The organism is Colwellia demingiae, assembly GCF_007954275.1.
GTDB lineage: Bacteria > Pseudomonadota > Gammaproteobacteria > Enterobacterales > Alteromonadaceae > Colwellia > Colwellia demingiae.
The window spans coordinates 115,344-313,496 of sequence record NZ_VOLT01000007.1; the positions used below are offsets into that span (position 1 = coordinate 115,344).

A 198,153-nucleotide genomic window follows, 5' to 3' on the forward strand; every position below is an offset into this window, starting at 1 on the left:
AAGGAAAAGGTGTGATTAAAACAGGCATAACGCTTTGCCAGTTTTTGGTTTTGTTGTTTTATTTTCCATTACAGATGGCGCTAGCGGCTGAATATACTGCGCATGGTATTGTAGATTTTAGAGTTAGCCAAATAGACTCTTTAGATAAAGGTTATCTCACTAGCGGACAAGGTAAGCTTGGCTTAGGTGATGGTCTACATTTTTCAGTGGCGCAGATTGGCGCAGATTTATCTGTCTCTTGGGAAAATGGTCTTAGTGCCCATAGCGTAGTGAATGCTTATCCTAAAGCTAGCGGTGATGGTGAAAGCACTGTGTTAGGATTTACTGAAGTCTATTTAAAATATCGCTCACTACCGACGAGTTCAGGTTATCGCTTTCAAACAAAAGTAGGTATCTTCTACCCTGAAATTTCTCTTGAAAATAATGCCTATGCTTGGGCAAGTAAAGACACCTTAGACTCATCAACAATCAATACCTGGCTTGGTGAAGAGATTCGGGTATTAGGCTCAGAGTTTAAAGTGACTCGTTTAGGGAGAATGAACAATAATAAGTATGATATATCACTGTCAGCGACCGCCTTTATTAATAATGACCCAGCAGGAGCTTTATTGGCTTGGCATGGTTGGACCATAAGTAATAGGCAAACGCTTTGGACAGAAAAACGTGCTTTTCCATGGTTTCCAGCTCGAGCTGATGGACAAGCATTAGCAGGACAAGCCGATAAATCGGATCCTTTTTTAGAATTAGACCATCGTGTTGGCTACCATGCACGAGGAGAATGGAAACTAAGAGGAAAGGGTGAAATATCCGCAGGTTATTATGATAACAGAGCAACACCTTATAAAGTTGTTGATGGCCAATATGGTTGGCGAACACGCTTTTATCACGTAGGCGCACGCTGGCGTTTTAATAAAAATTTATCATTAACTGCGCAGTATTTATCAGGTGATACTTTGATGCAAAGTGAAAGTCAGGTGGATGTAGTCAACAATGACTATGCCAGTGGTTTTGTCGCGCTACATTATAACTGGCAAGCGATCGTTGCTAATAAAAAACATAAAAGTACGTTGAGAGTTGAAGATTTTTCGGTGACAGATAATGATGATACCTGGGGTGATAATAACAATGAACAGGGTCAAGCGCTGACATTAAATCACAGTTACCGTTTGAGTAAACCATGGTTTTTATCAGCAGAATTTACCGTTATTGATAGCCACAGGCCTGCTCGATTTTATACTGCTCAGCCAGTTGACCTGATCGAAACGCAATGGCAGTTAGCTGCCCGTTATTTCTTCTAAGGGTAGATGAGTATCCTACACCTTTAAACTAGCTAAATACCCAATAGACCGCTATTGCTCAATTAAGCGCTTTGTTATTGAAAATTTACTCTCTTTGCTTATTTGGCAATACCATTTAAATGGGCAATATGGCTCTTGGCTTTTGTTGGGTAATTAGAAAATATACCATCGACACCTAAATGTTTCATTGCATTGATATCTTCCAATTCATCGACCGTATATACAAATACTTTTAAGCCTCGTTTGTGAGCATCGGCGACAAAATGCTCACTAATAAAGTCGACATCAAGGTGTACAGAATAAGCATTGAGTTGTTCGGCAAATTTTGCATAATCTAACGGGTAACATGCCGTAAGAGCGCCGATAGCAAAATCACTTCGCTGCTGGTGAATGGCATGTAATAACCTGTGATTAAAAGATGAAAATAAAACATCCTTACTTAATAGTTCAGTTGTTTTGATAGCGTCATCAATACATGAAAATAATAGTGTTAAATTTTTCACGGCTTTTAATTCAATATTGATAGTGCATTTGCCGGCTATTAGTTTCAGTACTTCGTCTAAGGTCGGGATAACTTCACCGTCACCAGCATCTAAACTGCGTAAATACTGATAATCATAGTTAAAAATTTGCCCATGACCTGATGTGGTTCTATGCAACCATCGATCATGAATAACAAATAATTTACCGTCAACTTCATGAATATCTATTTCAATACCATCTACTTCAGCAGCCAATGCTGTACGAATGGAGCGTAACGTATTTTCTGGTTCAACTCCGCTAGCGCCGCGGTGTGCAAAAATTAACATAGTTATACCAATTCCATTAAATTTATTCCCAACTCAGAGCTATGTCAGAGAAGCCAGAACAAATAAAATTTGTGCTGGTATAGTCATTCTATATTTAACAAATTTGTGAAGTTATTACTTTTCTGACAAGCTCCCAAGGGCGAGTTTAAAAGCTTTACATACATCGTTATTGATTTTGATAAGGACGCTGCATGGATGCAGCTTATTAGAGAATGCAGGAGCATATTCTCCTGAATAACCATTCTCTTCAATCAATGCCTTGCCTCTAAGCCTTTTAATTCTCGCTGAGTGAGAAATAACTTAATGGACTTGGTATGAATTAAATATGATTAATACATTAGTGTTGGTTTTAAGTATAATACCGAGTAACGAGATTGTACTAAAATAAAATGAGCAGCGACAAATTGACCACTTCGACTCCCCCAAAACGTTTAAATAAATACATTAGTGATTCTGGCTTTTGTTCGCGCCGTAGTGCCGATAAAATGATAGAAGCCAACCGTGTAACCATCAATGATAGAGTGCCAGAGCTTGGCACTAAGGTGTTAGCGGGTGATGTAGTTAAAGTAGACGGTTATGATATTGCACCAATTAGTGATGACAAGTCAGACCGTATCTATATTGCCTATAACAAACCTATTGGCATCACCTGTACCACTGAAAAACATGTGCGCGGTAATATTATCGATGCGATTGGTCATAAAAAACGTATATTTCCAATTGGTCGCTTAGATAAACCATCAGAAGGTTTGATCTTCCTCACCAGTGATGGTGATATTGTTAATAAAATTTTACGCGCAGAAAATGCACACGACAAAGAATATATTGTCACCGTTGATAAACCTATTAGTGAACGTTTCATCGAAAGAATGTCTCGTGGCGTACCTATTTTAGGGACCATTACCAAACCTTGTATCGTGCAAGTTAAAAGCCGTTTTGAGTTTACTATTATCCTTACTCAAGGTCTTAATCGTCAAATTCGCCGTATGTGTGAATATCTCGATTATGAGGTTTTAAAATTGAAACGCTCACGTATTATGAAAGTTGAGTTGGGGAATTTAACACCGGGACAATGGCGAGAATTAACGGAAAGTGAAATGGCCGAAATTAACCAAGCGGTTGAAGGTTCGAGTAAAACAGCTATTAATACAGCTCAGCCTAAACAGGCGGCTTCAAACATGAGTGAGCTTGAAGAGTTATCGGCCTCGTTAAACAATGCAGATAATAAAAGCGAATCGAAAACTAAGCAGAATACAGCTGTAAAAACATCTTCAAGTAACGAAGAAGATGCAAAAGATGTTTGGCCTTACAACAGCCATAAAACGAAAGACTAAATCAGCTCAAATAAATGCTTCTTACTGATTATTGAAAGAAACTTACATAGCGTGACTATGTAAGCTTTTTTTTGCATTGTAATTAAGACCATTCCGCATAAACAAGTTATCACTAAGTGAACACTTGCTTATACGGAAGGTATAATTATTTATTAGCTTTTATTGATACCTATTAGGGCACCTGAAAGCTCGGTAATTACTTGGCTATCTTCTATGGTTGAAGGTATTTCAATTTCTTGTCCATCAATCATCTGTCTCAGCGTTTTTCGTAAAATTTTGCCAGAACGCGTTTTTGGCAATCTATCAATGATAAGTAGTTTTTTCAATGATGCTATTGCGCCAATATCATTACGAATGCTTTGTTTTAATTCGCTAATGAGATCTTCATCACTGGTGGTAATACCATTTTTTATCACTACTAGCCCAAGAGGTACTTGCCCTTTTAAAGCATCGTGTATGCCGACAACAGCACATTCTGCTACAGCGGGATGACCCGATAAAACTTCTTCCATTTCACCAGTTGATAAACGATGCCCAGCAACATTGATAACATCATCAATACGACCCATGATGAAAAGATAACCTTCTTCATCAATATAGCCACCGTCTCCTGAGGTGTAATAGCCAGGATGATTTGATAAATATCCTGATACTAAACGCTCTGAATCACGATATATAGTGGCTAAACAGCCAGGAGGAAGTGGTAGCTTTATTGCGACACTACCTTGTTGTCCTGCAGGGACTTGTTGACCATCGCCATCAAGAATTTGCACATCAAATCCTGCTATTGGAAAACCAGCAGAGCCAGCTTTTGTTGCTACTATATTGCCAGAGCCGTCATCTAATGGCGTGCTGGCAATTGCCCAACCAGTTTCTGTTTGCCACCAATGATCTATTACCGGTAGTTGTGTTTTTTCTTTAAGCCAATGATAGGTTGCAGGGTCTAAGCGTTCGCCTGCTAGGAATAAGCGTTTCAATGATGAGAGGTCGTAGTCTTTAAGTAAGTCTCCTTCTGGATCTTCTTTTCCGATAGCACGAAAAGCGGTAGGAGCTGAAAATAAAGCATTAACTTTGTACTCAGCACACACACGCCAAAAAGCACCAGCATCAGGTGTTCTAATAGGCTTTCCTTCATAAACAATCGTGGTACAACCGGCCATTAAAGTGCCATAAATAATGTAAGAATGACCAACAACCCAACCAACGTCTGAGGCAGCCCAGAAGGTATCTCCTTTCTGCATGCCATAGATATTCTTCATGCTATAAAGCATTGCAACAGCATGACCGCCATTATCTCTTACCACACCTTTTGGTTTGCCAGTGGTACCTGAGGTATACAAAATATAGAGTGGGTCAGTACTTTTAACGGGGACGGGAGGAATTTCAACAGCAACGTCCATTTGTTCCTGCCAGTCAAGATCTCTGTTTGGTACCAGTTGCGCTTGAACTTCTTCTCTTTGATAAATAATGCAATTTTTTGGCTTATGGTTAGCTATTTCAATAGCTTGATCAATTAATGGTTTATAAGGAATAACTTTTGCTATTTCAACACCGCAGCTGGCGCCTACAATAACTTTTGGCTCAGCATCATTGATACGTACTGCAAGTTCATTGGCAGCAAAACCACCAAAAACGACTGAATGAATTGCACCTAGTCGAGCACAAGCCAGCATTGCTATAGCGGCTTGTGGGATCATTGGCATATAAATTAATACACGATCGCCTTTAGTAACATCCTGTGACCTGAGCACATCAGCAAATTTTGCCACTAGACTGGTTAGTTCAAGATAACTAAATTTTTGTTTCTGTCCGGTAACCGGAGAATCATATATCAGTGCAGTTTGAGCACCACGGCCTTGTTCAACATGATAATCCAACGCAAGATAACAAGAGTTCAATTCGCCATCGGCAAACCAATCATGCCAAGAATCAGTGTTTGTCGACAATATCGTTTGAGGTTTTTTGTACCAAGCAACTAGCTCAGACTGCTCTTTCCAGTAACTCTCGGGTGAATTGATTGCTAATTCTTGTTGTTCAATGTGTTTCATTATATTGGCCTTGTAGATAACTCGGATATACATACATTAAAACTGTCGACAAAATTAACCTATTAGACCTTAGGCTAATACCCAGGTAAACAGGGTGGTTTGTTCGACTTATGATTTACTGTTTAGTAATTGTTATTTAATGTTTATCGATAAATAAACATCGCTCTTCATTTGTTTGTTTTTCTAGTTAAATTGTTTTAAATACTTTGTAAAAAAAATAAAATTAATCAGTTATAATCTTTTTTTAGATGCGTATGTCGACAATTTGCCATCTTAAAGCATACAAGGTAGAAGAAGATATAGCGTTAACATAGCGACTGCTTTATGCTATATCCCGCCTTTTTTCATTATGTTAGTAGTAATCTTAGCCACAGTTTTTTGCATTATCTAGTCGCGTTGTGTAGTTAACACGACAATAATGTGGTCATTTCAGTGATATGCATGGTATTTAGTTGTGCCAGTGATATTGGCTTCTTATTACTGATCTAAAGTTGATTAACTTATACTCGTAGAAATTGTTACGCTTATATACCCGTTACCATTCAAGATGCAGGTTTTAGAGTGTTTGAGCAATTTCAATTCAAAGCGCTGTGATGAAATAATGGTTATTCAGGAGAATATGTTCCTGCATTCTCTAATAGGCTACATCCATGTAGCGTCCTTGTGAATCACAGCAACGATGAAGTGATGTTGTTCAATCGCTTCTTTGATGGGTTTAAAATTACTTTATACGGCGTTAAATAATCAAATTATAGAATGACTATGCTTTAATTATTTACCTTGCCTAAAGTGGTTTTAATTCCCACTGAAATACTGCACTTTGATTGGTAACGGGTATATATCTTTTATCGATTTGTTATTTATTACGTCGGATAGTTGTAAGCAAGCTATCCATTTTGATCATGAAGATACCCATGTTACTTCAAGATGCAGGATTCAGCTGGAATTAGAAGCGTCTTTAGGCAAGGTATTGATTGAGGATAATGGTTGTTCCCTTATCGAAATCAATAATGTAGCATAAAGCGTTTCTAAACCAGCCCTACGGGGATGTTTGAGCAAACCATGTTCTTCGTTACCTCTTTTTTTAAGGGAACAACCCTTAATAAAAAGAAGAGCCTCGATCATGAATTGCGCAGGCAACCTGAAACTCGCATTTTGAAGTATCATGGGTATAGAGGTTAATGGTGTCATTATGGCTATAATTATCACGTTAGATATCATGCTAGCAAAACGTAAAATGAAATTAAAAACGTTGGCAGAGAGGGTAGGGATTACGGCGCAGAATTTATCAATCTTAAAAAATGATAAAGCGCGTGCTGTTCGTTTTGATACGCTAAATAAATTGTGTGCGGTGCTAGATTGTCAGCCGGGTGATATTTTAACGTATGAAGCAGATAAGATTGAAGAGTAGTAATGCCAATTGGTATTACTACTCCGTATAAGTCGCACTGAGTTTAATAGACTCACTTAACCTGAGCTCAGAATGAAGGATACTTACTTATTTGTCACTGACATTTGATAATGCACAGCATCAAAGTCGCCAATGGGATCTTTATGTAAATAAGCTCTGACAAAGTTCATGCCCATTTTTTTCATCACGCCAACAGAAGCTAGATTGTCGGCTACGGCAAGTGCAGAAACATGAGTAACATCGGTATTGGCAACTACAGCATCTTTAATCGCTATTGCGGCCTCTGTAGCGTAACCTTTTCCCCAAGTGGTTTGGAAAAATCGCCAACCTAACTCTAAATCTTTAGTGTTGGGCGAGTCAGTAAAAAATGACATCGGACGGATCAATACCCAACCTAAATACTCCTCAGTTACTTTGTTTGATACTTGCCAAATTCCCCAGCCTAATTCGCTGTTTCGGTATTTGTTCATTCGTGGAATAAATACGCTGTTAACCTGCTCTATGCTGGTGGGCTTACCGCCATTAAGAAACTTCATTACTGCTGGGTCTTGATCTATCTCCCATAATGCTTGGGCATCTTTAGAGTCCATTAATCTAAACTTTAGTCGTTCACTATTATTGATGTGCATAAATACCTATTAAAAGAATAGAGGCATAACGTAATAGTTTTTGCGTTATGCCTTTGATGTTAATGATAAGGACGTTACTGTTATTAAAGTTAAGGCTTTATTTCGACGCTAACAAGGGTTTTAAAAATCGTGCTGTATGCGAGGTTTTATGCTTAGCAACTTGTTCAGGTGTACCTGTTACTAAAATTTCACCACCACCTGCGCCGCCTTCAGGACCTAAGTCGATAACCCAATCGGCAGTTTTGACAACATCTAAGTTATGCTCAATCACCACGATAGTATTGCCATGATCACGCAAGCGATGAATAACGTTTAATAGCTGCTTGATATCGTGGAAATGCAAACCTGTGGTTGGCTCATCTAGAATATATAAGGTTTTACCCGTATCTCTTTTTGATAACTCTTTTGACAGCTTAACGCGTTGTGCTTCACCGCCCGATAGGGTAATTGCTGACTGTCCTAGTTTGATATAGCCTAAACCAACATCGAGTAAGGTCTGCAATTTGCGATTAATCGCAGGAATAGCCTTGAAAAAGTCAAAAGCATCTTCAATGGTTAAGTCTAATACTTGATGAATATTTTTACCTTTGTATAAAACTTCTAATGTTTCGCGGTTATAACGTTTACTTTTACAGACATCACAAGGGACATAAACATCAGGCAAAAAGTGCATTTCTACCTTGATCATACCGTCACCTTGACAGGCTTCACAACGACCGCCTTTAACATTAAAGCTAAAGCGTCCGGCTTTATAACCTCGAGAGCGTGATTCTTGTGTTGCAGAGAAAATATCGCGCACAGCCGTAAATATGCCCGTGTAAGTTGCGGGATTTGAGCGTGGTGTTCGGCCTATTGGGCTTTGATCAATCTCGATAACTTTATCTAACAGCTCTAAACCATGAATGCTTTTGTAAGGAGCAGGTTCATCAACCGTCGCACCATTGAGTTCAATATGAGCTAATTTATATAAGGTATCGTTAATAAGTGTCGATTTACCTGAGCCAGAAACGCCAGTTACACAAGTCATTAAACCTGTAGGAATGACTAAGTCGACATTTTTTAAATTATTACCGGTAGCGCCTTTGAGTTTAACAACACTCTTTTTATCAAAAGCATGGCGCTGCTTTGGTATTTCAATTCGTTCTACCCCAGAGAGGTATTTACCCGTTAAAGACTCTTTACAATTGAGTATGTCATCTACGGTACCTTGCGCGATAATTTCGCCACCATGTACGCCAGCACCAGGACCAATATCCACCACAAAGTCTGCCGCACGAATAGCATCTTCATCATGCTCAACCACAATAACGGTATTACCTAAATCACGAAGGTGTAACAAAGTGCCAAGTAAGCGTTCATTATCACGTTGGTGAAGGCCAATAGATGGCTCATCTAAGACATACATGACACCCACTAAACCTGCGCCAATTTGGCTGGCAAGACGTATTCTTTGTGCTTCACCACCAGATAGGGTGTTTGCTCCGCGTGATAAATTGAGGTAATTAAGGCCAACGTTCACTAAAAAGCCTAAACGTTCGTTTACTTCTTTTAATATTTTTTCGGCAACTTGACCTTTCTGGCCAGTGAGCGTTAAACCTTGGAAGAACTTGAGCGCATCACTAATGGAAAAATCAGCCACGACAGTGAGTGGCGTATCCTCGATAAAGACATTGCGAGCTTCTAGGCGTAATCGACTACCATTACAATCTGGACAATGCTGTGAATTAAGGTATTTACCAAGCTCTTCACGTACCGAGTTTGACTCGGTTTCCTTATAACGGCGTTGCATATTATTGATGATGCCTTCAAAGGGATGCTTACGCACCACAACATCACCACGGTCGTTCATATATTTAAATTCAATTTCTTGTTCATCACTACCATAAAGAACAATTTTTTGGGCTTTGGCTGATAATTTATTAAAAGGTTTATCAACTTGAAATTTATAATGTTCGGCAAGGGCTTGCAGCATTTGAAAGTAATAAAAATTACGTTTGTCCCAACCGCGCACCGCACCACCAGCGAGACTTAACTCTGCGTTGGCAATCACGCGAGTGCTATCGAAATATTGTTCAATACCTAAACCATCACAGGTTTGACAAGCGCCTGCTGGATTATTAAAAGAGAATAAGCGTGGCTCTAACTCTTGCATACTATAACCACAGTGTGAACAAGCAAAGTTAGCTGAGAAAATTAGTTCTTCACGGTCCGGCTCGTCCATAAAAGCGACTTTGGCGGTGCCAGAGGTTAAAGTTAAGGTCGTTTCAAAAGATTCGGAAAGTCGTAATTGAATATCTTCACGCACTTTTATACGGTCAACGACAACTTCTATGGTGTGCTTTTTATGCAACTCTAACGGTGGAGGATCGGATAAGTCACAAACTTCACCATCAATACGCGCACGAATAAAACCTTGGGCAGCTAAGTTATCAAGTAGTTTTACATGTTCGCCTTTACGGTCTTGTATAATAGGCGCAAGTAGCATCACTTTCGTGCCTTCTTCAATCTCTAAAACTTTATCAACCATTTGCGAAACTGTTTGTGCTGCTAGCGCTTGACCATGCTCTGGGCAACGAGGCTCACCAACTCTGGCATAAAGTAAACGTAAGTAATCGTATATTTCAGTGATTGTACCTACGGTTGATCGCGGGTTGTGAGACGTTGACTTTTGCTCGATGGAAATAGCGGGTGATAAACCTTCAATATGATCAACATCAGGTTTTTCCATCAAGGATAAAAATTGACGAGCATAAGCTGAAAGCGATTCTACATAGCGACGCTGTCCCTCAGCATAGAGTGTATCAAAGGCAAGAGAAGATTTTCCTGAACCAGAAAGGCCGGTAATGACCACGAGTTTATCTCGAGGTATTGTTAAACTAATGTCTTTGAGGTTGTGCGTGCGAGCCCCTCTGACTTCAATATTCTTCATGCGTTTTTAACTCAAGTAGCGATAAAATAGAACCGATGATTATGTCATATAATTTACAGTATAAAAACTAATCTAGGGCAGAATATCAAATTAAACTGTTTATTTTTACAGTGCTTTATTGGCACTCAAGGAAAGGAAAAAAGGGTAATACCGAGTACATTAATTAATTGACCACTTAGCGAGAATTAAATGCCTTGCCTAAAAACGTTTACAATTCCAGCTGAATCCAGCATTTTGAGGTAGCTTGGGTATTGTGCTTAACACCTTGTTTTCATTGTGGGGATTTTGTTGTGCTTCTTAGCGTGGTAAACTATCGGCAATTTTTTCCGATTTCTTCATTTATTTTTAGGTTTTAGCAACGTTATGAGTGTTTCAGGTTTAAACCGTATTGAGAAAAAAGCCGCCTTTTCCTTAGCCAGTGTCTTTGGCGTGCGCATGTTAGGCTTGTTCATGATCTTACCCGTATTCGCCATTTATGGTGAACAGCTAACGGGTTATAGTCCAATTTGGTTAGGGTTAGCTATTGGAGCATACGGCTTAACGCAAGCTTTATTGCAAATTCCTATGGGAATTCTTTCGGATAAATATGGCAGGAAACCGGTAATTCTTGCCGGCTTAGTGGTCTTTCTCATTGGTAGTATTGTCGCGGCAATGTCCGAAACTATTTATGGTGTTGTGCTCGGTCGAGCAATTCAGGGGATGGGCGCTATTGCTAGTGCAATACTTGCTTTAGCCGCTGATTTAAGTCGAGAAGAACAGCGACCTAAAGTCATGGCAACCATTGGTATGTTTATCGGTTTATCATTTACCTTTGCTATGATTTTAGGGCCAATAGTCGCTGATGCCTTTGGTTTAAGTGGTTTATTTTGGTTCACAGGAATATTGACTATTCTTGCCATGGCGATGATTCAATTTATGGTGCCAAATTCAGTCAATAAAGCACCTCGTGGTGATAACGTTGCCTTGCCAGAGCAAATTACTCGTTTGATTCGTCATCCACAGCTATCCCGTTTAAATTGGGGCGTTTTCATTCTACATATGACACTTACGGCTTGTTTTATCACCTTGCCTAAACAGTTTGTGGCTAGTGGTTTATCCCTTGAAGATCATTGGCAAATTTACTTACCTACGTTGTTAGGCTCTTTCTTTTTAATGGTACCGTTTATGATTTTTGCCATTAAAAAACAGAAAGAAAAACCCATGTTCAGTGCCGCTATTACACTATTAGCGTTAGCTTTGTTTTTACTCTGGTTATTACCAAGTGGCTTCTGGAGCTTGGTACTTTCAGTTGTACTATTTTTCACTGCCTTTAACTATTTAGAAGCAACCATGCCGTCAATCTTATCGCGCATAGCACCAGCTGGCGTTAAAGGTAGTGCTATGGGGATATATTCAAGTAGCCAGTTTTTAGGTGCTTTTGTTGGTGGTATTCTGGGTGGTTTTATAGCGAGTCAGTATGGCGAGCAAACCATTTTCTTAGTGATGACAATAGTAACGGTTATCTGGTTGGGATTAAGTTTTGGCATGCAGTCATTGAAAAAATCTAAAAGTTTTAGCTTTGCGACCAATATTACCTGTGAAGAACAAGCTGATGAAATGGCTGAAAAATTAATCAATATGCCGGGTGTTATTGAAGCAACACTAGTGCATACAGAGGCAGTCGCTTATTTAAAGGTTGATGTTAAAACGGTAGATTTACTCGCTATTAAAGCTTTACTACAAGGTTAGGTTACAGAAATACTCCTCAGTTGAAGGTGTTCACGCTAGTTGAATTTTATACGGCTATCGTCGAGCACCTCTCAGCAATATATTAAAAGCACGCTAAACTAAAGATTACCTTTATACCAATTTAGCGGCGATTATCATGTCTGAACACCACATTTACAAAAAAATTGAAATGGTTGGCTCATCTAAAAATAGTATCGAAGATGCTATAGAGAATGCCTTGGCGGAGTGTAAAAAATCAATCAATAATATGGATTGGTTTGAAGTCATAGAAACCAGAGGTCATATAGTTAATGGCGCTGTCGGCCATTATCAAGTTACTTTGAAAATTGGCTTTAAAATAGAGTCAAGTTAGCTCGACAAAGTTCGAAAAATATCAGCTTAAGTAGAATTTATTTAAGCGCAGCAATGTAATCTTTTAGTTTATTGCTGCCGAGCACAATTTCTATATCATCATCTTGCTGTTTACCAATTAATGCCATTCCCATGGGAGATTTCGGTGATATCACCGTGATATTTTGTTGAGCTAATTGACAGCGAAATCCACCTGCGGCAGGCCCAATAAAGAACCAGTGATTAGATTCTAAATCAGCAGATAACTGTACTAAAGCACCTAAAGCAATATAACTGTCATTATTGTATTCAATTATATCGAGCATTTTATAGGCCTCGATAGCATGCTGGAACTCAAGCACTCGCTTAGACTGTCCTTCAGCCAAATAGCTCGCTTCAATCGCTAACGTGTCATATTGTGTTTCAGCAACACTTTGATCATCAACCGCAGCAGCATGTGCTTCGTTTGCAGCATCAATAGCTTGTTGAAGTTCTTTCGAAAGTGCCGTGACAACAATATCTATTAACTGTTTTTTATTGGGCATAAAATTTTATTCTACTGTTTATTTGAAGTTAATGTTAACTGGACGATTTTATCATAACTTGTATTTTTGTCTAAATGTCAGTAAATTAATGACACTATAACAACTGGTACGACCAATAGCAGAGCATAATTATGACAACAACTGCCTACCCACATTTATTAGCGCCACTAGACCTTGGCTTTACTCAATTAGCTAACCGTGTCCTTATGGGATCCATGCATACTGGCTTAGAAGAAGAGCGTGGTGGTTTTGCAAAATTAGCTGCATTCTATCAAGCAAGAGCTAAAGGCGGTGTTGGCTTGATCGTTACCGGTGGCGTTAGCCCTAATCTACGTGGCAGAATTGCACCATTTGGCAGTGAGTTAAGTCATTTTTGGCAAGCAAATAAACACAAACAAGTAACAGATGCTGTTCATCAGTACCCAACTAAAATCTGTTTGCAATTATTACACACTGGTCGATACGCATATCATCCATTTGGTGTGGCCCCCAGTAAAATTAAATCACCTATTTCTCCTTTTACGCCAAAAGCAATGTCAGTACGTCAAATTAAATCGACCATTAAAGATTATGCTTATTCAGCCAAGTTAGCAGCTAAAGCAGGCTATGATGGTGTGGAAATCATGGGCTCTGAAGGTTACTTAATTAACCAGTTTGCTTGCTTAAGAACTAATAAACGTAGCGATGAGTGGGGCGGTAGTATTGAAAACAGAATGCGGCTAGCGATTGAAACGATTAAAGCGGTACGCGCTAAAGTGGGTGAAAAGTTTATCATCATCTTTCGTTTATCTATGTTGGATTTGGTTGAGGGTGGTAACAGTTGGGAAGAAGTTGTCACTATGGCAAAAGCGGTAGAGCAAGCTGGTGCCACACTGATTAATACAGGTATTGGTTGGCATGAAGCACGTGTGCCCACCATAGTTACTTCAGTACCTAGAGCTGCATTTACCTGGGTTACTGAAAAAATGAAAAAAGAAGTGTCTATACCACTGATCACCACTAACAGAATTAATACGCCTGAAGTTGCAGAAGAAGTTTTAGCGACTGGGCAAGCTGATATGGTGTCAATGGCGAGACCATTCCTGGCGGATGCCGACTTTGTTAATAAAGCAGCAGAGAATAAAGCCGATGAAATTAATACCTGCATTGGCTGTAATCAAGCGTGCTTAGACCACGTGTTTGCACAAAAGCGTGCCTCTTGTTTAGTCAACCCTATGGCATGTTATGAAACAGAGCTTGTTATAGAAAAAGCTAAACAAGTTAAAAAATTAGCCGTGATAGGTGCAGGACCTGCGGGATTAGCTTTTAGCGTTTATGCTGCGGAGCGAGGGCATCATGTTGAACTATTTGATAAAATTAGCGAGATAGGTGGCCAATTTAATGTCGCCAAACAAGTACCAGGTAAAGAAGAATTTTTTGAGACATTACGCTACTTTAACAAACAGATAAGTTTGCTTGATATCAAGGTACATCTTAATACTGAGCAAAGTGCAGAAAAATTAGTCGCTGCAGGTTTTGATGAAGTGGTATTAGCAACAGGTATTAAACCAAGAAAGCTTGATATTAAAGGTTTAGAGGAAGGTTATACGAGTAATAAAGTACTTACTTATTTACAAGTGCTGCGAGATAAAGTTGAGGTTGGTAACAAGGTCGCGATAATAGGTGCTGGCGGTATTGGCTTTGATGTAGCCACTTATTTATCAGAAAAATCATTAACTAATGACCCAGAAGCATGGCTTAAAAACTGGGGTGTTGATAAGCAGTATCAACAAAATGGGGCACTGCTAAGTAAACAAGATATACCTAAGCATGATCCAGCAAGGAAAATTACCTTGCTACAACGTAAAACAACCAAAGTGGGTAAAGGCTTAGGTAAAACGTCTGGCTGGGTTCATAGAGCCAATTTAGTCAAACAAGGCGTTACTATGGTGGCTGGCGCAAGTTATAAAGCCATTACTGATAAAGGCTTAGTGATTGAAGTTGATGGTAAAGAGCAGTTGCTTGAAGTTGATAATATCATTATCTGTGCAGGGCAAGAATCGAATCGAGATTTACAGCAAAAGCTACTTGATGGTGGTTTACCGGTGCATCTTATTGGTGGTGCTAATGTTGCTGCAGAACTTGATGCTAAACGTGCGATACGCCAAGCGGCAGAGTTAGCGGTGAAAATTTAGGCCTATTTGGGTTAAATCAACACCTTAATGCGAAGATAGCTGTAGTGAACCGAAGAAAAACTCTATATTTCTTCGGTTTATTATTGATATACTGTCGTGAATTAATTTTTTTTAGATAGAGCAAAGTGCAAGAAATAATTGTCGATAGTGGTGATATTGAATTCCTTACCACGCCTAAAGAATATAAGCAGCAGTTGTTGTCCCTTATTGAATACGCACGCCAGCGTATTTTTATTACTGCCTTATATCTACAAGATGATGAGGCGGGTAGAGAGATCCTCCATGCCTTATACCAAGCTAAAGCTAACTTTCCAACGATGGAGATTAACATCTTTGTTGATTTTAACCGCGGTCAACGTGGCTTAATTGGCGAAAAGGCAAGCTTAGGTAACCGTGCACTTTATTTGAAATTAGCACATGAGTATCCCCACACAGTTAATATCTATGGTGTTGCTGTTAAACGGAAAGAGGTCTTTGGGGTTTTACACCTAAAAGGCATGGTTTTCGATGAGAAGCTTTTCTATACTGGCGCAAGTATCAATGATATTTATTTGCACCAAGGTGAACGATATCGTTTAGACCGCTACTGTACTATCAATAGTGCAGCACTAGCTGATAGTTTTTGTCATTACTTATCTGATATTTTTATTGATTCAGGTTTGGCGCCACTACTTAATCAAGAATGGCTACCTGATGCCCTAGAGCAAAAGAAAAATCTGATCGCATTAAAACTTCAGCTAAAAAAGTCTCACTATAACGTTGCTCAACAACAAGGTTTTGGCCAATCAAAACTAGTGCATAATAAAGCCCTTATTACACCGTTAGTAGGTTTTGGTCGCCGTAAAAATCAGCTTAATCGAGCTACTCGTCATTTAGTGCAGAAAGCTGATGATAATATGGTGCTTTTCACTCCTTATTTTAATCTGCCTCATTCTCTTGCTAAAGATGTGATTAGAGCGCTAAAACGTGGTGTTAAAACCACTGTGGTTGTCGGCGATAAAACAGCTAATGACTTTTTTATTGGCAACGATGAAGATTTCAGTACCATCGGTATAATCCCCTACGTTTATGAGATGTTACTTAAGCGCTTTGTTAAGCGTTATCAAAATTTTATTGATCAAGGTTTATTGAATATCCATTTGTGGAAAGATAAAGATAATAGCTTTCATCTTAAAGGTTTACGCGTTGATGACCGCTACCACTTGATTACAGGCAGTAATTTAAATCCCCGTGCTTGGGCACTAGATTTAGAAAATGGCTTACTTGTTGATGATATTAATAAGCAGCTTTTACAAAAAACTGATGATGAACTGCTCGGTATTTTAGTCAATACGAGCAAAGTTTCGCATTTCTCTGATATTGATTCAGTAGAAGACTACCCTGAAAAACCTCAGAAGTTATTGAAAAAGATACGAGTTACTCAAATAGATAGAGTGTTGAAGCGATTTTTGTAGTATCCATTTGTTGAAGCAATAATCCTTTTTATTGCTCAGGATATTGCTCAGGATATTGCTCAGGATATTGTTTAAAGGTTTATGATTAATCCGTTTGGTATTAGAATGATTTTTTTGCCTGCACTCTAATTTCAAAACCATTAATCTCTGGATTATCACTTTGTGGAAAAGCAAAGTCGATATGAATGATGGGATGGTTACCGCCTGAATGTGGCGAGTGTAATCTCAAGCCAAGTCCTGTCGAACCTAACCAACCCGCCTCTATGTTTTTGACCGTAGACTCACCATAGGTTCTACCCGCATCTACAAAAGCCACAGCAGCTAAATCAAATAGTTTAAAAAGATTTATTTCAGGGTAGTATCTGATTTCAGAGGTAACCTTAATGCTATCTTGTCCGTGCTGATATTGCAGTGGAAAACCGCGTAAACCAGTATTGCCCCCCATAGTCACTGGTTGATCAATGTATTGGTTTTTACTGATAACATTGGTATTACTTAAATAAAAACCCCAGTTTTTATTTAATTGATAAAAATACTCCCCGCTAAGCCTTACCAATAAACGACTATCTCTATGTTGATAAATATCATTTGCTAGAGCTAGGTCAAGTAACAACAAAGAATTATCATGCAAGTTGAAGCCTTTTTTTACTCGCATCTTCCATACAGTCCATGCTGAGTTTTCTTTATTACCATTGCCTATGCCAAGGCTAGAGTTAAGTTGCCAACCATGGTTAAAATCCTCTATTTGGGTGATCAAGTGCACATTTGTTAGTTTTCTAAAATCTTTTTCAATATATTCAAAAGCTATCCATGGGTAGAGTAAATCTCTATCTTCGGGTTTTACATTAGTCAGAGGAGGATTGGATAAGTCGATATTTTCTTCATCAGAAAGCTCGGTGAAGGTTTCTTTATCTTGTGTTATGCCAAAACGATATCTTAGTAAGCGGTTATCACTGTTAAAATTTAGCCATGCATAACTTGCTTCTTTAAAGCTAATATCATGGCCAAATACACTTTGGTCTAGACCATTTTGAAAAATAGTATCGTTACGAGATTCTTCGTTAAAGCCTATATGATAAGCCGTTTTGGTATGAAAACTCGCAAATATCTTATGCAGAAATAAGCTACGTTGTTGACCATCATCATTATCGGCAAACCCCAACTTAACCGAGGTGTTTTGTTTTTGAAAAAGAGGGATAGTGGCTACTAGTTTGTAACCTGAGCGCTGGGCATTTCGGTATGATTCAATTTCAGTATCTATGCCTAATCCGAGTAAGTTACGCTCTTTTATACCAAAGCTATAGGTGTTTATTCCTCCCTTACGGCCAAAGCTAAGTGTTGGCATTAGGGACCAATTATCCCAAGTGGTAATGGTAATGTTTTCTACGTCTTCATCAGTGCTAACTTCTGCATCTCTAAGGTATTTACGACTACGTAAATGGCGTTCGAGTTCAGCCATATCAGCAAAAGTTTTAGTACATTTTTTGATAAAAAAATTAGCTTCATTTTCTAGCGTTATAATCTTTGTATCAATATGAATGGCATTGGCCCAACGATGTAAAAAAGTAAAACCTTCTTCATTTTTATCGAAGATTGTTTGTGGTTTGAAGATTATTTTTGGCTGACTGGTATCGCACAGTATTTTTTCGTCTGAAGACTCAATATCAGCTTGATTTAAGGATTGATTCTGGATTGAATTACCCTCTATGGCATTGACCGACCCTGAGCTACTCTCTATCTGTTCGACTGCACGTTCGGTAGCTGATACTGTGAAGCAAAAAATAGTTAATAGTAAGCCAACGACTAACAATGACAGTAGTCTAGTGAATGTATTATCTCGCCAAGTAAGTGAGATTTTATTTATAGATTTTGGCGATATGACATTACATTGTTTTATTTTTGTTATAGCTTTTAATAAAAACAGCATCGCGTACCTAAAATAAAGAAGTGATGAGTAATATGTTTATATATCACTCATTTAACTATAGCGTTAACTGCTAACTTCAACATTATTTATTTAGTGTTTTGTTCTTTTAATAGAGACAATTTTTTGCTCTTAGTGTGCTCAACCATAATTTTATTTGTTCTAATAGCAACTCAATATCATAAATAATGTCGTCTTAAGAGGTAATCATTTTCGTTAAATATATCCAAGGAAACATATACGGGTAAAGTAATGACATTAACTACTCATGTGACTCGGTGATATAAGGAAATAACAGCCAAGAAGGATAAAGTATTTTTCATTGATATCATTCTAATATTTATGAAATTTCTATAGAGTTAAGATACTATATCTTATAATTTACAGCACTTAAGCTCGTGCCGTAAAGCTAACAATCATAAAAAGGTTAATTATGTTCAGTGAAAAAATGATGCCACACTTTAGTGACACGGATGCTTTAGGCCACATTAACAATACCAAGCCACCTGTTTGGTTTGAAGGTGGACGAGCCCCTATATTTAGATTTTTCACTCCTGATTTAGACCCGAAGAAATGGCAACTTATCATTGCTAAAATAGAAGTCTCCTATCACGGACAGCTATTTTATGGTCAAGAAATTGAGATCAGAACATTCGTTAGCCGAATCGGTGGAGCCTCGTTTGATGTTTATCAAGAGCTTTGGCAGCACGGTGAAAAATGTGTATCGGGTACAGCAGCCATGGTGAATTTTGATTATGAGACGCAAAGCTCTAAAAAAATATCTGAAGACATTCGTACTCAGCTAACTGAACACTTCATTGAGTTATAATCTTCATTATTTTTGAATTTTTTCAGTTTTTTAGGTTATACCTGTTCTGAAAAATGAATCTTGATTGAGCACAGGTATAAATATTAGTGTTACCTACTAATTATCAGTGATAACAATTAATTAGTAGGCAATATCATCGCCGTGTTTATACACTGTTTTTCATATGCTATTTGGTTCGGTATTTTTAAAAGAGATTAAAATAAAATAAATGAGCTTTTAACAAAAAATCACTCGAATTTGATCGCTGCTCACTATAGAATTACCCCCTTAAACTAAATTTCAAAGACACACTTTCTTTCTATTTAAGTAGAAAAAGAAACGACGTACGTCTTAATAGCTCAATTAATAGGATATTTTCATGGCGGGTGTAAATAAAGTAATCATAGTAGGTAACTTAGGTAAAGATCCTGAGGTACGTTTTATGCCAAATGGCGGTGCAGTAGCGAATATTACTGTTGCAACGTCAGACTCATGGAAAGACAAACAAACTGGTGAGCAGAAAGAAAAAACAGAATGGCATCGTGTTGTTATGTTTGGCAAGCTTGCTGAAATTGCTGGTGAATACTTGAAAAAAGGTTCAAAAGTATATCTTGAAGGATCTTTGCAAACGCGTAAGTGGACCAACCAACAAGGTCAAGATCAATACACAACTGAAATTGTATTACAGGGCTTTAATGGCGTAATGCAAATGTTAGATGGTAAGTCGTCTCAAGGGCAGAGCGGTGGCTTCCAACAACAAGGTGGTGGATTCGCTAATCAAGGGCAGCAACAAGCTCCACAACAGTCAGGTGGATTTTCTAACCAACCAGCTCAACAAGGTGGATTTTCTAACCAAGGACAGCAAGCAAAAGCACCAGCACAACAAGGTGGCTTTGCTCCGCAACAACAAGCGCCAGCACAACAAGGTGGCTTTGCTCAACAGCAAGCACCAGCACAACAAGGTGGCTTTGCTCCTCAACAACAAGCACCAGCACAACAAGGTGGTTATCAGCAACAGCAAGCACCTAAAGTGAACCCACAAGAACCATCAATTGATTTTGATGATGATATCCCGTTCTAGGCTTCCGGTTGTTATTTTTGTAAAGACAAAATAAAGTAAGTTATATAAGGCCCCGTTAATACGGGGTTTTTTTATGCTTGTTTAAAAAATTTAGGTTGAACATTCTAATTAATTAAGTGCATATGTAGTTTTTGTATAAAATCTTTAGAAATAGGACGTGACTCTCGAGCGATAAAGTCATAATGAACCATCACGGCTGTTCCTGAAACATGTTTAATACCGTTTTGCCATGCCTCTTGGTATATATCAAGCGAGCTTGTACCGATGCGAGAAATATATGTTTTTATTTGAACATCATAATCAAACAAAAGTGGCAAATGAAACTCGATAGTACTTTTTGCTAAAGTTAATCCCCACTGATTAAGGTTTAAATTAAAATCAGGACTAAATAGCCTAAAAATGGGGTTTCTTGCACCTTCGAACCATTGTGGAATAACCGTATTATTAATGTGTCCAAGAGCATCTGTTTCGCCGACACGCGGCTTTATTATTTCATAAAACATATTTTACCTAATAACTGGAAATCTAAGCTGAAAGCATTAAATATATTACATGCCTGTTCGAGATAATATACCCACATATTATGATGGTAATTATTTAATCTATATTAACCTAAACTATTCGAAAAAATAGCTTTATTGTGTTCTTTCCTCGCTTAATTTCAATAAGTACAATATTTTTAAAAACTCGATTAAAACGAGTGAAAAATAAAAACATAAAACCCAGCATAATTGCTGGGTTTTTGTTTTTATGGGGCTTATACCTAACGGATCAATAAATTAGTCCGATTGGTATTAGTTAAGCTAAGTCATCAGGGCCAACACGAACCACTAACTTGCCAAAGTTTTTGCCTTCTAGCAGGCCAATAAAGGACGATATGCTGTTTTCTAAGCCTTCTACTCTGTGTTCTTTGTATTTGATCTTTCCTTCGCTAAGCCATGTCATCATCGCTTTGTTAAATTCGCCATAACGATGGCCATAATCATCAAATACGATGAAACCTTGCATTTTAGCTCGCTTAACCAATAATGTGCCCATTAATAAAGATAAACGATCAGGACCGTCAGGTAATTCAGTAGCATTATATTGTGAAATAAGACCGCATACAGGAATACGTGACTTAGGATTAAGTAGCGGTAATACCGCATCAAAGACTTTGCCGCCAACATTTTCAAAGTAAACGTCAATACCGTCAGTACAGGTTTTTGCCAGTAGGGCAGCTAATTCATCACTGTGATGATCTAAGCAGGCATCAAAACCAAGAGTATCAACGGCATATTGGCATTTCTCAGTACCACCCGCTATACCAATCACTTTACAGCCTTGTATTTTAGCAATTTGCCCAACTAAACTACCTACAGCACCTGTTGCTGCTGCGACGACAACTGTCTCACCAGCTTTTGGTTGGCCAATATCTAATAATCCCATATATGCCGTTAATCCCGGCATACCTAGCACTCCTAGCGCATAAGATGGGTTTGAAATATTATTACCTAACTTAAGTAAGTCAACGCCATTGGATATGCTGTAATCCTGCCAACCACCGAAAGAGACAACCCAATCCCCTTGTTGGTAATCAGCGTGTTTTGACTCTTCTACTCTACAAACAGTGCCACCAACCATTACCTCATTTAATGCTACGGGATCGGCGTAAGATTTTGCATCATTCATGCGTCCCCTCATATAAGGGTCTAATGAAAGATATACCGTACGTAATAATACTTCACCCTGTTGTGGAATAGGTTTGGCTGTTTTTGCTAGTGTAAAGTTGTCATGAGTTGGCGCGCCAAAAGGACGAGATGCTAATAATATTTGTCGATTTACTACTTTGTCTTGATTCATTAATAATTCTCTTGTTATGACGTAGATTTACATAGCCAGTGTAGAAGTAAATAAAAGCTATGTAGTTAAATAGTCGGCACTTAGTTTATTAAAATAACTCTCTTAATAAACTAAGTGCTAAAGGCGTTGTTGTTAGCTATTTAACTGTCTAATTAACTTTTCGGCGACCAAGGCTGAACTTGCTGGGTTTTGTCCTGAAATGATCAAGCCATCTTGCACAGCAAATGCATGCCAATCTTCAACTTTTTGATAGTCAGCACCGCGTTTAATGAGCTCATCTTCGAGTAAAAAAGGCACAATATCGGTTAGCTGAACAGCTTCTTCTTCAGTGTTGGTAAAACCTGAAACAGCTTTACCCTTAACTGCATACTCGCCGTTACTATCTTTAACGTTTAATAAAGCTGCACTAGCATGACAAACAGCTGCAACAGGCTTGCTCGCGGCAATAAACTGTTCAATCAATTGGATGGAATTGGTATTGTCAGTTAAGTCCCATAAAGGGCCATGTCCGCCAGGGTAAAATACCCCGTCAAAATCTTCACTGTTGATTTGTGCTAAAACCTGAGTATTTGCGATAAGGTTTTGGCTATCGGCATCCTCGAAATAACGTTTGGTTGCTAGTGTTTGGAAATCATCTAATTCACTGGTTGGATCGATTGGCGCTTGTCCTCCTGCAGGAGAAGCTAAGGTAACGTTTATGCCCGCATCTTTAAACGCGTAATAAGGGGCTGCAAACTCTTCTACCCAAAAGCCTGTTTTCTTTCCAGTGTCACCTAATTCAGCGTGTGATGTTAATACCATTAATATGTTTTTAGTTTGCATTGTAAACCTAAATATTTTAATTATTGCCAAGGGTGTTTCATTGACGATAAGTGTAGTTGAGTAGAGCTAAGCTAACAATGCAGATTATATAGACTTCTTTGTTTCAATAAATGATACAATAGGTGCATTATCATCTTGATAGGTTAACGATGAATATTTCTTTTGAACAATTAAAAAGTATGGTTGTTTTTGCCCAAGTGATTGAGCAGGGCACGCTAAGTGGTGCAGCCAAGCATATTGGGCTATCTCGTGCTGTGGTGAGTTACCATATAAAAAAACTTGAAGCTCAATTAGGCATAAAGCTATTGAATCGTTCTACTCGAACTATTTCAGCCACCTAAGCGGGGCTTGAGTATTATCAGTATTGCCGTGTGATCGCAGAGCAAGCATCAGCGGCTAATCGACAGATTGAAAACCTTAAACATGAGCCGGTCGGTTTATTAAAGATTACGTGTCCAGTTAATGTTGGCTTGCAAACTATTGTTCCAGCGCTTAATGAGTTTCGTACCATTTATCCCAAAATTGAACTTGATGTCATGCTTACGGATGAAGTGGTAAATATTATCAAAGAAGGCATAGATTTAGCCATTCGTGGTGCGCCTTTAGCCGATTCAGGCCTACAAGCAGCAAAGCTATCAACACTCAGTACTTGCCTTTGTGGCTCGCCAGCATACTTTGAAAAATTCGGTTTTCCTCAACATCCAACGGAGCTAAATAAACATCAATGGGTGTTATATAAGCTAACTGCGGGCTCGCTTGAACTAACCAAAGGTAGTCGTTCTTTTAGTATCGAAATGAAAGGCACAATCAGCACAAATAACGCTGCAGCAAGAACCGCTTTTGTTGAAGGAGGTCATGGCTTGGGTCGTATTCCTGTTTATGATGCTAAATCTCGAATCAAAGCAGGAAAGCTACTCTCAATACTTGATGATTATGATATGAGGGACATTCATGTTTATGGCGTATTTCCTCCAGGGAATGCCGAGTCGAAGAAGTTACGCCTGTTAATAGATTTTTTGAAAGCATACTTTTTAAAGAATCAATAAGTAGAGTAATGTTTACTCGTTTTTTTTCAGCGATAGCTTAAGAAAAATTCAACTAGCCGAACTGGTGTAACCCTAAGTGCGGATGGGCTATCTACGGCAGTTTAGTTAGTCACTTTGTTTGCTATCTCGTTAGTTAAATTAAGATCTCTCACCTACTGAACTATTCAGTTAATTCTTCGTTGGCACTAAAGTACCATACAGAGCTACATGGCATTGCGCCATTATTGTCATACGACAAAATCTGAAGATTGATACTATGTTACTTAAAATAAAGCCGCTTTTGTGGACGCTCTTATACGGAGTTAGCTGTTCCGCGCTTGCTACTTCTCAACCGTTAGTCAACTTTCAGCCTCTAACGCATTTTGGTGATAACCCTGGTGATTTAACAGCAAGTTACTTTCAACCGACAAAGCAAACTAAATCCCTTGTAGTATTTTTACACGGATGCGTGCAGCAAGGTGAAGCCTTAGCGAAACAGAGTGGCTTTGTTTCGCTTGCTAAACAACATAATTTCACTCTGTTACTACCACAGCAAAGTAAAAAAAATAATGTTACTTCCTGTTTTAACTGGTTCTCAGAGCAAGATAGCGGTAAGGATCAAGGGGAAGTATTGTCGATCAAAAATATGATCCTCACACTAAAAGCGCAGTCAAAATTTGAAGATGTATTTATTGCAGGTCTTTCTGCTGGCGGTGCTATGACTAGCGCGTTATTAGTTCACTACCCTGAGCTATTCTCTGCTGGCGCTGTTATTGCGGGTTTACCTTATCCTTGCGCTAATAATTTAGCTAAAGCCATTTCCTGTATGAGAAATGGCCCTTCACAGTCCTCAAAGGAACTAGCTAGCTTAGCAAAGCAAGGTAACGAAGCCGTTAAAAAATGGCCGAGGCTTATTGTCATCACGGGCAGTAAAGATAAAGTTGTTAACCCTAAAAATTCCCACAGCTTGGCTTTGCAGTGGTCAAAGCTTTCAGAAAATTCGTTGAAACCTAGTAAAACCTCACTAGCAGATTATCAGCAAACGCTTTGGCAAAATAACGAAGAGTCTGTGCAAGTTAAGCTTGTTGAAGTCAATGAAATTGGCCACGGTTTAAGCGTTAATTCTAGTTACAAAAATAGAGATGCGAGTGCGGACTTTTTATATGAATCTTCGCTCGACAGCGCTATGAATATCATCGAATTTTGGTGGGTAAAAGATAAAAGTTGATAATATTCAGTCACTAACCTCTATGGTACTATAGTACAAATTAACTTTGTCTAGTTTTGTTATAGAGTTTAAACATCAGTAAAAACATCAAAAAAAATCTTAAAACAACTGATTCAATAAAATTATAATAAGGCACTAATATGAAACGCTATAACAAAAAATTAAGTTACCTCGCTTTAGCTATTGCCAGCGCGTTAACCACTAACATTGCCCTTGCAGAAGAAGCAAATGAATCAACAAGCGCCCAAGATAACCCTGGTCTTGAACGAATTGAAGTGACCGCACGTAAAACTGCTGAAAGCTTACAAAATGTTCCGGTGGCAGTAACCTCCATTGGCGCAGAGCAGCTTGAACAAAATGGCATTAGTGTCATGACTGAAGTTCAACAATTCTCACCAAATACTACTTTGCAAAGTAGCCGAGGTACCAACTCAACCTTAACTGCATTTATTCGTGGTGTAGGTCAAGATGATCCTTTATGGGGTTATGAACCTGGCGTTGGTATTTATGTCGACGATGTTTATATTGCTCGTCCACAGGGAGCAGTGCTTGATATCCTTGATGTTGAACGTATTGAAATATTGCGTGGCCCGCAGGGTAGTTTGTACGGTAAAAATACCATAGGAGGCGCGATTAAATATGTTACCAAAAAAATGTCTGGGGATGCCGAGTTTGACCTAGAAGCCACCTTTGGTAGTTACGCCCGTCAAGATTATAAAGTGGCCGGTAAAATTCCTGTTGTTGATGATAAATTATATGTTGGTTTTGCTTTAGCCAGCTTATCTCGTGATGGTTATGGTGAGTTTTTACAATCTGACTTGCCAGGACAAGACTTAGAAAACTATAACAAGGATGTTTTTGCTGGGCGCGCAACTATTGAGTTTACCCCGACAGATGATTGGTTTTTCCGTTTTAATTACGATAATACCCAAGATGATTCTAACGCTAAAGGTGGTTACCGTTTATTACCTAGTGTGGTTACCGATGCGCCTATACCTGACAGTGTGTATGACTCTTACACCAGTATGCCAACGTGGAATAGTGTTGAGTCAGAAGGCATGAGCTTAACGGCCGAGTATTTCATTAATGATTTCTGGTCGGTTAAATCAGTGACTGCTAGTAGAAGTAACTATTCAAAAACTAACATTGATTTTGATAATACCGCCGAACGTATTTTTGATGTACCAGCTATTTATGATGATGAGCAGTTTTCACAAGAGTTCCAGTTAAATTATGATTCTGACAATTTAAGCGTTGTTTCTGGTTTATATTACTTTGATGGTGAATCTTGTGGTCACTTCGATGCCATATTAGAGCATTTAGGCACAGTACTAGGTGCTGCTGGTTTAACGCGTGAGGTGACTGGCTGTAACAATAGCGAAAGTTATGCTGTTTATGCACAGGGCTCTTATAATGTTACCGAAAAACTTTCTTTTACCCTAGGGGCACGTTATACCCAAGAGGAAAAAGAAGCCGTAGTAAATAATGGCGTTGTTTTTGAAACAGTCTACCCTGAAAGTGGTTGGGTACCAGGTTATGAACGTGGTGATGTAGCATTCCCTGAAGTGTTAAACGACAGTGAAGATTGGTCACGTTTTTCACCGCGCGCAGGTGTTGAATATCAATATAGTGATGACATGATGTTTTTTGCTAGTTACTCACAAGGCTTTAAATCAGGTACCTTTAACCCGAGAGCTAGTGGTCCTGAGCCAGCGGTTGATCCAGAAATTGTTGACTCGTATGAGGTGGGTGTAAAAAGTGAGTGGAATGATAACTTACGGATAAATGCCACAGTATTCTACCTTGATCATCAAGACAGACAATTTGTGACTGTACTGCCTGTTGAAGGTGGTGATGGTAGTGAATTAAGCCAACGTTTAGGTAATATAGGTCAATCAACGGCATCAGGTCTTGAACTAGAAGTAAGTTATGCCGCAACGGATAGCCTAAATCTGTTCGCAACTCTAGGCTTGATAGACTCTTCGTTTGAAGAAGTTAACTCCTATGATAGCGATGGCAACCCAATGGACATCACCGATACTTTTACTATTACCAATACTCCAGAAACTACGGCTAATGTAGGTTTTACCTATAATATTGAAAGCGCAATTGGCGGTTTTGTTGTTAATGGTAACTACTATTACCGCAGTGAGTATGATCTGAACGTGACTGATAATTTATTAAGCCAAGATGGTTACGGTTTACTGAATGTGGGTGTTAACTGGTACAGCAATGAAGGTGATTGGACCGCGGCGCTTCACTTTAAGAATATTACAGACGAGGAATATCTTGTGGGTAACTACGCCTTCTTAGGTGAGCAAAATACAGATGGTAGCTATCAGCCTGGTTTAGGTGGTGATACTACGCTAATTGGTTACTATGGCGACCCTGCTACGGTGTCTTTAACCATTGGTTACCAGTTCTAAGTATTGACTTGATTAATGTAGGACAATACCAAGTCGTGAATTCAGAGTAAAAAGAGCTGGCACTTGCCAGCTCTTTTTTTCATACTGGGTTAATAATCATGTAGGAGCGTTAAATGTCACAAGCAAAAGTTATTATTGCCGATGATCATCCGTTATTTCGTACGGCTCTTAAACAAGCCATCATTGAATGTATTGATGATGCTGGCACGTTAGAAGCCGACAACTTTGGTGAGTTATTAATTGCTATTGAAGCCACCCCAAGCTTAGAAATAGTCTTTCTCGATTTGCATATGCCAGGTAATGATGGTTTTACCGGACTTACTCAGCTGCAAAACCATTACCCCGATTTAGTGGTGATTATGGTGTCTTCTGATGATAATGATGAGACCATGCAAAAAGCGATTAACTTTGGTGCAGCGGCATTTATTCCTAAGTCAGCCGACTTGACCACCATCGCCCGTGCGATTGATACAGTATTGATGGGTGATATTTGGTTACCTGAATTGATAGAAAAAAATGAAGGCCAACAAACCGCACTTGCTCATCAAAAACTAGCTAAACAGCTAGGACAATTAACGCCACAACAGTACGTAGTGCTAACTCAAATTGCTGATGGTCAACTTAATAAGCAGATTGCTTATGAGCTCAACATTAAAGAAACTACAGTGAAAAAACATGTTTCCGCTATTTTGGAAAAATTGGAAGTAAATAATCGAACCTTAGCAGGGCTTGCTTATCAACAACTGATGTTGGCGCCAACAGAGAATGTTAATAGCCCCATCTAAATGTTTATGAAAAAACACCTAACTACTCTTAGTTAGCGGATAATCATTTGCCTAATTAAGCGTTTTAACGCTAATGATTTAACTGGTTTTCGTAAAAAGAGAAAATTCGCATCACTAGTATGTTGCCTAACTTGTTCAGAAGGATCGGCAGAGCAGATAACACAAGGGCTTTGCCAATGCTCTTTGAGTAATAAGTTAGTTACTAAATCCACGCCATTAGTATCATTATCGAGATGGTAATCAGCAATGATAAAGTGAGCGGGTTGTTGCATTTTATTCACAACCTTAGTTAGCGAGGCTTGATCTTTCGCGGTATAAACTACACAGCCCCATTCAATTAACTGCGAAGATATAGCTGTTAACATCAGCGCATCATTATCAATAACTAATACTGACATATCGGCAAAATCTTGATTGACAGTACTGGTGTTATTAATGTCATGAATTGCTATTTTTTCCGCTACGTTATTCAACTCTTTGCCCGTTATTTTACTCGGTAGATTGACAGCGTTATGCTCAATTCTCGGTAACTCAACCATAAAGCAAGTGCCTTTTCCTACAGTCGACTTAAGTGATATTTTCAAATCGAGTAACGAAGCCATACGTTCGGCAATGGCTAAGCCTAAGCCTAGACCTGGTATCTCACGGTTTTGCTCTAATCGCTCAAACTCTTGAAAAATGCTTAGTTGCTTATCTGCGGCTATACCGGGGCCGTTATCCCAGACCTCGATGCGAACGACGTCTTTTTTGTGGCGAACACCTAAGACTATTTTGTTGGTAATACCGGCTTTGTCACCGGTTTTATCACGGCAATAATGTACTGCGTTTGATAAAAAATTTTGTAGTATTCTACGTAACATACGTTTGTCGGAATTTACCCAGGTTGAACTAGGTTGATAGCTAAAACTAATGTCATCTTGCAGAGCTAAAACGGTAAACTCATTCTTTAACGGTATTAATAACTCATCTAAAGCAAAGTGGTTCTTCTCAATAATATCTAAGTTATTATCGAGACGTGAGATTTCGACTAAATCTGACAGTAGCGCTTCAACAACATTCAATGAATCGTCAATATTATTAGCCAGTTGTGCTAACTCGTCATTTTCGACTTTCTTTTTTAACATAGAAGTAAATAGTGACAGCGCATTAAAGGGCTGCATTAAATCATGGCTAGCAGCAGCTAAAAAACGTGTTTTACTGCTGTTGGCCGCTTCAGCTTCTGCTTTAGCACGTCTCAGCTCTTGGGTTCTTTCTTCGACACGTCTCTCTAAACTTTCGTTGGCTTTTTGTAAGGATTTTTCTGCTTCAATATGAGCGGTAATATCAGAAAATGTGCTAACAAAGCCGCCACCAGGCATTGATTGGCCTCTAATTTCTAATACTACGCCATTAGGCATAGAACGCTGAAAGTAATGGTTATGTCCCATACGCATATGCTCAATACGTCGGGTAATTAAACTTTCACCTTCAACGATTTTACTTGTACTAGCACCTACCTCAGTACCTGTACCCGTAATTATGCCCTTGGCTATGTTATAACGTAATAACTCTTCAACAGGTTTTCCTGCGCTGACAAAGCCTTCAGGATAATCAAGCAATTGAATATAGCGTTGATTCCAAGCAACTAAGCGCATATCAGCGTCAATAACGCTAATACCTTGTTCAATATTCTCCACCCCTGACTGTAATAACTCGCGGTTAAAACGAAACATTTGGTTGGCTTCATCGACAATGCTTACGACATCTTCTAGCGGCATATCCTGAGACGTTGAGGCTGCTTTCATTACCATGCGTGTTGAAGCTGAGCCTAGTACACCCGAAAGCTGTAGACGAGTGTATTCAATATTATTTTCGTTTTTTCCACTACTTTTAGCAAAGGTAATTAACGCTTCAGCAGCAGGTTTATCAATAAAGCGTACTAATAAACTATATAAGTCATCGAGGGATAAATGCCGTTCAAACTGGTTTTGGCTTTTATTAACAAAATACTCGGCTTGTAGTTTTTCACCGACACTGCGTTGGCTGATTAATGAGACGACAACGTAACAGATTACGTTGAGCAGCAAACTGTAAAAAACACCATGACTAGTACTATCTAAAAAATCAACGCCAAAGAGGGCGGTAGGCTTTAACCAAGTCATTTGCCATAAACCTGTTTCAATCCATTGGCTTGATGGAATTAATGCTGGTAATAACAAGGTATAGAGCCAGACGATACTACCGACAATTAACCCGGTTAATGCTGCCTTTGCATTAGCTTTACGCCAGTACAAAGCACCGATGGTAGCTGGAGCAAATTGTGAAAGTAAAACAAATGATAATAAGCCGATAGTAGCGAGGTGATTTTGCTGAGCAATGATACGTTCGAAAATGAACGCGAGCAGTAAAATAATGGCGATAGAACCACGGCGTAAGTTGAGTAACAGCCCTGACATTTGCTGCTTTTGTTTAGTATTAAATAAACGAAATTTTAATACTAATGGTGTTAAGACTTCGGTTGATACCATGGTACTCAATACAATAGCCGCCACTATTACCATGCTAGTTGCTGCCGCTAGGCCACCAATATAAACCGTAATACCAAGCCAAGCTTGCTGGTAAAAAAGCGGGATCGTTAACACATAAGTATCGGCATCTACACTACCGCCGGGAAATGTTAGCTGCCCAGCAATAGCGATAGGTAAAATAAAAACATTAATGAGTAACAGGTATAAAGGAAACAGCCAACGGGCAGTTTTTAACTCTTGTTGATGATGATTTTCAATCATCATCATATGGAACTGCTGTGGCAGGATAAATATGGTGATAGCACCTAACACTGCTTGTGCTACAGCAAGATAAACAGAATGAGTACCAGTAAATGAACTGATGTTTTCACGTTGGCTGATTAGGTCGGTAAAACCATCAAAAACATAGAAGGTGGCAAAAATACCGACAGCTGTTAAGGCAAACAATTTAATAACTGAGCTAAAAGCGATTGCCAGCACTAAACCTTGATTTTGCTTATTGGCTGCTATTTGGCGCGTACCAAATAAAATACTGAAAAAGATAAGTACGATAGTCACCACAAAGGCAGTGCTGATACCCGACTGATAAGTACCGGTTAATAGATCAAAACTGGTACTGATGGCGCGAAGTTGTAGCGCAATATAGGGAATAATACCCGTTAGCGCAACCAGGGTAACCAGCGCAGCGACTTTAGGCGAACGGTCGTAGCGAAAGGCAATGAAATCAGCAATGGAAGTTAAATTTTGCTGCTTAACGATCAGGAGAATTTTGTGTAGCATTGGCCAAGCCAGTACTAAACAAAGGATAGAACCGATATAAATTGGTGCGAGCCATGCCCCTGTGGTCGCTGCTTGTCCTACTGTGCCGTAAAATGCCCATGAGCTACAGCTAACGCCCAGAGATAAGCTATAAACCCAAGGTTTACAGCTCCAATTTTCAGATGCTTGATTTTGTCCCCAATGGGCAACAATAAAAAGCACTGCCAAATATGCAATGGACAGTACAGTGATAAGCCAAGTATCGAGAGAAAGCCAAACTAACAAGAACTGTCCTTTATGATGTGATCTGTCCCAAAATAATGTATCAAGCGATTAACTCACTTAAGCTAGCGATTAATATGAATATATAACCCTATGGTTAGCATAACATGCCTTATATAACGGGGTAGTGAACTAAGGTAGTAGTTATTTGCTAACAGTCATACGCTAATCTAAAGGTAAATATTTACCTTGATTAGAAACTATCATATATGAAAATCAGTAACAAATACTTGGTTGAAGCCATTGTTTTTATTAGTTATGTACTATTTGCTATGGCTTGGGTCGGCGGCACAGCAAGTATGGGACAAATAATGTCGGCTATGCACATTGATAGTTTAGCTTCTGCTAGCTTTATCAGTGGCGCGGTAACCTTGGCAAAAATTGTGGGTACGTTCGCTGCTGCTTGGTTCGCGTTAAAGTTTGGACTTAAGTACGCATTCTTTATTGCTAGCTTGTTGATAGCCATTGGTTTATTAACGCCATTCGCTCCTAATTATGAATTGTTATTGCTAAGTCGATTCCTGATGGGGTTAGGTGGAGCGTTCATGATTGTCTACTTCAACCCTATTGTTATGCAATGGTTTCCAGTTAATGAACGCCCTGTTATTAATGGTCTTAATGCGGTTGCATTTAATATTGGTACGGGTGTAGTGTTATGGAAAATGACAGAAATCAACCAATTCACTGGGGACTGGAAAGTGAGTTTGATTAGCTTTTCAATAGCTAGTTTGTTGTTAAGTTTTGTTTGGTTATTGGTAAAGTTTGAACCTGAGGCTCAGGGACACGATCTAGAGAATCAACCCATTGAAAATTACAGTTATATTGATGGCCTAAAGGATAAATTCATTTGGGCTTATGGCTTAACTTATTCGGGCTTATTGGCATTTTATATTTGTCTATTTACTTTTTACCCTAAAGCCGGCATTAGCCAAAGTAAGTGGGTGATAGGTTTTGGTATTGTGGGTACATTAGCGGGCATTATTTACAGTAAAAAAATGCCACTTCGTTTGCCTGTTATTCGATGGTCTGGTGCTATGATGGTACTGACTATTATTGGCGTATCTTTTAGCAGTAGTGTTTGGTTACAAACCCTATCTGCCATTGTGCTAGGATTTTTTATTTTCTTTCCTATCACTGCGCTGGTTTCTATTCCTCATGAGTTACCTAAAATGACAGGGCAACGTATTACCGTGGTATTTAGTTTTTTCTATTCAATCAGCTACTTACTTTCTACGGTTGTCTTATGGGTATTTGGTAAGTTAGTGGATATGAATCAAGGTGATTATACCGCTTCATTTATTCTCATTTCATTAATAAGTAGTACCTTTTTTATTGGCAGTTTTTTCTTGCCTGAAACGGGTAAGGTTAAAGAATTAACAATCAAGGACAAATTATGCGCGGAATAATATCTCCCAAGTTAGTACCACTTCTTGAGCAAGCAAATATTGCGATTGCTGCGGCCAAAGCAACAAGACAGGGTTTTAGTGCTGAATTAGTTAGACAGGGCTTAGATAATTTATCAGCACTCATTGGTTCAGGGCCAGATATTGCTATAGTAAAAGATGATTACTTAGCGACCTCTAGCCATAATATTCCTGTTCGTATTTATAATCCCGCGCCTAATGAAGTGTTGCCAGTATTACTGCATTTTCATGGCGGCGGACATATGTGTGGCAGTATCGATTTATATGACCCCATTAGTCGTAAACTCGCGCTTGCTACTCAGGCTATTGTTATTTGTGTCGATTATCGATTAGCACCTGAATACCCATATCCAGCAGGGGTGGATGATTGTCAGCAAGTACTCGAACACTATCAAAGTTTACTGAAAAATATGAAATATAGTGATGAACTTTATATTGCTGGTGATAGTGCTGGCGGTGCCATCTGTACTAGTTTAGTGATGAATAACTTAGCTAATGAAGAAACTAACGACTCGGTAAAAATTGATAAACAAATTCTGATTTATCCAAGTGTGGATTACACCATGGTTAGCGCTTCTATTGATGAAAATGGCCAAGGATTTTTATTAGAAAAAGATAAAATTCTTTGGTATTTTCAGCAATACTTTCAAGTAATTAGCTCTGACCAAGACGAGGTTACGCAAGCTAAAATAGTGAAAGCATCTCCATTGCTCGGTAAATTTTCTTCCAATATGCCAACAACCTTGGTTATTACGGCAGGGTGTGACCCCCTCAGAGATGAAGGTGTCGCTTATGCTAAATCGTTAGAAGAGGTCGGTGTCATTGTTGAGCACCACTCTTTTGATGGAATGACTCACGCCTATATGTTACTTGACGAATTAGTTAGCGATGAGTGCCAACAAACTTATCAGTTCATTGATCAATTTGTTAAAGCAGGTAGTAATGAGCAATAATTTTTTACTTTTCTTTTAGTTAACTCAACCAGTTTAAAACTGGGGATTGAAAAGCCTCGCTATTGAGGCTTTTGACCAAGGGGAATAATACCCTCTTGAATGACAGTTAACTTTGGCATAAAGGGAATGTCGATATCTAATTTGGCCTTCAGTTGGTAGCTGATATCTTGTCCTTTACTATGCATAAGCGCTCTTATCACCTTGAACCCACCCATTAAACTAGTTGAAACAGGAACCACAAAGCGTGACTCACCGTAAGCTCCTGCAGTGGGAATATTTGCGGCAACACCATGGGCTAATGCCTCTCCTGCAACATTCAGTTGATAGCTAATACCATTGAACGGCAATTCAAAATTATTAGGGTTAGTTAATTTCAAGCCTATTTCAAAATTTTGTTCGAAACCATTAGCTGGCAAAGCCTTAAAAGAAACCAACTCGATACTGGGCTCTTCGTAGTCAAGATTCATGGTGGCGCAGCCAGACAGAAAAAATAGTGCAGCCACGAAAAATAAACGTATGGGCAGCGCTCTAGTTATAGTCATTCTTTATCCTTGGGAAGTAATTTGGTTCAACTTATATTAAAAGGGTAATGATTAGTACATCTTTCTCGTTATGATTCTATTATTCACTAAACAGCTAGCTACTGATATTACTGAGAGTTATCACTAATATGCCACGAATATTTAATTATAAAATAGATGGAAAAATATTTAAATCAATTCTCTTCTTAGCTGCTACAAAGTAGTCATTGGATAATGACCTGAATATCGGGTTAATGTCTGTATATTAGAGACATTAACCACAGTGAAAGGGGGATGAAACAGGTATTTTAAAAAGGCTTGTTATTGAGCTGTCCAGGCGCCATCCATAGGTAATGATGAGCCGGTAATGCTGCGGGCACTATCACTGCAAAGAAAAAGGATGAATTCACCAATTTGACGAGGCGCCATCATTTCAGGAACAGGCTGTTTGGCTGTAATAAGTTGGTATCTTGCTTGTTCAAAGCTAGTACTTTCTTTATTGGCAATCTCAGTGATTTGATCATTGATAAGTGGCGTATCTACCCAGCCAGGGCAAATAGCATTGGCGGTAATGCCATGTTCAGCGCACTAAAGAGCAACAACTTTGGTTAGCCCAACAATGCCATGTTTTTCTGCACAATATGCGACTTTATTTTTAGAAGCAACAAGACCATGAACGGAAGCAATATTAATAATTCTGCCCCATGAGTTGGCTTTCATACCAATTTTAGGGAGATCTTGTGATTAACGGAGGTATACCTGAAATGCAGTATAATTGATTTCATCTGTTTACGAAGAATTTGGTTGAGTAAATGACGAGTAACTACTCGCCATTTCTCTGTCTGGTCTTTAGATAAATTAGCTGAGTGTTACTGGCGGCACTTAACAGCAGGGTTAATATTGATAATACCTGCTTCGTTGATCGTGGCTATTTTGCCATCCTGTTTTAGTATCGCTAACCTAGTATCACCAATTGAGCGTACATAGGTAAGTAGGTAACCAAATTGACCTAGGGTACATACAGCATATTGCTGGCTTAAGTTAAGCATGTCCCACATAGTGTCTTTATCATGATCTTGTTGTCTGCTATCAGTCATGAAAGCGGTAACAGGGGTAAAGTTACTGTGTTGTCTTAAAGTATTTAACATAATATCTGTCTCACTCTTTAGTTAGTGATGAGATATTATCTAAGTTTTGGAAGGAATGTTGTAGGCAATTGTTAGCTTGTTGTTACCATTTGTATGGTTAGTATTTGAACAGTAATGAAAACGTTCAAAGAAATTTACTACTACCTTGAACGTTCTAATGATGCAGTTCTTAGCGCTGATGCTATTTTGAGTTTTCTACTACTTGTGCTTCTGCTTGTTGTTCTTTGATTTTGGCTTCTTTAATACGCCATTTTTGTAATTCGGCGTAATAGTGATCCCAAACACAAGGATTACAGGCACCACCACCACAGCAATCATCATCTGCTGGAGCTATTGGTTTTTCATGGGAATTCGACATATGCTTTGTTAACTCAAAATAAGTGGAGTTTTTACTTATACCAATCGTGCAAATAAATTAATTCGTTTGATATTAGATTTATTACCTTAGAATAACAAAAAGCTCTGCAATTGCAGAGCTTTTATTTATTCAGACTTGAGTATTAGTTAGCCAAGTTCAGCTAATTTGTGCTCTAAATAATGAATATTAGCGCCGCCATTAACAAAACCTTGATCATTTAAAATATCTTGATGCAAAGTAATGTTAGTTTTGATGCCATCAATCACTAACTCTGATAAAGCGTTACGCATACGCGCTATAGCTACATCACGGTTATCACCCCAAGTAATTAGCTTACCAATCATAGAGTCATAATGTGGAGGAACAGAGTAATCAGCATAAATATGTGAATCCCAACGTACGCCTAAACCACCTGGTGGGTGGAAACGTGTAATTTTACCCGGTGAAGGAATAAATGTACGAGGATCTTCCGCATTAATGCGACATTCAATAGAGTGACCTGCAATCTTGATGTCATCTTGGGTATAAGATAACGGTTGCCCAGCAGCAACACGAAGTTGCTCTTTGATCAAATCAACACCAGTGATCATTTCAGTTACTGGATGCTCAACCTGAATACGTGTATTCATTTCAATGAAGTAGAATTCACCATTTTCATACAAAAATTCAAAGGTACCAGCGCCGCGGTAGTTAATATCAATACAAGCTTTACAACAACGTTCACCAATTTTAGCGCGCATTTCAGGAGTAATACCTGGAGCAGGAGCTTCTTCTACTACTTTTTGATGACGACGTTGCATTGAACAATCACGTTCACCTAGATGAATTGCACCGCCTTTGCCGTCAGCCATTATTTGAATTTCAACATGACGTGGATTTTCAAGGAATTTTTCCATGTAAACCATGTCATTTTTGAAAATAGTACCGGCTTCTTTTTTGGTTAAAGCAATTGATTCTACTAATTCTGCTTCATTACGCACAACGCGCATACCACGGCCACCACCACCACCAGCGGCTTTAACGATAATAGGGTAACCAATGCGTTTAGCATGGGCTTTATTTGCTTCGTCATCGTCATTCAATGGGCCGTCAGAACCGGGTACACAAGGTACACCAGCTATTTTCATTGCTTTTATAGCTTGAACTTTATCACCCATAATACGGATGCTTTCTGCTTTTGGACCAATAAAGGCAAAACCAGAGTTTTCAACTTGCTCGGCAAAATCTGCATTCTCAGCAAGAAAACCGTAACCAGGATGAATTGCGACAGCATTAGTCAATTCAGCTGCAGTAATAATTGCAGGAATATTAAGGTAACTATCGGGTGCTGGTGCTTTACCAATACAGATGGTTTCATCAGCTAATAATACGTGTTTAAGATTTTTGTCAGCAGTTGAATGAACCGCTACAGTTTTAATACCTAACTCTTTACAAGCACGTAATATTCTTAAGGCAATTTCGCCACGGTTGGCGATAACAACTTTATCTAACATGGAATAACCCTTCTGGTTAGGCTTATTCAATGATGAATAGCGGTTGGTCAAATTCAATGGCGTCTTCATTTTTAGCTAAAACTTCTTTAATAACGCCAGACTTATCAGCTTCAATTTGGTTCATCATTTTCATTGCTTCAACAATACAAAGAGTATCGCCAGCATTTACATGCTTACCAACTTCAGCAAACGCTGGAGCGTCAGGTGAAGCAGAAGCATAGTAAGTACCAACCATTGGAGAACGAACGATATGACCAGTAATTACTGGCGCAGCGGCTTCAACAGGTGCTGCTGCAACTGGGGCTGCCATAGGAGCTGCTTGCATCATTGGAGCTGCTTGCATCATTGGAGCTGCTTGCATCATAGGAGCAGCTTGCATAGCTACAGCACCACGGCTTATACGTACTGATTCTTCACCTTCAGAGATCTCTAATTCATTGATACCAGACTCTTCAACTAGTTCGATAAGTTTTTTGATTTTACGAATATCCATTGGGACACCTTAATTTGAGTGACTAAAAATAATATATTTTAAATATAAGTTAATGATTGGTCATTAACTGTTACGGTTTGTTATTAGTTCTTACTTATCTACTTGTGCTTTACTTAGGTATGTATAGGCAGCATCTAGAGCAAAGCTATAACCTTGCGCACCAAAACCACAAATAACACCTGTGGCAATATCAGATAAATAGGAATGTTTCCTGAAAGCTTCACGCGCATGCACATTTGACAAATGTACTTCGATAAAAGGTATGGCAACAGAAAGTAAGGCATCTCTTATCGCTACACTGGTATGTGTAAAAGCGGCAGGGTTGATGATAATAAAATCTACTTGTTGATAGCCATTATGAATAGCATCGATTAATTCATGCTCAGCATTTGATTGCAGGTGTTTTAACACAATATTTTTTTGATCAGCTTGCAAGCTTAGCTCAGCTATAATCTCGGATAGGCCTTGATTGCCATAAATAGTAGGCTCTCGCTTACCAAGCATATTCAAGTTTGGGCCATTTAACACTAAAACAGTAAACTTTGCGCTCATCTTCTGTTAAAACACCATTAAAAATTAATTTCCCTAATAATTACACAAAATGACGTCGCTGTGAATAAAAAAAAGCATCATTTCTCTGTTTTTTTTGTTATTGGCGATAATAGTCGTGTTTTCGAAGAATATAGCAGCAAAGTACTGGTCAAACCTCTTTTAGGTGCATGTAAATGTTGATTTTTTGTTTATTTGAGCTATCATTATCAAGTTATTTTTATTATTACATTGATTTTAAATAGTTTTTTACATTTGTTCGGTTTCATTGTAAGGGATCCCTTATTAAATATTATTCTCTCGTTATTGTTCTCATCTTTGCCTGCCTTGTCTCTTCACAAGTTTTAGCCATTGAGATAGTAACTCATCCACAAGTTACTGAAATTAGCTTAACAAAATCACAACTACGGCGTATCTATACAATGCGTCAATTGCGTTGGAGTGATGATAGTGCAATTAATGTCTTTGTATTACCGAGTCAGCACGATCTCCATCAACGATTTGCTAAAGAACGATTACAAATATTTCCTTATCAGCTTAATCGTATCTGGCATAAATTAACTTACTCAGGGTTAGGTGTTGCACCTACAGTTGTTGCTTCTGAACAAGAACTTATTCAAGCGGTCACTAAAACACCCGGAGCTATCGGTTATATAGATGACGAAACGTTAAAAAAGATAAAGCAAAATAAAAGTTCTAAAAGAATAAAAACCCCTGATATGGAAGCAGGTCAGCAGGCTAGTGGTAAAGGAGTAGTAAATGTTATCAAAATTAAAGACTAATGCTGCAGTTGAAATATCTAACAGAGTTAATAATTTGTATTGTTTTAGACTGTTTGTTTTCCGAGCTGTAATGCTTGCAGTAATCTTTACTGGCTCTTTCTCAGGAACGACACAGGCTGAAGAAAGTGAAACCTATTCTAATTCGCAAGACTTTCAATTGCATGGTTTTATCTCACAAGGGATAATTGATGTTAATGGTAGTGATTTTGTAAATGATGATGGCGAAGTGTCTACAGAATTAACTGAAATAGGCCTTAATGCTTCTTATCAATTATCGGATAATTTTCGTCTTGCTGGGCAAGTGGTTTACTTAGATGGTGGAAATCGTTACTCACAAGGTGCAAGAATTGATTATGCATTAGTAGACTGGTCGGCGTTTACCAATGAACATTGGCAAGCCAATGTGTATGTAGGACGTTTTAAAAACAATCATTGGCTCTACTCTAGTTCTAGAGATATTCCTTTTGCTAGGCCCAGTATAATTTTACCGCAATCAGTATATTTTGATGGTTTTAGAGATATTGCTGTAGGTAGTGATGGAATTGCAACTAAAGTTAGTTATAGTACTGATGACTATGGCAATTTCGATTGGCAATTAAGTTATGGTAAATCACCTATTTCAGATGAGCAGACAAAAAATATTTTAAGTGAATTTGCTCAAGGAAGTGCTGAGCAAAATTATGATGCTCAAACAAGTTTGTATTGGCAACCTGCATTTTCACCCTGGCGTTTTGGTATTTCATTGCTAGATGCAGGATTTAGCTATAGCCAAGGAAACGCAGAAAGTGGTGATATGTTTTCTGATAGTGATTTTAATTTTCAATTTTATACTATGAACGCTATGTATGAAGGTGAGAACTGGGAATTTAGCGGTGAAATATATCAACAGCGTTTTACTATCGATGGTTTTTATTACCCAGGATTTCAACATGATAGTATTGGGCAAGGCTTTTACTTACAGACGCGCTATAAATTAACGCAAAAAGTAACGTTATTAGCACGCTATGAAGACTTTTATCTGAATAAAGATGATAAAGATGGCAAGAAAATGGAACAAGCCACAGGTGGCGCAATTCCTTATTACTTCGGCTTTCATAAAGATATCACGTTAGGACTAAATTACGATATTACCAGTAATTTTAGTGCTCGCATGGAATATCATTGGGTAAATGGCGCAGGTCGACTCACACCTGTAGTAGTGCCTAATACCCAAATTAATGACACCGAAGATTGGCAAATGTGGGCTATTCAGTTGATGTATTGGTTTTAGAAGTAGTGTTATGAATATAAAATTTGTTGGTGTACCAACCAAGCTTTTGGTACTAATAGTCTCAACCTTACTGCTTTTAGCAGTAGGGTTTTCTTCGTTATCCTATTGGCGTTTACAAGCCGATTATAAAGAGTTTCAGCAAAATAATATCGTCCAAGGTCAAGTGCAAGTTAATCTGCATAACAGTATTTTGCGTACTAAAATAACCGTTTGGTTAGAGTCATTCACCGATTTGATTCAATTATCAGAACAAGACGACTTTTCTAATTTAGCTCTGCAATTAGAGAAGCAATATGATGCATTACAATTACACCTTAATGTTGAAGATATTTGGCTAGTGGATGAGAAACAAAATATTTTATTCGCAACCAATGACTTCCCTGCAGTAGTGCAAGATAACATTGCACAAGTCTTTAGATTACAAGAACCAGAACATCGAATATATTGCCCACAAAGCTGTCAATTGTTATTGAGTTTACCTTTGCTCAATAAGCAAGGAGATATGGTTGTTGTGACTATGAGTACTTCACTGATTGATATGCTGTTTGCTTTGAAAACAACTTTAGATAGAGATGTTGCTGTTATCAGCATGCCCGCTAAAGGTGAAATCGACTCGTCCTCAGCTAAAGTGATTTCGGCATCTAATATGAGACTAACAGAGTCTCTATTAGCGATGGATAAACCTAATTCGACACTTAATCAAGTATTAGAGCAGGGCTTACACTTAGATTTAGGAAAAAATAGTTACTTGATAAATCTATTAACCTTATCAAAGCAAGCCGAACAAGGTTTTTATCTCGCTTTAATTGATGATGTGACAGCCTACAAAGCAAAGAATGATGCATACCAAAAGCGTTTTATATTATCTTTGAGTCTTATTTTTAGTTTACTAGCAGCATTTGTTTACTTTATTTCTAGTCCATTTACTAAGCGATTGTTACTGCTATCTAATGCGCTACCTTTATTAGCACAAAAAAAGTTTGATCAGTTTAGACAAGTTGATCTAAAAAGACCTCGCATGTTTGCGGATGAATTAGATGTATTAGCTCATTCATCCGAAGAGCTCAGCTTTGAATTAGAACAACTCAACTTAGTCGTAGAGCAAAAAACCAAAGAGTTAGAAAACATTGCGATGTATGATTTGCTGACGGGTTTGCCTAATCGTAATATGCTCAATTATCAACTGCGTAAGTCATTAGCTAATATTGCTCGCCATAAAAGTGGTGTTGCTGTGTTGTTTCTCGATTTAGATGACTTTAAAAAGGTTAATGACAGTAATGGTCACAATATTGGTGATAAGTTACTCATTCAAGCTGCAGAACGTGTAAGGGTAAGTGTTGGTGAACTAGATTTAGCTAGCCGTTTTGGTGGTGATGAATTTGTTATTGTGTTGAGTCATCTAAATAGTGTAGATGAAGCTATCGAAGTTGCAGAAAAGGTACTATTACAATTTAAAGAGTCGATAAAACTTGGCTCTAATATATTTTATGTTTCAACGAGTATCGGTATTGCTTATACAGAATCAGCGATAGAAAAGTCGGATGATTTGATCAGTCATGCTGATATCGCCATGTATGAAGCAAAAGATAATGGCGGTGGTCAATATCATATTTATCACCAAGAGATGTTTCAACGTGTCGCTCATAGGGTAATGCTTGAAGGTGAAGTCAGACAAGCGCTAGCTAAGCAGCAGTTCAGTCTAAGCCTACAGCCGCAGATATGTGCAAAAACTAAAAAGCTGTATGGTTTTGAAGCACTATTACGCTGGCAACACCCTGAACGAGGAATGATCTCACCAGAGGACTTTATTCCTATTTTAGAAAACTCTCAGCATATGATTGAATTAGGTTATTGGATAATTCGTCGATGTTTTGAGTTAGTAATAAGTATCAAAGAATACGGACTAGAAAATATACGTATCGCGATTAATTTATCTGCGGGACAGTTTATGGATGCTAATCTACCGCATTTCCTAAACGATTTATTAGTAGAATTCTCATTAACAGCGAAAAACTTTGAGTTAGAACTTACTGAGCAAACGTTAGTGAAAGATATGGATCATACCATCGCTATGATGGAGTCCTTGAAAGTTATTGGCTTTAGTTTTGCCATTGATGATTTTGGTACGGGTTATTCATCGTTAGCGTATTTAAAGAAAATGCCTGTAGATGTTATTAAAATAGATAAAAGTTTTATTTTTGGCATGTTAGAAAATCATTCTGACTTTCAAATTATCACTTCAACTATCGCAATGGTTAAAAACTTAGGTTTGACGGTAGTAGCAGAAGGGGTAGAGACACAAGCACAGTTGCGTAGCTTAACTGAAAATGATTGCGATATTATTCAAGGCTATTATTATTCTAAGCCTATCCCGGAGAAAGACTTGTTTACTATGCTAGACAAGCAAACAACAAAAGGCTATTGGAAAGTAGCCAAGAAAATTCAGCCTGACCTATCAGCAGATAAGTCTGCTTGAGTTGATTTTTCTTAAGTAATGCCATTGTCATTAAGTTTGTGATTTCGTTATGTGTAGATAAATTAAGGCAAGATATTCAATTGACCAATAACTGGCTATTGGGTTTGAGAGTAACGCGGTTTTAGAGTATTTAACTTACAGAAGTGGACAGTAATTTAATGAGAATGGTATAAAGCCAGCCTAAGCTGAGGCTGACTTTATTTAGATTGACTATACTTCTCAACTATTAACGTGACTATTTAAATATAGACTTCACGTGGGCACTAAACTCAGCGGCTTTCATAAAACCTGTGGTACGTTGCTTAGTTAATTCTTTTCCTTGTAAATCAAAAAACAGAATAGAGGGTAGACCCAATATCGTATAGTGCTGCACAAGCTCTGCATTATCGGTCGAGTCGAACTCTGTCATGTCAATTTGCAACCACACACTATTACTCAATGCCTTTTGTACATCGGCATCTACGAAAGTATATTTTTCAAACTCTTTACAAGCAATACACCAATCAGCGTACAAATCTAACATTACTGTTTTGCCCTGCATGTTGGCTTTTTTCACTTCATCTTCTAGTTGCGCTAAAGACGTTACTTGTTTAAAACTAGCGTGCTGAGCATCATTGGTAACAATGTTATTGCTTGGATAGACTAACTGGTAAGTAAGGTTAGCACCAAAAAACAACATCAAAAATATGATTAGGGAGCGTAAGCCATACCAAAAACCTTTTCCTTGTTGATCAATTTGCGCTGCTGCGTGATTTTGGTTAGCAACATAGAAGTAGCTCGCACTGACTAATATCAATAATGCCCATAACGCTTGGCTAGCAACTTCAGGGATAAAGCGCTCTAATAAAAATACCGGTACAGCAAGCAATAGTAGGCCGAAAATATTTTTGATGATATCCATCCAAGCACCAGCTTTAGGCAGTAATTTACCACCGGAGCTACCTAAAATAAGTAAAGGTAATCCCATACCTAAACTTAATGCATATAATGCAGAGGCACCTAAGACTACGTCGCCTGTTTGAGATATATAGAGCAATGCGCCTGTAAGTGGTGCCGTTGTGCAAGGAGATGCAACTAAGCCTGAAATAACACCCATCATTAGCACGCCAGTAATTGAGCCTCCTTTTTGCTTATTACTCATTGTATTTAGTTTGTTTTGCCAGCTAGCAGGTAAGGCTAAATTAAAGACACCAAACATTGATAGTGCTAAAAATATAAATAAGACACTGAGACCGATTAATACTATTGGATGTTGAAAAACTGCTTGGAACTTCGCTCCAGCCAATGCAACAACTACGCCTAAAAGAGTGTAAGTTACTGCCATACCTTGTACATAGAAAAAAGATAAGGTGAATGCTTTTTTAGTTGTTAACTGCTTACCTTGTCCAACAATAATACCCGTTAAAATAGGGTACATAGGGAAAACGCAGGGCGTGAATGACAATAATAAGCCGCCAACAAAAAATGCAACGAGCGTTAATAATAAGCTATCTTGCTTGAGCATGTCAGATAACTGATGCTGTTCACTTTTTTTAACTACAGCCTGGCTTGTCTGACGGTCTACATCTTTATTAGGATTTCCTAAGGATGATGCAGCGGCAATACGATCATCCGCAATAAATTTGCTTAACTTAATTACCTTACTGGTTGGTGGGTAACATAAACCTTTTTCGGCACAACCCTGGTAAGTAATTTTGATACTGGCATCATTTGATACGTTTTCTAGGTTTATGGTAAATGCTAATTTATCAGTAAATATTTTTTGTACACCAAAAAACTCGTCTTCATGGTCTATGCCATCAGGTAATAAAACCGCGGTAAACTTGGTGTTTTCACCTTTAAATTTAAATTGATGACGGTAAAGGTAATACTCAGGCGCAATATCGAAACTAACTTCTAGCAAGTTATTTTTCTGATAAAAATTAAAAGCGAATGCCTGATCAACTTTTAAAAATTCATCATCATTACTAAATAAACTGCTATTAGAAACATCAAAAATAGATTGCTTTTCTTGTGCTGCAGCGGGATTAAAAGTAAAAGCTGCTAACATCAGAAAGCATAGAGATAGTAAGTTTTTCATTAAGTCAACTTCAAAGAGTTAGTGATCCAGTTTAAATAATGTTTATCACCTTGCTGGATATTCAAGGCAATAATTTCCACCACGTCATACGGGTGTAATTGATTGATTCGATCACTTAGGGTGGCGAATTTATTTTCATCAGTTTTTATCAACAATTGTACTTCATTGTCGCAATGCAATTCATCTTGCCAACAATAAATAGAGGTAATATTTGGCACCATATTAACGCAGGCAGCAAGTTTTTCTGTCACCAATTGCTGAGCAATTTTTTTAGCTACTATTTCATCGGGACAGGTTGTTAATACTAATTGATACAAAATTGTTACCTATAGCTGTATTCCTATTGATAGTATACCTTGAGTATTAAGGAAAACTTAGGCTTCTATCAACTGCCCTTGAAAAAGACCTGTTTAGCCCAATATAAGTTTCATAGAAAATAAGGAATTATTATGTTTCAACTATTATTTGTACTTTTTATCATTATCCCTATCATCGAAATAACGGTGATTATGCAAGTGGGCGCTTTACTAGGATTGTGGCCAACAATCGCGATTGTTATTCTAAGTGCTTGGTTAGGTGCAAAATATGTACGCCAGCAAGGCTTGGCTACTTTACAATCGGTACAAACCAAAATGGCACAAGGTGAAATGCCATCGGGTGAAATAGTCACGGGTTTAATGTTATTAGTAGCGGGTGTTTTATTAGTAACCCCTGGTTTCGTTACCGATATCTTTGGTTTATTGTTATTAGTCCCTAGTGTGCGTGCGGCAATTGCCAATCAAGTACAAAAACATATTAAGGTCAACCAACTTGGTGGAGGCGCCTCTTTTCATCACAGCGCATCTGGCAATGTCTATCAGCATGAAAAGTCAGATGAACCTTTTACTTCATCAAATGAACCAATCTCACATCACCAAGGCGATACATTGGAAGGTGAATTTAAACGTAAAGACTAAGTTTTTTCAGTTTAGGACTTGTGAAGATTTATTTTATCCCCATTTCTATTATCAACAATCTGGTCGTTAATTATGACTAGTAAACTTACTAAATAACTTACTAATTAAATTAGTAATCTCAGGAGAGAGTTAATGAGCATTCGTCCACTACATGATCGTGTAATTGTTAAACGTAAAGACGCAGAATCAAAATCAGAAGGCGGTATCGTATTAATGGGTAGCGCTGCTGAAAAATCTACTCGCGGCGAAGTTATTGCTGTAGGTAATGGTCGTATTTTAGAAAATGGTGAAGTACGTGCATTAGACGTAAAAGTTGGCGATCAAGTTATCTTTAGTGAAGGTTACGGCGTTAAAACTGAAAAAATTGATGGTGAAGAAGTACTTATCCTTAGTGAGTCAGACATTTTGGCTATCGTAGAATAATTAAGAACTTAACTTGTCGCTAATACAACACAATAGCGACATCAAAAGTGCTCACTTACTAATGTAAGCTCCGCGCTTTTTCTTTGCTCTTGAGCCGATTCGCTTAAAGTAAAGCCCTAATATACTTAACATTGTTTTTTAAAACAGTGTCAATAAACAAAATTATAGGAATTAAATAACATGGCTGCAAAAGACGTATTATTTGGAAATGATGCACGAGCTAAAATGCTACGTGGTGTAAATGTATTAGCTGATGCTGTAAAAGTAACATTAGGACCAAAAGGTCGTAACGTAGTGATTGACAAATCTTTTGGTGGTCCAACAATCACCAAAGATGGTGTTACTGTAGCCAAAGAAATCGAACTTGATGACAAGTTTGAAAACATGGGCGCACAAATGGTGAAAGAAGTTGCTTCTAAAGCCAATGATGAAGCCGGTGACGGTACAACGACTGCAACTGTTTTAGCACAAGCCATTGTTAACGAAGGTTTGAAATCTATCGCTGCGGGCATGAACCCAATGGATCTTAAACGTGGTATCGACAAAGCCGTTATTGCTGCTGTTGCGGCATTACAAGATTCTTCTACCCCTGTAACTGATAACAAAGCGATTGAGCAAGTAGGTACTATTTCTGCTAATGCTGATGAGACTGTTGGTCAAATCATTGCAACAGCAATGGAAAAAGTAGGCACTGAAGGTGTTATTACTGTTGAAGAAGGCCAAGCATTAACTGACGAACTTGATGTTGTTGAAGGTATGCAGTTTGACCGAGGTTATTTATCACCATATTTCATTAACAAACAGGAAAATGGCACGGTTGAATTAGAAAACCCTTTCATCCTACTTGTTGATAAAAAAGTATCAAACATTCGTGAATTATTAACAACACTTGAAGGTGTTGCTAAAGCGGGTAAGCCACTATTAATTATTGCTGAAGATGTTGAAGGCGAAGCCCTTGCTACTTTAGTTGTTAACAACATGCGCGGTATTGTTAAAGTTGCTGCTGTTAAAGCACCAGGCTTTGGCGACAGACGTAAAGCAATGCTACAAGATGTTGCGACATTAACTGCTGGTACTGTGATTTCTGAAGAAATCGGTATGGAACTTGAAAAAGTAACATTAGAAGATTTAGGCCAAGCAAAACGTGTTGTTATCTCTAAAGACACTACTATCATTATTGATGGTGTTGGTGTTGAAGCTGATATTCAAGCACGTGTTTCACAAATTCGTGGTCAAATTGAAGAGTCATCTTCAGATTACGATAAAGAAAAACTTCAAGAACGTTTAGCTAAACTTGCTGGCGGTGTTGCCGTTATCAAAATTGGTGCTGCCACTGAAATTGAAATGAAAGAGAAAAAATTCCGCGTTGAAGATGCATTACATGCTACACGTGCAGCGGTAGAAGAAGGCGTTGTTGCTGGTGGTGGTGTTGCCCTAGTTCGCGCTGCTGAAGCGATTAAAGATTTAGAAGGTGCTAACGAAGACCAAACTCATGGTATTAACGTTGCTATCCGTGCCATGGAAGCACCACTTCGTCAAATCGTAGCTAACTGTGGTGATGAATCTTCAGTTGTACTTAATGAAGTACGTAACGGTAAAGGTAATTACGGTTACAATGCTGGTAACAGTACTTACGGCGATATGCTTGAAATGGGTATTTTAGACCCAACTAAAGTGACTCGTTCAGCACTACAGTTTGCAGCATCTGTTGCAGGTTTAATGTTAACGACTGAAGCTATGATTACTGATGCTCCACAAGATGCATCTCCTGCTATGCCTGATATGGGCGGCATGGGCGGTATGGGTGGCATGGGCGGCATGATGTAATTTATGCTTGTCTAAATCGTTAATTACATCGTTGCTGTTTTACTCGCATAGAAAAGACTATGCTTCGCTTACAGCGCCTTGTAATAAACAATTTATCCTACGCATAAAGCATTAAACTTGCTTATTGTACTAAAAGCTCACTTCGGTGAGTTTTTTGTTTTCTACGATCTACTATTTAGCTGATGAAACTCCTAACTTCTTCGTTGCTTTATAGTTCGTTTAAGAAAAACTAAACGTCACAATAAAGCGCCTCGAACTAAACAATCTACTCTGCGCATAAGGCATTAAACTTGCTTGTAGGATCTAAAAAGCTCACTTCGGTGAGTTTTTTATTTTCTACGATCTAATTATTTAGCTGATGAAACTCCTAACTTCTTCGTTGCTTTATCGTTCGTTTAAGAAAAACTAAACGTCACAATAAAGCGCTTTGAACGGAACCATTTACCCAGCATAAAATATTAGGTTTTTTATTGGTATAAGTGTTTTTTATAAGGAGTCTTAGATAGGGGGGCTGTTGGCTTTTTTCTAACGGCTGGAGGAATCGGGGCTACTGTGGGTATCGTATTAGAGGAAGCGACGTTATGCACTGTTATATTGTTGGTAATGAACTCATGTGTTAATAAAGTCATTTTTCATAGTGTTCACATATTTCAATGTAACTTACAAAGAGGGTTAACATAGCGTGAAATAAACAGGGGTAAATAGTCTTTATTTACCCCTGTTACTAATGTGATTTTTAGCTTTTTATCATCATTTTTTTAACAGTAGCTTCAATTTTTGCAATAACTCTACGATTTAACTCATGATCGGCAGCTGTACTACCCTTAGATATTAGTTGTGTTTCACCAAAACCTTTGGCAGATAAACGGTTTTCCTCTATATCAAATTTATTAACTAGAAGACTCTTAACCGCATCAGCACGCTTTTGTGAAAGCGCTAAGTTATATTTAGCGCTGCCTGCCGCCGAACTATGTCCTTCAATAACAACACTTGTATTTTTGTATTCCTTCATAAAATCAGCTAAACGTTGAATATCACTCATTGTTTCTGACTTTATCTGTGAACTATTGTTTTCAAACGATACGTTTAAGTCTACATCTACTGATTTATCTAAAAATAGCGGGCAACCATTTGAATCAACTTTTACGTTTGCTGGCGTATTTTTACAGGTATCTTGCTTATCATTAATGCCATCATTATCAGTATCAACAACGATTACTTTTGCAACAACGGGTATTGCAGCAACTTCCTGATATACCGCTTTCTTAACAACAGGAGATTTTTTCACATCACCAAATGCGTATTTCACGCCGATTTTAAAGCCTTGGTCTGTAAAACCATAGTCGACGTCACGGTAAACCACCGCTTCGCTATATAAAGAGAAACGATCACTAATATCAACGTTATAACCAAGACCGACATTAACTGCGTTGTAACTTTTCACGTTATTAAAACGTTTTACACCAGCGAAAGCGTAAATGCCGGTATCTTCAATTTTATAAATAGCGTCAAGACCAAAACGTGTACCATAATCAGTATCATTACCATTGTTAATATCATAACGAGCCTTTGCTAACTCTATGCGAGCATTCCATTGTTCGTTAATGATTTTTTGTAAATCAATACCTAAGCCTTTTCCTGCTTCAATTTGTTGCCAGTCCATCTTATTTTCTTTACCTGTGTCTGATTTAATATAATCGCCAAAGACACCTATTTCCCATGTTTTATCAATGCCTTCTGCAGCTAAAGGTGAACTAATTAATGCAGCTAACAGGGTGATTTTGAAAGTTTTCATGGATAAATCCTTATTAAGTTTTATGTGATTTTATGTAATTTCTGACCCTATAACGGATCAGAAATGTAAAAGTCACAAATTTTTAATATTTATTTTACAATTAGCATTCAAAGCGGAAAAAAGTAAGTTTATTAGCGTAGAATGCACTCGATTGAAATATGGCTAAAAGTTTATAACTAAAAATAAGAATGAAATTTATACAAATTTAATGTGACTTTTTAACTACTCAGTCGTTAAAGAACTAAGCGATAAAAATTATTGCTAGAGGATAAGATGAAAGACATAGAAAAGAACATAGCAGCAGAGCTTAAAAATGATCCTGAATTAACGTTTAGTACTTCAGACGACGACTTATTTAAACGTGCAACAACAACGGCCAATAATCAGCGAGGTACGAAAGACCTTCTTGCACTGGGTATGGCTTCACTTTGGGTTGTTTTTATTAGTATATTTATGAAAATTTTAAAGCCAATATTTAAGCAAATGGCAGCTAAACCACAGAAAATAAGCACTAGTGCGACCACAGATACAGCCACCAATATAATCAATAATAAGGGCAAATAATGGATACTGAAAACATCACAGATAAAGCTTACTCTGGCTTTATGGTTATCTGGCATCAAATGATAACTTTTTTGCCTGACTTAATTGTCGCTACAATATTTTTGCTGGTTGGTTGGTTAGTTGCATCTATGGTTAAAAGATTTTTAAATAAATTTTTAATTAAAATTGGGTTTAATACTTTCTTAGATAAACTTGGTTTAGACACCTTACTGAAAAAAATGGAAGTGAACGTTACTGGTAGCCAAGTGGTTGCTAGTATTGTTTCAACATTTTTCCTTTTAATATTCTTATTAGCCGCATTAGATATTGTCGGCTTAACGGTGCTATCAGGGTTAATTGATACCTTAGTACTGTTCTTACCTAAATTACTTGCTTCACTCGCTGTACTATTGTCTGGCTTCTTTGTTGCTCAAATTGTTTTCAATGGCGTAAAAATAGCGGCTAAAAATACAGGTATTGATTATGGTCGCTCTGTTGCTGAAGTTTGTCGCGGCATTATTATCGTTATCACTGTTTCATTATCAATAACGCAACTTGATATTGATGTGTCTCTACTTAATAACATTATGACTGTAATTATTGCTAGTGTTGGCTTAGCTGCAGCGATTTCTTTAGGTATTGGTACCAAGTCAATGGCACAAGAAATTGTTGCGGGTGTCTATTTACGAGAAATGTACCAAGTAGGTGATAACATCGAAGTAAAAGACATCAAAGGCACTTTAGCCTCAATTGGTAGCGTGGCGAGTAAAGTAATGGGTGAAGGTGAGTCGATGACTACCGTGCCTAATACTTTTTTATTAGCCAACAAAGTTACCAAGCAATAACGCGATTTATTTAACGTTTGACTACGCTTAATGAACGGCAACTTGTAGCTCTAGTACAAGTAAACCTGCCTTATGATACGCGCCTTTTTCAGCAGTTAATTACACCATACCTTCCTATTTTGAAGGGGTATTGTGCAAAATTACTCAATAATCAATCTGATGCTGAAGATGTTGTACAGGAAATCATTATCAAGATACTCACTCACTTGAAGAATTTTAAGTGGGCGGTGTCTTTTAAAGCGTGGCTATTCAAAATAGCTCATAACGAATGTATTAACAAAATAAGAGACCGTCGTTGGGATACCTTAGAACAAAATGATGAATATTTAGAAAATATAATTGCTCCAGAAGGTAATCATCAAAACTTAGCCACAGCGTTGTCTGAATTAATGGTCAATTTATCATTTGCTGACCGTAATATTATGCTACTCCGCTATCGTACCGAGTTAGAATTTCAGGAAATAGCAGACATTTGTAATTTGAAACTTTCGGCGGTTAAAATGCGCCATAAAAGGGTGATAGAGTTCTTAAAAGGGCAATTGAAGGAATAGAAGATTGGATTCTTATCTATAACCATAAAGAGATCTAGTTGATATCTTGGTGTGTGAGTTGAGTTAATTCACTGATCTCCAACTGGCGATAATCTACTTATTGAAGTATTTTTCTATTGTTATCTTTTTTAGATGAAGTTAGGTTAAATAAGTCAGTTGCTTAAGCATAGAAACGATTAAATTTAGAATAGTTTTAGCGAGGATTTTGAGATCAAATTAACTCATTTATATTACATTCTGTCGCAGAATTTAATTGGATGTATTTATATACTTAATTACATAATTAAGTCAGTATTGAAGTGTTAATACATATTTCTAGGATTGAAAAATGAAGAAAAATATTAGTTTAGCTGTGGCTCTGTTTACTAGTTTAATTGTTAGTGCTTGTGTGACTGTTCCTCAAGAGAAACAAGTGAATAAAAATCAATTGGCGATATCTAGTGTTCGCGATATTCCAATTTCTTATTCACAAGGTAGTCTATTTTCTTTAGCACCTAAATATGTAAAAGAAACCTCATTAAAACCTGAGCAAACTCAAGCTGCATATGAGCTTTATGCGAACGCTATTATTGCTGATCTAAAGAGTCATGGTTTTAAAAATACCGATGATGCCAGTAACTCAGTTTTTCATGTTGGTTTTGGTATTGCTTTAGCTAGTGATTTATCAGATAAAACTATTAATGATAAGTTTGGCATTACACCAGGTTTACCGAGCAATGATGAATTGAGAAAAGGCAGCTTTTTGATTTATATTGAAGATGTTCTTACCGGAAAAAAAGTCTGGCGTGGAGCTGTACAAGGCTTTGCTCATGAAGATAATAGTGAAATGGAAAGAGAACAACGTACGGCAGCAATTGTTAGCCGTGTAATGAAACAGTTTTACGCTACAAATTAGCACATGTTAGTATCAAATTAGCACTGTTCTAGCAGGTGTTTTCTGTTTTACTTAAGTTGAAGAATTAATTTGAGGAACAACATATGAAACAATCTATTTTAATGGTTACACTATTAACAGCTAGTTTTTTATTAGCACCAAATGCTTTTGCGGCAACGATTGAAGTGACTTGGACTGATTATAAAAGTTACCGTGATATCAATGAAGGTAATGACGGACGAAAACAGTTTAGAGAGCGAACTTTTAAAGATCTTGAGAAACACTTTGCTAAACTTGCAGCGACATTACCTGCAGGACAAATCTTGAAAATTGATGTTACTGATGTAGATTTAGCAGGTGATACACATCATGGTGGTATTAATCGTACCCGTATCGTTAAAGAGGTATATTCACCACGGATGAATTTTTCGTATCAAGTCTTAGGTGCCGATGGCGCAGTGATTCAGTCAGATGACGTTGTGGTAAAAGATATGAGTTTCATGTCAGGCAGCAACTTAAAGTATCGTAACAAGTCTTTAGGTTATGAGAAGAAAATGCTTGATGATTGGTTTCAAGAAACCTTTAAAGAAATGATTGTTACTAAATAATACTTCATTAAACAATCCCTATAAAAGTCACCTTGGTGGCTTTTTTTGTTGCTGAAAATTGTATTTTACCGAAGTCATACCAAACGGATGGAGCTTATTCTATATTGCAGGATCATATTCTCCTTAATAACCATCCCCTTCATTCAATGCTTTGCTTCTAAGCCTTTTAATTCTCGCTAAGTGATCAATAAATTAGTCCGATTGATATAATTAAGTTATTATCTTTGCTAAGTTATTTTACGTTATCGCAAGGATAAGGCGCAATGAAGCTGGCCCAAAACTCTACTTTTTTTATCCGTTCTTCTATTATTTTTACCATCTTATTATCTCTATTTCTTAATAGCCAAAGCGCATTTAGTGCCTCCCCTCCTAATAATGGTGAAGATGTATCCATTAAAAAAATGCTCGACAGTAAAGAAAAGTCACAGCAAGACTCAAAAAATTCTGATTATTCCGATGATTATGATGTTCCAAAAGATGATTTTGAACGAGGACAACCTCGTAGTGCTATCGCGGGATATTTACGTGCATTACGTTCAGGTGATTTAACATTAGCGACTAATTACTTAGATTATCGTAATCTTTCTGAAAAAACACTCAGTGTTGGCAAAGAGGAATTGGCAAGACAATTAGGCGTAGTATTGAATCGAACTCTTTGGGTTGATCTTAATAGTATTAGCTCACTAAAAGAAGGGCGGAAAAATGATAATTTACCTTCCTATAGGGAGTTAGTTGGGCAAGTTGAATTCCAAGATAATAATGTCGATGTATTATTACAGCGTGTCCCTCGCGCGCAAGATAAAGTTAAAATATGGAAAATATCAAATGCTACAGTAGAGAAAATACCGCGTTTATTTAAGCGATATTCATATTCGCCTTTGGGGGAAATTTTAGCTAAAAAATTACCTGCGGTAGACTTGTTCGGTGTCATGCTTTGGCAATGGTTATATTTCACCATGATGATTGTAATGTATTTCTTTATTGCCAAAATAGTTACCTGGTTGGCGGCTTTTGGGATAAAACGCGTTTACAAGAACGTTTCAAGTGAGGTCTTAACCTTTATTAAGGAACCTTTTGCGTTATTAATCGCCATTATTTTTGCGCGTAATTTTCATGATGAAGCCAATGTAACTATCGCTTTAAAGGCAGTGACAGAGGGGAGCACATTACTCATTATCGCTTGGTGTTGGGTGTTTTTTCGCTTTATTGATTTGATGAAAACATTGTTGGCCAAGAAGTTTATCGCCCAAGATAGGCCTTTAGCCGTGTACTTGCTTAGACCAGCGGGCACCGTAATAAAGATCATCATATTTAGTATTGCTTCATTGCACTGGTTAGAAAACCTTGGTTTTAATGCATCAACTTTGTTAGCCGGTTTGGGGATTGGTGGTTTAGCCATAGCTTTGGCCGCGCAGAAAACTGTCGAAAATATTATTGGCGCTATCACTTTATACACATCAGCCCCTATTAAAATTGGTAACTTTTGTCGGTTTGGCAATAGTTTAGGTGTGGTAGAGGAAATAGGTTTACGCGCTACGCGTATTCGTACGTTAGATAGAAGCGTTATTTATGTCGCTAATGCGAAATTTATTGATATGAATATAGAAAACTATTCAGAACGTGAAAAAATGGCCTTTAAACCTAAGATTTTCTTAGCGCCGAATACGCCGAAAGAAAATATTGATGCTTTATTAGTGGCAATTAGAACCATGCTAAGTTCAACCGATAGCCTTGCAGCATCACCATTACGTAGCCATTTCAAAGCGTATACTATCTATGGTTTAGAATTAGATGTTTTTGCTTATGTTAACACGACCGACTTCGATGTCTTTTTAGATGAAATCAACCAACTCAATCTGAATATCTTGGCATTGCTCAACGAACATGATTGTAAAGTACAAGTGATCACAGAAAGAGTTGTCGAGTAACTTAGCGAATCGTTTGAGCCGCTAAGTAAGTTGAGCAATGTTATTATACCAAACGGATTAATTATAACTTTGCTCAAAGTTAGCTAATACAGTGAATAGTTGCTCTATTTTTTTAACTAGCGCAATTAGCTGAGTTTGATCTTTACTTTCTTGCCATTTCAATAGGTCATCGGCAACTTCTTCAACGTATGGCTGAAATGTATCTGCTGAACTTGAAAAGGGTGAGTCAGCAGTAAAAACAGCTTTAAAGCTGGCTTTTTCCTTGGAGCGTAAATCAGCTAAAGTCGCGTCAGCCGTTAATGATTTCTTTAAAATAACTGAGATATTTTCAATAAGTTGTTGTTCGATAGCTTTAGTCATAACATTTCTTACTTTGAGGTGTGGACTTTATACCTGTCCATTCATATTAATCTCGCTAAATGGAGGTTAACTCAATAGATTGGGTATTCTTTTGGGCAATTATGCCAGATTGATCGGCGTTTTGTTAGCTTGTCCGGCAATTTCTCGCACCAATTTAGGCATTAAAAATCCCGGTAAGCTTGCGAGCATAGTTTTAAAAATAGCTACTGCATCTGCTTCCGCAATATCGAAGTGAGCTGCGCCTTGTACTGCATCGAAAAGATGTAAGTAGTAGGGTTGAATACCAGCGTCAAATAATGCCTCACTCAAGTTAATTAATACTTGTGCGTCGTCATTTATTCCTCGTAAAAGAACACTTTGGTTAAATAGTGGTATACGTGCTTCACGAAGTGGCTCAAGCGCTTCTATTAACTCTTGGTTAATTTCATTGGGGTGATTGATATGCAATACCATAGTGGCTTTTAAACGTGAGCACTTTAAAAGTGTCACCAGTTTGGCTGTAACCCTATTGGGTATTACTACAGGTAAACGGCTATGAATACGCAAACGCGATACATGGGGAATTTGTTCTATTTGTCCAATCAGCCAGGCCAAATGATCGTCATTGGCCATTAAGGGATCGCCACCACTAAAAATAACCTCACTTATTTCATTATGAGACGAAATATAATCAAGGGCACTTTGCCAACGCTTTTTATTAGGGCTGTTATCTTGATAAGGGAAGTGACGGCGAAAGCAATAGCGACAATTAATAGCACAGGCAGACTTTACGATCATTAATACGCGATTTTTGTATTTATGCAATAAGCCTTCAGCAACGGTATCATGTTCGTTTAAGGGATCCGCAGTGTAACCATCTGAGAGTAAAAACTCGCTAGATAGCGGCATCACTTGTTTAAGTAGCGGATCGTCAAAGTCACCTTTTTTCATGCGTTTGATAAATGAAAGGGGCACACGCACGGGAAATAATTTACGCGCTTTAAAATGCTGTAAATAGTCATCAGGAGCAATATTCAGCAGTGTTAACAGTTTTTCTGGCTCAGTCACTACATCACGTAAGTCTTTTTGCCATGATTTTTCATCACAAAGATGCAAATCATGATCAATTTGGGTTATTATCTGCGGCAATTCTAATTTCAATTGAACATCTCTTGCTAGCTACTTCGACCATTATAACGGTTATAGGTTAGCGAAGATCAAATAAATAACTCAGTAATTAATAAAGAGCACTCTTACTATGGCTAATTTCAGTACCAACCAGTTCAAAGCTGGACTTAAAATCATGCTTGATGGCGAACCTTGTAATATTCTTGAAAATGAATTGGTAAAACCAGGTAAAGGCCAAGCCTTTAGCCGTGTTAAAATTCGTAAACTCGTTTCAGGTAAAGTCTTAGAAAAAACCTTCAAATCAGGTGAAACTGTTGAAGGTGCTGACGTAATGGAAGTTGAACTTGCTTACTTATACGCTGATGGTGAATTCTGGCACTTTATGAACAACGAGACATTCGAGCAAATTGGCGCAGAAGAAAAAGCCTTAGGCGAGACTGTAAAGTGGTTAGTTGAAGGTGATATTTGTACTATTACCTTATGGAATGGCACGCCAATTACAGTTACGGCAGCAAACTTTGTTGAAATCGACATTACCGAAACAGATCCAGGTTTAAAAGGGGATACTGCGGGTACTGGTGGTAAGCCAGCAACATTAGCAACTGGCGCAGTTGTTCGTGTACCTTTATTTGTTCAAATCGGCGAGAAAGTTCGTATTGATACACGTTCAGGTGAATATGTTTCACGAGCAACAAAAGCACAATAAGATAGTAAAAATATAGAACCATAAAACCATAAAACTAAAGGAATAATTATGTTTTTCAGCAAGATATTAATGACTAAAGCAGTGATCTTCAGTAGTGTTATTGCTTTACTGGCCTGTACTGTGAGTACAGATGCTAGTGCTAACTACACTAAACGCAACGACAAGTGGGAATCTAGTTTTAAAGTCGTTTATTCTCAAGATACCACGGTCGATGGCCAAAATGGATCAAGTCTTGATCTGGAAAGTGATTATGGTTGGGGTTTTACCCTAGGTTATAATGTAAACCCTCACATTTTATTAAACTTTGATTTTGCTTCTACTACTCCTAGCTATGAAGCTACGGCGGTCAGAGATAATGGTAATACCATATCAGGTCGAAATACAATGGATTTATTGGAAAGTCAATTCAATGTGGTTTACAGTATTTTTGCTTCTCAGTTTACTCCTTATGTACAAGTGGGTGCAGGTTGGAGTTACTTAGACAGTAATATCCCTAGTGGGGACGCGGTTGGCGGTTGTTGGGTAACTTGGTGGGGACAGATTTACTGTGATGGATATCAACCTACCTATGACGATACACGTTTTTCTTACAATGCAGCGGTAGGTTTTCGTTATGAGTTAGATAACAGTTTGTTTTTCCGTGTAAGTTATAAACAAAACTGGATCGATATGAGCCATTCAGAAAATGTCACTATCGGCTCTTATAACCTGGAAATTGGTTCTATATTTTAAGGCATATTTTATGCTGCCTTTTTGTGTGTAGATAACCGTTGAATCGTTAAAGCGATAATTACTATTTGTTAGTTAATTAATTGTTAAAAAAACCCAGCAAGCAGCATTACTGTTTACTGGGTTTTTTATTGCTTAGCCATTAATAACACTGCTTAGTCATGTAAATAGCCAACAAACGTGTTAAAAAGGTAAGCTAGTTTACATTGCTGCTATCTATACATCAGGCAGTCGCTAAGGTATATTCATACTAAGTTTTAATCTTGTTATTTTACTTTTTAAGTAGGTCGCGTGAAAGAAAAATCCACATCATTTGATATCGCATACCGAGCAGGGGTATCTCAATCTACTGTCTCAAGAGCTTTGCGAAACAGTCCATTAGTGAATGAGGCAACACGAGAGAAAATTCAAGCTATTGCAAAAGAGTTAAATTATAAGGTTGATAAAAATGCCAGTAATTTACGCTCACAGCAAAGTGATACTATTGCGTTGTTGTTATTTGAAGATCCTACCAATGATGATTCAGCAATAAATCCTTTTTTCTTGTCCATGTTGGGCAGTATCACTCGGGCTTGTTCGCAAAAAGGCTATGATTTATTAGTGTCTTTTCAGCAAGCAAGTGATGACTGGCATGCTGACTTTGAAGATAGCAATAAAGCCGATGGTTTAATTTTGTTAGGTTATGGCGACTATGTTGACTACGAAGAGAAATTAGTCAAGTTGTTAGACCAAGGCACTCACTTTGTTCGCTGGGGTGCTGAAGTCAAGAATTTACCACTTATCTCGGTAGGTTGTGACAACTATCAAGGCGGCAAAGAAATGACAGAGCATCTCATCAAAAAGGGCCGTAAAAACCTTGCCTTTTTAGGTAGTGCCTCTACTCATGCGCCTGAGTTTTTTGAACGCTATAAAGGCCATTGTGAATCACTAAAAGCTAATGGCATAGCGGTGAACCCACTGCTGCAGTTTAATGCCCTTTACACTTAAGAAGCTGGTTATCAGGCTGCGAGTCAATTAATTTCGAGTGGTGAACCCTTCGATGCAATTTGTGCCGCATGCGACCTTATTGCTATTGGCGCTATGCGTGCATTACAAGAACATGATATTGAGATCCCAGAACAAGTTGCTCTGGTAGGTTTTGATGATATTGCTATTGCCAGTTTTACTTTCCCAGCGCTAACAACAGTGAAACAAGACACACAATTGGCCGGAGAATTATTAGTTAATACTTTACTGGCTATGATAAGTGGTGAGGAAACTAAAACTACCTTGATCCCGCCTGAATTAGTTATACGTAAATCTTGTGGTAGTTAGGCTGTAATCGTAAGTTGGGAAGTCGTAAATAATTAATTAGATAAGGTGACTAATAAAGAAGACAAACTTTACGTCACCCTTAACGCGAACTAAATAAGCACTAAAGGTGACTTAGATAATAAATTAAGAAACAGGCATCGCTTCCTCAGTCACAATTGCTTGTTCCGTATCTTCCTTAACAAAATACACCGCAATCGCTCCTAATAACATTGAAATACCTGCCAGCATAATAATATAGATGGCTTGGTTATCGAATACTGCCGTTAAAATCCAACCTGCAAAAATTCCAGAAACTATCTGCGGAGCTGCAATGGTGAAATTAAATATTCCCATATACACACCCGTTTGCTTCACGGGTAATGAGCCTGCCAAAATAGCGTAGGGCATTGCTAATATTGCTGCCCAAGCCATGCCAACACCAACCATAGGTAAAAATAACGACACGGCACCTTGAGGCACTGAAATTTGGGTGATACCTAGATTAACAAGCGTTAACTCAGGGTTATTTACCAACATGATACTTAAATAACCGATACCGCCAGCAAGTAAAGAAAGTGAGTAAGTTAATTTACGGCCAATTTTATTGGCTACTTTCGCCATGAAAATGGAAGCAATAGCGGCAAATAATGAATAAGCAGCAAAGATAATGCCGACCCAGTCACCAGCAGTGCCTTTGGCTTTAGCAATATGCTCTGGTATCGTGCCTACTGACTCTAGATACGTTGGGTCAAACCATTTGGCATCAATTCCCCAGATATGTTGTGCAATAGCGGGCATGGTGTAAACCCACATAATAAAGAGTGCAAACCAAGAAAAGAACTGCACTACAGCAAGTTGTTTCATCGTGGTCGGCATGGTTTTTACTAACAAGAAAAACTCAGCTAGTTTCTTACTTAGCGATCGTTCTACTTTTTGTTCTTCTAGTTCAGCTAAACCATTAGTTCCAGGTTGATACTCTTTAGTACGTAATACTGTCCATAATACAGAGCCCAGCATAACTGTTGCACCAATATAGAAAGCCCAAATCACAGAGGGGGCAACTTGACCGGTGCTTGCGGTATTTTCTAATCCAATGACGTTGGTTAAAACAAAGGGTAAAATTGAGCCAAAAACAGCGCCAATATTAATTAAAAAAGATTGAATAGAGTAACCAACGTTACGTTGCTCAGCAGGCACCATGTCAGATACTAACGCACGAAATGGTTGAAAAGCTAAGTTAAAAGAAGCATCCATTAACGCCAGCATCATAGCGCCAAAAAATAGTGGCGTGATAAAACTCGCTAACGTTGCTGAGTTTGGCATTAATAACATACCAATGGCTGCGGCAACACCACCCGCTAAAATATAGGGATTACGACGGCCTAAGCGGTTCCACGTTTTATCTGAAGCTGAGCCGACAATAGGTTGAATAATCAAACCCATGATTGGCGCAACTAACCAAAAGAGTGATAGAGAATGTAAGTCAGCGCCTAAATCGGAGAGTATTCTACTGGCATTAGCGTTTTGTAAGGCAAAGCCAAATTGTACGCCCAGAAAACCAAAGCTAACATTCCAAATTTGCCAAAAACTCAAGCGTGGTTTATGTTGTTCTTGTTGATTTTGATTACTCGTTTCGCTCATCTCAGGGCACTCTTATTGTTATGTGTTGCGGTACTTGCCTTTAAAAAAAGCACATTATTATTTTCGATAAATTTTAATATACGCATTTTAACGAGTCACCACTAGATGTTACATACGTATTCAGTACTGTTTATACCATTCGTTCTACCTTTGTAAAACAAAAGCTGCGGCGCCAAGTAAGCCTGGTTGCTCTTCAGTTATCACGTAGGTAGGAGCTTGTTCTGTGATACATGAAAGTCGTCCTTTGGTTTCAAAGCGCGATCTAAAGTTACTCATCTTTAAGTAGTCTACAAAACGCGGCACTATGCCACCAGCAATATAAACACCTCCTTGGCTATTCATTATTAGGGCAAGGTTGCCTGCGAAACTACCTAGAACATCACAAAACAGTGTTAGGGTTTGCTGACAAATATCACAAGTGGCGTTAAGTGCATTTGTAGTAATATCTTTAGCGGTAAGCTTATCTTCAATCGTGGTGATCTCTTTGCCATGATTGATAAATAATAGTGCTTGATAGATTTGCTCTAAGCCATAACCTGACAATAACTGCTCGTATGAAACACGCTTTTTTATGCCTTGGATAAAGTTCATCACTTGTTGCTCTATTTCATTAACCGGAGCAAAATCAATATGTCCGCCTTCACCACTAATACAATGCCACTGCTCATTGCCTGAAATAGTTAATGGTATTAAGTTAGCAACGCCTAACCCCGTGCCAGGACCACAGACAGAAATGGGTTTACCTGCAATACTATCGCCGCCACCTATTTTTACTTTCTGTTGTTCAGATAGCAGTGGAATGGCCATGGCTATTGCGGTGTAATCATTAATAAAATGTAATGAATTTAAACTTAATACCTGCTTGAGTTCTTTTTGAGAGAACTGCCAAGGTAAATTAGTCATGCTAATTAAGTCTTTATCTACTGGACAAGCGATAGCGAAACAAGCGTTAATGACCAAGTTATTCAGTTCTTTAACATCAATATAATGCGCAACCACATCAGCTAAGCTAGAAAACTCTTTGCACTGATAGGTTTCAATATTATTAATATCAATGTCACCAGTATCCGTACCTGACTTTGAAGTTGCTTGAGCTAAACGGATATTGGTACCGCCAATATCTGCAATCAGATTGATATTGGTATGATCTTTGGTGTGAGTTAAATTTGTATTCATGACTTATTGTATCGTTAAGGTTATAGGTTGATGTTGCCAAGTAAAAGTGACTGTTAAGGTGTTATTCTTATCTTGCCAAATGCCATCGTTTATCACTTTATTGTTCAGTCTGATGTTATTTGGGGCTTGTGTAATATTATGAATAACAACAGTCATGTTGCGTGCTTTAGGCATGCCGTTATAACCTTTTCCTTTGCGATTAATATTTATGCTCAAGTGTTGTTGCTGTTGTTTAGCTGAAAATTGTAGCAATTCAAATAAGCCCTTCTCTATAGCTTGATACGTTTTGCCATCATCTTCATACATTTCATAGTCAGCGGTTGAGACTGAATTATCGGCATAATAATGTAAGGTTAATTTACTGGCGTCATAATCCTGTGTTGATTGAATGTCATCAATCATGGGAATAAATGCACCTGCGCGCACTAGCACCGGCAGTTTCTCTAAACTTGTTGGTAAATTGATAGTTTGATTGCCTTGGTACTTTTTACTTGGCTCATTCTTATTAGTAAAATAATCAAACCAAACCCCAGCAGGTAAGTCTACTGCGACAGAGCTGACATCAGCTGAAACAACAGGTGTTACTAGAAAAGCATCGCCCCACAGGTAACTACTAGCGTTATCAAATATCGTCAAGTCATCTTTATTTTCAAGCCCATGTTCAAATTTTTCTTCAAAAAAGAGTGGACGCATTAATGGCATACCAGTAGTACTGTTTTGATAAGCTAAGGTGTAGTTGTATGGCAGCAGTTTATACCTGAGCTTGATGTATTCTCGTAAAATATCTTGGGTACGTTTGTCATGAAATACGGCTTCTGGTGCTATGTTATCTTGGCCATGAGGACGATAAATTGGCTGAAAAATCCCATATTGTAACCAGCGAATATACATTTCTTGATCAAATTTCTCGCCACCGGCAAAACCACCTAAATCAGAGTGAGTATAAGCCATGCCTAATAAACTCATTTGTAAACTCAACTCAACTTGCGGTTTTAAGCCTCCCCAAGAACGACTAACATCACCGGTCCACGGGATCATGCCATAACGCTGTGAGCCAGCAAAACCTGAACGCATTAAAATAAACGGTCGCTGATCAGGGCTCATCTTGAGTTGATTCTCAAAAACCATTTTTGCCCATTGATGACCATAGACATTATGAATGGCATCAGCATTAACGACACTGCCATCGCTAAGGGTATGTAATGTATCGCTGGGGTGAACTTCAGGCTCACCTAAATCACCCCACCAACCAGTGACACCTTGCTGATAAAGTGTTTGGTAAATATTGTTAAACCACTGCTGACCTTTGTCATTAAAGACATCAACTAAACCGGTATTACCAAAATAAAAATCGAACTGTTTAGCCTTACCTTGCGCATCTTTAGCTAATGCCTGATTTTCAACAGCATCTTGCCACTTACCCGATGTACTCAGTATAAAAGGCTCAGTGATCAAAATAGTGTTTACGCCTTTCTCTTTAATATCTTTTATCATTTTTTCAGGTTCAGGGAAGGCGTCTTTATCCCAAGCTAAGTTACCCATATGGCCTTTAATATCTTTACCGAACCAGTATAAATCTAAGATTAAGGCATCAAGGGGGAAATCTAAATCGATAAATTTGTTTACCGTGTCGCGTACTTCTTTTTCATTACGATAGCCAAAACGTGAAGCATAATTACCTAAAGACCAACGCGGTGGTAGAGGTTGTTTGCCAGTAACATCAACATAGTTATTGAGCAGTTTAGGGTAAGTATCAGCAGCAAAAACAATATAAGCCATGCGACCTGCAACAGCAGAAAACTCAAGGGTATTCTTTTCTGCTTTCGCTAAATCCATATAACCTTTGGCGGAGTTATCAAATAGCACAATATATTTATTACTCGACATTACAGCGGGTATAGAGAAATTCATCTGCTCTGATTGTGTGGTATAGCCGTAATGTGCTCGATTATATAAAGGGAAACTATGGCCGCGTCTATCCATGCCCAATACACGTTCACCCCCACCAAGTAGTTTTTCCGTGTCATTTAAGTGAAAGCGAAAGCCCTGAACTTCTATCTTTTTACTGTCTTCAATAACAGTATCGCTGAAAAAACCTTGTTGCTCGGCGATAAGTAATGTGTTTTCTTGTTTTTCGTTTTTCTGGTAATAACTAATAGAAAAAGGCGTTTTGTTGATAACCGCACTCAGCTTGTTCAAGGTTAAGGTCAGCTGCTTTGTATCTTCCTTTATAACAAACTTACTGTGTAGTGCTTTTTCTTTGATGGCGAAAGAGGGTAATTGGCTAGCTGGTAGCTTTTCCTCAAAGTTTTGATAATGTGCTGCTATTGCACCTTCACCATAAGCGCTCAATATTACTTCTACTGAGTTAGTTGTGATAACAACGGTATTACCCTCTAATTTATGGTTTAGATAATTACCCGTACTTGCCAATAATGGCGTTGATATAACCAAGCAAGTTAATAAGGCAGTGAGTAAACAAGTTAATGAATTAATGGTGAAGTATTTCAATGTGAATAAACGCAAAACAATACCCTTAAAGTTGAGAGGAATACGAGAGTGTTAACGATAATACCCTTAGTCTAAGGTACGCAGCATCTTGAATACGTATGCAAGCTTGTATAAGTATTACATACGTATGCAATTTAAGGGATTTGTTATACATACGTATGCAAAGCCTTTCAGCTAACTTTTTATTTGCGTATTCTTATTTGAAAGAATTATTAAATGCTTGAACAACGACTGTTGATAATAACTATTACCAGTTGAACAAACATCAGTGTTGGGGTTTTCAAATGAATGAACAAATGTGGTGGCGTGGCGCGGTAATTTATCAAATTTATCCACGTAGCTTCTATGATGCTAATCAGGACGGTATTGGCGATTTGCCAGTAATCATTAGCAAGTTAGACTATATTGCTAGTTTAGGGGTTGATGCTATTTGGATCTCTCCTTTTTTCAAATCCCCAATGAAAGACTTTGGTTATGATATTAGCGACTATCGTGAAATCGACCCTATTTTTGGTACGCTGGCCGACTTTGATGAACTGGTCAATAAAGCACACGCCCTTGATATTAAAATTATGATTGATCAGGTGCTTAGTCATACGTCAGATCAGCATCAATGGTTTATTGATTCACGTGAAGATCAAACTAACGATAAAGCTGACTGGTACGTATGGAGTGATGCTAAAGAAGATGGCACAGCACCTAATAACTGGCTATCTATATTTGGTGGTTCAGGCTGGACTTGGGATCCTAGACGTCAACAATATTACCTACATAACTTCCTAACAAGTCAACCAGACTTAAATTTCCACAATCCAGATGTACGCCAATCGGTGTTAGACAATATTGAATTTTGGCTTAAACGTGGTGTTGATGGTTTCCGTCTTGATGCGATTAATTTTTGCTATCATGATGCTCAATTACGCGATAATCCAGCTAAGCCTAAAGAGTTAAGAACAAGCATTGGCTTTGATGAGAAAAATCCATACGCCTATCAATATCATTACTTTAATAATACCCAAGATGAAAATCTTGGCTTCATGGAAGATATTCGTAGCCTACTTGATCAGTACCCAGGTAGTGTCGCTTTAGGTGAAATATCTTCAGAAGACTCGTTAAAAACTATGGCGGAATACACCCAAGGCGATCACCGTTTGCACATGGGTTATAGCTTTGATTTGTTAACAGATAACTTCAGTGCAAGTTATATTAAACAAGTCGTGCAAACACTTGAATCACGTGTATCAGATGGCTGGCCATGTTGGTCTATTTCAAACCATGACGTAGAGCGTGTTGTTAGCAGGTGGGGCGGCTTTAATAGTAAAGATTTTGCTAAAATGCTCTTTGCGATGATTTCCTCATTACGTGGCAGTGTTTGTAGTTATCAAGGCGAAGAGTTAGGTTTAACTGAGGCTGATATTGCCTTTGAAGATATTCAAGACCCTTATGGCATAACTTTTTGGCCGCAATTTAAAGGCCGAGATGGTTGCAGAACACCACATCCTTGGCAGCATGATTCAATTAATGCCGGCTTTAGTGAAGGCAAACCGTGGTTACCGGTATCAAGTGAGCACTTTGCTAAATCAGTAGATGTACAAGATGAAGCGAGTGATTCAGTGCTAAATAGCTACCGTCACTTTAACCGCTGGCGCAAAGAACAACCGGCATTACGTTACGGTGATATTAACTTTATTGATACCGCTGAACCCCTATTAGCTTTTGTTCGTCAATACGAAGGTGAACAGTTATTAGTATGTTTTAACTTCAGTGAACAGAGCCAAACAGTGGCTTTATCTTCACTCACTCAACACAGTGATAGCCTCACTGCGTTATCAGGTCATAAGTTAGTAAACGCAACAATTACTGATGGTGAATTACAATTACCACCATTTGGCTGCTTTTATAGCAAGCTTTAATACTTCCCTTGTGAGGTAGGTTAATTAAGTAAAGGCAGCAGTATAAGTAACGTAATTACGGTCAACACATTAAGAGAATTTCTATGAATTTTATCAGTAAATGTTCGGTATTAGCAGCTATAAGCTTGGCGTGTATAACATCTCAAGTAAGCCAAGCAGCAGAAGTAGCGTTAACAGAAAAGTTAACTGCTAAGGCCGCAGCGTTAGCACCTTATCAACAACGTGATTTTCAAGAAGAGGTCTTTTACTTTGTTTTACCTGACCGTTTTTATAATGCTGATACTAGCAATGATTTAGGCGCTGCTGCGAATGATAAAAAGCGTGCTGTGTCTCGCGGTGGTTTAGATATAACGCATAAAGGCATGTATCATGGTGGCGACTTAGCGGGCCTTACGGAAAAATTACCTTACCTTGATAATATGGGCGTGAGTGCCATTTGGCTAACGCCGATACTGCGTAATCGCGCTATGCAAGCGGGAACCTCGGGGTATCATGGTTATTGGATTTTAGACTTTACTGAAATTGACCCGCATCTGGGCAGTAACGCTGAGCTAAAAAACTTTATAGACCAAGCACACAAACGTAATATAAAAGTATTTTTTGATATTATTACTAATCATACAGCTGATGTAATAAAGACCAAAGAATGCCACGGTGAAGACGGTTTAGGTTGGATAGTTGATGTAACTAAAGGCAATGACTGCCCATTTATTTCAATGGCGCAACTTGCTCAAGGTAAACATTACAGCCCATTAATTCCTAAAGGTGATGAAACACTAAAATATCCGGCATGGCTAAATGATGTCGATGTTTATCACAACCAAGGTGATTCGTTTTGGCGAGGAGAGAGCTCTGTACGTGGTGACTTTGCTGGCCTTGATGACTTATATACTCAAAAAGCCAGTGTTGTTAATGGCATGATTGATATTTACCAAAAAATCATTGATGAATTTAAGCCTGACGGCTTTCGAATTGATACCGTTAAACATGTCAATATAGAGTTTTGGCAGCAATTCTCACCAGCCTTAATGCAACACGCTAAGACACAAGGTATTGATAACTTTTTCATGTTTGGTGAGGTTTATAGTTTTGAACCTGAATTATTGAGTCGCTTTACCACTGAAGCTAAAATCCCTTCAGTATTAGACTTTGCTTTTCAAGGTGCGATGACCAAAGCCTTGGTTGAACAGCAGGGTACTGATGTATTAGCCCAATTATTCGCTAAAGACCATTTTTATAATACTGAGCATAAATATATTCGCAACAGCAATGCTAATCAATTAGTTAATTTTACCGGTAATCATGACATGGGCCGTTTTGCTTATGCACTTAAACAAAGCCCTCATAACTATAATGAAGAAGCGCAAATACAACGTAATTTACTGGCACATTCGATGATGTTCTTTAGTCGGGGTGTACCGGTTGTTTATTATGGTGACGAGCAAGGATTTGTAGGTGATGGTGGTGATCAAGCATCACGCCAAGATATGATGCCTTCTTTCGTTGCCAGTTATAATGATGATGATTTACTGGCTACAAGTAAAAGCACAGCCGACGATAATTTTGATACCAACCATCTTTTTTATCAAAGCTTTGCTAAGTACGCGCAGTTATATCAGCAATACCCAGCGTTACGCTTTGGTGAGCAGGCGGCGGTATATTCTCAAAATGAAGCCGGTATTTTCGCCATTACCCGTAAAATGAAAGCGACGAATAAAACCAAGGCACAAAATTTATTGGTGGTATTCAACACCGCGATAAATGCGCAAAGCTTGAATGTAGTGACAGAGCAAACTGCTTTTAAGCAAACAGACATTAAATTGCTTTATCGGTCAGTGAAATCTGGAAATGCTGAGGAAATAGCCCCGCTGAGCTTTGCTATTTATCAATTGAAATAGATTAATCGCTATAGCTAAGTGGATTTAGCTGCAATGTAGTGATGCAAATCTTCCTATTCCTATTACTACCAAGAGTAATAGGAATGTTTTATTCTGCTACTGCTTTTGAATACATCACTAGCTCAATCTGTCCAAAGCTATTACTGTGAAAAGTCGTTCGTGCAAGGTAATTAAAGCCAACTTCTACAATAGATTAGCTTTAACTGCTTTGTTCAATATCATCAGACTGTGTCTGTATAGCTTCTTGTAATTGCTGCTCTACAATACTTTGTAATGGCTTATCATCAATAGAAGTGGTTAACTCGCTGTCTTCAATATCATCGGAATCTTGTAATATTTCGAGCATATCTGATGCAACTTCGGGAAAAGAATCAACGAATGTACTGGCAACATCGACAGCATGTTCAGGAATATTGTCAACCATGTGATTAATATAGTTATTTGCGGCATGTTCGATATTTTCTAACGCATCTTCTGAGAAAATTTGCTCACTTTCATTTTCACTTTCATTTTCACTATCGATTAAGTTCTGAACATAGGCTTCGGCAACATCATTTGACGATTCAGGTAGTGATTCCGATACCGTAAAGGCAAGTTCTGCCGACTGTTCAGGAGAAACATCCGTTAAACGATTATAAAGCTCTGTTGCCGTATTTTCTGAGGCCGCCGCGACTCTATCGACTGGACGCATTGCATCTAAAGAATCCGATAGATTTGTCATATATTCTTCGGTCATTTCTAGCAGTTCACTAGGGTATTCTTCGGCCATATTTTCAGCGGCTAATTCCATTAAATCAATACCGTTATCAGGCATTGCATTAGCAATTGCGACAACAATGTTAGTAAATTGATCGGGATACTCAGAGGTGATCCAATCAACAAGTTGATCCGCTTGCTCAGGAGAGGCATTGGTTAATGCTTCAGCAATGTGAATACTCATTTGTGGGGCTGCTGACGTTATCGCAGCATATAATTTACCAATATCTATCGCCTCTATGGTACTCAATGCAGCGGCTAAGTTTGACGCATTGTTTGGATCTCTTTGCACCAGAGCTTTAACCATATTAACCGCAGCCGATGGATTTTTATTAGCCAAGCTAATCGCAACTTCTACTTCCGCAGTTGATTCAAATTGCGCTTCTGCATATTGTGTACGAGGATCCAGTTCTGATACTACGCCACTGGGGGTTTGCATAATAAAACCTTCTTGCTCATCAAGCGGTAAAGCTTGCTGTAGTTTCATACGAATACCGATAAAAAGTAATAGGGTTAATGCGACTACATTCATAAAGCTAAACAGCGCGCTGCTACCGAAGGAGTTCATCACTACAGAAGCAAGATAAGGGCCTAAAATACTGCCCAATGCGTAGATCAATAATAGCGAACTCATTGCTGCCAAAATTTGTTCTTTTAAGACGGTATCAAATGTTTCAGACATACTCATTGGGTAAAGACAGGCAACCAAGCCAGTGATTAGCGCAATAGCAAATAAGGTTAGTTTGAACATATCTTCGGACATAAGTAATGGCACAGATAAGCAAAGTACAATGAGTGTTGCTACCATAAATAGCATGACTTTTCGTCGGTCAAAGTTATCGGATAAATAGGCAATAGGAAACTGTAAAATAATTGCGCCAGAGATTGCTGATCCCATGAATATGGATAAATCTAAATCTGTAATACCGTTTTTACTGGCAAAAATAGGTAACATATTCATTAAACCAGCATACAAAATTCCACAATAAAAACTACTTACCACACCCAAAGGAGACAGTTTGAACACAGTCATTAAAGACATTGATGGGCTATCTTCAATTTGTGGACCTTTTTGTCTGCTAATAACGATAGGTGTAATGGACAAACTAAATAAAATGCCGCAGATAACAAATAGGGTAATATCATCAATTGGCGCGACATTTAATAAAAATTGACCAGAAAATAAGGCTGTCATTATCATCATCTGATTAATGGATAGTATGCGCCCTCTATTTTTTTCAGTGGCGCTATGACTTAACCAACTATCAAGTGTGGCATTGGTACAAGCAATACAAAAACCGGTTACTATCCTCATACCCGCGAGTATTAAAGGCTCGGGATAAAGGCCCGACAGTAAAATAGCCACAGAAGTTAAACTACCGCACATGGCAAATATTCTTATATGACCAACACGCTGTAATAAGATACGGCTATAATATGCACCCAGCAAAAAACCCACAGACAACATAGATAACACTAAGCCCATATTATCCAGGCTCACCCCATCGCTCTGCATACGCACCGGTAGCAAAATGTTGCTTAATCCATAACCTAACATTAACAAAAAGCCACTTGTTAGTAATAGGATAAAAGGTTTGAGGGTCGTTATCACACGCAGTTCTCTACTCTATATTTGTTGGATAATTTCTCCGGTATTTACATGAATAGCATTTTATGAAAATGGTTTCACTCATCACCCAGGCAGAAACTATTGATACTACTTAAAAGTAGCTGATAATGTCGCAGCATAACAACAGAATGTTATTGATTATAGTAAAAATATTGAAAATAGTGATACACAAGCTTGGTAGTCGTTTTTAACTGAGTTTTAGTCGTTATTTTGGGGATAGAATCTGTGAAACTTGGAGAATTGCAGGTTATACCCGTTCCACTTGAAGATGCTTGATTCAGCTGGAATTAGAAACGCCTTTAGGCAAGGCATTGATTGAAGGGAATAGTTATTCTATTGTCGAAATCAATAACGCAGCATAAAGCGTTTCTAAACCAGCCCCTTGGGGAAGGCTGGGCAAATCATACTCTGCGTTACATTTCTTTTTAAGGGAATAACCCTTAATAAAAAAATGTGTCTTGATTATGAATCGCTCAGACTTCCTGAAACGAGTATCTTCAAGTGGAGCGGGTATATAATGTGTTTAGTCTAATGGATGTATTTTAAATTATGTCCTAATTATGGGTATTCTATGACACTTGCCGTGTTTTTATCATAAGTCGAAGTAAATCACGGTTACGTCTGAATCAATAGTTAGCAGTACTCATTTAATTAGTGAATGATTTCCAAAACAGATTAAATGCCGCCTCGCTATATTTAGTATCTTGTGCGAGTTCGGTGTTGTTAATAAAAAACTGACTACTGGTTAGGAATTGACCATGAGCACTTTCTAACATTAGCTCTATCGGATAATCAGCGATAAGTTGATGTTGTTGACCAAAGAGCATTATTTCTTTTAAAAAACCAAATTCATCAGCAAATATTTGAGCTTTAGTATTGGCCGAAAGCGGTTGGTATTGCATCACAAGTAAGCAAAATTGCTGTTGGTCAGCATTAGCTAAAGCCCAATCAATTGCTTGTTGCCAAATCACTTTAGCTTGTTGTTCTAATTGAGTTACATCGAGTTCGAATGGCGCTATTTGCAATGCAAATTCTTGTTTTATATTTTTATAAAGTTCGAGAACTAAGGCATCTTTTGAAGGGAAATGATGAAAAAGGGTGCCAGTGGCAACACCCGCTTTTTTGGCAATAGATGCGGTGGATGTAGCATAAATGCCTTGATTCACAAACAAGGCTAACGCGGCATCTAAGAGTTGCTGCTTTTTATTTTTAGGCTGGCTTGAATTTACAGGCATATATGCGTTTACTCTTTCTAAAGGTTTGAGACGTTTATTTGTGAATTGAAAAATAATTCTATATTGGCACTATTTTACTATGAAATAGTGCCGTTATAATACGCTAAAACGACACTATTATCGTATCACTTAACGTTAATACTATTCTATTATCTTAAGAAAAACTTCAACATTAACCTTTGTATTAAACCTCCGTAGGGAGGGTGCACTAATTTTCCGATATTTAACTTACCTCGAGACAGAACTGTTTTTGCTTTGGAAAAAGTTAAAAAACCTTCCTTGCCATGATATTGGCCCATACCAGAGTCTCCAATACCTCCAAAAGGGGCATCATCGGCAGCTACATGAAAGATTGTTTCATTAATACAAACACCACCAGAGTGAGTTTGACTCAACAAATGTTGCTGGGTATCTGTATCAAAACTCATAATATAAAGCGCTAAAGGCCGAGCGCGCTGATTAATATAATCAATTGTTTCTGAAATATCTTCATAGCTAATGATTGGGAGGATTGGGCCAAAAATCTCTTGTTGCATTATTAGCATGTCATCGGTGGTTTCAGTGACTAATTGCGTAGCAAGCTCACGAGAATTTCTTTCAATTTCTTGCCCATTAGCAGGCACGACCTTCGCACCTTTGCTAACTGCGTCATCTAACCAAGAAAGTAATCTATTATGCTGAGTTGAGTTTATTATATGGGCATAATCTGTACTTTGGTTTTTATCGCCATACATAGCTTGAAATTGTTTTTGATAACTACTGATAAAGGCTTCGACCTTATCTTTAGGGCAAAGTATATAATCGGGTGCCACGCATATTTGTCCGGCATTTAAACACTTGCCAAAGATTAAGCGCTCAACGGCAGTATCTATCGGCATGTCTGGAGCAATAATAACCGGAGACTTTCCACCCAACTCCAAAGTGACAGGGGTAAGATTGTCAGCTGCCGCTCGCATTACATGACGACCAACCGTAGTGGAGCCGGTAAAAATTAAGTGGTCAAAGGGTAAGCCAGAAAACTCTGCTGCGATGTTGGCTTCACCTTCAATACAGGCAACGGTATCTTGTTCAAAAATACTGCTTAACATTTTCTTAATAACTTGGTTGGTACTCGGGGTAAATTCTGACAATTTAATCATTGCTCTGTTGCCAGCTGCTAATGCTGTGATTAACGGACCAATAGATAACATCACAGGAAAGTTCCACGGCACCATAATACCTACTACGCCTAAAGGTTGATAATGCACTTCAACTTTAGCTGGCGCTAATAATAGCCCTGCATGACGACGTTGTGGTTTCATCCACTTCTTAAGACGTTTAATGGTGTAATTAATATTGACGATACAAGGCATGATGTCGGCTATTAAACTATCTTGTGCGGGACGTTGTCCGTAATCTTCATTAAGTGCGTTGACCAAGTCGTCTTGAAAAGAAAGTAGGGCACTTTTTAATGCTGATAACTGTGCAATCCGCTCTTTAGCTGACGAGTTAGGAGCACTGCGGTATGCCTGTTTTTGACCAGTTAGTATGGCTGATAATTCGCGCATATCCGTATTCATTTTTTCTGACATATTCATCGGTAACTCCATTGTTCAAGTAGCTTGATATATTCACTTGTAGACCTAGTTTTTGATAGGTACAGTAAATATTAAAAAATTAGACTGACTAGTTAGTCGGTATGGCTATTTGAACTCATTCCAGCCAGTATTGCAATACATTGTTTGTTTTTTATTCACAGAGTTCATGATAGTACTTCTTAATTTATAGCTAAAGTAAGGTTCTAATGAGGTTAGCGGTGAGCATGAATCGACGAAAATTAATTATTTGTTAAAATTACGGCTAGACAAATATTTCTGAGGAAAAGTACTACTGAGTAATAGTACATCTATAAAATATGAGGTTGTTATTGAGTTTTTTTGGTCACGTTTGCTCATGTTTGGTAGGGATTGATTTTATATCATAGAGAATCTTTTCAATGCACATCCCTCATTATTACTTTATTACGTGTCTACTTTGCTAATTTGGTATAAATAAACTGGAGACTTATAAAAGTCATTAAGTTGTATTTTTTTAAAGGGTTGCCACGCTGGCAGCGCAAAATTATTACTAATAACAAAGCGAACGTCAGACTGTTCTTCTAGTAGTTTATTACTAATTTTATTCATAGCCTCAGGGAACAAATAGCACACTAATACTGATGTCTTAGAAAGATCTGCCTGATAAAAATTTTGTCGATGTAAAGTTAGGTTTTTTAAGCCCAATACTTTTTTAAGAAATGTCGACATGAGCCAAGGCAGAAAGGATAGTTCGTATCCTACTATTTGTCTTTGCGGATATTTTTTGGCGATACGGATGACAAAGTTACCCCAGCCGCTACCCAAATCAACAATATTACCTGTACCTGTTTCATCAACTAGCTGCATCATGGCAAGGTAGGCTTTATTTGAGCTTGGCATAGGCGATATCCCTAACCTTACAGTGCTATACACAATCGAGCCGGTAATAAGCACCACAATAAAAACGAAGGTAATTATCAAAAACAGTTCAGAAATTATCAAAGAAAACTCTCAAATAGGGGGTACAAGTTATGAAGAACGATACGTTAACCGTGCGGTTTTCATACACGTTACCAATAAAAGATAATACCATTTAGCAAAGGCTACTATCTTTCAGCATTTGCGATATTTTCTACTAAAAAATCTAAGAAAACCCGTGTCTTTGGTGAAATCAGATCTCGTTTTAAGTAGATGGCATAGGTGGCACTCAACTCTTCATAAGGGCTGAAAGTATATTCAGGCATGACTTGAACTAGCGAGCCATCTTCTAGTTCATTTTTGACGGCCCATAAAGGAATTAAAGCGAGTCCAGTATTATTGAGAACAAGTTGTTTTTGGCCATTAACAGAGTTAACAGAAATGGCTTTGTTAAGGGACAGTTTTGTTTTTTCATCAGTCATTAAAAACCAATCTTTCCATCGAGAATAATTGTATCGGATACATTGATGATCTTTTAAATCTTCAGGAGAGAGGGGCGTGCCATTGTTAATTAAGTAATGAGGACTTGCACATAAGAGGAAATTATTTAACGTTAGTTGCCTTGCTATCATGGTTGAATCGGGTAAGCGACCGCTTCGAATGGCTACATCTATATTCTCTTCTACAAGATCAACAACCCGCTCAGTTAGCTCTAATTCGATATCAATATTAGGGTACAGCGCAATAAAATTCGAGATCAGTGGCAGTACAACACTTTCGCCAAAGCCGACTGTCATGCTTATATTAAGCTTACCCTTTGGCACTTCTTGTAAGTCATTAACAACTCTTTTGGCTTCATCAAATTCTGAGACGATCCGTTGAGAGTATTCGTAATATTTATGCCCAGCTTCAGTTAAACCAGTATTTCTAGTGGTTTTATTTAGCAGTCGTACGCCGAGTTCTTGTTCGAGTACAGCTAGTTGCCTGGAAATTGAGGAGGGCTGCACATCAAAAATTCTACTGGTTTGGGAAATACTGCCGGTTTCGACAACACTGTTGAAATAGAGTAACCGATTCAGTGAACTCATAATGGCTGTTACATAGGACTATTTATATTGTTCTTACTTTAACTTCGCGTTGCTCAAAAGGCAAATGTGATTTGCAGCCTAGGTTATGGTTTGTCCAATTGGCAAGGTTTAAAATAGCCACATTGAAACGAACAGGCAAACTCGTAGCAACACCAACACGCACGTAACCAAATAGACAATTAAAGAGAGAAATATATGAAAGCAATGATCATCAAAGAAATCGGGTCTACTGAAGTATTCCAACTTGTTGAAAAAGCAAAACCAATAGTTAAAGCAGGCCATATGGTAGTAGAAGTAAAAGCAACCAGTGTAAATCCAATTGATACTATGCTGCGTTCAGTTGAACTGCCTTGGTCAAACAACTTACCAGAAATTCTTCACGGTGATGTTGCAGGTATTGTGAGTGAAATTGGAGAAGGTGTTACTGACTTTAACATTGGTGATGAAGTTTACGGCATGGCTGGCGGTATTAACGGCGTTGACGGTGCATTAGCTGAATTTATGTTAGTTGATGTACGATTGATGGCTAATAAGCCTAAAACGCTAACGATGAAACAGGCGGCGGCTCTACCATTAGTAGCAATTACTTCTTATGAAGCGCTTGTTGATAAAATGAATGTGCAGCAAGGTGATAATGTTTTGATTCATGGCGCTACGGGTGGCGTTGGTCATATTGCGGTTCAGTTAGCCAAAGTATTGGGTGCCAATGTTACTTCAACTTATTCTCCTGCTAATGAAGCGTTAGCAAAAGCACTGGGTGCAGACAACTTAGTTGATTATAAGACTGCGTCAGTTTCAGACTACGTAAAGGCTCACACCGGTGGTGTTGGTTTTGATAAAATATTTGATACCGTTGCAGGAGATAATATTGAAAAATCATTTGAAGCCGTTAAATTCAACGGTCATGTAGCGACTATTTTACCTATTGCGGATCCACTACAAGTTGCTCTGAAAAGTTTGTCATTCCACAGCGTTTTGGTGCTTATTCCATTATGCCATGATATTAACCATGCATCACATGGGCGTATTCTTACTGAAATTGCAACGCTGGTAGATGCTGGGAAAATCACGCCTATTATTGATGAAAGTGATTTTTCAATTTGGGACGTAGCAAAAGCTCACGATCGCCTTGCTTCAGGTAAAGCGGTAGGAAAAATCACATTGACGGTATAAAATTTGAGCTGACTGAACTGAACTGAACGAAGAGGTGCTAAGGAATCATTAGCACCTCTTCCATTTATTGACGACAAAATATTTTCAAAAACTCATCATGACTGGGCAGTTTATCGATAGGCGCTTGCTTTATTTCTTTCACCTTTCTCAGCATCTCAGCTAGTTTTTCATCAGACATTGTATTGGCAATGGGATGATAATCTTGCGGAACGATACCTTGCCCTAACATAACTTGCAGCCATGAGCTGTCGGTGAATAAGTCATTTTGTTCTCTAAATAATCGACCACTTTGCTTAAATATTTCTATTTTATGGGCGAGACTGTCCGGAATTTTCATATGACGCATATCTTGCCAAAAATCACTGTCTGTGCGCTCTGTCGCATGATAATGCAGTACTAAGAAGTCTCTAATTTGTTCAAACTCAGTGGCTGATTGCTTGTTGAATTCATCGACTAGACTGCTATCAATACCCTGATGAGGAAACAGGTGTGCTAAGCGGACAACCGCAGATTGCACAAGGTGAATACTGGTGGACTCAAGCGGTTCTAAAAAACCACTTGATAGACCAATAGCGATAACATTTTTGTTCCACTGCTTGTAACGTCGACCGGTTTGAAACTTAATAACTTTAGGATCAGCAATGGCTTTACTGTCTAAGTTTCCCATTAAGGTATCCATCGCTTGCTGCTCGCTACAATGACTACTGCTGTAAACTATGCCATTACCATTACGGTGTTGTAGAGGAATCCGCCACTGCCAGCCCGCAGCATGAGCAATAGAACGTGTATAAGGTAAGGTTTTTTCTAATCGTTCTGAAGGTACCGCAATTGCTCGGTCACATTGTAGTAAATGACTCCAATCTTCATAGCCAGTACGAAGTTTTTCTTGAATAAGCAAACCTCTAAAACCAGAGCAGTCGATAAATAAATCACCGGTAACGGTTTGTCCATTTTTCAATTTAAGAGATTTAATATGTCCAGAGTTAGGGCACTGTTCAACGTGTTCTACTAAACCTTCTGTTCTAATGACGCCCAGTTTCTCACTAAATTTACGTAAAAATTTTGCATAAAGACCAGCGTCAAAATGATAGGCGTAAGGTAATTCAATGATAGGGTCTTTACTTTTTATTTGGGCAAACTTACCTGCTTTAGCACACAAATAATTCAAATCGTATTGCCATAAATGGCTGTCATCTTCTAATTGATTGGCGCGCTTTAATAGGTGATGAAAATGACAAAAAGCTAAGCTTTTTCCTGCCGCACCAAAACTATGTAAATAGCTGTGTCCCTGGCTTTTCCAGTTTTCAAAATTAATACCAAGCTTTATGGTTGCTTTTGTTTCACGTAAAAATTCTGCTTCGTTTATGCCCAAAACATTGTTTAAGTGTTTGATCGGTGGAATGGTCGCTTCGCCAACACCAATAGTGCCAATATCATCAGACTCAACCAACTCAAGCTGAATAGCTGAACCGAGTATTTTTTTCAATAACGCTGCAGAAATCCATCCCGAAGTGCCGCCGCCTAATACCACTACTTTTTTAATTGGACTATTCATGATTGAGATTCTCTTATAAAAAATGTGCGATTAAATCAAATGAATTTTGTACTACATTAGCCGCTTTATATTGCAAAAGTCACTTAAAAAAAAACCTGTCAGTACACTGACAGGTTTTATGTTAACTAAACCTTACTAGAACGAGTAGTTAAGACCTAACGAGTAGTTAGCGCCAAATGATTGATAAGAAGTAATTTGTCTTCCATCATTTGCTTCAGCTTGAATAGTCTTTTCGTCGGTAATGTTCTGAGCTTGGAATGAAACACGTAACCCTTGTAGTAATTTAATGCCAGATTCATCGAAGTCATAACTGATTTGAGCATCCCAAATTTCGGCACCTAAATCATCAGTTGCTTCCAAAGCAAGGCTGCCTCCGCGTGTTTCAGTTAAGAATTCATCACGTTTTGTACCGGCAATACGAACTTCGAAGCCATTTCTTTCATAGTAAGCGGTTAATGAGTAACTTTCTTCAGAAAGTCCAGGCACTTTACCACCATCACTAAGTTTACCATCTAGGAATGTTCCACTTATGACTAAACCAAAACCTTCTAAAGAGTCATGCATTACACGTAATGGGACACTGGCTTGTAATTCGTAACCACGAACGAAACCTTCGAAACCATCAGTGGTGGTACTAACAAAACCATTCAACGTTGCAGGAGCATCACCATTAGAATCTTTATGTATCTCAGGGATATACACATCAGAAAAATCAGTTAGTGCATCTGAAGTTCTATGCCAGTTAGTTAAATCTTTATAGAAAAAGGTTGCTGCAAAATAACCATCTTCAGCAAAGTAATTTTCGTAAGAAAGATCAAACTGGTTTGCTGTTAAAGGCTCTAACATCGGGTTACCGGCACTGCCAGTCCAAGGACCATTTTGTGGGTTTGAACTTTGAATTTGATTATCATTATAAGCAAAAGTAGCACGTGCATTAGGACGCATATCATCCATACGAGGACGACTTTGGACTTTTGATAAACCAGTACGAATAAATTGATTTTCAGCAATTTCAAAATTCAAGTTTAGTGTTGGTAACACATCTGAGTATGAAGCACCGCCACTTACTGGTGTTGATACTACATAAGCTTGTGCATTTTCAACCGTTGAAAAACCTGTTGAAGATTGGTCAACGTCAATGTATTGAATACCAAAGTTACCTGTCATGTAGATGCCAGCAAAATCAGCCTCAAAATCAAGTTTTGCGTATAACGTTAATGTTTCTTCATCAACGGTATAGGTATCACCTAAGCGGTCAGTTTGCACTAAAGAAGCTTCTGTCGCAGTGTAATAACCACTTTTGTATAAACCTAAACTGTCATAGGCAAGAACACCATCAATGCCAATGAAGCTTAAATCTGCAACACCTAAAACATCAGGAATAGCTCCTGCACCTGGGTATTCTGGAGATGTTAGGTAATCACCTTCATTAATTTTGCTTTTACTACGTTCAGAGTAGTTAACTCCCATGCTGATGCCACTAATAATACTGTATTCAACTACACCGTTAACTTCAAAGCGAATACTGTCTAGTTCTTCTTCGAATACAGGACGGTTAACAAAACCATCTTGTGCATCACTACCAATAACAGGTGCACCCCATGATTGAGGACCTGCAAGACGCATCAGGCTTTCATCAGTATAATCAACGCCTGGAAGTGTTGGATGAGCGCTATACATAACGCCTGTTGAAGTCATATCCCATGAACGAGCCGCTGATGGTCGTCCATCTACGCCAGCACGGCCAGTACCTGAGTAGCTCTCTAAATCGATGATTGATTTATCAACATCACCCGTTGATATATCTAACACGGTTGACCAATTATCATTTAAGGCATATTCAACATTTAAGCCAAAGGTAGTCAGTTCAGACTCTTGTGTTCTGGCATCATTACGAACAACTGAATGGTAACCATCCCATTGACCTGAAGTAACTAAACCATTTTCAATTGACGCAACATCGTAGTTGACACCACCCCATACCGGGCCACCTTCTTCAAGGCCACGGCGAACATCACTTTCATTAAAGTCTATGTATAAGGCATCGAATTTAACGCTAAGTTGATTATTTGGCTCATATTCAATAATTGCAGCGACTGAACTACGTTCCATCAAAGCAGAGCGGGCAAATGAATCATGGCCACCCAAAACTTTTGTAGCAGGATCTATGTCATTACCGCTTAAATCTTGTTTTTTTACACAGTTTTCACCATTATCATCACAACTTGCATAACCAACATCAGCATAACCCCAACCACGGAAGTTCTCTTCTTGACGAGGTGTTTCTTGATTAGAAACAACAAAAGCAAGACCTAAGGTATCGTCCATAAATTGATCGACAAAGTTGAACGATAAACGATGACCGTTGTTATCATAATCTGGGTTAGCCGAATCTTTTTCATTTTGTTCGTAAACAGCATTAAGTGTCATCGAAGCATCTGAATTTAATGGACTAACAGTTTGTAAATCAATAGTACCACCAATGCCTTGCGCGATAAGACCGGCTTCAGGTGTTTTATATACTACGATGTTAGATACTATTTCAGTTGGGTATAAATCAAACTCTACGCCACGGTTATCACCCATACCGAGTAATTCACGACCGTTTAATGAAGTACCAATATAGTTTTCATTGAAACCACGTACTGATAGACCACTAGTACGACCGTTACGACGTTCACCCGTTACACCAGGAAGGCGAGCTAATGATTCGGCAACACTGGTATCGGGTAATTTACCTATATCTTCAGCAGAAAGAACTTCAACAATTGAATTTGAGCTCATTTTAATCGCTTGTGCTCTTTGTAAAGCACCACGAATACCTGTTACTTGAATTACTTCAACTTCTTCTTCTGCGTTTTTTCCTGCAGCTTTGGCTTCTTCTGCAGCAAAACTTGCAGTGCTTAATGCCATTAAGCCACTTGAAAGTAAAGCTAACGTCATTTTGCTTGGTTTAAAATGTAGCATTGAATATTCTCCCCTAGCCATCCGTGATTAATTTTATAAGCTAACTTCCGTTTAGCCTAATAATTATATGTTTGTGTTTTATGTATGCAGTTATGCGGTCACATGTGTTAATTGGTTATTATTTGTGAACAACTTTAATATAAAGGGGCAAATTACTGATGGATAGTGGTTGCATACGTATTCAGAGCGTAGCTTAGTCCTCCAAACTCATTGAATACGTATGCAACGATTGTTTCAAAAACAAACAAGTCATTAGGTTAAAGGAGAAACTAACAAACAATAAAAGGAAAGTGTTTCTCTTTTAGCAAAATTCTAAGGCTTATTTTACTTGTTACCCTGACATCAGCAAGTTTGTTTGACTATTAAGGGAGTATTTAAATAATAGAGCAGCTGCTTGAACGGGCGCTGTATTTTTCGGCTGTTGTCCGGTTCTGGTTAACTATATAGTACCTAAATAGTCCATTCGGTAGTGCCAGCTGTAGCAGTCATACCTTAAATTTCTACTCGGATAAGTTGATCTTGATGATATTTTGGAAGTTGATTATATAGGTAATAAAAATAGGCCTGTTGAGTATATCAATAAGCCTATTCTTCAAGAGGGGGAGATCTTTATCTTACCTGATAACCTTTGACCGTAATTATTCTGTTTATAGCTTGGATAATTGTTTTGCTAAAGATTACCTTAATGAAATAGGGGAGTCGTCATTGAAGACTTGGCTTGATACATCAGTATATCCTCGTTAGCCGAATCGAGAATTAATCGTCTTGATATTGAATACGTATGTAACAGGGGAAAACTAGTGTTGATCTGATCTCTGAACGAGTAAGTTAATATCCATAACAATTTTAACGACTCGTTTATTATGAAAATGTATTCTTTTTGTCACTCTATCTCAAGTCCTAACCGTGCAGTTTATATTGCGCTTTCTGCCAGTTTATTAGTGAGTGCTTGTGGTGAAACAAGTGAATCTTCTCAGCTAGATAAGCAAGGCATGGGTATAGTAGCCAAGACCAATGTTATTAAGGCAAGTACCTTTAAATCAACCGACCTAGATAACTTACCTAGTGATACCTCTGCTCATTGGTTAACCACAAAGATATTGGTACTGCCAAAATCAGTTAATAAATATCAATACCAATTACTTAGCAAAAATTCAGTCGGTTTTAATGCTATTGATTTATTGCCAGTTACCTTCCCTGAAAAAGTAGCTATAAAGTTTCCACATTTAACCGACTTTCAAGCATTTGAAGTGCAATTAACACCAGCTCAAAGTAAACGTTGGTTAAAACAACAAGTTATGGTGGTTGCTCTCGATGCGACTATTGATACAAACGTTGAGCCTGCCCTTAATACAAGTAAGCAAGCCAAAAAAATTGCTTACGTGCAAATAGGGGCGGTAATTGATTCACTTTATACTCAGGGCGAAAATGATGCCGATGAAGTGACTGATTTAGGCGCCAAAATAATTAATCACCAAGAAGGCGAGGGCGCTAGCACTGCTGTTAGCTTTAAGTTGTGGGCACCAACAGCACAAGCTGTTTCTGTGCAGCTTTTTGATAACAACTTACAAGCTACCTCAAGTGGCAAGCTTGATATGGTAGAAGATACTAATACAGGTATTTGGCAGGTAATATCAGATAACCAAGCGAGTTACGCTTATTATAAGTATCAGCTTGATGTTTATCATCCTGTATCAAAAGAAATCGAATCCTTATCAGTTACCGACCCTTACTCTTTAAGCCTATCTGTTAATAGCGAGTACTCACAGGTTGTTGATTTGAATGATGCGGTTACTCAACCAGAACACTGGCTTACTCAGCAAATACCTACCGTGAAAAATGTCGAAGATAATGTATTCTATGAAACACATATTCGTGATTTTAGTGCTAATGAAAAGCAGCTTAGTAATCCTAAATTTAAAGGGAAATATAAAGCCTTCAGCGAGAAAAATTCTGATGGCATACAGCATTTAAAAGCGCTGCAAGTTGCGGGGTTAAATAACATTCATTTATTACCTACTTTTGATATAGCTACAGTTAATGAAGATGACAGTAAACACCTTGATATAGATGATAACTTGGCTAAAGTTTGTGCAATTACACCAGATACGAGTATATGTCAGCAATCTTACGATGAAAAACAGTCAATAAAGTCATTATTACAGAGCTATGCGGTTGCAGGAGAGCAAGCACAGCAGTTAGTCAGTGAGTTACGTGAAGTTGATAACTACAATTGGGGTTATGACCCTTTTCATTACACAGTGCCTGAAGGAAGTTACGCCGTTGATGCTAAAGGTGTTTCACGCTTAGTAGAATTTAGAGAAATGGTTCAAAGCCTACATGGTATGGGCTTTAGAGTGATTATGGATGTGGTTTATAACCATACTCACCAAGCAGGATTAGAGCCTAATGCCGTATTAGATAAAATAGTGCCTACTTATTATCATCGATTAGACCCTATAACCGGCGCCATTGAACAATCTACTTGTTGTGATAATACCGCGACAGAGCGTGTAATGATGGCAAAACTAATGACAGACTCGTTATTGGTTTGGGCTCGTGATTATAAAATCGATGGTTTTCGCTTTGACTTAATGGGACATCAACCAAAGGATGCCATGTTGGCTGCAAGAGAAGCCGTGCGCCAAGTAGACCACGATACTTACTTTTACGGTGAAGGTTGGAACTTTGGTGAAGTGGCGAGTAATAGTCAATTTGTTCAAGCCAGCCAGTTAGAATTAGGTGGTAGCGAAATAGGGACATTCTCAGATAGATTACGTGATGCTGTTCGTGGTGGTGGTAATAATACCCGAGATTCTCAAGGCGTTGGTAATGGTCTATTAACGTTTCCCAATGATAAAGAGGCCAATGAAAAACAAAACCAAGCACAGCTTCAAACAGAATATATGCTGCGCATGGACCAATTACGTATTGGCTTAGCCGGTAATTTACATAACTTCCCTTTAAGAACCCTTGGCGGTGAAAGTGATGACGGCGAAAGTAATGGCAAAAAAGTATTAGGCAAAGATATCCCTTATGGCGACCAGCCAACAGGATATGCGTTAGATCCGGCAGACACTATCAACTATGTTTCCAAACATGATAATCAAACGCTTTGGGATAACAGTCAATACCGCTTACCGTTTGATGTTTCAACAGAAGATAGGGTGCGGATGCATTTACAAAGCTTATCTTTCGCTTTATTCGCTCAAGGTATTCCTTTTATTCACATGGGCTCAGAGTTTATGCGTTCTAAGTCATTTCTTAGGGACAGTTATGATTACGGTGACTGGTTCAATCGTGTTGATTTTTCTAAGCAGGATAACTTCTATAATGTTGGGCTACCACCAGCAGAAAAAGATCAAGCTAACTGGCCGTTAATAAAACAAGTACTGGCTGGTCACCAAGGTCGTGATCATGTCAATGCTAAGCAAATTCAGCGAAGTAGTAACGCTTTTATCGACATGTTAGCAATACGAATGAGTAGTCCATTATTTAGGTTAACCACTGAACAGAGCATTATTGATAAAGTGAGCTTTCTTAATGCTGCAGTATCCAAGCAGGATGATGGTAAAATATCACAGCAACAGACTGGTTTATTAGTGATGAAAATTGATGATACACAGGGCGAAGCAGTTGATAGTAAATATCAAAGTTTAATCGTTATCTTCAATACCAGTGATAAAACACAGGTGTTTAACTATACCTTTAAAGAGGACTTTAATTCTGGCTTAAACTCTACCAGCACTCCAGGATATCAATTACATCCAATCCAGAAAAAGGGAAGTGATGAGGTAGTTAAACAAAGTAAAGTAACGGCAAAAGGCTTTATTGTACCGCCATTATCGAGTGTAGTATTTGTAAAAGCTGTCAGTGAATAAGCGAGTTAAGCTTTACTTATCTATAGCCAAATTACTTAGGTGTGAATAAAATTAAAGGCCCAGTTTATCCCATGTGAAGTGGATAAACTGGGCCTTTTTATTTAATTCTGGTTTCAGTTATTTAACGCTTAGCTTTAATAAAGGTAAATTAAACACTCGGTGATAAATGTAAGAAACAGCCGCGACCTGCAAAGGTCAATTGATAGCTAGGCTCGCCATTTTTATCGCTGCTTGCATTTCTTTCTAACAGACCTTTATCAATTAAATAATCTAGCATTGTCGTTGATAACTCGCCTAGTTTTGCTTTGGTGGTAATCTCAAGCTTAGTGGCGACCCCTTTAAAGGAATACAGTGCTTTGATTATCTTGGCTTCAGCTTCAGATATTTTTGGCATACAGCCCTTGTATGCAGGATATTGATCTAACGGGAATTTACCTTGAATGCATTCATATGAAGCTTGGATTGCTTTTATGTCACTGCTTCTATCTTCAGTTAACTTAAAAGTGTGAAAAACCCCAGCTTCTTTGCTTAAGTAATCAACCTTAGCTAAAAAAATAGGTAAGTCACAACCTTGAGCTACATGGTAAAAGCCCGACTTCCATTTAGGTACTGGGCCACGGGTGCCTTCAGGAGTAAACAGGAAAAATACCCGATTTAATTTTTGGCTATTAATAAATTGTTTTATCTGCTCAACTTGGCCTACGCCTTTTGCAGAGCGATTAATAGGTATCGCGCCTAGATACATCATCCAAGTGCCTAATACTGGCACTCGACATAAGCTGTCTTTTACCGAAAAGTAAATTTTTACATCTTGTAAAATGGCGGCACCTAGGGCGTAAACAAAATCCCAGTTTGAGGTATGTGGTGCAGCAATCGCAACACCAGCACCTTCAGGTGCAGTTTTACAAAGTTTCCATCCCGCAAGTTTAAACCACAGAGTGAAAACGAATTTTAAGAAATATTTTGTGAAAATACCGTCGAAGATGGTTTTTTCTCTTATGGTGAGTTCTTTTTTAGCCATGATAAAGTCAATATAAAGTTACTACTGAGATGGCGCAATTGTAACAGGAAAGTAGTCAAAAATATTGATGTAGGTATTAATTTTGTTCGCTTGACTGCTAATAATAATAACTAAATATAAATGACTGTTTTAAAGTTGAGCTGTGCAGTCTCTGCTAGTGTATGTTGTTATTAATAATAACAATCGCTTAGCTAGTTTTTTATACTAAAAGTAATCTTTATCTTATTGCTTTAGCGTTTAAAACAAGCGGTTTGAGCCGTTTTAGTTACTTACTAGGTCTTTTTAACCTGTTTTTTATTTCAATTTGTTTCCGTATGTTACAGAGTTAATATTTTTATTTAGCTAATCTATTGTATTTTAGATGAATATTAGTAAATAGTCGCTTTACACCATGTTTTCCTCGCCAGAATATAACTTATCATCCCACTAGAAGAGTCTCTTGTATTTATATACAATCATATAACCTATGCATTTTGCATCTCCGTAATTACTTAACGTATCAATGATAATCATATGGCTGCTATTTTAAATCTAAATAATAAAAACGAAGCGTTAAGTTATTTAAATGCTTGTCATTGTTTTGGTCGTTCACCAACTAATGTTGATACTGTCATTAATGCTCAAGAAGTTTCTCGCATTCATGCGGTTGTTGAATGGAGTAATAACCAATGGCTTATTCGAGATTTAAGTAATAATGGTACTTGGGTAAATAATCAAAAATTAGTCAAAGATAACCCGCATAAACTTAAGGTGGGGGATAAAGTGTTTTTTGCTTCAGGTGAAAGCCATGGCTTTGAGATACAAGATCTGAGACCACCGCAAAATATGTTACTGCCGATTACCCAACCGGGTGATTGCGTGACAGAATCACCGATTGTTTTGGCTGATGGTAATTTACTTCCTTCGGAGCAGAACCCTGAGATTGCTTTATTTTATGTACCGAGTAAAGACCAGTGGTATAAAGAATTCCTTATTGATACCGACGGCAGTGCTTACCCTGTCGCCAATTCAGATTTATTATTTTTCAATAATCAAAAGTGGCAGCTTAAATTAATTCCTTTAACTGAAAATACCGTGCTAATGGCTAAAGCTAAGTTATCGGTTGATCAAATAAAATATCGCTTTAACTTAAGTTTAGATGAAGAAAATACCGAATTGACAGTAACAACTGATGATGAAAAATTTTGCTTAGCTAATAAAGCACATCACTACTTAACATTGAGTTTAGCGAGACATCGTGATGAAGATGCTAAACAGGGTATCGATGCCGATAACCAAGGCTGGCGCTTACCAGAAACACTAACCAAAGAGTTAGGGTGTGATATCACATTATTCAACACACATGTTTGCCGCGCTAAACAGCAATTTCGAGATATGTTCGATGGTGCTTGCGATGGTGATGAGTTAATTGAGCGCAAAGGTAAAAAAATACGCTTTGCAGGTGTTTTTTATCGTATATATAAAGGCAATGAACTGATCGTTAATCGCGGACAAGATAAAGTATCCCTTACGGTATTACATGGATAACAAGTTACCTCATTACAGCCGTGAACGATTGTTGGGTGAAGGTGGTATGGGTAAAGTTTACCTAGCCCAAGACAACCAATTACAACGACAAGTTGCCATTAAAGAATTAACCTACCAGCCTAAAGATGATGAGGTTAATCACGCTCTCAAAGAAGCACGGTTATTAGCACGTGTGAACCATTCTAATATTATTCAAATTTATAATGTCCATGATGAAGGTGATCATATCTCCTTGGTTATGGAGTATTTCAACAGTAAAACACTGACGCAGTTTCAACAAGAAGCCTATACCACGCTGGTACAGAAACTCGATTTATTACAGCAACTTTCTGCAGGGTTAGCTGCTGCACATAAAAATGATGTTATTCATTGTGATTTAAAACCCAGTAATATCTTAGTGAATGAGCAAGGTCAGTTAAAAATCACTGACTTTGGCATTGCTTTATTGGCGAGTAATGAAAGCCAAAATAGTGAACAGACAGCAAGTAACAATCCGCTGCAGTTTGGTAGTTTACTTTTTATGTCACCAGAACAAATAAAGCTTCAGGCGGTAGATTATCGTAGTGATATTTTCTCATTTGGTATTATTGCTTATCAATTAATGGTGGGTAGCCATCCGTTTGCTTACGGTAATAATGGCGGCTCCGCGACAGACGTTGCTAAAAGAATTTGTGAACATACACCGGAACATGCCAAAAATTTAATGCTAAATGCACCTAGCGCATTAACTGATTTGTTAATGGAAATGTTAATTAAACCGCTTGAGCAACGAACATTAACCGCTGAAGCCATAGAAAATCGTTTAAAGCATATTAGAACGGCGCTATTGCAAGCTGAAATAAGTGAACAAGCTACACTACCTTTAAGTGGTTTTCCCTTATCTAATGTAATCAGTAATGGCTATGCTCATGCTGAAAATACTGCTCCAATTCAACAAAATCATCTGAATAGCCAAAGTAATCAAAACTTACTAGCATTGGAGAATCCAACAACGCATTGGGTTAAGCAGCCCTTTAATATAATCGCTAGTTTAGGTTTGATTTTTCTCGCTGTACTCTTAGCTTTTTGGTTTAACAACACCCAAAAAGTTGAAACTAAACAAGTGGTTATTTTAAAGCCGACCTTATCAGATAGTCCCTTAATAGCACCAATGCAGCAAAATTTAGTTATTTCAGCGGTGGAAGATGCGCTGCGACAAGCGGTAATAAATACTAAAAATATGTATTTAATCTCGAATCGAGAAGTGAATTCCATAACCAAAGAGCACCCTGATGATTTGAATAAGCTTAAGCAAGCAGTGGGTGCATCAGATATTATTTCAATTTCATTAGAGTGTGATAATAGTCGCTGTAAAGTAAGTTTTTCACGTTTAGTCGCTAACGCAAATAATAATGATATATTAGCGGTAAAGTCTGAAAAAAACTGGTTAGCACCGATAGATGACTTTAACGCCATTTTTAGCACCAGCCAAACGCAATTCGCTTCGCTTTTTCCTGAGCACTTAGAGGTTAATCAATCAGGTTTAGTACAACGACCCATTAATGAAGATGATTACCGAGACTACATCGAGTTATACAGCCAAATTAAAGGCCATGGTAATTATAGTGACGAGAGTTTGACTAAACTAGAAGCGCTGTTAACGCACTCACCGTACTTATATGCAGCTTATGGTTTATATCGTGATACTGCATTGGATTTATATTTGGATTCAAAAAATAAAAAGTATTTTCAGCAGCTAGATGTTTTATTACAAAACTCACCGCCAGAGTATCGTTACAGTGTATTTGCAGCTATAGACCGATTTTGGTTAGCTTCAGATAGAGGAGACATGATAGAAGCAAGACTCCAATTGGAAGAGGCGAAAAAAAGAGGTGCTGATGACCTAACTGTTTTAAGTCTTGAGGCTTTTATGTTTTTTAATACAGGGCAATATAAAAAAGCTGCCAATTCCTATGCTAATGCTTTCAAGTTACGACCCAGTTCAAATTTATTATATAACATAGCTTTTAGTTATTGGCGTATGGGTGACTTAATTAAAGCAGAAAATTCAATCAGTGAAATATTAAAGATTGTCCCTGGAGACTATAGCGCACAGCAGTTACTAGCTAGCGTTTGGTTACGTCAAGGCCGGCTTGAATTAGCGATTACGGCCTATGAAAAAATAGTTACTGATTTAAATAAAGGAAAAGATATAAGTAATTTAAGTTTAGCTTATGGCTTAAATAAGCAATATATTAAGTCACTTGAACTTGCGCGAAAAGCTTTAAAGCAAAACCCAAAACAGCCAATAAATTTATTAAATTTAGCTGATATTGAAATGATCCTGGGGGATGAGGAATCAGCGAACTCTCATTATCAACAAGTAGTAGCCATTTTGACTGGCAAAAATGAAGTCAAATATTTAACATATCTAGCGCAGGCTTACGGGCAGTTAAGTCAAGCTAATCGGGCTATCGAAGCATTAAGTAAAGCGCAAGCCTTAGCACCTGAAAATGGTGAGGTATCTTATAGCTCAGCCATTGTTTACAGCTTGCTGAAAGAAGAAGCTTCGGCGGTGCATCATGTGAAAGCTGCATTAAAGAATAATGTTGGTGTTGTTTGGTTTAACCTTCCTTGGTTCGATAGCTTATGCGCAGAATATGAGTTTCAGCAGTTAATGGTTAAATATGATAATGGAACACGCTGTTCAAGCTAATTTTGTCGTTTAACGCCACCATCTTGAATAGCCCCAAATGTTGAGTACATAGGTTCTTTTATTTTTAATTCTTGGGTTGTTTCAACACTATTAATAGTTACTAGTTTTTCAAATGTCTCAGGATCTGACTCAGCTAAATCTAATAATCTTTCTAACTGAGTCGCGTCTGAACCTGCCAATTTTAATATTTTCTTGAGTAGTTTTGGATCATTTAAGGCAATGTCATTTAATCGGTCAACTAACACTGGGTCGGTTTCTGCAAGCGTAATTAACATCTCGGTAGAACTCGTAGTGCTCGCTGCAAAAGCGCTAGGTAAATAAACACTGCTCGTTAACGCTAGTACCATAGATAAAACTTTAATATATTTGTTCATGATATTTCCTATTTATTTTTGTGATATATGTGTGATGTATGTAGTAAAAGTAATTTATGTGAAGAAGGATTTAGTTCCCTTCAAAGCTGGGTACAAATTTATAGACTAGGTGCGCCTTAAACCATGACAGCCAATTACAGTCTATTTAATACTGCTATATATTTGCTTTTTCACTATTTTTCCCTCTAATAAGTTACTGTTAAATGGTTGCTTATTGTATTTTTATTTTTTTGTCAATAATTTCGTATTAAAATTATCAATATTTTATTTTCGTAATGTAGTGTCATTTTTATTGCACAACCTACCTAAAAAATTCATTTGTTTTACTCAATCTTTTATCGATGTCATCGTTTTTGTAATGGCGTGTAATGTTCTTTGACATTTAATTGTGGGATAGTTAATTGAGGCTAAAAAATAACAAGTTTCTTTGAAAATACTGATACTTTTAGAGTTGGGAAGGCAAAATAATGCATGCAATATTATCACTAAACTTAGATTCAAATCGGGACTTAAACCTAGAGGCAGATGCTGTTTCAGATTCAGAGAAAACTGCTGGAACGCGTGGGTTAAAGATAGTGAATATGAATAATGCAGCGACATGCCATCAAACTCATGAAAGGCAAGTAGACGAATGTATGCTTACAAATTTAGCTGCACATCAATTGCATGCTAAGGGAGCACATAAGTGTTGTCAATGCGCTTACAACTCAGGGTACGAGCAAGGTTCTTTGTTACAGCAATTTATTAGTTTAGATATTGAAAGTTTGGGTGATGCACCAGTACGTGATGATGCCAAGCAAAAAAGTATTCATCAAGCTTTTGCTCTAGGGTATAGCGATGGCGTTAATTCATTCATCAGAAACTAACATAATTTTTGAAATAGTTGCTCATACTGAAGGGAACGGACTGCTTTTTGTACCGAGTTTGGCAACTGGAGTTGCGTATGAAAAATAGAAAAATTCTCTTAAGTAAGTCTGGTTTCAATTTGGTTCAAGTTGATGTACTGGATGGAAATGATAACGTAATAAGAGTTTCTTATGAGGTAGTTGATCCTGATGAGGATGCTATAGGTCGTTTTGGCAGTTTAACAGAGGCTCAGAACTTTATTAATATGTTATGTCACCTGAACCATTTAGAACAAGACCAAGCGCTTCCGTAAAGAAGAAGAAAAATGGTTATATATTTCTCTCTTTAACGTTACCAGCACTATTTAGCTGATTGTTAATTCAAACATGAAAAGGGCAACTAGCTAATACTGGTTGCCCTTTTTATCTTTAAGGTAACCATCGCGATTATCTTAATCTTACCTTTTACTGAATCATGAACTTCTTTGTATCTGTTTTTAAGGGAATAACCCTTAATAAAAAGATGCGCCTTGCTCATGAATTACTCAGTAATCCTGAACAATAATTTTGAAGTAGTTTGGGTATATAACTCAGTATTCATGTTCTATAATACTGCGTAGTTAATTCTCTTCTTTTAAGCTTATTGCTAATATTAGCGGAAGAAAAAATTAAATTCCCACTGAAGTCTTACATTTTGAATGGTAGTGAGTATAAATATCATATCCTTGCTATTGAAAAAGAGTTGTTCGACTCCATATTTATACTCCATCCTTATTTTGATTGGCAGCTAACATGACATACGCACTAGAAATTAGCGCACTTGAAAAAACCTATAAAGGCGGTTTTCAAGCGTTAAAAGGTATTGATTTAACCGTAAAACAGGGCGACTTTTTTGCCTTGCTTGGTCCTAATGGTGCAGGTAAGTCTACTTCTATTGGCGTGATAACCTCATTGGTTAATAAAACAGGCGGTCAAGTAAAAGTCTTTGGCTACGACATTGATACTGACTTAGAAAAAGCTAAAAGTTTTATCGGTTTAGTACCGCAAGAATTCAACTTCAGTCAGTTTGAACCCTTGGTTAATATTTTAGTTAATCAAGCTGGTTACTATGGTGTGAGTAAGCCTGTAGCAATACAGCGCGCAGAAAAATACTTAAAACAGTTAGAGTTATGGGACAAGCGTGATGAACCCGCTCGTGCACTTTCTGGTGGTATGAAACGTCGCTTAATGATTGCTCGTGCTTTAATGCATGAGCCACAAATGCTGATATTAGATGAGCCAACCGCAGGTGTTGATATTGAACTACGTCGTTCAATGTGGGATTTTTTGCGAAAGCTAAACGAACAAGGTATTACTATTATCCTCACCACCCATTATTTGGAAGAAGCTGAAATGCTTTGTCGCAATATTGCCATTATTGATGGTGGTGAAATCGTTGAAGACACCAGTATGAAAAAGTTATTAGCACAATTGGATGTTGAAACCTTTGTATTTGATCTACAACCGAATTTGACACTGGATGTCTTAGCGCAGTTTGCTGAGCAATCACAGTCAATCGCTTATCGGGTTATTGATGATCATACCTTGGAAGTTGATTTAAATAAGTCACAAAATCTAAATCAAGTATTTCAACAATTGAGTACCGCTAATATTGAGGTTATAAGTATGCGAAATAAAAGTAACCGCTTAGAAGCCTTGTTTATTAGTTTGATCAATAAAAAATCAAGCGTTACGCAAACCAAACCACAAAGCGCAGTTGTGGGAGCAAACTAAATGAATAACTCTATAGCATTAAAAAGCATTTTAACTAAAGAAATCCAGCGTTTTACCCGTATTTGGGTACAAACCTTAGTACCACCGGCCATAACTATTAGTTTGTATTTTGTTATTTTTGGCTCTTTAATTGGTTCTCGTATTGGTGAAATGGGCGGCTTTGATTATATGTCGTTTATTGTGCCAGGCTTGATTATGATGAGTGTTATTACTAACTCATATTCTAACGTGGCTTCGTCATTTTTTAGCGCCAAGTGGCAGCGAAATGTAGAAGAAATGTTAGTAGCACCTGTACCAAATTGGGTGATTGTGGCTGGTTATGTTGGCGGCGGCATGTGTCGTGGTATGTTAGTTGGTTTGATTGTTACCATAGTTTCATTATTCTTTGTCGATATTCAACTACACAATATCTGGGTGATTATCGCTACGGTTACGTTAACATCGGCAACTTTCTCTTTAGGTGGCCTAATTAACGCAATTTTTGCTGGCAGTTTTGATGATATTTCAATTATACCTACCTTTATTTTAACGCCGTTGACTTATCTTGGCGGTGTGTTTTATTCGATTAGTTTATTACCTGAATTTTGGCAGGGCGTTTCTCAAATTAATCCTATTGTGTATATGGTTAATGCTTTTAGGTACGGATTTTTAGGCATATCTGATGTGAGTCTAGTTACCGCTTTTGCAGTAATTGGTTTCTTTATTGTCACTTTATTTACCATTGCGATGGTACTTATCTCTAAAGGTATAGGACTAAGAAGCTAATATGACAGCTAATACGACAGCGGGTTTAAATACAGTGGATACTCAAACATCATTGGGTGATTCTAAGGCGATTATTAGTAATCAAGAAGGTATTCACGAAAAGCTTGATGAAGTGGTGAAAAGACACTTAACTCATGCTTCCCAAAAGCCTTATCAAGCACACACTAAAGAAGCCTTTACGCAAATGGATGCGCTGGTGAATGCCTTTTTAGTGGCAAACCCTGAGGGAGAAATCATCTTGGATGCTTGTTGTGGTGTTGGTCAAAGTACGCGTATTTTAGCTAAACAAAACCCACAAGCGTTAGTGATTGGCGTGGATAAGTCAGATCATAGAATTAATCGTAATGTTGAAGGCTTCGATGTTGATGATGGCTTTAGTGCAGACAACTATCATTTAGTACGTGCTGATTTAAACGATTTTTATCGATTAGTAAAAGCTGCTGATTGGCCCGTATCAAAACACTACATTTTATATCCAAACCCTTGGCCAAAGTCTAAACACTTACAACGCCGCTGGCATGGTAGCGCAGTTTTCCCACAAATGACCAGTATTGGTCAGCAGCTTATTTTGCGCAGCAATTGGCGTATCTATTTAGCTGAGTTTCAACAAGCAGCTAAATGGGTTGATTTACGAGGTCAAATTGACTCTTTGCCAGTGGTTGATTCTTCGTTAGCGTTAACGCCGTTCGAAGCAAAATATCAAGCTAGTGACCAAGTTTGTTGGCAATTAATATTAGGGCGTGTTGAACTTTGTTGATTGGTCTTGTAGTTGTTTATTAGACTTTTATACAAAGGCGGAGCTTATGTTGTGTAGTTATTTAGGACAATATGCTCCTGCATTGTCTAGTAAGCTACATCCATGTAGCGTTACTCGAATAGGCGATAACGTAGTCAAAATGGTTAATAAACACTGCCATTTGGGGTCGTTTAAATGATTCTTACTTTTTGTTGCAAGGAATTTACATAGAATTACTATGTTACATGCCTTGCGTCGCGAGTATAAAACATTTAATTCGAACAAGAATCAACCATAAAAGCTCAATATGCCCTAGAACGATAGCAAAGATTATGGCTTTGGTGACGAAATTACGAGACTTTTGCGCTATTTTTTATTAAAGTTTGTTTTTCGTCTCGGTTACAAATAGCCAATAATTATAAAACCTTGCGTGTGCGCACAACGGACGTTGGCCAAGCAGGTGAGTATATTGAAGTAAAGTGAATAACTATGAGAGCAACTAAGCGCATTGCAGAAGCAACGCAAGAATCTTTACATCGAATCTTTACCATTGCTGAAGCTCCTGATTCTACATTGGGACGTCTTGAGCAAGAGATGTCGCAAAATTTAGTGGGTTTTTTAAATAATCACATTGTTGCTAGCAAAAATGCCCTAACGGATATTGAGCAAGATTTCATTAATGCTCGCATACCCGAGCAGCCTGAATTTGTTTCTGATCACATGCACCATTTACTCGATAAATTAGTCGCGCAGTCAGTTCATACATCAAGTCCTAGTTTTATCGGTCATATGACCTCAGCATTGCCCTCTTTTATTTTACCCTTGTCTAAGTTGATGGTGGGTTTAAATCAAAATTTAGTTAAAGTTGAAACATCAAAAGCGTTTACGCCATTAGAGCGTCAAGTTTTAGGCATGATGCACAATTTGGTGTATCAGCAAGATGATGTTTTTTACCAAAATTGGATGCATAGTGCTGAGCATTCTCTTGGCGCTTTTTGTTCCGGTGGTACTGTCGCTAATATTACAGCTTTGTGGGTCGCACGTAATAAGCTGTTAAAAGCTGATGGTGATTTCAGGGGCGTGGCTCGTGAGGGCTTACATCGTGCTATGAGGCATTATGGCTATCAAGACTTAGCTATTTTAGTGTCTGATCGTGGTCATTACTCATTGAAAAAGTCGGCTGATATTTTAGGTATAGGCCAAGAAAATGTTATTGCGATACCTACAGATGAGAATAATAAAATAGATTGCCAAAAGCTGGCGGAAAAATGTCAGCAACTTGCAGCACAAAATATAAAAGTACTCGCAATTGTTGGCGTGGCCGGTACAACTGAAACCGGTAATATTGACCCGCTTGATAAAATTGCTGCGATCGCTCAGCAAAATGAATGTCATTTTCATGTTGATGCCGCTTGGGGCGGAGCAACATTATTGTCGAACAAATACCGTCCTTTACTTAAAGGCATCGAACAAGCCGACTCAGTGACCATTGACGCACATAAACAGATGTATGTGCCTATGGGCGCAGGTTTGGTTATTTTTAAAGATCCAGCCTCGGTAAGTGCGATTGAGCATCATGCTGAATATATATTACGTAAAGGCTCAAAAGATTTAGGTAGTCATACTTTAGAAGGTTCTCGCCCGGGAATGGCGATGTTAGTGTATGCGAGCTTGCATATTATTAGCCGACCAGGTTATGAAATGCTTATTAATCAGGCCATTGAAAAAGCAGAGTATTTTGCAGAGATTATTCATCAACATGATGATTTTGAGCTAATTACTCGCCCTGAACTGTGTCTGTTAACGTATCGTTATGCACCTAAGTCAGTTCAGGCGCTATTAGCTCGAAATGATGATGAAGCTAATAAGTCGGTGAATATGTTACTTGGTAAATTGACCAAGTTTATTCAAAAGCGTCAACGTGAGGATGGTCGCTCTTTTGTCTCACGAACCCGCATTGAAGTAAGTCGATATGGTGGTGAAAAAGTTATCGTTTTTAGAGTTGTGTTAGCAAATCCACTAACCACTAAAGAAATATTACAAGGTATATTGCAGCAGCAGTGTCAGTTAGCACAGGAAAGTGAGAAATTCTTACCTGAGTTGCTACAAGCAGCAAAATAAAACGGCAATTGGCTTCGACTCAGATAATATTTATTCTGGATAAAAGGCTCAAGTTATACTAATTATATTAGTTAACTTGAGCCTTTTTTAAAACTGTCGGCTAAAATTTTTACAAGCTCGCCGTATGCTCTTAATAGTTATGGTATAAGCCAAACTCTTGGTTTATCTTCACGTTTTGTTTATCAGCCCAAACGTAATATTCATGATCTTCTAACTCGCTTGCTGCTTCTTTATCAAGTAGTACAATGGCATTTTCATGCAGTTGTAAAGATGATGCGGGACAAACTGCTGATAAAGGGCCTGTAACCATATCTTTTACTGCTTTTGCTTTACTTTTACCCGTTGCCATAAGTAGTACATATCTGGCATCTAGAATGGTAGCAATACCCATAGTCATGGCTAAGGTTGGTTGAAATTCATCAGCAGCAAATAAACGACTGTTATCATTAAGTGTTTGTTGAGTTAGTGTTTTAATACGAGTACGAGAAGCTAAACTTGAAGTAGGCTCGTTGAAGCCTATATGACCATTGGCACCTATACCTAATATTTGTAAATCTATACCGCCGGCTTGAGCTATTTTATCTTCGTAATCTAAACCTTGTTCTCTAGGATTCTCACCTTGGTTACAAGTAGGTAAAAATGTCTTCAATTTATTGATATCAACATGATTGAACAAGTTCTCATTCATGAAGTGACGATAACTTTGTTGATTTATTTCATTAATACCTAAGTATTCGTCTAAATTGAAACTTGTGGTGTTACTAAAACTAAGCTCACCAGCTTTATACTTGTTAACCAATTCGTGATAAAGGCTAATTGGCGTACTGCCGGTTGCTAAACCTATCACAGGGTTGGATTTTTTATTGATTAGTTCTGCCACCCATTCTGCAGCATTTTCGGCAACTTGTTGTGCATTATCAAAAATAATAACTTGCATGTTTTTTCCTTAGAAAAATGAAAATAAATAGCACTGTACGCTTCAACTTAAAGCGATAAACTTTTTATCACGATTAATATTATATAACCTTATTAAAAAATGACAGCGCTGTTAATTATTGGTTTTGTTTCTTGATGATTTTATATAACTATTCCTCTTCACTTAACTTTATATAAATAATAGCTTTCTTTTGCTAAATTTTTAGACTTAATGTTGTATTGAGCGCATAGTAAAATCACTTCTAAGATAAACAAAAATGAATGGTCTATGATAAATAATCAACATCCTCAAACGACAGCGCAATGGATTGATCTTATAGCCAATAGTGAATTACCTGCTATAACCTCCACCGCTAGGATGTTAGATAAATTTTCTAATGATGATAAGTCATCGCTACCGAAATTAAGTGAAGCGATTTTGCATGATCAAGGGCTATCTTCATGCTTGCTTAAAGTTGCTAATAATATTCAACATATTAGCATTAATAAAGTCACGACTGTCTCTCGTGCGTCCGTAGTACTTGGTATTCAATCTGTTAAAAATATCTGCTTAACAGCAAAGTTAGTCTCTAGTTTATTAGCGTCGAAGAGCCTTGATATTAATGTTTATGAACAGTTGACCCAACTTATGGCTAATTCATTTTATGCCGGTATGTTAGCTAAAATGATGGTGCCTAATTATAGCGAGGAGATACAAGAGGAAGTATACCTTGCAGCTATGTTATATCGTATAGGTGAAAGTGCATTTTGGAGTGCCGGTGGTGATACCGCTAAAAAACTGGCAAATTATGAAGCCAAATCACCTCAAGATTTTAATCAATATTGTCGGCAAGAAATGGGCATTAATTTTGGCGAATTGAGTAAAGGGCTTGCTGGTACTTGGAACTTGAGTGATTTATTAATCAAGGCACTCGACCAACCAACCACGCGTACTGATGAAGTGAAAGTTATTTACTTTGCTGACAAACTCAGCGCTATTATTGCAAAGCCAGAAGGCTGTGAAGAAGACTATCATGAATTGCTTAAAGAAATTTCCACTATCGTGGGTATCTCTGTGAGGCAATTAACGGTAAGAATTGAGCATACGCGCGAGCAGGCTGAAAAGTTACTGTCATCTTATGGTGCTGAAATATTAACAGAACGAATTAAAAGTTTACCAACGGCCGAAGACTTTAAATCCCTTGGAGGGGACTTTGATAATAAAGAGGTTGTCAGTAGAGATAAAGCATTACTAAATGGTTTTATGAAGCTAACAAAGTTGATTAAAAACAGTAAGGACTTTAATGAATATTTACAGTTAGCACTGGAAAACTTAGCCCTTACCTTTGCCTTTGACCGTAGCTCTTTTTTAATGCTAGTAGACAATAGAGCTCGAGTTAAGTCGCGATTAGTAGTTAATAAAAATGCCCAAGAAGATACTAGTAAAATTAATATTGATATCAAGCATAGTGATAATGTTATTGCTAGGGTGATTAGTACAGATACAGCTACTCTGATCAATGATCATCAAGAAGTTCGTTGGCGTGATTTAATTACCCAAGAAATTAGTGAGGTAATTGAAGATGGTGCTATAGCTTTTGTTCCTGTCAAAATAGGCGGTAAAGCAATAGGCGTGATATGTTTGCAATTACTTAGCCCAAAACAAAAGATAGAGACACAAGATTTCCAACAAATATGTGCTTTTATTGATCACCTCAACATGTGTTTAACCATGATAAAGTACAGCTAAACTATTAATATTAAGGTTTTCATTAGGTCAGAATTAAGTAAATGCGTTTATAAATGTTGGTACAATTAGTTACTCGTTTTAGCAAGTCTTCTGATAAACTAGCGAGAATTTTATTTGTTAATGCACGTCTGTGCCAAAATTCCCAATGACCCAACCTAGTTCATATACAGCCAGCTTTACTTTAGATAAAGCCCACTATAGCGAATGCTACACTCAATCAAGTACCTTATCACATGATAAAAAAACCTACTTTAAAGCCAACGTTTTAACTGTCTTTGGTTTGATCATTTTGTTAGCTACGCCTGTGAATCCTTACGCAGCTTGGTTTGTCATTGCTTTAGGACTCTTGGAAACGATTAGTGTTTATTATCATAAACCTTGGTGGGTGATTAGGCAGATGCTTAGTAAGGCCTCTCATAGTGAAGTAAAACTGACCATTGATGAACAAGGTATTTTGACAGAATCATTCCATATAAATAACCGAATTTTGTGGTCTGATGTAACACTTGTTACTGAAACTGAACTAGGATTTTTGATTTACTTTAGCCTAGGTAAAACAGCTATGGGCAAAGATATTGCCAGTAAAAGCTACATATCTAAAAGTTGTTTATCGGATGATGCTATCGCTTTTATAGGGCAGAAAAATCCTACTGTTGCTTAGGTTAATACGAGTAAAACAAGTCAATTCAAAGTAAAAAACACCAATGGCTAATATAACTAAACAAGCATTTATGCGGTTATCAAACCCAAAGTTTATAGTGCTATTTTTGATGTTATGGTCAGGCTTACTATTGAGCTCTAGCCATACATTGAGTGAATTAGCTGGTTATACATTTTTTACCTTTTTAGGCACTTTAGGCGCCATTTTTGCTAACTCAACTGGAGCTGGCGGCGGTGTAGTGTTTATTCCCATGTTTACCCAGCTTAACTTTACTGAGCAACAATCAATTGCGACAAGCTTTGCTATCCAATGTTTTGGTATGACCGCTGGTGCTGTTACTTGGTGGCATCATTACAAAACAGAAAAAACCAGCCTACGTTTATGGCAAGGTTTTAAACGTATTATCAGTGTGACTACTATCGCTTCGATAATCGGTCTCAATGCTATATTTTTCTTCCAAGTAAATTCACCTGCTGCTTTGCATACTAGCTTTAGCTGGTTTTCACTGCTGTTGGGATTCTTCATTATATTGACTATTTATTTGCTGCAACCGCATCGGGAGCGCAGCCAATTATATTATGTCGACTATATTTTTCTGGTGCTCATCGGTTTATTTGGTGGTGCAGTTACGGCTTGGTTAAGTGTTGGTGTTGGTGAGTTATTAGTTATTTACCTGTTGCTACGTCATTTTGATATCAGTATGGCAGTAGCAGCCGCTGTAATTGTTTCCGCAATCAGTGTGTGGACGGCGATTGCACAAGTAAACAGCGACGTTTATTGGCAAGTTGTTTTATTCGCGGGTCCAGGGGCAGTTCTGGGTGGCATATTTGCTAAAACGTTAGTAACCCATTTATCGGCAATTAAGTTGAAATTGTTTTTTGCTTGTTGGTTACTGTTAAGTGGTGTGGTGGGTTTAAGTTAAGCTGCAATAAATAAAAGTAAACCTCAATGAGAATGATTCGTAAATAGCTTGACAGTTGTTGTTGTCCTTGTACAATTCGCTCATAATATTTTATTGAGACACAACTTATGTTGAGAAAGTCGTTTACTACCTTATTTATTGCACTATTTTTTATGGTAACTTTTAGCGCCAGTGCTAGTGATGAAGTTAATGTTTACTCTTACAGACAACCTTTTCTTGTAGAACCTTTATTTACCCAATTCACTGAGCAAACCGGTATTAAAGTGAATGTGGTTTTTGCTAAAAAGGGTATGGCTGAGCGTTTAGCGCGTGAAGGTAAATATAGCCCTGCCGATATATTACTTACCACAGATATTAGTCGTTTGATTGAATTACGTGATAAAGACTTAGTACAAGCAGTTAACTCTTCTGTCTTACGTAGTTCAATCCCTAAACAATACCAAGCACAAGATAATACTTGGTTTGCCTTAACTACGCGGGTTCGTAATATATATTCAGCGAAACGTTTAGGGAAAATAGATCTCAATTATGAATACTTAGCAGATGAAAAATATAAAGGTCGTATTTGTACGCGTAGCGGTAAACACCCTTATAACGTTGCCTTAGTTGCTTCTATGATCAGTGAACATGGTGAAGCTTACACTTTAGATTGGCTGAAAAAAGTTAAGAATAATTTAGCCCGTAAGCCACAGGGCAGTGATCGTGGTCAAGTACAAGCGATCCATCAAAAACTGTGTGATATTTCGTTAGGTAATAGTTACTACTTTGGCAAGATGCTAAAAGATGAAAAGCAGAAAATATGGGCTGATGAAGTCTATATTAACTTTCCTAACCAAAACAATCGTGGTGCCCATATTAATATTTCAGGCATTGCCATGGCCAAATACGCTCCAAATGTAGAAAACGCTCAAGCATTAATGGAGTTTTTAGTCTCTAAACCTGCACAAGCGTTATATGCACAAACGAATATGGAATATCCTGTTCGAGAAGACGTTGCTGTATCCAAGTTGGTTGCTTCTTGGGGCGGTTACAAAGCGGATGATTTACCGCTAGAAGATATTGCTAAAAACCGTACAACAGCGTTAAAACTAATAGACCAAGCACAGTTTGATTTGTGATAGCGCTGTATAACAGTAGATCATGGAAGTTATCTAGCTATATAATTGCATTGGTATTGATAGTGCCAGTGTTGGTTATGCTAGTCGGTGGCGTTAGTGCTTCAACGCAGCTGTATGCTCATTTATGGCAAACAGTGCTACCCAGTTATCTTGAAAACACCTTATTACTTGCTTTCTGGGTGGTGTTATTGGCGTTATTTTTTGGCGTATTTAGTGCCGCTATCATCACGCAAACCAACATTGTATTTAAGCAGCAGCTACGTTGGTTGTTACTATTACCCTTAGCTATGCCTGCGTATTTAGTTGCTTACCTTTATACTGACTTATTTGATTACGCTGGCCCAGTTCAGCGCGCTTTAAGAGCCTGGTTTGGTTGGCAATCGCCAACTGATTATTGGTTTTTTGATATTCGTACCTTACCCGGTGCTGCTTTAATGCTGGCACTGGTGTTATTTCCTTATATTTATATGCTAACGCGTGGCGCTTTTGAACAACAAGATCAAAACTTAATTCGAGCGAGTCGATTACTTGGCTTAACCGCTAAGCAGAGCTTCTTTAAAGTTGCTCTACCCTTGGCAAGACCTGCTATTGCTGTTTCGGCCAGTCTTGTCTTAATGGAAACCTTAGCTGATTTTGCTACTGTACAATATTTCTCTGTTAATACCTTAACGACTGCTATTTATGATACTTGGCTTGGTTATGGCGACCTCGGCGCGGCCAATGCTTTAGCTAGTATTTTGATGTTATTAGTACTTTTTGTCGTGTTAGCTGAACAACGAAGTAGGGCAGGGTTACGACACCAAAGCGCTAGACCTAACTTAACACGAGAACTGATACAGTTATCTTTCGGACAACAATTTATAGCAAGTGTTTTTTGCTGGGCACTGGTCATTTTAGGTTTCTTATTACCGATAACCCTATTGATCATTATGGCTGTGCAATACAGTGATGTTGCGCAATTATCTGTTTTATTATCTACCGGTATCAATTCACTGAAAGTGTCTGTATTTGCAGCAACAATTGCGGTCATTATCGCTTTATCATTGGGTTTATATCAGCGTTTACATAATGATAAGTTTCGTCAGATCCCGCAACTGATATCAGGCTTTGGTTATGCAGTACCTGGAACCGTTTTAGCTATGGCGATGCTGTCGACATTAGGACCACTAGATCATTGGCTTAACGGAGTTGTTGAATTTATAGGTTTTACCGCGCCAGGATTAATATTATCAGGCTCTTTGTTTGCTGTTGTCTTTGCACTGGTCGTTCGCTTTTCAGCGATAGCTAATGGCACCATTGCGAGCGGTATAAAACAAATTCCTCGATCACTGGATTATGCACCCGCAAGCTTAGGCGTTAATTTAATAGGAAGCTTAACTAAGGTACATTTACCTATTTTAACTCCGGCAATACTAGTGGCGTGGTTATTAGTTTTTGTTGAAGCAATGAAAGAATTACCGGCAGTATTATTACTACGACCCTTTAATTTTGAAACGTTAAGTAGTCAAATTTATCAGCTTATTTCTGATGAAATGTTAGAACAAGGCGCTTTAGGGGCAATCCTCATTGTGTTATTTGGTCTATTACCAATAGTGCTACTGAATAATAGTAAGGAAAAAGTATGACCGCTTTGTTAACCACCCAGTCACCTATTAAGCCCATTGCTCTGCTAACAATCGAACAACTTTCGATAACACTGCAAGAGAAAGTGGTTTTATCAACGTTGGATTTGAGTCTTGATGAAGGTGATATCTTAGGTCTCGTGGGCGCAAGTGGTTGCGGAAAAACAACTTTACTTAATGCTATTGCTGGTTTTAGTAAGCCAACTAAAGGAAAGGTAATCATTGACGGTCACTTACTTAGTAGTAATGGACTTAGTGGTGGTGAATACAGCGTACCAGCAGAGCAGCGTCAAGTAGGCATGATTTTCCAAGATTATGCGCTATTTCCTCACTTAACGGTAAAAGAGAACATTGCTTTTGGGCTAGGAAAGCTAGGTAGGGCTGAGCAACTTGAACAAATTGGCCACTTACTTACTTTATTAAAGCTAAATGAATATCGTGATAGTTATATTCATCAGCTTTCTGGTGGTCAGCAACAGCGTGTAGCAATTGCGAGAGCATTAGCACCAAAACCTAAATTGCTTTTACTTGATGAACCTTTTTCAAATATCGATGCCCGCCTTAGAAATGAATTGATGGTAGAGATAAGGCAACTGTTAAAGCAGTTTAAGATGACTGCTATTTTTGTAACCCACAACAAAGATGAAGTCTTCACCTTTGCTGACAAAATGGCCGTAATGGCACAGGGAAAATTATTGCAACTTGATGCGCCTAATATTGTTTGCCAGCAACCGAATAGTTATCAGGTTGCTGACTTTTTACAGCTTGGCAGTTGGCTTCCTTGCCAAGTTAATTCAGCAAATGTGCATAGCTTGTTAGGTGATTTTGATATAGCGAATAGTGGCGATAAGCAAACAGGCTTAGCTTATTTACTCGTCAAACCCTCTAAATTACAGCTCAATTCTTTAGTCGATAAACAAAATATTGCTAATGCACAAGTTGAATACATTAGTGTTACTGAGCAGGGGTATCATTATTATTTGAGCAGCTTAGATGGCCTCGCTAAAGATAAGTCTTTGGCATTTTCTAAGCTTAGTTTATACAGTGATATTGCTCTATCATTCAAGCAAAAAGTGGCAGTTAGCATTAAGCCTCATGATTTTTTATTTTTTAATAAAAATAACTAATCCCTTAACAATCACGTCCATTGCAAGGTGTTACAGTTTCATTACAAGCTATTACAGTCTCTTCGCTATTTTCTTTTATAATTTAATTATCAAATCAAAATTGTTTAATTTTAAGGAGTCTGTCATGGCATCAAGTATTGAGCTTGTTGAAAATATACAACCACTTGAAACTAAAAATGATAATCAATTACAACAAAATTTACTGTTGATTGAGAATGATCATTACCTCAGTAAAGCGTTTTTAGTTCATGGTGAACAATCGGTTTACCAAACTACAAAAATACGTACAGGTGAAGTCCTCAGTCAAGAGCTGAAAAGCTACTTAGTAGGTCATCGACCAAGCATGATAGTGTTAGATGTTGGTTTTTCTGACAGCGCACAGTTATTAATAATACGAGATCTTCGAGCCTTATTTGATGGTCTACTTGTGATTGTCTCAAGCAAAAATAGTGAAAAAGAGCAAGTTGAAGCTTTTAAGTTAGGTGTGGATGATTATTTACTTAAGCCGATCGATAGTCGAATACTGATGATGCGAATTGAGGCTTTATTTCGTCGTCAGAGTCATAAAACAAACCAAGTTGAATTAGCTAGTTTAACGATGGGGGATGTTTGTCTGCAGCCTAAATCACAAAAATGTTTTATTAATGGCGCGGTAGTGAAGTTAACAACCTTTGAGTTTAATTTATTAAAGTCTTTAGTTGAACATCAAGGGAAGATCTTATCCCGAGATCAACTCTATAGTACCTTGCTTAGACGAGTATACAATGGCGTAGAACGTACTCTGGATGTCAGAATGTCACAACTACGCGAAAAATTGACTATAGCTGGTATGAAGAATAACCAGATAGAGACAGTTTGGGGTCAAGGATACATGTTTAACAATATAGCTTCTTAGTTCGGCCTTTTACACAATAGTTCAATAATGTGCTCGTATTGGACTATTGTGACATCCATCGTCATTTCCTCGGATAAATAAATAATAGCTTTACCCTATTATTTGTTTTTTCTGTATACTCGCCCATACTCTTTTTTTAGCTACCAACGCTGGAGCTTTCTTTGCTAGCTGTAATACGCGTTTTTTTAATGACCTTGGCGTTGCTCATCATTTGCACTGTCTCTATTTTCTATTGTTTATTACGTCCTTTTCATCGTAATAATGTTTATCATACTTCAAGGTTCCTTGGGAAAATCACTAAAATTCTCGGCGTTGACGTCGAACTGAGAATTCCTGCATCGCTTAAAGATATAGGTCCTGTTGTTTGGATGGCAAATCATCAGAACAGCTATGATCTTTTCACTCATGCTAATGCCGTATTGCCTGGTACCGTGAGCGTAGGCAAAAAAAGCTTGAAATGGATTCCTATTTTTGGACAAATGTATTGGTTAACTGGCAATATTTTAATTGATCGAAGAAACACTAGTAAAGCAATGAATACTATTGAATTAACGGCAGATAAAATAAAGAAAGATAAGCTTTCTGTCTGGATGTTTCCTGAAGGTACCCGTAGCCGAGGACGAGGTTTATTGCCATTGAAAACAGGCGCTTTTCGTACCGCCCTTCAGGCAGGAGTGCCGATTGTACCCATATGTGCCAGTAACCAGGTAGGTACGATTAACTTAAACCGTTGGGATAATGGAAAAATTATCATAGAATTCCTAGACCCTATTCACCTTGATGATGCAAGTCGCGAGAACTTACGCTCAATAGTAAATGAAGTTCATGAATTAATGTCTAATAAAATTGAGCAGTTATCGATTGAAGCTGCGGCTTATCATAATAAATAACACAGATAGATTATAAAATATAAATAGGTAATGAAAATGATTGATGAAGAATTACAACAATGGTTTAGCCACACTGAAATGCTAATTGCTGAATTGCTTGAAGACGGCACTAATGAAGAAGTTTATCACACCATTGAACATCACTTTGCTAGTAGTGATTTTGATTTATTAGAAAAGGCTGCTATCGCTGCATTTAAGTTAGGGCTAGAAATTGAAGAGCCAGAAGAAGCTGAATTAGAAAATGGCGATAAAGTATTTGCTTTTGATATTGCTACAGAACAAATGTTAGATGTAAATTTAATCAAAAAAGAAACCCAAGCGATGTTTGAGCTGGCAAAACAATGTGGTGTTGACTACGATGGCTGGGGCACATACTTTGAAGAATAACTTTAAGGTATAGTAAAATACTCTAAGGCTTGAACACCTGTACTAAATATCTTAAGATGTGCGACATAACTAACCAGTTGTTATTCGCTGGCTTGCTGGTGCTGACTAAGTTGGGCCAGCTGATAGTTGAAATTATCAGGATTTTTATACACTAAGGAAAGTAAACCATGGAATGGCTTAGTAAAATACTATCACAAGAACCCACTGTACTCGCCCTCTCAATAACAGCTGTTATTGCTATATTTATTTTTGCGGCAAGAAAAGCGCACTTAAATCACTTAGCTCGAATGAAAAAGATAGATGATACCTTTAACATTAAATGAAACTTAATGGATTGATTGGTTCATCATTGGAATCTATTAATTTACCCCAGCTTCAGCCAAAACTTATATATTAACACTTAGCCGTTGAGTCTCTGATAATCAATTTTGGTACATATTGGCTGATGGTCGGTTGATTCTTTTGCTTGCGAACTTGGCTAATAAGTAAATTTGCAGCATCTTCAGCTATTTGGCTGTTCGGCTGATCTGCGGTAGTGAGTTTTGGCCAAGTTTGACGAGAGAATGGACTGTTTTCAAACCCTACTATTGATAGTTGTTCAGGAATCGAGATATTCATTAATCTTGCAGCAAATAATGCCCCAGCAGCAATTTCATCATTACAAGAAAAAATAGCGGTTGGACGAGTATTATTGCTTTCTGTAGACATCAACTGCTTTGCACCACTAACCCCTGAATCAAAAGAGTATTCACCTTCGATAACAAGTTTTTTATCAAAGTCGATGTTACTTTCTTTTAGCGCTTTTCTGTAACCTTTATAACGTTCAACCGTTGACATATGTTTTGCGTCACCCGCAATAAAACCAATGTCTTTATGGCCTAAGTCGATTAAATGTTGGGTAATGGTTTGTGCAGCGTCTCTATCATTTACCATAACACAAGGGCTTAGATCATCAGGCGCAACATCACCAGACATGATACGTACAACTTTAACGTCAAGCGCTACTAATGATTTAACAAACTCAGGCATTTCGGATAGAGGAGGGGTCAAAATTAAGCCTGCAATACGAGCATGCTTAACCATGTTGACAACCTCTTCGGTAATATTTTCATTTTTCGCATCGCAAGGGTGAATCAATAATTCAAAACCTTGCTGTTTGCAGGCAGATAAAATGCCTTCCTGCATATCAATGATGTAATAAGCGTTAGGGTTATCGTAAATATAAGCAACAGAAAACGATTTTGCACCAGCTAAATTTCGTGCAGCTAAATTTGGCTGATAATTTAATTCTTCGACAGCTTTTTGTACTTTTTCACGTGTTAATTGGCGTACTGAAATTTCATTGTTAATAACACGAGAAACAGTTTTTATTGATACGCCAGCTTGTTTTGCTACGTCATTTATTGTCGCTTTCATCTGCAGATAACCTTGTTCTTATTTTTATAAACTGACTGGCTATGCCAGAGTGTTGTAATTATTGCATAGCCGGTCCGTAGTAATCTATAGGACTTTACAGTATTATTTAGAGTAATAACAATTGACAGCGCTGTCATTTTTTAATAGGGTACCATGAAAATATTACAAGTCATAATGGTTAAACCGAGCAAATACTCAAGTTAACTACAATGATAAAGTCGATAATTGTGTCTGAACCACCTTATAGGAATTAGTATGTCGTCTCGTCAAACATTAGCTAGCTGGAAGAAGCTTCAGCTACTTGCCCAAGATAAAAAATCTCAGCATATGAATACTTTGTTTGCACAAGACAGCGAACGTTTTAATAAGTTCTCTATCGAATTACCAAACATGTTACTCGATTACTCTAAAAATCTAATTGATACCGAAACGCTCGACGCCTTATTAGCGCTAGCAGAAGAGACGAAAGTATGTGATTGGCGAGCTAAGATGTTTGCTGGTGAGAAAATAAATAAAACCGAGGACCGTGCGGTATTACACACGGCGTTACGTCGTCAAAGTGATGAAGCCTTTATTATCGAGGGCGAAAACGTAACTGAGCATGTCCAAAATCAACTAGCCGAGATGGAAATATTTGTAAACAAAGTTCGTCAGGGACATTGGTTAGGTTACTCAGGTAAACGCATTACCGATATTGTTAATATCGGAGTGGGTGGCTCTAATCTTGGGCCACAAATGGTCACAGAAGCATTGAAACATTACAGCGATGGCAGTGTGAATGTTCATTACGTATCTAATGTTGATGGAGCGCAAATTGCTGAAGTACTTCGTCCGTTAGAGCCTGAAAAAGTTCTCTTTATTGTTTCAAGTAAAACCTTTACTACCACTGAAACGATGACAAATGCTCGTACAGCGATTAATTGGCTAACAAGTGCCTCTTTCGATGAAAACTCAGTTGCAAAACACTTTGTTGCAGTCACTGCAAATAAAGAAAATGCCATGAGTTTTGGTATAGAAGAACAAAACATCTTTGATATGTGGGATTGGGTAGGTGGCCGCTTTTCACTATGGTCGGCTATTGGTCTCGCGATTGCTCTTGATCTAGGTTTTGACAAGTTTGAAGAGTTACTGGCCGGTGCTCATGATATGGATCAGCATTTTATCAATGCACCATTAAAAGAGAATTTCCCAGCAATTCTAGCTTTGATTAGTGTTTGGAATACCACTTTCCTCGGCTCTCAGTCACAAGCTATTTTACCTTACGATCAAACGTTGCATATGTTAACGGCATACTTGCAGCAAGCTGAAATGGAAAGTAACGGTAAATCGGTGAGTTGGGATGGTGATGAAATCGATTATGCTACTGTGCCTTCAATTTGGGGCGAGTTAGGAATCAATGGTCAGCATGCCTTCTACCAATACTTGCATCAAAGCAATAATGTTGTGCCCGCAGATTTTATTGGCTCGGTTAAAAGTGTTACCCCAGTAAAAGGGCATCATGAAACCTTGATGGCAAATTTCTTTGCACAAACACAAGCATTAATGGTGGGGGTCAATGAGGAGCAAGTCCGTGCAGATCTTAAAGCGAAAGGTCGCGATGCTGATTACATCGATAAAGTTGCACCACATAAAGTGCACAAAGGTAATAGACCGACTAATACCATTTTATTAAAGTGTATCAACCCAAGAAACTTAGGTAGTTTGATTGCAGCTTATGAGCACAAGATCTTTGTTCAAGGAATAATCTTACAGATATGTTCTTTCGATCAATGGGGTGTTGAACTGGGTAAAGGCCTTGCTGCAGAGATACAAAGCGAACTGCAAACAGATAATATTTCTGCTCAGCATGACTGTTCAACGTCAAGTTTGCTGAAGTTTTATCAGTCAGCAAAGTAGTCGCTTTCTATGAATAATACCTAACTTGAGTCTCGATTAACTCACATTAAACAGACTTTAAACCATGTTACCTCAAGATACAGGATTCAGCTGGAATTAGAAGCGTCTTTAGGCAAGGTATTGATTGAAGGTAATGGTTGTTCCCTTATCGAAATTAATAACGTAGCATAAAGTTTTTCTAAACCAGCCCTACGGGGATGTCTGAGCGAATAATGCTCTTCGTTGCCTCTCTTTTTAAGGGAACAACCCTTAATAAAAAGAGGCGCCTCGATCATAAATAGCACAGTCATCCTGAAACTCGCCTCTTGAGGTATCATGGGTATAGATCACTAAATTATTTTTTTAAAATAACATTCGAATGAAAAATTTTAGCTAGAAAGAATACAGCCATTAAAGCTAATACCATCTCTAATATGGTATTAGCTTTTTTTTGTCCGTAGATCAAATAAGCCAGTAAAATAATTACCAGACTTGTCGTTCGAACTTAGTGAATTTTTATTCCTAAAAATGAAATAAAAATTCACAGCTCAATATTTTACGTGTTTTTTTTATACAGAAAGTGATAGTTATTTGGATAGTTACGATTTAATTACAAAAATAACAAATAAAAAAATCCTTTGTATTCATAGTCTTTGTTATTTTATGTAACTGTTATACAGTTTTGAGTTAATTTATTCTGGTCAAACGTAAAAATAAACGGTATGGTTTATTACGTCTTATGACAGCGTTGTCATTAAATATTGACAGCGCTGTCGTAAAACCGAATTAATTATTATAAGTAAATATAAAAACATTCTAAAAACAAAACGTGTGTAAGGGAAAGTCGATGTCAACTAAAACATTTAAAAAAGGCGTGTTAGCAAGTTCAATTGCTATGATCTTAGCTGGTGTATCATCACAAGCTATCGCAGCTGATGAAGCAGCTTCTGAAATAAATAAAGAAGAAGTTGAAGTAATTCAGGTAACCGGTATTCGTGGTTCATTAAAAGCTTCATTAAACGGGAAGCGTTTTTCTAATGCTACTGTTGACGTAGTATCATCAGAAGATATTGGTAAATTCCCTGATGGCGATGTTGGTGAGTCTTTAGCACGTATCCCAGGTGTTAGTGTTTCTCGTCAGTTTGGTCAAGGTTCACAAGTATCAATTCGTGGCGCTTCTTCACAATTAACACGTACTTTATTAAATGGTCACTCAGTAGCCTCTACTGGTTGGTATGATCAACAAGCAATTGACCGTAGCTTCAACTACTCAATGCTTCCTTCTGAAATGGTTGGTGGTTTAGAAGTTTACAAATCTTCACAAGCTGATTTAGTTGAAGGTGGTATCGGTGGTACCGTTATTGTTAAAACGCGTAGACCTTTAGATTTAGAAGCTAATACTGTTTTTGCAAGTGTTAAAGGAACTTACGGAACGGTTAATGAAGAAGTTAGCCCTGAAATTTCAGGTTTATACAGCTTTAAAAATGATTCTGAATCTTTCGGTATCTTAGTTTCTGGTGCTGTTTCTAACACTGATTACCAACGTAACGGTGTAGAAACATCACGAAACTGGAGTGGTGGTATGGCTCCAACTACATTCCAACAGGAACGTGAACGTACTGCATTGAATCTTGATATGCAATTTCGTCCAACTGAAGCATTAGAATTTGGTTTAAGCATAATGTCTTTAGACTTAAGCGCAAATAATGCTAACAGCCAACTTATTATGTTCCCAGGTGATGATTCATGTACACAGACTAATCCTGCTAATGGTAAATGTGTAATGAGAACAGTTACTGATGCAAATGTTGGTTACGGTCCTGATGGCTTTAATTCTGGTTACTTCCAAACTTGGGCTCGTGAAGCTTCAATGGATTCTAATACCATCGATTTTGACTGGACTTATGAAGCAGATTCATTCACTTTCTCTGGTCGTGTTGGTAATACTCAATCAGACGGTGGTGCTAGAACAGCACTTGTTGGTGAATATGCTCGTGATTCTTCAGATACACACGGTATTTGGGATATGACAGGTGACCAAGCTAAGTTTGATGTTGAAAATAAGAACATTCCTCTTACTGTTTTACCTGACAATGTAGGCATTCAAACTTGGGCTCTAGAAGATAAGCCTAATTCAGATGAAGAAACTTATGTAAATTTAGACCTTGAAATTCCAGTTGAAATTGGCGTTATTTCTAGCATTAAAACAGGTTTCCGTTACGCAGATCACTCAGTTAAGAAAGAAGGTCTTAAAGGTATAACAACAGACGGTTTTGCTCCAACATTAAGACCTTCTGGTGAGTATTACCCAGGTAGATCAACATCTGGTGCTGGCTTTACTTTACCTGAAGCAAACCGTGATTTAATTCTTTCTGATTCTTTAGCGGCTACAGATCATTACGAAAGTAAAAAAGATTCTTACGGCACTGTTGAGGAAGAAAATATTGCCTTATATGTAATGGCTGATTTTGATACTGACGGTATTCGAGGTAACATCGGTTTACGTTATGTATCAACAGATGCATCATCAGATTATTATGCGCTTGACGCTAACGGTAATTACGCTGATAGTTTATCTACTGATAAAGCAAGCTATAGTGAAATTTTACCTAGCTTAAACGTAGCAATGGACTTATCTGAAGATGTTATTTTACGAACATCTGCAGCACAAGTAATCTCTCGTCCTAACTACGGTGATATGTTCTCTACTACATCTATATCTAACTTGGATAGTATACAACCAGGTACTCAAGTTGCGACTACTGGTAATGTAGCACTTAACCCATACAAAGCTTTCCAATTCGATGTTGGTGTTGAATGGTACTTTAGTGATGATGGTATGATGAGTGTTGCTTACTTTGTGAAAGATGTAAGCTCATCAATTTCTTCAAGTGACTCAGTAAATCAACAAATTGGCATAGATATTCCTATTTATGAAGCAGACCCTTCGCTAAGCCCTTGTGATGGCGGTGAAGCGGATTGTTGGGCTGTTGGTCAAACAGCTAATGTAAGTGGTGGTTATATCAAAGGTGTTGAACTACAAGTTCAAGATGCTTTTGATAATGGCTTTGGCTATAGCGTAAACTATACGTATGCTGATGCGGAATCACCTGCAGAAAACTATTCTGATGCTAACGATGTTTTCTCTGATTCATCAGATCACACAGTTAATGCTGTAGGTTTCTATGAAAATGATAATATCTCAGCTCGTTTAGCTTATAACTGGCGTTCAGAGTACATCATGCGCGAAGCTCCAGGCTGGTACTGGAATCGTACACACGAAGCGTATGGTACATTGGATTTTAGTACATCTTGGTCTGCTACTGATTATTTAGACGTTACCTTTGAAGTTGCTAATATCTTAGAAGAAGACAGCTTACAAACTGGTGCTTATAAAGCTGGTGGTGAGGCTCCTCAACAAGATCTTGAAGAGAGTTTCCCTGCTTGGTCTTTTGAAGGTGAAGCTACCTTTAAATTAGGTGTTGCTGTTCGTTTCTAAAACACTTAGATTCAAATAATAAAACTTATGTTTTATTAATAAAGCCCAGCTAATGCTGGGCTTTTTACATATTATTACTCATACATATATTCAGCTATATTTAAAAAATTACTGAGGTCTTATGACGATTAAAAAAATTGCTATTGTAGGCGGAGGAACAGCTGGCTGGTTAGCAGCAAATCACCTTGGTAAAGCGTTGTGTAAAAATTCTGAACTATCCATCACTTTAATAGAATCTCCTGATATTGCACCAATAGGCGTCGGCGAAGGCACAGTACCAGATATAAAGAAAACCTTGGCGAGCTTTGGTATTAGTGAAACAGACTTTATCCGTGAGTGCGATGTCACTTTCAAGCAGTCAATTAAATTTGTGAATTGGCTTGATCAAGATAAACATGGCAAAGATAATTTCTTTCACCACTTGTTTGATGTACCTAGCCGTGAGGATAGCGAAAATTTAACCGCGCATTGGTTAACACAAAATGATGGTGTACCTTTTGCTGAGCGAGTATCTTCTCAATTTAAAGCGTGCGAACAAGGAAAAGCCCCGAAAAAGATTACTACTCCTGAATACCAAGGGGACCTTGCTTATGCGTACCACCTAAATGCAGCAAAATTTGCTGGCTTACTTGCCGATAACGCTAAAGTTAAATACGGTGTTAAGCACCTATTAACTCATATTCGTGATGTTAACCTTGCTGATGATGACTCAATTCGTTCATTAGTCACTAAAGAAGGTGACGATTTAGCTTTCGATTTTTATATTGATTGTTCTGGCTTTGAATCTTTGCTTATTTCTAAGGCCATGAAAGTCCCCTTTATTGATGTATCAGATCAGTTGTTAGTTAATACAGCTCTGGTAGTACAAGTTCCAACCGATAAAGACTCTGCTATACCACCTTATACTATTGCAACTGCACACCAAGCCGGCTGGATTTGGGATATAGCCTTGCCTAATAGGCGTGGTGTGGGTTTTGTCTACTCAAACAATCATATGAGTGATGAGGAAGCCCAAGTTAAGTTAGATTATTATTTAGGGGGGAATAACCCTGAATTGAAATACAAAAAATTACCGATGAAAATTGGTTATCGCGAAAAATTTTGGCACAAAAACTGTGTCGCATTAGGTTTAGCTCAAGGATTTTTAGAGCCTTTAGAAGCGACATCTATTTTGCTCACTGATTTTGCCGCAAACTTTCTTGCAGAACGTTTTCCTAGTGAAAAAGATGAACTATTGATTCTAGAAAAGCGCTTTAATCACGCGATGGGGCATGCATGGAAGAGAGTGGTTGATTTTATCAAGCTGCATTACTGTTTATCTGATAGGCAGGATTCATCGTTTTGGCTAGAAAATAGAGACCCTAATACAATGTCTGAAGAGTTAAAGAATAAATTAGCTATGTGGGAAAAGTTCATTCCTATCAGTGATGACTTCTTTAGCCAATTTGAAGTGTTTTATTTGGAGAACTTTCTTTTTGTCTTATATGGAATGAAATACAAAACACTATTAAATAATATTGAGGTAACGGGCTCTGAGGAGCGAATTTTAGCGCTGAAAGAAATTACAGATAACTTAATGGACAACTTACCTGAGCACAGGGCATTGTTAGAAAAGATAAATAAATTTGGCTTGCAGCAATTCTAAATAGATAAGGCTGTATATACCCGTTCCAGTTGCATCCAGCATCTTCAAGTGGAACGAATATAATATATGCTATACAGCCGTTTATCTAATGAGCTTTTATTTGTTTTTACTTAGATTGATATGCATTTTAGCTAGTCTTGCTATTTGGTGCATCGAAGATAAATGTGCGTAGATAAGAGGTAGTAACCCTTTTTTACGTAATTCATTAAATTCATCATCAGGTAAAGCTTCTAGTCTCTTTTCATCAATAACATAAAGTCCATTAAGGGCTAACTTTTCCTCACCACCCAAATTAAGATTAAGCGATTTTAAGGTTAATAATTTTTTATTAGCAAAATATTGCATGATATTATTGGTTTGCTCATGTCTTTCTGCGAGATTGAGTAAGTGTTCAGTTCTTGCTTTTAGGTAATCAGTTTGCTCACCTTTTTCATCAAATAATGCCTGTCCCTGATCTTTACTTACCATTGCGCTGTCACTATCAATGCAAACAAAACAATTGTCATCGTCTTCTTTTTGTCTAACAAGTGAAAGAGGGTAATTAAAGAAACTACTCGGAATTACCTCCGCGGGCCAGTTTGGCGTTTGACAATAAACATTGATATTTGGTTTTATCCCCATCATCGCTACAGCGGTAAATTGTCCGGTTTCGGTGTTTTTTACAAAAACAATAGGAAATTCAGAAGCTAAAGGAATAAAATCTTGCACGACAATAGGAATCAAGTGCTGTTCTTTAAAGCGGGAAAAATCTTTATTATCTTGAACTTTAAGTGTCGCATGTTGTTGGTGATGTAAGGGGACAATATTTGTCATTAGATGAATACTCCGATATTAGTATTTTATTTAGGTATTTGTGTAGGGTAAGTACTTCTTGTTTTGTTAACTACTCATCTGAAATACTCGCAAATGAGGTGATAGAGAACCGACCATGAGTTGTATCGCCACTATAACTTTCTTTAGAGGTTAAATTAGCGCCATGCAAAAGATTACCTTGGTAGATTACAAGGCGATTAAATTTAGCCTCCACTTTTAATACTTGTTCAAATAAGCTTGTTGAATTTGTTATGTAGCCGTGATGCTCTACTGGTTTCGATGTAACTTCATTAAGCATATCATCAAGAATAACTTCATCCTTTTCATGAAACTCTATTATATCTTTTGGAATATAACGATAGATGCTGGTTCCTCCTAACTCTTCTCCTGAAAGATAATGCACAAAAGCAAAGGCATTATCTTTACAACTATCTACATGAGGCATTTTTTGTTCTGTCAGCAACTGAGAGGGTGAGCAAGTTACTAAGGATATTAGGCTTTTATGAACAATAGTATTGCATTGTTCGCGGCCTACTAGTTTTGGAATAATATTCTCTTGAAAAAAATCTTGTAGTAGCCGTACATAGGGTTCAGGCATATTGTCGCGAACACCAGGATAATATGAATTATCTGAATACATAGGATTAAAGTAGGCGATATTTTTTGCAAAGTGCATCACACTATCAGCATTTACGAGGAAATCATCAATGATAAAAGCATTTAAATTCGTGTTAGGAATTGAAATTTCTTTTATTGTTAATTGAGGGTTTAATGTTAAGTGTTTCATTTTAATGCTTTTTATTTGCTGAGTTAATTCATCTTGGTACAAAATGTCTATTGATAATATCAGAGCCTTTGAAATCAATATACTTAGATTTGACAGCGCTGTCAAAATTATGGATAGTTATGCCATCAATAACATCTAAAGCAACACAGTTTTATCATTTGAAACTGTAAAAGGTCCTTTACTATGCACATTAGCAAGATGAATAAAATAAAGTGGGCGTTTACAATCGTCGCTAGTTTATCTTTACTCGGTTGTAAGAAATTCCCTGAGCCAGCCGTTGATACTGGGGAGAAAATTAACCTACAGGCAATCTATTCAGTTACGCTGCATGACATAGATAAAATAGCTCAGAATTTAGATGTTAATTATCGAGTGGTTACTAATATTCCTACCGATAAATGTGACAGTAAAATTGCTGATGGCGCTTGTTTTGAAGTGGAGTTAAGTTTTACTGCGAAAAAAGCGATTGCCGCTAAAGATTGGACTATTCATTTCAGCCAAATCTCACCTATTCAGTCTTTTGAAAGTGAAGATTTTACCGTAAAACACCTAAACGGTGACTTGCATGTTATTGGTTTACAGGACAACTTTTCCGGATTTTCTGCAGCAGAAACAAAAAAAATAACGTTCCGTGCTATGTTTTGGTCACTGAGTGAGACTGATGCTTTACCTAACTATATTGTGAGTGCGCCTGGTTTAGATGCTCGTGTTATTGAAAGTACAGTACCTTATATTGATAAAGAAACGGGGTTAGAAATTCTACCCTATGTTGAACCTTTTACCGATGAAAAAACACAATTTAAGCGCTCGGCCACAGACAAAACTCAATGGCTAACCAGTGAAAAACTCTACCAACGAAACTCAGTGCTTGTTGAAGATGAGTTAGCCGTTATTCAAGCAATTATCCCTACACCTAAATCGGTTATTCTCGATGCAAATGATGGCTTTGCTAATATAAGTCAAGGTGTCGCCATTTCTCTTGGTAATGTAAAACACAATGATGTGGATGCAGCGATATCGCGTTTAGAAACATTAGGACTTAAACAGAACTCTGTAGGTTTACCACTGTATTTAAGTATTGTGAGTAATAACGATAAAGTTATCGGCAGTTATAGTTTAACGGTAACCGACAAAGAAATTACCATCGTTGGTGTCGATGGTAATGGTGTATTCAATGGCTTGCAATCACTAGCAAGTTTAGTGACAGTTGGTGAATCGCGTATACCTATGATAGTGGTTGATGATGAACCACACTTTGCCTTTCGTGGCATGTTAGTGGATGTTGCTCGGAATTTTCATTCGAAAGAGTTTATTCTAAAGCTGCTCGACCAAATGGCGGCATACAAATTAAACAAGCTGCATTTACACCTAGGTGATGATGAAGGTTGGCGCTTAGAGATCCCAAGCTTACCGGAATTAACTGCTATTGGCGCAAAACGTTGTTTTGATGTGACAGAAGAAAACTGTTTGATCTCTCAGTTAGGGGCAGGTGTTGATGAAAACTCATCAGTAAGCGGCTATTACAGCGTAAGTGATTATCATGAAATTTTACAAGCGGCAACCGCACGTCATATTCAGGTGATCCCTTCACTTGATATGCCAGGTCACTCTCGTGCATCAATTAAAGCGATGACGGCCCGTTACAAAAAATACATGGCCTTAGAAGATGAAGCAAAAGCTAAACAGTTCTTACTCGAAGATTTTGAAGATAAAACTCAGTATTCATCAGTTCAATTTTACAGTGATAACACCATTAATGCGTGCTTAGAGTCTTCTTATGACTTTGTTATCGAAGTGATGACTCAGGTGAAGAAAATCCATGCTGATGCAGGGCAACCGCTGACTCGTTATCATATAGGCGCTGATGAAACAGCAGGTGCTTGGTTAGAATCACCAGCTTGTAAAGAGTTTGTCGCTAATAATGACCAAGGTGTTACAAAAATGGGTGAGCTTGGCGCTTATTTCATTGAACGTGTGGCCGGAATATTATCTGATCTTGATATTGAAACAGCAGGTTGGAGCGATGGTATGGAGCACACTCGTGTCGATAATATGCCTGCTATAGTTCAAGCCAATGCTTGGGATACGTTAGCATGGGCAGGACACGAAAAGGTTCACCGATTGGCAAACAGAAATTGGCAAGTCGTTATTTCTAGCCCCGATGTATTATATTTCGATTTTCCACATGAAGCGGACCCTAAAGAACATGGTTATTACTGGGCATCACGTCATACCAATACAGAAAAAGTATTCCAATTTATGCCTGATAACTTACCCGTTCATGCTGAATTTTGGTTAGACAGAGAAGACAACGCCTATGTTGCCGATGACACAAAAGCAGCCTTAGCACCGGGGAAAAAATTTCTAGGTATTCAGGGGCAATTATGGAGTGAGAATGTTCGAACTGATGACATGGTTGAGCATAAAGTCTTTCCACGTTTATTAGCCCTTGCTGAGCGTGCATGGCATCTTGCTGATTGGGCAGTGCCTTATAATTATCAGGGGGCAAAATATTCTCAACAGAGTAATACCTTCACCGCAGAGTCAAAAGTAAAACGTGATAGTCAATGGGCGTTATTTGCGAATACTTTAGGGCAAAAGGAGTTTACGAAACTTGAGCTAGCACAAATCGATTACCGCTTACCTACCGTAGGTGCGATTATCCAAGCGGGTAAGTTGCACGCCAACATTGCCTTTCCAGGTCTCACCATAGAATATCAGGTGAAGAATGGAAACTGGCTTACTTATCAAAATCCTATTGCTGTTTCAGGTGAAGTAAGTCTTAGGAGTCGAAGTACTAATGGCTTAAGAACAAGCCGTATTACCCGAGTAAATTAATTTACATTAGGTAACATTTTTTAAAAAAGTTGTAATTTTATTTAAAAAAACAAATGACAACGCTGTCATTTATAGCTAAGATGAAAAAAACGAATAGTTCGAGCAGTTAATATGGGGCCGGTATGCTGACAAGTAGTAACAAAAGCAATAAATTATTTTTAGGTATTGATGGTGGTGGTAGTAAGTGTAAAGCCATTATCATGAATAAAGATAATGAAATACTTGGTACAGGCATTTCAGGTCCAGGCAATCCGTTACATGGCTTTGAACAAGCGACTAATTCAATTACTGAGTCTGCAAAGTTAGCACTTGAAGATGCTGGCCTAGATAATATTGAACTCAATGAACTAGTGGCTGGTGTTGGCTTAGCAGGCGTTAATATCCCGGTGTTGTTTGCGAAGATGGCTTCTTGGCAGCATCCTTTTAAACAGATGCATTTAGCTACCGATTTATTAATTGCTTGTCTAGCGGCTCATGATGGCAAAGATGGCGCTGTTATTATTAGTGGCACAGGTTCATGCGGTTTCTCTTGCGTTGATGAACAGCATACGATTGTTGGCGCTCATGGTTTCCCCCATGGTGATAAAGGTAGTGGCGCTTGGTTTGGACTGCAAGGCGTTAAGCAGGTGTTATTATCGCTTGACGGTTTAGTTCAGCCTACGTCGATGTCAAATGTACTGTTGCAGAAACTTAACTGTAGAGACGATACCGATCTGGTAGAAGCTGTTGCTAGTCAAAAAGCAACATTCTATGCACAGCAAGCGAACTTAGTGTTTGATGCTGCAGAAGCTGGCGATAATGTTGCTTTAGCTATTGTTACTGAAGGTGCGGCGTATATTAATAATATTGCCCGTACTTTAGCGGTAAAAAATCCCCCACGCATGTCTATGCTTGGGGGGTTAACACCAAGGTTGAAGTTTTGGTTAGCAGATGAAATTAAAAGTATGTTAGAAGCGCCCTTAAATGCACCTGAAGTGGGCTCTGTATTTTTTGCGAGGCAGCAACAGGCTAAACAGCAATCTGAGTAATGATTGTATTATACCAAATGGATTAATAAATTAGTCCTATTGGTATAATATCGCTAGCCATTCAACTTGATAATCTAGGACAACTCATGACACAAAAACGCTTTCATGCTCAACGATTCTTTGACGGACAAGCTTTTCTCGATGATCAAGTATTGACCATAGTCGATGGTAAAATTACTGCCATTGACCAAGATATTACTAATATTGATGTTACTGCTACAGGTCTTGTTGTTCCAGGTTATATCGACTTGCAAGTAAACGGCGGTGGCGGTGTATTATTCAATGATTCACCGTCGGTTGATAACTTAAAAACAATCATGCTTGCTCATGCTAGGTTTGGTACCACAGCGATGATGCCGACTTTAATTACCGATAAAATTGAAGTAATGCAGCAAGCTGCAGAAGCTATTGCTCAAGCAATATCTGAAGAAGTCCCTGGCATCGTCGGTATCCATTTTGAAGGGCCGCACTTATCAATTGAGAAAAAAGGCACCCATTGTGCTGATTATATTCGACCTATTTCTGATGATGAATGGCAGATTCTCTCTCGCCCAGACATTGGCCAAATAATTGTAACGCTTGCACCGGAAAATGTTAGCGCTAAAGACGTAACCCGTATGGTTGAGTTAGGGATTAAAGTTTGCCTAGGTCATACTAATGCTGATTTTAAAACTACTCAACAGGCTATTGATGCTGGAGCAAGTGGTTTCACTCATTTATTTAATGCTATGTCACCATTACAAGGCCGTGAGCCTGGTGTTGTTGGCGCAGCACTTTTAAATAATGATACTAGTTGCGGTTTAATTGTGGATGGTTTTCATGTTGATTACGCCAGTTGTAAATTAGCAATTCAAGCTAAACCTCAAGGTAAAATATTCTTAGTAACAGATGCAATGCCGCCTGTTGGCACAGATCAAACCCAATTCGCTTTATACGATCGTACTGTTTATGTCGATAACGGGAAACTTACTTCAACCACAGGTGAACTAGCCGGATCTTCTTTAGATATGGCCAGTGCCGTGCAGAATACTCATCAAGGGTTAGGCATTGAGTTAGGCGAAGCAATTCGTATGGCCAGTTTATACCCTGCACAATACTTATACCAAAACCAAACAGTTATGCGTGGTGAACTCATACCAGGAAACCAAGCTGATATGGTGGTATTGAATGATGATTTATCAGTACAAGAAACCTGGATTGCAGGTGAAAAAATTTAGGTTACTAGGGCGTAGTCTTTTGAAAAAACTTAATTATGAATAGTCATCAGAAGCTATTTCTATTTAAGCAATAATTATAATGCAAGTTAATGAGGAAGTTATGGAAATGTCTTTAACAGAAGAGAAAAAGCAAAGTAATGCTGTACCGATGATTATCGTTGCAGGGCTATTTTTTATCCTAGGTTTTGCTACCTGGTTAAACGGCTCTTTAATGCCTTACTTGCAACAAATACTACAATTAACACCATTTCAAGCATCGTTAATATTATTTTCTTTTTATATAGCGGTTACTTTTACTGCTTTACCTTCTGCGGCTATTATTCGTAAAGTAGGTTATAAAAATGGCATGGCATTAGGTATGGGTACCATGATGCTTGCTGGTTTACTTTTTATTCCGGCAGCTAAAACACAAATATTTCCATTATTTCTATTAGCTCAGTTGGTTATGGGTACAGGACAAACCTTACTACAAACGGCTGTCAATCCATACGTAGTTCGTATTGGCCCTGAAGAATCAGCAGCAGCACGTATTTCTATTATGGGCATTTTAAATAAAGGAGCAGGCGTCGTTGCTCCTATCGTTTTTACCGCATTAATTTTAAGTGGTTTTAGCGATACTGTTGGTACAGAGCTAAGCCAAGTTCAAATTGATGCAATGGCTGATAAATTAATTTTACCTTATTTAGGCATGGCTTTGTTTATTGGTATTTTAGGCTTTGCAGTGAAAAAATCACCTTTACCTGAGCTAGCGAGTGAAGAAGAAGAGGGTGAAAATAAAGGTCACTTAAAAGAAGCACTTTCTCACCCTAATTTAGCATTAGGTGTTGTTGCATTATTTTTGTATGTTGCCGTAGAAGTTATCGCTGGGGATACCATTGGTGCATTCGCCCTTGCGCTAGGTGTTGAAAATTACAGTGTTATGACTTCTTATACTATGGGTTGTATGGTGCTCGGCTATATTCTAGGTATCGTACTTATCCCGCGTTTTATTTCACAACAAAGAGCCTTGATGGTCTCAGCCGTTTTAGGCTTGGCACTTACCTTTGGTGTTATCTTTGGCGATAATAACTCTTTTTCAATAGCTAACTCGCTGTCGTTTATTCTTGGTGGTGCTCAGTTACCTGATACCTTGATATTGATTGCTTTCTTAGTGCTGGCTAACGCTATTGTTTGGCCAGCTGTATTCCCATTAGCCCTTTCTGGCATGGGTAAACTAACCAGTGTTGGCTCTGCTCTGTTAGTTATGGGTATTTCTGGTGGTGCCTTTGGTCCATTATTCTGGAGTTTAGTAAGCGGCACCAGTGGAAAAGCTGTAGACCTTCAAAGTGGCTATATTGTTATGTTGCCTTGTTATTTATTTATTCTATTTTACGCAGTCAAAGGTTGTAAAATGAAGTCTTGGAAATAAGGTGATTTAAACTACGATTTAAACACTGGCAAGAAAACCTCAATACCCTTTGATTCAATATAAATGGTACTGGGGTTTTTTTATCACTAAAATTCAATGGATTAAAGGTACTCAAAGTGAGTAAAAATATATGGTGCGTGAATATTTAAAACATCGACCTCTAGTTGTGCCAAGTATTGACCTACTGGTTTAACCATATTAGTATGATTTTACTGGTTAAGGTCTGACCATTTTAAAAGTGTTGACAATAAAAGTGATTATCAGTTTAAGCAGAGAGCTCGAATATACATTAAAAAGGATTTTATTATGTGTGAAGCTAAAAGGAAAGTTACGGTTATCTATTGTTGTGATAATGAGTTAGCTATGTATCGAAAAACTCAAAGTTTTAATATAAATGCTTATGGAGACATGATCATTCCTCAGGAGTTTAAGCGGGGAAAAACCATAGTGGCTGTCTGCGAAGGTGATATAGATGTCATCAATAGCGTTGGTGATAAGCTTGTGAATGAGTACTGGCATCAATAAATATTGATATCACTTGTACAGTATGAATAAAAAAAGGTGACATAATGTCACCTTTTTTGTGTCTGTCTTTAAACGACTAAGCCACTAATTTTTTTGGCTTTGTAATTGTTTTTCACTGTACGTTGCTTTGTCATGTTTTTTACCAGCAGCTTCAGCTAACTCGGCTGGTATATAGTTTTCATCATGTTTAGCAAGAACTTCGCTGGCTTCAATACTTAAGCCTGTTGGTGGATGTTCTGTCAACGTACCATTCGCTACAATGCCTTGTCCTTCGCGAAATAAATCAGGCAATATTCCTTCGTAATACACAGTAACCATAGGATCACTATCTTTGAAAACGATAGGCATGGCCATATCACTCAATCTAAATGATACTTTAAGGTTTTCAGGATCGCGCTTTACTGAGCCAGGCACTACTAAACCACCGATACGAATGCGTTGGCCGAGACTCGGTTTTAATCCTGTCTCTTTTTTACCTTGGGTGATCTCTGACGGAGTAAAAAATAAATCAATATTCTGACTTAGGGCATATAAAACAAGTCCAGATACGATGCCTATACCAATAAGGATAGAGCCAACTATAGCAAGACGTTTTTTACGGCGTGGGTTCATTATTCAATTACCTCTTTTAATTCTTTATTTTGTTGCTTACGTAGCGCTTTAGCTTGACGAAGCTTATCTTCTCGCTGCTTACGTTTAGCTATTTGTGTGATGATCTTCTGATGACCTGCTTTAGAGCTGATCAATAAAAGGGTAAGTATCAAAGCGGCAGCACCAAAAGACAGCCAGACATAAAAGCCATAACCGCCCATATTGATGAAATCGCTAAAACTATTAAATTGCATTGAGTGCTCTCCAACTACCTTGCTAATTTTATGTATTATTTATAGTGACTATTTTCTGTAATTAGTCACTTTAGTTATTTTTCACTAGTTCGCGCACCCAGGGACGAATGCTATTGCGCGCTAAAATTTCATTACGAAAACGTAGACAAATAATCACACCGACTAATAATGAAAATCCGATAAAACAAAAGATGAATGGCCATAACATATCAAGAGACATTGACGGCTTACCTAATTTACTCACCGTAGACCCCTGATGAAGGGTATTCCACCAGTCAACTGAGTATTTAATGATTGGAATATTTATCACGCCAACAAGCGTTAAAATTCCAGCAGCTTTACCTGCTAAGTTTTTATCTTCAAAAGCGTTATGTAAGGCTATTACGCCTAGATACAAAAACAGTAAAATGAGCTCTGACGTTAAACGAGCATCCCAAATCCACCAAGTTCCCCACATCGGTTTACCCCAAGCAGCACCAGTAATTAGTGCAATGGCAGTAAAGCTTGCGCCAACGGGAGCCATAGCGGCTGCAGACGCATCGGCAAGTTTTAATTGCCATACTAAGCTGCTAAAAGCCGCTACTGCCATAGCAAAATAAATGCCCATGGATAAAGACGCTGCTGGTACATGAATGTAGAAGATACGAAAGCTATGTCCTTGCTGATAATCAGCAGGGGCGAACAATAATGCCCATACTAAGCCAATACTAAGAAAGATTGCCGCAAGGGCGCTTAACCAAGGTAATAACTTATTAGTAAAGTGATAAGACACTTCTGGGTTTGCATAAGGGTGTAACCATTTCCACATCAGTTGGTACTCACTTTTAGGGCGGCCCCAACAGCAAAGGGGGCGAGCGTTAAAGATCCAAAGAATAATGCGGCGATTATAGCAAGTTGACCGCTGTAAGGTAAACCAAGCGCGGCAGTATCTATCGCGCTGGTGGCAAAAATTAATACCGGAATGTATAGGGGTAAAACAAGTAAACTTAGTAATACACCACCTTTTTTGATACCTACGGTAAGTGCAACACCAACCGCGCCAAGTAGGCTAAGTACAGGCGTACCCAACAATAAAGTAAGCAACAATGCGGTATAACTGTGTTCGTCTAAATGCAGGAGCACGGCTAACAGTGGCGCTATTAACAGAAGTGGTAAGCCAGTAATTAACCAATGAGCGAATATTTTAGCCAGCACTAATACAAAGATAGGGTGAGGGCTAAGTAACATTTGCTCAAGTGAACCATCAAGGTGATCCGATTTAAATAATCGGTCTAATGATAAAAGGGTGGCCAATAGTGCTGCTACCCAAATAATTCCAGGGGCAATACGGCTTAATGTTTGTGCTTCAGGGCCAATACCTAAGGGGAAAAGTGTAACCACAATAACAAAAAATAGTAAGGGATTAATGATGTCATCTTTATGGCGCATGGCAATGGTAAGATCGCGTTTTAATACCAACATAAAGGCATGGCGATAAGAGAGCGGTTGTGATGACTGCGCGGTACTTTCTATAGCTGTATTCACTATCACAGTATTCTCTATCAAGGCATTATCTATGAAAGTCTCATCGATAATACTTGCTAAGTTTTCAGTCTTTTGACTCGACTGGGCTTTTAAGGTCATTAGGTTATTTTCTCTAAACGCTCTAAAATGAATGCATATTAATCAACAGCACTATCATAGCTGTAATCTAGAGTGATTTTTTTGATTTGTTCAGGCTTAATGCTAATTAAATCTTGGTGAGTGGTTAAAATAACACAGCCACCACGCTCAGCATGCAAAGAAAATAGTCGCTCTAAACTAGCAACGCCTTGTTTATCTATGGCAGTAAAGGGCTCATCCAAAATCCAAATAGGCACATTACTTTGATATAAACGCGCTAATGCGATACGTCTATGCTGACCAGCGCTTAAATGTGATGCCAAACACTCTTCAAAGCCAGAAAGATTTACTTTGGCTAAATAGGCCAAGCTCTCTTGGGTTTTATTACCATGGAGTGCTAAATTAAAATCAAGATTTTCTTCTGCGGTCATTTCACCCTTTACGCCAGATAAATGGCCGAAATAAAGTAAATTTTGATGAAACTCTTCTCGACAGTGACTTATTAATTGCTCTCTGTATAATATTTGACCATCATAGGGTTGAGAAAGACCTGATAAAATACGTAATAAACTGGTTTTTCCAGAGCCATTAGGACCCTCAACTTGCACTATGTCACCCGCATTTATTTGCAGTGATAATTCATCAAATAATAAGCGTTCTTCTCGAATACAGGTGAGGTTTACCGCACTGATCAAGGGAGTTGAGTTTTTTTTGGACAATGTATTCACTATTCTTTATCAACGTTTTGTTAAAGTCTATAACACTAAGCTAGGAGGCTGAATTCTAGCGTATGTTTGTCGAGTAATTCTTGATATGGATCGTATAATCACTTTGGGTGATATAATACCATAGCCAACATTAACATAGCCCAAGAAACTTGTAACATTATGAAACAACTTGAGTCGTTAATTTACATTAATATTTGAACCTATAAAATGTTAGTATGACGCGATAATTTTTAACCTAATTGGTATTGTTTACTAATTACTCATGGTTAATTGTTTTTTGAAGTAGAGCGGAGAACCCAATGATACCCGATATGGTAGCAACACAAATGCCTGAGCTTATACCTGAACTCGGTCACTTAGCCCTTATAATTGCTTTAGCATTTGCTATTTGCTTAACTTTAATTCCGTTAATCGGAGTTCATAGCCCGGAGCAGAGTTCTTTAAAGAAACTCATGACCTATGCTAGACCACTTGCTTACGGTATGTTTTTCTTCACCGGTATCAGTCTTGTCATTCTTGCCTACAGTTTTGTCGTCGATGATTTTTCTATTAAGTATATCGCCAGCCACTCAAATACGCATTTACCCTATTATTTTAAAATAAGCGCGGTTTGGGGTGGTCATGAAGGCTCACTATTGTTGTGGGTGTTCTCGTTAACTGCATGGACTGCCGCTGTCGCGCGTTTCTCAAAAGACATTGAAGAAGAATTTATCTCCCGTGTTTTAGCTGTTATGGGCATGATTGCTATCGGATTTATCGCGTTTACTTTATTAACCTCTAATCCATTTGACCGTTTATGGCCGAATGTGCCAATGGAAGGTCGTGATTTAAACCCATTACTGCAAGATATTGGCTTAATTATTCATCCGCCATTGTTATATCTTGGTTATGTGGGTTTTGCTGTTGCGTTTGCGTTTGCTGTTGCCGCTTTAATGGCAGGGAAAATGGATGCTGCATGGGCTCGTTGGTCTCGACCTTGGACTGTAGGCGCGTGGATGTTCTTAACTATGGGCATCGCGTTAGGCAGTTGGTGGGCATATTATGAACTTGGTTGGGGCGGTTGGTGGTTCTGGGATCCTGTTGAAAATGCATCATTTATGCCTTGGCTTGTTGGTACTGCTCTGATCCATTCTCTCGCTGTAACGGAAAAACGTGGCACCTTTAGAAATTGGACTATTTTACTCGCAATATTTGCTTTTGGTTTAAGTTTATTAGGGACATTCTTGGTACGTTCAGGAGTGATAACCTCGGTACATTCCTTTGCAGCTGATCCTTCTCGCGGTATCTTTATTCTTGTTATTTTAGCTATTGCTATCGGTGGTTCTTTAACGCTATACGCATTTAGAGCAAGTACTGTGGCAAGTTTTTCTCGCTTCGCATTTTACTCACGTGAAACCGCACTGTTACTGTGTAATGTTATTTTGGTTGTAGCGGCGGTAACCGTGCTTTTAGGTACTTTATATACATTATTAGTTGATGCATTAGGTTACGGGAAGATATCCGTTGGTCCTCCGTATTTTAATGCCGTTTTTGTTCCTATCATGAGTATTTTATTTATCATCATGGGAATAGGTCCCTTAATTCGTTGGAAAAAAGCTAAACAAGGCGAGTTACGTAAAAGACTGTTAAGTTCATCGGTATTTAGTATTGCTTTTGGCTTATTGTTTCCAGTGGTTTATGGTGGCGAGTTCAATGCCTTAGTTGCCATGGGTATTACGTTAGCGACTTGGGTTTTCTTAGTGGTTGTTAAAGAAGTTAAAAACCAATTTCAAACAGTAGGAAAATTAACGACAAGTCATATAGGCATGGCAACGGCTCATGCGGGTATAGCTATCACTATTGTTGGTGTCACAATTGTTTCAATGTATGAAAGTGAAACAAATGTGAAAATGGCACTTAATGAAAGAGTGACTATTTCAGGCTATGAAATTGAGTTCAAAGGCATGAAAAATGTCGAGGGGCCAAACTATAGTGCAGAGCAGGGGCAAATTAATATCTATAAAGTTAATGGTTCTGAGGAAAGTGACTTTGTTGCTTCACTTAAACCAGAACGTCGCACTTACCGTGTACAAACTATGGGTATGACTGAAGCAGGAATTGATCCTGGTTTGTTCCGTGATATATACGTCGCATTAGGTGATCCGTTACCGGGTGGCGCGTGGGCAATTCGTGTGCATTATAAGCCATTTGTTCGTTGGATTTGGTTAGGAGCAATTTTCATGAGTGCCGGTGGTATTCTGTCAATGCTTGATAAGCGCTATCGCCGTAAAAAGCCAGTTGTTGTCAGTTCTCCTGTTGTTGCAGATTCTTTGACAAACGCAGTGGCTGCTAAGTCAGTTAATACTGTAAAAGCATCGGAGATATCGTAATGGGCAAACTGATTCGTTTTTTGCCATTGATATTAGTTATTGCCTTAGGTGTTGTGTTATATCGTGGACTATCACTTAACCCACAAGATATGCCGTCGGCACTTGTTGGTAAAACTATGCCAACTTTCTCACTGAAAACACTTAATAACAGTGAGGAAGTCGTCACGCAGGCAGATCTTCTCGGTGATATTATTTTAATTAATGTTTGGGCTACGTGGTGTCCTACGTGTAAGTATGAACACCCGTACTTAGTTGATATAGCAAAAGACCCTCAAGTTAAATTGTATGGCTTGAACTACAAAGATGAACGAGTTGCTGCGCAAAAATGGCTTCAAGATTATGAAGATCCTTATGTGTTTTCTATCTTTGATGACGAAGGGACTTTAGGTCTAAATCTTGGTGTTTATGGTGCGCCAGAAACGTTCGTTATTGATCATCACGGTATTATTCGTAAACGGTTTGCCGGTGCTATTGATACACGTGTGTGGCGACGTGAATTTGAGCCATTAATTGCTCAGCTAATTGAAGAAAAAAAGCAGGGGAAATAACATGCGCTTACTCAGCATATTTATACTCACATTGGCATTCGCGTGCACTACTAATATAGCGACAGCAAGTCCGGTAGATACTTATGAGTTTAATGATGAAGTCACTAAAATTCGCTTTCAAGCGTTAAGTAAAGAGCTAAGATGCCCTAAGTGTCAAAACCAAAACTTAGCTGACTCTAACTCACCCATTGCAGCTGATTTGCGTCGAGAGCTATACGAGTTATTGCAACAAGGTAAAGCTGATAGTGAAATTGTTAACTTTATGGTCGACCGTTATGGTGAATTTGTTTTATATCGACCGAGAGTTTCTGAGTTGACTTACATTTTATGGTTTGGCCCAGCAGTCTTGATTTTGTTAGGTATTATTGTGGTTATTGTCATTGTTCGCAGGAAACCGGTAGATAAAAAAACCTTGGCTTTATCTTCAGAGCAAAAAGAAAAGCTTAAAAACTTAACAAGCGATAAATAGGTATAACAAGCGGATTCATTAATTCTCACTCAGTGAACAATAAATAAATCCGATTGGTATTACCACTCGATAAATTAAAAGAAGTAGTAGATAGCATTATGGAATTTTTAGTAATAGGCCTTATATTTTTAATTTTATTATTATTGATTGTATGGCGACCTTTCTTTAAACAGAAAACACAAGATATTCGTGTCGATAGTAGCTTGCGTGATGAAACCAATATACGCCTATATCATGAACACAAAAAAGAGATAGAAAAAGACTACGGCGAAGGGGGGATTGATGAGGAGAACTATCAATACCTGTTAGCTGAACTTGATAATACTTTATTGCAAGATATAGAAACTACTTCAACAGAAGAAAAAGTTACCACGACTGTAATTAAGCCGTATTCTCCTTTGTGGCCGCTAGGATTAAGTGTATTTATTATCATTTTCTCTGTGGCGCTTTATAACAAGCAAGGCAGTTACAAAATTCTTACCGAATTACCAGCAGGGCATGGTCAACAAGAAGCTAAATCACAAGAAGAAATGCTAAAGCAGCGTGAAGTTGATGCCATGGCACATATAGAAAAGCTTCAACAACATATTGAATCAAATCCTGAAGATAGTGAAGCCTGGTATAACCTAGGGCAAACTTATGTAGCTGTTGGCGGCTTCGATGAAGCGGTTATTGCATTTACTAGAGTGATTAAAATTGAAGGGGAACACGCTGATATTTTAGGGGCTATTGCACAAGCGCTTTATTATAAAAATAATCAGCAAATCAGTGCTCAAGTACAAGAATATATTGATAAAGCATTAGCCCTGGATATAGATGATCCATCAACCAATATTTTATTAGGGATGCATAACTTTATTGGTGAAAATTACCAACAAGCGGTAATTCATTGGCAGCGTGTTATCGATGCAAATAATCAAGGTGTTAATATTACAGCACTTAAAGAAGCGGTAGCAGAAGCTAATAATCGACTCGGTGTTTCATCAAGTAGCTCAGCAGGTCAGTCAGCAAGTAGTTCAGTAGATACTCCTGCAGATACAGCACAAGCTATTGCAGGACCTCAACTAAAAGTAAGTGTTCGCTTATCTGATGATATTGCTAAGCAATTAGCACAGGGTGAAGACCGCGTAGTATTTATATATGCGGTTCCTACTAATGGTCAGCGTATGCCACTTGCTGCGGTTAAGATGAAAGCGAGTGATTTACCTACTGTAATTGTGTTGAATAATAGCCAAGCGATGAGCAGTGAAAATAACATAGGTAGTGTAGATAAAGTGCACGTGTATGCCATTGTCTCAATGCAAGGTGGTGTTGGCATTAAATCAGGTGACTATAAAGCTCAAGCGCTTGGCATCGATGTTAATCGCAGTGAAACACTTGAATTAGTTGTGAATAAACTGGTTGAGTAACTAGTGCTAATAATACCTGTTACCATTAAAATGTTCGAAGTTAGCATCTTCATTGGTAATGGGTTTATAGCAAATGGATTCATCTATTGCCCAACTTAGAGTTCCAGTAATGAGTTTAACAAGTTTATAGCGGCGTTATCTATTTCGAATAGGGCGCTGAATGGATGCAGGAGCATATTATTCCTGAATAACCATTATATTTATCCAATGCCTGCCTCCAAGACTTTTAATTCTCGCTAAGTGATCGATAAATTAGTCCGGTGAGTATTATATAAAATCAATAACTTAAAATAAGAAGAAAAAGCCAAATGAAATCTCGCTTTAGTGCACGTCAACACAATAGTGATAATACCGCTGATGTAAATAAAAGCTCAACAACGGCAGTTTTATTAACTAATTTGGGGTCACCTGATGAGCCTACAACAAGTGCAGTACGTCGTTATTTACGAGAGTTTTTATCAGACACGCGTGTGGTCGAAATTCCGCGCTTAATTTGGCTGTTAATTTTACACGGTATTATTTTACGCATTAGACCAGCAAAATCTGCCAAGTTATACCAAACTGTTTGGCAAGATGATGGCGCCCCTTTAATATCAATTACGGCGGCGCAGAAAGAAAAAATGGCAACGAAAATTAAATCGCAATACGGTGACAATGTTATTGTTGATTTTGCCATGCGTTATGGAAACCCATCAATTACGAGTGTATTACAGAAATTTCAGCAACAAGGTGTTGATAAAATTGTTGTGTTACCTTTATATCCTCAATATGCAGGTCCAACAACAGCATCCACTTTTGATGCTGTTAGTAAAGAATTACAAAAATGGCGCTATATACCATCGATACACTTTTTAAATACGTACCATAATAATTCATTCTATATACAAGCGTTAGCTGAGACAGTCAAAGAACATGTTGCAAGTTATGGTAAGCCAGAGCGCTTGGTGTTGTCATATCATGGCATGCCAGAGCAATTTCGTAAGTGGGGTGATCCTTATTATGACTTCTGTCAGGAAACAACTTTACTGTTAAAAGGGCTATTACTTGAAAGTGATTTAGGTTTTACTGATGATGAAATTATCATGACCTTTCAATCACGCTTTGGTAAGGCTGAGTGGCTTAAACCCTACACAGATGAAACACTTGAGAACCTTCCTAAGCAAGGGATAAAACACGTTGCTATTATGAGTCCTGCATTTAGTGCTGATTGTCTTGAAACACTCGAAGAATTAATTCACGAAAATAGTGAAGTCTTTTTAGAAGCAGGTGGTGAAACCTACCATTATATTGCTGCGCTAAATGATCGTGATGATCATATTGATGCGTTATTTGATGTATTAGCGCCAACATTAGGGTCGTCCAACCTTAATTAGGTGTTTAATAGGTTAACGAGGAACAAGATTAGTCAGCAGCCAATTCAATAAACTCACTTGCTAAGCCATATAAAACCAGTATACTGTTTTTATATACAGTTAGTGGTGGTGGGTGCAATATGGGTAATCAGAAAAAAATAATTCACATTGAAACGTTATCTGACATTTAATTTCTTGACATCAGTGAGTGACCGAGCGGTAGAGTCTGTAGTTAAGCTGTTTTCTTTGGTATTTAACTAAATCCAACCTTGTCAACCCTGACAAATTTAGCGTCATGCAATAATTCAATTATTACAGAGTGCAAAATAGAGAGAAATCGTACCCAAATTATAAAATCTTGACAAAGTTTTAATGTAAAATAGCCTAGATATTAGAGTAAATATAATGGGATTACCTAAAAGAAATTTTAAATAATATGCAGAAGTTGATCCATATAGACATGGACGCATTCTTTGTATCTGTTGAAATTAGAGATAGGCCTGAGTTGGCAAATCTCCCTGTTGCTGTGGGGGGAAGCTCTAAACGGCGAGGTGTACTTTCTACTTGTAATTATATTGCAAGAGAATTTGGTGTTCGTTCAGCAATGCCAACGAGTGTGGCAATGAGAAAGTGTCCAAATTTGGTGCTAGTACCATCTCGAATGGATGCATATAAAGAAGTTAGTATTCATATCTGTGAAATATTTTCGCGTTATACCAGTATTATTGAACCTCTTTCATTAGATGAAGCTTATCTTGATGTTACTGATTGCAAATTATTTAAAGGTTCAGCCACTTTAATAGCCCAAGATATTAGAGAAACAATCCACAGAGAAACTGGCCTAACCGCTTCTGCTGGAATTTCTTCTCTGAAGTTTCTTGCCAAAGTTGCTTCAGATTATAATAAACCAAATGGTCAATTTGTTATCACGCCTTCTGAAATTTGTAGCTTCATTGCCGAATTACCTTTAAATAAGATTTCAGGTGTAGGTAAGGTTACTTTTGAAAAACTTAAGTCATTAGGATTAGAGTATGGTCGAGATATTCAAGGCGTTGACCAGTCTATTATTAATAATAATCTTGGTAAATTTGGACAGGTGCTTTATCAACGGTGTCAAGGTATAGATAAGAGAGGTGTTGAAACAACACGAGTTAGAAAGTCGGTAGGTGTTGAGAGAACATTTCCTGAAGATATTGATGATTTAGATACTCTTTGTAGTATTTTAACCGATAAACTAATACCTGAATTAAAAAGACGGTCTGAAAAGTATTTACATGAGCGAAAAATAAGTAAATTAGGGGTGAAAATTAAATTCAATGATTTCCACCAAACGACTAAAGACTTTACTTATCCTAACTTTGATGAAGGAATATTTTTAGATTTGCTAACAGAAGTAGTGAAACGTGGTGACGGTAAAAAGGTTAGACTTTTAGGAGTTCATATTGGTCTTAGTGACATCGAATCTAAAAGTCAGCAATTTGAACTATCATGGTAGAAAATAGAAATTATATCAATATCAAGATTGAACACTCAATATAAGAACTATTTTATACTGATATAAATTCAGCACATTTTTACCTTTTGAAACTATGTAGTGGCTAAGTAATTCAGAACACTAATTTATAGTTCCAACCAATCTCTTGCAGAAAGAGTTTCAGCTCATTATTTGTGACGTTCCACATAATCATCAAAGGTTTTCTTTCAATAATTGAAGTGGGATCTTAAATAAATACTCTAATTTATTATGAGCCCCGACTTTAATAATAAACCCTTTTTCCTCTAAGCTTTTGATTGCTCTTGATAGGTTCCCGTTAGTTAATAGAACACCTGTTTTTAATCGAAATAAATCAAAGGATTCGACATAAATAAAACTTGTTTCTTTGTCCCAAAAATCCATTAGATTAATTAAAATATTTAAATCTGTTTTACTTGTTTTACTATCTAAAAATTTATTAATAACAGCTTTTAAAGTGCTTTCTTCGAGATTGATATAAATCAAAGAAGTAGTGTCACAGACTTCTTTATGCATATTTTTTGATTGTGTTTTAATATTTTCAATTTCATTGTTATTCATAATAACTCCTCGAAACTTTAGTTGTCATATATGATAACTGAAAGGCTCTTGTTATCGTATATGATAACTGGTTGGTTGCGGAGATGCTCATGGAAAATATCTATAAGTAGTCCCATCCAATCACATTCACGATGCTAGGCTGGTATATAAATACTAAGGAGCGGTTTAGTTTAGCCATTGTAGGTATGATGAACAACAAAAACTAACCGGTTTACGGCACGTGTGACGATTAAGCCTATCCCGATATGGGGGCACTTAGCTGCATAGGTTTTATGGCAACTTGGTGCGCAAAGTTGACGTTAGTTATCGACCATTCTTTAGGTCAACAGTTAGCCATTACCTGACATTAGCATTTTAGTTAAAACGGCAGTTCAGAGATTCTAAAGCTTCTTTTTTCACTTAAAATTCACATCCATTCACAACTAAAGCTATGACTAAAACTTTTGTTTGGCGTCACAACTCAAATCCCCGAAGCGGACATTAGAATCATTCAAGTTTCAATTGAATTTAGAGTATTAAGTCTATGGCGCTATCGCCTCCAAACAGCTATAGAAAGACAATAAATTTTATCGTATTTAAAGATTTATATTAAATTTATTACCGCCTTTCCATCGCATTCCAAGTAATACCATTCAGATTAAATATGTGTATTTTATTGCGAAGAAAAAATTAGCAGGTGATTTGCAATACTTGCGGAAAGGTTCTGCAAGTATTTATTTAGATAAGGGGCCAGCATTAACAAACTTAGTATTAATTAGAGCTAAACCTCAAAGCCTAACAAACGAGACATTTCTTCAGCAATAGACTTAATATTTTCATGAACGAGATCTGTGTCTTTAGATTGGGACCCATCGAGAAAGCCTATAAATGGTATTACTAACGCTGCTGCAATTTGACCAGTATCATCAAAAACAGGATAACCAATATCTTTGACTCCCTGAGCTTGTGCACTAATAATGCTTTCAAATCCTTGTTTTACTACTTTATTAAGAATGCTTTGAAATGCTTTTTCATTAGGCTTAGGGTGATTGTCAGGTATTCTATTAAGCATAATTTCTCTTTTTTCAAGGTCAGAAAATGCTAATAATAAGTGACCCGAACAGGTATTCATCAGTGGAGCTTCGGCTCCTAGTCTAACACTAAAAATACGGGTAGAAGGTGAGTCCTGTTGTACAACAACATGCCCTTTTCCTTCATAATAAATAACTAAGTGACAAGATTGTTCGATGACATATGACAACCGGCGCATTAGTGGGTTTGCAAAAGAAGTTAATCTTTTTATCGGAGGGAATCGATTTGATAAACTAAACATCTTCAACGTTAGTCTATATTTATCATTGTCTTTAGACGTTTCAATATATCCTCGTTGCTCTAAAACAGCCAACATTCTAAATAACTCACCAACGGACTTATCAAGTCTCGAAGTAATCTCAGCAATGTTTAATCCATCGACTTCATTAGATAATAGTTCAAGTAAATCCAAGCCCTTCTCAAGAGCAGGGGCAGAATAATGTTTTTTCCCTGAGCTAGAATCCTTTTTATTTGTTTTTTCAGTCATTTGAGTCGTGCCTTACCAGCAATTGAATGTGAGGAATTCACAGTGTTTAAAGTGAGTTAATAAAAAGTATACCTTAAATGATTTATTAGAAAAATAAATTTTATATATGAAATCACTATTATACTAAAAATGGAAGGTTCATGTCGTTGTGGTAACTAACTTTGGCCACAACGTTGTAAGTGAGCAGAGAGATATGCTCTATTGTTCATGCAAAGAAAAAATTTTATCCATTAGTTTCCATTTCTTATTATTTTCTCGCCCATCTGCTACTTTTTGAAACTTCTCCATTAATAACTCCCACTCTTGTACCTTTTCATTATTCAAATCACTCTTCGCTTTAATGTCAAAATTAAAAGACTTATCAACATCTAATATCATAACTAAATGGGTGTTCAATCGATAGATTGACATATCTTTAATACCTGAAGCCCTAATACTTTTTATCACCTCAGGCCATACTCGTCCTGCTTGATGGTATGCCTCATATAATTTAATTAATTCGGGATCATTTTTTAATGCTAGTGTTAGGCAGTATTGCATTTTACTGACACTTATTTATTAAAGGCTGATGAATAGAGTTAACCCGATAACCGAACACGGCAATGACTACAAAACATATTAAAGGCATCATAAATGATGTTTGAACTGAAGGTATTGATACAATGATTGGAGATGAGTCAATCAAATAAGCTTGTAGTGGTGGCATTAAAGCACCACCGACAATGGCCATAACCAGTCCCGCAGATGCTAAACTTGCATCATCTCCCATATCCTGTAAAGCAATACCATATATCGTTGGAAACATAAGAGACATGCAAGCAGAGACACCAATCAAACTATATAGACCAATCATGCCATCAAGAAAAATCGCACCAAAAGTGAATGTTATTGCCCCACAGGCCAGTAACATTAACATTTTTCCGGGTCTTATATAACTTAAAATAAAGGTACAAATAAAGCGGTTTAATAAAAATATTGCCATGGCAATAATATTATAATTTTGTGCTTGTGCTGCCGTTAGACCTACGACAGTCATGCCATAATGAATAATAAAGGTCCAACACATAATTTGTGCACCAACATAAAACGCCTGTGCGACAACACCTTCAAGATACTGTTTATTTTGAAACAATCGTTTGAATGTTTCTTTTAGTTCTTTTTTAGTTAGCGGGTGGTCGTGTGACATAGTGTTTGGTAATTTTGAAAATAAAAATAATACAAACAATAAGGTAACAACAATTGCAATGGCGACATACGGACCTCTTACAGTGATCAAATCTGCGGCTTGCATTGCTTGATGTTCTACGGGATTAGTAGCAGAAAAGTGCTGTAAGGCTGCCGTTAACTTTCCATCAACAACAGTAGGTAACATTTCAGCATATTCAGGATGAGCCGATCTTTCGGCAGCTCGAAACTCTTCAACTTGAAGTTTGTTTAGTATATAGGTAGAAGCGACAAACATTCCTGTTAACGAGCCTATAGGGTTAAAAGCTTGTGCTAAGTTTAACCTTTGTGTCGCGGTTTCCTTATGCCCCATTGATAAGATATAAGGATTAGCTGTAGTTTCAAGTAATGCTAATCCACAAGTAATAATACAAAGTGCAGCTAAGAAAAAATTAAATTCCATGGTAATGCTTGCAGGTATAAATAAAATTGCGCCAATGGCATAAAGTATTAAACCTAATAAAATACCTGCTTTGTAAGAAAAATTTCTGATAAAAATAGCGGCTGGAATTGCCATGATGCCGTAACCCAGATAAAAGGCAAACTGAACCATACTACTTTGAGTATTAGAAATTAGAAAAATGTCTTTAAAAGCTTTTACTAAGGGGTTAGTAACATCGTTTGCAAAGCCCCATAATGGAAATAAAATAGCAACCATGATAAAAGGGATTATCATATTTTTTGATAAAATTGGAATGGACTTTTCTAGTGAGGCACCTAAGTATATTTTCTCAGACATAAATAACCTTGCTTATTTTTAGTAATTTTAAGGGGTAATATCAAATCAAGAAGCTTATATGTACTTAACAGAGAGTTAATATTTACCTGTTTGTTTAGTTCTCAATATAAAAATAAGTACCGCATTAAATATCAAATACGGTACTTATCTAATTTAATGACAGATTATAATCGTCCTGTAATACCTACGGTTAAAGTACGCTCACGGTTGAATGATCCGTTAAACGTTTCTTTTTGATAGTAAAAATCACGGCGACCTTCCTCTGTTATGTTATTAACATCAAAAAATACTGAGAAATGTTCGTTAATGTCATAGCTTGCATTAAAGTTGAGACGTTGATCAGATTCAGTAAAGACAGCGCTACTATTCTCTGCTTGTGCACCTTGACCTGGCAAGTTACGGAAATAATCATCACGATAGATGTAACTTAAACGTACACCAAAATCACCTTGTTCAAAGTACAAAATAGAATTGAAGTTATGTTTTGATGAGCCAGGGAAACCATAGCCATTATCACCTACATCTTTTTCAAACTCACTATCAGAATAGGTATAGTTAGCTTGCACACCAAAACCACTCCATGCTCCATCTAAAAATAGGAAAGGCTGATTAAACCCAAGTTCAACCCCCATAACGGTACCGTCTGAAAAATTCTGTGGCGTTCGAACATCATAGATGGTGTCGCCTTGCCCTGGTAACGTTTCTTTCGTGGTAATTGGAAACACAAAGTCATTGACATCTTTATAAAATACACTGGCAATATAGGCACCTTCCATATCATTATAATATTCTAATGTTGCATCAAATATATAAGAAATAGTCGGTTCAAGTTCAGCATTACCACGCTGTCCTGAAGGAATGTCTCCTACGTTATATATAGGATTGGCAGCCTCTCTTGGTACTAAATCAGAAGGATTAGGACGTGACATTACTCTTGCAGCAGCTAGCCTTAACGTTAAATCGTCATCAAGATCTAGACCTAAGTTTGCACTTGGTAAAAATTCCCAGTAATCGTTACTGGTACTTGTTGGTGTTGTGCTCTTATCTGGGTTAACTCTTAAGCCTTGACCGCTAAATTTCACATTAACCGCTCGCACACCAACGTTACTGGTAGAATCTAAACCAAAAATTTCACCCGACATATTTGCTTCACCATAAAGAGCAAGCACTTCTTCTTGATAAGCAAAAGACGATGCTGGATCAACACCTAACTCGTTACCTTGCTTACATAACTGCACGACTTCATCACAAAAATGTTGGAAATCACCATCAGGAAAATCGTTAAAAACGCCTGTGCCAGGGTAATAATTATAATCAATGTTTGTGTCACCAAGACCAGTTTGGCCGATGTCATACAACTCAGCCTCTGTTAGGTCACCACTTACATCTAAAATGTTTGTTCTAACAGAATCAACTTCTTCTTTAGTATAACGGGCACCAAATTCAATAGATTCAACAAAGCCATTATCTAACATATATTCAAAATCAACTCGTGCGCCATATTGTTCACCTTCCATAAATACATCACGAATTAATGAGGCCCATTTAGGGTATTGATAAGCCGCGTTATCAATTTCACCAAGATCGGCATGAAATAGACCGTTATCGGTATTAAAACTCACTTGTTGTGCATCAATGTCTTGTACCAAAATTGGTAAATCTAAATCTTGCATATAATCAACATCTGAATAATGAAAATCTAAATTCATATGTAAGTTATCTGTTAATTGATAGTCAAAATTTATACCGCTAACTGAAGATTCTGTTTTATTGCCAAATAAGAAAGGAATAAATTGGATTGGAACCACTTGACCTTCAGAAAATCCACCTTGAGCAACAGATTGTAACGTTTTATGACCATTAGCATCTGTAATGACAATATCTTCAGGTGCAAATATTGAACCAGCAATAGCTGGACCAAAAACAGGCGCAATACGATTTCGGATAGAAGCATTATCAAAGGATGTAAATACGGTATCAGCAGTAATCGTCAGTTTATCATTAACTTGCCACTGTACACCTGCGGCAAATGATTCACGTAACTGAGTTTCACGAATGGGTTCAAAATCGATGGCATTAATGATGTGTACACCTTCAACCGTTTCATCGGCAAGTCCATCACCAGTATTATCAATTTGAATATCTTGCTGTATAACAGTTGGGAATAATTGATCTCGGCCTGGTTTTGATTCAGAGTCCAAATATGAAACATAAAACCCCATTGAGTCATCTTCTGTTTTTGCACCAAAAAGAAAACTTGCACGGTTCCCAACTTCATCACCAATTGAGCCTTTATCAGCTTGGAGAGTGATAGAGCCAAAGTAATTTTTATCATCTCTATATAGAGACGCATCTAATGCTTGTCTGGTTATCAATTCAACAGAGCCTGCAAGGCCCGATTCAGGGTCACTTGCCGTTGGAGTCTTCTTTACAATAATAGTGGAGATAATATCAGTTGGAATGACTTCTAAGTTGAATGACCTAAGGTTGGATAAACCTTCAGTACCTGACGACATTGCAGTACGTCCATTAACTGTGGTTGTTACATATGTCGGACCTAAACCCCTAATAGAAACACGGTCACCTTCTTGACCACCATCATTTCGTTCAATTTGAACACCGGGGATTCTCTGGATAGCGTCAGAAATTGAGGCATCAGAAAATTTGCCTAAATCATCGGCTGAGATGGCATCGATAACAGAGTTAGCATCTCTTTTTAGATGTTGAGCTTTAAGAATACTGCTACGAATACCTTTCACTTCAATCACTTCAACATTTCTTTCTACTTTTTTTCCTGCTTCCTCCGCATTAGCACTAAGCATAAGAGGCATACTGAGCGCGGTGACCGTAATACCTTTTATTGCCATATTTACCACTTGTGCTGTCTTGCTATGTACAAAACCATTTAAGCCTGTTGAATATTTCATTTCTCTCTCCCGATTATCATTAAGTTAACCTTCTCTTATTGGAAGGTCTACACCTTTTCACATTTAAAAACACATTTCGTATATAAAGTAACCATAGGTTTACACATTGATTTCATATCTGCAAATACTTTTTACATATAAAAACACAGAACAAGTTAAACACATAAAAATCAATAAGATAAGTAAACACAACAAAACAAACAAATTGTGAGCGCAATAAACAAACACAAATAGTTTTAAAACTAGTCATTAAAAAGATTGACTTATACATCTCTAAAGATTAAATTTCACACTTGAATTATATTTTTATATATGAAAGTTACTTTGATAATTTAATTATTCATAAATAAAATATCTCTGAAATTGGCTTATATATGTATTCGAGAACGATATGACAAACAGGAAATTTGTATTATTAAATGAAGCAGATAACATCTTAGTATGCTGTCAAACAGCAAGTGCTAATGAATGTGTGAAACTACCTAACATAGAACTTAAGCTTGATAGCAATATTGATATTGGCCATAAGGTGGCGTGCAAGAATATAGTAAAGGGTCAAAACGTCATTCGATATGGTGTCTCGATAGGATCCGCTACTGTTGATATAACTAAAGGTAGTCATGTTCATTTACATAATATGAAAAGTGATTACATTCCCAGCCATACCAGACAATCAACAGTTGGAGAGTAAAATGAAAGGATTTTTAAGACTCGATGGCCGTAAGGGCATTAGAAATACTGTGGTCGTAGTTTATTTAGTCGAGTGCGCTCACCATGTGGCCAAAACTATTGTCTCCAAGATAGATCATGATGATGTACAACTTATCGGTTTTCCTGGTTGCTACCCAAATGATTATTCATTAAAAATGATGGAAAAGCTTTGCTCGCATCCAAATGTAGGTGGTGTTGTACTTGTTTCATTGGGTTGTGAAGGCTTTAACAGAGAGAAGCTCACTGACACCATTATAGAAAGTGGCAGACCCGTTGAAACGTTAGTCATTCAAAAATGTGGTGGTACAAAAACTACGATTGAACTAGGGATAAAAAAAGCGTCCTCTATTTTAGCAAGTATTGCAGATGTTGAGCGTGTTGAGCTGCTCACCTCGGATTTAGTTATAGGCACTATTTGTGGAGGCTCTGATGGTACCAGTGGCATTAGTGCTAACCCAGCAGTAGGCGCTTGTTTTGATATATTACTCAACGCTAATGCCACCTGTATTTTCGAGGAAACTGGCGAATTAATTGGCTGCGAACATATTATGGCAGACAGAGCAGAATCGCCAGAATTAGGACAAGCATTAATTACTTGTGTCGAAAAAGCAGAAAAGTATTATACAAAAATGGGCTATGGCAGCTTTGCGCCAGGTAATGCTGAAGGCGGATTAACAACTCAAGAAGAAAAATCGATGGGTGCTTATGCTAAGTCTGGCTCCTCTGACATTAATGGCATCATTAAGCCAGGTGACATTCCGCAAAAGAAAGGCCTGTTCTTAATGGATGTTGTACCCGATGGTGAACCAATGTTCGGCTTTCCTAATATTTCTGATAACGCTGAAATTGTTGAAATGATAGCCTCTGGTGCTCACTTAATTCTTTTTACCACTGGTCGAGGCTCAGTTGTAGGCTCAGCAATTTCTCCAGTGATAAAAATATGTGCTAACCCAGAAACTTATAAAAACTTAAGTGAAGATATGGATATTAATGCGGGCAGCATTATTGAAGGTAAAACGACAGTGACTGAAGTGGGACAAACCATTTTTGATTGTGTGATTGATGTTGCCAATGGCGGTAAGAGTAAATCGGAAGCTTTAGGTCATAAAGAGTTCATACTTACCTATAAAAAATTCGATGCTACAGGCTCAGGTAAAGTGCCCGAGGCAATAGGCCCATCTTGCCTAAGGTAAAGATGAATAACTAAGACCGTTACTGAATTATTAGTAAATTTATATAACAGAACAATATTATTAGACAGGTGAACAAGATGAGCGACTATTTCAATAATAGCTTCCCCGATGTGGCAGATCTTAAGCGTCATGCTAAAAAACGTATTCCCAAGTTTGCTTTTGATTATCTCGAAGGCGGCTGCATGGAAGAGATAGGTGTACAGCGTAATCGTCAAGATATTGAAGCTGTTCAACTGCGTAGTGAGTTATTAAAACCTTTTAGTGGTAGTAACTTAAGTGTTGAACTATTCGGTCATAAATATGCTGCTCCTTTTGGTATTGCTCCTGTGGGTTTACAAGGGTTAATGTGGCCGAAATCACCTGAAATTCTTGCTAAGGCCGCAGCAGAAAAAAATATTCCGTATATATTAAGTACTGTTTCATCCAGTAGTTTAGAGCGTATTGCCGAAGTCTCTGAAGGAAAAGCTTGGTTTCAGCTATATAACCCAACCGATGCTAATATTCGTGCAGACTTACTCAAGCGTATTACGAATGCACAATACCAAGTATTAGTGGTAACCGTTGATGTGCCAACCTTTGGCTTTCGCCCCAGAGATATTCGTAATGGCTTAGCGATGCCGCCAAAAATGACACTTACTAATATATTGCAGATGCTGTCCTGCCCGCAGTGGCTGATGGAAACTGCTTTAGCGGGTAAACCAGAAATGGAAACCTTAAAACCTTATATGCCAAAGGACATGCCGACCGACCAATTAGCTGCTTTTATGAATAAGACCGTGATGGGTCGCGTTGACATTGATGGCTTAAAACCAATTCGAGACCAATGGCAAGGTCCATTAGTGGTTAAAGGTTTAATTAACGAACTTGATGTGGAAGCAGCTATTTCTTTAGGGGCTGATGCAGTGATTATTTCAAATCATGGTGCACGCCAGTTAGATGCCGGTGAATCACCAGTAGAGCCTTTGCAGCGTATTTCACAAAAGTACGGCGATAAAATTAAAATATTTATGGATAGCGGCTTACGCAGTGGAACTAACATTGCGGGAGCACTAGCCTCAGGTGCTGACTTTACCTTTTTAGGTCGCCCTTTTGTTTATGGCGTAGGTGCGCTTGGTAATAAAGGGGGTATTCATACCATCAACTCACTAACGTTACAGTTAACTCAAATTATGAATCAACTCGGCTGTAATAACGTCGCTGATTTGCCAAAACATCTAGTCAAGTAAGCTAATTTATAAATAGTAAGAAGTGATTTAACATGAACAAAACTATTGATACTCGCCAAATAGGCAATACTTCACTCAACGTTTCAACGCTTGGTTTTGGCGCGGGCTCTATGGGTAATCTTTATCAAGCAGTATCAGATGAGGATGCCCGGGAAACTTTATCTGCTGCTATTGATTCAGGCATGAATTTATTTGATACCGCCCCGCGTTATGGCGCAGGACTTAGTGAGCGTAGAGTGGGTGATGCGTTAAGATCTTTATCAAAAGATGATTATGTATTATCGACCAAAGTGGGACGTATACTCACGCCTGATACAACAGCTGATATAACGGAGTTACGCCATGGTTTTGATACCCCTATGCCATTCGATGCGCAGTATGATTATACCTATGATGGCATTATTCGCTCATTTGAAGACAGCCAACAACGCTTAGGATTGGCTGAAATAGATATACTACTCGTTCATGATCTTGGCGCTTATACCCATGGCAAGGATGACAAGTATTATTTCGAACAGTTCGAAACTAGTGGTTATAAAGCTTTAGAAGAATTAAGAAGAAATGGCTACATAAAAGCCGTAGGTTTAGGTGTTAATGAAACAGAAGTGTGTGAACGAGTAATGAATATTGGTCAATTTGATTGCTTTTTATTGGCTGGTAGATATTCCTTATTAGAGCAAGCACCACTTCACCAGTTTTTACCAAAATGTGAAGCCCATGGTGCATCGATCATATTAGGTGGCCCATATAACTCGGGTATTTTGGCGACTGGGGTTAGAGGTAAAACTATTCCTCATTTTGACTACGAGCCTGCGCCAAAACATATTATTGACCGCGTTGCGAAAATTGAAACAGTGTGCGATGAATACCAAGTAAACCTTGCCGCAGCAGCTTTGCAGTTTCCTTTAGGTCACTCATCTGTTACTTCAGTAATCCCTGGGTTAGGCAATGCTAACCGGGTTAGAAAAACAATAGACTTGTTCTCAGAGAATATACCTAACGAATTTTGGCAAACCTTAAAAGAAAAAAACTTGCTTGACCAAGCCGCGCCCTTACCTATCACAGAGGTTAAGACTAAGGCTAACGCCTCATGAATATCGAAAGAAACGTAGTTGAAACAGATATACCAAAAGTAGACAGCCATCAACATTTTTGGCAATTATCGCGTGGTGAATACAATTGGCTTAAGCCTGAGTTAACCGAACTTTATAAAGACTTTCTTCCTAAACAACTAGAGCGCGAACTATATGAAAATGATGTCAGTCAAACCATATTAGTACAAGCTGAAGAGTCTGAAGATGAGATACATTTCATGTTAGCGATTGCTGAAGTCAATGAATTCGTTGCAGGTGTTGTTGGCTGGATAGATATGGAAGCATCTGACGTAATAGATAAGCTTGAAGAGTATCATCAAAACAGATATTTCAAAGGCATTCGTCCAATGTTACAAGACATTGATGATGTCAATTGGATATTAAAAGATGAATTTACCCCGGTTTTTGAATTTATGGCAAAAAATCAGTTCACTTTTGATGCTTTGATTAGAGATATCCATATCTCTAACATTCAAATTTTAGCGCAAAGATACCCTGACTTAAGCATTGTTATTAACCATTGCGCAAAACCCGATTTATCAAAAAGTCCTAGTGATTTTTGGCGACATCGTTTAACAAATATTGCCGTTTGTAAAAATGTGTTCATCAAACTTTCGGGTCTATTGACAGAAGCACCTCAAGGCAAAGTAGATATAGCGATTGTTCAACCTTATTTTGACCATATTATGGATAGTTTTGGCTCAGATAGAGTCATGTGGGGTAGTGATTGGCCGGTAATAAAATTAAATGGTGATTACGATACTTGGGTTTCATTGACTCACGCATTGCTCAAAGATTATTCACTTAAAGATAAACGTAAAGTGTGGGCAGGCAATGCGCAGCAATTTTACAACTTACCTTCTTCTTCCGTAATTAACTAAATAAATAGCACGTTAGGATTTAATGATGACAATAAAAAACAAAACAAAAATCGCCCTTATAACAGGTGGAGGTAGTGGTATAGGTAAAAGCATTTGTTTACGCCTTGCCCTTAAGCAACACAAAATATTAGTGGTTGACCTTAATCTTGAAGCTGCACAAGAAACTGTGGATGAAATAGAGAACCAAGGAGGAATCGCTGAAGCGTATGCCGCTGATGTATCCAACAATCAACAGATTTTAGCTTTATTCAAAAATATCAAAGAAGAACACACCATTGATATCCTAATCAATAATGCCGGTATTGCACATATTGGCAATATAGAACAAACCAAAGAGTCAGACCTTGATCGACTTTATAACGTCAATGTTAAAGGAGTTTACAACTGTATCTCTGGTGTTATCGACGCAATGAAAGCGCAAAAGAGTGGCGTTATTATCAATATGGCATCTGTTGCAGCTTCAGTCGGTATAGCAGAGCGATTCGCTTATTCGATGACCAAAGGCGCAGTACTTACCATGACCTACTCGGTGGCAAAAGATTATTTAGCTGATGGTATTCGCTGTAATTGTATTTCTCCTGGGCGAGTACATACCCCTTTTGTTGATAACTTTTTAGAAAAGAACTATGCAGATAATAAAGCAGAAATGTTTGAAAAACTATCTAAAAGCCAACCAATAGGTCGTATGGGCACGCCTGACGAAATAGCAGCATTGGTCGATTATCTTAGTTCAGAAGAGGCTGCTTTTATCACGGGCAGTAATTTTCCTATCGATGGTGGTTTTGTCACCTTAAATAATTAACTTAATTAGCATTAACTAACTTACCTTAAAAGAGATTTAAATATGAAACTACTTCGATACGGCCCTCTAGGGCGAGAAAAACCTGGCATTATGGATGGCGAAGGCAACATCAGAAGCCTGAGTGAATTTGTTAGTGACATTAATGGCACAACGCTCAGTGAAGAAAACTTACAACGCTTACAAGCGGTAGATATTTCAAGTTTACCCATTATTGATGCAGATGTTCGCTTAGGTGCTTGTGTTGGCAATGTCGGTAAGTTTATTTGTATCGGCCTTAACTATGCAGACCATGCCGCAGAATCAGGCATGTCCATTCCGAGCGAGCCAGAAGTATTCACCAAAGCGACCAGTGCAATATCTGGTCCTAATGACGATATTATTCAACCGCGTAACAGCGATAAGCTAGATTGGGAAGTTGAGCTGGCCATTGTTATTGGTAAGGAAACTTCCTATGTAAATGAAGAAGACGCGCATGAATATATTGCCGGTTATTGTGTTTGTAACGACGTTTCTGAGCGTACTTTCCAACTAGAAAAAGGGAGCCAGTGGGATAAAGGAAAAGGCTGTGATACCTTTGGCCCTATTGGTCCTTGGTTAGTGACTCGTGATGAGGTAAAAGACGATAATAATTTATCTATGTGGTTAGAAGTAAACGGTAAAACCTTTCAAAATGGTAATACCAAAACCATGGTGTTTAAACCCGCTTATATAGTTAGTTACTTAAGTCAATTTATGAGCTTACAACCCGGTGACATTATTTCAACCGGCACGCCTCCAGGCGTTGGTTTAGGTCAAACACCACCATTATATTTAAAACCTGGTGATAAAATCACTTTAGGCATTGAAGGACTGGGCACTCAAAAACAACGAGTGGTTGAACATAAGTAAGTAATTTGCCACTCAAAGTATATCTTGATAGAACATTAACCACAGATGCCACCATAGTGCTCTGTGGTTTTTTATCATGTGGTGTCTAGTAAACATTACTACTACTTGCTGTCATTGTAATTAAACTTAATAACTACTAAAAAGGTATACAGAGTAACCAAATTAAGCTTAAAATTCTATGGCACTAAGTGCCCCCAAAGCAAGCTACCGCTAACAATATCTCCTTGCTCTTCTAATCGCTGCTGATTCGACAAAAATCGGCATAAGGTTTAGTGTATGTAATGGCAACCTGGTTAAAGCAGACCTAATCCCTGCATACTTCTTCAGCATCTAAATGTTGCTGCAATATTGACGTCACTACTTCAAAACGTGATGGTAGCACTCTGTTTCTCTTTTTTACCCTGTATAAAGTTTCTATTACGGGTTGTTTGAGGTTAAATATTTTTAAATGTTGAGGCGCTTGGAACGACTCTACAGCACTTTTTGGTAATACGGTAAAACCTAACCCTTTGGCTACGGGTTGCAATATTTGGCTTATTTGATTGACATAACCCGTAATTGGGATCTCTTTAATACTCAAGTGAGTAAAATCTGATTCCTGACTTTGTGCTAAATAAAGCGATAAATAATGTTCTGCATCAGGGTGATCAATAAGACCAAGCTCGGTTAATAAATCTTTGCCATAAACATCAGTTTCAACACTCGCGGGCAGCACTAAGCAAAGTTGCTCTTGGCCTATCTCCACTACATCAAATAGACTATGACTTGGCGCATCCGTAATGATACCAAGGTCAATTATTCCCGTTTGTATTTCATTCAATATCTGATGATTAGGCGCTGCTTTTAGTTTAACAACAAGCTGAGGGTGCTGAACTTGTAAATCCAATAACTTAGGATAAAGCATTAGTGCAAGTGCACCAGAGCAAGCTAAAGTACAATATCCAGAAAATGGGTCGTCGAACGCTAACAGTTCCATCAACCCTTGCTCATTTTTAACTAATTGCCCGGCATATTGATAAACTAAACGGCCTTGTTCAGTCACTTCGAAGCTCTTTTTTTCTCTGCGGATTAAAGAATGACCGCATGCTTTTTCAAGTTTACTAATATGCTGGCTGACCCCAGGCTGAGTCATAAATAGCTTTTCAGCAGTTTTGGTAAAATGCCCCATGTCAACGAGCGTTATAAAGGTATTTAACCAAGTAGGGTTTAGCATCACCAATCATCCATAACAATAAATTATTGTTTTGATTATAATTGATAATTTCAAATAATAAACAATATTCCATACAATAGCGTCATTAAATTAAATCACGAATTAAACACTTAAATTCAAAACAGTTAAATTCAAAACAGTTAAATTTGGAGTAAATTATGAAAATGAATCACGTAGGTCTTATGGTTGGCGATATGGATATAGCGGTTGAGTTTTACACTAAAGCGCTGGGTCTTAAAATTGTAATGGGCAACACTAAGGTAAAAGAAGAGCGTGAAACGGCCATTGGCAGAATGTGTGTGGCTGTTTTTGGTGAAGGCTTTAAAGGTTTTAACATTGCACACCTAGTAACAACTGACGGCATTGGTGTTGAAATGTTTGAAATGAAAGAGCGTCAAGAACGTCACGAAGTTGATTTCACACGCCTTGGTATATTCCACTTCTGTCTTCAAACAGATGATTTCGAAGGTGCTATTGCGCGTACTGAACAATATGGCGGTAAAGTGCGTATGGACATTATGCGCTACCACCCAGAAGACGACAGTAAGCAAGCAAAAATGGTTTACTTAGAAGACCCGTTTGGCAATTTGTTTGAGCTTTACTCACACTCTTATGAAGAAACCTACGCTTCTGATTACGAGTAGTTTAATAGGCTGATATTAAGCTAAATATTAGCCTATTAGTAAACAAACAACCCCATCCTTGCCCTCATAATTTTTGATAACAATATTTATAACGCTACAGGCATTCAAATGAATAAAATTTTACACACCATGTTAAGAGTTACAGACCTTGAGCAATCAATCGATTTTTATACCACTGTATTAGGCATGAAAGTGCTCGACAGAACAGAGAACAATGAATATCGCTATACCTTGGTATTTGTTGGTTACGAAGGGCAAGGTTCAACGATTGAACTAACTTACAACTGGGATACAAATAAGTACGATCTTGGCAATGCGTTTGGTCACCTTGCACTAGGCGTCGATGATATTTACGCCGCCTGTGACAAGATCAAAGCACTCGGTGGAAACGTAACCCGTGAAGCAGGACCGGTAAAGGGCGGAAAGACACAGATAGCCTTTATTACGGACCCCGACGGTTACCAAATTGAATTGATCCAGTTATCAAAATAAGAGGAAAACAAGATGAACAATGCACTATTTAAAACCATACAACTCGGTAAGCTCACGTTAAAAAACCGTATTGTAATGCCTCCAATGACTCGATCTCGCGCAAGCCAACCAGGTAATATCGCGAACCAAATGATGGCTGATTATTATGCTCAACGCGCATCAGCGGGCCTTGTTATAGCTGAAGGAACTCAAATTTCAGCTATTGGCCAAGGATATGCTTGGACTCCGGGTATCTATACGCCAGAGCAAATTGCCGGATGGAACAAGGTAACTGATGCTGTTCACGCAAATGGCGGCGCTATATTTGCTCAACTTTGGCATGTTGGCCGAGTTACTCACCCTGAAAATATCGGTGGTGAACAGCCTATTTCATCTTCAGCGTTAAAAGCAGTGAATGTAAAAGTTTTCATTGATAATGGCACAGATGAACCTGGTTTTGTTGATGTGGTAGAGCCACGAGAAATGACTAAAGCTGACATTCAACAAGTGATCGGTGAATATCGACAAGCAGCATTAAATGCGATTGAAGCAGGTTTTGATGGTATTGAATTGCACGCTGCCAACGGCTACTTGATTAACCAGTTTATTGATTCCGAGGCTAATAATCGTACTGATGAGTACGGTGGCTCTATTGAAAACCGGCTACGTTTTCTTAGCGAAGTGGTTGCCGCAATGGGCGAGGCCATTGGCGTTGATCGTGTCGGTGTTCGTCTCGCGCCATTCACATCATTAAATGGCACAGTAGATACAACACCAGTAGAAACATACACCGCTGCCGTAGTAATGCTCAATACACACAAGGTTGTTTACATTCATATAGCTGAAGTTGATTGGGATGATGCACCAGAAACGCCAAAAGCGTTTAAATCTGCGGTTCGAGAAGCCTACCAAGGTGTACTCATTTATGCTGGACGTTACAACGATAAAAAAGGTGCACTGGCAATCACTGATGGTGTGACAGATATGGTTGGTTTTGGCCGCCCATTTATCGCCAACCCAGATTTGCCAAATCGTATTAAGAATGGTTTCCCATTGGCGGTTCACAATCCAGACACATTGTTTGGCGGTACCGAGCAAGGACTAACGGATTATAACGAATATAGTCCTAGTTAATTTACTGCAATTTATAGCCACAGTATGATCTTAATTACGCAAGTGAACGTACAAATAACACACAAAAAGTAATTGAGGGTGTTTTTAAAAAGACACCTGAAACATTAATTCAATTTAACATATTTTTTAATATAAAAATTTAACTTATTAGCCATTAAGGGCCACATTATGTTTATGAATCACCCAAGCAGAAGAAAATTTATGCAGCTTGCCGGTGCCAGTTTAGGCGCTGCCGCCTTAACCAGCTTACCTGCTTCAGCTACACCAGAATCATCACCAATCGCTGGAACTGTCACAGATTTTCCACATGAAAATAAGCCCTATCCAAGAAATTTTTCTCATATTGGTATTTCCGTTCCTGATTTAGAAAAAGCGGTTAAGTTTTATACCGAAGTATTGGGTTGGTATATTATTATGGCACCAACCGACGTTACCGAAGATGACAGTCCTATAGGACTTATGTGTACCGACGTATTTGGACCTGGTTGGGAGCGTTTTAAAATAGCGCATCTATCTACGGGCGATCGTATTGGTATTGAACTCTTTGAATTTAAGAATCAAGAAAACCCTAAAGATAACTTCGAGTATTGGAAAACAGGTATCTTTCATTTCTGTGTCCAAGACCCAGATGTTGAAGGGCTAGCTGATAAAATAGTCGCAGCAGGAGGCAAGAAACGAATGAAAGCACCTCGCTATTATTACCCCGGTGAAAAACCTTATCGAATGATTTATATGGAAGACCCATTTGGCAATATTCTTGAGATTTATAGCCACAGCTATGAGCTTCATTACGGAAGTGGTGCGTATAGCTAAGTCGCTCTATTTCAATTTAAATTACAAAGAACTAATGCGTTTCAATGGGATTACTTAAGGTAATCCCATTTTTATGTCTGAAGCGATCTAAATTTTATAGATTATTACTCAAACATTGTATTTCGCTATTACTATTTCAGTGAACACTTTAAACTTCAGCCCTTGTACTAAGCCCTACTTTTAAAAAGTTTTTTTATCAATAAAGTGTCTTAAATGTCGGATAAAACGACAAATGATGAACGGGTATAATTGAGCACTGAGTTGTAATAACAGTCGATGACGTTAAGTACCCCTATCTGAGTTATGGCTAACCCTCACTATTGCCACATTGAACTTAATCCCGCCCCTCAATCGGCAGTAGACTTCGGTTATTATTACCCTGCATATGTTGCGTTGACCATTTGAATTCACAGCACAACGCGATCATGAATTCTATAGCGTTTCGTGCCCCCTTTTGCCTTAGAAAGTTACGTTTAATTAAACAATCCTGAAGCAGTGTTTCACTTCAATAAATATCCACTGCACGACCATAATTTAAAATTATTATTTTTATAATATTTAATTATTTTTAATTATGAAGTGTTCGGCGTAGTATTACCTCATCGAAACGAAGTACGAACTAATCAATATAATTTTTGGAGTAAGTTATGAAAATGAATCACGTAGGTCTTATGGTTGGCGATATGGATAAAGCGGTTGAGTTTTACACTAAAGCGCTGGGTCTTAAAATTGTAATGGGCAACACTAAGGTAAAAGAAGAGCGTGAAACGGCCATTGGCAGAATGTGTGTGGCTGTTTTTGGTGAAGGTTTTAAAGGCTTTAACATTGCACACCTAGTAACGACTGACGGCATTGGTGTTGAAATGTTTGAAATGAAAGAGCGCCAAGAACGTCACGAAGTTGATTTCACACGCCTTGGTATATTCCACTTCTGTCTTCAAACAGATGACTTCGAAGGTGCTATTGCGCGTACTGAGCAATATGGCGGTAAAGTGCGTATGGACATTATGCGCTACCATCCAGAAGACGACAGTAAACAAGCAAAAATGGTGTATTTAGAAGACCCGTTTGGCAATTTATTTGAGCTTTACTCGCACTCTTATGAAGAAACTTACGCTTCTGATTACGAGTAGTTAATTTAACGTAACACGCGTTAAACAAATTATTGGAAGGCTACCTATGGTGGCCTTTTTTGTATCTGGCTGTAAAAGAGTAATAACTTTGGCTGTGTATGTAGAGATATCAGTAAAGTATTCTAAGTCGCTTTGTGCCATAGACGAGATAGGAGTATTAAATTTTTATCAGTTATTTGAACGGGAAGTTGACCATCATATTCAGGTCGACTCTACTAATTTTAATCATTGATGGTAAACAAGGCTGATTAAGGTAAATGTAATAAGGCGTAACTGGCTTCAAATAAATTTTTAATTAATTATGAATACAGTACGTTAGGATTATATTTAATTTAGCCCATGGATAAAATTAACATCCCCAAATAGACTGAGATAATTTAAGTTGTGGTCAAATAATCACTTTACTGGTTATTTAAATTAGCGAGTAAAAGATCACAACCTTGCTTTAATGCGACTAATTCCTCCATGGTCATTCTTGCTTTGCATAACATTTCATTAGGTACTTGTTCTGCTTGGTGTTGTAAGTCACGACCATCAACGGTTAAAGAAATTATCATTACTCGTTCATCTTCTTTACTGCGTAATCGATTAATTAAGCATTTAGTCTCTAATCGCTTCAGTAGAGGTGTTAACGTGCCTGAATCCAAATGAATTTTACTGCCTAACTCTTTTACATTCATGGTTGAATGTTGCCAAAGGACCATCATGACGATGTATTGTAGGTAGGTGAGGTCTAATTCTTTAAGTAGAGGGCGGTAAGCCCTACCCATAGCGTTTGAAGCACTATAGAGAGAAAAACAAATTTGCTTATCTAACGTTAGATTTGATGATTTCTTGGTTTTGGTCATAATTTTAGCTTCTTTAAAGATAAATTGTGCACAATATACTTGCGTAATTATTATAATTCAATTAATATTACTTCAAGTTAGGTTGTGCGCAACTAAATCGCACGCAATTAATTAATCATTATACATTAGAAGGCTACTGAAATGACTATTTTATATACTACATCCGCAACGGCAAATGCCGGCCGTAATGGCCAAGTAACAACAGATGATAAAAAATTAGACCTTGCGTTAAGTTATCCAAAAGAGATGGGTGGAACGGGTGAAGCAACAAATCCAGAGCAACTTTTTGCCGCGGGTTACTCGGCTTGTTTTTCAAATGCTATATTACATGTAGCTAATCAAACTAAAGTGGCGATAAAATCAGCACCGACAACCGCAACTGTAGGTATTGGTCCAAATGAGACTAAAGGATTTGCACTAGCCGTTACTTTATCAATTGTATTAGATTTAGAGCAAACCGAAGCGGTTCAACTTGTTAAAACAGCACACCAGGTCTGCCCTTATTCAAATGCAGTACGTGGTAATATCGATGTAAAATTAATCGTAAATGGTGTTGCTTTATAAGCAACCGATAATCTTTTTTCTATCAGAAATAAACACTGGTTTGAGCTAATTAATCGTTAACTCATCTAATGACTATCAAGGAATAAATTATGCGCGCAGTTCGAATTCATCAATATGGTGGCACTGAAACTCTACAGTTAGACCAAATTGATACACCCGTAATCAATACAGATGATATTTTGATTAAGGTTAAAGCTTCATCAATTAATCCTGTTGATTGGAAAATAAGAGAAGGCTATTTACAAGATTTTATCCCTTATAAATTACCCACTACCTTAGGTTGGGATGTAGCAGGAATCGTTTCAGCCGTGGGTGATTCAGTAACTGACTTTAAGGTCGGAGATGAAGTTTATAGTCGTCCAGAGATTAGCCGAGATGGAACTTATGCCGACTATATCGCAGTAGAAGCTGACGAAGTGGCAATGAAGTCTACCAAGTTAGATTTCGCACAGGCAGCCGCGTTACCTTTAGCGGGCATTACAGCTTGGGAATGTTTAGTTGATGTAGGTCAACTGCAAGCAGGGCAACGTGTATTAATCCATGCCGGTGCGGGTGGTGTCGGACATCTAGCGATACAAATAGCTAAAGCAAAAGGTGCCATCGTTATTGCGACCGCCTCGGCAAAAAATCAAGATTTATTAACGAAATTTGGTGCTGACCAAGCGGTGGATTACAATCAAGGTAATTTACTTGAGCAGATTGAACCGGTTGATTTGGTTGTCGATACTATCGGTGGAGCGGTGCAGAGCCAGTCTTGGGCATTATTGAAAGCGGGTGGAATGTTAGTTTCTATCGTTGACCAACCGAGCGAAGAGATCGCAAAAGAGCATAACGTTAAGGCTGCTTTTGTTTTTATTCAGCCGAGTAGTCGTATTTTACGTGAGCTAAATACCTTAGTTGAACAGGATCAATTAATCCCATTTATTGAACATCGTTTTCCATTAGAAAATATCGCAGAAGCGCATTTACAAAGTCAATCTGGGCGTACACGCGGTAAAATAGTTATCGAGGTAAGTTAATTTGTTTTAAATTGAATTAGGTTAACTGAATTAAAAGAAAAAGGTCGCATATTTTTTGCGACCTTTTTACATCTATACCTTAGATAAATAGACTTAATATAGTTTAACCGTGAGCTGGCATTAACCAAGCTAATTACCTCTAACACTACACCTCTGGTTTATAGTTATTTCCGCGCTCATTATGTTTGTCATATAGGGATACATTACATACTAGTAATAATCCCTTTTGCCAAAAATGATCATAATTTCTGTGGCTGTTTGTGCCCCAAAGCGACATAGACTCATAAAAATTTAATACCTAAAATACTGTTAATCGAATGTCCGCTTTTGGTATTTCAACCAAATTTGAATTTTTTATTTGACAGAACATTGGTGGAATTTCAAACAATTTAAATATCTAACGCATGGCTTTTTTTCGTTAGATTATTCATCGATAGATAAGCCTAGGCTAACGTCTGGTTTCGTATCAAAGTGAACGTTAGGTGGGATGATTTTACTCATGAATTTAGACCGCTCTGTGGTAAAAGTGAGCCTTATATTTTAACCAATTGATAGTTAAAAATAGTTCACCGCTTATGACTTCTTGGTGGCAAAAGTGATCATGTCTCGATAGTGGGATTTGTTGTTATACCAACAGTTTTGATGTAAAAAACAGGTAGAACTATTATCATTGATAATTGTTATTCCTCATGACTCCATAGTATCTATATCGATTTTTCAGTTACGTGCTACACATTGATTTTAAATCATATTTTAATAATAAACTATTATAAGGTAGGTATATACTTTTGACTGATGAATATCCAAAGTTCCTTTATAAGTACAGAACAATAGATGATTTAAAAAATATAGTGGGGAATCCTTCTCTAAAAGCACTACTTAAAAATGAGATAGCTTTCTCAAATAAAGACAATTTTAACGATTTATTTGACTCCAAAATTAAGTTGATAAAACCAACCCCTAAACAATTTAGAGATCTAAAAAAACACTTAAATAAACAAGATTCTCAGCAAATAGCTTCTTGTATCAATAAAGAAGAATTTACACTAGAAGGCTATGATCTTATCGAAAGACTGATTGAACTTTTTAATAGGCAGGTTAGTACGTATTATTATTTTCTGTGTCTATCTAAAAACAACAACAGCAACTTAATGTGGTCGCATTATGCGAGTTCACATACTGGTTTTTGCATAGAGTTTAAAACTGAATATATAAAAGCTAACAAAGTTACATATAAAAGTAATATACCGACAATAAACATCATTGATTTGGTTAAATTAAAATTTAAACTTGGCGACGATGAAAAATTGGGCTATAAAATATGGGACTCACTCAGAACTAAGTTAATAGAATGGGAATATGAAGAGGAGTATCGCTTTCAGGCTTCTAACTCAATGCTTCATGGTAAGGTTAAAAAAGACCATAGTTATTGCATGATGGATTACAAGTCTGAATTCATTGAATCAATAATATTTGGTTGTAGAATGCCATCCAAAATAAAGACATACATTGTAGAAAATATGCATGAAAACATTAAATACAAAGAAGTAAAGGAATGTGATAGTAGTCTTGAGGTTGTTGCCTACGAACCATAGGAACCTTATAACAAGCTCACCAACGCTGACAAATTTCCGGTTATACGAGCGTTATCGATACTAAAACTAATCCGAATTCAATTATACTCCGTTAGTGCTAATGTCCGCAATGTGGCTTGAGTTCAACCGATGGACGCAACACACAGGTTAAATTAGAAGCAATATCAAAAAATGTCAGTTCAATATGAACTATTACACATAAGAAATAATTTAGTGCCTTTAAATGGCTATTGATGGTTTCCTATAAAGCCTTATATTTACCATTAGATTTATTTAGATACCCACAAAAAAATTAAGCTCGATTCTCTGTATGCCTACCTAAATGAACCTAAGTCATTAATATAGCATCAATCAAAAAAAACTTGGGTTGAGAGCTCATCGAATGACGAAGTTCCTATGTAAGTGACTGTACTAAATAACCAAAAGTATATCCTGATCAAGTTTATATTCTTTAAAATAGAGGTAGATTAAGTTAGATTGGAATTCAATATTTAATTATATGAAAACCTAAAAGGATTTTGAATGGAATCGGTAGTTAAACAATATCTTAAAGCTCTCGTTGACTTAAAAGAGGATGATTTTACTAGAGATATTATAAAACCATTATTTGAGTCAATGGGATATGAAAAAGTTGACTTTAATGGTGGTTCTTATGAGCGAGGAAGGGACCTCATAGCACAACGAAGAATTCCGCCTAAAAAAGAAAACTATGTTGTGTACATACAATCCAAGAAAGTGGGCGATATTCAAAATACATCAATGGCTTCTAAGCTATCAACTTTATTGCATCAGTTAAGACAATGCTGCTTGGGAACGTTGACGGATGATGAAGGTAATGAAATATCACCTAATGAGGTGGCCAAATTAACTATGCCACTACAAGTCGACTTATGGAAGAGATAAGAACCCAACTGTACGGTATGCCACTAAAAGTATACTTCTATGATGGACCAAAGATCCTGCAAGATATTAAAGAGTTTAAACCTGACCTTCTTAATATTCTGACTAATATTGAGGGAAAATTAACCACTCATCGTTGTTTAGAGCCTAGTAACAAAGAGTTATTATCTGCTTTGAAGAATGAAACCAGTCAAAAGATTGATAATTTCTATAGTGACCTCAGCTTTTTCGTAGGTTCGTTTGACAGTAATTTACTCTTGCACCTAGATATAACTACCCATAAAGGTTCTATACATGTATCTCAAGAAAACTGGGCTAGATTTAGAAAAGATATTGAGAGAATATCCAGTAAGCATCAACTTTATTTATTAACCCAGGATTTATCTAAACTTGAGGCTAAATTCAAAAAGGATAAAGAACTATTTGAAGGCAAGGAGAATAAGGATTTAATTAAGGAACTAGAGCAAAAGAAATTAAAATATAATGATACTGAAATTAGAGTCAAAGCACTAATAGATTCCCTGAAAGATAGTTTAAAACCAAGCAATAACCATATTACCAAAACCGTTAATCCAGGGGGGTTAGCTGAAAGAGAAATCATTTTAGATGAACTTAAGTTTGCTACTAAAAACAGAAGTGAATTTGATGTACAAAAGTATAATAATAAAGGGAGTTCATTTAACAAAGAAGCTAACCATATTGCCTCTTTAATTCACGATCAATATGAAATGAGTACTATTTTAAAAAATATCAGCGGTAGAGTTATTTCTAAACCATCTTATAAGGTTACCCTGAAGGTCGATGAACTAAAGAGTAAAATACTGCAATATAAAGATAATTATATTGATGATATTCAGTTAATAAATAACAGAAAGCTTGGTATTGCTAGACTTAAAAACTTTCTATCTTCAACAGAGAAAACTTTATCTCTAATATCACAAGTAATAGATAAAGGTTGCCAAATATCCAAGGTAATATCATTTAAACCTCAAGAGAAATTACAGGATCGTGTTTCTGTTTCCCCACACGATATATTTGATACAGGCAACGATATAGCGGTTTACGGCGGAGCTGGTGTTGGTAAAACCACAACGTTAAAAGCATATGCTGATATCCTTTCAGAATGTGATAGCAAAAACCTGATATACATTCCATTGAATCGTTTGGTTGACGAATTTAAACGTTTTTATAATGAAGTAACTGACAAAAAAATATTGAAAAAAGATTTGTTAGTTAAAATCATACTATTGAGTAAAGGTATTCAACCTACAAACGAAATGGTTGAGGACGCTAATAATTTTCTATCTGGAAAACTTGTCATAATTCTTGATGGCTTAGACGAGGTATACAATGCTATACCCGACATTATTCCAGCTATATCTGAATTCAAATTAAAAAAACCAATGTCTCAATTAATTATTTCTAGTAGAGACTGTGTCAGCTATTTAAGTGATATAGACTTTTTGGGGATTACACTTTTGCCATTTACAGAACAGCAATTAGATAAATTTATTCAAGGTTGGTTTAAGAAAGATGAAGCTAAAGCTACTCAATTAATTGATTCAATAAAACAAAGAGACTTATTCGAATATATTAAAACCCCATTGCTTGCCACTATCACATGTTCTTTAGTTCAAAAAGGGGTTGATGCACCATCCAGCGAGAATGAAATATATTCTGAAAGGTTAAACTTGTTAACTGGTGAATATGACTTACATAAAAATATTGAGCGACAAAAACAAAAGGGTGAATTGCTTAGGAAATGCGCAATGAAAATTGCATTTAAAATGCATAATAAAGGTATTAGATCTGAACTAAAAGAAAATATTAAGAGCGCGCTCATATCCAATTTAGCTGATATATATAGCGCAGAATTGTTAGATAACTGTGTTGAAGAACTAATAAATCCTTGCGATATATTGACTCTCGATCCTATAACTAAAAAATACTCTTTTGGTCACTTTCGATTCCAAGAGCACTTGGCTTCAGCAGAGCTTAGTTCTAATCGGGGTATAGATTTAGTAGAGTTAGTAACAATTGATTGGTGGCGGGGTGCTTTATCTCTTTATGCTCAAGATAATGATATCTCATACTTAATAGAAGATGTTTATAAGCACTATGGTAATGTCTCTAGAGCTCTAATTACATTAAACTCAATGGTAAACAGTAGCCCACAAAGAAAGCAGAGAGGGTTAAGGATGCTTTTAAAAGAGTATAAGAACTCAGACTTAATGGATGACCTCTTTACAGACGTTGATTATGGGTATGAGCATGAGGCTTATTTTGGTTAGTTAAAGTAACCTTCAGGTTTCTCCCATGACTGTTGAAGCCTATGGTGATTACCAAGTGACTACCTTATAGCTTTCTAACTAATAGAGAGAGCCGAGTCGAGCTTAAATAAATCTAAGTTAATTTCATTATGGACTTAGTTTACTAGACTATGTGAAGCAAGATGACAAAAGAGTTCATTCTAAAAAACAACTCCCCCTCTTTAGTGAGCGCAATTCTAGAATAGGAAAATATGCTAAATAATTAGTTAAGAGTGGCGCACTATAATCAGGGATAAGGCACTTGATTAATAATCACCTGAATTAGCTAGTCATCTTGCGACAATGCATACCGCAAAGCAAAATACAAAGTTTAACCACTATAAAATCAATGGGGTAAGATATCTGTTTAGATGCCCCTGCTTATTCAGCAAACTACATTTAGCCTGTTTACAGGGCGTTATCGATACAAAATATAATCCAACCTGTCCAATTAGCTGTAATAGCTAATGCCCGCAAAGAGGCTTGAGTTCAAGTGAGCGTTTGGTAGTATCTCGGTTTGGGGGCGTAAGCGCCACAGGTTCCTGTTGCGCTAACCATTTAATCAAGTTTCTGTACATTGCGCCTTAGAATTTATGATCACTTCGTGGAAAGTGGAAGTATCTACCTAAGGTCCGCTGTAAGCTCATTATGCCTATGGGATACTATTTTAAATAGCACAATGCTACGTTTTAGTTTGAACCAGATTAACGAAACACTTGGCACGAGACAACCACTACCACAGCGGAAAAGTACAAACTTAAATTGACAGTGACTGATAATACTTTTACACCTAACGCCAAGTGAATTTACATTGTTGTGTGGCTTTATATTACTGCGACCCAATTATTTCTAGCATGATAAATATGCTATATTATTTTCATGCCTTATTCATCTAGTTCGATATATTCAGCTTTACCAATATCGTCGAATAAACTACCATCTTTTCGGATAGTTAATGTCACCAAATCACCATTATCCTGAGTCAAAGTTATAATATCACCATCAATTTTATAACTAAGTATGTTTTCGTTCTCTCTGAATTTACCTGTGTCATAGTGTCTAAAGGATAGTTTGACTGTTTTATCTGATTCGAAGAACAGTTTCATTGTAGGAGCATATTCTGGATTAATGTTGGGGTTAAGATTAGCTTTATAGTACCTTCCCGTTATATTGTGACTGGGTTTGTTGACAATATCCGTTTGACTTACTTTACTGCTGGGTTTCTCTGGAGTGTCCATGTTTATTGATATCGGTATTAGGGTTATTCCACCTGGACCAACAAGCTCACCATTTTCTTGAAAGGAAAATGTCTGAAATGTTTTTTCATTTATATAAATATTAATCTCATTATCATTTTTTTCGTATTTATATTCAGCAACTTTCTTACCCATCAGTGATTGAGTCACATATCCATCTGATTTAAAAATAAACTCTTGCGTGCCTCCTGCTCCTTCATACTTTCCATCAAAGCCTGATTCACCACTACATGAAGCTAGGAATAAAAGAAAAGAAAGACAAAAAGCCAAATTTACTATTTTCATAATTTTATCCTTAATGTATCCCTATTAAATAGAATATTCTTACCATACGGGGAAATGGAAGCATAACGCCTACTAGAGTGGGAAATATAGTTGGCTAAAATGTTGAACGAAGTAAAAACAACCAACTGTATTTTTTCTGTTTGTAGTTCTTGATTAGTTATAGCTCAATATCCCACAATTTCAACAAATTAGAACGGCTCAACTAGCCAAAAACTGTTGTTTTTAACTATTAATAATAAATCTCAGTAATACCTTACATAGACAAAAAAGTTAAATAATGTTTATATTCAGCAATATAAGGTTTGAATTTTTGGGATATATTGCATTGTTGGTCATTTACTGATACTTCTCAGTAATATGACGCAAATAATTCATTAAAAAATATATGGCAAAAAACATAATACTAAAGTCAGTAAAGCGCACTTTGAAGTCATCCCTGTCTAAATTCATGACTGGCGGCTATGGCGAAGCGGACTATTTTTTAACATAAATTATCGCCTAAACTAGGACGGCTTTGTGGTAATAGTGACGGTTAGCTCTATCTCGCTGTGGGGCACATACCGCCATAGAAACTATGAACACTTTGTGCGAATAGGATACGTTTATGGCTAACTTTTTAACGAAAGCTCATCCTACGGAGAACTAACTGCTCGAGCGGTAAGTATGAATGGTTGCCTTATTATTTCTTCTCGCTAGAATAGGACAAACATGTCAGCTTTAGTTTATCTTACTTGATATTCTCAATAAGATTTATCGTATCTTGATAGCATTCTTTGGAAAAATTAATGAAAGCTTTAAGCTCATTTCCAACGTGATATAGCGGCTTTCCAACACTAGGTGCTTCATATTTAGCACTGTATTTAGAAAGAATGGTTATATAATCCAGCCTACGTGTGGCTGGTATAACAAGAGGAGCGAAGCCCGCTCTCAGTAAAATAAGGTTCGCTATTAAACGTGCAATACGACCATTTCCATCCCAAAATGGGTGTATCTGACCAAAGATTAAATGAGCAGTTGCATACATAGTGATCGCTTCGTCAATACTATGGGGTTTACATGACTCAATGTACTCGACTAAACCAACGATAAGTTTTGGCACATCAAATGGTCGTGAGTACGCATGGTATACACTTGACTTACCTTCAAGTAAATCATCAAGTATTAAATAGGTTCCATTCGGTACGACTTTGAAATCGCCATAAGGTTTATCTATATCGAATATAATGTCAGTCTGAACGGCTTTATGTAGTAGTTTGATTTTACTTACAGTCAGCTCACTACTGACCATATCGTAAAGTAAGTCTATAGCTGTCGCGTGCCCCATGACTTCTTTATGATCTTTTAAAGGCTTACCCGATACGGTTAATCCTTCATTTAATATAAACTGCGTTTCACCTAAGTTTAGTGTGTTACCTTCAAGTGCTGTTGAGTTGTGTGTCCATAGAGTACGCAACATGCTCAGTAACTCTTGTTGTTTTGAGCTAGGTAAGCCCTCTAAAAATTTAAAGGTCGGTTTACTCTTCACAGGTACGCTTACGTATTTACGAGCCTTTCGCTCGCCTGTAATTACAACTAAACCCTGCTTAGCCGCACTATTCAGCCACCGTAGTACTGTACGGTTATCAACTTGGAAATCTGTAGCAGTTTTAATATCACTGATGGTTACAGCTTTGTTGGCCGAACTTATGTAATTTAACACGACTTCTTTTTCAGTATTATTTTGTCGCATAAGAGTTTTTATCGGACAATTATTGGTTTATACGGCATTGTCTCATAAAATAGTTTATCAGACAAACTGTTATTTATACGACATTGAATTAACACCAAAGACTTGATTATTCTCAATTATTTGTTGAGGGAAATATCTTTTGCTTTATATAGTTAGTCATCAATATTTCAAATCTTTACAAGACTATAGTGTGATCTTAGTTGCCGTTATGCTTATGAATTCTAATGATCGTTAAATGGTGTTGTAGTGGTTATTTCTATCTTACTCCAGAGCACATAACGCCTTTTGGGGTTTACCTTGTTGCTTTTATTTACTAATAGAAGCGCTTTAGCAATAATTTATAGTTAGCCCCAATACCTCCCACTCATTTATTAGTAATCCCTTGAAGTTATATAGATTGAACGATAGTAAATAGCTTTAAAGTAATCACTGATGATTAAATTTGAATGGATTTGGTTTTTTACCTGCTAATCATAAATACTCGCCCTTAAAAGTTAGTATGTAAAAGCGTTTTACTTTGTATGTTCTAATAATAAGTATGATTGTTTGGTTGTTTGTTGTATTGTGTGATTAATTGTAAAGCGCTTTATTATTAATGGCTTATGTGTTCCCTCTCTATTGGGTGTGATTGTTTTTTGTAATGTTGTGATTAAATGTGATTGTTTGTGCTTGTTATTTGTTTTTCTTGATGGTAGTTTAATATTCACTCTAATTATTTCTTTCAATTATTTGAGATAAAGGGAAATAGAGAAAGAACAATTAAAACAAATAACGAAATATCTATGGGGAAATACAATATGAATACACAAAAAACGGCATTAGCAACAATGTTTGCTCTAATGTTTTCTACTGCACATGCTGCTGAAGAAAATCAAGATAAAGACAAAAAAGATGTATCAGGTATAGAAGTGATAGAAGTCACTAGCGGGATTAAATATTCTATTGTAAAAGCACAATCAATAAAATTAAATGCCGACAGCATAGTTGATGCCATTACCGCTGAAGATATAGGTAAATTCACCGATAGCAATCTTGCTGAATCTTTACAACGTATTCCTGGCGTACAAATTAGTCGTTCAGAAAATGGCGAAGGACAATATGTATCAATTCGAGGCTTAGGCCCACAGTTTGTTCGCACCACTGTAAATGGCCGCTCAATGTCTGGTGGTTCGGGTGGTGATAACGGTTTAGGTAATCAACGAGCATATGGTTTAGATGGTGTATCTCCTGATATGACTTCAGGTGTTGTTGTTATGAAAACTCAAACCGCATCTGTTGAAGAAGGTGGTATTGGTGGTGTTGTTGATATCAAAACGATCAGACCATTAGATTTTTTGGCAGGCGAAAAAGAAGATGATGGTTTCTTTTTTGGTGCAAATATCGATGCCTTTTATAATGCAGAAAGTGAAGAAACTGACCCTTCTATATCATTAACAGGAGCGTGGCGCATTACCGACACCTTTGGTGTTTTCGCGAATGTTATCAATAGTGAGCGTTCTACATTAACGCAAATTTCACGAGACAGAGGTTATAAAGTTCACGAGATTGATGGACAAGAAATTTTTGGCCCTAGCTCAGGTGTTCAATATTCAATGAATGATGGCTCATTAACAAGAGAAAGCTATAACCTTACGTTGCAGTGGCAACCATCAGATGACTTAGATATTACCGCTGATTATATGAATTCTAGCTGGTTAACTGAGCGCAGACAAAATGTATTAATCTCAGATATTAGTGGTATTGAGCCGACAAACTCTGTGATTGATACTAGCAATGCGGTAGGTGTGGATGGATACTTACGTGAAGCTGACTTTATGGGGCCTACTGTAGGTCAAATTTCGCCAAATGAAACTGTATTTGATCGAGAAGAAAATCTCTATGGCATGCATATCAATTGGAATCCCGATGCAGGCCCTTTAACAATAGATTTTGATGTAGCTTATTCAGATAGCGGCTATGACCGTAATGAATATTTGTTAGAAGGTGTCGCCGTTAACGAAGCCGCGGGTATTCACTATGATGCAACGGGGGATGCACAATTATTTTCAATGTATGATGCAAACGGGAATACGCTAGATGTAGAGAATATGACTTTTAGTCGCCCAGGTAGTGTTGGCTATAACATGATTGACTATGCCTCAGAAGAGACCGCCTATCGTTTAGATGTTGAGTATGAACTAGACAATGACTTTATTTCTTCTGTTAAAGTCGGTGGTAGTATCCGAGAATTAGAGTCAAGCCTGACCTTTAATCTCCAACGTTATGGCACAGATCGTCAAGACGCACTTTTAGCTGAACACGGTTTAACTGAAGCTGACCTACCTAGTTATACCTCCTTTTTAGCGCCTGAAGCCAGTGGTGGTTTCCTGAGTGAGTTAGGTAGTGTTGCTCCTGATACCTGGAATAATATTGGCGCTGCACAGGGTTTTGATTTTTGGAACCCGCTGGTTGAAAATTCTGCCTGTATACAAGGTCAAGGTGGACTTGATATTGGATTAGCAGCCACAGGAGATTGTTCTGGCTTTAACTTCTTCTCTGAAATTTTTTACTATAACGTTGAAGAGAAAATTAGCTCTGTTTATGCCCAGGCAAATATCTTGACAGAAATTGCAGGCATGACTTTAACCGGTAATGTGGGCGTAAGATATGTACAAACCGATGTTACCGGTACAGGTTATGTGGATTCAGAGCTTAGAACGGCTAAAGGTGATTACAGCAATGTATTGCCTAGTTTAAACCTTTCTCTGGGTATTACCGATAATACTTATGTACGGTTCGCTGCCTCTACCACGGTTGCTCGTCCAGAACCAGATCAATTGGCAGGTGCAGGGGGAGAAAACCCGACCATAGATCCAATCACTGACGAGATTACTGGATTAAGTGTTACTAGAAAAAACCCAGATTTAGAACCTTATACGGCTAATCAATATGACGTGATCGTTGAATGGTATCCAGGTAGCGAAGGCATGTTCTTTGCCGCGGGGTATTTTTACAAAGACATTAGTGACTTTAATAGCACAGACGTTGTTTTTCCTGATGAGTATACCTATGACGGTGTAACATATTCAAGCACAGATATTGATATTAGTATCGCACAACCCGTAAATAGTGGTGATGCAAAAGTAAGTGGTATTGAGCTACAAGGTCATATCCCATTCAGTGAGTTCATAAAGGAAGGTTTCTTTTCTCATATGGGTGTTCAAGCTTCATATACACATTTGATGGACAATGAAACGCCAGCAGATGATCCAATCACGGGTGCAGCATTACCTTTCCCTGGTGCTTCAGAAGATAACTATTCAGCAGTAGCTTATTATGACGACGGAACGGTTAGCTCACGACTTTCTTATACCTACAGAGAGCAAAATTATTTAGCCGTTGATTACTTCGGTGCAGCAACATTTGCGGAAGATTTTACCGCATTGGATTTCAATATTAGTTATCAATTAAACGATAACTTAAGTTTTAGATTCCAAGCAAATAACTTACTTGAAGAGCCAATTCGTAAGTCTGTTGCCAACGGTAATATGCCATCATTTTATTCTCAGAATGGTAAAAGTTACAACGTAGGTGTTCGGGTAACGTTCTAACAGCCTAGTTGATTTGAAAGCTCTATAAGTTTTTGACTTATAGAGCTTTTATTCTATCAAAACAATCAAGATTTTACAGTTTAAAAATGTTTAAAACATAAATGATCTGAAGATTATAGTGATAAAAATTCGCTTGAAGTACTATCTTCTTTAATAACTTGTGGAGATTAAAAAATGAAAAAAGATGTTTTTTTTGTATGTAAACTACTGCATAGCCTTTGTATATTGTTATTACTGGGAATTTTAAATACGGCAAGTGCTGATACCCTGCTACATGACTTTGAAACTGATACCGAAGGCTGGGTGGCAGCAAGCAATACCACGGCAGTCAATAAAGTTTCATCAAGTTTAAATGGCCCTGGCAGTCCTTATAATGGCGCGTCGATGCTGGAGTTTACCAGAGGAGCTGCCCTGGGCACTGACTGGAGTGTTATATCTCGTAGCTATACCACCCCGGTTGATATGAGTACTGCACAAAATCTGCAGCTTGCCTTAAACAGTTACGGTATAAACTCGAGTAATACCAGTTTTACGGTACAGGTGACGCTTACAAGTAACAACGTGGCGAACGCTAAAGTTTCAACTCAGGCGATTAATGCTAATGCATGGAACCTGGTATCTGTTGATGTCAGTAACTGGAGCGGCAATACCAGTGTGACGAACATTGAAGTTGCTGTTAAGTCAGATACCTTTACAACTGCATGGGGCGGCAAACATCAAATTGACTGGGTTAGCTTAGAAGGTGCAAGTAGTACATCCTTACCCCATGATTTTGAAACTGACACCAATGGCTGGCAAGCAGAAAGTAATGTCTCGGCTGTTAATAAAGTTTCAACAAGTGTAAATGGCCCAGGGACTCCTTATCATGGCTCGTCGATGCTGGAATTTGGCAGAGGACCGGGTTTGGGGACTGACTGGAGTGAAATTTCGCGCGATTTTACAACTCCGATTGATATGAGCACAGCACTAAACTTGGAATTTTCTGTGAATAGCTACGGCATAAACCCAAGTAATACCGGCTTTACTGTACAGGTAACACTTACTAGTAACAACGGCGCAAGCCCTATCACGGTAACCGAGGCAATAAGCGGTGATTCATGGGATTTGGTGTCTGTTGATATTAGTAACTGGAGTGGTAATACCAGTGTTACTAAAATAGCTATCGCTGTTAAGTCCGATACATTTGCAACAGCTTGGACTGGCAAACATCAAATTGACTGGGTTGTTCTCGATGGTACTGCTCCTACAAGCGACATTTCAATCGATTCAGTTTCTGCCACCGATACGGAAATTAACTTTAGCGGTGAAGTGACAGTAACAAGTAGCTCAACCTTAGTGCTTTATGAGCTGGCTCCTTATGAGAGCTTTGATATCAATGCCAGTAATACAGCGCTGGATACTATTACGGTATTACCTACTGCTGGTAGCAGTACAAGCTACAGTTTCAATAATGTTGCTCGTTTTGAAGGGACGAGAGATAGAGTTTACTCCAAATTTGCGGTTGTTGTAGATAACCAGCATGTGAGTACTCCTGAGTATGTGACGACCTTTCCAGCTGGCGAAAATGATGATGCTTTACCTATCGCTAAATCGAAAAAAGGGTTGCAAGTTCAAACTGTAGGCGATGCGCAGGATTTAGGTATATCCCATGCAGCGATAAATGTGCCGCTGGAAAGAATGTGGGCGAGTGCGGCAAACACATTGGGTGGTGACGGCGTTACCTATATGAGCAACTACGCTCATACCACAGATGGTGAAACCTTTTATTTTCGTGAAGACGAAATCGATGGGCTGGATCAGCAAATTAAAAATCTGTCAGACAATGATATTACCATCAGCTTGATTATGATTTTTTATATCTATGACAGAGTACCGGCAAGTGTACAGGGGCATGTATGGCAGACCATGTACAATAGCTTAAAGCATCCTGATGTAGTCGAAAGTGGTGACACAATATTGTCGGCATTTAATACCACTAACCAGTCAGGCGTGAAGTACTTTAAAGCATCCATGGAGTTTATTGCAAAACGTTATTCAACAACAGATAGCAACGGAAATTATACCAACGGACGTGCTGTTAACTTTATTATTAGTAACGAAGTTAATACCCCTGCGGTATGGAATAACATGGGTAACAAGTCACTTGCTGAAGCCGCAGCGCAATATGCCCGAACTATGAGAATTGCTAATACGGCAGTTAAGAAAATGCAAACTAATGGGCAGGTATTTATCTCCCTTGACCATTTTTGGGCAGTCACTGATATGGCTGGTACATATCCTAATCAGGCTTACGCGGGTAAGGCATTTTTAGATGAAATGAACTCAGTAATTAAGCAAAGTGGTGATTTTGACTGGGCCATTGCTTATCACCCCTATCCAGAAAATTTATTTGAACCACGGTTCTGGCGTGATAACCCCAATACCACCCAAGCTCATATAAATGCTAATATCATTACCTTCAATAATATCGAGCAATTATCTCTGTATGCGAAGTTACCTGATTTACAGTATCAGGGCAGTGACAGAAAGATCATCCTTTCGGAACAGGGATTTAATGATGCTGATTATAGTTCTGTAACCGTCAGTGAGGCAGATCAGGCGGCCGCTTACGCCTATGCTTATTATAAAATCAGATTTATTGACAATATTGACTCAATTATTCTTCACCGACACATAGATCATCCAGGTGAAGGAGGATTGTTGTTAGGGCTGTGGACTTATAGAGCAGATTCGGGCACTTATACAAATCTTGGTATTCCTGATAATAAGAAAACCATGTACGACGTATTTAAAAATATAGATACGGTGAATACCGAAGCATTAACCGATGCCGAATCTTTGTTGTCAGTGATTCAGGCGGATATACCGGGTGCAACTTGGTCTAGTTTGGTTCAAGACTTTGATGCTAATGCGCTGCAAAATTCACCGGAACGTGATATTTCAGCAATCACTACAATGTCGGCGCCAATCACCCTTAATCCGACCAGCTATATGTCTAATTTTGATAGTGGGACTAATAGTGACTGGGTTATAAGTGAGTACAGTGATGACATTAATGTGATGACATCAATGGCAAGCTTACCGCAAAACCCGCAGGCAGGTTCGCATTTGCTTGAATTAAGTATGGATCACAGTGGACTCGATCTGGACTATGGCGCTGGTCATGGTTTCTCATTAGGAAAGCACGGTATAACGCGTACTTTTACCTCTGCAATTGATGTTTCTACAGCGCCTAAGTTTCAGTTTGCTATAAATTCTTATGGCGGGGTTCCAGCCAAGACAGGTAATGGCAGCACTAACTATCAGGTCACCGTTAGAGTATTTGGTGAAGATAGTCAGGGAGAGGATGTAATGACAGAAGATACATCAAGCATTTCACCAGATAAGTGGAATTTACGCCAAATGGATCTGAATGCATTTAGTGGTAAGGCTAACATCAATAAGATCAAAATATGGTTTCATACCGACTCTAATCAAGATTGGAGTGGTAAATTCCAGGTTGACACCATAGGTTTTGCTCAATAAACGACAATTGTTAACCAGCTCATTGCGATAAATACCAAAGCGATGGGCTGGTACTTTTGTGAAATAACAACATTAATGTAAAAGTTTACTATTTAGATACGGAGTTGCCCATTGTCTTTAGCGTTTAGAAATAAAGGTTTTAATGTTAAAAAGGCAGTAATGAACACTTTGCTTATGTGTCTACTTTTAACCTGTTCTTTTACCAACTGGGGGCAACAGCCTTTAGCTGCTAGTGATGAGCTGGGAAGAGTACTACCACTGAATAATGAAGTTGGAGATCCACAAAAGAACAAGCAAGTGGGAATGTTTTATTTCTTATGGCAAGGGGCTCACACTCTTTCGTCAAAAAATTATGACCTAAGCAAACTTATTGCTTCTCACCCAGAAGTTTTAAATAATTTTGATGACCCTCACTGGGGCACAACGACTGCGGGTGCTTATTATTTTTGGGGCAAACCGATTTACGATTATTATACAGGTACAGATTACTGGGTTCATTTAAAAAATGTGCAACTTTTAGCCGATGCAGGCATCGACTTTTTGTACCTGGATAGCACAAATGCACTTCATTACCCCGAAGAAAGCAAAGCGCTAATGCAGGCGATAGACACGGTATTACAACAAGGTAAACCTGCGCCTAAGCTTGTCTATTACACTAATACCAAATCTGCTGACACCATGCAAAACATATATAACGAGTTGTATAAACCCGGTGCGCCTCATTATTATCCTAACACCTGGTTTTACCTTGATGGTAAGCCGCTTATCATTGGTGATAAAGTTGCGGCTAAAGAAACAGACTATATCAATTTTTTTACTTTTAGAGCCAACCAATGGCCTAATGAAGCAGTAAAGGCCAACGGCTGGCCTTGGATAGAATTTGAAAGACCTCAAAAAGTATACCTCAATGAAGCTGGAAAAAGAGAAGTTATCAATGTCTCGGTTGCTCAGCATCCTAATTTGGCTGAGTCTATGGGAGGTTCCGCATTTTATAAGGGTAAAGGCAACTGGGGTAGAAGCTTTAGAGAAGGCACAACAGGCGATCCCAAAATAGACATAAAGCATGGTTACAATGTGCAAGAGCAATGGGACTACGCGATTTCTCAGAACGTGCCTTATGTGTTGGTTACCGGATGGAACGAATGGATTGTTGGACGATGGAGTTATCTGGATGAATCTATTGTTGGACAATGGCAATTTGAACGCGAGCCTAAAGCCGAACATTCTCTATTTGTTGATCAGGCAAGCCCTGAATACAGTCGGGATATAGAGCCTACTAGAACTCAGGGGCTGAAAGATTCCTACTATATGCAGCTGGTTGCTAACGTACTGAAATACAAAGGGCTGCCAGCCAATCAACCGCTAGCAAAGCAAGTAAGTATTACTAACATGGCAGATTGGGACAAAGTATCAACTTCTTATTGGGATTATCAGGGAGATACTCAGTCTCGAAATCATCCGGCAGCGATCCCAAACGTCAACTATTCAAACTCGACTGGCAGAAATGACTTTGTTGAAGCAAAAGTGTCCAGTGATAAAGACAAGCTGTATTTCTATGCCAAAACAACAGAAAAAATCACCCGCAATTCTGGTGATAACTGGATGAATCTTTATATCAATTTAGATAGAGATCATTCTACAGGTTGGCAAGGCTTTGATTATCGAGTTATTGGCGGGTCACATCTGCAAAGATATCAGTATAATTCATGGCAAACCATCTCTTCAGTATCGTATAAGTCTTTGAACAACCAAATTTATTATGCTATCTCTCGTCGTGAGCTGTCACATACTTCGATTCCAATTAATATTGAATTCAAATGGTCTGACAATATGCAGGATTTTTCAGACCCTTTAGATTGGTATATCAATGGAGATACGGCACCAGGAGGCAGGTTCAGTTATGTTGCATTTGTAGAGCAAAAAGTAGGCAAGTGAAATTAGCCATCAAAGGTTTTCGAACAGGCAAATAGTAATAACGAGAGGCTGATATTTAAAAAGATAAATCGTCACTTAAGATTAAATAATGATTTGAAAATGGGGAGTTAAAAATGTTTTGGGTATGTGGAGAAGTATTATGAAAATTAAACGTTTGATAGAAATTATAGCTAATAGAAAATTTAGTGCTTTGTTATGGCTGTCACGATTAAAATGCTTACCTGCCATGATGGTTGTTTGCTTAGGTATTGTATCAATATCAGGTTGCGGTGCAGATAAGAATGCGCCTGAAAAAGTAACAAATAAAAGTCAAACAGAGCGCTTAAAGGAAAATACGGCGGATAGAAAAGCACTTGCTAGCAACTTTGTTGAGCCACCTAAGTCTATTCAAACCAGCGTCTATTGGTATTGGATATCAAATCATCTCTCAAAAGAAGGCGTTATTCGTGATCTCCATGCAATGAAAGATGCTGGGATAAACCGCGCTTTTATCGGCAATATTGGTCTTGACGATCTCCCCTTCGGTAAAGTGAAGATGTTGAGTGAGCAGTGGTGGGAAATTTTGCACGTTGCACTGAAAACTGCCACTGAACTGGATATTGAGATTGGTATCTTCAACTCTCCTGGATGGAGCCAATCAGGGGGCCCTTGGGTAAAAGCTGAAAATTCCATGCGTTATCTTATTTCCTCTGAAACGCGAGTTAATGGACCGGCAAAATTCTCGAAGAAACTGAAAAGACCCCATGATATTTATCAAGATGTAAAAGTTATCGCTTATCCTGTGCCAGAAAGTCATGGACGCGTATTGGATAATAATAACAGTATGATCACTGCAAGCCCTAAGCTTTCAGAACTCGCCACTTTACTCGATGGTGACATATCAACAGGCGTTAAATTTACCGGTGACGGTAACTATACCTTCGATATTAAAGCCGATAAAGCATTTACCGCGCGTAGCCTTTCGGTGCGGTCACTCGAAGTCATCATGAAGGCAAACGTGCTGTTTCAAGCTAAGAATAACAACGGCGAGTTTACCACCGTAAAAGCATTTGAAATTGACCGCTCCAACGCGAGCATAGAAGTTGGCTTTGTCCCTTTTGCGCCAGTTGTACTTTCGTTCCCTGCGGTTACTGCCAGCGAATTTCGATTAGTTGTCGATTATGAAAAGCCTAAAGGTCCCTATATTGCGCCCGGTGCTAAATTATCTGGCCTTGCCGAAATCGTCATATCCCAAGCACCACGCGTAGAGCGATATGCTGAGAAAACACTAGCTAAAATGCATGCTACGCCTATGCCTTACTGGAAAGAATATCAGTGGTCTGAGCAAGCAAGCGTAGCAGACAAAAGCCTTGTTATCGATCCAGCACGGGTGCTTGATATCTCAGAGCATATGTCAAGCGATGGCACGCTTAACTGGGATGTTCCCGAAGGTGAATGGGTTATTCAACGCTCTGGTATGACTCCTACTGGCACCACAAATGGTCCTTCAGCACCTGAAGCAATGGGTTATGAAGTTGACAAGTTAAGTAAAGAGCATGCAGAAATGCATTTCTATGGCCATATGGGGGAAGTGCTCAAGCGTATCCCTGCAGAAGATAGAAAAACCTTTAAAGTGGTGGTGCAGGACAGCTACGAAAAAGGCGGGCAAAATTTCACCGATGGATTTTTAGAGGAATTTGCAGAAGTTTATGGTTATGATCCCTTGCCATACCTGCCTGTGTACCAAGGCATCGTCGTAAAAAGCCAGCAGGCTTCAGACGGGTTTTTGTGGGATATGCGCCGTTTGGTCGCCAATAAAGTCGCTTACGATTATGTAGCGGGCCTGCGTGAGGTCAGCCATAAACACGGGCTGACCACATGGCTTGAGAATTACGGCCATTGGGGTTTCCCTGGCGAATTTTTGATGTATGGCGGACAATCCGATGAAATAGCCGGAGAGTTCTGGAGTGAAGGCGAGTTGGGCAATATTGAAAACCGCGCCGCGACGTCAGCCGGACATATTTATGGTAAAACTAAAATATCAGCTGAATCAAACACCGCAGGTTTGAAAGCTTTTTATCGGTATCCTGGCATTATTAAACAGCGTAGTGACCGTTTCTTCGCTGAAGGTATAAACAATACGCTTTTGCATGTCATGATCACCCAACCCTATGAGGATAAATTTCCCGGTGTAAATGCCTGGTTTGGTACCGAGTTCAACCGTAAAAACACCTGGTTTTCACAAATTGATGTCTATACCCAGTATCTTAAACGCACCAATTACATGCTTCAGCAAGGATTGAATGTCGCCGATATTGCGTATTTTATTGGCGAAGACACACCTAAAATGACCGGGGTGACAGACCCTGAAGCACCTATTGGTTATCAGTTTGATTATATGAATGCCGAGGTTATTGAAAAATACATGACTGTCGAAGATGGACTGATCACACTACCCCATGGCACACAGTACAGTATTATGGTGCTGCCGAAACTTGAGACCATGCGTCCGGCATTGTTAGCCAAAATCAAACAACTAGTGAACGAAGGTGCAGTAATTTTGGGGCCACCTCCTAGTCGATCTCCTAGTTTACAAGATCAGCCACAAGCCGACCAACAGGTTCAGTCTATGGCTGCACAATTGTGGGGCGATGTTGATGGCATAACGGTGAAATCACGCAAAGTTGGCAAAGGGATGATCATTAATGGATTGGATATGACAGAAGCTTTTGCTTTGCTTAACACCGTGCCTGATGTGAAACTACCCGAAGACAATAGCATTCACTATGGACATCGCACGCTGGACGGTCAGGATATATACTTCATTACCAACCAAACTGAGGATACTAAGATAGTTACACCCGAATTTAGGGTAATAGGTAAACAGCCAGAACTATGGCAAGCAACAACTGGATATCGTCGTGATTTACCTGCTTACCAGCAATCAGAGCAAACTACTGCTGTGCCTTTGAAACTGGAACCTCTAGAAAGTGTCTTTGTTGTTTTCAGCAAACCTGTGGGACCAGCAAAGGTAACAGGCATTGCTGCTAACTATCCTGAAGCTAAGCTCGTTAGCGACATCACAACACCGTGGAACGTCACTTTCGACTCTACACACCGCGGCCCTAAAGAAGCAGTGAGTTTCCCCTCGCTGATTGATTGGACGGCATCAGATGACGATCGCATTAAATACTATTCAGGTACTGCTTTTTATAGCAACACCTTCACGCTGGACAAGCTTCAGGAAGGTGAGCAAATTGTTATTGATTTGGGCAAGTTCACCGCAATGGCAAAGGTCACGGTAAACGGCCAGTATGTCGGCGGTTTATGGACAGCGCCTACCCGCTTAGATATTTCTAAGTTTGTCAACAAAGGTGAAAACTCGCTCAAAATTGAAATCGTCAATACTTGGGTAAACCGCATCATTGGCGATATGCACCTGCCAGAGCAAGAGCGAAAAACTTGGATGCTGGTTAATCCTTACGATGCCCAAAGTCCCTTACAGACATCTGGGTTGTTGGGACCAGTGAAAATATCCACGGTTACATATTAACGGCCGAGATTAACAGTATAAATTAGATTAAGCGGCATAACGTATTGGCCTGACAGCTTTTGCCGCTATCTAATATGAAATAATAAGCAGGATTTAACAGTGAAAATATATCAATACCTGGCATTAACTATTACTTTGATCACCTTGCAAGCATGCAATGATGACTCGATGATTAAATCACCTATTGCGCTGACAGTTAACGAAGGTATCGAAAACCCTTTAGGCTTTCACGATGCGACGCCGACCTTTTCTTGGCAACTTAACGATCAACGCCAAGGAGCTAAACAAACGGCTTATCAACTGGTTGTTGAAAATGTGGTAGGTACTTCTCAGCAGCCCCTCTGGGACAGTCAAAAAGTGGCTTTAAATCAGTCGGTCTATGTGCCGTATCAAGGGCCAGAGCTTAAATCTCGTCAACGTATTTCATGGAAAGTGCGCTACTGGGATCAAAATGGCAAAGTTTCTTCTTGGTCCACTTCTGCGAACCTAGAGTTAGGTTTGTTAAACAATACTGACTGGCAGGCGAGTTGGGTAACTATAGCTGACCCTAGTGATATCAATAAGAAAGCAGCTTGTTCTGCTGACTGCACTGCGGGCACCGTGAACCCCGCAGGGACACTAGGCGTAGAAACGGTAAACCCAGCAATGTACTTACGAAAAACGTTTAATTTAACGCAAGTACCGAGTAGTGCTCGGCTTTATTTAACAGCTAAAGGCTTAGTCGATTTTCGCATTAATGGCCAGATAGTCACCCCCAATGCTTTCTTACCTGGTTGGACTGATTATACGCAAAAGATTGAAACGCTAACTTATGATGTTAGCAAGCTAATGCGTGAAGGAGAAAACGTATTAGCTGCACGGATAAGTGATGGTTGGTATGCGGGCACTATTTCTAAACGATTTTATGGCAAAGTGCCGGAGCTATTGGCACAGTTAGAGTTTACATCAGCAACGGGTGAAATAGTTCAAAGTGTAGTGACAGATGCCAGCTGGATGTTATCTACCGCTGGAGCTATTACTATGGCCGATATTTGGCATGGTGAAGACTATGATGCCCGTAAAGAACTTACCGGTTGGGATCAACCCGATTATAGCCCTGCAAAAGAGAATGCCGCTGTATTTAGTCCGGTGGCCGCATCGGTTATTGATAACAATATTCGTCTTACGCCTAAACGCTTTCAGGGTGTAAAAGTCATCGAAACACTTAACCCTATTTCTCATCAGGTATTTGATGACGGTAAAGTGGTTTATGACCTAGGGCAAAATATGGTCGGCTGGGTCGCAATTAACTTACCGGCACTTAAAGGTAACAATGTAAAAATTCAGATGGCAGAAATGCTCAATGATGATGGCACGCTTTATCGCGGTAATTATCGCGCTGCTCGCTCAGAAGCAAATTATATACCCGCAAAAGATGGCATCGCACAATATACTCAAACCTTTTCATTTTTCGGTTTTCGTTATGTGCAAATATCTGGTTTTGATGCTAGTCACACGCCTAACTTAGATTGGGTTAAAGGACAAGTATTACACACTGACTTTAAGCGCACCGGACATTTTGAATCGTCTCATAAAAAACTGAATAAATTATATAGCAACATTATTTGGGGGCAACGAGGTAATTTCTTAGATATTCCAACCGACTGTCCACAACGAGATGAACGTTATGGCTGGACCGGTGACGCACAAGTTTTTGCTCCTGTTTCGCTAGCCAATTACGACACCCATGCCTTTTGGATGAGTTATTTAGAAACTATGCAAATGGAGATGAAAGCTGATGGTAGTGTTCCACAACTTATTCCGTCAAATCAGTATGGTGATTGGGTTAATGCCGCTGGTTGGGGTGATGCCGCCTTTGTTATTCCTTGGCAATTATATTTACGTACTGGCGATATTGAAGTATTGAAAGAGTTCTATCCGATGATGGAAAAACGGGTGAATTACTATCGTAATAAAGCTGGAAATGGACTGGTTGAAGAAACTAAAAGCTTTGGCGATTGGCTACAACCTAAGCGGTACAAAGCAGACAGTAAACATATTGGTCTTGGTGAGCTGAGTGGTGAAACCTCAATACGCTTATTGACCACTAGCTATTATGGTTATGGCGCCTTTATTCTTGCTCAATCGGCACAGGCTTTAGGTAAAGTTAAAGAAGCCGAACAACACCAGCAGTTATTTGAGCAAATAGCCAAAGCAACGGCTAATACCTTCTTTGATAAAAATGGCAAGCTTATTGAAGGCACAGAAACGCAAACTGCTTATGTATTGCCATTAGCTTTTGGTTTAATTGATGGGCAACTGGCAGAAAAAGTAGCACTGAAGTTATCTAAACGTATTGAGCAAGATGGTAATTTACTTAACACCGGATTTTTAGGTACCGCTGATTTGATCCCAACCCTAGAAAAATATGGAATGCGTGACCAGGCAATGAGTATTTTATTTTCATCAGATTACCCTAGCTGGCTTTATTCTATCGATCAAGGTGCCACCACCATGTGGGAGCGATGGAACAGTTATACCAAAAAAGACGGTTTTGGCGATGATTCAATGAATTCTTTCAACCATTACGCTTATGGTGCGGTCGGACGTTTCTTTTATGAAAGTTTGGCAGGTTTAGCCCCATCGTTAGATAAACCAGGTTACCAAAAAATTATTGTTAAACCAATCCTCGATCAACGTGTTCCCCTTGAATATGCCAAAGCGAGCATTGATACCCGCTACGGCATGGCATCTAACGGATGGATAAAAACACCACAAGGATGGCAAGTGACTACGGTAATACCGGCTAACAGCAGTGGGAAAATTGTCTTTGAGTTTGAACTAGAAAATATCACTGTGATTCAAGGTGAAGTTAATTTTGAAAATACCCTTGAAGGCAGTGTAGCGCTTGTTTCTGCTGGTAGTTATCAATTTTTAATTAAGGGGTAACATTTTTATATTTATGAATGAATGGTCGCGAGGCGGCCCTTCAAATCATTGTGCCATAAGTGTTGGACATATCGGTGACAAGCTTGAAAAACTGGCGGCGATATTGGCTATTGACGTTAATCGTCTTTCTTAAAGGGTAAGAGTTAAAGGATATTACATGAAACAGAAGATAAACCTTTTGCTTTTCTTCACCATAATAGCGATCTCGACATGCTACGCTTCCAGCAACGAGTATCCGACCAATTCGGTGGGGTTGGGGCTAGAAGTGACTATTTACGCCCCAGGTAGCGATCGAACGCAGTTCAGGGGACCCACCCACATGGCTTTCGGACCAGATAATCAGGAAATTGTTACCGACCTGAATAACAATCGTTTTATGTTTCGCGCCAGCCTGGGTGATCCGTTTCAAATTTCGCCGATGCCGGTAAGTGGTCAACACTCTGTTGTCTACAACCCGGCTGACGGCTTGTACTACGCCAACGACACTGAAAATCATCGCATCATCGCCTTCGCTGATCTCAGTAAAAAGACTATTACCGCTGAGACCAAAAACATTGCAGGCATTCCTTTAGATCGGCCTCACGATATTGTTCTTGACCCTGCGACGGGTTGGATCTATGCGATCAATCCCGATTCTGGACACGTCTTTCGCTTCACTGCGTTCGGTAAAAATGAGAGTGCGATCTCCGTGCCAGTCCAGGGGTATGCGCGGGCTCTGACCTTTGTTAATGGCAAACTTTATGCGATAGGTTCGGCGAAGGGACGTATCGTTGAAATTGTGGATTGGGATACTCCAACGTTCAACATCTACGATAGTTTCGATCCAACAGGTCATGAGGGCCCAGCAGGGTCATGGACCACTACCGGGCTGGTTCTCAACGATGTCGAATTCTTTGACGGTTTCTGGTATGCGACCAGTTATTTTACGAAATCGTATGCCAAAGGAACCGACTTCGATGAAAATAAATTTATCCGATTCAAGAAGCTTGAAGACATTATTACTGGAAATTGGACTGATCTCAGTAGTCTGCTTCCCAGTGGAATGACGCCATATTACCTGACTGTAAAAGGGGGTAAACTTTATTTGGCTATCTTTAACCATGAGTCACCGGGGAGCGGCGACTCCATCCTCCAGTTCACCCCATTGAAGGTCCCATCTTCTCAAGTGAAGAAAAAATCAGCCGAACAGTGAGTAAATCAATCAATAAGATAGGTGAATTTTTAAAAAAATAATATGAAGCAGTGGTTGTTCGGGACTATTTTTATAAACCTTTTTTAGCGGGTCAACTATCGCTGCTGATTTATCTGTTAAGCCAATGCGTATCATGCCTTTAGGTATCTCTATCACTGCGGGTTATACCGATAATCCAAAGTGGCAAGTAACCTTTGAGTTTGGCTATCGAAGTGGTTTATATACTCGCTTAAATGAGGCTGGCTTATGGCAAGTACCAGCGAATAGGCCTAAAGTCGATCTTAGCAGTAAAAATCAAGGTTACATAAATCAGGACAAGCATCGAGGTTATGGTGGAAAAACTATTGTTAAAATAAATGAACACGGCGCACAATTTATAGAGGAAGATAGACCTGATGTGATCTTGCTGTTAATCGGTATCAAATGGCACCGGTTTTGTTTGATAAGCTTGAACAAAAACAGCTATTAAATTGTTCAGGGTATATTGGAAAAAAGGAAAGGGTTTAAATCATGCAAAAAGATGCAAACAGGGTAAATAGAGAATTTATACGTAAAGCTTTCGTTATGTCAGTTAATCCAGATAAACATGAAGAATATCAACGCCGACATGATCTAATTTGGCCAGAGCTGCAATCACTATTGAAATTACACGGTGCTCATCATTATTCTATTTTTCTCGATAAGGGTAATAGCCAGCTTTTTGGCTATGTTGAAATTGAAGATGAAGAAAGGTGGCAAGCTATTGCAAGTACAGAGCTTTGCCAAAAATGGTGGGCTTATATGGCTGACATTATGCAAACGAATGAAGATGTCAGTCCAGAAACGACAACATTAAATGAAGTTTTTCATCTTGATTAACCCCTATAGTGTTAAAGTTATAATGGTGATTGATATTGACTTGTTTTGATTGTTATTGGGTGTTACTGTATTCGAAACATTGGCTATGTAGCCAGATAGTATAATAACGATGAAAAGTAACGACCTATGACAATTAAAATTAAAACAAATATTTTAGTGATCGATATTGGTAAAACCCACGTAAAGCTGCATGTTTTAGATGATGCCTTTGCTTCGGTATTTTCAAAACAAATGAAAAATATCGTCAATACAAAAGGGGATTATCCAAGTATTAATGTTTCGGCTATTTGGCAGTGGATAACTGACGGCATTAAAGACGTTACTAAAAACTATACGGTTAGTGCGATAAGTATTACCACTCATGGGGCTACGGCGGCATTAATAAATAGGAATGCTACTAATAGTGACGGACTTGTTTTACCAATATTGGATTATGAATATCAAGGCATAACTGTCGCCACTCCTGAGTACGTTGATATACGTCCTAAGTATAGTGAAAGCTACTCTCCTGATTTATCTGGTGGTTTAAACATAGGGCGTCAACTCTATTGGCTAAAAAAAACGTTTGCTGACGATTTTTCAAAAGCGACCGATATATTAATGTACCCGCAATACTGGGCCTGGCGCTTCACTGGTCAACGCTATGCTGAAATAACTTCTTTGGGTTGCCATACTGATTTGTGGTCATTAAAGAAAGGAGATTATTCATCACTCGTTGATACTTTACAATGTCGAGATTTGCTACCACCACTTAAACCCGCTTGGTTTGATTGCGGTGAGATTTCACCTGAGCTGAGAGAAGAATTAGGCTTGAGCTCTGATTGCCAATTATTCAATGGTATCCATGATAGTAATGCTAGCTTTCTGCGTTATCGCCTGACACAAGGTCAAGCACCATTCACCGTTATCTCTACCGGCACTTGGACGATTCTAATGGCAACACAAGTGCCATTAGAAAATTTAGATGCCAAGAAAGATATGCTTGCTAATATTGATGCAACGGGCCGAGCCATTGCCTGTGCACGATTTATGGGCGGGCGAGAATTTGAAGCAATATGTGAACAAGCCGGCTCTTGGCTGGGTGAGCAATTCGATGAAAACGATTTACAAAAAATTATAGATCAACAAGTTTTTGCTTTACCTGACTTTAGTGATGGTAGTGGCCCTTTTGGCAGCAGAAATAGTGGCTTTGTTGGTGATGTTAACCCTATTAGCGGTATTGCGCTTGCGACACTTTATTGTGCTTTGATGATCGATTATCAACTCAAACTGTTAGGCGCTAAAGGAAAAATATTTATTGAAGGTGCCTTTCTTAAAAACCCCTTGTTATGTGCGGTAATAAATCAATTAAGAGAAAAGCAAGAGGTCTTTTTGTCAAAGGACTCAACAGGTACTGTTCAAGGCGCGGGCTATTTAACTACTTGGGATGATGTTGAATGTAGTATCGACGTTGGTCAAGCTAATGAAACCAGTTTAACAGCGCTATCACACTATAAAGAACAGTGGCTAAAATACGCCTTAGAGGTTTAAATGAAACAAACATTGATCATCGCTAATTGGAAAATGAATGGCAGTATCTTGGCAAATAGTAAACTGCTTATCGCCATGTTGAAGTTTCATAATAAACTTCAACATGTTGAACTTGTTATCTGTCCACCGTTTCCTTATTTACACCAAGTTAAAGAGTATATGGTTGGTAGCAATATAAAACTTGGTGCTCAAAATGTTAATGAAAATAATAGTGGCGCTTTTACTGGTGAAGTTTCTGCTGACATGCTTAAAGAGTTTTCTTGTCGATATGTTCTGATAGGACACTCAGAAAGGCGAGCTCTTTTCCAAGAATCTAATGATATTATTGCTAAAAAAATTACTCAAGCCATGGATGCTGGTTTAACGCCGGTTTTATGTATCGGTGAAAGCCTAGAGCAACGGGAAAAAGGTGATGCACAGGCTGTTATCCTTGAGCAGTTATCGTGCGTGATTAATGATATTGGCTTAAAGAAGTTCAAATCAGTGGTTATTGCTTATGAGCCTATATGGGCTATTGGTACAGGACAAACTGCATCACCGGAACAAGCCCAAAAAGTTCACCGTATGATTCGACAATATATTTATGGGCTTGATCCCATCTTATCTAAAAGTATTTCAATACTGTATGGCGGCAGCGTTAATGAAATTAATGCCGCTGAGTTGATCAAACAAAAAGATATTGATGGCTTTCTTTTTGGTGGAGCCTCTTTAAAGTCAGACTCGCTTGAAACTATTTGCAAGTTAAAAATATAGACTTAACAATGGCTTACTTTTAATCTCCTCAAAACATTTATATTTATAATTCATTGTACGCATGATCATGCTTGCCTATGATTGAATTTGATTAAAAGTGATTGACTATTGTTTTTTAGCATGAGATATTAGTTTTAAGTTAGTAACGGAAAACGTCTTTTGTATTATTCGAATGGCAGATAGCGTGTCACGAATATTAAGAATATAAATGCTAGGAACATTATGAATTATAAAAAAGAAGAATTTAAACACGTTAATTATCTTTGGGATGATGAAGTTTCAAAACCATTAACAGGGGTCGATAGCTTAGTTTATCGTTCGAATGTATTAGGGGCGGATCAACGTATTACCAATACTGGTGGAGGCAATACTTCCGCTAAAATTATGGAAACCGATCCGCTTACTGGTGAGCAAGTTGAAGTTTTATGGGTAAAAGGCTCTGGTGGCGATTTACGTACGGCGAAGAAGGAGAATTTTTCTTCTTTATATCAAGAAAAATTAGACGCACTAGACGATACCTACCAGAAATTTGACGACAAAGGCCCTAAGTCGGCAGGCGAAGATGCCATGATCCCGATGTACAAACACTGTAACTTTTGTTTGAATCCGCGAGCATCTTCAATCGATACCCCGTTACATTCAATGATTGCTGAAAAGCATGTTGACCATTTACATCCGAATGCGGTTATTGCGGTGGCCTCTTGTAAAGATCAAGAAGCGCTTACTGAAGTCATCTGGGGCGGTAAAATGGCTTACGTACCATGGATGAGACCTGGTTGGGAAGCGGCTTTATTATGTGAAGAAATTTATGCCAAAAGTGCTGACATTAGCGGTATTTTAATGGGCCAGCATGGTCACACCAACTGGGCCAGTGAAAGTAAAAGCTGTTATGAAACATCACTTTGGGTGATTGAAACAGCAGCACGCTATATCGAAGAACATGACAAAGGTACTAATACCTTTGGTGGTGCTAAAGTAGATAGCTTATCAAATGAAGAACGTACCGCATTATTGAGCAAATTTTTACCAGTTGCGCGTGGTATTTTATCTAATAAAGTTAAATTTATTGCTACCGTGCAATCAGATGAAAGTGCCTTACGTTTTGTCAACAGTGTTGATGCACCACGTTTAGCTAAATTGGGTACTTCATGTCCGGATCACTTCTTACGTACTAAAATCCAACCTCTCTATGTTGATTACAATCCAGAACAAGACGATTTTGAAGCATTAGTTGCTAAATTAAATGACGGTATTGAACAATACCGTGTTGAGTATGCACAATACTACAACAACTGTAAGCGTGATGATTCACCAGCAATGCGTGATCCTAGCCCAACAGTTATTTTAATTCCTGGTGTGGGTATTATCGGTTGGGGTAAAAACAAGAGTGAATCTCGTGTTACTACTGAATTTTATAACTGCGCCATTGAAGTGATGCGCGGCGCAGAAGCTATCAGTGAATACCAAGCCTTACCACAACAAGAAGCGTTCGATATTGAATACTGGGCATTAGAAGAAGCCAAGTTACAGCGTATGCCTGCTGAAGCTCCTTTAGCACGTAATGTAGTTGTCGTTGTTGGTGCGGGTGACGGTATTGGTAAAGAAACAGCATTCCGCGTTGCTCGTGAAGGTGCTCATGTTGTTTGTGCTGATTTACGCTTTGAAGCAGCACAAAAAACAGCTGACGAATTAACCTCTATTTACGGTCAAGGTATCGGTGTTGCCGGAACGGGCATTTCAGGTTGTGGACCGGCTATAGCACTAGAAGTAGACATTACTGACCGAAGTGCCGTTAAAGCGATGTTCGATCAAGTAATAATGGCTTACGGCGGTATCGACAATGTTATCGTTACAGCCGGTGTCTTCTTAGCGCCTGGTCAATCAGGCATGAGTAATGACCAAATGTTTGATGTTAGCTTTGCGGTTAATGTTAAAGGTGGTTATATCGTTGCCACGCAAGCAAATGAAATTTGGCAAGCACAAGGCTTAAAAGGCTCTATGGTATTAACAACCAGTGTTAATGCTGCCGTATCGAAAAAAGGTTCTTTAGCTTATGACACATCAAAAGCTGCTGCCAATCACTTAGTACGTGCGTTGGCGGTTGAATTATCACCTTTAGTCAACGTAAATGGCTTAGCACCGGCAACTGTGGTTAAAGGTAGTACCATGTTCCCACGTGATCGAGTCATTGCTTCGTTAACTAAGTATGATGTTGAATTTACGACAGCAGATTCCGATGATGAATTACGCGATAAGTTGGCGATGTTCTACGCTCAGCGCACGTTAACCAAATCTCCAATTACCCCAGCAGACCAAGCAGAAGCAGCTTATTTGCTGATTTCAGGGCAGTTAAGTAAAACGACAGGCCAAATTATTAGTGTTGATGGTGGTTTGCACGAAGCGTTCTTACGCTAAGCCATCCTTATTAATCGATTATTATTAGATAAATATAAAAAATTAGGAACAATTATGACTCAACGTATCGATAAATCCTTGATTGCAGAAGAAAACGCAAAGTTAGAAAGCTACTTAAAAGAAGATTATCAAGCACTTGGTAATCAATTAGCACGTAAAAATATTAATATTGATGACATCACCGCTAAAGCGGAAGAATTCCAAATAGCCGTGCCTTCTTGGGGTACAGGTACAGGTGGCACACGTTTTGCGCGTTTTCCTGGTGAAGGTGAGCCACGTAACATTTGGGAAAAAATAGAAGACAGTGCGGTGATCAATGATTTATCTCATTGTACTGAACGCGTATCCCCTCATTTTCCTTGGGACAAAGTAGATGACTTCTCTGAGTTAAAGCAAACGTCTGATAGCTTAAACTTGAAATGGGATTCAATTAACTCGAATACATTCCAAGATCAGCCGGGCCAAGAGCACAGCTATAAGTATGGTAGCTTGGCTAATACCAGTGCAGCAGCGCGTGATTTAGCCATTCAGCATAACTTGGATTGTATTGAATGGGGTAAAGAATTAGGCTCTAAAACGCTAACCGTTTGGGTAGGTGATGGTTCTAATCACCCAGGCCAACAACATTTCCAAAGTGCGTTTGAACGTTACTTAGAAAGCATGAAATCTATTTATGCTGGTTTGCCAAGTGATTGGGAATTGCATATTGAGCATAAAATGTTTGAGCCTGCGTTCTACTCAACCATCATCCAAGACTGGGGTAGCAATATCTTAGCGGCTATGGAATTAGGTCCTCAAGCTAAATCGTTAGTTGATTTAGGTCACCACGCACCAAACGTAAATATTGAAATGATTGTTTCACGTTTAATTCAGTTTAAAAAGTTAGGTGGTTTCCACTTTAACGACAGTAAATACGGTGATGATGATTTAGATAGCGGTAGCTTGCACCCGTATCAACAGTTTTTGATTTTTAATGAATTAGTTGATGCCGAATACCGTGGCCAAGAAGGATTCAAGCCTAACTACATGTTAGATCAATCACACAACGTCACTGACCCAATTGAAAGTTTAATGAATTCAGCCGCTAGCGTACAACGTTCATACATTGCCGCGTTGTTAGTTAACCGTCCTCAACTAACTGAATATCAAACCAATAATGATGCACTTATGTGTAGCAATACGCTTAAAAATGCTTTTAATACCGATATTTCGCCAATCTTAGCCATGGCGCGTTTCCGTAAAGGCGGCGCGATTGACCCAATTGCTACTTATCGCAAAGCAAACTATCGTGGCATTGTTGGTAAATTAAGACCTTCTAGTGGTGGTAATGGCTCAGGCATCGTTTAAAACACAGTTAAAAAATAAGAATCAAATAACTAGAAATATAATAACTATAAAAATTAACGTCTATTTTCTTGTTGGAGTTAATGAATAAGAAAATAGACTTTTTGGGGAGAGAATATGTCAACTGCAGCAGAATTTGAAACCGAGCCGGTATCCGCTGATAAACTACAATCGGGTAAAACCTTTGCCGCCAGCTATGCGGGTGAGCATGTCGCGGGCACAGAATTTGTTATTGGTGCCTTGTTTGTCGCTTGGGGTGTTGGTACCGGCGATATTCTTTGGGGACTATTGTTAGGTAACCTTTTAGCGGTACTGACATGGGCTTTAGTCACGGCGCCCATTGCCACTGATACCCGTTTAACCTTATACGCCTACCTTGAAAAAATAGCCGGTCCAGGCACAATAAAACTCTACAGTGTTATTAACGGAGTTTTATTTTGTATTTTAGCCGGGGCTATGATCACGGTATCAGCCTCGGCAGTGAAAATTATCTTTGGTATTGCCCCGCAAACCGAGTGGTACCCTACTGATTTGTCATTTGTTTTAGTTGCCTTAGCCGTTGGCGCTGTTGTGGTGTTGATGGCCATGAAGGGCTTTAAAAAATTAGCCGCCTTTGCTGAAATTTGCGCCCCTTGGATGATTTTAATGTTTGTTGTTGGCGCTTTGGTTTTAATGCCGACACTGGTTGCGGCAACAGACAGTGTTGCAAGCATCTCAAGCTTTAATGACTTTTTAATCGTAGCCGATCAATATATTTGGGTTGATACCGGTGGTGATATTGGTTTTTGGCATGTTGCTGCTTTTGCTTGGATTTGTAATCTTGCTATGCACGGTAGTATGGGCGATATGACTATTTTCCGCTTCGCTAAAAGTTCAAAATATGGTTATTACTCTGCCTTAGGAATGTTTATTGGGCATTATGTTGCTTGGATTTGTGCCGGCATTATGGGCGCAGCAGCGGCGTTATTGTTAAAAGCGTCAATCACTGAACTAGATGCCGGTGTTGTCGCATTTCAAGCGTTAGGTAGTGCAGGTATTCTTGCAGTAATTATCGCTGGTTGGACAACGTCTAACCCAACCATTTACCGTGCTGGACTTGCCTTTCAATCATTAAATTATAAATGGGATAGAACTAAAGTAACTATGGTAGTAGGTATCGTCACTACCATCATTGCTTGTTTCCCGTTTGTCTTTACTCAGTTACTGGGCTTCCTTGGTATTATGGGCTTAATGTTGGCACCGGTAGGGGCTATTATCGTCGCAGAGCATTGGTTATTTCCAAAATTAGGCTTTACTCGTTATTGGTCAAAGTATAAGGGCAATAACACTAATAAGGCGGCTATGATCACTTGGTTGTTATCACTTGGGGTAAGCTATTACTTAGTGATAGCTGATGTATTGCACATGTTCTTTATCTTAGTGCCGATTTGGTTGTTCGCTACGGTTGTTTATAGTGGTTTAGCTTCAATTATGGGGGCAAAAGAAACCTACCCAGAAGCCGCCATTGCAGAGCAAGCTGAGTTAGCCCGTAAAGAGGCTGAAGTTGCTTATTTAAGTTCTCCTGTATGTTCAGCACAAGCTGCGAGTAATGATGTGCCTGCTTTAGCTAAGTTAGCTAAATACATTTCTTGGGCTGCCTTAGCTGGCTGTGCTTATATGGGGGTAATGTCTTATATAACACAAGATATTGAAACTATTCGCACCTGGTTAATGGCACCAACACTTGTTTACTTTTTTACCGCTACTTATGCCTACCTAGCGCAAAGTAGCTCTGAAGAAGTGTCTGTTGAAGTAACTGCAAATAACGCAGCATAACTAACAGGCACGTTTACCAGTACTCATTACTTCAATAAGTACTGGTAAAAAGTGTAACTAAGAGAGAATTACCATGATTATTTCTGCTCCAACAGATTACCGAAATGCGGCTAAAAAGAAGTTGCCTCCATTTTTATTTCACTATATTGATGGCGGCTCTTATAGTGAGCGAACATTAGCTCGTAATGTTGAAGATTTAGCTGACATTGGGTTAAGACAACGTGTACTGAATGATATGTCTGAGCTGGATTTATCTACCGATATTTTCGGTGAAAAGATGAGTCTACCTATTTCATTATCACCTGTAGGTTTAACAGGTATGTATGCTAGACGAGGTGAAGTTCAAGCAGCTAAAGCCGCTGAAAATAAAGGTATTCCTTTTACCCTGTCGACTGTTTCTGTATGCCCTATTGAAGAAGTAGCGCCTGCAATTAAACGGCCTATGTGGTTTCAGCTATATGTACTTAAAGACCGTGGCTTTATGAAAAACGTTTTAGAACGTGCGAAGGCGGCAGGGGTTAAAACACTCGTATTTACTGTTGATATGCCAGTTCCGGGTGCTCGATATCGCGACATGCATTCGGGCATGAGTGGTCCTTTTGCTGCTTCAAAGAGAATTTTACAGGCTACGCTTCATCCTCATTGGGCAATTAATGTTGGATTATTGGGCAAACCTCATGACTTAGGTAATGTTTCAGCTTATCGAGGTGAGGCTACTAATTTGGAAGATTATATTGGCTGGTTAGGTGATAACTTTGACCCTTCTATTTCTTGGAAAGATTTGGAATGGATCAGAGAATTCTGGGATGGGCCTATGGTTATAAAAGGCATACTAGATGTTGAAGATGCTAAGGATGCAGTGAAATTTGGCGCCGATGGTATTGTTGTCTCTAATCACGGTGGTCGTCAATTAGACGGTGTATTGTCTTCAGCTAAGGCTTTACCTGCGATAGCTGATGCAGTGAAAAGTGATCTGAAAATTTTTGTCGACTCAGGTATTCGTTCAGGGCTTGATGTTGTACGTATGCTTGCGTTGGGTGCTGATTGCGCGATGTTGGGGCGCTCATATATCTATGCGTTAGCCGCACAAGGACAACAAGGTGTTGAAAACTTACTCGATCTATATGAAAAAGAAATGCGCGTGGCAATGACGCTAACCGGTGCAAGATGTATTAAAGATTTAAATAAAAACTCGTTAATTGGATCGCTTTAATCACGCGTTATTATTACCCGCGAAATTTGGTGTTTGGACTTCAGTGAGCAGCCCCCTAAAACATTGCATGAACTTGTTTTATTAACAGATATCGGTTCATCGATATCAGTTTCATACTTTTCTTAAATATTTTATTTATATGGTTTATTAATGACAAATTTAACTAATGTAGTTCCGCCGGGTGTAGTTAGCGGAGCACATTTAACGACATTGTATCGGGTTGCCCGTGAGCAAGGTTTTGCTTTTCCAGCAGTCAATGTTGTTAGCACGAATTCGATTAACGCAGCCCTTGAAGCGGCTTATCAATGTAAATCACCGATTATTATCCAATTGTCACACAGTGGCGCAGCATTTTTTCTAGGTAAGGGCGCACCATTAAAAAATCATCAAGCATCAATTGTGGGTGCTATAGCTGCGGCGCATTATATCCATGCAGTTGCAAAACATTATGGCATACCTGTTGTTCTTCATACCGATCATGCAGCTAAAAAACTTTTACCTTGGATTGACGGCTTACTAGAAGCAGGGAAAGAGTATTATAAATTACACGGCAAGCCTTTATTTAGCTCACATATGTTGGATTTATCAGAAGAAAGTTTAACTGAAAATATTGAGACTTGTCAGCAGTATTTCTCTCGTATGTCAAAACTAGATATGGGTATAGAAATTTAGCTTGGTTGTACCGGTGGTGAAGAAGATGGCGTTGATAATACCGACCTTGATGCATCATTACTTTATACCCAACCAGAAGATGTTGCTTATGCTTACCAGCAATTGAGTAAGGTATGTAACTCATTCACCATCGCCGCTTCATTTGGTAATGTGCATGGTGTCTATAAACCAGGTAACGTTAAATTAACGCCCAAGATTTTGAAAGACTCACAAGCGTTTGTGAGTGAAAAATATGGTTTAGCGCCTAATTCATTAAACTTTGTTTTTCACGGTGGCTCTGGTTCATGTCCTGCAGAAATTAGTGAGTCGATAAGTTATGGTGTAATCAAGATGAATATTGATACTGATACGCAATGGGCCAGTTGGCAAGGTGTTGCTAATTATTACCGTGCTAATACAGAGTATCTTCAAAGCCAAATTGGTAACCCAACCGGTGATGATGTACCTAACAAAAAATATTACGACCCACGGGTATGGCTACGTAAATTAGAACAGTCGATGGTCGAGCGTTTAGCTCTTTCATTTAAAGAGCTTAATTGCCTTGAAAGATATAAGGATTAATGATGAAACGCTTAATTCCCTGTTTAGAGCAGGACAATGTCGACATTGAATTAATCTTGTTAATCAAAACGATATTAACGGCTTGTAAAGAAATTTCATTCAGAGTGGGTCAAGGAGCATTATCTAATGTACTTGGCTCTACGCTTGATGAGAACATCCAAGGTGAAACTCAAAAGAAATTAGACATCATAAGTAATCAGTTACTTAAAGACATGTTATTAGAAAGTGGCAAAGTAAGAACAATTGCCTCTGAAGAAGAAGACTATGTGGTTGCTGCGACGGAAGGTGCACCTTATATTGTTGCTTTTGACCCGCTTGATGGTTCTTCAAATATTGATATTAATGGTCAGATAGGTACGATTTTTACCATTTACCGCGCAAAGGATGATGTGTCTGCTGAGAGCGAATTACAATTTTCACAAAAAGGCACTGAGCAAGTTTGTGCTGGTTATGTTTTATATGGCCCGTCTACTTTATTGGCGATGACGACCGGTGGTCCATCTCGTTTATATACCTTAGATAAAACGCAGGGTTGTTATTTACTGACCACCGAGCAAATGGATATCCCGACCGAAACGCAAGAGTTTGCCGTGAATATGTCAAACTACCATCAATGGTCAGCAGGCTTCACTCATTATATCAATGATCTTCTTTTAGGTAATGAGGGGACGCGGGCGAAAAAATATAATATGCGTTGGAATGGCGCAATGGTAGGTGATGTACATCGTGTTTTGTCTCGTGGCGGTATCTTTTGTTATCCAAATAATACTAAAAGTCCTCAGCAACCTGCTAAATTACGTTTGTTGTATGAAGCTAATCCATTGGCTATGTTAGTTGAAAATGCCAATGGTAAAGCATCTACAGAGCAAGAACGTATCTTAGCTATTGAACCGTCTCATATTCATCAACGTGTTGCCGTTATTATGGGGTCAACTAGCGAAGTAGATGAGTGCTTAGAGTACTTAAATGTTAAATAAAAACTAAATAAAAAGCTAAGTTCGATTGAACTTATTTAAATAGAATTCAATGGCGTTTTTTGTATAAAACACTGATCATATCCAAATTTTTTCTTGCAACGTAATCATTTAGATAGTCTCATATTTCAGATTTAGGATATAACTTGTATGTTACCAAGCACCCCTGAGTGGAAGTCACTTGTTAATCATTATAATAAAAATGTACATGTACAAATGCGTGACTTATTTAAACATGATACTGAGCGTTTTAATAATTTCTCTCTTTCTACGGCTGGAATAATGCTAGATTATTCTAAGAACCGTGTTACTGACGAAACAATGCACTTGTTAATGAATTTAGCTGAGTCATCAGATTTATTGGATAAGCGTGACAAAATGTTCAATGGCGCGGCTATCAATACTACTGAAAACCGTCCGGTATTACATACTGCACTACGTAACTTTTCAAACAGACCAGTATATGTTGATGGTGTCGATGTGATGCCTCAAATACAGACAACACTTGTTAAGTTAGAATGTTTTGTCAATGATATTTCATTAGGGAAAAAAGTAGGGCATACAGGAAAAGCTTTTACTGATGTTGTATGTATCGGTATTGGCGGGTCCTTTCTTGGACCTAAGATAATGTCAGAGGCATTAAAACCTTATCAACAACCCCAGTTAAAGGTTCATTTTATTGCGAATGTTGATGGTTGTCATATTTATGATGTACTGTCTAAAGTAAATCCGGAAACAACATTATTTATAACGTCATCCAAAACATTAACGACCCAAGAAACATTACGTAATACGTTAACCGCACGGGATTGGTTTGTTGAAACAACAACAGCTGAAGAAGTTAAATATCACTTTGCTTGTGTTACTTCTAATGTAGAAGCAGCGCAAAAATTAGGTATCGAGAAAGAGAATATTTTCCCTATGTGGGATTGGGTTGGTGGTCGTTACTCTGTGTGGTCAGCTATTGGTTTACCTTTGGCGTTAGCGATAGGGTTTGATCATTATCGTGAATTTTTACAAGGTGGGTTTGAAATGGATGAACATTTCAGCAATGCTCCGCTAGAAAAAAACTTACCCATTATTCTGGCTTTATTAGGCGTTTGGTACCGAAATTTTTATGGTGCTCAATCGCAAGTATTATTGCCCTATTATCATTACTTACGAGGTTTACCTGCTTATATTCAACAACTGGATATGGAAAGTAATGGTAAATCAGTTTCACTTGATAATAAGCCTTTGTCTTATGATACCGGCCCTATAATTTGGGGTAGTGAAGGTACCAATGGACAGCACTCATTTCATCAACTTATCCATCAAAGCAAAACACCTATTCCGGTTGATTTTTTGATGCCTTTATTCCCATATCATGAAGTTAGTAATCATCATGATATGTTAGCTTCTAACTGCTTTGGTCAAAGTCAGGCATTAATGGCAGGACAAAGCCTGCAAGAAGTTAAAGCTGCTATGAAAAAGGCTAACTGTGATGAATCAGAAATTCAAAAGTTGTCTACTCATAAGGTGATGGAGGGTAACAAACCGAGTAATACTATTTTATTTGAAAAATTGACTCCTAAGGTGCTCGGCAGTCTAATTTCCATGTATGAGCATAAGGTGTTTGTTCAAGGTGTTATTTGGAGAGTGAATTCTTTTGACCAATGGGGTGTTGAATTAGGAAAGGCGCTGGGCAATAAAGTATTAAAAAAAATAACTGATCCAACTGAGATATTAAATATGGATGGTTCAACTAATGAATTAATCAAGCTATATAGAAACCGCTAGTCGCTAAAAGTTAATGAATATCAAAAGGTATTACCACCTGATAATCCAGAGCATGCATATGATCGGTTTATGAAAATATACCCGTTACCATTCATAGTGCAGGATTTTAGCAGGGATTGAAATAACTCAAGGCAGGCAATTAATTTAAGCATAATGAACATTTTTTGTAATTGTTTAACCCAGTATAAAGTGATTTTAAATCCATCAAAGAAAAACTTGAAAAATATCCATCTTGATTGGTAACGGTTATAACAACGAACAATCTCAAATATTTTGGGCGAATGTTTATTAGATGTTTTTTACCGTGTTTTTTGTTGGAAAAGACATTGTTTTGCATTAATCAGCGATAATCACTTCAATACCTTGTGCTTCAAACTCCTGTACTAATTTAGGATCTGCATCAACGTCAGTAATAAGTATATCTACTTCAGATAAAGGGACAAATAGAAAATTACTGGCAACTCCTAACTTTGAGCTATCTGCCATGATGATAAGTTTTTCGGCTTGTTTCTTTAGCTTGTGTTCCGCTCTTACTAATAAAGTGTCTGACTCCATAACACCAATTTTACTGATGCCTGGGGTACCCATAAACATTTTAGTACAGTGATAATTTGGGATACTGTCATTCTCGAAAGCACTTAATATAATACCTTGAGAACGATATATTTCACCGCCAGGTAGCGTTATTTGATTATTACTCGTTTCCCAAAGAAACTGGGCAAGCACGATCGAATTGGTCAAAATATTTAATTGTCTATCCATTAAATATTCACCCATCATGTAAGTAGAACTACCACCATTAATAATAATGGATTCATTCTCTTCACAGAGTTCAACTGCCTTTTTGGCGATGAGTTGTTTCTTATCTAAATTTTTCTCTTTATCAACTAAAAAGAAAGAACTGCTTATTTGAGCTCTTACAGGTTTTATTGCTGCCTTATCATTAACTTCTGCACCACCTCGAATTTTGTTAAGTAGGCCTAGTTTAGACATTTTATTTAAATCGCGACGAATAGTCGCTTCAGATGAATTCAGCTTAGTGCAAAAAGTACGTACACTCGCGAAATGTTCTTCTTCTAATATATCAATAATTAACTGTTGACGTTGTTTTTCCAGCATAGGGCTAGGACCTGTTCCGTAGTTTTTATTAGCCTGCATAGGATGCCTTTGGATTGTTATAATTTCAATAAATTTAATTGCTCAATTGATATTATAATTGAAAAAACCACTAAAACAAACAAATAAAGACTTAAAAAGAGTGAATGTGATTGTTTGTGATTGATTGTGTTTACTTTGAGCTAGATTAATAAGCTGACTTTCAATTAAATCCACTTTAATAGCTTGCTGTAAAGCTATGTAATAAAACAATCACCTTCATATAGTTGTAGTTCAAGTTAGTATTTTTTTGTTTGTTTGATGTTGTAAATATTAAAATTATGAATGTTAGGTTTTAAGGCGCTGTGGTGGCGAAATGTATGGTCCGCCTCAATATTGCAAGTAATAATATCGATAACGTAGTTGGTTTGCGCTAATGTATTCGGAGTCTTTGTTGGTTACCCAATATATTAGGCCCAGCTCCACGATGAGATCCGCGCTAGATTGTCCTCAAAAGCGCCAAAGCA

General features: G+C 38.1%; 149 protein-coding genes and 4 pseudogenes (1 of these 153 cut by a window edge). 100 read left to right on the forward strand and 53 right to left on the reverse strand.

Going from position 1 to position 198,153, the window contains the following annotated elements; all coding sequences use genetic code 11:
• Together ESZ36_RS14430 and ESZ36_RS14435 are read left to right on the forward strand one after the other, a co-directional pair.
• A protein-coding gene (locus ESZ36_RS14430) for a bifunctional diguanylate cyclase/phosphodiesterase (RefSeq protein WP_146789160.1) crosses the window boundary here: on the forward strand, positions 1-15 show its 3' portion. 2,325 nt of this gene lie to the left of the window's left edge; the window shows 15 of its 2,340 coding nt (coding positions 2,326-2,340); its start codon lies off the left edge, out of view; its stop codon occupies positions 13-15.
• Complete coding sequence (locus tag ESZ36_RS14435; RefSeq protein WP_246129110.1) at positions 12-1,298, forward strand: hypothetical protein; 1,287 nt, start codon at positions 12-14, stop codon at positions 1,296-1,298. Before ESZ36_RS14430 ends, ESZ36_RS14435 begins: the two co-directional genes overlap by 4 nt.
• Before the next feature lie 98 nt (positions 1,299-1,396).
• Here the strand turns inward: ESZ36_RS14435 and ESZ36_RS14440 are convergent, their stop codons facing one another.
• Positions 1,397-2,107: a glycerophosphodiester phosphodiesterase gene (locus tag ESZ36_RS14440; RefSeq protein WP_146789161.1), complete on the reverse strand. Its 711-nt coding sequence runs from the start codon at positions 2,105-2,107 to the stop codon at positions 1,397-1,399.
• A gap of 389 nt (positions 2,108-2,496) precedes the next feature.
• Between ESZ36_RS14440 and rluF the strand changes: the two genes are divergently transcribed.
• Positions 2,497-3,441 (forward strand): 23S rRNA pseudouridine(2604) synthase RluF, encoded by a 945-nt coding sequence (rluF, locus tag ESZ36_RS14445; protein WP_146789162.1) that lies wholly within the window; start codon positions 2,497-2,499, stop codon positions 3,439-3,441.
• Between the two features lie 152 nt (positions 3,442-3,593).
• Here the strand turns inward: rluF and ESZ36_RS14450 are convergent, their stop codons facing one another.
• Positions 3,594-5,489, reverse strand: coding sequence for a propionyl-CoA synthetase (locus ESZ36_RS14450; protein ID WP_146789163.1), 1,896 nt, complete (start codon positions 5,487-5,489; stop codon positions 3,594-3,596).
• Between the two features lie 1,192 nt (positions 5,490-6,681).
• On the opposite strand from ESZ36_RS14450, the gene ESZ36_RS14460 reads away from it, so the two are divergent.
• Positions 6,682-6,900: a helix-turn-helix domain-containing protein gene (locus ESZ36_RS14460; RefSeq protein ID WP_146789164.1), complete on the forward strand. Its 219-nt coding sequence runs from the start codon at positions 6,682-6,684 to the stop codon at positions 6,898-6,900.
• 83 nt (positions 6,901-6,983) lie between these two features.
• Here the strand turns inward: ESZ36_RS14460 and ESZ36_RS14465 are convergent, their stop codons facing one another.
• Positions 6,984-7,529, reverse strand: coding sequence for a GNAT family N-acetyltransferase (locus ESZ36_RS14465; protein ID WP_146789165.1), 546 nt, complete (start codon positions 7,527-7,529; stop codon positions 6,984-6,986).
• Between the two features lie 97 nt (positions 7,530-7,626).
• Complete coding sequence (gene uvrA / locus ESZ36_RS14470; RefSeq protein ID WP_146789166.1) at positions 7,627-10,458, reverse strand: excinuclease ABC subunit UvrA; 2,832 nt, start codon at positions 10,456-10,458, stop codon at positions 7,627-7,629.
• A gap of 363 nt (positions 10,459-10,821) precedes the next feature.
• On the opposite strand from uvrA, the gene ESZ36_RS14475 reads away from it, so the two are divergent.
• Both ESZ36_RS14475 and ESZ36_RS14480 read left to right on the forward strand, forming a co-directional pair.
• Positions 10,822-12,186 carry an MFS transporter gene (locus ESZ36_RS14475; RefSeq protein ID WP_146789167.1) on the forward strand — a complete coding sequence of 455 codons (1,365 nt, stop codon included), beginning with the start codon at positions 10,822-10,824 and terminating at the stop codon, positions 12,184-12,186.
• A 136-nt stretch (positions 12,187-12,322) separates the two neighbouring features.
• Positions 12,323-12,538, forward strand: a complete 216-nt coding sequence (locus ESZ36_RS14480) for a dodecin (protein WP_146789168.1) — start codon at positions 12,323-12,325, stop codon at positions 12,536-12,538.
• A gap of 37 nt (positions 12,539-12,575) precedes the next feature.
• On the opposite strand, the gene ESZ36_RS14485 is transcribed toward ESZ36_RS14480, so the two are convergent.
• Complete coding sequence (locus ESZ36_RS14485) at positions 12,576-13,061, reverse strand: GreA/GreB family elongation factor (protein ID WP_146789169.1); 486 nt, start codon at positions 13,059-13,061, stop codon at positions 12,576-12,578.
• 131 nt (positions 13,062-13,192) lie between these two features.
• Here ESZ36_RS14485 and ESZ36_RS14490 point away from each other — a divergent pair, with 131 nt between their 5' ends.
• Together ESZ36_RS14490 and pssA are read left to right on the forward strand one after the other, a co-directional pair.
• Positions 13,193-15,235, forward strand: coding sequence for an oxidoreductase (locus ESZ36_RS14490; protein WP_146789171.1), 2,043 nt, complete (start codon positions 13,193-13,195; stop codon positions 15,233-15,235).
• A gap of 125 nt (positions 15,236-15,360) precedes the next feature.
• Positions 15,361-16,689, forward strand: coding sequence for a CDP-diacylglycerol--serine O-phosphatidyltransferase (gene pssA, locus ESZ36_RS14495; RefSeq protein WP_146789173.1), 1,329 nt, complete (start codon positions 15,361-15,363; stop codon positions 16,687-16,689).
• Between the two features lie 100 nt (positions 16,690-16,789).
• Here the strand turns inward: pssA and ESZ36_RS14500 are convergent, their stop codons facing one another.
• The gene (locus tag ESZ36_RS14500; protein ID WP_146789175.1) at positions 16,790-18,616 is read right to left on the reverse strand and encodes a hypothetical protein; all 1,827 of its coding nucleotides are present in this window, start codon (positions 18,614-18,616) and stop codon (positions 16,790-16,792) included.
• Between the two features lie 430 nt (positions 18,617-19,046).
• Between ESZ36_RS14500 and ESZ36_RS14505 the strand changes: the two genes are divergently transcribed.
• Both ESZ36_RS14505 and ssb read left to right on the forward strand, forming a co-directional pair.
• Positions 19,047-19,442, forward strand: coding sequence for an acyl-CoA thioesterase (locus tag ESZ36_RS14505; protein WP_146789177.1), 396 nt, complete (start codon positions 19,047-19,049; stop codon positions 19,440-19,442).
• A 358-nt stretch (positions 19,443-19,800) separates the two neighbouring features.
• Positions 19,801-20,502, forward strand: a complete 702-nt coding sequence (gene ssb, locus ESZ36_RS14510) for a single-stranded DNA-binding protein (protein WP_246129111.1) — start codon at positions 19,801-19,803, stop codon at positions 20,500-20,502.
• Positions 20,503-20,606: 104 nt separating this feature from the next.
• Here ssb and ESZ36_RS14515 read toward each other — a convergent pair whose 3' ends face one another.
• The 3 genes from ESZ36_RS14515 to ESZ36_RS14525 all read right to left on the reverse strand — a co-directional run bounded on the left by ESZ36_RS14515 (position 20,607) and on the right by ESZ36_RS14525 (position 23,166).
• Positions 20,607-21,005, reverse strand: a complete 399-nt coding sequence (locus ESZ36_RS14515; protein ID WP_146789181.1) for an acyl-CoA thioesterase — start codon at positions 21,003-21,005, stop codon at positions 20,607-20,609.
• Between the two features lie 295 nt (positions 21,006-21,300).
• The gene (locus ESZ36_RS14520) at positions 21,301-22,344 is read right to left on the reverse strand and encodes an NADP-dependent oxidoreductase (protein WP_146789183.1); all 1,044 of its coding nucleotides are present in this window, start codon (positions 22,342-22,344) and stop codon (positions 21,301-21,303) included.
• Between the two features lie 132 nt (positions 22,345-22,476).
• On the reverse strand, positions 22,477-23,166 hold the full coding sequence (locus ESZ36_RS14525; protein WP_146789185.1) for a type 1 glutamine amidotransferase domain-containing protein: 690 nt from the start codon (positions 23,164-23,166) through the stop codon (positions 22,477-22,479).
• A gap of 149 nt (positions 23,167-23,315) precedes the next feature.
• Here ESZ36_RS14525 and ESZ36_RS14530 point away from each other — a divergent pair.
• The 4 genes and pseudogenes from ESZ36_RS14530 (at position 23,316) to ESZ36_RS14545 (ending at position 28,630) form a co-directional block, all read left to right on the forward strand.
• Positions 23,316-24,212 (forward strand): annotated as a pseudogene (locus tag ESZ36_RS14530) (LysR family transcriptional regulator).
• Between the two features lie 256 nt (positions 24,213-24,468).
• On the forward strand, positions 24,469-25,419 hold the full coding sequence (locus ESZ36_RS14535) for an extracellular catalytic domain type 1 short-chain-length polyhydroxyalkanoate depolymerase (protein WP_146789187.1): 951 nt from the start codon (positions 24,469-24,471) through the stop codon (positions 25,417-25,419).
• 140 nt (positions 25,420-25,559) lie between these two features.
• A complete protein-coding gene (locus ESZ36_RS14540; protein ID WP_146789189.1) occupies positions 25,560-27,845 on the forward strand; it encodes a TonB-dependent receptor in 2,286 nt (761 codons plus the stop codon).
• A gap of 113 nt (positions 27,846-27,958) precedes the next feature.
• Positions 27,959-28,630, forward strand: coding sequence for a response regulator transcription factor (locus tag ESZ36_RS14545; protein WP_146789191.1), 672 nt, complete (start codon positions 27,959-27,961; stop codon positions 28,628-28,630).
• A 32-nt stretch (positions 28,631-28,662) separates the two neighbouring features.
• Here the strand turns inward: ESZ36_RS14545 and ESZ36_RS14550 are convergent, their stop codons facing one another.
• The gene (locus ESZ36_RS14550; protein WP_146789193.1) at positions 28,663-32,181 is read right to left on the reverse strand and encodes a PAS domain-containing hybrid sensor histidine kinase/response regulator; all 3,519 of its coding nucleotides are present in this window, start codon (positions 32,179-32,181) and stop codon (positions 28,663-28,665) included.
• A gap of 206 nt (positions 32,182-32,387) precedes the next feature.
• Between ESZ36_RS14550 and ESZ36_RS14555 the strand changes: the two genes are divergently transcribed.
• Complete coding sequence (locus ESZ36_RS14555) at positions 32,388-33,584, forward strand: MFS transporter (protein WP_146789195.1); 1,197 nt, start codon at positions 32,388-32,390, stop codon at positions 33,582-33,584.
• Positions 33,572-34,555 carry an alpha/beta hydrolase gene (locus ESZ36_RS14560; RefSeq protein WP_146789197.1) on the forward strand — a complete coding sequence of 328 codons (984 nt, stop codon included), beginning with the start codon at positions 33,572-33,574 and terminating at the stop codon, positions 34,553-34,555. Before ESZ36_RS14555 ends, ESZ36_RS14560 begins: the two co-directional genes overlap by 13 nt.
• A 59-nt stretch (positions 34,556-34,614) precedes the next feature.
• Here ESZ36_RS14560 and ESZ36_RS14565 read toward each other — a convergent pair whose 3' ends face one another.
• From ESZ36_RS14565 to aroQ, 7 genes and pseudogenes are all read right to left on the reverse strand, one after another.
• On the reverse strand, positions 34,615-35,097 hold the full coding sequence (locus ESZ36_RS14565) for an LEA/WHy family protein (protein WP_146789199.1): 483 nt from the start codon (positions 35,095-35,097) through the stop codon (positions 34,615-34,617).
• 300 nt (positions 35,098-35,397) lie between these two features.
• Positions 35,398-35,796: pseudogene (locus ESZ36_RS14570) on the reverse strand (SDR family oxidoreductase).
• A gap of 149 nt (positions 35,797-35,945) precedes the next feature.
• Complete coding sequence (locus ESZ36_RS14575) at positions 35,946-36,224, reverse strand: hypothetical protein (RefSeq protein WP_146789201.1); 279 nt, start codon at positions 36,222-36,224, stop codon at positions 35,946-35,948.
• Positions 36,225-36,405: 181 nt separating this feature from the next.
• A complete protein-coding gene (locus ESZ36_RS14580; RefSeq protein ID WP_146789203.1) occupies positions 36,406-36,582 on the reverse strand; it encodes an oxidoreductase-like domain-containing protein in 177 nt (58 codons plus the stop codon).
• A gap of 146 nt (positions 36,583-36,728) precedes the next feature.
• Positions 36,729-38,075, reverse strand: a complete 1,347-nt coding sequence (gene accC / locus ESZ36_RS14585) for an acetyl-CoA carboxylase biotin carboxylase subunit (protein ID WP_146789205.1) — start codon at positions 38,073-38,075, stop codon at positions 36,729-36,731.
• 22 nt (positions 38,076-38,097) lie between these two features.
• Positions 38,098-38,568: an acetyl-CoA carboxylase biotin carboxyl carrier protein gene (gene accB, locus ESZ36_RS14590; protein ID WP_146789207.1), complete on the reverse strand. Its 471-nt coding sequence runs from the start codon at positions 38,566-38,568 to the stop codon at positions 38,098-38,100.
• 90 nt (positions 38,569-38,658) lie between these two features.
• Positions 38,659-39,120 (reverse strand): type II 3-dehydroquinate dehydratase, encoded by a 462-nt coding sequence (aroQ, locus tag ESZ36_RS14595; RefSeq protein ID WP_146789209.1) that lies wholly within the window; start codon positions 39,118-39,120, stop codon positions 38,659-38,661.
• 419 nt (positions 39,121-39,539) lie between these two features.
• Here aroQ and ESZ36_RS14600 point away from each other — a divergent pair, with 419 nt between their 5' ends.
• Genes ESZ36_RS14600 through ESZ36_RS14610 form a run of 3 tightly spaced genes read left to right on the forward strand, consistent with a single transcriptional unit; the run spans position 39,540 to position 43,645 of the window.
• Complete coding sequence (locus ESZ36_RS14600; RefSeq protein ID WP_211357792.1) at positions 39,540-39,899, forward strand: hypothetical protein; 360 nt, start codon at positions 39,540-39,542, stop codon at positions 39,897-39,899.
• Complete coding sequence (locus ESZ36_RS14605; RefSeq protein ID WP_146789211.1) at positions 39,877-41,169, forward strand: porin family protein; 1,293 nt, start codon at positions 39,877-39,879, stop codon at positions 41,167-41,169. Before ESZ36_RS14600 ends, ESZ36_RS14605 begins: the two co-directional genes overlap by 23 nt.
• Before the next feature lie 10 nt (positions 41,170-41,179).
• Positions 41,180-43,645: a putative bifunctional diguanylate cyclase/phosphodiesterase gene (locus ESZ36_RS14610; protein ID WP_146789213.1), complete on the forward strand. Its 2,466-nt coding sequence runs from the start codon at positions 41,180-41,182 to the stop codon at positions 43,643-43,645.
• Between the two features lie 235 nt (positions 43,646-43,880).
• Here ESZ36_RS14610 and ESZ36_RS14615 read toward each other — a convergent pair whose 3' ends face one another.
• Together ESZ36_RS14615 and cutA are read right to left on the reverse strand one after the other, a co-directional pair.
• Positions 43,881-45,725: a protein-disulfide reductase DsbD gene (locus tag ESZ36_RS14615; RefSeq protein ID WP_146789215.1), complete on the reverse strand. Its 1,845-nt coding sequence runs from the start codon at positions 45,723-45,725 to the stop codon at positions 43,881-43,883.
• The gene (cutA, locus tag ESZ36_RS14620) at positions 45,725-46,042 is read right to left on the reverse strand and encodes a divalent-cation tolerance protein CutA (protein WP_146789217.1); all 318 of its coding nucleotides are present in this window, start codon (positions 46,040-46,042) and stop codon (positions 45,725-45,727) included. The genes ESZ36_RS14615 and cutA overlap by 1 nt, the downstream gene beginning before the upstream one ends.
• A gap of 132 nt (positions 46,043-46,174) precedes the next feature.
• Here cutA and ESZ36_RS14625 point away from each other — a divergent pair, with 132 nt between their 5' ends.
• The 3 genes from ESZ36_RS14625 to groL all read left to right on the forward strand — a co-directional run bounded on the left by ESZ36_RS14625 (position 46,175) and on the right by groL (position 48,931).
• Entirely contained in the window at positions 46,175-46,681 is a 507-nt protein-coding gene (locus tag ESZ36_RS14625; RefSeq protein ID WP_146789219.1) for an FxsA family protein, read from the forward strand.
• A 132-nt stretch (positions 46,682-46,813) separates the two neighbouring features.
• The gene (locus ESZ36_RS14630; protein WP_146789221.1) at positions 46,814-47,104 is read left to right on the forward strand and encodes a co-chaperone GroES; all 291 of its coding nucleotides are present in this window, start codon (positions 46,814-46,816) and stop codon (positions 47,102-47,104) included.
• Positions 47,105-47,284: 180 nt separating this feature from the next.
• Positions 47,285-48,931: a chaperonin GroEL gene (groL, locus tag ESZ36_RS14635; RefSeq protein ID WP_146789223.1), complete on the forward strand. Its 1,647-nt coding sequence runs from the start codon at positions 47,285-47,287 to the stop codon at positions 48,929-48,931.
• A gap of 736 nt (positions 48,932-49,667) precedes the next feature.
• Here groL and ESZ36_RS14640 read toward each other — a convergent pair.
• Positions 49,668-50,726 carry an OmpA family protein gene (locus ESZ36_RS14640; protein WP_146789225.1) on the reverse strand — a complete coding sequence of 353 codons (1,059 nt, stop codon included), beginning with the start codon at positions 50,724-50,726 and terminating at the stop codon, positions 49,668-49,670.
• Positions 50,727-50,999: 273 nt separating this feature from the next.
• Here ESZ36_RS14640 and ESZ36_RS14645 point away from each other — a divergent pair, with 273 nt between their 5' ends.
• The 6 genes from ESZ36_RS14645 (at position 51,000) to ESZ36_RS14670 (ending at position 56,075) form a co-directional block, all read left to right on the forward strand.
• Complete coding sequence (locus tag ESZ36_RS14645; RefSeq protein ID WP_146789227.1) at positions 51,000-51,290, forward strand: hypothetical protein; 291 nt, start codon at positions 51,000-51,002, stop codon at positions 51,288-51,290.
• Positions 51,290-52,114 carry a mechanosensitive ion channel family protein gene (locus ESZ36_RS14650; protein WP_146789229.1) on the forward strand — a complete coding sequence of 275 codons (825 nt, stop codon included), beginning with the start codon at positions 51,290-51,292 and terminating at the stop codon, positions 52,112-52,114. Before ESZ36_RS14645 ends, ESZ36_RS14650 begins: the two co-directional genes overlap by 1 nt.
• 17 nt (positions 52,115-52,131) lie before the next feature.
• Positions 52,132-52,665 (forward strand): RNA polymerase sigma factor SigX, encoded by a 534-nt coding sequence (gene sigX / locus ESZ36_RS14655; RefSeq protein ID WP_146789231.1) that lies wholly within the window; start codon positions 52,132-52,134, stop codon positions 52,663-52,665.
• 328 nt (positions 52,666-52,993) lie between these two features.
• A complete protein-coding gene (locus ESZ36_RS14660; protein ID WP_146789233.1) occupies positions 52,994-53,560 on the forward strand; it encodes a DUF4136 domain-containing protein in 567 nt (188 codons plus the stop codon).
• Positions 53,561-53,643: 83 nt separating this feature from the next.
• Positions 53,644-54,147 carry a DUF3016 domain-containing protein gene (locus tag ESZ36_RS14665; protein WP_146789235.1) on the forward strand — a complete coding sequence of 168 codons (504 nt, stop codon included), beginning with the start codon at positions 53,644-53,646 and terminating at the stop codon, positions 54,145-54,147.
• 263 nt (positions 54,148-54,410) lie between these two features.
• Positions 54,411-56,075: a mechanosensitive ion channel family protein gene (locus tag ESZ36_RS14670; RefSeq protein WP_146789237.1), complete on the forward strand. Its 1,665-nt coding sequence runs from the start codon at positions 54,411-54,413 to the stop codon at positions 56,073-56,075.
• 57 nt (positions 56,076-56,132) lie between these two features.
• Here ESZ36_RS14670 and ESZ36_RS14675 read toward each other — a convergent pair whose 3' ends face one another.
• Together ESZ36_RS14675 and epmB are read right to left on the reverse strand one after the other, a co-directional pair.
• Entirely contained in the window at positions 56,133-56,435 is a 303-nt protein-coding gene (locus tag ESZ36_RS14675; RefSeq protein WP_146789239.1) for a hypothetical protein, read from the reverse strand.
• A 99-nt stretch (positions 56,436-56,534) separates the two neighbouring features.
• Entirely contained in the window at positions 56,535-57,575 is a 1,041-nt protein-coding gene (epmB, locus tag ESZ36_RS14680; protein ID WP_246129112.1) for an EF-P beta-lysylation protein EpmB, read from the reverse strand.
• Between the two features lie 97 nt (positions 57,576-57,672).
• Between epmB and efp the strand changes: the two genes are divergently transcribed.
• From efp to ESZ36_RS14695, 3 genes and pseudogenes are all read left to right on the forward strand, one after another.
• The gene (gene efp / locus ESZ36_RS14685) at positions 57,673-58,248 is read left to right on the forward strand and encodes an elongation factor P (RefSeq protein ID WP_011041815.1); all 576 of its coding nucleotides are present in this window, start codon (positions 57,673-57,675) and stop codon (positions 58,246-58,248) included.
• A gap of 48 nt (positions 58,249-58,296) precedes the next feature.
• Positions 58,297-58,980, forward strand: a complete 684-nt coding sequence (locus ESZ36_RS14690) for an outer membrane beta-barrel protein (RefSeq protein WP_146789242.1) — start codon at positions 58,297-58,299, stop codon at positions 58,978-58,980.
• Positions 58,981-59,268: 288 nt separating this feature from the next.
• Positions 59,269-60,291, forward strand: a pseudogene (locus ESZ36_RS14695) (LacI family DNA-binding transcriptional regulator).
• A 123-nt stretch (positions 60,292-60,414) separates the two neighbouring features.
• On the opposite strand, the gene ESZ36_RS14700 reads toward ESZ36_RS14695, so the two are convergent.
• The 3 genes from ESZ36_RS14700 to ESZ36_RS14710 all read right to left on the reverse strand — a co-directional run bounded on the left by ESZ36_RS14700 (position 60,415) and on the right by ESZ36_RS14710 (position 65,613).
• Positions 60,415-61,911: an MFS transporter gene (locus tag ESZ36_RS14700; RefSeq protein WP_146789244.1), complete on the reverse strand. Its 1,497-nt coding sequence runs from the start codon at positions 61,909-61,911 to the stop codon at positions 60,415-60,417.
• A 144-nt stretch (positions 61,912-62,055) separates the two neighbouring features.
• Positions 62,056-63,087: a glucokinase gene (locus tag ESZ36_RS14705; protein ID WP_146789246.1), complete on the reverse strand. Its 1,032-nt coding sequence runs from the start codon at positions 63,085-63,087 to the stop codon at positions 62,056-62,058.
• 3 nt (positions 63,088-63,090) lie between these two features.
• On the reverse strand, positions 63,091-65,613 hold the full coding sequence (locus ESZ36_RS14710) for a glycoside hydrolase family 31 protein (RefSeq protein WP_146789248.1): 2,523 nt from the start codon (positions 65,611-65,613) through the stop codon (positions 63,091-63,093).
• A 269-nt stretch (positions 65,614-65,882) separates the two neighbouring features.
• Here ESZ36_RS14710 and ESZ36_RS14715 point away from each other — a divergent pair, with 269 nt between their 5' ends.
• On the forward strand, positions 65,883-67,511 hold the full coding sequence (locus tag ESZ36_RS14715) for an alpha-glucosidase family protein (protein WP_146789249.1): 1,629 nt from the start codon (positions 65,883-65,885) through the stop codon (positions 67,509-67,511).
• An 83-nt stretch (positions 67,512-67,594) separates the two neighbouring features.
• A complete protein-coding gene (locus ESZ36_RS14720; RefSeq protein WP_146789251.1) occupies positions 67,595-69,409 on the forward strand; it encodes an alpha-amylase family glycosyl hydrolase in 1,815 nt (604 codons plus the stop codon).
• A gap of 199 nt (positions 69,410-69,608) precedes the next feature.
• Here ESZ36_RS14720 and ESZ36_RS14725 read toward each other — a convergent pair whose 3' ends face one another.
• The 5 genes from ESZ36_RS14725 to ESZ36_RS14745 all read right to left on the reverse strand — a co-directional run bounded on the left by ESZ36_RS14725 (position 69,609) and on the right by ESZ36_RS14745 (position 76,592).
• Entirely contained in the window at positions 69,609-71,777 is a 2,169-nt protein-coding gene (locus tag ESZ36_RS14725; RefSeq protein WP_146789253.1) for an MFS transporter, read from the reverse strand.
• 665 nt (positions 71,778-72,442) lie between these two features.
• A complete protein-coding gene (locus ESZ36_RS14730) occupies positions 72,443-73,030 on the reverse strand; it encodes a TetR/AcrR family transcriptional regulator (protein WP_146789255.1) in 588 nt (195 codons plus the stop codon).
• 149 nt (positions 73,031-73,179) lie between these two features.
• Entirely contained in the window at positions 73,180-74,607 is a 1,428-nt protein-coding gene (locus tag ESZ36_RS14735) for a coniferyl aldehyde dehydrogenase (protein ID WP_146789257.1), read from the reverse strand.
• Between the two features lie 423 nt (positions 74,608-75,030).
• Positions 75,031-75,486 (reverse strand): methyltransferase, encoded by a 456-nt coding sequence (locus tag ESZ36_RS14740; RefSeq protein WP_146789259.1) that lies wholly within the window; start codon positions 75,484-75,486, stop codon positions 75,031-75,033.
• Positions 75,487-75,692: 206 nt separating this feature from the next.
• Positions 75,693-76,592: a LysR family transcriptional regulator gene (locus ESZ36_RS14745; protein WP_146789260.1), complete on the reverse strand. Its 900-nt coding sequence runs from the start codon at positions 76,590-76,592 to the stop codon at positions 75,693-75,695.
• 195 nt (positions 76,593-76,787) lie between these two features.
• Between ESZ36_RS14745 and ESZ36_RS14750 the strand changes: the two genes are divergently transcribed.
• On the forward strand, positions 76,788-77,765 hold the full coding sequence (locus ESZ36_RS14750) for a zinc-dependent alcohol dehydrogenase family protein (RefSeq protein ID WP_146789262.1): 978 nt from the start codon (positions 76,788-76,790) through the stop codon (positions 77,763-77,765).
• Between the two features lie 64 nt (positions 77,766-77,829).
• Here ESZ36_RS14750 and ESZ36_RS14755 read toward each other — a convergent pair whose 3' ends face one another.
• Positions 77,830-79,320 carry a tryptophan halogenase family protein gene (locus ESZ36_RS14755; RefSeq protein ID WP_146789264.1) on the reverse strand — a complete coding sequence of 497 codons (1,491 nt, stop codon included), beginning with the start codon at positions 79,318-79,320 and terminating at the stop codon, positions 77,830-77,832.
• A 135-nt stretch (positions 79,321-79,455) separates the two neighbouring features.
• The gene (locus tag ESZ36_RS14760) at positions 79,456-82,287 is read right to left on the reverse strand and encodes a TonB-dependent receptor (RefSeq protein WP_146789266.1); all 2,832 of its coding nucleotides are present in this window, start codon (positions 82,285-82,287) and stop codon (positions 79,456-79,458) included.
• An 863-nt stretch (positions 82,288-83,150) separates the two neighbouring features.
• Between ESZ36_RS14760 and pulA the strand changes: the two genes are divergently transcribed.
• Positions 83,151-86,168: a pullulanase-type alpha-1,6-glucosidase gene (gene pulA, locus ESZ36_RS14765; RefSeq protein WP_146789268.1), complete on the forward strand. Its 3,018-nt coding sequence runs from the start codon at positions 83,151-83,153 to the stop codon at positions 86,166-86,168.
• A 148-nt stretch (positions 86,169-86,316) separates the two neighbouring features.
• Here the strand turns inward: pulA and ESZ36_RS14770 are convergent, their stop codons facing one another.
• Positions 86,317-87,189, reverse strand: a complete 873-nt coding sequence (locus ESZ36_RS14770; protein ID WP_146789269.1) for a lysophospholipid acyltransferase family protein — start codon at positions 87,187-87,189, stop codon at positions 86,317-86,319.
• A 513-nt stretch (positions 87,190-87,702) separates the two neighbouring features.
• Here ESZ36_RS14770 and ESZ36_RS14775 point away from each other — a divergent pair.
• On the forward strand, positions 87,703-88,716 hold the full coding sequence (locus tag ESZ36_RS14775) for an FHA domain-containing protein (RefSeq protein WP_146789270.1): 1,014 nt from the start codon (positions 87,703-87,705) through the stop codon (positions 88,714-88,716).
• Positions 88,709-91,411 carry a serine/threonine-protein kinase gene (locus ESZ36_RS14780; RefSeq protein WP_146789271.1) on the forward strand — a complete coding sequence of 901 codons (2,703 nt, stop codon included), beginning with the start codon at positions 88,709-88,711 and terminating at the stop codon, positions 91,409-91,411. The genes ESZ36_RS14775 and ESZ36_RS14780 overlap by 8 nt, the downstream gene beginning before the upstream one ends.
• Here the strand turns inward: ESZ36_RS14780 and ESZ36_RS14785 are convergent.
• Positions 91,408-91,785, reverse strand: a complete 378-nt coding sequence (locus ESZ36_RS14785) for a hypothetical protein (RefSeq protein WP_146789272.1) — start codon at positions 91,783-91,785, stop codon at positions 91,408-91,410. The two genes, ESZ36_RS14780 and ESZ36_RS14785, sit on opposite strands and share 4 nt — an antisense overlap.
• Positions 91,786-92,252: 467 nt before the next feature.
• Between ESZ36_RS14785 and ESZ36_RS14790 the strand changes: the two genes are divergently transcribed.
• The 6 genes from ESZ36_RS14790 (at position 92,253) to panP (ending at position 98,025) form a co-directional block, all read left to right on the forward strand.
• Complete coding sequence (locus tag ESZ36_RS14790) at positions 92,253-92,651, forward strand: hypothetical protein (protein WP_146789274.1); 399 nt, start codon at positions 92,253-92,255, stop codon at positions 92,649-92,651.
• Positions 92,652-92,728: 77 nt separating this feature from the next.
• Positions 92,729-92,944 carry a hypothetical protein gene (locus ESZ36_RS14795; protein WP_146789276.1) on the forward strand — a complete coding sequence of 72 codons (216 nt, stop codon included), beginning with the start codon at positions 92,729-92,731 and terminating at the stop codon, positions 92,942-92,944.
• 478 nt (positions 92,945-93,422) lie between these two features.
• On the forward strand, positions 93,423-94,403 hold the full coding sequence (locus ESZ36_RS14800; RefSeq protein WP_146789278.1) for an ABC transporter ATP-binding protein: 981 nt from the start codon (positions 93,423-93,425) through the stop codon (positions 94,401-94,403).
• Complete coding sequence (locus ESZ36_RS14805; protein WP_146789280.1) at positions 94,404-95,168, forward strand: ABC transporter permease; 765 nt, start codon at positions 94,404-94,406, stop codon at positions 95,166-95,168.
• Between the two features lies 1 nt (position 95,169).
• On the forward strand, positions 95,170-95,925 hold the full coding sequence (gene trmB / locus ESZ36_RS14810; RefSeq protein ID WP_146789282.1) for a tRNA (guanine(46)-N(7))-methyltransferase TrmB: 756 nt from the start codon (positions 95,170-95,172) through the stop codon (positions 95,923-95,925).
• A 468-nt stretch (positions 95,926-96,393) separates the two neighbouring features.
• Positions 96,394-98,025, forward strand: coding sequence for a pyridoxal-dependent aspartate 1-decarboxylase PanP (gene panP / locus ESZ36_RS14815; protein ID WP_146789284.1), 1,632 nt, complete (start codon positions 96,394-96,396; stop codon positions 98,023-98,025).
• Between the two features lie 130 nt (positions 98,026-98,155).
• Here panP and nagB read toward each other — a convergent pair whose 3' ends face one another.
• Positions 98,156-98,962 (reverse strand): glucosamine-6-phosphate deaminase, encoded by an 807-nt coding sequence (gene nagB, locus ESZ36_RS14820; protein WP_146789286.1) that lies wholly within the window; start codon positions 98,960-98,962, stop codon positions 98,156-98,158.
• Between the two features lie 267 nt (positions 98,963-99,229).
• Here nagB and ESZ36_RS14825 point away from each other — a divergent pair, with 267 nt between their 5' ends.
• From ESZ36_RS14825 to rraB, 9 genes are all read left to right on the forward strand, one after another.
• On the forward strand, positions 99,230-100,690 hold the full coding sequence (locus ESZ36_RS14825; RefSeq protein ID WP_146789288.1) for an HDOD domain-containing protein: 1,461 nt from the start codon (positions 99,230-99,232) through the stop codon (positions 100,688-100,690).
• A 130-nt stretch (positions 100,691-100,820) separates the two neighbouring features.
• The gene (locus tag ESZ36_RS14830; RefSeq protein ID WP_246129113.1) at positions 100,821-101,351 is read left to right on the forward strand and encodes a YcxB family protein; all 531 of its coding nucleotides are present in this window, start codon (positions 100,821-100,823) and stop codon (positions 101,349-101,351) included.
• A gap of 43 nt (positions 101,352-101,394) precedes the next feature.
• Positions 101,395-102,273: a sulfite exporter TauE/SafE family protein gene (locus ESZ36_RS14835; protein WP_146789290.1), complete on the forward strand. Its 879-nt coding sequence runs from the start codon at positions 101,395-101,397 to the stop codon at positions 102,271-102,273.
• A 107-nt stretch (positions 102,274-102,380) separates the two neighbouring features.
• Positions 102,381-103,391 (forward strand): extracellular solute-binding protein, encoded by a 1,011-nt coding sequence (locus tag ESZ36_RS14840; protein WP_246129114.1) that lies wholly within the window; start codon positions 102,381-102,383, stop codon positions 103,389-103,391.
• A 62-nt stretch (positions 103,392-103,453) separates the two neighbouring features.
• The gene (locus ESZ36_RS14845) at positions 103,454-105,016 is read left to right on the forward strand and encodes an ABC transporter permease (protein WP_246129115.1); all 1,563 of its coding nucleotides are present in this window, start codon (positions 103,454-103,456) and stop codon (positions 105,014-105,016) included.
• Positions 105,013-106,140: an ABC transporter ATP-binding protein gene (locus ESZ36_RS14850; RefSeq protein WP_146789294.1), complete on the forward strand. Its 1,128-nt coding sequence runs from the start codon at positions 105,013-105,015 to the stop codon at positions 106,138-106,140. The genes ESZ36_RS14845 and ESZ36_RS14850 overlap by 4 nt, the downstream gene beginning before the upstream one ends.
• 124 nt (positions 106,141-106,264) lie before the next feature.
• Positions 106,265-107,035: a response regulator transcription factor gene (locus tag ESZ36_RS14855; protein WP_146789296.1), complete on the forward strand. Its 771-nt coding sequence runs from the start codon at positions 106,265-106,267 to the stop codon at positions 107,033-107,035.
• A 161-nt stretch (positions 107,036-107,196) separates the two neighbouring features.
• A complete protein-coding gene (locus tag ESZ36_RS14860) occupies positions 107,197-107,925 on the forward strand; it encodes a 1-acylglycerol-3-phosphate O-acyltransferase (RefSeq protein WP_146789298.1) in 729 nt (242 codons plus the stop codon).
• Between the two features lie 36 nt (positions 107,926-107,961).
• Complete coding sequence (gene rraB, locus ESZ36_RS14865) at positions 107,962-108,312, forward strand: ribonuclease E inhibitor RraB (RefSeq protein ID WP_146789299.1); 351 nt, start codon at positions 107,962-107,964, stop codon at positions 108,310-108,312.
• 393 nt (positions 108,313-108,705) lie between these two features.
• On the opposite strand, the gene ESZ36_RS14870 is transcribed toward rraB, so the two are convergent.
• Complete coding sequence (locus ESZ36_RS14870) at positions 108,706-109,728, reverse strand: LacI family DNA-binding transcriptional regulator (protein ID WP_146789301.1); 1,023 nt, start codon at positions 109,726-109,728, stop codon at positions 108,706-108,708.
• 255 nt (positions 109,729-109,983) lie between these two features.
• On the opposite strand from ESZ36_RS14870, the gene pgi (ESZ36_RS14875) reads away from it, so the two are divergent.
• From pgi (ESZ36_RS14875) to ESZ36_RS14890, 3 genes are all read left to right on the forward strand, one after another.
• On the forward strand, positions 109,984-111,624 hold the full coding sequence (gene pgi, locus ESZ36_RS14875) for a glucose-6-phosphate isomerase (protein WP_146789303.1): 1,641 nt from the start codon (positions 109,984-109,986) through the stop codon (positions 111,622-111,624).
• A gap of 826 nt (positions 111,625-112,450) precedes the next feature.
• Entirely contained in the window at positions 112,451-115,102 is a 2,652-nt protein-coding gene (locus ESZ36_RS14885; RefSeq protein ID WP_146789307.1) for a TonB-dependent receptor, read from the forward strand.
• 121 nt (positions 115,103-115,223) lie between these two features.
• Positions 115,224-116,747, forward strand: coding sequence for a tryptophan halogenase family protein (locus tag ESZ36_RS14890; RefSeq protein ID WP_146789309.1), 1,524 nt, complete (start codon positions 115,224-115,226; stop codon positions 116,745-116,747).
• Positions 116,748-116,843: 96 nt separating this feature from the next.
• Here ESZ36_RS14890 and ESZ36_RS14895 read toward each other — a convergent pair whose 3' ends face one another.
• Positions 116,844-117,560: a SapC family protein gene (locus ESZ36_RS14895; protein WP_146789311.1), complete on the reverse strand. Its 717-nt coding sequence runs from the start codon at positions 117,558-117,560 to the stop codon at positions 116,844-116,846.
• A gap of 70 nt (positions 117,561-117,630) precedes the next feature.
• Positions 117,631-118,347 (reverse strand): DUF6445 family protein, encoded by a 717-nt coding sequence (locus ESZ36_RS14900; protein ID WP_146789314.1) that lies wholly within the window; start codon positions 118,345-118,347, stop codon positions 117,631-117,633.
• 198 nt (positions 118,348-118,545) lie between these two features.
• On the opposite strand from ESZ36_RS14900, the gene ESZ36_RS14905 reads away from it, so the two are divergent.
• The 5 genes from ESZ36_RS14905 to ESZ36_RS14925 all read left to right on the forward strand — a co-directional run bounded on the left by ESZ36_RS14905 (position 118,546) and on the right by ESZ36_RS14925 (position 125,363).
• Complete coding sequence (locus ESZ36_RS14905; RefSeq protein WP_146789442.1) at positions 118,546-121,185, forward strand: family 20 glycosylhydrolase; 2,640 nt, start codon at positions 118,546-118,548, stop codon at positions 121,183-121,185.
• A 122-nt stretch (positions 121,186-121,307) separates the two neighbouring features.
• Entirely contained in the window at positions 121,308-122,213 is a 906-nt protein-coding gene (gene nagK / locus ESZ36_RS14910) for an N-acetylglucosamine kinase (RefSeq protein WP_146789316.1), read from the forward strand.
• Between the two features lie 86 nt (positions 122,214-122,299).
• Positions 122,300-123,430, forward strand: coding sequence for an N-acetylglucosamine-6-phosphate deacetylase (nagA, locus tag ESZ36_RS14915; protein WP_146789318.1), 1,131 nt, complete (start codon positions 122,300-122,302; stop codon positions 123,428-123,430).
• Positions 123,431-123,530: 100 nt separating this feature from the next.
• On the forward strand, positions 123,531-124,838 hold the full coding sequence (gene nagP / locus ESZ36_RS14920; protein ID WP_425457400.1) for an N-acetylglucosamine MFS transporter NagP: 1,308 nt from the start codon (positions 123,531-123,533) through the stop codon (positions 124,836-124,838).
• A 306-nt stretch (positions 124,839-125,144) separates the two neighbouring features.
• On the forward strand, positions 125,145-125,363 hold the full coding sequence (locus ESZ36_RS14925; RefSeq protein WP_146789322.1) for a TIGR02922 family protein: 219 nt from the start codon (positions 125,145-125,147) through the stop codon (positions 125,361-125,363).
• 84 nt (positions 125,364-125,447) lie between these two features.
• On the opposite strand, the gene ccmE is transcribed toward ESZ36_RS14925, so the two are convergent.
• The 5 genes from ccmE to ccmA form a co-directional block, all read right to left on the reverse strand.
• Positions 125,448-125,975, reverse strand: coding sequence for a cytochrome c maturation protein CcmE (ccmE, locus tag ESZ36_RS14930; RefSeq protein ID WP_146789323.1), 528 nt, complete (start codon positions 125,973-125,975; stop codon positions 125,448-125,450).
• On the reverse strand, positions 125,975-126,208 hold the full coding sequence (gene ccmD, locus ESZ36_RS14935) for a heme exporter protein CcmD (RefSeq protein ID WP_146789325.1): 234 nt from the start codon (positions 126,206-126,208) through the stop codon (positions 125,975-125,977). Before ccmD ends, ccmE begins: the two co-directional genes overlap by 1 nt.
• 70 nt (positions 126,209-126,278) lie before the next feature.
• Positions 126,279-127,016, reverse strand: a complete 738-nt coding sequence (locus ESZ36_RS14940) for a heme ABC transporter permease (protein WP_146789327.1) — start codon at positions 127,014-127,016, stop codon at positions 126,279-126,281.
• Positions 127,016-127,669, reverse strand: coding sequence for a heme exporter protein CcmB (gene ccmB / locus ESZ36_RS14945; RefSeq protein ID WP_041737340.1), 654 nt, complete (start codon positions 127,667-127,669; stop codon positions 127,016-127,018). The genes ESZ36_RS14940 and ccmB overlap by 1 nt, the downstream gene beginning before the upstream one ends.
• 200 nt (positions 127,670-127,869) lie before the next feature.
• Complete coding sequence (gene ccmA, locus ESZ36_RS14950) at positions 127,870-128,529, reverse strand: cytochrome c biogenesis heme-transporting ATPase CcmA (protein WP_146789332.1); 660 nt, start codon at positions 128,527-128,529, stop codon at positions 127,870-127,872.
• 335 nt (positions 128,530-128,864) lie between these two features.
• Here ccmA and ESZ36_RS14955 point away from each other — a divergent pair, with 335 nt between their 5' ends.
• The 6 genes from ESZ36_RS14955 to dinB all read left to right on the forward strand — a co-directional run bounded on the left by ESZ36_RS14955 (position 128,865) and on the right by dinB (position 136,180).
• Entirely contained in the window at positions 128,865-130,907 is a 2,043-nt protein-coding gene (locus tag ESZ36_RS14955; protein WP_146789444.1) for a heme lyase CcmF/NrfE family subunit, read from the forward strand.
• Positions 130,907-131,455: a DsbE family thiol:disulfide interchange protein gene (locus tag ESZ36_RS14960; protein WP_146789334.1), complete on the forward strand. Its 549-nt coding sequence runs from the start codon at positions 130,907-130,909 to the stop codon at positions 131,453-131,455. The genes ESZ36_RS14955 and ESZ36_RS14960 overlap by 1 nt, the downstream gene beginning before the upstream one ends.
• 1 nt (position 131,456) lies before the next feature.
• Entirely contained in the window at positions 131,457-131,924 is a 468-nt protein-coding gene (locus ESZ36_RS14965; protein ID WP_146789336.1) for a cytochrome c-type biogenesis protein, read from the forward strand.
• 98 nt (positions 131,925-132,022) lie between these two features.
• Positions 132,023-133,333, forward strand: a complete 1,311-nt coding sequence (gene ccmI / locus ESZ36_RS14970) for a c-type cytochrome biogenesis protein CcmI (RefSeq protein ID WP_146789338.1) — start codon at positions 132,023-132,025, stop codon at positions 133,331-133,333.
• Positions 133,334-133,641: 308 nt separating this feature from the next.
• Positions 133,642-134,706, forward strand: a complete 1,065-nt coding sequence (gene hemH / locus ESZ36_RS14975) for a ferrochelatase (protein ID WP_146789340.1) — start codon at positions 133,642-133,644, stop codon at positions 134,704-134,706.
• Positions 134,707-135,121: 415 nt separating this feature from the next.
• The gene (dinB, locus tag ESZ36_RS14980; protein ID WP_146789342.1) at positions 135,122-136,180 is read left to right on the forward strand and encodes a DNA polymerase IV; all 1,059 of its coding nucleotides are present in this window, start codon (positions 135,122-135,124) and stop codon (positions 136,178-136,180) included.
• Positions 136,181-136,372: 192 nt separating this feature from the next.
• On the opposite strand, the gene ESZ36_RS14985 is transcribed toward dinB, so the two are convergent.
• From ESZ36_RS14985 to ESZ36_RS15005, 5 genes are all read right to left on the reverse strand, one after another.
• The gene (locus ESZ36_RS14985; protein ID WP_146789344.1) at positions 136,373-136,759 is read right to left on the reverse strand and encodes a hypothetical protein; all 387 of its coding nucleotides are present in this window, start codon (positions 136,757-136,759) and stop codon (positions 136,373-136,375) included.
• Between the two features lie 760 nt (positions 136,760-137,519).
• Complete coding sequence (locus tag ESZ36_RS14990; protein WP_146789346.1) at positions 137,520-138,317, reverse strand: IclR family transcriptional regulator; 798 nt, start codon at positions 138,315-138,317, stop codon at positions 137,520-137,522.
• A 198-nt stretch (positions 138,318-138,515) separates the two neighbouring features.
• Complete coding sequence (locus ESZ36_RS14995) at positions 138,516-138,857, reverse strand: L-rhamnose mutarotase (RefSeq protein WP_146789348.1); 342 nt, start codon at positions 138,855-138,857, stop codon at positions 138,516-138,518.
• A gap of 1 nt (position 138,858) precedes the next feature.
• Complete coding sequence (gene fucP / locus ESZ36_RS15000) at positions 138,859-140,280, reverse strand: L-fucose:H+ symporter permease (RefSeq protein WP_146789350.1); 1,422 nt, start codon at positions 140,278-140,280, stop codon at positions 138,859-138,861.
• Between the two features lie 164 nt (positions 140,281-140,444).
• The gene (locus ESZ36_RS15005) at positions 140,445-143,207 is read right to left on the reverse strand and encodes a TonB-dependent receptor (protein WP_146789352.1); all 2,763 of its coding nucleotides are present in this window, start codon (positions 143,205-143,207) and stop codon (positions 140,445-140,447) included.
• Between the two features lie 391 nt (positions 143,208-143,598).
• Here ESZ36_RS15005 and ESZ36_RS15010 point away from each other — a divergent pair, with 391 nt between their 5' ends.
• The 7 genes from ESZ36_RS15010 (at position 143,599) to ESZ36_RS15040 (ending at position 150,002) form a co-directional block, all read left to right on the forward strand.
• Positions 143,599-143,898: a UxaA family hydrolase gene (locus ESZ36_RS15010; RefSeq protein ID WP_146789354.1), complete on the forward strand. Its 300-nt coding sequence runs from the start codon at positions 143,599-143,601 to the stop codon at positions 143,896-143,898.
• Position 143,899: 1 nt separating this feature from the next.
• The gene (locus ESZ36_RS15015; protein ID WP_146789356.1) at positions 143,900-145,111 is read left to right on the forward strand and encodes a UxaA family hydrolase; all 1,212 of its coding nucleotides are present in this window, start codon (positions 143,900-143,902) and stop codon (positions 145,109-145,111) included.
• A 77-nt stretch (positions 145,112-145,188) separates the two neighbouring features.
• Entirely contained in the window at positions 145,189-146,337 is a 1,149-nt protein-coding gene (locus ESZ36_RS15020; protein WP_146789358.1) for an alpha-hydroxy acid oxidase, read from the forward strand.
• Positions 146,338-146,369: 32 nt separating this feature from the next.
• Positions 146,370-147,431 (forward strand): aldo/keto reductase, encoded by a 1,062-nt coding sequence (locus ESZ36_RS15025; protein WP_146789360.1) that lies wholly within the window; start codon positions 146,370-146,372, stop codon positions 147,429-147,431.
• Entirely contained in the window at positions 147,428-148,312 is an 885-nt protein-coding gene (locus tag ESZ36_RS15030; RefSeq protein ID WP_146789362.1) for an amidohydrolase family protein, read from the forward strand. Before ESZ36_RS15025 ends, ESZ36_RS15030 begins: the two co-directional genes overlap by 4 nt.
• 25 nt (positions 148,313-148,337) lie before the next feature.
• A complete protein-coding gene (locus ESZ36_RS15035) occupies positions 148,338-149,114 on the forward strand; it encodes an SDR family NAD(P)-dependent oxidoreductase (protein WP_146789446.1) in 777 nt (258 codons plus the stop codon).
• Positions 149,115-149,156: 42 nt separating this feature from the next.
• Positions 149,157-150,002: a fumarylacetoacetate hydrolase family protein gene (locus ESZ36_RS15040; RefSeq protein ID WP_146789364.1), complete on the forward strand. Its 846-nt coding sequence runs from the start codon at positions 149,157-149,159 to the stop codon at positions 150,000-150,002.
• A gap of 304 nt (positions 150,003-150,306) precedes the next feature.
• Here the strand turns inward: ESZ36_RS15040 and ESZ36_RS15045 are convergent, their stop codons facing one another.
• Positions 150,307-151,215 (reverse strand): LysR family transcriptional regulator, encoded by a 909-nt coding sequence (locus tag ESZ36_RS15045; RefSeq protein WP_146789366.1) that lies wholly within the window; start codon positions 151,213-151,215, stop codon positions 150,307-150,309.
• A 158-nt stretch (positions 151,216-151,373) separates the two neighbouring features.
• On the opposite strand from ESZ36_RS15045, the gene ESZ36_RS15050 reads away from it, so the two are divergent.
• The 5 genes from ESZ36_RS15050 (at position 151,374) to ESZ36_RS15070 (ending at position 155,410) form a co-directional block, all read left to right on the forward strand.
• A complete protein-coding gene (locus ESZ36_RS15050; RefSeq protein ID WP_019028818.1) occupies positions 151,374-151,859 on the forward strand; it encodes a VOC family protein in 486 nt (161 codons plus the stop codon).
• A 108-nt stretch (positions 151,860-151,967) separates the two neighbouring features.
• Entirely contained in the window at positions 151,968-152,351 is a 384-nt protein-coding gene (gloA, locus tag ESZ36_RS15055; RefSeq protein WP_146789368.1) for a lactoylglutathione lyase, read from the forward strand.
• Between the two features lie 12 nt (positions 152,352-152,363).
• Positions 152,364-153,464, forward strand: a complete 1,101-nt coding sequence (locus ESZ36_RS15060) for an alkene reductase (protein WP_146789370.1) — start codon at positions 152,364-152,366, stop codon at positions 153,462-153,464.
• Between the two features lie 279 nt (positions 153,465-153,743).
• Positions 153,744-154,277, forward strand: a complete 534-nt coding sequence (locus ESZ36_RS15065) for a lactoylglutathione lyase family protein (RefSeq protein WP_170235859.1) — start codon at positions 153,744-153,746, stop codon at positions 154,275-154,277.
• Between the two features lie 647 nt (positions 154,278-154,924).
• Positions 154,925-155,410, forward strand: coding sequence for a VOC family protein (locus ESZ36_RS15070; protein WP_146789374.1), 486 nt, complete (start codon positions 154,925-154,927; stop codon positions 155,408-155,410).
• 401 nt (positions 155,411-155,811) lie between these two features.
• On the opposite strand, the gene ohrR is transcribed toward ESZ36_RS15070, so the two are convergent.
• Positions 155,812-156,258, reverse strand: a complete 447-nt coding sequence (gene ohrR, locus ESZ36_RS15075; RefSeq protein WP_146789376.1) for a transcriptional regulator OhrR — start codon at positions 156,256-156,258, stop codon at positions 155,812-155,814.
• Between the two features lie 141 nt (positions 156,259-156,399).
• Here ohrR and ohr point away from each other — a divergent pair, with 141 nt between their 5' ends.
• The 5 genes from ohr to ESZ36_RS15100 all read left to right on the forward strand — a co-directional run bounded on the left by ohr (position 156,400) and on the right by ESZ36_RS15100 (position 162,627).
• Entirely contained in the window at positions 156,400-156,822 is a 423-nt protein-coding gene (ohr, locus tag ESZ36_RS15080; protein WP_146789378.1) for an organic hydroperoxide reductase Ohr, read from the forward strand.
• A gap of 89 nt (positions 156,823-156,911) precedes the next feature.
• Complete coding sequence (locus ESZ36_RS15085; RefSeq protein ID WP_146789380.1) at positions 156,912-157,841, forward strand: NADP-dependent oxidoreductase; 930 nt, start codon at positions 156,912-156,914, stop codon at positions 157,839-157,841.
• Between the two features lie 788 nt (positions 157,842-158,629).
• The gene (locus ESZ36_RS15090; RefSeq protein ID WP_146789382.1) at positions 158,630-159,436 is read left to right on the forward strand and encodes a DUF2971 domain-containing protein; all 807 of its coding nucleotides are present in this window, start codon (positions 158,630-158,632) and stop codon (positions 159,434-159,436) included.
• A 522-nt stretch (positions 159,437-159,958) separates the two neighbouring features.
• Positions 159,959-160,339 carry a restriction endonuclease gene (locus ESZ36_RS15095; RefSeq protein WP_146789384.1) on the forward strand — a complete coding sequence of 127 codons (381 nt, stop codon included), beginning with the start codon at positions 159,959-159,961 and terminating at the stop codon, positions 160,337-160,339.
• The gene (locus ESZ36_RS15100) at positions 160,327-162,627 is read left to right on the forward strand and encodes an NACHT domain-containing protein (RefSeq protein ID WP_146789386.1); all 2,301 of its coding nucleotides are present in this window, start codon (positions 160,327-160,329) and stop codon (positions 162,625-162,627) included. The genes ESZ36_RS15095 and ESZ36_RS15100 overlap by 13 nt, the downstream gene beginning before the upstream one ends.
• A 902-nt stretch (positions 162,628-163,529) precedes the next feature.
• Here the strand turns inward: ESZ36_RS15100 and ESZ36_RS22950 are convergent.
• Both ESZ36_RS22950 and ESZ36_RS15110 read right to left on the reverse strand, forming a co-directional pair.
• Positions 163,530-164,186, reverse strand: coding sequence for a hypothetical protein (locus ESZ36_RS22950; RefSeq protein ID WP_246129118.1), 657 nt, complete (start codon positions 164,184-164,186; stop codon positions 163,530-163,532).
• Between the two features lie 727 nt (positions 164,187-164,913).
• On the reverse strand, positions 164,914-165,915 hold the full coding sequence (locus tag ESZ36_RS15110) for a Fic family protein (protein ID WP_146789388.1): 1,002 nt from the start codon (positions 165,913-165,915) through the stop codon (positions 164,914-164,916).
• A gap of 797 nt (positions 165,916-166,712) precedes the next feature.
• Here ESZ36_RS15110 and ESZ36_RS15115 point away from each other — a divergent pair.
• The 17 genes and pseudogenes from ESZ36_RS15115 (at position 166,713) to pgi (ESZ36_RS15195) (ending at position 196,531) form a co-directional block, all read left to right on the forward strand.
• Positions 166,713-169,505, forward strand: a complete 2,793-nt coding sequence (locus ESZ36_RS15115) for a TonB-dependent receptor (RefSeq protein WP_170235855.1) — start codon at positions 166,713-166,715, stop codon at positions 169,503-169,505.
• Between the two features lie 174 nt (positions 169,506-169,679).
• Positions 169,680-173,030: a DUF5722 domain-containing protein gene (locus tag ESZ36_RS15120; RefSeq protein WP_146789392.1), complete on the forward strand. Its 3,351-nt coding sequence runs from the start codon at positions 169,680-169,682 to the stop codon at positions 173,028-173,030.
• Positions 173,031-173,141: 111 nt separating this feature from the next.
• Positions 173,142-174,965 carry a hypothetical protein gene (locus ESZ36_RS15125; protein WP_146789394.1) on the forward strand — a complete coding sequence of 608 codons (1,824 nt, stop codon included), beginning with the start codon at positions 173,142-173,144 and terminating at the stop codon, positions 174,963-174,965.
• Positions 174,966-175,104: 139 nt separating this feature from the next.
• Positions 175,105-178,497 carry a glycosyl hydrolase gene (locus ESZ36_RS15130; protein ID WP_211357793.1) on the forward strand — a complete coding sequence of 1,131 codons (3,393 nt, stop codon included), beginning with the start codon at positions 175,105-175,107 and terminating at the stop codon, positions 178,495-178,497.
• Positions 178,498-178,596: 99 nt separating this feature from the next.
• Positions 178,597-181,425, forward strand: coding sequence for an alpha-L-rhamnosidase (locus tag ESZ36_RS15135; protein ID WP_146789396.1), 2,829 nt, complete (start codon positions 178,597-178,599; stop codon positions 181,423-181,425).
• Between the two features lie 157 nt (positions 181,426-181,582).
• Positions 181,583-182,617 carry an NHL repeat-containing protein gene (locus ESZ36_RS15140; protein ID WP_211357794.1) on the forward strand — a complete coding sequence of 345 codons (1,035 nt, stop codon included), beginning with the start codon at positions 181,583-181,585 and terminating at the stop codon, positions 182,615-182,617.
• Positions 182,618-182,741: 124 nt separating this feature from the next.
• Positions 182,742-183,086, forward strand: coding sequence for an SGNH/GDSL hydrolase family protein (locus ESZ36_RS15145; protein ID WP_146789398.1), 345 nt, complete (start codon positions 182,742-182,744; stop codon positions 183,084-183,086).
• A gap of 41 nt (positions 183,087-183,127) precedes the next feature.
• The gene (gene rhaM / locus ESZ36_RS15150) at positions 183,128-183,475 is read left to right on the forward strand and encodes an L-rhamnose mutarotase (protein ID WP_146789399.1); all 348 of its coding nucleotides are present in this window, start codon (positions 183,128-183,130) and stop codon (positions 183,473-183,475) included.
• Between the two features lie 126 nt (positions 183,476-183,601).
• A complete protein-coding gene (locus tag ESZ36_RS15155) occupies positions 183,602-185,005 on the forward strand; it encodes an FGGY-family carbohydrate kinase (RefSeq protein WP_146789401.1) in 1,404 nt (467 codons plus the stop codon).
• Positions 185,006-185,758, forward strand: coding sequence for a triose-phosphate isomerase (tpiA, locus tag ESZ36_RS15160; protein ID WP_146789403.1), 753 nt, complete (start codon positions 185,006-185,008; stop codon positions 185,756-185,758).
• Between the two features lie 222 nt (positions 185,759-185,980).
• Positions 185,981-188,173 (forward strand): bifunctional rhamnulose-1-phosphate aldolase/short-chain dehydrogenase, encoded by a 2,193-nt coding sequence (locus tag ESZ36_RS15165; protein WP_146789406.1) that lies wholly within the window; start codon positions 185,981-185,983, stop codon positions 188,171-188,173.
• Between the two features lie 54 nt (positions 188,174-188,227).
• Entirely contained in the window at positions 188,228-189,520 is a 1,293-nt protein-coding gene (rhaI, locus tag ESZ36_RS15170; RefSeq protein WP_146789408.1) for an L-rhamnose catabolism isomerase, read from the forward strand.
• A gap of 114 nt (positions 189,521-189,634) precedes the next feature.
• Entirely contained in the window at positions 189,635-191,332 is a 1,698-nt protein-coding gene (locus ESZ36_RS15175; RefSeq protein WP_146789410.1) for a purine-cytosine permease family protein, read from the forward strand.
• Positions 191,333-191,405: 73 nt separating this feature from the next.
• Positions 191,406-192,545 (forward strand): FMN-dependent L-lactate dehydrogenase LldD, encoded by a 1,140-nt coding sequence (lldD, locus tag ESZ36_RS15180; protein WP_146789412.1) that lies wholly within the window; start codon positions 191,406-191,408, stop codon positions 192,543-192,545.
• Between the two features lie 150 nt (positions 192,546-192,695).
• Positions 192,696-193,778 (forward strand): annotated as a pseudogene (gene fbaA / locus ESZ36_RS15185) (class II fructose-bisphosphate aldolase).
• A 2-nt stretch (positions 193,779-193,780) separates the two neighbouring features.
• Positions 193,781-194,755: a class 1 fructose-bisphosphatase gene (locus tag ESZ36_RS15190; protein WP_146789414.1), complete on the forward strand. Its 975-nt coding sequence runs from the start codon at positions 193,781-193,783 to the stop codon at positions 194,753-194,755.
• 147 nt (positions 194,756-194,902) lie between these two features.
• Positions 194,903-196,531, forward strand: coding sequence for a glucose-6-phosphate isomerase (gene pgi, locus ESZ36_RS15195; protein ID WP_146789416.1), 1,629 nt, complete (start codon positions 194,903-194,905; stop codon positions 196,529-196,531).
• A 336-nt stretch (positions 196,532-196,867) separates the two neighbouring features.
• On the opposite strand, the gene ESZ36_RS15200 is transcribed toward pgi (ESZ36_RS15195), so the two are convergent.
• Entirely contained in the window at positions 196,868-197,689 is an 822-nt protein-coding gene (locus ESZ36_RS15200; protein WP_246129119.1) for a DeoR/GlpR family DNA-binding transcription regulator, read from the reverse strand.
• Positions 197,690-198,153: the final 464 nt, after the last annotated feature.

What these genes read in the sequence shown, in the direction of transcription:
- ESZ36_RS14900 (WP_146789314.1), bottom strand. Translation starts at nt 118,347, where the DNA reads ATGAAACACTTAACATTAAACCCTCAATTAACAATAAAAGAAATTTCA.
- ESZ36_RS14675 (WP_146789239.1), bottom strand. Translation starts at nt 56,435, where the DNA reads ATGACTAAAGCTATCGAACAACAACTTATTGAAAATATCTCAGTTATT.
- ESZ36_RS15130 (WP_211357793.1), top strand. Translation starts at nt 175,105, where the DNA reads ATGAAAATTAAACGTTTGATAGAAATTATAGCTAATAGAAAATTTAGT.
- ESZ36_RS14575 (WP_146789201.1), bottom strand. Translation starts at nt 36,224, where the DNA reads ATGTTAAATACTTTAAGACAACACAGTAACTTTACCCCTGTTACCGCT.
- rluF (WP_146789162.1), top strand. Translation starts at nt 2,497, where the DNA reads ATGAGCAGCGACAAATTGACCACTTCGACTCCCCCAAAACGTTTAAAT.
- ESZ36_RS15155 (WP_146789401.1), top strand. Translation starts at nt 183,602, where the DNA reads ATGACAATTAAAATTAAAACAAATATTTTAGTGATCGATATTGGTAAA.
- ESZ36_RS14795 (WP_146789276.1), top strand. Translation starts at nt 92,729, where the DNA reads ATGAAAAATAGAAAAATTCTCTTAAGTAAGTCTGGTTTCAATTTGGTT.
- ccmE (WP_146789323.1), bottom strand. Translation starts at nt 125,975, where the DNA reads ATGAACCCACGCCGTAAAAAACGTCTTGCTATAGTTGGCTCTATCCTT.
- ESZ36_RS14905 (WP_146789442.1), top strand. Translation starts at nt 118,546, where the DNA reads ATGAATAAAATAAAGTGGGCGTTTACAATCGTCGCTAGTTTATCTTTA.
- ESZ36_RS15035 (WP_146789446.1), top strand. Translation starts at nt 148,338, where the DNA reads ATGACAATAAAAAACAAAACAAAAATCGCCCTTATAACAGGTGGAGGT.
- ESZ36_RS14535 (WP_146789187.1), top strand. Translation starts at nt 24,469, where the DNA reads ATGTTACTTAAAATAAAGCCGCTTTTGTGGACGCTCTTATACGGAGTT.
- ESZ36_RS14855 (WP_146789296.1), top strand. Translation starts at nt 106,265, where the DNA reads ATGGCATCAAGTATTGAGCTTGTTGAAAATATACAACCACTTGAAACT.
- ESZ36_RS14500 (WP_146789175.1), bottom strand. Translation starts at nt 18,616, where the DNA reads ATGCTGTTTTTATTAAAAGCTATAACAAAAATAAAACAATGTAATGTC.
- panP (WP_146789284.1), top strand. Translation starts at nt 96,394, where the DNA reads ATGAGAGCAACTAAGCGCATTGCAGAAGCAACGCAAGAATCTTTACAT.
- ESZ36_RS14600 (WP_211357792.1), top strand. Translation starts at nt 39,540, where the DNA reads ATGCGTCAATTGCGTTGGAGTGATGATAGTGCAATTAATGTCTTTGTA.
- lldD (WP_146789412.1), top strand. Translation starts at nt 191,406, where the DNA reads ATGATTATTTCTGCTCCAACAGATTACCGAAATGCGGCTAAAAAGAAG.
- ESZ36_RS14825 (WP_146789288.1), top strand. Translation starts at nt 99,230, where the DNA reads ATGATAAATAATCAACATCCTCAAACGACAGCGCAATGGATTGATCTT.
- ESZ36_RS14485 (WP_146789169.1), bottom strand. Translation starts at nt 13,061, where the DNA reads ATGCCCAATAAAAAACAGTTAATAGATATTGTTGTCACGGCACTTTCG.
- ESZ36_RS14835 (WP_146789290.1), top strand. Translation starts at nt 101,395, where the DNA reads ATGGCTAATATAACTAAACAAGCATTTATGCGGTTATCAAACCCAAAG.
- ssb (WP_246129111.1), top strand. Translation starts at nt 19,801, where the DNA reads ATGGCGGGTGTAAATAAAGTAATCATAGTAGGTAACTTAGGTAAAGAT.
- ESZ36_RS22950 (WP_246129118.1), bottom strand. Translation starts at nt 164,186, where the DNA reads ATGAAAATAGTAAATTTGGCTTTTTGTCTTTCTTTTCTTTTATTCCTA.
- ESZ36_RS14755 (WP_146789264.1), bottom strand. Translation starts at nt 79,320, where the DNA reads ATGAATAGTCCAATTAAAAAAGTAGTGGTATTAGGCGGCGGCACTTCG.
- uvrA (WP_146789166.1), bottom strand. Translation starts at nt 10,458, where the DNA reads ATGAAGAATATTGAAGTCAGAGGGGCTCGCACGCACAACCTCAAAGAC.
- ESZ36_RS14505 (WP_146789177.1), top strand. Translation starts at nt 19,047, where the DNA reads ATGTTCAGTGAAAAAATGATGCCACACTTTAGTGACACGGATGCTTTA.
- fucP (WP_146789350.1), bottom strand. Translation starts at nt 140,280, where the DNA reads ATGTCTGAGAAAATATACTTAGGTGCCTCACTAGAAAAGTCCATTCCA.
- ESZ36_RS14520 (WP_146789183.1), bottom strand. Translation starts at nt 22,344, where the DNA reads ATGAATCAAGACAAAGTAGTAAATCGACAAATATTATTAGCATCTCGT.
- ESZ36_RS14610 (WP_146789213.1), top strand. Translation starts at nt 41,180, where the DNA reads ATGAATATAAAATTTGTTGGTGTACCAACCAAGCTTTTGGTACTAATA.
- ESZ36_RS14890 (WP_146789309.1), top strand. Translation starts at nt 115,224, where the DNA reads ATGACGATTAAAAAAATTGCTATTGTAGGCGGAGGAACAGCTGGCTGG.
- ESZ36_RS14750 (WP_146789262.1), top strand. Translation starts at nt 76,788, where the DNA reads ATGAAAGCAATGATCATCAAAGAAATCGGGTCTACTGAAGTATTCCAA.
- nagB (WP_146789286.1), bottom strand. Translation starts at nt 98,962, where the DNA reads ATGCAAGTTATTATTTTTGATAATGCACAACAAGTTGCCGAAAATGCT.
- ESZ36_RS15010 (WP_146789354.1), top strand. Translation starts at nt 143,599, where the DNA reads ATGACAAACAGGAAATTTGTATTATTAAATGAAGCAGATAACATCTTA.
- ESZ36_RS15070 (WP_146789374.1), top strand. Translation starts at nt 154,925, where the DNA reads ATGAAAATGAATCACGTAGGTCTTATGGTTGGCGATATGGATAAAGCG.
- ccmB (WP_041737340.1), bottom strand. Translation starts at nt 127,669, where the DNA reads ATGTTGGTATTAAAACGCGATCTTACCATTGCCATGCGCCATAAAGAT.
- pulA (WP_146789268.1), top strand. Translation starts at nt 83,151, where the DNA reads ATGAAAATGTATTCTTTTTGTCACTCTATCTCAAGTCCTAACCGTGCA.
- ESZ36_RS14990 (WP_146789346.1), bottom strand. Translation starts at nt 138,317, where the DNA reads ATGACTGAAAAAACAAATAAAAAGGATTCTAGCTCAGGGAAAAAACAT.
- ESZ36_RS14560 (WP_146789197.1), top strand. Translation starts at nt 33,572, where the DNA reads ATGCGCGGAATAATATCTCCCAAGTTAGTACCACTTCTTGAGCAAGCA.
- ESZ36_RS15085 (WP_146789380.1), top strand. Translation starts at nt 156,912, where the DNA reads ATGCGCGCAGTTCGAATTCATCAATATGGTGGCACTGAAACTCTACAG.
- hemH (WP_146789340.1), top strand. Translation starts at nt 133,642, where the DNA reads ATGAAATCTCGCTTTAGTGCACGTCAACACAATAGTGATAATACCGCT.
- ESZ36_RS14965 (WP_146789336.1), top strand. Translation starts at nt 131,457, where the DNA reads ATGCGCTTACTCAGCATATTTATACTCACATTGGCATTCGCGTGCACT.
- nagP (WP_425457400.1), top strand. Translation starts at nt 123,531, where the DNA reads ATGGAAATGTCTTTAACAGAAGAGAAAAAGCAAAGTAATGCTGTACCG.
- ESZ36_RS14870 (WP_146789301.1), bottom strand. Translation starts at nt 109,728, where the DNA reads ATGAAAGCGACAATAAATGACGTAGCAAAACAAGCTGGCGTATCAATA.
- ESZ36_RS14995 (WP_146789348.1), bottom strand. Translation starts at nt 138,857, where the DNA reads ATGCAATACTGCCTAACACTAGCATTAAAAAATGATCCCGAATTAATT.
- ESZ36_RS14460 (WP_146789164.1), top strand. Translation starts at nt 6,682, where the DNA reads ATGGCTATAATTATCACGTTAGATATCATGCTAGCAAAACGTAAAATG.
- ESZ36_RS14770 (WP_146789269.1), bottom strand. Translation starts at nt 87,189, where the DNA reads ATGGCTAAAAAAGAACTCACCATAAGAGAAAAAACCATCTTCGACGGT.
- ESZ36_RS15175 (WP_146789410.1), top strand. Translation starts at nt 189,635, where the DNA reads ATGTCAACTGCAGCAGAATTTGAAACCGAGCCGGTATCCGCTGATAAA.
- rhaM (WP_146789399.1), top strand. Translation starts at nt 183,128, where the DNA reads ATGCAAAAAGATGCAAACAGGGTAAATAGAGAATTTATACGTAAAGCT.
- ESZ36_RS14790 (WP_146789274.1), top strand. Translation starts at nt 92,253, where the DNA reads ATGCATGCAATATTATCACTAAACTTAGATTCAAATCGGGACTTAAAC.
- ESZ36_RS15095 (WP_146789384.1), top strand. Translation starts at nt 159,959, where the DNA reads ATGGAATCGGTAGTTAAACAATATCTTAAAGCTCTCGTTGACTTAAAA.
- ESZ36_RS15030 (WP_146789362.1), top strand. Translation starts at nt 147,428, where the DNA reads ATGAATATCGAAAGAAACGTAGTTGAAACAGATATACCAAAAGTAGAC.
- ESZ36_RS14715 (WP_146789249.1), top strand. Translation starts at nt 65,883, where the DNA reads ATGAATGAACAAATGTGGTGGCGTGGCGCGGTAATTTATCAAATTTAT.
- ohr (WP_146789378.1), top strand. Translation starts at nt 156,400, where the DNA reads ATGACTATTTTATATACTACATCCGCAACGGCAAATGCCGGCCGTAAT.
- ESZ36_RS14840 (WP_246129114.1), top strand. Translation starts at nt 102,381, where the DNA reads ATGTTGAGAAAGTCGTTTACTACCTTATTTATTGCACTATTTTTTATG.
- ESZ36_RS14800 (WP_146789278.1), top strand. Translation starts at nt 93,423, where the DNA reads ATGACATACGCACTAGAAATTAGCGCACTTGAAAAAACCTATAAAGGC.
- ESZ36_RS15190 (WP_146789414.1), top strand. Translation starts at nt 193,781, where the DNA reads ATGAAACGCTTAATTCCCTGTTTAGAGCAGGACAATGTCGACATTGAA.
- rhaI (WP_146789408.1), top strand. Translation starts at nt 188,228, where the DNA reads ATGACTCAACGTATCGATAAATCCTTGATTGCAGAAGAAAACGCAAAG.
- ESZ36_RS14645 (WP_146789227.1), top strand. Translation starts at nt 51,000, where the DNA reads ATGAAAGACATAGAAAAGAACATAGCAGCAGAGCTTAAAAATGATCCT.
- ESZ36_RS14690 (WP_146789242.1), top strand. Translation starts at nt 58,297, where the DNA reads ATGTTTTTCAGCAAGATATTAATGACTAAAGCAGTGATCTTCAGTAGT.
- ESZ36_RS14670 (WP_146789237.1), top strand. Translation starts at nt 54,411, where the DNA reads ATGAAGCTGGCCCAAAACTCTACTTTTTTTATCCGTTCTTCTATTATT.
- ESZ36_RS15045 (WP_146789366.1), bottom strand. Translation starts at nt 151,215, where the DNA reads ATGCTAAACCCTACTTGGTTAAATACCTTTATAACGCTCGTTGACATG.
- ESZ36_RS15015 (WP_146789356.1), top strand. Translation starts at nt 143,900, where the DNA reads ATGAAAGGATTTTTAAGACTCGATGGCCGTAAGGGCATTAGAAATACT.
- ESZ36_RS14465 (WP_146789165.1), bottom strand. Translation starts at nt 7,529, where the DNA reads ATGCACATCAATAATAGTGAACGACTAAAGTTTAGATTAATGGACTCT.
- ESZ36_RS14525 (WP_146789185.1), bottom strand. Translation starts at nt 23,166, where the DNA reads ATGCAAACTAAAAACATATTAATGGTATTAACATCACACGCTGAATTA.
- ESZ36_RS14895 (WP_146789311.1), bottom strand. Translation starts at nt 117,560, where the DNA reads ATGACAAATATTGTCCCCTTACATCACCAACAACATGCGACACTTAAA.
- pgi (WP_146789416.1), top strand. Translation starts at nt 194,903, where the DNA reads ATGTTACCAAGCACCCCTGAGTGGAAGTCACTTGTTAATCATTATAAT.
- rraB (WP_146789299.1), top strand. Translation starts at nt 107,962, where the DNA reads ATGATTGATGAAGAATTACAACAATGGTTTAGCCACACTGAAATGCTA.
- ESZ36_RS14665 (WP_146789235.1), top strand. Translation starts at nt 53,644, where the DNA reads ATGAAACAATCTATTTTAATGGTTACACTATTAACAGCTAGTTTTTTA.
- aroQ (WP_146789209.1), bottom strand. Translation starts at nt 39,120, where the DNA reads ATGAGCGCAAAGTTTACTGTTTTAGTGTTAAATGGCCCAAACTTGAAT.
- ESZ36_RS14885 (WP_146789307.1), top strand. Translation starts at nt 112,451, where the DNA reads ATGTCAACTAAAACATTTAAAAAAGGCGTGTTAGCAAGTTCAATTGCT.
- ESZ36_RS14705 (WP_146789246.1), bottom strand. Translation starts at nt 63,087, where the DNA reads ATGAATACAAATTTAACTCACACCAAAGATCATACCAATATCAATCTG.
- ESZ36_RS14940 (WP_146789327.1), bottom strand. Translation starts at nt 127,016, where the DNA reads ATGTGGAAATGGTTACACCCTTATGCAAACCCAGAAGTGTCTTATCAC.
- ESZ36_RS14925 (WP_146789322.1), top strand. Translation starts at nt 125,145, where the DNA reads ATGTGTGAAGCTAAAAGGAAAGTTACGGTTATCTATTGTTGTGATAAT.
- ccmD (WP_146789325.1), bottom strand. Translation starts at nt 126,208, where the DNA reads ATGCAATTTAATAGTTTTAGCGATTTCATCAATATGGGCGGTTATGGC.
- ESZ36_RS15140 (WP_211357794.1), top strand. Translation starts at nt 181,583, where the DNA reads ATGAAACAGAAGATAAACCTTTTGCTTTTCTTCACCATAATAGCGATC.
- ESZ36_RS15050 (WP_019028818.1), top strand. Translation starts at nt 151,374, where the DNA reads ATGAAAATGAATCACGTAGGTCTTATGGTTGGCGATATGGATATAGCG.
- ESZ36_RS15115 (WP_170235855.1), top strand. Translation starts at nt 166,713, where the DNA reads ATGAATACACAAAAAACGGCATTAGCAACAATGTTTGCTCTAATGTTT.
- ccmI (WP_146789338.1), top strand. Translation starts at nt 132,023, where the DNA reads ATGGAATTTTTAGTAATAGGCCTTATATTTTTAATTTTATTATTATTG.
- ESZ36_RS15120 (WP_146789392.1), top strand. Translation starts at nt 169,680, where the DNA reads ATGAAAAAAGATGTTTTTTTTGTATGTAAACTACTGCATAGCCTTTGT.
- ESZ36_RS14475 (WP_146789167.1), top strand. Translation starts at nt 10,822, where the DNA reads ATGAGTGTTTCAGGTTTAAACCGTATTGAGAAAAAAGCCGCCTTTTCC.
- groL (WP_146789223.1), top strand. Translation starts at nt 47,285, where the DNA reads ATGGCTGCAAAAGACGTATTATTTGGAAATGATGCACGAGCTAAAATG.
- ESZ36_RS14650 (WP_146789229.1), top strand. Translation starts at nt 51,290, where the DNA reads ATGGATACTGAAAACATCACAGATAAAGCTTACTCTGGCTTTATGGTT.
- ESZ36_RS14515 (WP_146789181.1), bottom strand. Translation starts at nt 21,005, where the DNA reads ATGTTTTATGAAATAATAAAGCCGCGTGTCGGCGAAACAGATGCTCTT.
- ESZ36_RS15060 (WP_146789370.1), top strand. Translation starts at nt 152,364, where the DNA reads ATGAACAATGCACTATTTAAAACCATACAACTCGGTAAGCTCACGTTA.
- nagA (WP_146789318.1), top strand. Translation starts at nt 122,300, where the DNA reads ATGACACAAAAACGCTTTCATGCTCAACGATTCTTTGACGGACAAGCT.
- efp (WP_011041815.1), top strand. Translation starts at nt 57,673, where the DNA reads ATGGCTAATTTCAGTACCAACCAGTTCAAAGCTGGACTTAAAATCATG.
- ESZ36_RS15110 (WP_146789388.1), bottom strand. Translation starts at nt 165,915, where the DNA reads ATGCGACAAAATAATACTGAAAAAGAAGTCGTGTTAAATTACATAAGT.
- tpiA (WP_146789403.1), top strand. Translation starts at nt 185,006, where the DNA reads ATGAAACAAACATTGATCATCGCTAATTGGAAAATGAATGGCAGTATC.
- ESZ36_RS14450 (WP_146789163.1), bottom strand. Translation starts at nt 5,489, where the DNA reads ATGAAACACATTGAACAACAAGAATTAGCAATCAATTCACCCGAGAGT.
- nagK (WP_146789316.1), top strand. Translation starts at nt 121,308, where the DNA reads ATGCTGACAAGTAGTAACAAAAGCAATAAATTATTTTTAGGTATTGAT.
- accB (WP_146789207.1), bottom strand. Translation starts at nt 38,568, where the DNA reads ATGGATATTCGTAAAATCAAAAAACTTATCGAACTAGTTGAAGAGTCT.
- ESZ36_RS14630 (WP_146789221.1), top strand. Translation starts at nt 46,814, where the DNA reads ATGAGCATTCGTCCACTACATGATCGTGTAATTGTTAAACGTAAAGAC.
- ESZ36_RS14745 (WP_146789260.1), bottom strand. Translation starts at nt 76,592, where the DNA reads ATGAGTTCACTGAATCGGTTACTCTATTTCAACAGTGTTGTCGAAACC.
- ESZ36_RS14640 (WP_146789225.1), bottom strand. Translation starts at nt 50,726, where the DNA reads ATGAAAACTTTCAAAATCACCCTGTTAGCTGCATTAATTAGTTCACCT.
- ohrR (WP_146789376.1), bottom strand. Translation starts at nt 156,258, where the DNA reads ATGACCAAAACCAAGAAATCATCAAATCTAACGTTAGATAAGCAAATT.
- ESZ36_RS15200 (WP_246129119.1), bottom strand. Translation starts at nt 197,689, where the DNA reads ATGCAGGCTAATAAAAACTACGGAACAGGTCCTAGCCCTATGCTGGAA.
- ESZ36_RS14805 (WP_146789280.1), top strand. Translation starts at nt 94,404, where the DNA reads ATGAATAACTCTATAGCATTAAAAAGCATTTTAACTAAAGAAATCCAG.
- ESZ36_RS14760 (WP_146789266.1), bottom strand. Translation starts at nt 82,287, where the DNA reads ATGCTACATTTTAAACCAAGCAAAATGACGTTAGCTTTACTTTCAAGT.
- ESZ36_RS14785 (WP_146789272.1), bottom strand. Translation starts at nt 91,785, where the DNA reads ATGAACAAATATATTAAAGTTTTATCTATGGTACTAGCGTTAACGAGC.
- ESZ36_RS14565 (WP_146789199.1), bottom strand. Translation starts at nt 35,097, where the DNA reads ATGACTATAACTAGAGCGCTGCCCATACGTTTATTTTTCGTGGCTGCA.
- ESZ36_RS14850 (WP_146789294.1), top strand. Translation starts at nt 105,013, where the DNA reads ATGACCGCTTTGTTAACCACCCAGTCACCTATTAAGCCCATTGCTCTG.
- ESZ36_RS14700 (WP_146789244.1), bottom strand. Translation starts at nt 61,911, where the DNA reads ATGAGCGAAACGAGTAATCAAAATCAACAAGAACAACATAAACCACGC.
- ESZ36_RS14480 (WP_146789168.1), top strand. Translation starts at nt 12,323, where the DNA reads ATGTCTGAACACCACATTTACAAAAAAATTGAAATGGTTGGCTCATCT.
- ESZ36_RS14730 (WP_146789255.1), bottom strand. Translation starts at nt 73,030, where the DNA reads ATGCCTGTAAATTCAAGCCAGCCTAAAAATAAAAAGCAGCAACTCTTA.
- ESZ36_RS14545 (WP_146789191.1), top strand. Translation starts at nt 27,959, where the DNA reads ATGTCACAAGCAAAAGTTATTATTGCCGATGATCATCCGTTATTTCGT.
- ESZ36_RS14490 (WP_146789171.1), top strand. Translation starts at nt 13,193, where the DNA reads ATGACAACAACTGCCTACCCACATTTATTAGCGCCACTAGACCTTGGC.
- ESZ36_RS14735 (WP_146789257.1), bottom strand. Translation starts at nt 74,607, where the DNA reads ATGAATATGTCAGAAAAAATGAATACGGATATGCGCGAATTATCAGCC.
- trmB (WP_146789282.1), top strand. Translation starts at nt 95,170, where the DNA reads ATGACAGCTAATACGACAGCGGGTTTAAATACAGTGGATACTCAAACA.
- dinB (WP_146789342.1), top strand. Translation starts at nt 135,122, where the DNA reads ATGCAGAAGTTGATCCATATAGACATGGACGCATTCTTTGTATCTGTT.
- ESZ36_RS14540 (WP_146789189.1), top strand. Translation starts at nt 25,560, where the DNA reads ATGAAACGCTATAACAAAAAATTAAGTTACCTCGCTTTAGCTATTGCC.
- accC (WP_146789205.1), bottom strand. Translation starts at nt 38,075, where the DNA reads ATGTTAGATAAAGTTGTTATCGCCAACCGTGGCGAAATTGCCTTAAGA.
- ESZ36_RS14955 (WP_146789444.1), top strand. Translation starts at nt 128,865, where the DNA reads ATGCCTGAGCTTATACCTGAACTCGGTCACTTAGCCCTTATAATTGCT.
- ESZ36_RS15165 (WP_146789406.1), top strand. Translation starts at nt 185,981, where the DNA reads ATGAATTATAAAAAAGAAGAATTTAAACACGTTAATTATCTTTGGGAT.
- ESZ36_RS15005 (WP_146789352.1), bottom strand. Translation starts at nt 143,207, where the DNA reads ATGAAATATTCAACAGGCTTAAATGGTTTTGTACATAGCAAGACAGCA.
- ESZ36_RS14660 (WP_146789233.1), top strand. Translation starts at nt 52,994, where the DNA reads ATGAAGAAAAATATTAGTTTAGCTGTGGCTCTGTTTACTAGTTTAATT.
- gloA (WP_146789368.1), top strand. Translation starts at nt 151,968, where the DNA reads ATGAATAAAATTTTACACACCATGTTAAGAGTTACAGACCTTGAGCAA.
- ESZ36_RS14625 (WP_146789219.1), top strand. Translation starts at nt 46,175, where the DNA reads ATGTTTCAACTATTATTTGTACTTTTTATCATTATCCCTATCATCGAA.
- ESZ36_RS15145 (WP_146789398.1), top strand. Translation starts at nt 182,742, where the DNA reads ATGCGTATCATGCCTTTAGGTATCTCTATCACTGCGGGTTATACCGAT.
- ESZ36_RS14440 (WP_146789161.1), bottom strand. Translation starts at nt 2,107, where the DNA reads ATGTTAATTTTTGCACACCGCGGCGCTAGCGGAGTTGAACCAGAAAAT.
- ESZ36_RS14960 (WP_146789334.1), top strand. Translation starts at nt 130,907, where the DNA reads ATGGGCAAACTGATTCGTTTTTTGCCATTGATATTAGTTATTGCCTTA.
- ESZ36_RS14740 (WP_146789259.1), bottom strand. Translation starts at nt 75,486, where the DNA reads ATGCCAAGCTCAAATAAAGCCTACCTTGCCATGATGCAGCTAGTTGAT.
- ESZ36_RS15040 (WP_146789364.1), top strand. Translation starts at nt 149,157, where the DNA reads ATGAAACTACTTCGATACGGCCCTCTAGGGCGAGAAAAACCTGGCATT.
- ESZ36_RS14605 (WP_146789211.1), top strand. Translation starts at nt 39,877, where the DNA reads ATGTTATCAAAATTAAAGACTAATGCTGCAGTTGAAATATCTAACAGA.
- ESZ36_RS14985 (WP_146789344.1), bottom strand. Translation starts at nt 136,759, where the DNA reads ATGAATAACAATGAAATTGAAAATATTAAAACACAATCAAAAAATATG.
- ESZ36_RS14555 (WP_146789195.1), top strand. Translation starts at nt 32,388, where the DNA reads ATGAAAATCAGTAACAAATACTTGGTTGAAGCCATTGTTTTTATTAGT.
- ESZ36_RS14775 (WP_146789270.1), top strand. Translation starts at nt 87,703, where the DNA reads ATGGCTGCTATTTTAAATCTAAATAATAAAAACGAAGCGTTAAGTTAT.
- ESZ36_RS15025 (WP_146789360.1), top strand. Translation starts at nt 146,370, where the DNA reads ATGAACAAAACTATTGATACTCGCCAAATAGGCAATACTTCACTCAAC.
- ESZ36_RS14580 (WP_146789203.1), bottom strand. Translation starts at nt 36,582, where the DNA reads ATGTCGAATTCCCATGAAAAACCAATAGCTCCAGCAGATGATGATTGC.
- ESZ36_RS14720 (WP_146789251.1), top strand. Translation starts at nt 67,595, where the DNA reads ATGAATTTTATCAGTAAATGTTCGGTATTAGCAGCTATAAGCTTGGCG.
- ESZ36_RS14615 (WP_146789215.1), bottom strand. Translation starts at nt 45,725, where the DNA reads ATGAAAAACTTACTATCTCTATGCTTTCTGATGTTAGCAGCTTTTACT.
- pgi (WP_146789303.1), top strand. Translation starts at nt 109,984, where the DNA reads ATGTCGTCTCGTCAAACATTAGCTAGCTGGAAGAAGCTTCAGCTACTT.
- ESZ36_RS15100 (WP_146789386.1), top strand. Translation starts at nt 160,327, where the DNA reads ATGGAAGAGATAAGAACCCAACTGTACGGTATGCCACTAAAAGTATAC.
- ESZ36_RS15020 (WP_146789358.1), top strand. Translation starts at nt 145,189, where the DNA reads ATGAGCGACTATTTCAATAATAGCTTCCCCGATGTGGCAGATCTTAAG.
- ESZ36_RS14780 (WP_146789271.1), top strand. Translation starts at nt 88,709, where the DNA reads ATGGATAACAAGTTACCTCATTACAGCCGTGAACGATTGTTGGGTGAA.